Origin of the sequence: Arthrobacter sp. M4 (assembly GCF_020251205.1) — a bacterium.
Lineage (GTDB): Bacteria > Actinomycetota > Actinomycetes > Actinomycetales > Micrococcaceae > Arthrobacter.
The window spans coordinates 1-228,604 of the sequence record NZ_JAIWYX010000002.1 but is presented as its reverse complement, the minus strand read 5'-3'; the positions used below and the strand labels follow the sequence as shown (position 1 = coordinate 228,604).

The following is a 228,604-nucleotide window of genomic DNA, read 5'->3' as shown; positions in this document are numbered from 1 at the left end:
TGGCCCACAAGCGGCCCCCTGCATCCCAGGCCAGGCCCTGGACGTTCCGGTGTCCGTAGCTGTACACCGGGTTGTCGCCAAAGGGATTGCCGGGGGCGGGTTTGCCGTCGGACGTGATCCTTAGGATCTTGCCGCCGAGCGCATTGCGGTCCTGGGGTTGGTTCCGGCGCTGGGAGTCTCCGGTGCCCACGTAGAGAAAGCCGTCGGGGCCAAAACGTATCCTGCCGCCGTTATGTGTTGACGCCTTGGGAATACCGGTGAAGATAACCTCCGTGCCGGTGAGGCCCAACTGCCCGGACGGCGATGCCAGGAGTTTGGTCCTCGCGATCCTGTTGTCTCCGGATGCTGTGAAGTACGTGTAGAGCAGCCTGTCCGTCGGAAAATTCGGTGATAGGGCAAGACCCAGGAGCCCGCCTTCCCCGCCCGGCACAACTCCCGGAAACGTCCCTATGTCGCTCAGCCGCCCATCCCTCACGGCCCTGATCTTGGCGGTGTCGCGCTCGGAAATGATGGCTGTCCCGTCCGGCAGGAAGACCACGGCCCAAGGAATTTGAAGTCCGACGGCGGTTGTTCCAATCAGCTCAGGGTCTCCGGCCGCAACGCCTGGCGGGGGAGTGCTCGCTCCTACACCTGTGGGCACAGAAGGGACAGTACCTGTGGGCCCGGAAGGGCCAGGTGTCGGCGCCGTACCAGTACACGCAGCGAGCAGCGCCGTCAGTATGGCTACCGTGAACATGCGCAGGCCGCAGGGCATGCGCAGAACGCGGGGCATGCGCAGAACGCGGGGCAGGCTCGGACCGCGGCGCATGATGTGCGATAGGGGCTTCAATGCTCCTGCCTCAACTTCGGGCCAACGGATCGACGGCGACTGCCGCGTCAATCGTCGTGCCCGGTCGGTACTCTTAGTGCCTTTAGTGACGGCTCCGCCGGGGCTCGCGGAAACCGGCTGCCTCTGCATGCGCCGCGGACAGGAACCACACATCCGCCGTGTAATCGGCGTAGCCTGCGTTGTCCTCATCCAGGTAGGTCATCGCAGCAGTGTTTCCCTTGACGCTGTAGCCATCCGGCGCGGATCCGTCCGGGCGGGGCGCTGCCGAGCCCTCCCCGTACGGTTGAGACTCGGCGGCCTCCGACTGCGGGGCTTCCTGCCCCACCTGCGTCGCCTCTTCCTGGCCCGCTTGGACCGTCTCTTCAGCGGCGGCTGTTTCCGCGCCGGGCAGCGTCGGCGAGTGGGCATCCGTGTATTCGTGATGATGGACGGGGGCAGCTGTGCTTTGAGCGGCGGCTGTCACTGTACGGCCGACGCCGTCATGCGTCGACGTCCCGGCACCGTGATGGGCGGGCGTCTGCGACCCTTCGCTCCAGGACGCTTCCCATTCGTCGCTGTCCGCCGCAGCCGCCGACGTTCCGGCGGCCGCTGCCGCTGGTCCGGCGTCGGCCTCAACAACGTCGTCGGCCGTGACGCCCCCCTCTGTTCCCTCAGCGGCGTCCGTGTCAGCGTCGCTGGGTTCGCTGGGCGTCGAGGAGGTTTCCCATTCGTCGACGTCACCGCCGCCCACCGGCGCCTGGGTCGCGGTTGACGTCGGAACGGTTGGCCCTGCGCCCGACGGCGGGGCAGCAGCTTTCGCTTTGACCGTTTCGGTGGCTCCGGCGTCGCCTGCGTCCGATTGTCGGCCCGCTCCTGCCCCTTCAGCAGTGGCTTGAGCCGCTTCCGGGTGGCCCGACGGCGGTGTACCCCAGTCGTCGTCGGGCTCGTCTGCGGTGGTGGTCGACGGTTCCGGCTCGGCGGATTCCACGCCCCCGGCAGTCAGCCCGGCAGCGCCGGGGATGCCTACGGTCCCGGCGGCTTCCGCCGAAGGTGCCGTCCCGCCGCCGGCCAATGGGGCCTCATCCGGAACCTTGGCAACTGAGTCAGCCGGCGGCTCGGCCGCGCGTGTGGGTTGGGAAGTGGTTCTTTGCGTGCTGCCCCGGCTCATAAGCCACCAGACGATGGCGATAATCAGCACAATAACGATGACCCAGATAATCCACTCCATGACAGAGCCCTTCTGTTCACTGGACGTAGTTGCCGTGCTTTGAACTTACGTCCCTTGCGTCACGGCTGTCTAGGTTAGTCAAACGTTTGTGGTACGCGGTTCCCGCGGCGGCTGGAGGGCCTTCATGTAGAGCGCTGAAGCGTTGGTCCCCCGGGCATTGAACCTAGAGGTGGACTGGAGCCGTCTCAATATTTGAGAGCGCTGTCCACTATTTGGGCAATCTTCCGCGGAATTGCCTGTCAATCGGGGGTTTCAGGTCGTTGCGTAAGGCAAAGAACCCATAAACTTTGGGTCATGAGCGACCGAACCCAAACAGCGACAGACAACAAGCCGGATATCAAGCCCCGCAGCCGCGCCGTAACTGACGGCATCCACGCGGCGCCGGCGCGTGGCATGTTCCGGGCCGTAGGCATGGGCGACGACGACTTCGCCAAGCCCCAGATCGGCGTCGCGAGCTCGTGGAACGAGATTACTCCCTGCAACCTTTCCCTTAACCGCCTGGCCCAGGGTGCCAAGGAAGGCGTTCACGCCGGCGGCGGTTTCCCTATGCAGTTCGGCACCATTTCCGTGTCTGACGGCATCTCCATGGGTCATGAGGGCATGCACTTTTCCCTGGTTTCCCGCGAAGTCATCGCCGACTCCGTTGAAACTGTCATGCAGGCCGAACGGATTGACGGTTCCGTGCTGCTGGCAGGCTGTGACAAGTCCCTGCCCGGCATGCTCATGGCCGCAGCCAGGCTCAACCTCGCCAGCGTATTCCTCTACGCCGGCTCCATCATGCCCGGCTGGGTGAAACTCGAAGACGGCTCGGAGCGTGAGGTCACGCTGATTGACGCCTTCGAGGCGGTAGGCGCCTGTGCCGCGGGCAAGATGAGCCTGGGCGACCTGGAGCGCATCGAGAAGGCAATCTGTCCCGGCGAAGGTGCCTGTGGCGGCATGTACACCGCCAACACCATGGCGTGCATCGGCGAGGCGCTCGGCATGTCGCTCCCGGGTTCTGCCGCTCCGCCCTCAGCTGACCGCCGGCGCGACGATTTCGCCCGGAAGTCCGGTGAAGCGGTGGTCAACCTGTTGCGTCTTGGCATCACAGCGCGCGACATCATGACCAAGAAGGCCTTCGAGAACGCCATTGCAGTCACCATGGCCTTCGGTGGTTCAACCAACGCTGTTCTGCACCTGCTGGCCATCGCGCGTGAAGCGGAGGTGGACCTCACGCTGGATGACTTCAACCGCATCGGCGACAAGATCCCGCACCTTGGCGACCTCAAGCCTTTTGGCCGCTACGTTATGACCGACGTCGACAAGATCGGTGGCGTGCCGGTGATCATGAAGGCGCTTCTCGACGCCGGCCTGCTGCACGGCGACTGCCTCACCGTTACCGGCAAGACGGTTGCGGAGAACCTTGCTGCCATCAACCCGCCGGACGTCGACGGCAAGATCCTGCGCGCCTTGGACAACCCCATCCACAAGACGGGCGGCATCACCATCCTGCACGGTTCGCTGGCCCCTGAGGGCGCTGTGGTCAAGAGCGCTGGCTTTGACGCCGACGTCTTTGAGGGCACCGCCCGTGTGTTTGAACGCGAGCAGGGTGCACTGGACGCACTCGACAATGGGCAGATCCAAAAGGGCGACGTCGTCGTCATCCGCTACGAGGGCCCCAAAGGCGGTCCGGGCATGCGCGAAATGCTGGCCATCACGGGCGCCATCAAGGGCGCCGGACTCGGCAAGGACGTGCTTCTGCTCACGGACGGCCGTTTCTCAGGCGGCACCACTGGCCTCTGCATCGGCCACGTCGCGCCTGAAGCCGTCGACGGCGGCCCCATCGCCTTTGTCAAGGACGGCGACCGGATCCGCGTGGACATTGCTGCCCGCTCCTTCGATCTCCTCGTTGACGAGACCGAGTTGGAGGCCCGCAAGGTGGGCTGGGAGCCTCTTCCCGCCAAGTTCACCAGCGGCGTCCTGGCCAAGTACGCGAAGCTGGTCAATTCCGCTTCCACCGGAGCTTACTGCGGCTGACCCCGATTCCGGTGTGCGCCGCCAGCCTGGTTGGCGGCGCACACCGGAAAGGTCGCATCTGGCCGGCGCCGATGAAGAGTCATCGGTCGCTTGGTGGATTGATCGCTTAGTGGATTGACCACATGGCGGATCGACCACTTGGTGGACAGGTGCGTCCAAATTGTGAGATGGTGCGGGGTGTCGTTGACACTCGTCTCACTCAGAGGGAACACTGAACGCATGATCGTAATCGTTACCGCCGGCGCTACTGTTCACACAGTGGGCACTGTCGTCCTTACCAAGCGCGTGGCTTAGCCCGACTGGTAACGATTCGTCACGCGCAACCCCTCGAAGAGCCGGAAGGCTGAGGGGTTTTTTTATTTGCAGTGGAGCATCCGCTCACGTGCAAGGGGCGCCTGAGCAAGACAAGCACCAAAGAAGTAGCACAGAAACATCAATTGAAGATCCACAAAGGAAGAGTCCGATGAGCAAAGGATCGCCGATCAGCCCCTCGCTGATGGCTGCAAAGTCCGCTGGAGCTGGCAAGGCTCCGGAAAAAGCCGAGCGCGCGGCTGACGCCGCCCTCGACACTGCTGCAACTGTCTCTCCTGTCCTCGGGCCGAATAACGTTGTACCCCCAACGGAAATGACCGGCTCGCAAGCAATTGTCCGCTCGCTCGAAGAACTCGGCGTTGAGGATATTTTTGGTTTGCCCGGTGGTGCGATCCTGCCCACCTACGACCCCTTGATGGCTTCCTCGATGAATCACATCCTGGTCCGTCACGAGCAGGGAGCCGGCCATGCCGCCCAAGGTTATGCCATGGTTACCGGGAAGGTTGGCGTCTGCATTGCCACCTCAGGTCCCGGTGCCACCAACCTCGTTACCGCCATCATGGACGCCCACATGGACTCTGTCCCCATGGTCGCCATTACGGGCCAGGTATCAAGCGCCGTCATCGGCACTGATGCTTTCCAGGAAGCCGACATCGTGGGCATCACCATGCCCATTACCAAGCACTCATTCCTGGTGACGGATCCCAATGACATTCCACATGTCATGGCAGAAGCGTTCCACTTGGCTTCTACGGGCCGGCCCGGTCCTGTCCTGGTGGATATTGCCAAGGACGCCCAAGTTGGCAAGATGACGTTCTCCTGGCCGCCCAGGATCGATCTTCCGGGCTACCGTCCCGTAGTCCGCGGCCACAATAAGCAGGTTCGGGAAGCTGCCAAGCTCATTGCCTCCGCAGCCAAGCCCGTGCTTTACGTCGGCGGCGGTGTGGTGAAAGCCCACGCCTCGGCCGAGCTCCGCGAGCTGGCCGAACTGACGGGTGCTCCCGTTGTTACCACGTTGATGGCACGCGGCGTGTTCCCGGACTCGCACCAGCAGCATGTTGGCATGCCCGGGATGCACGGCTCGGTGTCCGCAGTGACCGCCCTGCAGCAATCCGACCTGCTGATCACGCTCGGTGCCCGTTTTGATGACCGGGTGACCGGTGTCCTGAGCACGTTCGCGCCGAACGCGAAGGTCATTCACGCCGACATTGATCCCGCCGAAATCTCCAAGAACCGTACGGCGGATGTTCCGATCGTGGGATCGGTCAAGGAGATCATCCCGGAGCTCACGGAGGCCGTCCGGACCCAGTTTGCACAGTCCGGAACACCGGACCTGGACAATTGGTGGGCGTTCCTGAACAACCTCCGCAATACCTATCCGCTTGGTTGGACAGAGCCGGAGGACGGCCTGAGCGCACCCCAGCGTGTGCTGCAGCGCATCGGCGAACTGACTGGTCCTGAAGGGATCTATGTCGCGGGCGTTGGCCAGCACCAGATGTGGGCCGCCCAGTTCATCAAGTACGAGCGCCCGCATGCCTGGCTGAACTCAGGCGGCGCCGGCACCATGGGCTATGCCGTGCCTGCGGCCATGGGTGCCAAGGTAGGGGATCCGGACCGCGTGGTCTGGGCTATCGACGGCGACGGCTGCTTCCAGATGACCAACCAGGAACTGGCCACGTGCGCCATCAACAACATCCCCATCAAGGTCGCCATCATCAACAACTCGTCCCTGGGCATGGTGCGGCAGTGGCAGACGCTCTTCTACGAAGGCCGCTATTCCAACACCGACCTCAACACCGGTCATGACACGGTTAGGATTCCGGATTTCGTGAAGCTGGCGGACGCTTACGGTTGTGCGGCGCTGCGTTGCGAACGCGATGAGGACATCGACGACACCATCAAGAAGGCCTTGGAAATCAACGACCGTCCCGTGGTGATCGACTTTGTGGTCAGCCCCAACTCCATGGTGTGGCCGATGGTTCCCGCCGGGGTCAGCAACGACCAGATCCAGGTAGCCCGCAACATGACCCCGGAATGGGAAGAGGAGGACTAGGCATGAGCCGCCACACGCTGTCCGTTCTGGTCGAAGACAAGCCCGGCGTGCTGACGCGCGTCGCCAGCCTCTTCGCCCGGCGCGCTTTCAACATCAACTCCCTGGCCGTCGGGCCGACGGAGATCCCCGGCATCTCCCGCATGACGGTCGTCGTCGACGCCGACGGTGACCTCATCGAACAGGTCACCAAGCAGCTCAACAAGTTGATCAACGTGATCAAGATTGTTGAATTGACTTCAGAATCTTCCGTACAGCGAGACCACATCCTGGTCAAGGTACGTGCGGATGCCGCAACTCGTCTGCAGGTCACACAGGCTGCAGACTTGTTCCGCGCCTCAGTTGTTGACGTGTCCACAGACTCGCTGGTCATTGAGGCAACGGGTCATCCCGAGAAGCTCACGGCACTGCTTTCAGTCCTTGAGCCGTTCGGCATTCGTGAAATTGTGCAGTCCGGCACCCTGGCCGTTGGACGGGGATCCCGCTCCATGAGTGACAGGGCGTTACGCTCCGCGTAAGACACCGGCCGCGCCGTGGGCCCGGCCAAGCGTTCCGCCCAGTACAGCAGCACCGAAGACAACAAGTAAGAAAATCCACTCAAGAGGAGTTACCCAAGTGACTGAAATGTTCTACGACGACGACGCTGACCTGTCGATCATCCAGGGTCGCAAGGTTGCGATCGTCGGCTATGGTTCCCAGGGCCACGCCCACGCGCTGAACCTGCGCGACTCGGGTGTCGAGGTTGCCATCGCCCTCAAGGAAGGTTCCAAGTCGATCGCCAAGGCCGAGGCTGCTGGCTTCACGGTCAAGAACGTTGCCGACGCAGCCGAATGGGCTGACGTCATCATGATCCTTGCCCCGGACCAGCACCAGCGGGCGATTTACAACGACTCCATCAAGGACAAGCTGACCGCGGGCAAGGCCCTGGCCTTCGCGCACGGCTTCAACATCCGCTTTGGCTACATTGAAGCACCTGAGGGTGTCGACGTTATCCTCATTGCCCCGAAGGCCCCGGGACACACCGTTCGCCGCGAATTCGAAGCCGGCCGCGGCATCCCGGACATCATTGCAGTTGAGCAGGACGCCACCGGTTCCGCCTGGGACCTGGCAAAGTCCTACGCCAAGGCCATCGGCGGCACCCGCGCCGGCGTCATCAAGACCACCTTCACCGAAGAAACGGAAACGGACCTCTTCGGCGAGCAGGCTGTCCTGTGCGGCGGTGTTTCCCAGCTGATCCAGTACGGCTTCGAGACGCTGACCGAGGCCGGTTACCAGCCGCAGATCGCCTACTTCGAAGTACTCCACGAGCTCAAGCTCATCGTTGACCTCATGTGGGAGGGTGGCATCGCCAAGCAGCGCTGGAGCGTCTCGGACACCGCTGAGTTCGGTGACTACGTCTCCGGCCCGCGCGTGATCGACCCGCGCGTGAAGGAGAACATGAAGGCTGTCCTTGCTGACGTTCAGTCCGGTGCCTTCGCCAAGCGCTTCATCGACGACCAGGACAACGGCGCCGTGGAGTTCAAGGAACTGCGCGCCAAGGCCGAACAGCACCCCATCGAGGGTGTTGGCCGCGAGCTGCGTTCCCTGTTCTCCTGGCAGCAGCAGGACGAGGACTACGTGGAGGGCACTGCGGCCCGCTAAAGCGAGCCGCTTCTGTCCGCCACGGAGCAGTCGTAGCAATTAAACACAGAACAACCTTCGGGATACCCTCGATTAAGAGGCTTCCCGGCACCTAGGCCGGACCCGGGATTACCGGGTCCGGCTTCCGGCGTGAAGCATCAATTCACCAGAATCCCCACTTGAATCAAACAAGAGAGCAAAGAGGTCACCGGTGACAAGCACCAAGCCTGTTGTACTCCTCGCTGAGGAACTTTCGCCCGCCACAGTCGCAGCCCTTGGCCCGGACTTTGAAATCCGCCAAACCGACGGCGCCGACCGCTCCCAGCTGCTCTCTGCCATCTCCGACGTCGACGCCATCCTGGTCCGCTCTGCCACGCAGGTAGACGCCGAGGCCATCGCGGCCGCCAAGAGCCTCAAGGTCATCGCCCGGGCCGGCGTCGGCCTGGACAACGTTGACATCAAGGCGGCCACGCAGGCGGGCGTCATGGTGGTGAACGCGCCAACGTCCAACATCGTTTCGGCGGCTGAGCTGACTGTCGGCCACATCCTGAGCCTGGCACGGCACATCCCCCAGGCAAGCAGCGCCCTCAAGGGTGGCGAATGGAAGCGTTCCAAGTACAACGGCATCGAACTCTTCGAGAAGAAGGTCGGCATCATCGGCCTTGGCCGCATTGGTGCCCTCGTGGCAGCTCGCCTGCAGGGCTTCGAGACCGAGATCCTCGCTTACGACCCCTACATCACCTCCGCCAGGGCCGCGCAACTCGGCGTAAAACTGGTAACACTTGATGAACTTTTGGAGAACTCCGACTTCATCACAATCCACATGCCGAAGACCCCGGAGACCGTGGGCATGCTGGGTGCCGAAGCCTTCGAAAAGATGAAGGAAACGGCCTACGTCATCAATGTCGCCCGCGGCGGCCTGGTGGACGAGGAAGCCCTCTACACCGCCCTTAAAGAAGGAAAGATCGCGGGTGCCGGCGTTGACGTATTCGTCAAGGAGCCCAGCACGGATCTCCCGTTTTTTGAGCTGGACAATGTTGTGGTCACCCCGCACCTTGGGGCCTCCACCGCCGAGGCGCAGGAAAAAGCGGGCGTTTCGGTCGCCAAATCCGTCCGGCTGGCCCTCGCCGGGGAACTCGTTCCCGACGCCGTCAACGTGGCGGGCGGCGTTATTGCCCCGGACATTCGTCCGGGCATCCCGCTGATCGAGAAGCTCGGCCGCATCTTCACGGCTCTTACCCACGCCTCACTGACCCAGATCGACGTCGAGGTGGCCGGCGAGATTTCCGCCTTGGATGTCAAGGTGCTCGAGCTGGCCGCGCTCAAGGGCATTTTCGCCGACGTCGTCACCGAACAGGTCTCCTACGTCAACGCTCCCGTCATTGCAGAACAGCGCGGGATCAACACGCGACTCATCACCACCTCGGACGCGGAGGATTACCGCAACGTCCTGACTCTTCGCGGTGCGCTCAGCGATGGTACGCAGATCTCCGTGGCTGGTACCCTGACCGGCCCCAAGCAGGTTGAGAAGCTCGTTGGCGTCAACGGCTACGACGTCGAGATCCCGATCAGCGAGCACCTCGTGGTGGTCGCCTACGCGGACCGTCCCGGCGTCATCGGCACCATCGGACACATCCTGGGCATGAACAACATCAACATCGGTGGCATGCAGGTGGCCCGCCAGGCTGAAGGCGGCCAGGTCCTTGCACTCCTCACCATCGACAGCTCGGTTCCCCAGCAGGTCCTCGACGCCATTAAGGCCGGCATCGGGGCCGAGATGGTTCGCGAAGTGGACTTGGAAGACTAGTACTTCGAGCGTCCGCTGTAATCCCGTGAGGGGCACAACCCCGACACATTTTGCTTGGCCGGTCTGCGTACAATGGCTTGGTTCGGTTTTCGGACCCGGTGGCAGGCCGGCCAAGATCTTTTAGCACACAGCCCTTGGATACGCCTGTGCTTCCACTGGATGGGGACATAGTGTGTGCGCCCGCTAGCTTAAGGACTCAGGGAGCCCAATGAACGCCGTCCAGAGGTTCATCAGAAGCCGCGTGCTGCTGCTGACCGCGGCCATTTTGATCATCGCAATGTGTTTGTCGATCCTCGTCCAAGGGCAGTCCCAGGCCGCCCTGAACCGGACAGTCGACGAGAATTCCCGTGGTTTGTACGACATCCTCGTACGAGCCAAAGCCGGCAACTCCAGTGGTACCGGTGCACTCATCCAGCCTGAAATCGCCAGTGGACAGGGCGGCATCAGCTTCGAGCAGCTTGACAGCATCCGGGGCCTCGGCGGTACATCCGTCGCCGCGCCGATCAGCCTTGTCTCCCGCGTGACGCAGAACCTTGAAACTCCGCGGCTCGACGCAATGGATTACCTTGGCTACAACGCCGGCCTGGTTGGCACCGCCACGGTGGGCCAGCCCGACGCAACGGATGCCTCCAAATGGCCGGCAGCAGAATCCGTCCTGAGCGACAAGCCCAAGACCTACCGCCTCACTGCCAGCGCCGTGAGCTCGGACGGTGTCAACGAGCAGACACTCTTCAAGACCAGCGCAGAAGGCTCCCTTGGCAAGGGCCGCGTCATCGAGGAGCAGACGCCGGGGGGCAAGAGCACGCGTATCGCAGGACCGTCGGGGGAGACGGGCATCAAGTTCCCCGCCCCTGCCGGCGGCTCCGAGCACAACCTCTTCAACCTTTCGGTCGCCCTGCCTTTGGCGCCGCAGGTGACGGAGTCCGTCGTCGCCGTCGACCCCGCCGCCGAACGCGCGCTGCTCGGCTCGGCCGGCGACTTCCTGACGCCGCTTGAGAAGGCTCCGCCCGCAGACGCGCGGAATGCAGGCGCTATTGGGCGGTACTTCGAGAGCCTGTTCACCAGCGGCATCGGCATGGACCAGCTGAAGGAAGGCCCGGACTTCCTTGGCGTCAAGCTCAAGTACTGGGCACCCCTTATGACCCAGTACCAGCAGGCCAAGCGCAACGGCCAGCTGACCGCAGATTCCCAGGCCATCCCGCTGATTGTCCGTTCGGGCACGTCCCTGGACCTGAAGTACTCCGTCAAGATCGAGGAGATCGACGGTTCGGGCAAGGTGGTCCAGGATCTCGGCACGGTGACTCGTTCGCTGGACAAGGACTACCTTCCCTTCGTATCCAGGTCTCCATTTGCCCTGGCATGGCCCGGCTCAACTGACCACAGCCAGTTGCTCGGCAATGGAGCGTTCGGACAGGGTCTATACAACCCAGCGCAATGGAGCACCGATTTTGCCAAGGCTCCGGTGTACAAGGACGGCGAGGACGCTGCAAATGGTGCCGCGTCCAAAACCGCTACGCCGGGGGAGTGGGTAACGGTCAACCGCCTGCCTGACAAGGCTTCCAACGGTTCCGCCGTGGACCAGACCCAGCGCAAGCCCGTGGACGAGCGCTCCTACCGTGAGGGCCTTGAAACAGGCAAGAAGCCGGCCACCCCGCTTCCCATTGTTTATGGCACATTCGACCCCCAACAGGTCAAGGACGCAGCAGGAGATGTCAACCGTCTCCCGCTGGGCGGCTACGACCCCACTCCGATGACCCTGAGCAAGGGTGCCGACGGTAAGGATGCCGGAAATGCAGCCCTCAAGCCCTCGCTGAGCGCAACGGGCTTGGTCAGCCAGTCTGCTGGTGCCATCACGGACTTTTACGGCTTGGCCGCTGCCCGCGGTTACGACTCGAATGCCAACGTCATTGACGCGGTTCGAGTCCGTGCGAAGACCGCGGGCACCTGGAAGCAGGCACAGCCAGAAGTGGAGAAGCTGGCTAACGAGATCCGCGCCATGGGTCTTGAGGCCACTGTCGTGGCCGGTTCTGCGCGTGAGGACGCCAATATTTTCGTTCCCGGCTACAAGAAGGACGACGCCGGCAAGGAAACTGATCTGGGTACCGTCCAGCAGTCCTGGGTGCGCCAGGATGCGGCTGACGCTGTTTCCGGCTCACTCACCGGAACCAACTTGACGCTGTTGTTCCTTGCGCTCTGCGGGGCGACCCTGCTGACCGGAGCTTCGACTGTCAGTTACATCCGCCAAAGGCGGACTGAGGCGGGGATCCTGCGCGCCATGGGCTGGACACAGAAAAAGATCCGCAGCTGGGTACTCGAGGAGTTTGGCGTCGGCGCCGGCCTGCTGGCCGCGGCAGGAGTGGCGCTGAGCCTGCTGAGCTGGAATTTGGCCACCATCATCGTCTCGGTCACGGTCCTGGCTATCTATGTGACGGCTGCACTCCTCGCCGCCGGCCAGCTCAAGCACCAGCACGTCATCGACCAGGAGCCACAGCACGACGAGCGCCTGATCACCATCGACTCGCCGCTGACGTTCGCTAACCGCCAGCTGACCACCCACCGTTTCAACTCGATTTCCCTCGCTGTCGCTGTGGGTGTCTTCGGTTCGGCTGTGGGTGCGCTGATCTCCGTCCTGATCGATATCCCCAGGGCGGCCGGTGCCAGTGCCCTGAGCGGCCTGGCGGCTGCCAGCATTGCCGTGCCGAGCATCCTCCTGGCGTTCTCCGGTGTGTTGGTGGGCTTGCTTCTGACCCTCGTTACCGGACGTTTCGAATTGCAGGCCAAGCGTCAGTACATCGGAACCCTTCAGGCCATGGGCTGGAACCCGGACATGCTGGGCCAGGTCAGATTCTTCGAGCATGCCCTTGTGGGGACTGTGGCACTGCCCCTCGGCGTTTTGGGTGCGCTGGCCCTGGGCCTGGCCCTGGCACCTTACGCCGCGCTATGGGCAGGCCTGGCTGGCCTCATCGCTGTACTTTGCTGGATCCCGATTGCAACGAAAGTAGTCAAATGAGCGACAAGCTGAACTCCGAGCTGACTTCGCGCCGCGCTTCGGTAAGCGCGTCACTCAAGACGCGCGCCAACTCCATCGTGAAATCAGAAGACCACGCCACGCCGCTTGAGCTGGTCGACATCACCATCCATTACGGCGGAGGCAAGGGCGGTTCCGAGCCCGTCAACGTCGTCGACAACTTCAATATGACGTTGCACGCCGGTGAGATGCACTGCGTCGCCGGACGAAGCGGTTCCGGTAAGACCAGCATCCTGACCGTCGGCGCCGGACTGACCCTGCCGACGTCGGGCCGCGTGCTTTGGGAGGGCGACTCGCTCGAGACCATGAGCGACGATGAGATCGCCGATCGCCGTCGTGCCCTCATCGGCTACGTCGACCAGGGCGGTGCGCTGATCGACGGCATGAGTGCCTTGGAAAATGTCCTCTTGCCGGCGGTGCCGGATGGCGAAGTCGAGCAGCGTCGGGAGATGGCGAAGGACCTATTGGACCTCGTCGGCCTGGGTCGGCGGATGCGCCACCGGCCGTCGCAACTGTCCGGTGGTGAACGCCAGCGCGTTGCCATTGCCCGCGCGTTGATCCTTGGCACTCGCGTGCTGATTGTGGATGAGCCGACGGCAAGCCTGGACCGGCAGTCGGCCAACCGCATTATCGGCATTCTCAAGGACACCACCAACGACGGGATCGCGGTCCTCGTGGCGTCGCACGACCATGAACTCGTGCGGCTAAGCGACACGCTCACCGAATTGAACTAGCGCAGAATGTGTCCGGACCGGCCTTCACATGTGGCCGGTCCGGCACGTTCCACCCCAAGAGAAGGTAACTTCATAGAGTGACGTCTCCAGAAAAATCCCCGTTCTACATCACCACGGCCATCAGCTACCCCAACGGCGTGCCGCACATCGGTCACGCCTATGAGGTCATCGCCACGGACGCCATGGCCAGGTTCAAGCGACTGGACGGTCATGAGGTGTTCTTTATGACCGGCACCGACGAGCACGGCCTGAAGATGCAGCAATCGGCGGAAAAGGAAGGCCTCACAGCCAAGGAATTGGCCGACCGCAACTCGGCCGCGTTCAAGCAGATGAGCGCTGATCTTGGGATCTCCTACGACCGCTTTATCCGTACCACGGATGAAGACCACTACGCCGCTTGCCGTGCCATTTGGAAAAGGATGGAAGCAAACGGCGATATCTACCTGTCCAAATACGAGGGCTGGTACTCCGTGCGGGACGAGGCCTACTACGCCGAGGATGACACAGTCGTCAAAGACGACGGAGTCCGCTACTCCAAGGAGACTGACACTGAGGTCACGTGGACCGCGGAGGAAAGCTACTTCTTCCGGCTGTCCGCCTACCAGGACAAGCTCCTTGAGCTCTATGAAAGCCAGCCCGAGTTCGGTGCGCCACAGTACCGCTTCAATGAGGTCATCAGCTTCGTCAAGCGTGGCCTCGAGGACCTGTCTATCAGCCGAACCACTTTCGACTGGGGCGTTCCGGTGCCCGGGGATGAAAAGCACGTTATGTACGTGTGGGTGGACGCCCTGACGAATTACCTCACAGGCGCCGGCTTTCCGGACATCGACTCAGAGTCCTTCACCAAGTTCTGGCCTGCCGACGTTCACGTCATTGGAAAGGACATTTCGCGGTTCCACGCCATTTACTGGCCGGCATTCCTGATGAGTGCGGGTTTGGATCTACCGAAGCGTGTGATGATCCATGGCTTCCTCACCAACAACGGTGTGAAGATGTCCAAGTCACTGGGCAACGTTGTTGCTCCACGGGACTTCGTGGATCAGTACGGCCTGGACCAGGTGCGCTTCTTCTTCCTGCGCGAAGTTCCCTTCGGAGCCGATGGCAGCTACAACCACGAGGCCATCGTCAGCCGAATGAACTCGGACCTCGCCAACAACTTCGGCAACCTTGCGCAGAGGTCGCTGTCCATGGTCGCCAAGAACTGCGAAGGCGAAGTCCCGGTACCTGGCGAATTCTCTGCGGAAGACAAGGCTCTCCTGGACCAGGCAGGTGCTTTGCTGGACACCGCGCGGGCAGCCTTTGAAAAGCAGGAGTTCAGCAGGGCCCTGGAGGCAATCTGGGGCGTGCTGGGCGATACCAACGCGTACTTCGCCGACCAGGCGCCCTGGGTTCTCCGAAAGACTGACCCAGAGCGCATGAACACGGTGCTGTATGTGACGCTGGAGGTCGTCCGCATCGTGGCAATCCTTGTCCAGCCTGTCATGCCTTCGGCTGCGGCGAAGCTGCTCGGGACCCTCGGACAGCCGGATGGCGACGCTCGTCAGTTCGTGGCAATCGGCACCCCAATCGTCCCAGGGACTGAGCTTCCGGCCCCGACGCCGGTGTTTCCCAGGTATGAGGAGCCGGCCGGGGCCTGAATCCGGTATCGGCTCAAGGGCGAAGAAAGACCCTTGGCTTTTTGGACACCCCGTCATGTGGATAGGAATAGCCGCATGACGGGGTGTCCGTTTTTGTCCCGGTGGCGAAATTTCACTCCCGTTCCATGAATTGGAAGCTTTTTGCGGGCCTCCTTGATTTAACATTGCCGCAGATCTTGACCAAAAATTGCGCTCATTTTGATTCAATATTGCCGTCCTTGTGGAACTCAGTATTCAGTCGAATGCAAATGAGTGGAAAGCGGCCTGAAACAAGTAGTCGGAGACAAGTATTCGAGTACAAACTACTCGGGACTTGGCGGAAGCGGGACCCTACGCTGAAATCGCACGCGAACTGATGACACTTTCTGGGGAGTAACTGTCACCAACTCATGTCGCTGTTTGAGGTCTCAAATGGTTGTCTTTCCTGTTCCAAATTTGGTTACTCCGCACAGTTGGTCGGTTTGATACGAATTTGGATTGGGGGGACCCTAAATGAAGAGAATTGCTGTCGCTCTTGGAGTGACCAGCCTGGGGCTGCTGGGCATTGCGGTGTCTGCGAATGCGGCCCCACCTGCCAAGATCACCATTTGCCATGCCACCGGTTCGGCGGATAATCCGTATATCGCCGAGACGATTAACCTCAGTGCGCTGAGTGCGCACGCGGGGGACACCGGCGATATTATTCCCGTCAATTCGGGAACGGATTTCCCTAACGGGCAAAATCTTACCCCCGCAAATATTAAGCTCCTTGAGGCCGGTTGCGTTGCGGCGGCTCCGACGCCGACTGTCACCCCCACGCCGACTGTCACCCCCACGCCGACTGTCACCCCCACGCCTACGCCGACTGTGACGCCTACCCCGACCGAGACGCCCACGCCGACAGTGACGCCTACCCCGACTGTCACGCCTACGCCGACTGTGACGCCTACGCCCACCGTGTCGCCCACGCCGACTGTCACGCCTACGCCCACCGTGTCGCCTACCCCGACCGTTACGCCAACGCCAACGGTCACTCCGACGCCAACGGTGACCCCGTCGCAATCACCATCGCCCACCGTCGCCCCTACCCCGACGCCGACCGTGACTCACACAGCGGCGCCCGTTCCTTCGCGGACGTCGAGCCCAGGTGGGGGAGCCGCGGCACCGGCCAATGTGGGCTTCAACGTTCAGACTGCGGTGGGGGCCTCTTCCGCCGCTGACATCCCGGCTTGGCTTTTCGCACTGAGCGCAGGCTTCGCCGGAGCGGCCGCACTTGTCCTCTGGCGGGCACAAGCCCGGTCCGGGAAGGCAAAGCACTAGAGGGATCAAAGGGACCGCTGCGGGTGCCGTGCCGTTGAGGGCGCGGCACCCGCAGCTCTATCGCCAGGAGGCACCATGGTCCCCGAGGTCGGGACGAAGCGTCACATGGGAGCATCAACGCAACGCCATAGGGTCACACGGAAGCACCGTTTAATGCTGCGGGACCGCTTCTTGCTAGGACCGGGTGAGGCTATTGTGCTGGCGTCGTGTCTATTGGGACTGATCACCGCGTGGCTCTTCTGGGCAAGTTCCGGGGCCGGGTTCAGGTCTGTCAATGACGCTGTGGCAGCCCATTCGGACGCTGAGGCCACCTCCGCCGCCGTTGCCGCAACTCCGGGTCCCAAAGCTTCGCCGGGTGTCTCGCCCACTTCGGAGTCAAAGCCCACGGACGCGTCAAAGCCCACGGACGCGTCAAAGCCCACGGATGCGTCAAAGCCCACGGATGCGCCAACGCCCCCCGGGGCGGTTGCCGCCCGAGTTCAGGCAGGAGCTCCGGCAGCGGCGGTCCCAGAACGCATCACATACCCCAAAGCCGGGATGGACGTTGTGGTGCATGTCCTGAACCCGGACAGCACTTCGACAGCAAGCCAGAGCATTGAGCCTCCGGAGACGAAAGACGGATACTGGCTGGCGTCGTACGGCTCTCCGGGCACGGGTTCGACGAATACCACCTACGTCATCGGCCACAGTTGGGTGGACCAGGATGCGCCATTCAATCACCTCAGCACCGCGGCGGCTCCGGGGGATGAGTTTACTGTTACCACCGCAGCGGGTGTCCTGGCCTACCGGGTGGAATCGGTAACCACGTACACCAAGGCGACGCTCAAGGACAGCCCCATCTGGGCGGTGATGCCCAACAAGCTGGTCCTGATCAGCTGCTATTCAAAGGACCCGTGGGGAACGAATGTCACGGTGGTCGCCTCACCCCTTGGCTGATCAATGGCCTTTCCGCTGGCGGCATCATCTGCGCATGCAAAAGGCGCCCGCCTCACCGTTCGGATTGTGAGACGTTTTTGACCACCATGTGGATGCCGTCGCTACGCTGAATCCATGAGCGCACCGAACCCCACCGCAACGATCAACCTGGCTGTCATTCCAGGCGACGGCATTGGCCCTGAGGTCATTGCAGAGGCCCTGAAGGTCCTCGACAAGGTGGCGGCCGCCGAGGGCGTTACGGTGGAGCAGACCCACTACAAACTGGGTGCCCAGCATTGGCTGGAGACGGGAGAGACGCTTCCGGACGAGGTGCTGGATGACCTGCGCACCCGTGATGCCATCCTGTTCGGTGCGGTGGGCGCGGCCCCCGGAGACACTCGGATCCCGTCCGGCATCATCGAGCGCGAAATGCTCCTCAAGCTGCGCTTCAGCTTGGATCACTACGTAAACCTCCGCCCATCGCGTCTCTACGGAACCGTGGGCAGCCCGTTGGCCAACCCCGGCGAGATTGACTTCATTGTGGTTCGCGAAGGCACGGAAGGTCCCTACGTGGGCAATGGCGGCACCCTCCGCGGGGGCACCCCCCACGAGGTGGCCACCGAAGTTTCCATCAACACCGCACATGGCGTGGAGCGCCTGGTGCGCGACGCATTCCGCCGGGCCAGCCTGCGGCCTCGCAAGCACGTCACCCTTGTCCACAAGCACAACGTCCTTGTCTACGCGGGACATCTCTGGAAGCGCACCGTTGAGGCCGTCGCCAAGGAGTTCCCCGAGGTAACTCACGATTACCTGCACATCGACGCAGCCACCATCTTCCTCGTGACAGATCCGGCCCGCTTCGATGTCATTGTCACGGACAATCTGTTTGGCGACATCATCACTGACCTGGCCGCCGCCGTCACCGGCGGCATCGGCCTTGCCGCATCCGGCAACATCAACATGGACCGCACCGCACCGTCCATGTTCGAACCCGTCCACGGTTCGGCGCCCGACATCGCCGGCCAGCAGAAGGCGGACCCCACGGCGGCAATCCTGTCCGCCGCACTGCTTCTCGACCACCTCGGCTACGCCGGAGCGGCCCGCAAGATCGAGGCCGCCGTCGTCGCCGACGTCGAAGGCAGGGACGGAAAATCCCGTACCACAGCCGAAATCGGCGACGCCATCGCAGCGGCGCTGTAGGCGCCGCGGTCGGGCGTAAGCTTGACTTGGATTACTTACCTGCTGCCGTGGTCCGACGCTGAACCATGTTCCAGGCCGCTGACTTCACCGACTTTTCCGGCTGGAGTGGCCGCCCTGCATTATCCAGCGACGGCTGGCAGCCGAACGTGGAGGAACAATGACCCAGACTGCCCACGGCGTCGAATTCACCCTGCAGCGCTCGGCACATCCCAAGGGTGTCGAAGAGCGCGCGGCCATTTTGGCTAATCCGGGCTTTGGCAACTACTTCACGGACCACACCGCCATTGTCGATTACACCGTCGACCCCGAGGGTAACGGCGGCTGGCACGATGCCCGAATTGAGGCCTACGGTCCGATTTCACTGGACCCCTCCGCAGCGGTATTGCACTACGGCCAGGAGATCTTCGAGGGCCTTAAGGCATACCGCCATGCGGACGGTTCGGTGTGGGCCTTCCGCCCGGAAGCCAACGCCGCCCGACTGAACTCTTCTGCCCGTCGCCTGGCCCTGCCTGAGCTTCCGGAGGAATACTTCCTGGGCGCCATCCGCGGGCTGGTGTCCGCCGACCGCGACTGGGTGCCTTCCGGTGACGGCGAAGCACTCTACCTGCGGCCATTCATGATCGCAACGGAGGCCTTCCTTGGCGTGCGTGCTGCCCGCGAAGTCTCATTCCGGGTGATCGCTTCGCCCGCCGGGAACTACTTCGGCGGGGAACTGAAGCCTGTCTCCATCTGGATTTCCCGTGAATATGCCCGCGCAGGCCGCGGCGGCACGGGCGCCGCGAAGTGCGGCGGCAACTACGCCGCGTCGCTTATCGCGCAGCAGGAGGCTGAGGCCAACGGCTGCAAGCAGGTCCTTTTCCTAGACCACTTCAACGACGACGCCGTTGAGGAACTTGGCGGCATGAACGTGTTCTTCGTGATGAAGGACGGCTCCCTGGTGACGCCGGCCCTGACCGGAACCATCCTGGAGGGCGTCACCCGCTCGTCCATCATCCAGGTGGCAAAGGACATGGGTCGCGACGTTGCTGAACGTAAGATCACCCTCGCCGAGTGGCGCGACGGCGTCGGTTCCGGCGACATCGCCGAAGTCTTCGCCTGCGGAACGGCAGCCGTCATTACCCCCATCGGCCTCTTGAAAGACAGCACCGAGCACATCGGATCCGATGATGCCAAGGCAGGCGAAGTCACCATGGCTATCCGCGAGGAGCTGCTGGGAATCCAGACCGGCACAGTGGCGGACAGGCACGGCTGGCTGAGCCGCCTGGTTTAGTAGTCCTGGTCTAACTTCCGTGACCAAGCAGAACGACGACGAATTCCGGCGCAGCAGCCCGCTGACCAGGTACAGGCTCGCCCCTAACCCGGGGCCCATGAGCCTGGACGGAACCAACAGCTACGTCATCGGTGACGAATCCGGTCACGTGGCCATCGTGGATCCGGGCCCGCTCGAGGAGCAGCACCTTGCCATCCTGGCGGGCGCCGGAGTCGTCGACGTTGTACTTATCACGCATCGGCATCGGGACCACACCGAAGCCTCGCCCCGCTTCCATGAGTTGACCGGCGCGCCCGTGCGCGCCGCCGACCCCAAACATTGCCACGGTGGAGAGCCGCTGGTGGACGGTGAAGCCATCTCCGCCGGTGGCACCACGATTCGCGTCATCTCGACACCCGGCCACACTTCGGATTCTGTGTCATTCCACCTCCCGTATGACGGAGCCCATGGTTCGGTCCTCACCGGCGACACGATCCTCGGCAGGGGGACAACCGTCCTGGATTACCCGGACGGACGGCTGGGCGATTACCTCGCGAGCCTTGACGCGTTGGAGGCGCTCGGACCGGCCACCCTGCTGCCCGCGCACGGACCGGTACGTCCCGCCGTCGACGCCCTCTGCCGCGAGTACCGTGCCCACCGCCACCAGCGGCTGGACCAAATTCGGGCCGCGTTGGCGGATTTGGGGGAGGACGCCGGAGTGGAGGCGGTCACCGATGCTGTCTACCCCGACGTCGACCCTTCTGTGCGTTGGGCCGCCGAGACGTCGGTGGCGGCGCAGTTGGACTACTTGCGCTCCTAAGCTGCTCCGTGGCGGTGCAGGGATCCTGACGCCCAGAGGGTCGCTACCGGGGTCGGGTAGCCCAGTTCCGGGATGTCAGTTTCACACCCGGCCTGACTGTAGGCTTGGAACCATGCGAATTGCCCGGTTTGTAGTCGATTCTGATCCCCTCTACGGCGTCGTTGAAGGCGAAGCTGGCAGCGAAGAGATCACCGTTATCCACGGGGACCCCTTCTTCAGCGGCATCGAGCGGACCCACATTCGGCACAAATTGGAGGACGTGCGGCTGCTCGCCCCCATCATTCCCCGCAGCAAAGTCATTGGCGTCGGCCGCAACTACGCGGAGCACGCCACTGAGCTGGGCAACGAGGTGCCGCAGCAGCCACTGCTGTTCCTGAAGCCCAACACGGCGGTTGTTGGTCCCAACGACCCCGTCATCCTCCCCGAGTTCTCCGAAGAGGTGTCCTTCGAGGCGGAGTTGTGCGTTGTCATTGGGCGTATTTGCAAGGATGTGCCGGAAGACCGCGTGGACGACGTGATTTTTGGCTACACCTGTGGCAATGACCTCACGGCCCGGGACATTCAAAGGACGGAGCTCCAGTGGGCCCGCGCGAAGGGCTTTGACACCTCCGCTCCATTGGGTCCCTGGATTGAGACGGAACTGGACCCCGAGGATCTGTCAGTGCAGGGCTGGCTCAATGGAGAACTTCGCCAGGACGGCAACACCAGCCAGATGATCCACGGAGTGCGTGAGCTGGTCTCTATTGCCTCCCAGGCATTCACCCTGCTGCCTGGGGACGTCATCATGACCGGCACCCCGGCAGGAGTTGGACTGGTCAGGGAAGGCGACCGCTACGAGGTTGAGATCGAGGGCATCGGCCGTCTCTCTAATCCCATCGTTCGGCGCTAGCCCGGCATCACAGACTCTTCAACAGACGAGCCGGGGGACGGCGGGTAGCCGGTAAAGTTGGAGTCACTATGACTACAGCCTCTGCGTTGAACTCCACTCCAAGTTCCATCCCCGCGGTGACGGCCGATACGCCTGTTCGTGTCCGCTTCTGCCCGTCGCCTACCGGGACCCCCCACGTCGGCCTCATCCGCACTGCCCTCTTTAACTGGGCCTATGCGCGGCACACCAACGGCAAGCTCGTCTTCCGGATTGAGGACACCGACGCGGCCCGCGACAGCGAGGAGAGCTACCATCAGCTGCTCGAGGCGTTGAAGTGGCTTGGCATTTCATGGGATGAAGGCGTTGAGGTGGGAGGGCCGCACGAGCCCTATCGGCAGTCGCAGCGCGGCGACATTTACCAGGACGTCATCGCCAAGCTCAAGGCTGGCGGGCATGTTTACGAGTCCTACTCCACCCCGGAAGAGATCGAAGCCCGCCACCGCGCGGCTGGTCGTGATCCAAAGCTGGGTTACGACGGCTTTGATCGCCACGTGACCGAGGAACAGCTGGCCCAGTACAAGGCCGAAGGCCGGGAGCCTGTCCTCCGCCTCCGGATGCCGGACGAGGACATCACCTTCACCGACCTTGTGCGTGGGGATATCACCTTCAAAGCAGGGTCCGTGCCCGACTTCGCTGTTGTCCGTGCCAACGGCCAGCCGCTGTATACGCTCGTCAACCCTGTGGACGACGCCCTGATGGGCATCACGCATGTCCTCCGTGGAGAGGATTTGCTGAGCTCCACCCCGCGGCAGATTGCGCTTTATCGCGCCCTCTACGCCATTGGCGTGGCGGAGTACATGCCGGAGTTTGGCCACTTGCCTTACGTCATGGGCCAAGGCAACAAGAAGCTGTCCAAGCGGGACCCCGAATCCAGCCTGTTCCTGCACCGTGAACGTGGCTTTGTCCGCGAGGGACTGCTGAATTACCTGGCCCTCCTTGGCTGGTCGCTCAGCGCTGACGAGGACATCTTCAGCGTGGAGCAGCTCGTTGCCAACTTCGACATCCATGACGTCCTGGGAAACCCAGCCAGGTTCGACCTTAAAAAGGCGGAGGCCATCAACGGAACGCACGTGCGGATGCTTTCGCCCGAGGACTTCCGGGAAAGGCTGGTTCCCTACCTGAGAATGGCCGGTCTGGTTGGCGAAATCCTGACTGCACGCCAGGAACAGATTCTTGAGGAAGCCGCACCGTTGATCCAGGAGCGCATCACACTGCTCGGCGAGGCGCCGGACATGCTTGCCTTCCTGTTCAAGCCGGACCACGAAATCACTATTGCCGACGACGCGCGCAAGGGCCTGCCGGAGAACCTGACCGAAGTGCTCGATGCAGCCATTGCGTCACTCGTGCCCGTTGCGGACTGGACGGCTGAGAACATCCAGACTGCCCTGAAGCAGGCACTGGTGGAAGACCTTGGCATCAAGCCGAGGCTCGCATTTGGCCCGGTCCGTACTGCGATTTCGGGCCGCCGAGTCTCGCCGCCCTTGTTCGAATCCATGGTGATCCTGGGCAAGGATTCGTCCCTTGGCAGGCTTCGTGCCTTCCGCGGCTGAATCCAAGACGTTGCTCCGTCCTGTCCTCGCTCCGCCGTTTGCGGGGGTGGATGCCGTCCTGTTCGACATCGACGACACCCTTGTGGACCTTGCCACGGCGATGACCCGGGCGCTTCGCCGTGCCAGTGAGCATCTCCTGCCTTCAATGGACACGGCCGGCTGGGAAAAGTTCGGCCGGATCTTCACCCATGAGACGACTCACTACTATGACCGCTACCTCGCGGGGGAGCTGACCTTCAACGAACAACGGCTCCTCCGCGGGCGCGCGGCCCTGGGTCATTTCGGCGTTGAACTGGGCGAGGGGGACGAGGCCCACAATTGGCTTGATGTCTACGCCCGCCTGCAGCCAACCTTTGTCCGAGCCTTCGAGGACGTCCTCCCTGTGCTGGATGCACTGGACGCAGTCGGGATGCCCTACGGGGCCATCAGCAATAACGTCCACGACTATCAGCGGGCAAAGCTGGACAGCGCAGGCCTGCAACGCATCACTTTGCTTGTGGGAACGGACACGGTTGGAGTCCCCAAGCCCGATCCGGCCATCTTCCTGGAGGGTGTCCGGCTTCTGGGCACCCAGGCGGGCCGGACGCTGTACGTCGGGGACAACAAAGTGGTGGATGCCGTCGGTGCTACCACGGCGGGACTTCGGGGCGTCTGGCTGAACCGGAGTGCTGAGGCGGCTGACGGCTACAAGGGGCCGGAGGTAAGTTCCCTGCGACAATTGCTGGCCTAAAATGGCGGTCACCGCCAGCGGCAAGTGCCGCCGTCGACCTTTGACTGCGGCACCTGCCGTGGTGAGTCTGACGGCGGCGCGCAACTGTGTCGGAGACTACACGACCTCAATTTGTGCGGCTCCAAACTGTCGGGTAGAGTAATTACTCGTGCTGAGGGGCACGGAGGGCTGAGAAGGCCAGCCGAGCAGTACTGAAAGCGCCAATGGGATATGGTGTAATTGGCAACACTACGGTTTCTGGTACCGTCATTCTAGGTTCGAGTCCTGGTATCCCAGCTCTGACAAAACCGCGAGAATTCGCGGGAAATCGGAGAATCAAATCGGTTGAGGCTGATTTGGAACAAAGCGAAATGTGTGAAATACTCATTGAGCTTGATTTCCGGAAACGGAAATAACAAAAGTGCAAGGCCCCATCGTATAGCGGCCTAGTACGCCGCCCTCTCACGGCGGTAACGCGGGTTCGAATCCCGCTGGGGTCACAATTAAATCCCCCGGAACTACCAAAGTTCCGGGGGATTTTTTCGTACTCCCGGGCGGGGCTATTTCTGCAGGACCGCCGCCGCGTCGCGGACTTTGATGAGGGTCCGCAGGTTTCGCGTTGTGGTGGTGGATTTGTATCGAGGTTTCGACGAGAGCTTGCTGAAGGGGCTCTCGAGTGTGCCACCAGCGGGCGCCAGCCATGCAATGGCCTCGGACCCCAGCCTGAGCAACCGTACGCCGTCCATGCCTTCCGCAGCCTTGCTCAGTTCATCCAGCATTGCGGCGTCCGAGGCGAGGGTGACGTAGCTGTGAGTCGACTTGTCGTCGGCAGGGAAGGGGCAGGCCTCCACGAGCTCGGCAACCCGTTCCGCTTCCAGCACCACAACCCAGGCGTCGTACCCGAATGATTCCCGGAGCTTCGCCTCGACGGCTGCCTTGACCGCCTGCGAATCAAGTTCGGAGGCCAGGACAACGTTTCCGCTGGCCAGAAGTGTCTTCACCTTGCTGAAGGGTCCTTCGCTGAGGGCTTTCCGAAGATCCGCCATTTTGATTGTGACGCCGCCGATGTTAATGCCGCGCAGGAATACCGCATAGCTGTTCATGGGGCAACCCTACACAGGGCCACCCGTCAGTTTGCCTAAGCTCAGTTCGTGAGCAGCGGTGCCGCCAATAGGCGACGCCGCTCCACGGCTGGCGCTGTGTGAAACAGCGCCGGGCCAACCCTGCACAGGGCCACTCGTCCGCTTCCCTACCGCTCAGTTGGTGCGTAGCGGTGCCGCCAATAGGCGACGCCGCCCCACGGCTGGCGCTCTTGTGAAGAAGCCTTCAGTCGTTGTTTTTGCGCAGGGCCTCGGTCAGCATGCGGGCTGCGTTGCACACAACTTCGGCGTGCAGGCGACCCGGCTGGCGAGTGAGCCGCTCGATAGGTCCGGAGATGGAAACAGCCGCGATGACACGTCCGGACGGCCCGCGGACAGGTGCGGAAACGGAGGCAACGCCGGGTTCGCGTTCACCCAGGCTTTGGCCCCATCCCCGGCGCCGCACTCCAGCCAGCACGGTGGGCGTAAAGCGGGCATTCTGAAGTCCCTCGAGCAGCCGGTCGTGGTCTTCCCAAGCCAGCAGGACCTGTGCCGCGGAACCGGCCTTCATGGACAACTGCGTACCCACCGGAATGGTGTCGCGGAGCCCGATGGGGCGTTCCGCAGAAGCCACGCACACACGCCAGTCGCCCTGGCGGCGGAAGATCTGGGCGCTTTCCCCGGTGGCGTCGCGCAGCTGTATCAGAACCGGCCCTGCGGATGCGATCAAGCGGTCTTCGCCTGCGGCCGAAGCCAGTTCGACCAGTCGGCTACCCAGCACGAACCGGCCCTGGATATCCCGGCTGACCAGCCTGTGATGGACAAGGGCGAGTGCCAGGCGGTGCACAGTGGGCCGGGCGAGACCTGTTGCGGCTACCAGCTGGGCGAGCGTGGTGGGCCCGGCTTCCAGGGCATCGAGCACCTGGGCTGCTTTATCAATGACACCGACTCCACTAGAATTGTCCATGTAATGATATTGCCGTCTCAATATCTGAGATGCAAGTTCGTTTACTGGCGCATCCGAAGCCCCTGCTGATTCAGTGGGGGAGTAGAGTTCACCGCAGTGAAGGGAGCAGGCCGTGGGCAACACACTGGCCGAAAAAGTCTGGGATGCACACGTCGTGCGCAAGGGTGAAGGCGAAGGAGCCAATGCCCAGCCCGATCTGCTGTTCATCGACCTTCACCTTGTCCATGAGGTGACGTCGCCCCAGGCCTTTGAAGGCCTTCGCCTGGCTGGGCGAAAGCTGCGCCGTCCGGATCTCACCATCGCGACGGAGGATCACAACACGCCCACGCTCGACATCGACAAGCCGATTGCCGACCTGACGAGCCGCACGCAGATTGAAACCCTCCGGGCCAACTGCAAGGAATTTGGAGTCCGGCTGCACCCGCTGGGCGATGCCGAGCAGGGCATTGTCCACGTGGTCGGTCCGCAGCTGGGCCTGACCCAGCCGGGCATGACCGTCGTGTGTGGCGACTCGCACACTTCGACGCACGGCGCATTCGGCGCGCTGGCCATGGGAATTGGCACCTCCGAAGTGGAACACGTCATGGCAACGCAGACGTTGTCGCTGAAGCCGTTCAAGACTATGGCCATCAATGTCGAGGGAACCCTCCGCCCGGGTGTGACTGCAAAGGACATCATCCTGGCTGTTATCGCCAAGATTGGCACCGGCGGCGGCCAGGGATACGTCCTGGAATACCGCGGCTCCGCAATTCGCGCCCTGTCCATGGAAGCGCGCATGACCATCTGCAACATGTCCATCGAGGCCGGTGCCCGTGCCGGCATGGTGGCCCCGGATGAAACCACATACGCGTACATGAAGGGCCGCCCCCACGCGCCGGAAGGCGCGGACTGGGATGCCGCCGTCGACTACTGGAACACCCTGCACACGGACGAGGACGCGGTCTTCGACGCGGAAGTGTTCCTGGATGCCGACTCATTGGAACCCTTTGTCACCTGGGGCACCAACCCCGGCCAAGGCGTGTCGCTCTCTGACAAGGTGCCGTCCCCGGAGGACTTCGGCGACGAGAACGCCAAACTCGCGGCGGAACGCGCCCTCCAGTACATGGGCCTCGAAGCGGGTACCCCAATGAAGGACATCGAGGTGGACACCGTCTTCCTGGGGTCCTGCACCAACTCCCGCATCGAGGACCTGCGCGCGGCTGCCGACGTCGTCCGAGGCCGCCAGAAGGCGCAGAACGTGCGCATGCTCGTAGTTCCCGGGTCTGCACGGGTACGCCTGGAGGCCGAAGCCGAGGGCCTGGACAGGGTTTTCAAGGACTTCGGTGCGGAATGGCGCTTCGCCGGGTGCTCTATGTGCCTCGGCATGAACCCGGACCAGCTTCAGCCGGGGGAGCGGTGCGCTTCCACGTCCAACCGCAACTTCGAAGGTCGGCAGGGTAAGGGCGGCCGAACGCACCTCGTCTCTCCGGTTGTCGCAGCAGCAACCGCAGTGCGCGGAACGCTCAGCTCGCCGTCGGACCTTGAGCCGACCGTCCCTGCCTTCTCCACCGACGCCGCCTAGGAGCACGCACATGGAAAAGTTCACCACCCACACAGGCATCGGCGTACCGTTGCGCCAGAGCAACGTCGACACGGACCAGATCATCCCCGCCGTCTACCTCAAGCGGATCACCCGCACCGGCTTCGAGGATGCCTTGTTCTCAGCGTGGCGCAAGGATCCTGGCTTCATCCTGAACCAAGCGCCATTCACGGAGGGTTCCGTGTTGGTCGCAGGCCCCGATTTCGGCACCGGATCTTCCCGTGAACATGCCGTCTGGGCGTTGAAGGACTACGGCTTCAAGGTGGTCCTGTCTTCCCGCTTCGCCGACATTTTCCGGGGAAATTCAGGCAAGCAGGGCCTCCTTGCCGCGGTTGTGGCGCAAGATGACATCGAGCTCATCTGGAAGGTCCTCGAAAATGCGCCGGGTACCGAGGTTAAGGTTGACCTCGTCTCCAAGACGGTCGAATGCGGTAACGTCGTGGCCACGTTCGACATTGATGATTACACCCGCTGGCGCCTCCTGGAGGGCCTCGACGACATCGGATTGACCCTCCAGCACGAGGATGCAATTTCGGCTTACGAGGCGACGCGCCCGTCTTTCAAACCAAAGACGCTGCCCGCCCGCAGCTAATCTTTCTTCACACTGCCCCGATAATGCGGCGTGCACCGTGCCTGAGTGTACGGCGCGCGCCGCATTTCGGTTCGGTAACGCCAGCTTTTATGCTTAGCTGGAGCCTTTGAAAGTTTGGGGGGCTAAAAGTCGTGAGGAAATCGGTATAGATGAGTAGTGTCCTGACAATTCGTGGAGGCGTTCCGCTGACAGGGCGGGTTTCCGTCCGCGGAGCCAAGAACCTGGTCCCCAAGGCGATGGTGGCAGCCCTGCTCGGCAATGAACCCTCGGTGCTCCGCAGCGTCCCGGAAATCAAGGACGTGGAAGTTGTCACCAGCCTGCTGCAACTGCACGGTGTGACGGTCCAGAAGGACCCCGCCACGGGTGACATGACGCTCGACCCGAAGGACGCAAAAACGGCTCCCAGCACGGCGATTGACGCTCATGCCGGCGACTCGCGCATTCCGATCCTTTTCTGCGGGCCGCTAATCCACGCGATCGGCGAGGCCTTCATTCCGGACCTCGGTGGCTGCAAAATCGGCGACAGGCCGATTGACTATCACCTGAACGTGCTGCGCCAGTTCGGTGCCGTCGTCGAAAAGCGCCCGGGCGGAATCCACATCTCCGCACCCCGGGGCCTTCAGGGTGCCAAGATTTCCTTGCCCTACCCGTCCGTAGGCGCCACGGAGCAGGTCCTCCTGAGCGCCACGCGCGCGGAAGGCATCACGGAACTCAAAGGCGCCGCCACAGAGCCCGAGGTGATCGACCTCATCGCAGTCCTGCAGAAAATGGGCGCCATCATCAGCGTCCAGACGGACCGCACCATTCGCATTGAAGGCGTCAAGGACCTTGGCGGCTACAACCACCGTGCACTCCCGGACCGCAACGAATCCGCTTCATGGGCCTCGGCTGCGCTCGTAACGCGCGGCGACATTTTCGTCGAAGGCGCCTCTCAGAGGGACATGATGACCTTCCTCAACACCTACCGCAAGGTGGGCGGCGGCATGGACATAGGCGACGACGGAATTCGCTTCTACCACCCCGGCGGCAAGCTGACCCCGTTGGTCCTGGAGACGGACGTCCACCCTGGCTTCATGACGGACTGGCAGCAACCCCTGGTGGTCGCCCTGACCCAGGCCGAGGGCGTGTCGATCGTGCACGAGACCGTGTACGAAAACCGCTTTGGCTTCACGGAGGCCCTGAGCCGGATGGGCGCCAACATCCAGCTGCACCGCGAATGCCTGGGCAGCGTGCCCTGCCGCTTTGGCCAGCGAAACTTCCTGCACTCGGCGGTAATCTCCGGACCCACGCCCTTGAAGGGCACCGACATCGACATCCCCGACCTTCGCGGCGGCTTCAGCCACCTCATCGCTGCCCTCGCTGCCACCGGTACGTCGAAGGTCACGGGCATCGATATCATCAATCGCGGCTACGAGCGATTCACCGAGAAGCTGGCCGGGCTCGGTGCCGACTTCGATATCGCCGCAGAGAAATAAACGGGGGATAACTTGAAGGAATCGGCCAAGAGCCGCGCCACGTTCGTGATCCTGGCCGGGATTGCGCGTCCCCTGCTTAACCTGCTGATGGCCAAGAAGTGGGAGGGGACGGAGAAGCTGCCGGCTGGCGGCTTCATCGCGGCTCCAAACCACTGCACCGAAATCGATCCGCTTGTGGTGGGGCACATGCTCTACAACATGAAGCGGCCGCCGCACTTCCTCGCCAAATCAGGCCTCTTCAAAGTGCCAGTGATCGGCGCAGTGCTGCGCGCCACCCGCCAGATCCCGGTTGAGCGTTCGACGGCGGGAGCCAACCGCTCGCTCGAAGTGGCGCAGGAGGTGGTGGACGCGGGAGGTGCCATCATCATCTATCCGGAAGGCACGCTGACTCGGGACCCGGATCTCTGGCCAATGAAGGGACACACCGGCGCCGCCCGTTTGGCGCTGCAGACGGGGGCGCCCGTGATTCCCATGGCGCACTGGGGTGCCCACGAAGTGTTTCCACGCTACGCCAAACGCTTCTACCTGTTTCCGCGAAAGACTTCGCGCATCCTGGTGGGTGATCCGGTGGACCTGAGCAGCTTCGCTAACCGTCCACTGGACCGGACAACCCTGGCTGAAGCCACCGACAAGATCATGGAAGCCATCACCGAATTGCTGGCCACGCTGCGGGGACAGGAACCTCCCGCAATGCGGTGGGATCCATCGGCCCACAGCCAGTCCAAGCACGGTCGGTTCCACGAACGCGGCGGCAGCCCTTCTGCGGACAGTGGGGCAGGCAGCAAATGAGCCAGCAAGCGGCCGAGCGCACCCTGCCGTCTGTGGTAGCCATTCTTGGTGCAGGGTCTTGGGGCACGACGTTCGCCAAGATCCTCGCCGACGCCGCCCAGGCCGCTGGAACCGAACGAGGTATTCGCTTGTGGGGCCGGCGCGATGAAGTCGTCGAACAGATCAACGCAGTACATAGGAACGAGCAGTACCTCAAGGAAATCCCGCTTCCGGCACGTATTACGGCATCCACCGACGTCGCAGCCGTCCTCTCAGGTGCGGAGCTCGTCGTCCTTGCCGTCCCCGCCCAGTCGCTCCGTCTCCAACTGCGTAAGTGGAAGTCGCTGCTCAGCCCGAACGCCGTCGTCGTGTCCCTGATGAAGGGCCTGGAACTCAGCACCGACGCGCGCATGAGCGAGGTGATCTCCGAGGAACTCGGTGTCCCGGCGGATCGTGTTGCCGTTGTGTCCGGGCCGAACCTCGCGATGGAAATCGCCCGCCAGGAGCCGACGGCGTCCGTCGTCGCCTGTACCGACGAGGACACAGCCAAGTGGATCGCGCGTTGCTGCACGGCACCGTACTTTCGCCCGTACACAAGCACTGACGTGGTTGGGGTTGAGATTGGCGGCATCGTCAAGAACGTCATTGCGCTAGCCGTCGGAATTTGTGAGGGCAAGCAAATGGGCGACAATACCAAAGCATCCGTGATCACCCGCGGGCTGGCGGAAACGTCGCGACTAGCCCTGGCCCTGGGGGGCGAGGCGCACACAATGGCGGGGCTTGCGGGTCTCGGAGACCTTGTGGCCACGTGCTCCTCGCCGCTGTCCCGGAACCACACCGCCGGGCGGCTCCTTGGCCAGGGGTTGACCCTGGAACAAGTCGCGGCCACCATGACGCAAACCGCGGAGGGCATCAAATCCGGACATGCCGTGCACGAACTGGCAGGGAAGCTGGGCGTTGACATGCCCATCACGGCCGCCGTCGTTGCTGTCCTGGAAGGCAAGCTCTCCGTCGATGAACTGGGCCCGCGGCTGCTGGCCCGTGAACTGAAATCCGAAGGCGATCACTGACTGTGTCCAACCACCATTCCACTCCCGATGCCACTGCGCCCGACGCCAATCCGGGCGCTGGCAGGAAGCCCCGAGTCGCCATCCTCTTCGGCGGGCGATCCAGTGAACACGCCGTCAGCTGCGTCACGGCCGCGGGCGTCATGGGCGCCATCGACCGGAGCAGGTATGAGATCATTCCGATCGGCATTGCCAAGACCGGTCAATGGGTGCTGGCATCCGATGACACGAGCAAGTGGTCCCTCAGCGCTGGCTCCCTGCCGGAAGTAGAACCGTCAGGCAAGACCGTCACACTCGCCGAGATCGGCGGAGAGCATCAGCTTGTGGTGACCGAACCCAACCATGTACCGCACGAACTTGGCGCAGTGGACGTTGTTTTTCCATTGCTTCATGGTCCGTGGGGTGAGGACGGGACCATTCAGGGACTCCTCGAATTATCCGATACGCGATACGTGGGAGCCGGTGTCCTGGCATCTGCCGTGGGCATGGACAAGCACTTCATGAAGGTTGTTTTCGAATCGGCAGGGCTTGCCGTGGGGCCCTACATCGCTGTGACTGATCGACAGTGGGCCACCGACCCTGAAGCCGTTCGGAAGCGTGTGGACAAGCTCGGTTACCCGGTGTTCGTCAAGCCCGCCCGGGCGGGTTCTTCAATGGGCATCTCCAAGGTGGACTCACTCGATGGACTCGATGCCGCTATCGAGGAAGCCCGGCGCCACGACCTCAAGCTTGTCATAGAGGCGGGAATCGTTGGCCGTGAGATTGAGTGTGCTGTGCTCGAAGGGCGCGGCACCGACGCACCCCGGACATCCCTCCCGGGAGAGATCGTCGTGTCAGCAGGAACGCACGAGTTCTACGACTTCAACGCGAAGTACGTTGAAGACGACGGTGCCTCGCTGAGCTGCCCGGCGGACATCCCGGACGAGGCGATTGCCCGAGTGCGGGACCTGGCGGCGCAGGCTTTCGATGCCGTGGGGGCCGAGGGGCTAAGCCGGGTGGACTTCTTCTACACGCCCGAGGGCGACATCATCATCAACGAGATCAACACGATGCCAGGCTTCACCCCCAAGAGCATGTACCCGCAGATGTGGGCTGCCACGGGCGTGGATTACCCGGACCTCATCGACGAACTCATCCAGTTGGCGCTGAACCGGAAGACCGGATTGCGCTAAATGTGATGGCCCGGGTGCCTGAACGGTGCCCGGGCTGCTCAGTTTTACCGGGGCACCCTACATCCAGTTACCGCTATATCCAGTTACCGCCCGGTGGGCAGGTTCTGGAGTTCTGTCTGGCCGACGCAGTTCCTGCTGGCCGGTACTTTGGCCGCCGCGGCCGCCAGTTCCGCGAGGACCGTCGCCGAACTGATCTTGTCCGGGTCCATGAGGATCTCTGTTGCCGGTTCCCGCCCAAAAGTGGTCAGGGTCCAGGCTGGAGAGCCTTCCTTGATGACCCAGTCCACACCGTTGACCGTGACGCAGCGGTCTGTGGTGGGCCCAGGCACGTTGACTCCGCAACGCAGGATCACCAAAGACGGATCGCCCCAGGCAGCCGTGGCCTGGCTGTTGGTCTTACGGAGGGCGGCGCCGCCAATCGAGTCGGGCAGCGCCACCATCATCGGTGCACATTTTGGATTGGCGGCATCCTGGGCAGGTGCCACGTCGACGGCGGACGAACAGCCTGTGAGCGACAGTGCAGCGACTGCCAGGCCGGCAGCGCCACATAACGTCCGAATTTGGGCGCCGTTAAGCCGGGGCTTCGGTCTAGCCTGGGCGGTCGTTTCGGACCCTGTTGTCCCGCTGTAAAGCATGAATCCAGCCTAGTCGCCTGGTCCCCGTGCTTGTTTATGTACAGGTATTGAGGACATGTGATGCTTGCCTCTAATTGCTTTTGCGCGGGGACACGTTGGCCGTTTTTTCGTCGCGATGGCGCGTGTCGAAGCCAACTTGGTTTCCGGGCAAGGCCTGGCGGCGGACCAATTCGCCTCTGCTGCCAGGACATGTCCTGCGTTTATGATTGGCGCTGCACTGGTGCATGACCGGGCGCGAAATTATCGCCCGGAAGGCGCTGAATTGGCTCAAGAATACTGGTTATTGAAGCGCGGGATTTCCGCAGGATTCGCGCAGGATTTCCCCAAGGGGTGCGGCTTTATGACATTCTGCGATTAGTATGACTTGTGCATTGTCCGGAATCTGGGGTAAGGGATCAAAATTGCGACTGTTCGTGCGAGCTTTACTGGTATTGGCCGTCGCGCTGTTTGGCTGTCTATTGCCGAATTCGGCATTCGCTGTTGCGGGGAGCGCAGTTGCTTCGGCACCCAGCGTGACTGATCCCGGCGTCGGATCCCACACTCAATCGGCAGCCGCCCCCGGTGTAACCGACCCCGGAACTCCCCAGCCCCACACGGACTTTGTCAAGACTCCTCCCGAGCCAGGGTCCGGACCGTCAGCGTCAGTGAATTCCGCCGCGATGCTTGGCGGGGTTATTCAGACCACCGTGGTCACGGTAAAGCTCGCGGATAAGTCTGCGGCGGAAACGGATGCAGCTGTGCCAATGTCTGCAGCCCAGGGCTCCATTACGAGTTCCAACGCTTATTGGCGCGCTATGTCGAACAACCGTGTGGGTATGTCAATTGTTGCCGCTTACTCCGCCTTTCCGTCTTCGGCCTTGTCCAATATGCAGCCTGGCCAGATTGCGGACATTGTGGCTCGCGAGCTTGGCTGGTCGCAGACATCGCTGAAGGCCCTGGTGATGTTCGTGCCTGGCTCCACCTACCTCAACAACGGCGCGGCGGGCATGACATACAGTAACGGCGGCGTCGGCGGACGCATCGTGATGCCACAGATCGGTCGGCTGACCAACCCCGTGGTTGCCCATGAATTTGGACATGCCCTGGGCCTTGACCATGCGAACAGCCTGCAGTGCGGGAGCGGTGCCCAGGATGTTGCACCCGGACCCTACGGCGGTTTTGCCGACAGCACGTGCAGTATCAGGACCTATGGCGACAACATCGACTTGATGGGTATCTCCTACTACGACCTGATGCCAGCCATCAGTTCGCCAAACTGGGATTCGATGGGGCTTGGCCGGGGAGACGAAGTGGCCAACGCCGGCACCATCACCTCGGCCCGAAGCTTCACGCTGCAGCCCTGGGCGGGCACTGCTTCGCAGCGGGCCGTCAAATTTACGGACTCGCGTTCCGGCGAGGTCTATTACCTCGAACTCCGGACTTCAGTGGGCTACGACTCTGGTGTGGCCATGGCAGGCAATCGGGGCGTGAAGATTGTCCAGCAGGGCGGGAACTACAGCAGCATCCTTCTGCCGCGCTCCACCTTGCCTTTCTCCGGGAACTACAGCAAGACGCAAGCATGGCAAACAGGAGACACGTTCACTACACATGCGGGAACTACCGTCACCATCGACTCCATCTCTGACGCCTCGGCTTCAGTGACGGTCCGGCCATACGGAATCCCGGCTATGGGCTACTGGGAAGGCGCTGACCTGTCGCGCACCTCGGACAAGGCTTCCCTTACCGTCCGTGGCTGGGCCATGGACGGCGCCAACACGTCGGCCTCCATCCCGGTCCACGTCTACATCACCGCGCCGAACGGTACCGAGACGCCCTACGTGCTGACGGCGGACCAGCCCCGGGCGGACGTCAACCAGATCATGCAGGTTCAAGGGAACCACGGGTTCTCCCGGACATTTGACTTGTCGACTCCGGGCACGTACAAGGTCTGCGTCTATGCCTTGGGGAGTATGGCCAACGCCGGTCTCGGTTGCCGAAGCATCTCGGTGGCCGGCGTGCCAGCCCCGTACGGCTACCTGGAGGCCGTCACTGCAGGCACAGGCGCCGCTGGCGCCCAGCTTGCGGTTACCGGATGGACGTACGACGCCGGGACTCCCGCCGCCTCGATTCCCGTCCACGTCTACGTAACCTCACCGGACGGGACGACGGCGGCCCGCGCCTTTACTGCCGACAGCCCCCGGCCCGACGTCAACTCAGTGATGGGCGTAACCGGAAATCACGGCTACTCAGTGACCATGCCAATTTCCCAGCGGGGCAGCTACAAGGTTTGTGCCTACGGCCTCGCAGTCAGTGGGCTTTCGGAAGGGAACAGCCTGCTGGGCTGTAAAACGCTGGACGCCTTCCCCGCGGATCCGCCTGTTGGCTTCGTCGAAACAGTGGCAGTGGCCGTAAATGGCACCAATGCGGCCATCACGACTTCAGGCTGGTCATATGACCCAGGAACGCCGGATCGGTCCGTTCCGGTCCACGTGTACATCACGGCCCCCGACGGCACCACTACGGCAGCCGCCTTCACGGCTGACCAGCCGCGCAGCGATGTCAATAGGATCATGCAGGTTCCCGGAAACCACGGATTCACTACGTCCATGTCGATTTCCCAACCCGGGACCTACAGGGTGTGCGTCTACGCCTTGGCAGTGAGCCCGGTCAGTCGTGGGAATGCCCTCCTGGACTGCCGCTCCGTCACGGCCCAGGCAACGCCGCCGGCTATTGGCTACCTGGAAGCGGCCAGCGTGCAGACCAGCAGCCAGGGATCCCGGGTTGTGGCGAAGGGCTGGACAGTCGACCCGGCCGTGACAGACGCAAGCATTCCTGTGCACACGTACATCACGTATCCGGACGGCAGTACCAAGGGATACGCGTTCACGGCCAACTTGGAACGACCTGACGTCAACCGCGTCTTCTCGATCACGGGCAACCACGGTTACGAGACCTCCGTTCCCGTCACGCAGCGCGGCACATACCGTGTGTGCACCTGGGGCGTTGGAGTGTCGCCGCTGAAATCCGGAAATAGCCAGCTGGGGTGCCTGACGATCCAGTACTGACATGCCTTGGGTTGTCAGCGCTTCAGGGTAGCGTTGAGCCGTGCCAGCAGAACAACTCACCGTCGCGGACCTGTCCGAATCCCAGCTCCTTCAGCGCATTTTCCCGCGCCTTGAGCAGGGCAGGCACGTCTTGCTGGGGCCGGGGGACGATGCTGCGATCGTGGATGCACCTGATGGCCGTGCCGTGGTGTCGATTGACACGCAAACCCAGGACCAGGATTTTCGCCTCGAATGGCGCAACGGCTACCGCACTACTGGCTATGACGTGGGCTGGAAGGCCGCTGCGCAGAATCTCAGCGATATCAACGCCATGGGAGGCAGGGCAACGTCATTGGTGGTCAGCCTGACGCTGCCGCCTGCCACGCCCGTGTCGTGGGTGGAGGAGTTGGCGGATGGTATTACTGCAGGGATCCGTGGCCTCGGCGCCGCCGGCTGCTCCGTGGCCGGTGGTGATTTGGGCCGGGGCCGCGAGATTGCCGTGACAGTAGCTGTCCTGGGCACGCTGGCGGGCGCACGTCCGGTCCTTCGCTCGGGCGCACGGCCAGGCGACGTCGTGGCATTGGCGGGGACAGTGGGATGTGCCGCGGCAGGGCTGGCCCTGCTCGAAAGCACTGCTCCCGTGGCTGCACTCAATGCGGAGCAGCGTCGGCTGGTGGACCTCCAGTGCCGCCCAATTCCTCCCCTGGATGCGGGGCCCCTTGCTGCCGCGTCCGGCGCCACGGCGATGATGGACGTGTCAGACGGCTTGCTCCGCGACGGCGAAAGGCTGGCCGTGTCCAGTGACGTCGTGGTCGACTTCGATCCTGATGCACTGGACGCGTTTGCCGAGCCACTTAGGGCAGCGTTGACAGTAACGGGAGGGGACCCGGCGGCGTGGGTGCTGGGAGGCGGTGAGGACCACGGCTTGCTGGCTACCTTTCCTGCAGGTATCCCATTACCCCAGGGCTTCACTGCGATAGGCTCAATCCATGCCGCTGGAGTCGGAGAGTCCAGCGGTGTCCGGATAGCAGGGCGCCCTGCTGACACCGTGGGATGGGATCATTTTGCAGACTAAGATTGCCGCCAACGCGCAAGCAATGAGGCGGTGGTTGGGCAAATCGGAAACGACGCTGGGAAACCACAGCGACCGCCTCAACGCCATCAACATTTTCCCTGTAGCCGATGGAGACACCGGCACAAACTTGTATCTCACGGTCCGTGCCGCCAAGCTCGCGCTTGACGATTTTGCCGCTGTCCACAGTGCCAAGGAAGCACTTGGCGAAGGCGGAAGGCCTGGCGAAACCAGTCAGCTGGGTGACGTTGGTGCCCTTCTGGGCAGGGCGGGTCAGGCCGCCATGGAGCAGGCACGCGGCAATTCAGGAACTTTGTTCGCGGTCTTCCTTTGTGCCCTCGCCGAGCCGCTTCAGGGAAAGCCGCGGCTCAACGCACCCCTTTTGGCTTCGGCGCTCAACCGTGCCCAACTGCGTGCCTGGTCGGCCCTTAGCGAGCCCGTTCCCGGCACCATGCTCTCCGTCCTGGAAGCGGCGGCGCGCGCGGCCGGTGCCGTGGACGCGGCGCAAAACGGTGACGAAAGCAACCTGGCCCTGGGTCTTGCCCTTGACGCGGCAGTCGAGGCGGCCCTGGATGCCGTGATCCGGACTGAGGATCAATTGGCGCCGCTGCACGCAGCCCATGTGGTGGACGCCGGAGGGGTGGGGATGCTGCTCATCCTCGACTGCCTTCGCTCGGCGGTGCTGGGCGAGGAACTGCGGGACGAGGTTCTTGAGGGCCTGCACGGCTACCGCACGCAGGACCCGCACATACATCAGCACCATCCGGATGACGGTGGGGTGGAAATCATGTGCACCATCACGCTGTCGCCGTTGGACGCTGCCATGCTCCGCCAGAGACTCGATGAACTCGGGGACTCCGTTATCCTCAGCCAACTCGGAGCCACGCATGAGCCCCACGGGGACCAGGACGCCGACGTCGACTACCGCTGGAGGGTACATGCCCACGTTCCGGACGCTACGCCGGCAGTGGAGCTGATTCGTTCCCTTGGCGAACCCTCGGACATCACGGTGAGCCAACTGGCCGTTCCCCGAGAGCCGGTCCACGAACATGACGCCTGAGCGCATCCCGGGCGGCCTGCCGGCTGGCGTCCGGGAAGCCCCGGTCAACACCGAGTTCTCGCTGCCCCTTGAACGGCGAGTGGGCAAACGCAGCGCGGCCCCCATTGAAAAGCATCTATCGCTGCGCACCGTGGGAGAGCTTCTGAACTACTTTCCCCGGCGTTACCTGAACCGCGGCGAATTGACCCCCATCGGCGAGTTGCCGCAGGACGAGGAGGTCACCCTCATCGCGCGCGTGCTGTCCAACTCAACCCGGCAGATGCGGTCCCGGCGCGGCTCGCTGACCGACGTCGTCGTTGGCGATGAGGCACCCGGAGGGAGGTCTGCCACGCTCAAGATCAGTTTCTTCAATGGTTACCGCGCCCGCAGCGAGCTGCAGCCGGGACGCCGGGCCATGTTTTCGGGCAAGGTGACGCGCTACGGTGGCGCCTTGGGCCTGACCAATCCGGACTTTACGCTCCTCGATGCCGACCCTGACGCTCCCGGGGGAGTTGACCCGGAAGCATTTGCAGCCATGCCGGTGCCCGTTTACCCTGCAACGGCCAAAATGACCAGTTGGTCCATCCAAAAAGTTGTCTCCGCACTGTTGGAAACCGTGGACCTTGATTCCTTGGTGGATCCGTTGCCGGAGGAACTGGCGGAACGTGAGGGCTTTATCAGCCTTTCGGACGCCTACCGGAAAATCCATGCGCCAGCAACTGCCGCTGACTGGCAGCAGGCGCGGGACCGCTTCCGCTTCCAGGAGGCCCTTGTCCTTCAGACGGCGCTCGCCAGGCGCCGGGCACAGCTTGCGGCAGAGGAGGCCACGGCGCGCCGGCCGATCTCCGGCGGCCTGCTCGAAGCATTTGACGCCCGGCTTCCGTTCACGCTGACGGCGGGCCAGTCCGCCGTCGGCAAGACGCTGTCCGAGGAACTGGCCAAGGACACCCCTATGAACAGGCTCCTGCAGGGCGAGGTAGGGTCCGGTAAAACCATCGTGGCCTTGCGTGCCATGCTCCAGGTGGTCGACGCCGGTGGGCAGGCGGCGCTGCTGGCACCCACCGAGGTCCTGGCAGCCCAGCACTTTGAGTCAATCCGAAGAACGTTGGGGAACCTGGCCGCAGATGGGTTGCTGGGAGGGGCCGGCATGCTCGGAGCCGCCGCGCCTTCGGACGGTGCCGGACAGGTCCATGTGTCACTTCTCACCGGTTCCATGCCGACGGCGGTCCGCAAACAGGCAATGCTCGATGCGGCCTCGGGTACCGCGGGAATCATTATCGGCACCCACGCTCTGCTGAGTGACAAGACCGTATTCCACGACCTGGGCCTCATTGTTGTGGACGAGCAGCATAGGTTTGGGGTGGAGCAGCGTGACGCCCTCCGCGCCAAAGCACATCGGCCGCCGCACCTGCTGGTCATGACCGCAACTCCTATTCCTCGAACTGTTGCGATGACTGTTTTCGGGGACCTCGAAACCTCTGTCCTCGACGAACAGCCCGCTGGGCGGGCACCTATTCGGACCCACGTTGTGGGGCTTGCGGAAAACCCCAAATGGGCCAGGAGGATCTGGTCCCGCTCGCGCGAAGAGATCGACGCCGGCCATCAGGTCTATGTTGTCTGCCCCAAGATCGGGGATAACGACGACGGCGACTTCAGCCCCGGCGAAGCCGAGCCCACTGACTCCGAGCTGGAGGACGCCGCAAGGCAATTGGCGTCCGTCACAGCCGTCGTCGAAACGCTGCGCGATGAGCCGGCGCTGCAGGGCGTCCGGCTGGAGCCCCTTCACGGCCGCCAGGACCCGGACGTCAAGTCGGAGACCATGGCTTCCTTCGCCAACAATCAAACGTCCCTGATCGTTTCCACCACGGTGATAGAAGTGGGCGTGGACGTTCCCAACGCCACACTCATGGTTATCCTGGATGCCGATCGCTTCGGCATTTCCCAGCTGCACCAGCTCAGGGGAAGGGTTGGCCGGGGCGGCCTACCGGGAACCTGCCTGCTGGTCACCACGCTGGAACCTGGCCATCCCAGCCGTCGTCGGCTCGATGCAGTCGCAGCCACTACCGACGGATTCATACTGTCCCAGGAGGACCTGCGCCTTCGCCGCGAGGGAGACATACTGGGAGCTTCCCAGTCCGGAGGACGGTCGACGCTCCGCCTCCTGCGTGTCCTTGAGCACGAAGATGTCATTGCCCGGGCTCGCACGGAAGCGCAGCGCATTGTGGCGGCGGACCCGGAGCTGCTCCACCACCGCGTCCTGGCCTCCGCCATTGACGATTACCTCAATCCCGAAAAGGAGGCGTTCCTTGAACGCGGCTAAAGCAAGGGCGGCCACACTGTGAGCCGGATTATCGCCGGTGTGGCCGGGGGCACGCCGCTGGTGAGTGTTCCCGGCTCCGGAACCCGGCCTACTACCGATCGGGTCAAGGAAGCCCTTTTCTCACGCCTTGAAGCGCTTGACGTCGTTGCGGAGGCAAGGGTTCTGGACCTGTACGCCGGGTCCGGCTCCTTGGGCGTGGAGAGCGCCAGCCGCGGTGCCGCCGCCGTCGACCTCGTTGAATCGGATGGCAGGGCAAGTGAGGTGTGCCAGCGCAACGCCGACACGGTCAACCAGGCGATCGGCCTCAAAAAAGTGACTGTCCACCGCTCGCGGGTGGAGTCCTTCCTGGATCGCGCCGCCGGGGACGCACGTTGGGACCTCGTACTGCTGGACCCGCCGTATCCTTTGTCCCAATCGGATCTATTGGCAGTCCTGGATAAGCTTTCCGCACATTTGGACGAGGAAGCAGTTGTGGTGGTCGAACGCTCAGCCCGGACCCCGGAACCTGAGTGGCCGCCCACCCTGGAGCGTTTCGCCGAGAGGAAATATGGCGAAACCCGGCTCTGGTTTGCCGAGCCGGCTTAGCTTCCGCTCCGAACCCGCCTAGCCGGTGATCCTGTCCAGTTCAACCCCGGTCAGCAACGCCGCCGGATGGGGGCCGCGCTCCAGAAGGTCCCGAGTCCACTCAGCGGGCCACGGGACCTTTGTGCCGCAAAGAATGATGTTGCCCGGGTAGCGGCCGTCGAACATCCCTTTCTCCGCAAACGCCGCGACGTCGGACATGACATGGCGCATCGCCGCAGTTTGGGATTTGACCAGGGTCAGTGCTGCTTCGTCGCCAACGTTGACGATGAGCACTCCGTTGGGAGCCAGTCGGGCTGCTGCCTCTACGTAGAACTCTTCGCAGGCGATGTGAACCGGCGCCTCCGGCCCGGAAAAGATGTCAAGGACAACGACGTCGAAAATCGCCTCTGGTGCCAGGTCCCCCAGGGCGTCCCGTGCGTCGCCGATGATGGAGGTTAGGCGGGTGCCTTCCGGGAGCGGCAGCCGCTGGAGCACGAAATCGAGCAGTTCTCGTTCCAGTTCCACGGCCCATTGCTCCGAGCCCGGCCGGGTTGCCTGGATGTAGCGGGCCAGTGTCAAGGCTCCGGCCCCTAGGTGAAGGGCCTTGATTGCCTTGCCTTGGGGAGCGGCCAGATCAATGACATTGCCGATCCTGCGCAGATACTCATAGAAGATGTGGGCAGGGTCGGCGAGGTCTACGTGTGACTGTTCGGCGCCGCCGATCAGAAGGACATATCCACCGTCTGAGAACGCGTCCGGTTCGATGGTCGCGTGGAGGCCGGAGGAGCGCAGGAAACGTGAGCCTGATGGCCCCGGCGCGACAGCCCGGCTCACAGCCGGTCTTTCAGGGTGGCCAGCCTGGCTGCGGCCTCCACCAGGACAGGTTCCTTCTTGCAAAACGCGAAGCGCAGAAGGCTCTTGGTCCGTTCCGCACCCTCCGGGTGGCAAAACACCGGAACAGGGATGGCGGCGACGCCCACCAACTGTGGAAGCCGCCTGGCCAGGTCGACGGAATCTTTGATGCCAAGGGGTGAGGTGTCGGCATTAATAAAGTAGGTACCACGCGGCATCATGACGGTGAGGCCTGCCGCCTCGAGGCCGGCAGCCAGGATGTCCCGCTTCCGTTTGAGGGTGGATGCGATGTCATCGTAGAAAGTATCGGGAAGATCCAATCCCACGGCGATCGCGCTTTGGAAGGGGGTTCCGGAACTGTAGGTGAGGAACTGCTTGACCGTGCGCACCGCTGCGACGAGTTGGCTGGGCCCGGTAACCCAGCCAACCTTCCAGCCAGTGAACGAGAAGGTCTTTCCTGCGGAGGAAATCGTGATGGTTCGGTGCTCCGCCCCGGGAATCGAAGCGACGGGAATGTGCCTGACGTCGAAGGTGAGATGCTCATAGACCTCATCGGTCAGGATGATGGCGTCGTGCCGCTCGGCCAGACGCACGACGGACTCCAGAACCTCCCGTGGGAAGACCGCCCCCGTGGGGTTGTGGGGGTTGTTGAGCAATACCACCCGTGTCCGCGGTCCAAAGGCAGATTCCAGGGCGGCCATGTCCGGCATAAAGTCCGGGGCCAGCAAGGGCGCGGTCACATGCGTGGCACCGGCCATGGAAATAATGGCGCCATAGGAGTCGTAGAAGGGTTCAAAGGTCAACACTTCGTCGCCGGGCTGGACAAACGCCAGCAGGGAAGCGGCAATCGCTTCAGTAGCACCGGTGGTGATGATGACCTCCGACTCGGGATCCGGTGTCAGCCCGTAGAAGCGTTCCTGGTGCCGGGCCACGGCTTGCCGAAGTTCGATGACTCCCTTGCCCGGGGCGTATTGGTTGGCGCCCGCTGCGATCGCTTCCTGTGCCGCGGCGCGGATCTCAGCGGGCCCGTCTTCATCGGGGAATCCTTGGCCGAGATTGATGGCGCCGGTGCTTGCGGCGAGGGCGGTCATCTCTTCGAAGATAGTCACCCCAAGGCTTCCGTCGGGGGAGAGCAGATTGGCCCCTGTCGCTGCCCGCTGCCACGGGGCCGTGGTGTCGCGACGGGGTGCTGCCTGGCTCGTCACAGTGCGTGCCTTCCTCGGGAGCCGCCCGGCGGGTCCGGATCCGGCGTTTCAGTCATGGTATCCCGGTGCTGAGTTGCGGTAGGTTCGAAGCATGAGACGCGCAGTGTGCCCAGGCTCCTTTGATCCAATTCACAACGGTCACCTTGAGGTAATTGCACGGGCTGCCGGCCTCTTTGACGAGGTCATCGTTGCCGTCTCAACAAACATCGCCAAGAAGTATCGCTTCGGTCTCGACGAGCGGATGGACATGGCACGCGAGACTCTTGCCTCCCTGAGGGGGATCATCGTGGAGCCCATGGGCGAGGGGCTGTTGGCGGAGTACTGCCGGCGCCGGGGAGTTTCCGCGATCGTCAAAGGCCTTCGCTCGTCGTCGGACTTCGACTATGAGCTGCCCATGGCCACCATGAACCGCCAACTCAGTGGCGTTGAAACCGTGTTCCTCCCGGCGGAGGCGCACTATGTGCACCTTTCCTCGACCCTCATCAAAGAGGTTGCGCAACTTGGCGGAGATGTATCCGACTTTGTCCCGCGGTCTGTGCTTAAACGGTTGCAGGCTGGCGAGTCTCCCGCCGCGCAGTCCCGCAGTTAGTAAGCTTGTCCGGTGCCTTCGGGATGGAGGTCCCGGTTTGAGTCCGCTTCGGGCTTCAGGCTAAGATGGTACGTCGGTCATATGTTCTACAGGAGTTCTCATCAAACGTGATGCCGGTTCGCCCTTGACCATCGAAGTCAAGGATCTCGGCCGCAGCCCGGGAACCATGCGGACACTGAGGGAACATGTACCCGCACCAAGTGATCTTGGTGTGGCGCTCGTTGGCGTTCAGGAAGGTTCGGACATCGAACTCGACCTGAGGCTGGAGGCCGTACACGAAGGAATCCTGGTATCAGGGATCGCCCTTGCCGAAGTAACCGGCGAGTGCAGCCGATGCCTGGATCCCCTTGCGTATGACCTGCAGGTCAATGTGCAAGAACTATTCTTCTACGAGGGTGTCCAGCCCTTGGAGCAAGAAGACGATGAAGAGCAACGTCGAGTCGAGCACGATCACATCGATCTTGAGCCGGTGTTGCGGGACGCAGTGGTGACTACGCTGCCGTTCCAGCCGGTGTGCCGGGAAGACTGCCAGGGTCTTTGCCCCCAATGCGGGGTGCGCCTGGAAGACGAGCCGGGGCATCACCACGAGGTCCTTGATCCTCGTTGGGCCGCCCTGGCTGACCTGGCTAAGCCTGACCGGCAAAATTGATAGTAAGTGTTGGACTAAGAGAGAAATGAGTTAGCCGTGGCTGTTCCCAAGCGGAAAATGTCCCGCGCCAATACCCGCGCCCGCCGTTCCCAGTGGAAGGCAACCGCCCCCAACTTGGTGAAGACCATCGAAAACGGCCAGGTCAAGTACAGCCTGCCGCACCAGGCAAAGGTCGTTACCGACTCCGCCGGCACTGCGCTGTTCCTTGAGTACAAGGGCCGCAAGGTCGCTGACGTCTAGTCTGCCGCACAGGCCGACCGATGCCTTCAACTGAAGAGCTTCTGAAGCGTCTCGGCGTCGAAATCGACGCCGAGACGCTTCGTCTTGCCCTGACACACCGTTCGTACGCCTACGAGAACGGCGGGATCCCCACCAACGAACGCCTTGAGTTCCTCGGCGACTCCATCCTGGGGTTCTCAGTCACCGACGCGCTGTACCGGGACAACCCGGAGCTGCCCGAAGGGGAGCTTGCTAAGCGCCGCTCCGCGGTAGTGAGCACCCGTGCCCTCGCGGGGATCGGCCGGGAACTCGGAATCGGCGACTACATCTTCCTCGGCCAGGGGGAGAAGGTGACCGATGGTAAGAACAAGGCGTCCATCCTGGCTGACACCATGGAAGCCATCATTGGGGCCACGTACCTTTCCAACGACATGGAAACCGCTCGGCTGCTTGTTATGCGCCTTGTTGGCCCCCTGCTGAAAGACGCAGCAACACTTGGCGCCGGAACGGACTGGAAGACGAGCATCCAGGAACTCGCTGCCAGCCGGCACCTCGGTTCCATCTACTACGCCGTGGAAGGGTCCGGGCCGGACCATGCCCGAACATTCCAGGCTGTTTTGCAGATTGGCGGCAAGCCCTACGGTTCCGGCTTTGGCCATTCCAAGAAAGAAGCTGAGCAGGAAGCCGCCGCTGACGCATGGCGGAACCTGAACAAGTCCCAGCAGAAGCCGGAGCGCGGGCACCAGCCAAGGCACGGCCAGAAGGCGGCAGCAGGCTCAGTGCAACGCCAAGACACCCACGCGCCTGGGTCGGCAGCCGCAAAACCGGTGCCAGGCCATTAGCATTGCCGGAGCTGCCTGAGGTAGAGGTTGTCCGGCGCGGTTTGGCGCGCTGGGTCCGTGGCCGAACCATCGCGTCCGTTGAAGTACGGGACCCCCGATCCATTCGGCGCCACGTCCTCGGGACCGAGGATTTTGTGGGTAACTTGGAGCATTCCACTGTGGTGGACGTTGTTCGGCGGGGCAAGTTCCTCTGGATGCCGTTGACCGTGGAAAAACAGGCGCATCAGGGTCACGACGGCCATGCCGCAGACGTGGCACTTATGGCGCATCTGGGCATGAGCGGCCAGCTTTTGATGCAGTCCCCCTCCGTCCCGGATGAAAAGCACCTCAAGGTTCGGCTCACTCTCAGCCCCGCCGAGGGGATGCCCGAGGAGTTGCGTTTCGTTGACCAAAGGATCTTCGGCGGGCTCTTCGTTACGTCACTGGTACCGACAAGCGACGGCGGCCCGGGAGGGCAGGGCGAAGCACCCCTGCCGTTGATAGCCGAGGAAGCGTCGCATATCGCACGTGATCCGCTGGACCCTTACTTTGACCAGGCGGACTTCCATCGAAGGCTGGTTTCCCGGCGTACGGGAATTAAGAGAGCCCTTCTGGATCAGTCATTGGTGTCCGGAATCGGCAACATCTATGCAGATGAGGCGCTTTGGCGTGCCAAGTTGCACTTCGCCAGGCCAACGGAAACACTGCGCAGACCCGACACCACTAGGTTGATGGCCTGCGTCCGCGACGTCATGAACGACGCCCTGGAAGCAGGGGGAACGAGTTTTGATTCCCTCTATGTCAACGTCAACGGAGCCTCCGGCTATTTTGCGCGCTCCCTAAATGCATACGGGCAGGAAGGCTCACCCTGCCCGCGCTGTGCCGACGAGGGTCGCACCGGTACCATCCGCCGCGATCAGTTCATGAACCGGTCGTCGTACACCTGTCCGGTCTGCCAGCCCCGGCCGCGCAACGGCCGCTGGTAACGCAACGGACGCTGGTAAGCAGGCGCTGGCCAGGCACCATCCACGCCGCTACGGTTCCCGCTTAGGGCCCGTGGTTGCGCACGCCCGACGGTGGCACACTGGGCTCATGGTCATCTGGGGTATCCGGGGCATCGTGGCAGTAGCCTTTAACGCCATCACCCTCTGGGCCGCTTCCATCCTGCCTTTCTTGCGCATCGGTGCCGGGTTCTGGTGGGCCGTCATCATGTTCGCCGTTTTGTCGCTCGTGGCACTGTATTTCCTCAACAGCGCGCGGCACGGGAGGTTTCGTCAAGGGCGTTTCCGGCTCGGGAACGGGCCAGCAGAAGCAGCGGCGGTTGCTCCGCGTCGTACGAGGACCGTGCGGGCCATGGTGTACCTGGCCGTTGCAGTCGCCGGCCTGTGGTTGTCCACCCTGTTGCCTGACGGCCTGGCATTCGTTTCGGCGGTGGGCTGGGCTATCGCGGTTCCCGTCATGGGCCTGGCGGCAGCCATCCAGGACTTCGTCGACGACGGGCTGGAGGGCAGGGCAGCCAGGATCCTGGGTGTCCGGGGTCCGGATTCCGGTGCAGGAAAGGGATAACCCCCTCAAAAAGGCCCGAAATCCGGGAAATATCGCTGCACAGCAGTAGATTTGGGAGCATCCCTTTCGCCACTTCGCCAGCCAGGAGAACCGAACCGCAGTGCATTTGAAAAGCTTGACAGTCCGGGGCTTCAAGTCATTCGCGTCCGCTACGACGTTTGACTTCGAGCCTGGTGTCACTGCGGTGGTTGGCCCCAACGGATCAGGCAAGTCCAACGTTGTGGACGCACTGTCGTGGGTGATGGGGGAACAGGGCGCCAAGTCCCTACGCGGCGGCAAGATGGAGGATGTCATCTTCGCGGGCACGTCAGGCCGTCCGCCGTTGGGTCGCGCCAATGTGTCGCTGACTATCGACAACGCCGATGGCGCGCTCCCCATCGAATACAGCGAAGTCACGATTTCCCGGACACTTTTCCGGACCGGGGGCTCCGAATACGCCATCAACGGTTCCGCGTGCAGACTCCTCGACATCCAGGAATTGCTCTCAGACTCCGGCCTTGGCCGCGAAATGCATGTGATCGTTGGCCAAGGACAGCTTGACCGGATCCTGCACGCCACTCCTGAGGACCGGAGGGGATTCATCGAGGAAGCAGCGGGCATCCTCAAACACCGGCGACGCAAGGAAAAAACCGTCCGCAAGCTTGAGGCGATGCAAGCCAACCTTCAGAGGCTTAGCGATCTTACGGCGGAGCTTCGACGCCAATTGACGCCGCTCGGCAAGCAGGCGGAGATCGCCCGGCGCGCCCAGGCGGTTCAGTTCGAAGTCAGGGACGCCAAGGCACGACTCCTGGCCGACGATCTGGTCCGGTTCCGCTCTGAATTGGAGCAGGACCTTGCCGACGAAAGCGCGCTTAAGGAGCGCCGCACCGTGGTAGAAGCTGAACTGGCCCGTGACCGCCAGCGTTTGGCCGTGCTGGAGAAGCAGGCTGCCGAGGCGGTTCCCCGACTCAACGCCGCCAGGGACGACTGGTACCGCCTGTCGTCTGCAAGGGAACGGCTGAGGTCACTTGGCTCCTTGGCCGAGGAACGGCGTCGCCTGCTCGGCTCGGCAGATGCCGTCCCAGATACCGGCCGGGACCCGGACCAGCTGGACCGGCAGGCAGCCCGGGTTCGGCAGGAACAGGCCGGGCTGGAGGAAGAAGCCGCGCGTAAGGCGGACGGGCTTGACCAGGCCAGCGCCGGGCGATCAGACGCCGAGCAGAGGGCCGCCGCCGAAGATAAACGGCTCACGGCGTTGCTCCGTACGGCTGCCGACCGCCGCGAAGGATTAGCGAAGCTTGCTGGGCAGTTGAACGCCGCCCGCTCCCGCGTCGAAGCCGCGCACGATGAACGTGACCGGCTTCGCGAATCGTTGGCCGCGGGGGAGGAGCGGCGGCGCCAGGCCCAAAGCGAGTTCGCCGCCCTCGAATCGCAGGTTGCGGGTGTCGAAGATGGAGAAGAGAGCCTGGACGCCGACTACGAGGACGCCGCAGCGGAACTCGACGACGCCATCCAGCAGATCAACGCCTTGGAGGCAGCCGAACGCGAGGCGCTTCGGCAGCGCGACGCCTTGGCCGCAAGGGTTGAGGCACTCAAGCTGGGCCTGAACCGCAAGGACGGCACGGGTCGGATCCTTTCCTCAGAACTGCCCGGAATCAAAGGTCCGCTATCCTCCCGACTCACCATCCAGCCCGGCTATGAGGCGGCCATTGCCGCGGCGCTGGGTGAGGCCTCGGACGCCGTTGTGGTGGACAACACCGATGGCGCCATCAGCGCGTTGCGCCTGCTGAAAGATGACGACGCCGGACGGGCGGCTTTGCTGCTCGCCTCACCCGGGAGGGCCGAAAGACCCGACGCCGAATTGCCGGCCGGTGCTCGCTGGGCCAGCGAACTTCTCCTCGAAACGGCACCGGAAGCGGAAGGCGTCACCGAACTCCTGGCACGGACCGCCGTCGTCGACGACGAATACGCCGCGTCGGCGGTGCTGTCGACCAACGCGGACCTCGTCGCCGTGACCCGTGACGGGGACGTCTTCACCCGGTTCGCGGTCATCGGCGGCTCAGCCAGCGCACCGTCCCTTCTGGAGGTCCAGGCCGCCGTCGACGACGCAAGCACCCGGCTGACGGAGGTGACGGCTGAGCTGGAGCGCAACCGTTTTGCTTTGGCGGCAGCTGCCAACCGACGGAACACCGCACAGGACCGTGCTGATGCCGCCTTGGAAAAGCTTCACGAATCGGATGCCCGCCTGGCCGCGGTGGCCGAAAGGCTGGGCCACCTAAACTCCGTGCTGCGCAGCGCGGTGGGGGAGCGCGACAGGATCGCAGAGTCGTTGGAGCGCGTGCAACGGAACATCCGCGAGGAGGAACTTGCCCTCGACGTGGCCGCCGAGCGGCTGAGCTCGGCGGAGGAAGCCCCGGAGGAAGACCCGTCTACCGAGCACCGCGATGCCTTGGCACGTGAGGCATCCGCGGCCCGAGCAGCAGAGATGGAGGCACGGCTGGCTCTCCGCACCGTCGAAGAGCAGTTGTCGGCTATCACCAACCGGGCAGCCTCCCTTGAACGGGCAGCTGCCACGGAGCGCAGGGCAAGGGAAGAAGCCACTAGGCGCGCGCTTCGCCGGCAGGCGCAGGCACGGAGGGCCGCAGCTGTATCCAAAGCTGTGGGGCACTGCCTCGCTTACCTTGACTGTTCCCTGTCGTTCGCGGCCTCGGAGCGTGACCAGGCGGAAGAAGCGCGGGAGCTTCGGGAACAGGAGCTTGCCTCCGTGCGGCAGTCCACGCAGGTACTCGCAGCGGAGCTGGCGGAACTGACCGATTCTGTACACCGTGACGAGCTGGCACGGGCACAACAACGCCTTCGCATCGAGTCCTTGGAGAATAAGTCCGTCGAGGAACTCGGGCTCACAGGCGATCAACTCATCGAAGATTTCGGTCCGCACCTCCCGGTGCCTGTGCCAGTGGCCGCTGCGAGTGAAAAAGCCGACAAATGGGCCGCCTTGCGCATGCCGGTCGATGAAGACGGTCGCCCGCTCGACGGCGGGGAGGAAGGCCCGGCCCAGGGCGTTCCTTTCGTTCGGGCGGACCAGGAGAAAAGGCTGCGGAAAGCGGAGCGGGACCTCGCCGCGCTCGGCAAAGTCAACCCACTGGCCTTGGAAGAGTTTGCCGCCTTGGAGGAGAGGCACCAATTCCTGAGTAGTCAGTTGGAGGACCTCAAAAAGAGCCGGAAGGACCTCCTGGACATCATCAAGGAAGTGGACGAGAGGGTTCAAAAGGTTTTCGCTGAGGCCTTTGCCGACACATCGGCCCAGTTTGACCACGTTTTTGCAAGGCTCTTTCCTGGCGGCGAAGGCAGGTTGATCCTCACGGATCCCGAGGACATGCTGACGACGGGAATCGAAGTGGAAGCCCGGCCGGCAGGTAAGAAGATCAAGCGGCTGTCCCTTCTGTCAGGCGGAGAGCGCTCGCTGACTGCGGTGGCATTGCTTGTGGCCATTTTTAAGGCGCGGCCATCTCCTTTCTACGTCATGGACGAGGTTGAAGCGGCCCTGGACGACACCAACCTGGGCCGCCTGATCACAATTTTCGAGGAGCTGCGCGAGTCCAGCCAGCTCATCGTGATTACCCACCAGAAACGCACTATGGAGGTAGCCGACGCCCTCTACGGGGTCACCATGCGGGGGGACGGAGTGTCCACGGTGATCAGCCAGCGGCTCGGAGCCGGGGCTTAGTCATGTGAGAAGCTAGGGGTGTGAACGATCTCCTCCCCGTGATTCTGCCCATCCTTGTTGCCCTCGTGGTTATCGGGGGGCTCATCCCGGTGCTGCTGAAGGCCCGGAAGTCTGGTACCCGTTACCCCGGAACCCGTGACGCCAATGACACAGTGGCCGGCGCCGGAGGTGGCACTCTCCTTGAGGATGCCCCCTCCGCTCGGACAGAGACAATTGAGGCTCCGCCGTCTGAAGCCGTGCCGGTGGAGGTTCCCGAAGTCCCCGACGACGCAGCGGGCCTCGAGACAATCGAAGTGGAGACGCCGGCCCCTGTTGAAGGTCGGCTCAACCGCCTGCGCGCCCGCCTGGTCAAGTCCAACAACATCCTCGGAAAAGGCCTTCTGGCACTACTCTCCAGCGACAAGATCGATGAGTCCGTGTGGGACGAGGTGGAGGAGACGCTGCTGCTCGCAGACCTGGGTACCGAGCCCACCATGCAGCTTGTGGACTCCCTCCGTGAACGCGTCAAGGTGCTGGGCACCCGCGACCCTGAGCATGTGAAGCAGCTCCTTCGCGAGGAACTCGTCAAACTCGTGGACCCCGGCATGGACCGGTCATTGAACGTCGAGCGCCCTGCCGACCGCCCAGCGGTGATGATGGTGGTGGGCGTCAATGGCGTGGGCAAGACCACAACCGTGGGCAAGCTTGCCCGTGTCCTGGTGGCCGAGGACAAGGACGTACTTCTGGGCGCGGCCGACACATTCCGGGCGGCGGCCGCCGAGCAGCTGGCCACCTGGGGCCAGCGGGTGGGCGTTCCCACAGTGAAATCGGACATCGACGGCGCCGATCCCGCCTCCGTAGCCTACGAAGCCGTCAAAGCCGGCATCGACCAGGAAGTCGACGTTGTCATGATCGATACGGCCGGCCGCCTGCAAAACAAGGTTGGCCTCATGGACGAGCTCGGCAAGGTCAAGCGCGTCATCGAGAAGCTGGCGGAAGTGGACGAGGTCCTGCTGGTCCTCGACGCCACCACGGGGCAGAACGGCCTCAACCAGGCACGTGTCTTCTCAGAGGTGGTCAACATCACGGGCATTGTGCTGACAAAGCTGGATGGAACGGCCAAGGGTGGGATCGTCGTCGCGATCCAGAAGGCACTCGGCGTTCCGGTCAAGCTCATTGGACTGGGTGAAGGTCCCGACGACCTTGCTCCATTCGAGGCTGAAGGCTTTGTTGACGCACTGCTCAACTAAGAGCGCAGCTACTTAGTTCTTGGTGGCTGTCTCGCGGGCGCCGAGCCACATGGCGGCCGCGAGCAGCATCACTAGCCCGGTGGCACCGAAAGCCCAGCCATAGCCCAGGCCGTCGGCCACAACACCAGCCAGCACAGGGCCGACGATTGCACCGGCGTCCGCCACCATTTGGAAAGCCGCCACAACACGCCCTCCCGAGCGATCCCGTCCGATCACATCCGCCACAGCCGCCTGCTGGGCCGGACCCAACAGGCCTGCTCCGAACCCGGCGACAGCCGAGGCAGCGAAGAGCAGGGCGAGGGTTGGGACCACCCCTAGGATCGCCGTCGCCAGGCCTGCAACGGTGAGGCCCGCCAGGACGAGCGGCTTCCGTCCCCAGGTGTCCGCGAGGCGTCCGGAAAACAGCAGCGCCACAGCGTTGCCCACCGCGAAGGACGCCATAGCCCAGCCTGCGCTGTCAGGTCCGGCACCCAACACCGCGACGGCGAAGAGGGGCACCGTGGCCATTCGCACCCCGAATGCGGCCCAGCCGTTGGCAAAGCTGGAGGCCAGCGCGGCACGATACGCGGAATCCCCGAGGGCGGGCAGCAGGAGCATCGGATCCTGCTGTGCCGCCTTGTGGTCGTATACAGGCCCGGCCCGGTGCAATTGCGTAGCTACCACCAAAGCGGCCAGAATCAGTGCTCCTGCGTAGGCCAGGAATGGGATCCGCAGGCCTAACCCGGCAAGGAGACCGCCGATTACCGGGCCACCCACGCTCCCCAGCAGGAAAGCTGACGCATAGGCGCCCGACACACGTCCACGGCTTTCCGGCGGAGACAGCCTAATCAGGAGGCCCATGGCTGCCACCGTGAACATCACCGAACCTGCCCCACCAACGCCGCGGAACACGAGCAGTTGCCAGTAATCCTGGGCGAACGCGCAGGCCGCCGTCGATGCCGCCACGATGAGCAGGCCAGTCACGTAGACGCGGCGTTCGCCGAACTTTGACACCAAGAACCCGCCAGCGGGAGCGAAAGCCAGGCGCACCAGCGCGAAAATGCTCACAATAACGGCCGCGGCGGTTGCGCCGACGTCGAATGTCACGGCGAACTGGGGCAGAACGGGCGCCACAAGCCCGAAACCAAGCGCTATCAGGAAGGCCGCTATCAACATCACCACCACGTCGCGCGGCAGCGGCGGACGCCTGCGGGGTGATCCCTGTGATGTAGCGGCTATTGAGGGCGTGGTCATGCCTTGCTATTCCTCCGTGCTTTCGGGAACTGACAGCCGCTGAGCGGGCAATGAAACATGGGCGTAACAAGCAGGATATGCACCATTTACGTCGTAGAGGTTCTTGTAACAATCCAGCAATCTAATTCCTCCACCTGTGAAACACTGCACAGCAAAACTCTCTATAGAACGCAAATGGCGTTGGTACTGGCGGTTTTTTCCGCAGCATTAGCAAGAGAGAGGACGTGGACCATGGAACTCACCGCTGGTCTCGTTTGGCTCCTGGTCGCCGCAGCGCTTGTGCTGTTCATGACCCCGGGCCTCGCATTCTTTTACGGCGGCATGACTCGTGCCAAGTCGGCATTGAACATGATGATGATGAGTTTCGTCGCCATCGGAACCGTCGGGATCATGTGGGTCCTTTGGGGCGCTTCCATGGCCTCGGCGAACGAGGATAATTTCTTCCAGATCGTGGCAAACCCGTTCACGCACTTTGGTCTGCACGACTTCACCGACCCTGCGGACCTCCTCAAGGTAGGGTACGCCGCTACGTTCGCTATCATCACTGTGGCACTGATCTCCGGAGCAGTCGCGGACCGCGCGAAGTTTTCGGCGTGGGTCATCTTTACCCCCATCTGGGCCACGCTCGTCTATGCCCCGCTGGCCTTTATGGTTTGGGGCGGCGGACTTTTCTCCAAGGACGGCTGGTTCGGACAGACGTTCGCCCCGGTCATTGACTTCGCCGGCGGAACGGTTGTCCACATCAACGCCGGTGTGGCAGGCCTCATCCTCGTCCTGATCATCGGAAACCGTAAGGGCTTTGGCAAGGACCCGAACCACCGCCCCCACAACGTTCCGTTTGTCATGCTTGGTGCCGCCATCCTCTGGTTCGGATGGTTCGGCTTCAACGCCGGTGCCGCTGCCACAGTTGAGCAGGCTGGCCTGATCTGGATCAACACACTTGCCGCCCCTGCGGCAGCAATGCTTGGCTGGCTCATCACCGAACGCATCCGCGACGGGCACCCCACCTCGCTGGGCGCCGCATCTGGCGTCGTGGCTGGCTTGGTCGCCATCACCCCTGCTTGTGCGAACGTCTCTCCGCTGGGTGCCATCGCACTCGGTGTGGTCGCGGGTGTCGCCTCGGCCCTGGCCGTCGGCCTGAAGTTCAAGCTCGGCTATGACGACTCGCTCGATGTTGTGGGCGTCCACCTGGTGTCCGGTGTGATCGGCACCGTAGCCATCGGCTTCCTCGCTACTCCGACCCAGGGTGCGGCCGGCCTCTTCTATGGCGGAGGTGTCACGCAGCTTGTTGCCCAGGCCCTGGCGGCTCTCCTGTCCATCGCCTTCACCGCGGTGATGACTTTCGTCATCGCTTTCCCGATCCACAAGATCATGGGCTTCCGGATCTCCGAGCGCCAGGAAATCGCCGGTGCGGACCTCAGCCTGCACGCTGAGACCGCCTACGAGTTCGGTGTTGGCGGCCACGGCGGAAGCTTCCAGCCGCTGCACGACCTGATCAAAGGCAAGTCCTCCGCTGAAGCCGATGCCCCGGCCCCAGCTGACAAGGAGAGCATCCAGGCATGAAACTGATCACAGCCATCGTCCGTCCGGAAAAGCTCGAATCTATCCGTGAAGGCCTTGAATCCTACGGTGTACAGGGCCTGACCGTCAGTGCAGCCAGCGGGTATGGCAGGCAGCGCGGGTACACCGAGGTGTACCGCGGAGCCGAATACAATGTGGACCTCCTTCCGAAGATCCGTATTGAAGTCCTTGCCACGGACGAGCAGGCAGATGACATCCTGGATGTCATCATCGCCAGTTCAAACACGGGCAGGGCCGGAGACGGCAAGGTCTGGACCGTGGATGTTTATGAAGCAGTCCGCGTCCGTACCGGGGAACGCGGCGCCGCCGCAATCTGACCCCAGGATCAAGCCGAGACGCACGGAGGCCGGGCACCTGACCAGGTGCCCGGCCTCCGCTTTTAAGGTCAGCACTGTGGCGGGACGGGCCTTAGCCGCCCCCGCGGAGTGGCCAGGAGGCTGGGCCCTGGGTACCGGCGTCGTACTCGTCCAGAGGAACCGCGCCCTGGCTCCAGGCCTCAAGAACTGGATCAATGATCCGCCAGCAGTCCTCGGCTGTGTCGCCGCGAACCGAGAGCAGGGGATCTCCGGTGATGACACCCTCCAGCACTTCTCCATAAGGCAGCAGGTTTGAGGCGTTCAGCTCCGCATCCAAGGTGACGCGGTCCAGGGTGAAGATGTCACCGGGCCCGTTGACGTCGACGTCCAGCCGGAGGGTGTCCGGACCGAATCCGATCCTTAGCTGGTTTGCGGCGTCGACTCCGGCGAAACCGTCCGGCAAATGTGGCACCGGCCGGAAAGTCACCACGGCCTCTTTCCGGCGCACGCCCATCGATTTGCCGGAGCGGAGGACAAAAGGCACGCCCTTCCAGCGCCAGTTGGCAATTTCCACCTGGACCTCAGCGAGTGTTTCGGTATTTCGTGCGGGATCTACACCTTCCTCCTTCGCATAGTCGGGGATGTTGCGCCCGTCCAGTTGACCGGCCGTGTACCTTGCCCGGCGGGTGTTGGAGTCGTAAGGGGTCCTGATTCTGCTGGCCCTCAGGATGGTAGTTATCGCGTCCCTAAGGTCCCGCTCTCCCACGGTGGCCGGTGCATCGATGGCGAGCAAGGCCATGACGTGGAGGAGATGGCTTTGGACCATGTCACGGAGGGCACCCGCCCGGTCGTAGTACCGGGCGCGACCCTCGAGTGCCAGGTCCTCATCGAAAATGATCTCCACCTTTTCAATGTGGTCCCTGTTCCACACCGGTTCCAGGAACCGATTGGCGAAGCGGAGGCCCAGGATGTTCAGCACTGTGGCCTTGCCCAGGAAATGATCCACCCTATGTATGTGGTCCTCGGGCACCAGCCTCAGCAGGGTGCGGTTCAGGTTCCGCGCTGAATCTTCGCTGGACGCGAACGGTTTTTCAAGGACCAGCCGGGTCCCCTCGGGCAACTGGCCCGGCTCCAGGATTTCGCAGGTGTGTTGGCTGACTTGGGGCGGGAGCGCAAAGTAGATGGCCACTGGTCCTTCGAGGGAGGCCACGAGACCCGCCAATGCTCCGGGAGCCGTAACATCCAGCTGCCGGTAGAACGAGGAGTCCTCCATCGCCTGGAGGGCCTGCGCACCGGCACTGTCAGCCTCCTTTGCGGCTGCTTCGAACGAATCATGCAGCCGGGACTTCCACTGCTCGGAAGACCAATCCTCCGCCCCGGCGCCAACGACCTTCAGCCCTCCAGTCCGGCCCACGGCCACAAGCCGGGCAAGTCCAGGTAAGAGAAGGCGTCCGGTCAGGTCGCCCGATGCGCCAAGTATCAGGAGGGTCTGCACGGTGGGAGTAGCCTCTGTTGTGTCCTTCACTGTGCCAGCATGCCACTGTGGGTGCCGGTCTTGATACCCTAGAGATTCGAGTGTCTCCAATACGGAAATTCGATGTGTGTCCTGACCGGCGCGCGGTGGCAGCCGCCGTCGTCGGACTCCTGGAACTCAGACCACCTGAAACTCAGACCAACTGAAAGAAGTGCGCGGCGCGTGTTCAATTCACTTTCTGACCGGTTGACAGCAACCTTCAAGAACCTCCGGGGCAAGGGACGCCTCTCGGAGGCAGATGTTGACGCCACAGTCAGGGAGATTCGCCGCGCCCTGTTGGACGCCGACGTCGCTGTTTCCGTGGTGCGGGACTTCACCGCGCATGTCCGCGAACGCGCGCTCGGTGCCGAGGTTGCGGCAGCGCTGAACCCCAGCCAGCAGATCGTTAAGATCGTCAACGAGGAACTCGTGGAGATCCTGGGTGGCGAAACCCGGCGTATCCGCTTGGCCAAGCAGCCGCCCACCATCATCATGCTGGCGGGTCTGCAGGGTGCCGGTAAGACCACCCTGGCGGGCAAGCTGGCGAAGTGGCTCAAGGGCCAGGGACACAGCCCTATCCTGGTGGCCTGTGACCTTCAGCGACCCAATGCCGTGACCCAGTTGCAGGTGGTTGGCCAGCGGGCGGGCGTTCCAGTGTTCGCTCCGCACCCGGGGACTACTGTTGACCTCGACGTCCCCGCCGGCGATCCCATCGCTGTCGCGAAGGCTGGCGTTGAGGAAGCCCGCCAAAAGCTGCACGATGTGGTGATTGTTGACACGGCAGGCCGCCTCGGCGTCGACGCAGCGATGATGGACCAGGCGCGCCGGATCCGCCAGGCGATCATCCCCAACGAAGTGCTGTTCGTGATCGACGCGATGATCGGTCAGGATGCGGTGAACACCGCCCACGCCTTCGACGAGGGCGTGAACTTCACCGGCATCGTGCTGTCCAAGCTCGACGGCGACGCCCGCGGTGGTGCCGCGCTGTCCGTGGCGTCCGTTACGGGCAAGCCGGTGATGTTCGCCTCCACAGGCGAGAGCCTGGACGACTTCGAGCTCTTCCACCCTGACCGCATGGCGTCGCGCATCCTCGACATGGGTGACATCCTCACCCTGATTGAGCAGGCGGAGAAGGCCTGGGACAAGGAAGAAGCCGCCCGGATGGCGAAGAAATTCGCCGACCAGGAGGACTTCACCCTCGAGGATTTCCTCGCCCAGATGCAGCAGATCCGCAACATGGGGTCCATGAAGAAGATGCTGATGATGATGCCGGGCGCCCAAAATATCCGGCAGCAGCTTGAGCAGTTCGACGAGCGTGAAATCGACCGCGTCGAGGCCATTGTCCGGTCCATGACACCGCACGAACGGCTTGCGCCGAAGATCATCAACGGCTCACGCAGGGCCCGCATCGCTCGCGGTTCCGGTGTGCATGTGTCGGAGGTCAACGGCCTTCTTGAGCGGTTTACGCAGGCGCAGAAAATGATGAAGAAGATGGCCCAGGGCGGCGGTATCCCGGGCATGCCGGGCGCAGGCGGTTTTGGTGGCCAGCGCAAGGCCGGAAAGAGTGCGCCCAAGAAGAAGGCCCGCTCGGGCAATCCGGCAAAGGCTGCGCAACAGCTGCGTGAGGCTGAGCAGAAGAGGGCGAATGCGGCGAGGTCGCTGCCATCCGGCTCGTCCTTTGGCCAGCAGGCACAGGATTTTGATCCCTCGCAGCTGAACCTGCCTAAGGGATTCGACAAGTTCCTCGGCGGCAGGTAGAGGCATCGGGCAGGCACTGCCCGGTTCTGCCTCTGTCGCCTAATGTGGTCGCATGCACAAGGAGCGCGTAGTCTTCGTCCATGGCGCCGGCGCATTCGGGGCGGCGGCCTGGCCAAAGCAGCATGGCATGGCACTGGGCTACGACGCCCTGTTCCTGAGGCGGCATGGCTTCAATGCGGCGGAGGAACCGCTGGAATCCGATTTCGCTTCGGACGCCCGAATCCTCTTGGAGACCCTGGGGCCGAACGGCGGTCACGTCGTGGCGCACGAGCAGGGAGCGGTGAGTGCCATGATGGCGGCCGTCGACTGCCCTGGGCGCATCCGCTCATTGGTGTTAGTGGAGCCGGCCTGCCTGTCCCTCACCGCGGAACTGCCAGCCACGGCCGCCTACCGTGCGCTGATGGCACCGCTCTTCGAAGTCCGCCACCACCTCACGGACGCCGACTACCACCGGGAATACGTGCGCAGGGCCTTTTCCCTCGAAGCCCATGATCCGGACACAGCCGAGGCCCGCAGGGCTGCCCGGAGGCTCAGGCTCCAGGCGCCAAGCTGGGAAGCACCACTGCACATTGTGCCCGGGGTTCCTACGCTCGTCCTGACAGGTGGCTGGGAACCCTTGTACGAAGAGATCGCGGGCTATCTGCGTGAGACCGGTGCCCTGCACCGCACCGCGGCGGGCGGGCACCGGCCCCAGGATTCTGCTGATGGGGACCGGTTGATCCGCTCCTTCATCAAGCAGGTGGGTGGCAGCTACTCAGTTCAGGCTTCCTGAGGAGGACTTTCCGGAAGAGGCTGGAACCTGCAGTTCGGGCAGGTAGACCTTGCCGCCGGATGCAAGGAATTCGGCGCTCTTTTCCCGCATGCCCTCGTACATTTCCGCAATGGCTGCCTGTGAGTCGGCGGAACCATACTCGTTCCGAATGTCCTGGCTGATGCGCATCGAGCAGAACTTCGGTCCGCACATCGAGCAGAAGTGTGCGGTCTTTGCCGGCTCCGCGGGCAACGTTTCGTCGTGGAATGATTCGGCAGTGACCGGATCGAGGGACAGCGCGAACTGGTCACGCCAGCGGAACTCGAAGCGCGCCTTGGACAGTGCGTCATCACGTTCATTGGCGCCTGGATGCCCCTTGGCCAGATCGGCCGCGTGGGCGGCGATCTTGTATGTGATAACGCCGGCCTTCACGTCGTCCTTGTTCGGCAGGCCCAAGTGCTCCTTGGGTGTCACATAGCAGAGCATGGCCGTACCGTAGCGGGCAATTTCCGTTGCCCCGATCGCTGAGGTGATGTGGTCGTAGCCCGGGGCGATGTCTGTAACGAGCGGGCCGAGCGTGTAGAAGGGCGCGCCCTTGCACAGTTCCTGCTGACGTTCAACGTTTTCGCGAACCAGGTGGAAGGGGACGTGGCCGGGGCCTTCAACCATCACCTGCACGTCGTACTCCCAGGCTCGCTGGGTGAGTTCCGCAAGCGTGTCCAGCTCTGCGAACTGCGCGGCGTCATTGGCGTCGGCGATGGAACCAGGACGCAGGCCGTCGCCCAGGGAGAACGCGACGTCGTACTTGGCGAAGATCTCGCAGAGCTCGTCAAAGTGGGTGTACAGGAAATTCTCCTGGTGATGCGCAAGGCACCATCCGGCCATGATCGACCCGCCGCGGGAAACTATGCCCGTCACGCGGTTGGCCGTCAGCGGAACGTAGCGCAGGAGTACGCCCGCGTGGATCGTCATGTAGTCCACGCCCTGCTCGCACTGTTCGATCACCGTGTCGCGGAAGATCTCCCACGTCAGCTTGTTGGCCTCACCGTTGACCTTCTCCAGGGCCTGGTAAATGGGAACCGTGCCGATGGGAACAGGGGAGTTACGGATGATCCATTCGCGCGTTGTGTGGATGTCGTCGCCCGTGGAGAGGTCCATCACGGTGTCGGCGCCCCACTGCGTGGCCCACTGCAGCTTGTCGACCTCTTCGGCGATGGAACTGGTGACTGCAGAGTTCCCGATGTTGGCGTTGATTTTCACAAGGAACGCCTTGCCTATAATCATCGGCTCGGACTCAGGATGGTTGATGTTGTTGGGAATGATGGCCCGTCCCGCGGCAACCTCGCTGCGGACGAGTTCCACGTCGCAGTTTTCCCGCAGGGCAACAAAGCGCATTTCGGGCGTGATGATGCCCTGCCGGGCATAGTGCATCTGGGTTACTGTGCGGCCCTCGACGGCGCGGCGGGGCACCGGCTGACCGCCCTTCCACTCTGCGGACGCGGCCCCACGCCGAACAGCCGACTTGCCGTCGTCGAGCAGGTTCCGCTCGCGGCCCTGGTAGCTTTCGGTGTCGCCGCGGCCCTCGATCCACGCCGCGCGGAACGGCTGGAGGCCGACTACCGGGTCGCTTCCGGGACCTGCGGTCCGGTAGACGCGCAAGGGATCGTTCGCGTCGCCGTTGGGAGATGGCTCCAGCGCGATCTCGGTGACGGGCACACGGATCCCATGCTCCGCATCCTCGACGTAGGCCAGGGAGTGCGACTTCAGGGACTGGGTTTCAGCAGACTGCGCCTCGGCGTGGGTAGGGCTGTGCTGTGTTTCGATGGTGCTCAAAGGAGTACTCACTTCCTTCGCCGGCATTATCCGGACAGGTTCGACGGTCGCAGGCTGCCTCAGCCTGATCTCAGCCCCTGCAAGGGCACCCGTGTGGTCGTAGAAGAAGCTATCACAGCCGGTCCAACCGCGTGGCATGTGTCACGCAGTTAGGCTGGAAGCCATGGCAAGAACCATTGAATTCACCGGACCGGTCCTCACAGGCCCCCATGAGGTGCGGAATGGTCTGTGGTCCGTGGACGGAATGTTGACATTCCGCCGCCCGGAGCAGGCAGCGGACGATGTGGTTGAGGGCTGGGTTCTACCGGGCTTCGTGGACGCCCATTGCCACGTTGGACTTGGCCCTGGCGGGAGCGTCGAGCCTGAAGTGGCTGAAGCCCAGGCTGCAGCAGACCTGGGAGCAGGGACGCTTTTGCTCCGCGATGCCGGTTCGGCGAGCGATACGCGGTGGTTGCAGCGTCGTGCGGACATGCCGCGGATCATCCGTGCCGGGCGCCACATTGCCCGCAGCAGGAGGTACCTGCGCGGACTCGCGGTTGAGGTGGAACCGGATGGTCTCGCTGCCGCCGTTCGCGTCCAGGCGCGCGACGGCGACGGCTGGGTGAAGCTCGTGGGTGACTGGATTGATCGCCGCGCCGGTGACCTGGCGCCATCTTTCCCCCTGGACGTCGTCAAGGATGCCGTGGCAGCAGCACACGACGAGGGCGCTCGCGTTACAGCGCATTGCTTCGCTGAGGCGACGATCGACGACATGCTCGACGCAGGGATCGACTGCATCGAGCACGCCACAGGGCTCCTGCCGCGGCACATACCCCGCCTGGTCGAGCAGGACGTTCCCATTGTTCCGACCCTCATCAACATCGCGAGGTTCCCGGACATCGCGGCCCGCGCCAAGGAAAAATTCCCGGTATATGCCGCCCACATGCTGCAGTTGTGGGAGCGCCGCAATGAGCGCGTGGTCGAAGCCCATGAAGCCGGCGTCCGAATCTTTGCCGGCACAGATGCGGGAACCGTCATCGGGCACGGCCGGATTGCGGATGAGGTCCTGTCCCTCCACGCTGCAGGGCTGCCGGCGCCTGTGGCCCTGGACTCGGCGTGCTGGTCTGCCCGCCGGTGGCTCGGTGCCCCCGGCATCGAGGAGGGCGCGCCGGCCGATGTCCTGGTGTGCCGCGAGGACCCCAGGGCTTTCCCCGAAACCATCCGATCCCTGGCCTCCGTCATCCTTGGGGGAAACGTGGTCGGGCAGAACCCATTGATGGCACGGGACACAGAACACGCTTTGGGAATAAATTGAAGCTTCAAGTAATTTAAGAGTGTAAGAGGCTGCCGGGCATCGGTGGCCAAGCACACCACGGGAGTTCTTGCATGACCACCGAAACTGCCAGCCAGGACCTACTGCCCGCCGATCTCGCGATGGGTACGGTGATGCTCAGGGTCGGCGATATGGCAAAGATGAGCGACTACTATCAGCGGGCACTCGGCCTGGAGCCCGTCGCCGAGCAGGACGGGGGTCTTTATCTCGGTCGCCTCGGAACGCCTGTGGTGCACCTTGCACCGGCTCCTGGATTGCACATTCCCGGCCGAGGCGAGGCCGGCCTCTTCCATACAGCCGTCTTGTTCAAGGACCAGGCCTCCCTTGCCGCAACTATTGCTACGGCCGCCCAGTATGAACCGATGTCTTTCGTTGGCAGCGCGGACCACCTCGTCAGTGAGGCCTTCTACTTCGCCGACCCTGAAGGCAATGGCATCGAGCTGTACTACGACAAGCCGCGGGACGTCTGGCAATGGGAGGGGAAGAACGTTGTTATGGACAACGTCGCGCTTCCTCCCCAGCGGTACCTCCAAACCCACCTGAGCGAAGCGGCCCTGGAGGGGCAGCACGAGGCAGCTGCCGGCGTCGGGCATGTCCACCTCCAGGTTGGCGACGTTCAGACCGCCCACGATTTCTACGTCACCACCCTTGGCTTCGAGAAAACTGCCGGGTGGCACGGGCAGGCTTTGTTCGTCTCTGCCGGTGGCTACCACCACCACATGGCAATGAACGTTTGGAACAGCCGCGGGGCGGGACCCCGGAAAGACACGCTCGGATTGGGTGAGGTGCTCATCGAGGTGCCCGGCGGTGTCGACGTCGGCGCGCTTGCGGACCGCCTGAAGACCGCCGGTGTTTCCTCGCACCACACGGGATTGGAACTTCGCTTTGAGGACCCATGGCGGAATCGCATCCGTGTGGCGGTCCGCTGACGGGGCCCGCATGCTCGACTAGGCTGGCAATGGCGGCCCGGCGTCTGATCCACGGGGACGGGAGCGGCCGCCCTGCACGCGATGTCGTGGTGCAGCGTACCGACTGAACGGAGTGGTTCCATGGGCTTTGCAGAAATTTTCGTAGCCACCCACGACGAGGCACTCAAGCGGGCAGCGGAATTGGAGCGGGGTTCAGCCCCTTCGACCGCATCCGTTCGAATCGACGGGATCAGTGATTTTGAGGTGGAACAACTGGGGGACCTCGCGGGAACCGCAGTACACGCCTCTGGCGCCGACTACGAACTGGCCATGGTGGATGTTGCAAGCGACGCGCTTCTCGGCGTTCCGCCGGCCATGGTGAGGGCCTTGGCTGAACTGCTCAGTTACGAAAGTGAAGGCGAAGAGGACGTGCTGGGGAGCGTCGCCGAGAAGTGGGCTGCCCAGGACGACATGCCTTTTGGCGCCAAGGATGCCAAGGCCTACGTTGCGCGCGTTGCCGAGTTGGCCCGTGAAGTGGAGAATGCCGATCGCTCCGGCCTCTATGTGTGGTCGATTACCTAAGGGCTCGCACGGGCGTGCCAGTTCGAAATCTTTGGTTGCTTCTGGCACAATGGACGGGTACTTGATCCGCGTAGCCCCTCTCTCTACGCGCGCATCTTGTCCTTAGAACCCCCAAGTATGGCCCGCCCCACGGGAGCAGAACGACGGGTTCACCCCGTTTCAGAAACAGGAGTGACCACAAAAGTGGCCGTTAAGATTCGCCTCAAGCGCTTCGGTAAGATGCGCGCACCGTACTACCGTATCGTCGTTGCCGACGCTCGCACCAAGCGCGATGGCCGGGCTATCGAGGAGATCGGTAAGTACCACCCCACCGAGGAGCCCTCATACATCGAGGTCAACTCCGAGCGTGCACAGTACTGGCTGTCCGTCGGCGCGCAGCCGTCGGAGCAGGTTGCCGCGATCCTCAAGATCACCGGTGACTGGCAGAAGTTCAAGGGCCTGCCGGGTCAGGAAGGCACCCTGAAGACCAAGGTTGCCAAGGAAGCCTTCGTGGCTCCGGAGAAGGCCACGGTTATCATCCCGGAGGCCATCACCAAGAAGGCCAAGCCGGCTGAGGCTTCTGAGGAAGCTGCAGAAGCAGAGACCACCGAGGCTGAGTAAATTGCTGGCAGAAGCGCTCGAACACCTGGTCCGCGGCATTGTTGACCTCCCGGAGGAAGTCAAGGTCAGTGCCAAGAACGGCCGTCGGGGGGAAACCCTCGAGGTACGCGTCCACCAGGACGATCTTGGACGGGTGATCGGACGCCAGGGACGCACGGCGCGTGCGCTTCGCACCGTGGTTGCCGCCTTGGCCGGTGGCGATCAGGTAAGGGTCGACGTCGTCGACACCGACCGCCGCCGGTAGCGCGCCCAGCTGGTCCCGCCCAGAAATTACCGGCTCTCCCGGCCCCTCCACCTAGCGGTGGAGGGGCCGGACTGCTTTGACCAGCACAACCGTCCGACACAGCCGGCGCACCCGCCGGAAACAGGATCCAGAACAGAGGAACCATGAAGCTCCAGGTGGCACGAATCGGCAAGCCCCACGGTATTCGCGGAGAAGTCACAGTTGAGGTGCTCACTGACGCTCCGGAGGAACGTTTCGTGGCCGGCACGGAATACGTAGTGGACCCGGCTTCCGCAGGTCCACTGACTCTTCGGACGGCGCGATGGAACAAAGGCATCCTCCTGCTGGGATTCGAGGAAGTGGCCGATCGCAATCATGCCGAGCGTCTCCGCGGCGTCAAACTGATGGTCGAAACCGGGGACTTTGAGGAAGATGATGACGATGAGGGCTGGTACGAGCATGAGCTCGTGGGCCTTGAGGTCCGCGTCGGCGGAAAAATCGTAGGCAAGGTCGTCGCGCTGAACACAATGCCGGCGCAGGATTTGCTCATTGTAGAGAGTGCCGATGGACGGGAAATCCTGGTGCCCTTCGTGGAAGCGATCGTCCCCGAGGTCAACACTGAAAAAGGCTACGTCCTGCTGGAGCCTCCGGCAGGTCTCTTCGAACTGAACACGGAAGAAGCGGGTTCCGATGAGGGCGCGCCGGTATCCGAAGAGGGTGCGCCGGCATCCGAAGAGGGCGCGGGCGCAGACCCAGGGGAGTCCGGTCGATGAGGATCGACGTTGTCAGCATCTTTCCGGAATACCTGGCACCGCTGGAGCTCTCCCTTATAGGCAAGGCCCGGCAGGACGGACTGCTGGACCTCGCAGTCCACGACCTCCGCGGCTTCACCAGCGACAGGCACCGTACAGTCGATGACACGCCGTACGGCGGCGGGGCGGGCATGGTCATGAAGGCGGAGCCGTGGGCCTTGGCGCTGGAATCCATTGCGGGCGAAGGCACGGCTGCCAAGCCGGTGCTCATTGTTCCGTCCCCTGCCGGCGAGAGGTTTACGCAGGCCATAGCGCACCAGTTGGCCGAAGAAGAGCAACTCGTCTTTGCCTGCGGGCGCTACGAGGGGATCGATGAGCGCGTCATCGACTGGGCGAGGGAGCACTTCAGGGTCCGGCCGATGAGCCTTGGCGATTATGTCCTCAACGGCGGAGAAGTCGCGGTGCTCGCAATGGTTGAGGCCGTAGGCAGGCTCCTCCCGGGAGTCGTGGGGAATCCCGAATCGCTCGTGGAGGAATCGCACTCAGACGGCCTTCTGGAGTATCCGGTGTATACCAAGCCCTCTGAATGGCGGGGGCGGGAGGTTCCTCCTGTGCTTTTGAGCGGCAACCACGGCAAGATCGCGCAGTGGCGTCGGCACGAACAGTTCCGCCGGACGGCGGACAGGAGGCCGGACCTCCTATCCGATTTCGATGCCTCCAACCTCCCACGCGCGGACCGCGAGGTTTTCGCCGAACTGGGATACGACGTCGTTGATGGGCGCCTCATGAGGCGCGAAGGCGGCACTTAATTGGCTGAGCCTGCGCGGTTGTGGCAAAATTAGTCCTTGTGTCAACTGGGTCCGCCCTGCCACAGGGGGAGCGAGGCCAACAGTGTGACCACCGGTTCCGCCGACAGGCGGCGAGGGCCGGCTACTTCATTTTCGGCGGCAATTCCCCGACCCGGCTTTGAAGCCGCGGGCTTGGTCGCCGTGACCCAAAGTGGATGACCTGTGGCGTCCATCAGGAGTGGATCAATGCATATCCTCGATAGCGTAGATGCAGCTTCGCTGCGCAACGATGTTCCCGAGTTCCGCCCGGGTGACACCATCAAGGTGCACGTGAACATCGTTGAAGGCAAGAACACCCGTGTTCAGGTCTTCCAGGGCTTCGTCGTAGGCCGCCAGGGTTCCGGCGTCCGCGAGACCTTCACAGTCCGCAAGGTTTCCTTCGGCGTTGGTGTGGAGCGTACCTTCCCCGTGCACTCCCCGATCATTGAAAAGATCGAGGTTGTAACCAAGGGTGACGTCCGCCGCGCCAAGCTTTACTACATGCGTAACCTCCGCGGCAAGGCTGCGAAGATCAAGGAAAAGCGCGACTACACGGCTTCGGCTGCCAAGTAGGCACCGGCCAATACTTGGGTCCGCTGCTGTTCCGGCTTCCGCCGGTGCAGCCGTACCCGCCTGGGATTCAAACCATGGACAACACAAAACGCCAGCCCCGGAAACAGGGCTGGCGTTTTGTGTTGCTGGCAGTTGCCCTTGCGGTGGCTATCAGCGGTCTTGTCAGGTCTTTATGGATTGACGTGTACTTCATCCCCTCCGAATCCATGGAACCGCTGCTGGGTCCCGGAGACAGGATCCTGGTTTCGCGTACGGACTTCTCCGTCAACCCGGTCCATCGCGGTGATGTGGTGGTTTTCGACGGTCGGGGTACATTTGCACCGCTCAACAGTGGCAAGGGACCGCTGGCCGATACCGCGCAAGCTGTGGGGCACTGGCTAGGAATCACAGGCAGTGATACGACGTACGTTAAGCGGGTAATTGGCATTCCCGGGGACCACGTGGAGTGCTGCGGTGCGGACGGCAAACTCACAGTAAACGGTCAGGGGCTTGAGGAACCCTATCTATATCCGGGAGACCGGCCCAGTGACCAGAACTTCAACGTTGTGGTTCCGCAAGGCAGGCTCTGGCTCATGGGAGACCATCGCTCGCGATCGGCAGACTCACGAGGCCTGCTGGGCGCGCCCGGTGGGGGTATGGTCCCCATAGAGCGTGTTATCGGCAGGCCGATACAGATCGTATGGCCGCTTGATAGATTTGCGGAAGTTCCGCGCCCGGCCCCGGCCGGAACAACGACGACGAACGGACAGTAGATGCCGGACAACACACCCGGGGGAGCCGAGAGGCGGAACGAGGCCGTCCCGATGGCGCCGGACACCGTCGCCGAGCCCCGGTCCATGACCCCGCAGGATTCCGGAATTCCATCGGCAGGTCCGGTGGGAGCCGCCACACCGTCAGCGGGCGACGGCGTGATGTCCCGACGACGGCTGCGCGCCACTTCCGGCGATGTCCCTAATACATCCCGCGGCGACACACAGGATCCGGTCATCGGCGCTGTGGAGCACGGCGAAGATAAGGGGCCCGATGGATCCCAGGAAGCCGAAGACCACGACGAAGTGGGCGGACGCCGCAAGAAGCGCAAAGCCGGCAACCCTGTGCTCCTTTGGCTCAAGGAAATCGGTACGGTGGTCGGAATCGCGATTGTGCTTTCCTTCCTGATCAAGACGTTTCTTTTCCGGGCTTTCTTTATTCCGTCGGAGTCCATGGTGGGCACCCTTGATGTGAACGACCGCATCTTCATCAATTTGCTGGTTCCGAGGCCTTTTGAACTTCAGCGCGGCGACGTTGTGGTGTTCAAGGACATGCAGGGATGGTTGCCCGCCACTGAGAAGGAGCAGCCGGGCCCGTTCAAATGGTTCCAAGACAGCCTCATCTTTGTGGGACTGCTTCCCGATGGGACAGAGCAGCACGTCGTCAAGCGTGTCATTGGACTGCCCGGTGACCACGTTGTTTGCTGTGATGCTCAGGGCCGGGTGAGTGTCAACGGAAAGCCGCTGGACGAGGCCTATATCAATCCGGCCGAGAAACCGATACCCGAGCTCTTTGATGTGGTTGTGCCTGAGGGCAAGATCTGGGTCATGGGGGACAACCGGAACCATTCCAGTGACTCGCGCAAACACCTTGAAGTGAACGGCGGCTTCATCAACCTTTCAGACGTCGAGGGCAAGGCAACGGTCATAGCCTGGCCGGTCAACCGTTGGCATGTTCTGGATAATTACCCGGGCGTCTTTGCAGGGGTTCCTGCCCCTGCTTCTGCAGGACGGTGAACCATGGCAGCCCCCGCCCGCACAAAGATCGAAGCTGCGGCGCCCACCCTGGACGTCGAGCGAGGCTTCCTGACGCCTGGAATCACCCTTCTGGCGGGCGTGGACGAAGTCGGCCGCGGTGCCCTGGCGGGTCCCGTGAGTGTTGGCATCGCTGTGATCGACTTGAACCACCTGCGCCTGTTGGCCGACGTCCGCGACAGCAAGCTGCTCAAACCGGATGACCGTGAAAGGTTGGAGCCGCTGGTCAGGGAATGGGCCGTGGCCTCCGCTGTAGGACACGCGAGTGCAGGCGAGATCGACAGGATCGGGATCATGGCGGCGCTGCGACTTGCCGGTAACCGGGCCTGGCACGAGATTGTCAGTGGTGGCGTGGTGCCGGACATCGTTTTGCTTGACGGAAACCACAACTGGCTGTCCCCGGAGGCACAGCCTTCACTCTTTGACGACGCTCCATCTGGCCCTGGCTGCCTAGCTCCCGTCCACACCCTGATTAAGGCTGATATGTCATGCCTGAGCGTCGCCGCGGCGAGTGTACTGGCCAAGGTCGCCAGGGACCGACGGATGGTCGAACTGCATGCCGAATATCCCACCTATGGCTGGAACGAGAACAAAGGTTACGCCACTCCCGCCCACCGGGAGGCCTTGCGTGCAGCCGGCGCCACGCCGCAACACAGGACCAGCTGGAACATTCTGTGACCCTGTGGGCGTCCCCCTAGGGGAGGGGCGTCCGTCCGAGGCGCGGTCTTCGTCATGGATGGTGCAAGATGGAGCTATGAGCGCCGAGGATCTTGAGAACTATGAAACTGACATGGAACTGCAGCTCTATCGCGAATACCGCGACGTGGTAAGCCTGTTCAGCTATGTCGTAGAGACCGAGCGCCGCTTTTACCTGGCCAACCACGTCGATCTCCAAGCACGCAGTGCCGACGGCGAGGTCTATTTTGACCTGACCTTGCAGGACGCCTGGGTCTGGGATGTCTACCGCTCGGCCCGGTTCGTAAAGAACGTCCGTGTCATCACGTTCAAAGACGTGAACGTGGAGGAGTTGCCGCGCAACGAGGAACTGGCTCTCCCGAAGGACGCTGGTTTGGGAGATCTGGGCGACTTGGGCAACTGATGCCCTAGCGGTTCTCCTCGGCGCGAGCCTTCCGCGCTGGCCCTGAGCGGCGCCTGGCGTGGAGCGTGCCGCCTGGGTTAAGACGCTCCGGCCTGCCGTGCCCGAGTTTCCCACATAGACGGCGTTGTGCACATACAGCTTTTTGCGGCTGGGCGTCGCTTCCTTTCCACCTGCAGTCTGGATGCGGAGGTGGAGATGAAAGCAAAGGACGTGCTCGGACGGCGCGGAGAAGATGTTGCGGCCGAGTATCTGGAAACCCAGGGCATGCAGGTAGTGGACCGAAACTGGCGATGTGCCGAGGGCGAAATAGACATTGTGGCGCTCGACCGCGACATCTTGGTGGTCACGGAAGTCAAGACTCGGCGCAACCTCAACTTTGGACATCCCTTTGAGGCCGTGGACGCCGCAAAACTGATTCGGCTGCACCGCCTCATGGCGACATGGTGCCGGGACCATGATTTTGCACCGCGCGTCCGTCGCGTGGACGTTGTGGCGGTAGTGGACGACGGCGATGCGGAACCGTGCGTGGAACACCTACGGGGTGTGGGCTGATGGGTATTGGACGCAGCCACTCGGTGGCCCTGCTGGGGCTCAACGGCCACATAGTCGAAGTCGAAGCTGATATCGGGCAAACCCTCCCAAACTTCGTGATCCTGGGTCTGCCGGACGCGGCGCTGAACGAGGCCAAGGAGCGCATTCGCTCGGCGGCGCAGAACTCAGGAATTCCGCTGAGCCGTCGAAAGATCACCGCGAACCTCATCCCCGCGTCACTGCCCAAGCGCGGATCCGGTTTTGACGTGGCGATTACCATGGCGGTCCTGGCGGCGGCCGGCGATGTCAGGCCCACCGGTGACACAGTTTTCATTGCCGAGCTTGGGTTGGATGGCAGGCTCCGCCCCGTGCGGGGAATACTGCCCGCCGTTATGGCGGCTGTCAGGGCTGGATATCCCGAAATTGTGGTGGCGGAGTCCAATGCCGCGGAAGCAAAGCTGGTGCCGGGAGCATCGGTGCGGGGCTACAAGACCCTTGCACGGCTCGCATTCGATTTTGGAGCCGATCCCCAGGAACTGGCCCTGGACTACGACCCGCAGGAAACCAGTCCAGGGGACGCCGCCAATGCAAGTGAGCCACCGGCTCCTGACCTGTACGACGTGGCGGGCCAGGAGGAGGCACGTCGGGCCCTGGAAGTTGCAGCCGCCGGGGGCCACCATATCCTTCTGACCGGACCGCCGGGTGTATGCACTTAAACGTGCATGTGGTGTAAAACGTCGATAGGCTCATCCCGACCCTCGACTCCGAGTGGAACTCATGGAGATACGCGGCGAGTTATACGATGTTCACTTGGGGGTGATATGAGATGGCGATCGACGTCCTCTTGGATGGCGAGGCCGTCCCGATTGACGAGGCCGTGTTCAGGGTGCTGCTCGACAATTCTGTGGCGGGAACCTACAAAGGCTATGAGAATGCGCTGGATTCGCGCCGAATCAAGTTTTCTGAGCTCGTGTGGCTCGCGGACAAAGGCGACATCCCATACTCCCTGTTCTTCGCTCCGTTTGCGCTCGTGCAGCACCAGGTGAAGAAGAAGACCGAGAAGTTGCTCGCGGGACTGAGTAGAGACACATTCTCGATAGGGTCACGCTCCAAGGTGGAGTTGCGGGACATCGAACTGATCGTCAAGGACCTGATCAGAAAGCAGCAGCTCGTTCGGAAGCACGATAAGTCGCTCCAGCGGAACAAAATTGTAGGCGTGCTCCGTGACGACGGGTCATCGATCGAAGCGGACGCAGCACGGCTTATGGCGGCCATAGGTCTTTCTCACGAGGCAGTCCGTACTTGCAAAAACAAGGAGAAGGCACTCGATCTCATGATCGACCGTCTCGAAGCCAACCAAGTCTTGGTATCGCGAAGTGTCCAGCACTACATGCCGCAGCGCCTGACGCACGTCAAGTTCAGCGGTATGGCGATCCGAGACAACAAGGTCCCGTTTATTTTTCTGGCGGGAGGAGATCATGGGGACGACCAGGAGCCTGCCGGTCGGACGATCTTTACCCTTGCACTGCTGACGGTGCTGGTAGCCCGAAGGAAATTTGCTCCAATGACGTGGGACGGTGGCAGCGCCCACACGGATCCCGGGCGGGAGTACGATATCGCGGGTGCAATGCTGATGCCTCGCGAGCGGTTTAAGGCGATTGGACCTACGTCGCTCGACGACATGAGGATGGCATCGAACGAATTCAAGGTCACTACGAGCGCCGTAGCGGTGCGCGCGATGAGGCTGGGAATGATCAATGCCGAGACCACGGGCAACTACCTTGCACAGTTGCGGGAGGAGTTTCAGAGCCTCCCCAAGGGCGGTCCTCGAAGTCAGATTCTCCCTGAGAACGCAGTTCGCAAGTACAACGGGAGAGAACTCAGTCGGCGGATGCTGCACGCGCTCGATAGCCAGAGCATCTCACCAGGAGAATTCTGCCGTGCAGTTTGTTTGAACCACCTCAAGCCATCTCAGATCGGCGACCTCAGGCGGGCTCTAGGATGAGCGATTTCGGACGGCGGTACGTCGTCGACACGAACGCTCTCAGTCAGCTTGGGAGGCAGCGACGATCGAGCGAGTATTTTCTGGAGAGTGCCGTCATACCAGAGGCTGTACTGCGCGAGGCCAATGGTTTTCCAGACATCCAATCTCTGCGCGACAACGTCCATCCGACGACGCCAAGGGTGCTTCAACTGCTGGTCGAAGTCATGGCCACAGTGCCGGACACTGACACGCGGTTGGTCAACCTCTATGCCAACCTGGGCAACGCCGACCCGCTGGTAATCGCATGCGCCCTGGAGGGCCAAGAGCACGACAGACAGTACCTCATAGCCCCGGATTGGTTCGTCGTCTCTGGTGACGAGGCCGTCCGCGACAAGGCGGAGGAGTTCGGACTGAACGTGCTCAGCAACTCTCAATTCGCAGCGCTCATCGACGGGGCTGGGCCCGAACAGGAAGGGCCTCGCGGCGCTGGGTGACGGACTGCTCTCTTAGCGACTTCAGGGGCAACTTCGGCCAAGAATTCGCCCATCGTTCCCCGCAGTGACGGAAAAAGAAGGCCCACCGATGGGGGACCGGCAGGCCTTCAGTCGCCACGGTACAGCAGCGCGCATGGAACATCGACTGGACTAAGAGGTCAAACGAACGAGTTCCAAGTTGTCGTTCTTCTCTTGTCGGGGGACATGGACCGGGGGGTCGTTTCCGGCGTTGGAAACGCCGCCCGCTGCACGGGAATAACGCGTCTGTTCGGCTGCTGCTATCCGCTTGGCCATGGGGCTGGGCGCTCGGTCGCAGTGTCCCGGACGCGTTGAGGAGACATTGATACTCTGGGCAGAGGGGAAAGGGGGAACAGAAATGGGTCTTAGAACTCTTTTTCAACGAAAAGCCGCAACCGCGGCACCCATAAGTCCAGTCGTGGCCGCAGAACCTGGCCCGAGCGCGCCCATGTCACCCGAGCTCCAAGCGGAACTGCGGGAAGCGTGGGCAGAGCTAACTGAGGCCGCCAAAGCATCGAAAGTTAAAAACTTCCACGCCTGTACACGCACGGCCCGGCACTGGACCGAGGACCCGGCGGCAGTAAGGGCCATAGCGGCCACACTCCGTGAATTCCCGAATACAGATGCCTAGTGACCTACGGGCCGTTCGCCCGAGGTCATCACAGCTCGCCGGAAGGCCGGCGGTACGAGATTTCCACTAAGATCCTGGGGCAAGTTTGCAAGGTCTGGACGCCGCCGTGGGCGAGGATTGATCCGTGCAAAGCACATCCGCGGTTTAACCGCCGTGATCTACAAGCAGATTGGGTCCGTGTCGATGCTCCACCCTGTGTCCTCATGAAGAAGATGAGGCTCCGGTACGCCGGAGTGTGTCGGCTGTGCGGTGCATCTCTTCCGGCCGGGACGGAAGCGATCTACGAGAGCGAGACGAAGAGCGTCCGATGCTTGGAGTGTGCCACCGAGACTCTGGAAACAAACCTCCACCTGGAACGAGCTGGTGATAACCCGTTGTCCACTGAGTCCGGAATCGCTGGCTCGTCAGCCCGACGCGAGTATGAGCGTCGCAAAGCGAAAGACGAGGAAAAGCTCCGCGAGAAGTGGGGTCCATTCGGCGGCATCGCAGTCGCCGTCTCTGACGAACGCCAAAGCACCAAGGCCTGGGATCGAGGCGCGATTGGCGAGGAACGCCTCGGCGCTCGGCTGGATGCCCTGGCCGCCGATGGCCTGGCCGTCCTTCACGACCGACGCATCCCCGGATCGAAGGCCAACATCGACCACATTGCCATCACTTCCAGTGGAATCTGGGTCATCGACGCTAAACGGTACAAGGGACGGCCTGAACTGCAGATCGAGGGTGGCATCCTTCGCCCACGCGTGGAGAAGCTCCTCGTCGGCCGACGTGATTGCACGAAGCTCGTCGATGGGGTGCTCAAACAGGTCGACGTCGTGCGGAACCACGTCGGGGATGTTCCGGTCACCGGGGCGCTGTGCTTTGTTGAAGCCGACTGGCCCTTGATCGGAGGCGCATTCTCGATCCATGGCGTTCATGTACTCTGGCCGAAACGGCTGGCCAAAGTGCTTGTAGAAGAGCCAGCCGGCGACGTTGATGTGGCGGCTATGAGTGAGTCGGTAGCCTCGCGATTCAAGCCTGCTTGAGATCGGGTGCCAACGTTCCGGTCCGCTCGAAACCACACTGAGGGATAGCTTGCGGGAACGAAGTCAGGTATCGATCAGTAGTGAATTTGCAGTCCGGCCGCCTGCCGAGGCTCCCATAATGAAGCATCGGCCCCCTCGACGTCGCGACAGTTCGGGAAGCCCGGGCCAGCCGCCGTTTCGAAGCGTTTCGCGAGGTCCGTCAGATTCTGGACCGCGGGCAGGATGCCCGCTAGGTCGGGTACATGTGCAGCCATTTATCCATGCCCTCCAGGAAGCCATCTGACTTCGGATACGGCAGAGCCAAGCCGCTAGTTGCGCTTTTCGGCCGGCCGGTACCTGTCACCAAAGGCGACCAAGGAGCTCTGGAGCAGCGTCATGCAGCCCAGTATGTCCACTGGCCGGGAACGGGTTTCTGCCGGCAGTGGGCTGACCATCCAGGCGGCGAACACGTTATGAGGAATCTTCAGGCTCATCGCCTGGTCAAAGAGGCGCAGCACAGGTTCGTGGAAGAGCCCATCTTTGAGCTGGAAGCCCGGGCAGAAGGTTCCCTCGCCGATGAATACCCGAACTGCCCGGCGCATGGCCTCCGGGTCGCCGAGGGATTGGAAATGCGTCTCCAAGTCTGCCGCTGTCGGCAGGGAGAATTCTTCGCGGATGCTGTTCCAGATATGCTCCGGGACAGCCGGCCAAAACCGCTCAGCCTTCGCATTCGACGCAGTAGGCATGGCCGTCCTTCTCGCGGGCCTTCTGCGAACGGTGACGGACCAGGAAGCAGGACCAGCAGGTGAACTCGTCGTCAGCCTGCGGAATGACCTGGACGACCAGCTCTTCGGCAATGAACTCCCCGCCAGGGGTCAGGCCGTCCAGGGCGTCAGCCTCGTCGAGCTCCTGAACCACGGATTTCGCATCCGGGGCTTTGGCGGACTTCAGGGCCTCCAGGGAGTTTTCCTGGGATTCCTTGACGTCGGTGCGCAGTTCATCGTAATCGGTTGCCACGGAGGTGCATCTCTTCTCTGTTGATGGGGATTACCGATCCTGCAACGTACAGGACATGGGAAGAATTCCATAAAAGAGCGGCTGCATGGGCGCGCAATCAGAACCTCAGGGAACCTGGCATTGCCGACGGTCAGTGGGGCACCTGGTATTTCAATATCAGGAAGTGACACCTAGTCTGGGACAGAGCCGATGGCCGCGACATTTGCGGAACCAACCACCGGACTCGTGCTTCTTATAACTCTGGTCTTTGGGGGAACCTTGAGTGATCCGGAATACCCGCAGCAGCAACAGCCGCGCGTCTTCGATACTTCGTTCAATTACATGACCGACACCCCTCCAGGGACTGACCCGGACAGTGGCAGTCCGAATCTCCGGGCGGACCACGAGCTGCTGTGGACCAAGGAGCTGCGACCCGGCGTCGTCTTCGAACCGACCGCGCCGCCGAAGCGTGGGGACGGCTACCTCATCTTCACGGACCCCTCCGAGGCGAGGCATTGGTACGGCAGTGACGCCATCACGAACTCCTACACCGGCCGGGCACGTACGAGGTCTCTGGCGAACGCCATCGCCTCGCTGAACGAGGACGAGCGGTCCCGCTACCTGAATCCTCCGTACACCATCGGCAGCGCGATGATCTGGCCCGTCAGGAAGAAAGACCGGCCCACGATGAACCAGGCCCGGGGGTTCAGGTCGCTCATCGCCGACCGGATGGATCTGACCCTGGAGTGCATCCGGCGTCATTACGCAGGAGAACCGGAGAGCCCTCTGGCCGATGTCATCAACGCGTACGCGGACTTCTTTGCGCTCTTCGACGGGTTCAAGGAGTTTGTGGAGTTCTTCCACTTTCAAGACCTCGTGACACCCGACTACGAAGAGGTTCGGTTCTACCTGCCCTTCGACAACTTCAAGCGTTCCGGGATGCCGGCCACAAAAGACGAGTACGTAACGTACCGGGAGGCCACGCTGGAGTTCATCTCGGCACGGAACCGTCGGATGGCCGCCTGGGTCATGGAGAACCACCCCGGGATTGAGGTTCGCCATACAGACTGACTGCCCAGCGACGTCGCAGGGTCAGTCAGGGTCATCGTTCGCGCATTGAAGCCATAGGGGGATTCATGGAACTACCGGCCATCCTGAAAGAAGAGAACGTCGAAGCCGCAGCCGAACTGCTCCGGCGCTACTACCTTGAACCGTCCAGAAAGACGGGGCTGCTCAGTACCGGCAGTTACTTTGATGAATGGGCGAACCGCGGCGACAACCCGCAGGTGAGGGACAGGATCACCGACAGCGACGCTGTCGCCGTGTCCATGCTCAGCGTCAAAGTGCCGGCCCAGGCCATCATCGGACTGCAGGAGGAGCTGTTGGCGGGAAAAATACAGGGTCTCCTGGCTGATATACCCACGGACGTGAAGATGAGCGACCTCACGGTCGCGGAAGCAGAAGCCACTCTCGGGGAGGTCAGCCCCTCATGGCTGCTCTGGCAGGAGCTGAGACGCACACCCAAAACGCGCTGGGATGTCGGGGCCACCACAGCCAGCAAGATCATGGCGAGGAAGCGACCGCATCTCATCCCCATCTGGGACAAAGTAATTGGGGCAGTCGTGGGCAAAGACACCTCTGAAGGCCAATGGCTGAATTGGCACAACCTCTTCGTGGAAGACCCCGACCTTGCTGGCCGGTTGGCCCGTATCCACAAGCTTTCTACGGTCCAGACATCCATCTCTGAACTGCGCATCATGGACGCCATCCTGTGGCGCTACGGCAAGGATCACGGCATCAAGGGCGGGCGAGCCGGCAAACTCGGAATCGCCGGCTGAAGCACAGCGAAGCCACGACAAACGTGGTCGAATCCCGCAACCGCCCGCGCCAGCTTCACAGCCGGCCGATGTCGCTCGATGAAGGAATAGCTACGAGTTCGAAGCTTCGTTTGAGTACGGAAACGAGCCCCCGACGCGACCGGACAATGCAGTCAGCTCTGCCTCGGTCTCCCTGAACCGGATCACTTGAGGGCCTAATGTGTTGACCCCCTCCGGTCCCTTCACCACGAGGGTTCGCGCTATGGTCCTGCCCAGTTGATCCAGTTCCTGGTTGAGTCGCCGCAACTCTGCCTGGTCAAATTTGGAGCGCTTCATCGCTTCAGGGTCCCTGTCGCATTGCGTGCAGCGTCCCCTCGGGCCCACATCAGCCATCATGGTTACGTAGATTCCTCTTTGGCCCGCCCGCCACTGACCATCCATGATCGAGCACCACTGAGTGTGGAACAGTTTCCCGGTTCGCGTGACGTACACCTGTCCGGCACCGGCCACAGGTGACCCGTCGTCACGGTGGCTTTGCGGCTCAACGCGAACGAGCGGACGTTCCTTCGCCCGGTGCTCGGCGTTCGCTTCTTCTTTGAGTCGCAGCCTCTCTGCCCGTTTCTCCGCCCGCTCCAATTTGGAGCGCTTCTTCGCTTCAGGGTCCTGGTCGCATTGCGGGCAACGTCCCCGCAGGCCCACATCCGCAATCATGGTCACGTAGATGCCTCCATTGACGGCCCGCCAGTGACCATCCATGATCGAGCACCATTGAGTGTGGAAAAGCTTGCCCGACCGGGTCACATACGCCTGACCTTCACCTGCGATGGGCGACCCGTCCTCGCGGTGGCTTTGCGGCTCAACACGGACGAGGGGACGTTTCTTTTGCGCCCCGTGGTCGGCTTTCGCTTCTTCGTGTGTGGTGCTCACAACCCGTTCCTTCTCCCAAGACCTCTGCCATATCCTTCCATGATGTGGAGGTCCGCCTCCACCATGCCATCGGAGGTTTGACGGGCAAGCCCGCCGAGTCCAGTACCTGCGGACAGCACGAACCGGTGAACGCACTCGACGACACACAATTTCTCGCTGATACCGTGGAAAGAGGGCAAATGGCCTCCTTTTGAACATGTGTGAGTCGGGGGAAGCATGACGGAGTGGAAGCCGGGTTGGTGGGCACGCGCGTTCAGAGGTGCCGGGTCATGGGTGCTGTCGATCCGTGAGGGCCGCCTGCGCGTCTGCGGAATCCCCCGGGAGGTGGGCGTTGATGTCATCGACGTCCTTGGACTCGCAGTCGATGAAGGCTCAGGGCAGCTCATCGTCACTCTCGCCCACGGGACGGAGACGGTGCTCAACGGGCTGTCTCGTCGCGCGGTGCGTGAGGTCGCCGCTGCGTACCACTCCGAGCTCGATGAGCAACGGCATCTCGCCGCCCTGCTCTCAAAGGCTGAGGAGCAGGGCGAGGCGGCCAGCCTGTGGTGGTCCCGGGTCCGGGATGTGATGGACCGACTACGGTGGGCGGACCAGGACACGATCGCCGCGCTCCAGGGCTCCCGTCCGGACGTCGCTGTGTGGCTGGCTGTAGACAGCGATCCGAGGCTCTCCGGGCTTCCCAAGGGTAAACGTGAGGACCAGCGTGCCGCAGTCGACGCCTGCCGCACCACTGACTTGCCAAAGTGGGCTGCCCAGAGGAACGAGGCGTTCCTGGAGTGGGAGAAAAACGAGTTGGCGGACTTCTTCCGCAACGTCGAGAAGTCCCCACTGACAGACGAGCAGACGAGGGCGACGGTCTGCTTCGACAACCGGGTGCGTGTTATCGCGGCCGCGGGCTCCGGGAAGACGTCGACGATGGTAGCCCGCGCCGGGTATGCGATCCGGCGCGACATCGCCCAGCCGACGGAGATCCTCGCCCTCGCATTCAACAAGAAGGCAGCCGGTGAGCTCTCGGAGCGGCTTGTCACCCGCCTCGGCGATGAGGGTGCGTCGGTAGCGTCGAGCACCTTTCACGCCTTCGGACTGCGAGTCGTCGGTGAAGCGACCGGCCGAAAACCTTCGGTTCCCGATGACATCACCAATGGCAACGGGATCGGGCGGCTCGCGGCGATCGTTGATGGGCTCCGTGACCGGGACCCGGCCTTCCGGCGTGACTGGGACCTTTTCCGGCTCGTGTTCGGCAGGCAGCTGCCGGACCTCGGGGATGAAGAGGAGCCTGAGAGGTGGGACAGGAACACCGGTATTAACGGCTTCGGCACTCTCGCTGGTGAGGTCGTCAAGAGCCAGGAAGAGGTGATGATTGCCAACTGGCTCTTCCTCAACGGCGTCCGATATGAATACGAGCGACCCTACGCGCACGACGTTGCGGACGCGCACCACCGGCAGTACCAGCCGGACTTCTACTATCCGGACATCGACGTCTGGCATGAGCACTGGGCGCTCGGTTCAGACGGCAACCCGCCGCCACATTTTGACGGGTATGCCGAGAGCATGGCGTGGCGGCGGCAGACCCACACTCGATACAGCACAAGGCTTATCGAGACGACCTCGGCAACCATCCGGGACGGGTCCGGGTTCGAGCACCTGGAGCAGGAGCTCCGCCGGCACGGAATCCAACTCGAGGAAGATCCCTACAGGGAGGCACCCGGCGAGCCGCCTATCAGCGACCAGGCGATGGTGGCGCTGATGCGGTCCTTCATGGCACACGCGAAGGGCAACCGCCTCACCCCTGACGTGCTGACGCAGCGGGCCGGCCGAACCTTGCGGGCCAGGCTCTTCACACGTCTGTACGGCGTCATCCTCGCCGAATGGGACCGTCAGCTCCGAGCCGCGGGCCAGATCGATTTCGAGGACATGCTGAATCTCGCAACCGATCACGTCGAGTCGGGCCGGTGGACGAGTCCGTACCGGCTCGTCATGGTCGACGAGATGCAGGACACCAGCTCTGCCCGTGCGGCGCTGGTGAGGGCGCTGATGAAGACTCCTGGAAACTACCTTTACGCGGTCGGCGACGACTGGCAGTCGATCAACAGGTTCGCGGGCTCAGACCTCAGTGTGATGACCCGCTTCGATAATTGGTTCGGGACAGCGTCCACCATCTGGCTGGACCGCACCTTCCGGTCCCCGCAGTCCCTGTGCGATGTCGCAGGTGGGTTCGTGATGAAAAACCCCAATCAAATCTCCAAGAACGTCCGATCGTCAGCGCCGGAAGCTGGCGAGACCGTATGCGCGGTCAGTGTACGGGAGCGCAGCCACTACGGATCGGCCGTCCGGCAGCACCTGACAACCCTTGACTCAGAGCTCACTGAGCCAGCCACTGTGCTGCTGCTCGGCCGGTACTCCCGGTCCAAGGACGATGTCACCTCGGCGCTGGAAGCGAGATACGCCAACCTGACCATCGAGTTCAACACCGTGCACGCCTCGAAAGGAAAGGAGGCAGACTACGTCGTTGTGCTCGGCCTTGAGAGGAACGGATTCCCCAGCATTGTCGAGGATGATGCTCTCCTGCAACTGGCCATGTCCGCCCCTGACTCCTACCCACACGCAGAAGAACGACGCCTGTTCTATGTCGCACTGACCCGTGCCAAGCGCTCAGCGCTCCTGGTCACGCGCGCCGGTAGGGAATCAGCGTTCCTCCTCGAGCTGGTCGGAGATCGTGTCGTCAAGATCCGATCCGCGACAGGCGACGACATCACCCCAGTGGTCTGCCCGAAATGCAAGAAACACACGATGAGGGAACGCAAAGGGCCCTACGGCCGGTTCTTCGGCTGCGCCGGGTACCCGACCTGCAAAGGAACGATGAAACTCGCTGATAGTTAGGGACTAGGATGCCTGCCATGTTCCGAGGCACAGGTTCTACGCTTCGCGATATTTTGGCCGACTGACGAGTCCACCCCACGTGGTCGGCCAAGCCGAGCCTTGCGGAATGCAGCACTTGCAGAGGCCATCATCACACCGATACGCAGACCACGCGGGTCACCACCCTTAAAAATGTATGCTTTACGGGTGCGAGCCGTTGCCTATATCCGCAGGTCCAAAGACCCCACCGAGGGCAACGCGTCGCTCGTCGACCAGCGTGCCTGGATCATGGCGGAGAGCCGGAAGCTCCACCACACGGTCGCCAAGCACGACATCTTCGAAGAAGTCGTCAGTGCCTACCGTGACCGGCACCGCCCCGAGCGCGACCGCCTCGAAGGGGTCCTCGCCGAAGGCGACGTCAAGGCGCTCTACGTCCGGGACCTTGACCGACTGGCACGGCGGTTGATGGACACCGCCCGCATCGTCGACACCTGCAACCGCCACAACGTCACGATCTACACCCATGACCGCGTGTTCGCCCCTCGATCGCCCGACACCATCCTGCTGATCTCCGTCCTCGGCGGCCTGGCGGAGACCGAGGCGGCGACCACGAGCAAGCGGCTGAAGCGCACCGCCGAGAACATCCGCCAGAAGGGCGGCTGGAACGGCCCTGCCCCGTACGGCTGGATGCGGCCCGAGCAGCGCAACGCCGACGGCGTGAAGACGCTGAAGCTGCACCCGGAGGAGAGCAAGACCGTCCGCCGCATCGTCGAATGGCGGCTTGACGGACTCTCCGTCGCCGAGATCGTCCGGGAGCTCAACCAGCAGGGCCTGACCAACCGCGAGGGCCGGCCATTCCAATACCGCGCCGTCGCCTCGCTACTGCGCCATCCGCTCCTGGCCGGATACAACTCCCTCACGGCGAAGGCCGATGGACGCAGCGGCGGCCCAGGTCCAGACTTCCGCGACACGCGCAAGATCGTCATCGACAAGGATGGGCGTCCGGTCAAGAGTCATGAGGCGGTCTGCACGGAGGCCGAGTGGGAAACCCTGCGCCTGCTGATGAAGCCCCAACCGCTCAAGCGGACCCGGGCCCGCGCCGGAGGCCTTCCCCTGGTCGGCCTCGTCTACTGCGCCGGCTGCGGCACCAAGATGACCAGCAACAGGTCAATGGGTGAGTCGGGATCGTACGTGTGCAACGGACGGATGCGCGGCGCTGACTGCCCCGGCGTTGCAATCAACAGGGAAGCCCTGGAGCGCTTCATCCGCGACGTCGTCGCCGGATCGCTCGACAGCCCCGAGGTGATGGAGCTGCAGGCCGAGAGGCTGAACCAGGCCGCGGAAGGGAGCGCGAGCTCGGAGTTGTCCGAGCTCCACGAACAGGCTGATGCCCTGGGGGACTCCATCCTGATCCTGCGGGCCCAGATCAACACCGCGCCGGCCAGCGCGATGTCGGCACTGCTGAACCGCATCGGTGAGGAGGAGGCCCTCAAGGGTCAGATCGAGATGCGGATCTCGGAGAAGGCCGAGGGGCGACCGAGGGCGATCCCCGACATCAGCGGGGCCGAGTTCCTCGAGCTCTCCGAGACGGAACAGAAGTCCATCATCAGGGCCTTCCTCCGCAAGGTCGTGGTCTACGCCGACGACGGAAAGCGCGGGTCGGTCAAGGGGATGTTCGGCTCTCAGGGCACGAACCTGAGCCGGATCGGCTTCTGGTATCTCGGTGAAGCGGACGACCAGGAGCCCCGCCGCGGGGGCGGGTACTCTCTCATGCCCTCGAACGGCAGCTACCAGTGCCCCAAGTGCGAAGAACCTCGGACGTTCCGCTACCGGAACAACCTTCGCCACCACATGAACTACGCGCACCCGCAGCCAGTGCCGTGTCCTGAGTGCGGTGAGGAATTCCCTTTGCCCGGGCTGCCCAGCCACCGCCGCAACAAGCACGGGGTCAAGGGCTCACGCCAGTCCTGGAGCTGACTCTCGGGGACTAGGCAGCCCGACGGCGAGCCAAGCGCGCGGGCCTGGCAGCCTCAGCTGCCTCCGCCCGCCGGATGGCCACCGAGGCCGCCACGGCAGCTCCGGCCTGTATGGCCTCCACCGGGATCGGGCGGACGGCGATCGCGGCCGCAGCTGCCGCCGAGATCTGCACTGGCCTGCGCGGGGAGGCAGAGGCAGACGAAGCCACACCGCGTTCAGCGATGGTGACCTGTCCTGCCATGACTGCCTGCCTCAGATAGCTGTGCTTGAATGCCTATCGGCACTCTATCAACTAATGAGTCAGAGGATCAATCGAATGGAATCTGATAACGAGTCGAATTGTCACGCTCGGGGATGAGTCGACGAGATGAAGCGGGCTCAGGCCGCGGCAGCCCCGGCGTCGCTGATCCCGGCCAGCAGCCACTGCTCGGACAAAGGGTCGCGGCGCAGCTCGAAGGTTCGCAGCGCCGAAGTGGACGTCAGCCGGACCTGGACCTGCCAGTGTTCGACGCTGATCAGGTCGCCGCAGCCCACCGGTGCCCGCTTGGCGGTGTTCCACCAGTCGGTGCGAGTGAACCAGTGCACAGGTTCCGCGGCCACGGCCCAGATCCTGCCGTCATGCCTTACGGCCAGGGGAACCCCCTTCGCGGTGAAGCGGACCTCCACCGGAGCATCCAGAGGTTTGCTATTTGATGCTGTTGCTGCCACGGGTCCGCTCTCCAAGATTCCTGTTCATCATTTCTTCCCGGCGGGTAACCGCCGAACTCCACACCCAGGTCCGATACGTCACCGGCCCGTCCTTCCACGTCACTTCGACCGCTTTCGCTGTCCAGGCGAAGACCTCGCCGTCCACCAGTTCCGCGCAGTTCGGGAACCGGATCCATGCCTTGACAGGGATTCCGGGATACCCGTTCTTGGCCGGGAAGTGTTCGAAGTCGAGCTCTTCCGCGGTCAGCCCGATCGGGCCGGCCCGCCGCGCATACTGCGCTTGCAGCGCAGCGGCGAACTCTTCGGAGGACATAACACAACCTTAGAACATATATTCGAATAGACGACCCATAAAGATGGCGACTACGGCCGGCCGCCTCTCTCCCGGGAATCACCTTTGGTCCTGTTCTTCGATCCCCTGGGCACCAAGCTATGAAAGGGCACCGCCAACGCCCGCAATGGACTGATCCCGGTCCGCTGCCGGCTCGGCACAAAACGGCGCAGTGTGCCCGACAATGGGGACATGCCAGCTGCTTCTGCCCCCTGCACCGTCCACCACCTCTACTCCACACCCGGTCACCTCCTCCCTGCGTGCGGTGTAACCCCCGGCCCCGACGGGTCCGAGTGGCACACCGGACACGACGCAGCGGTCCTGCAGGCGTTCTCCGCGCAGGGATCCGCGTGCTGCTCCCTGTGTCTGGAGTTGTCCCTGTCATCTCCTGACTGACATGTGCAAGGTGGTACAGGTGGTACGTGGTCTGCCATACTGGTAGAGAAAACAGGTATACGAGTGGAAATTCTGCTCAGCCCCGGCTGAGCAGATCGTCCGTCCAGGCGGGCGTGGATAGTCCAGCTTCGGCTCCCGGGCGTGGCCTGGGAACGGGGGCTCGGGGAAACAGTTCTGAACTGTGGAGCCGAGACGCTGGACCTTCCGAACACTCATTGCCTGGACACAGAGCCAGGACGACAGGACCGACCAGAAGGACAAGACGACCATGGACATCACCAGGACCGCACACGTGACGCGGACGAAGCTGGCCGCGACCGCTGCGGCCCTGGCATGCGCCGCGCTCGTGCTCAGCGGCTGCAGCAGCTCCGGCGGGGACGGGCGGTACTTCGCCACCTCGGAAGGACAGAACGGCGACATCGTGGTCGTGGACGGTGATCAGATCACCTACTTCGACACCGCGAGCCGCCAGGACCTCGCCTGCCACTCCATCAACTCCGTCCTCGACGACCCGAAGGCGGCCGCGGCGAAGGGTGAGCTCAAGGACGCCTACACCGTCCGCGGCACCGGCAAGATCAACGAGTCCAAGTCCTCCGTGGACTGGACCGAGGCTGGCCGCAGCACCACCGAGACCGGCTCGATCAGCTTCGGCAAGGACAAGTCGACCATGGAGTTCGTCTTCTCCAACGGCGTCAACGACGTCGTGCTCGTGCCCGTCGACAGCGAGCAGGGCAAGGCCGTCAAGACCAAGTACTGCGGCTGAGGAGGCTGACCCCTTGACTGCCCCGATCGACCTGCAGCACCGGAGCCCCGTGGACCACGCGTCCGCGGGGCTCTGCCTTTTCTCTCCCGGGATGCGTCCGCGCGCCAGACAGGATGCAGGAGGCCGGGCATGACGCTCATCGGACCGATCAGGTACTACAAGGAGCGGGTGGCGTACCCCAGCGACGAGCAGCTGCGCGCAGCAAGAGCCACCTGGGATTTCGACGACATCCGCCGGCCGACGGACGATGTCGACTGCACGCACATCCAGCTGATCGAAGTCTCCGGCCGCAACGCGGGGGAGCGGCGGCAGCTCGAGGAGGAGAAACTCACACGCTTCTTCGACTACATCGGCACCCGGGCCGGCTTCCGGGTGCTCACCCACCAGAAGAAGCCGGACTCGGCCACTTCGGCCTTCGTCTCGCATGAGATCGTCTACGTCATCGAGTCCCGGCCGACCAGGGGGTACGCCAAGCTCACCCTGCGCTCTGAGCGGCCGCGCAGCGGGACCGCCGGTGCCGTATCGGACATCTTCAGCGCCGAGGGAATCGACCGCATCTCGCGGATCTTCGACAAGGGCCCCCGGAGGGATTAGGCCGGTGCTCCAGTACGACTGCCGCCCGACGGGAAAAGAAGACCCCGTGGACATCACGTCCACGGGGTCTTCTTGTGTCTGACTGGCTGGCAGTCCCGTATATGCCCTACAGCCGTCCGCCCTTCAGGCGCAGAGCCCGGTACTCCTCGATCGTCTCCGGCGGTCGTCCGTACTTTGGCGCATGTGTCTCGACGAAATCGATCTCGGCCCAGGTGTCCCGATGCCGGACCCGCGACCTGGCCAGCACCGCAAGCGCGGTTACTGAAACGACCACGTTGGCCAGCCACCACAAGATGGCGATGAGGACCGCCGCCTGGACCAGCCCCCGTTCAGAGGAGCCCGTCTGTGCCGCCACGGCCGCTAGGGCCGTTGAACTACCCAAAGCCATGCACCCGAGCAGGAGCCCGGCCACCCAGCCCTCCGTCGGCACCCGCCGGCGCGCCAGATCAGCGGGGCTGTCGCGATCGCGGACCAGCCGCAGCGCCTCGCGCAGGAAGAACACAGCAGCCAACGCGGCCAGGCAGTTCACCGCCAGCTCGCGCGCTCCCTCGAGCCACCAGCGCCCCGAGTGCCACCAGCCCAGCGGAAACTCGTCGCGCGCCTTGCCTCGCAGATTCATCCGTTCCATCCTTTCCCCCGTGGCAAGCAAAGGGCGGCGCACCCCTTGTCGGAGTGCGCCGCCCTCATCACCAACGATCAGTTCTTCGGGTCCTCAGCCGGCTTCCTCCGCGACACGGGACCGTCCGTGCGCTTCGGAGCCGGATCCGCCGTCCGTCGCGGCTGGGCCGGAGCCTGCTGCGACGGCTTCGGAGCCGGGGTGGGAGCCGAAGCCTTCGGAGCCTGAGCCGCCGGTGCCGATCGACGTCCGCTGCGTGGAGTCGGCTGGACACCCTGGCTGCCCTGAGCGCCTCCGGTAACCCGGCCACCGACACGGGGCTGGGTAGGAGCAGAAGCAGGAGCCGGGGCCTGCGGACGCTGACCGGACTGGCCCTGCGCCTGCGCCGGAGCGCCGGTGCGGGGCTGGACCGGAGCCCGGTGGGCACTGCCCTGGCCGGTCGGAGCCTGGGCCGGAGCCTGCGGGCTGCGGCGCTGACTGCCGCTGGCCTGCGGGACACCCGGTCCCGCCTGCACAGCACGGGAGCCGGAACCAACCTTGGCCTGCGGCTGCTGGCCTTCGGCGGCCCGCGTCGCCCGGGTGTCCGGAATCCCCGGGACCGCTGCGACGACGGGGTTCACCTGCGCGGGCCCGCCGGTACCAGCGCTGAAGCGCGGGCCCTGGCCCGAGGAGGCCGGAGCCGCCTGCTGTCCGGTGCCGAACTGCGTCGGTGCCGACTGGCCGGCGTCCGCCTTGCGGCCACGGCTGGTGTGCGCACCGCTATCGGTGCCGCCCGTGAGCCCGTCCCGCTTCTGGCCCTGGCCCTGGCCCTGGCCATGGCCCGGCTGCCCGGTACCAGGAGCACCCTGCACGCCGCCGAGCCCGAAGCTCGTCTGGCCGCCGATGGCCTGGCCGCCCCGCGAGGAGGGACCCTGGCCGGTGCTGTAGCCGAGGTTTGACAGGCCGCCCTTGCCGCTCAGGGTCTGAGCAGTCTCCTTGTCGGAGCGGGAGCTCCCCGCCTTGCCGCCCGTGAGCTGCAGAGGACCGCCCTTGTCGCCGGGACCCTCGGGACCACCAGCGGACGGGCCGCGGCCGCCGCTGTCACCACCACCGCCGGGAACCGGACCGGGACCGGCGGGGCTGCCGCCGTCGGGGCCGGCTTCCGGACCGTCGTTCGGACCGGCGGCCAGGGCCAGTGCACCCTTCCCGGCAGCAAGCGACTTCTGCTCACCGTTCAGGCCGCCGGCGTTGGTCGACGAGCCCTTGCCGCCACCGGGGGTGCCGCCGGGCTTCGTGGCCCCGCTGCCGCCGAGCTTGCCGCCTACGCCGGAGGCGAGCTTGTTACCCATGGCCATGCCCGCTCCGGCCCCGGCTCCCGCAGCCAGCGCGGGAAGCATGCCGCTCTTGTCCGGCTTCGGTGCGGTGTTGGTCTCGAGGAACTTGTCCACGAGCTTGGTGAACACCTCGTCCATCGCCTGCAGCACGACCTTGCGCACCCGCAGGAGCGCCAAGGTGATGCCGATGATCAGCAGCGAGGAGATCAGGGTCAGGATGACTACGATGATCCCGCCGAGCATGCCTGAGCCCCACAGGCCGTCCTGGGACATCCAGGCCGACACCGGTCCGGAGATGATGTCCGGGATGGAGATCAGCAGCTCCGAGACGAACTGGTAGATGAACAGCGTCACCAGCACCTCGAGGATCAGTGCGACGGAGTAGACGATCACCTTGCTGATCGCGGCGATCGCGCCCAGCGTGGCGAACGGCACCGCGGCCACGAGGCTGAAGGTGCGCTTGACCGCGCCCACCAGCATGCCGATGGCGTACCAGAAGCCGAGCAAGACCATGCTGCCCAACACGACGCCGGCGTTCTGCCAGTACATGAACTTCGCCGGGCCCGTGCCGACCTGGCTGACCGCCATGTGGTCCTCGCGGGTCAGGCCGCTGGTGACGTTGTTCGAGCTATACATCGTCATCGAGTCGGGGCCGAAGCCGGTGTTCAGGTAGTTGTACGCCGACAGCGCCGACATGTTGCAGGAGACCGGGGCGTTGTCCGCCCAGACTGAGAATCCGCAGCCGTGCTTGGTGCCCTGGGTCGAGAAGCTCGTCGTGTTCCCGCCCGGGTTCGAGGAGGTCAGGCCCTTGCCGCCGGCCGCCAGCACCGGGTGGTTGGTCGGGATGTAGTCCGACTCGCCGTGCCCGCCGAAGTTGTCGCTGTCACCGTAGGACTTCTTGTCGATGAACCACTCCTTCTTCACGTCGCTGTTGACCGGCAGGTTGGTAATCGCGCTCTTGATGCCCGACTCGAAGTCCGACGCCGATGTAATCTGGCCCGAGATGTAGCTGTTGAGCATGCCGAAGGTCTCGCCCGCGGCGTTGAAGTCACCCGCCGGGCTGCCCTCCATGCCCACCAGGCTGTTCTTCCAGGCCGTCTCGGCATTGGTCGCACCGGGGCCCACGCTGATGTCGCGGAAGGTCGAACCGTGCGCCTGCTTGTTGATCGCCAGTGCCGTCGTGCGCACCGACATCATCGCGTTGTTGCTTGCCTGGCCGTTGTCCCAGGCGATAACGGCCTCATCGGGAACGCCGAGACGGTCGTTCATCATCCAGGCTTCGAAGTCCACGTACGTGGAGAGCACCACACGGGTCGGGCCGGCGTGCTGGCCCAGCAGCGAGTCATCGAACTTGTCCAGGACGCCGGTGTACATCGAACCCATCAGCGGAAGGCCCACGCCAATGAAGACGACGCGCACGACGAGCTTCTTGATCGCCGAGCCGCGGTCCATCTTCTTGAACAGCACCAGGCCAATAATCAGAAACCCGATGAAGAGCGGGACCAGCGCCTCCCAGGCGATGGACTGCAGCAGGCCGTACCAGCTTGCGATCCAGTGCTGCAGGCCCGCCAGGGCACCGCCGCCGGCCTGGCCACCGGTCATCCCGTCGGCGAGGTCCTGCTGGTGCGCGCTGTTCGTATTGCCGCCGGAGTCCGCGACGCCTGCGACCGCCTGGTAGAACCACATGAACGGGTTCAGCACCTTCAGCAGCTGGATGATGAGATAGAACAGCGTGCCCACGGCCAGCGCCATCGCGTAGAGCAGCCAGATCGCGCCGCCGCCGATGAGCGACAGGATCTGTCCACCGATGCCCGAGGACATCGTGTCCAGGCCGAGGTCGGCGTTGGCCGCGCCGAAGTGGGCGTAGTCCACCATGCCGGAGTAGACGTTCTTGCCGCTGCCGCTGACTGTCGCATTCAGCGTGTCGTACCCGATGGTCTGCGTGGAGCCCGTCGCCTCGGCGAAGAGCCAGCCGACTACATTGAAGAGGCTGAATTCGGAGTCGGCGTAGCCGAGCATGTCGCCGCCCGTCGCCGGGTCGGCGGTGATCGCCCGCCAGTCCTCGTTCATCCGATCCTCAGGCTTGTCCTTGCCTTCGGGGGAGTTCTCCTGACTGAAGTACGTCGAGGCATTCGACGCCAGCTGGTACAGCGAGTAATTGTCGCGGTCCTCGTCGTCGGCAGCGTGCGCCGACGGCGCGAACACCGTCATCAGCAGCGGCACAACCAGTGCCACGAGCAGCGACAGAGCCAGGACGCGCACCAGCCCGCCCCGGGCAGTCGCCGCGGCCCGAGCCCGCGCCGCGAGCGTGATGGTCCCGTTCATCTTTCCCTTCCTGTCTGTCGTGTCCGTGATGGCCGTCATGACTTGCCCAGCTTCCGCGGGGCGGTCCCGGCCTTCTTCATGGCCTTCCTGCGGTCGGCCCGCCCCACCTGGTCCTCAGAGCGGTCCTCCTCGGACTCGACGCTCTGGCGGGCGCTGGTGAGCTTCGCGCCGGGTGCCGGCTTGTCCTTCATCAGCTGGTCCATCCGGGCCGCCTCGTCGGCCTTGGCGGCCTCCAGGCGAACCTGCCTGCGCTGGGCCTCGCGGAAGGGGTTGATCCCCAGCGCGAGGTCGAGGTGGAAGACCACGTTCGACACGTCCCGGCGCAGGTAGGTAAGGTTCTCGCCCTTGGTCGTGATGAGCTGGGCGAGGTCCGGCGGGATCTGCTGGTGCAGCTGCTTCTGGTACTCCGCCACCGTGCGGTCGCGCATCGGCCCGAAGAGCGTGTAGTCCGCGGCGTCGAACTTGTTGAAGTCCGAGTCCGCGAGCATCTTGTCGACGTCGTTGTAGCTGTAGACCACGCGGCCGCCGCGCTCGTGCATGTGGTCGAACTGGTCGCGCAGGTACTTCTTGACGCGGTCGTCAATCTGCTCGGTGCCGTGGATCACCACGGTGTCCCCGAGCCCGAGCTTGCCGACGGCGAAGCCGACGATGTTGACCAGCTGGGCCATGGCCACGCCCTTGCCGCGGCGCATCAGCCGCGAGAAGTCGTAGACCACGCGCCGGGCATCCCGGACCCCGTCCACGGCCGATGCCGTGTGGTTGTTGAACAGGTCGCCGTTCGTGCTGAGCATCGTGTTCGCGATGCCGCGCAGCACGTTGTACGCGCGCAGCTGGTCGGGGTCGGTCTTGCTTGAGTTCAGCAGGGCCTTGTGCGCGGTGTCGAGGTACGAGACGAACATCTGCAGCCGCGGCACCTGCTGGTGCGGGATGTTGACCACGCGCAGGCGGTGCCGCTGGTCCTTGGCGTTATGCCGCCACATGCCCTGCTCGACGTAGAAGTCGGTCGCCGTGTCCTCCAGCGCGGAGCGGATGATCGAGCCGATTGCCCCGTCCGTGGTCTCGTAGAGCTGCTCAAACATCAGCTTGAGCTTCTCCATCTGCGCGGCGAAGACCGTCAGTTCGTCGTCCTCGTCGCCGAACAGCTCGAAGGGATTGACGTCACCGCGGTTCAGGTCCACGCGCGAGGTCAGCCGCTCGAAGTTCGGGCCCAGCTTGTCCAGGTCCGCCCCGTCCAGCACGAGGTGGACCACCGAGCCGTTGCCGAGCATGCAGGCCTGCGAGATCTTCGAGCACCACATGTTCGACACACGCTGGCGATCCAGGTACTCGCTCAGGGTCGCGTCTGCCACGACAACGTGGTGCTCGTACCGGTTCACGTCCATGAGTACGGCCGAGTTGTTGACGTCGCCGACCATGTAGCCGACGTACTCGCCGCCCCTGTCGTTCAGGCCGTTAGTCACCAGCGAGTACGAACCCGCGAGCTCGGTCGAGGTGAAGTGAAAGCCCTTGCCGCGCTTCTTCTCGTTGTTCTTGAACAGGCCCGAGAGTTCCTGGCGCTGCTCGCCGGCGTACGCCGCAGCCTTCAGCGTGCCGAAGCGGTCGATGTACAGGCGCGTGACGCGGTCGACCGAGTCGTCCAGCGTCTCCAGGTCCGGAGCCTTGAGAAACAGGCGGTTGTGCACCGACAGGTAGCTCGCGCCGTCCTGGATCTCGCCGATGGTGACCTCCAGGTCGGAGGAGATCTTGGCGGCCTTGCGCTTGGAGGAGGTCGTGCCGGTCTCCTCCTGCTCGTTCGCGTCAAGGCGGTCGAGCTTCTCCGACTGCTTGGTGAACGAATCCACCCACTTCTCGTCCATCCGGCGCACCTGCTCCAGGACGACCGCGGTGACGCGCTCGTCGAGCCCGTCCGGGATCCGGTCGATGCCCCAGAACGCGGCGAAGTTGTCGTGCGCGGCGTCGTCGTGGAAGAACGCGAGCACGCACGCTACCAAACCGTCGACCTCGAAGTAGTCGGAGCGGAAGACGTACTTCTCCCGAGGCTTGAGCGCCAGCAGGTGCGGATACGAGTCGAACCGCCCCTCCAGCTTCTTCATCTCCTGGCGGCGCTGCCACCAGTTCTTCTTCGGCTCGGCCACCTCGGCCGGCTCAGCGGTGACCGCCGACGCGGTCACCTCGGACGGCTCCGCCGTCCCACCCGTGCCGGGATCGCCGTCGAGAGCGGCCTCCAGTTCATCCACGCCCGGCACGGCCGTCGCGTCCCCGCCCCGGGGCTTCTTCCCCGGAATGCCCAGCTGCGCGCGGGCCTTCGTCATCAGCGCCATGTCACCCTTCGTCCTTCCTTTGTTCGTCCAGCTCGGCCCGGTCAGTTCAGTGAGGCCTTGAGAGAGTGCAGGTCGTCCTCGATGCCCTGGTAGAAGACCCGCAGCATCGGCTCGGTCTCCTCGCGGTCGAGGACCGTAGCCTCCTTGATCATCAGCGCGGACCCCTCGACCTCGGACTGCAGCACCATGTGCGCGCGGCGCAGAGCGTCAGCGCTCTTGCCCTTGAGCAGCAGGTACTGGTGGATCGAGGTGAACTTGCCACCGACGTGCTGCGTGAGGATGTCATACTGCTCGTTCTGCAGCTCGATCAGGTCAGGGTCGCGGACCTCGAGGGCGTGGTTGCGGTGCTCGAGCTCGGCCACCTGGTGGTAAATCCGCTGCGGCTCCTTCGTGGTGACGAAGGACCACTCGCAGTTCGTGTCGATCTTGCGCCAGAAGGCGTCGACCCGGTCCAGGATGCCGATGCGGTCCTCGTCGAAGAGCAGGTATGACGCTGAGCCGACGACCAGGTAGACCTGCCCCTCACCGCCGTCGGAGAAGTGGATCCGGCCGTCCTCCTCGATGCCGTCGATGCCGACGATCGCGTAGAAGTCGCTCGGGTCCGAGCTGCGGCGGGTGAAGACGTTTCGTGCCCGGGGCGGGGCGTACGCCAGCAGGGCGGGCACGTTCATCGCCCGCAGCTCCTTGGTCTTGGTCATGCCGCCGAAGTAGACGATCAGTGCCAGGCCCCAGATGACGAAGAGCGTGATGAACACCGGACCCGAGCTCGCCACGAAGGTCTGCGTCACCGCCCACAGCAGCGCCAGCGCGCCCCCGCCGAAGAAGAACAGCTGCTTGATGGGGGAGGCCTTGGCCGCCCAGCCGCCCTTGCTGAGCGTGATCTCGTGGTCGAGGAACGACCTGTTGAGGCTCGTCGGCACCTTGTACGACATCTTCGCCATGAATCTCTCCCTGCTGCCACCACTGATTTGTCTGCGCCTGTCCGAATGCCCTCATAGACGAGGGATACATGACTACTCTACCTTAGATAGACCTATCGAATCGAGCGTGACTGACGCAAGAATGGCACCGCCCAACGGACTCGGACGTGCCATCCGATGCCGTCGGGCGGTGCCGTGGCGTGCTGATGTACGTGGACGGGCAGTCTATCGGACTGACCTCCGAATAATCATTCAGGAACGAGTCTGCGCAACCTCAGCCGAAGGAGGGGACGAGCTTCCTCTTGCCGTCCTCGTCCTTCCAGGCCAAGGTCGCGTCGAACTTCTTTCCCTTGCTCGAGGTGAAGCCCGTACCCTTGATCGTCTTGCCCGCGGCCAGTGCCGCGAGCTGATCGTCGGTGAAGGCAACCCCGCACCAACTCTTCGGCGGGGAGTCCAAGGAGGCCTCGAAGTCAGGCGCGATCTTCTTACCCTCACCCTTCTTCTCCTCGCGGAAGAAGACCTTGCACTGGAAGCGGTTGCCCTTCTTTGAGACGAAGTCGCTGGACTCGACGCCCTCGCCAGCCATGAGGCGGTCGATCTCCTCGGGCGTAAAGGTGTAGTGGCACCAGGACGCCGGCGGCAGCGCGTTGCCGCTGGCGTCGCGGCGGCCGAAGCCGAGCTTCTTGAACCCGACGAACTTCCGGCCCTTGAAGGTGCCCTCGTCAAGCTCGCCGAAGACCTCGTAGGCCTTGCCCGTGGTGCTCTTCGCCGAAAACTCGATCGTCTCCCCGGCCAGCAGCCGGGCGACCTCGTCGTCGGTGAAGCGGTGGCCGCCCCACTCACGCGCGAACACCACATCCTTGCCCGTCTTGGCCCAGGGGCCCTGCGCCCGCTCCTTCCGGGTGACGGCCTCCTCCTTGAGCCCCAGTGCGGAGCGCATCGTCGCGGCGTTCTTCTGCATGGTCACGATGTCCTCGCGCACCCAGTCGGCCACGACCGCGAGGCGCTCCTCTGCGCTCGGGCCGGTGCCCGCGGCAATCTCCTTCATATCGGCATAGACCTTCTCGGTCAGCGCCAGATCGCCGATCCGGGTCCCCGGCAGGAGCCGCCAGCTCATGTCCCCGGCCTCGGCGAGGGTGAGCTTGCGGCCCTTCTCCAACAGCAGCGGGTACTTCGTCTTCGTCGAGGTCACCTCGGAGTACGTCGAAGTCCGTGTGGCACCCGTACCCACGTCGCGCTTCTCCAGCTGCTTCATCAGCCACTTCATGCTCGGGTGCTCGGGGCGCTTGTTCGCACCCTCGAAGACGAAGGGCTCAGCGTTGGTGCCCAGGCCCTTGGCCGATTCGTTCTCGTCGCCCTCTGCGCTGTCGTCGCCGGCGTCCGGATCGAACACCGCCTTCCAGCCCGCCGACAGCGGGACGTTGGCGATGCCCACGAAGTCCGGGTAGTCCTTGACGTGGCCCTTCTGCTGCTCATAGATGTAGTCCTCGGCGATCATCGCCAGGTAGTTCTTGCCCAGCGTCTCGTAGATCAGGCGGCCGGCCTTGCCGAAGCGCTGCTCGACTTCGTCCAGTGAAGCGGGCACCTTCGGGCCCGGCCGGTTCGCACCGTGCGCGCCCTGGGGCTTGACGTGCGTCTTGCGCGGCTGGCGGTGCGTCAGGAGCTTCACGTCCACACCCACGACCCCGGCAATCTTGTCCACCAGAGGCGCAAGCTCGTTGAACTGCTCAGGCGTGATCGTCTTGTCCTCGGTGCGCGGGTAGCTCACGACCTGGGCCTCGTACATGGACTGATAGGTCGAGAGCACCAGCTGGGCCTTGATTCCCTTGCCGACCAGGATGGACGAGAGTGCTGCCAGGTCCAGCAGCTTCGGTGGCGGGGTCTGTTTCGTCGCCTTGCCGTCGAGCACGACGGGGGAGGGGCCGTACTGGTTCGGCACCTGGTCCTTCTGGTCGAACCGCGGCTCCTCCGGGTTCGTGTACATCACGTCGTTCTCGTCACGGAACCGGTTCTGGAAGAACGGCTTCTTGACGTAGTCGTTGTACGCCTTCAGCTGGTCGCCGACGAGCTTGACCATCGCCGACTTCAGCCGGCCCTGGCGCAGCACCGTGTCCTGCCCGGACTGGCGGGCCATGTTCGTGGCGATGCGGGTGAACTGCATCGAGAGCAGGTCGAACTGTGAGCGGTAGCGCGCCTTGCGGTACTCGTCGAAGTCCAGGAGCGACGGAATGACCTTGCGCGCGGCGAAGGCCTTCTGCAGCGAGGCCGGAGCCTCATCAGTGAAGTACATGCGCGACCACTTGCCCGGCTTCAGCCCCAACTCGAGGAAGGCATTGACCGCGATCATGCCGCCCTCGCCCGTGGGGTCGACGTCGGTGGCGATCACGATCTCGTCGCACTTGCCCAGGGTCCGCTTCACGTCCTGGGCGACAGAGCTCGCGTTCTTGATCACCTCCAGGCTCCAGTCCAGCTGCTGAGGGTCCCAGGGCAGGTTGCCCAGGTCCCAGGTCCGGTACTTCCCTGCCACGTCCGGATCCGCCACCATCCGGTGCGGATCGACGAACTCGTAGAGGTGCCCCCGGGCGTGGGCGATGACGAACTGCTCCCCGTTGTACGTGCCGTTCATGCCGCCGAGGGCTGCAGCGAAGTGCCGCGCCGCGCTCGGCTTCTCGGTGAGGATCCCGACAACCATCATGACTCCCTTTCGTCGATGACTCATAAACCAGTCGACTCATAAATCAGTCACAAGTCTATCGACAGAACGAGTCGAATGGCGAGTCTGAGCGAGTCGCATAGCGAGTCGAGTGGGAGCGGCGAGACCCGCGCCGGCACGCCGGTCAGAGAGGGCCTGGATCATTCACGGCGACCCCGGATCGAGGTAACGTCTATAGAGTCGCCACCCGCTCACGCCCGACCCAGGAGCACGAATCCCATGGCCCTCGACCACGCTTTCCTGCGCACACCACAGGACTTCAGCAGCATGCTCATCGAGATGCAGGAGGGCAGCTGGCCGCCGGACGAGGCGGACGTCATCCGTATCGCCCAGGGGTGCTCGATGCTGATCGAGTGTATCGACGCCTGGGAGAGCGCCACGCACGGCAAGAACGTCTTCGACGTCGCCCGCGGAGAGATCTGTACGGCCGACGTACGGCGGCTCCTCGCCCAGGAGGTCTCACTGAGCTACGAGGGCGACGTCGCGGTGCTGCTGGTGCCGCCTGCGGACGAACGTGTGCGCGTGGAGATCCGCGCCGACGTCGACGAATACCAGGGCCTGCTGCGCCGTCCGGAGATGGTCCTGGATTGGGAGCATGACGGCAAGCAGCACGAGCACTACATCTCACTCAAGCCGAAGGGCGCGCACTGGTACATGCTGTCGCAGCTGCGCGACGACATGAAGGAAGGCCGGCTCACCGTCCGGTCCTAGCGGCCGGGCTTCGGGGCCTCCTTGCGGACCCTGGCATGAAAATGAGCCCGTTGCCTGGTGGCAACGGGCTGATATGTTGGGCTGCAAAGTGTGCTGGTTAGCCCGGACGTGCTGCCGAGCTCAGTTCAGACAGCGGCAGAAGACGAAATCGAGTCTCGCGTTTATGGAAACGGGTTACGGCGCTTCATCTTCAACAGATTTGGCACTGCCTGCCAACTCTGCGCGTCGAGCCTCAAACAGCATTTCATTGATTGCGAACTCCGCGTTCCCTGACCATGCTTCACTGCCGAATGCAGTGATGTCGTAATACTCGGGGATCCCGTCGCCTTCCGAATCGGTATAGCCAACCCCAAGGGCATCGCATTTCAGCATGACCTTCCAATCGCCATACGAAGCCGTCAACTCCCAGTTGCCGAAGTAGCTGCCGTAGATGGTGAGATCCAAGGGATTCCCGGCAACGTCTACCACCAAATTGGAGGATTGGTTCCTCCGCTGTTCCGGCCAAGAGGCCAGGCCATCCAGTTCAACGGTGACCCCTGGGACCAGAGTCAGAGCATCCATGACGCTATCCAGCGCGTCGCTTTGCTCACTCCAGCCACTTCCGCCGGCATCGAGATAGCAGTTCGTCACCAATGCGTCCTCAGCTGAAGTGGAGCCCGCGGGAAGGGAGATGTCCGCTCGCAGAAGGGCCTTTGGGAGAGTTGCTTCCTGCGTCCTGGTGTTTCCACGGCTCCACGGAGATTCCAGAAGGCCCGCGATCCTCACCTCTGCAAGATAGAAGGCCCTGAACGTCAGCGCGGTGGCGTCCTGCTTGGTCTGGTTGAGACCGACGAGTTTGGCAGAGGCGGCATCGACGTCGAACGAAAGGGAGGAAAAATCGTCGGGTGCCAGGTCCGCCCATTCACCCATCTGCCCTTCGCTGATTGTGACGTCGCTCAACAGAACATCGCCTTGGTACGCGAGCCGCAGAGCCAGGTTGAACCCGTCGGCATCACTTGGAACTGAACCAAATATCTTTTCGGTGGCCCTTCTAAGATCGTTGAAGATATGGGGACCTTCCGCCCCGAGCCACTGTTGGTAGGCGGTGCGGGTGTCCTTATCTGCCGAGACAACCACATACTCCAGTTCCCGACTTCGTCCCTCATGGATGTAAGCACGGAGGTGAGCACTATCGGCTGCGCCGGTCTTTACCTCACTCTTTCGTTTGGCCGGTCCTTCCAGCAGGATTTGGTCACGAAGAGCTTCGTGGGCAAAATCGGCGGTACTGAGGACATGGATGCTGGGCCCCAAGGACGTGATGACCCCTCTGAGGTCCAGCGCAATATCTTTGGCTGTCTTTTCATCCGGGACATCGACCGACAACCCGGCACTGTGAAGCCTTCTTGTCGCAGCTCGGAGCGTGACGTAGTGGGCGTGCAAGTGCTGGCCCCATTCCCAGATGACAGTGTCCGTTATCCAGATTTCAATTCGCCCGTGCTTATCAGCGCGGGAACAAAGAGATCTCAGCGTTTCTATGCCGGGTGCTTCGGCGAAGATGTTTGTGTCGAGCGCAATTGCTGCGACGCGGCTGAAGTTTGGGTCGGACCCGACAGCAGTTTCCATGCCCTGATCGTCGGGCAAAATTCACCAATTCGACAAATCCTCCCGTCACGAGCGGCTTTTACGGATTCGCGAAGATGCACTACAGGACCAATGCCAATCCGAAAAGACTTACTTCAAATCATGGGACCGACGCCCGGTCTCCTTCGTGTCTACGTTGCCGGGCCGGTCGTCGCGGCCCTCCTCCGCCTTCTTCCTGGCGCGCCTCTCGCGCGCCGCCGCCCGGATCCGGGCGCGGTAATCGGGGTCATCGCGGTACCGCTGCCGCTGCCGCTGCTTCTTGCGCTCGGCCCGCTGCGGGTCCGCGGCGATGTACCTGGCGCTGGCAGCAGCCTGGTCTGCCCGGAACTGCGGGTCCTGACGGTACCGGCGGGAGTGGTCGCGCTTGCAAGGACGGCACACCCAGGTGCCGTCCTTGGCCCAGTAGCCGTTGTCGGCGTCCATCGTGTGCCCGCGGGCACAGGTACGGCTGCCCGGCCGGCGCAGCGGCTTGGCCCCCTTCTGCATGTGCCCGGGGTTGACGCAGGCACTGCGACCACAGGCCATCCGCAGGATCTCGTCCTGCGTCAGGGACCCGAGCCCGAGCTCCTGCTGCAGGGCCTCCCAGGCGTATCGGCGCGGCGTGACCGAGGACCGGCCGTTCGACAGGCCGAAGCGGCCCGAGGCGGTCCAGACCCAGCAGCCTGTGCCGTCGAGCCTGCCCGCCTCCTTGTCTACCTTCTCCCAGAACCGCTCGGCGTCGGTCGCTGTACTCCTGTGCGTGGCGGTGCTCACCGGATCGGCCGCCCTTCCCGCTCGCGCTCGAGCTTCGCCTGCTTCTTCGTCGCCTCCCGCACCCGGTCCCGGACGAAGACCGCGTCTTTGTGCGTGATCGGAGCGTCGTGGACATCGTGCGAGCCGCGCAGGAAGTTGCTCGTGCGGTCCGCGATCGAGTACGCGAGTGCCTGCTCGATCGCCGCGCTGGTCTCCTTTACCTCACCCAGCTGCCCGTGCAGCGCGGCCAGGCCCTGGGTCTGCTCACGGCCCCTCCGCTCCAGGGCTTCCATGCGCGCCGCGATGCTGCCCAGCAGCGGATCACGGGAGCGGAACAGCTGCGCCGCGCGCCGGGTGGCGGCATCGGTCGCCAGTCCAAGGTCGAGCTGAGCCAGCAGAAAGGCCGTGACCAGGCTTGCCTGGCTCAACCGCTCGGCGAACTCGCGGGCTGCCGTGTCGCCGACACCGAGCTCACGGACGGCCGCTGAGCGCAGCTGCTCCCGCAGCGCACCGACGATGGCCTCGGGCAGGGCCCGGACGGCAGGCTGGCTCTTCACGCCCTCGAGCCGGAAGCCGCTCTGTGGCAACGACTCGCTGCCTTCGTCCCCTCCGCCGGAGCCGCCCCTGGCCGCCGCAGACTGCACGGCCTCCTGATGGTCGGTGTGCTGGAGCGGGACGGGCGGGATGAGGTTGGCATCTTCCGGCGGCGACACCGGGAGGGCCACGGGGTGCGCTTCGGCGTCAACGTCGTCGTGCACCTGCGGCATCGCTGCTGTGTCGACGGCGACCGCGTCGCTCTGGGCCGGGGGAGTGGCGCTGCCTGCTCCTGAGCCTCCCCGCTGTCCGGCACCGGTGTCCCGGTCAAGGTTCTCGGCGCTCTGCTGCGAGGCCTCATCCTTCTCCGGCGTGTCCTGCTCCGGCTCCGCCGGCTGTGCCCGTTCCTGGGCCCGCTTCAGGCCCTCGCTCCCGCCGGTCCGGTACGCATCGAGGAAGGACGTATCGACGTCCATCAGCTCGTCGGTGGACGGCATGATCTCGTTCAGACCCTGGCTCACGTCAGCTCCCCGTTCTCCTCGTCCAACAGATAGTTGTCGCCCCTGGTCAGCCCGAGAAGGGAATCGAAGCCCATGGTCACGACCCGCTCGAGGTTGGCGTTGTTCGTCGAAAGCGCCTTGAGCTCGTCGACGACCTGGTTGATGCGCGCGGTGAGCAGATCAGGGATGTCGAAGTCGAGATTCTCGCGCCGGATCTTCTCGGCGATCGCCTCGGCGTAGTACTCGTTGGCGGAAGGGTAGCCGCGCCGCTGCGCCCAGTACTCCGCCCGCTGCTTCTCGTCCGAGGACAGGCGGGTAAAGACCCGCTCCCTGCGGTCGCTGCCGTTCTGGTCGGTGCTCGGTCCACCGGACCTGGTCGCAACCCGCGCAGCGGGAGGCGCAGCCTTCGGCTCGTCGACGACGGTCATGTCTGGCCTCTCCTGTCATATTCGACTGATGTATGAGTCCATTCTAACGTCATTCCAATGCCTGTCACGAATGATTGGGTAATGACTTGTGACAGACCTTTGCGGAGAGGTAGAGTCATCTGCGTCACCCGGTCAGCGCCTGATCGCGTGTCCCCCTAAAGTGGGCGGCCCCGGGTCATTCGGCCCCGATGCCGGGGCCGCCCCACAAATGTTCGACCTGGGCGCGATGGAAACCACGCCGGCATTATGCTCGAACCTGTGGAAATTACGCTGACCGTTGAAGATGCCCAGGGCGGACTGACCTATGTCACTGCCACGGGTCCCGACTATGACACGGCCCTGGCCGCGGCCAAGGAGAAAATCCCGGAAGAATCCCGCGCGATCGTCATCCGCACCGAGAGGTCTGAAGCGTAGCGGCCTCAAAACAAAAAAGAACCCCACCCGGCTAGAGCCGGGTGGGGTTCTTCGCTGTCAGGCAGTCAACCTTGCAAGGTTCAGGTGCTGCCAGGCCTTCGGGCCTTCAGACCAAGAATGATGAGGCCGAGCAGGCCGAGAGGAATGCTCAGTATGTTCAGGACGATATAGACGAGGACTTTTCCGATCATGTGAGCAATGAGGAGCGGCCCCGCGAGGATGAACCCGCTCAATCCGCGCGCTATCGGGGCCGTGGCCCTGAAGTAGAGTTCCCGCGCCAAGGGGAACAGCCCTATATGCAGGACCGTCACGACCGCACCCAGAACCTATTCCGCAAGGACACCGGCTCCGGTCTGCCGTCCGGCCTGGAACCCCTGGGCCAGGGCAGCCGGCGCAAACGGCAGAGCCAGCAGAAGGCTCGACGTCAGGTACGTGAAACGGAGATCCTTCCAGGCGGCCAGGAGGCCGTTCACTCAGCTTCCTTGACCAGCGCCGTCCGGACGCCGGTGTACTTCCGCTCAGGGTTGATGAACCTCCCGACCTTTTCCAAAAAGGTGTACGGCTCCCCTTCGACAAAAGGGACCTCGCCGGTGTAGCCGGCGGATGCGGCGATTTCCCGGACCTGGGGATCCAGCGGCCGAAGCTGATCCCGGTGATAGTAATGCCCCCATACCTGGACAGCTCCCTGCACTACCACGACGGAAGGGAACGACTGGACTCCGGAGCCGTTCCTTCTCCCACCCTTGACGTAGCCGTTCTCTCCGGCCGAATGGTCATCCAACAAGAAGGAGATGGTCCGCTCGCCCCGGGCCCATGAGGGCAACGCCTCGGGGGACTGATCGAGGAAGTTGAACCATGCGGTCACGCTGTCCACCTCGTGGGTCGACGGGTAGAAGCCGCTTTCGTCCGGGTCGGGGGCATTGTCCTTCAGCCGGAGGCCGTGGGAGGTGGACAGGCTGTCAAGGCGTTCACCTGTGTGAACGACGAGAGTGCCGTCTTCCCTGAGCTCGGGCATCTGCCGGGGCTCCACCGGCCACCGGGCGCTGGTGTCCCATGCAGGGTTGGCCGTGTCCAAGGCGCTGACGTCGCAGAAGCGGGAGCCAACGATGCGGGCTGCCACGGGCTCCGACAGACCGGCACTGCGGAGTGCCTTTTCCGCATAGCCTGGGCCATGGCCGCCATAGCCCACGCTCACGCCGTCGATGCCGATCCACTCGCCCGTACCAAGCTGCCAGAGCATGTGCGGCACAAGGTACTTGCCCGGATGGCGGTACCTGAAGGCCTGGGGATGGAAGCCGCTGCGCATCAGCACGTCTCCGGAGTGGAACCCACTGATCGAGCGCACAACAACGGTTCCGCACGCATCCACGAAGTCGCCGGCCAGCAAATACGGCAGTACGGGAACACGGCCGCCCTCTACGGGGTTGTCCCCGGCTGCCCATTCGCCCACGTTCCATGGAGTGCTTTGCTCAAAGTCATATCCCAGCAACCTGTCCAGGTTGCTTCTCTGGTCCTCGCCCAGAATCTTCGCCGCCTGGTACTGAATGTCCTGTTCGGCGGTCTGAATCCGGTAGTAGGCCTCGGCCTTGCTGTTGGCCTGATCCTCATCATCGTCACCGACGTCCTGCAAGCAGGCCCTGTAGTACGCAGCCCGCCATTTGTTGCGCTCCGCAAGCAAAGCAACGAGGGTCTTGTATTCGTCCTGGTGCACTTGGTCTCCTTTTGACGGCCAGGCAATAGTCCATTTGCTGGGGATATGCCGGGCTGGACATTACCCGGTGGTTACGTCAATGAGAAGTCATATGTGTGTTTTCGCAAACCAGGACACCCTGGCTCCGCGTTGCCCGACCGGGATGTCTGTGGTCATTGCCAGGTCTGACCGCACCAGCAACGGCCCTCTTCGTGTTCCTGGATGACCAAGACCCGTTCCTCCCCGAGCAGAATGATGTCTTCGTAGCTGAGCATGCCTCCAGTGCAGCATCGGTTGCCGCCTGCCGGTAGGGGAGTCCTGGCGTATGTGGAAAACCTCAGGGACGATCAAGCTCGTTCCGGTATGCCCAGCCGCCTTGTTCCATCGCCCTTCAACCTCCGTCCGAGCCAGGCCTACCATGGAGGAGGGGAGCTCCGTCGGCCGATTGTCGGGACAGGTCATGGCACCACACAACGCGAATAGGCGGGACAACCGCATCCCTGGAATTGCAACATTGCGCCCCGGGCACCGCATCAGAGAAATACGCCAGGACCTCCATGACCGACACCCTGCCCGGGCCCGCTACCAGGTCATTGCTGCTCATCATCCGTTAGCCGGCGGGGCACCTCTTGCGGCTCCGGCCTCGGATGAATACCAGATCCGTCTCTACACGCGGTCCCGCAGTGGAGACGTAAGGGTGCGACTCGCCGCGGTCAGGGAGGCCATAGCAACCTCGCCATATGTCTGGGAGGACCTCGCCGATGATGGCGTGCGGGAATGGGTTGAGCCTTCGATTGAGGACGATGTGCTGTTGTCGGCTGCACTGGTGTCTCTGGGAACTTTGAGCGCCGAGGAACGCCCTTATTTGGGCAAGTTCGTGGTCGAGGAGATCTACGAGATTCTGACAAGTGCAGAAGCGGAATACTGGCACCGGGCCGTATCAGGCCGCCGCCGGCACTGACCGAATCAGCCTGGTTCCGAGATCCTAAGCTCTCAGAGCGGACCAAACGTCGTTCTTGAACCTATGAAGCATGGGCCTCTCGGCTGAACTCTGCAAGAATCACGGCATGGTCGACCGCACTGCGTCCGATGAGCACTACGTGCTTGACCTGTGCGATGGCGTCCTCGGCATGAGCAGCTGCCGCCAAGCGACGTTCGATTGGCTCCGCGGCGACCCGTCCCCTTTGCGACCCCTCGGCACCAAGCTGCCCGTGGACGGCTTTTGGTCCGATCTCAAGCTCGTCGTCGAGTTCCAGGAGGAGCAGCATTCGAAGCCGTCGCCGTTCTTCGATCGACGGCAGACCGTCTCTGGTGTCGGTCGCGGCGAGCAACGTCGCCTCTACGACGAACGCAAGCGCCTTCTTATCCCCGAACATGGATTGAAGCTCGTTGTGATCGAGAAGTCCGCGTTCATCGTCAAGTCGAAGCGGATCCGGCGCGACCCGACGAGGGACATTGCCGTGGTGCGCGCGCACCTCGGCAATGCGCAGCCAAAACGGCTCTAGTGCCGACGTCGCCATCGAAGTGCTGTGATCGGTAGAAGCCAGTCAACGACATGACGAAAACCCGCGATGGATGAGCCTCAGACCTTTGCGCTGGCAGTGCAGTCCACGAGTGCCGAGGTGAAGTCCTTCGACTTCCAGATCTTCTTGTCCTCGTCCTTCGGCAGGAAGTCCGAGATCGATCCGGCCCCTATTGGTGCGCCGCCGGCGAGGAAGCGCAGCGTCTCCTGCGAGAACCCTGCCTGGAAGACGACGCCCGCCAGGCAAGCGCCCGAGGCTGCGTAGGTCTTCTTCTGATCCTCGTTCAGCGCATAGGAGGAGAACGTCGAAACGAGCCCCGCGGTCAGCTGCGACGAGGAGTTGATGCTCGTGCCCTGCGGCACCGGGAACTTTGGCGTGAGATCCGGCTGCCGGGCCTCGGGGAGATCCTGTCCCTGCTTCGGCGGCACGTAGACCTGATCCTTGCCGTCCTTGCTGGTCGTGGCACCCGGGGCCGGGGTCGGCGGGATCACCGCGTCGACGCAAGCGTCGAACTTGTCGCGCAGCTCGGGGGAGAGCATGATCGCGGCGTCCATCGCGCTGACCTCGCGCAGGCCATTTGCCACCGCGGCGATGTCGTCGCTGCCCTTGCCCACGATGTAGGCCTGCGCGGCGTCCGAGAGCTTCTTGTCCTGGACGGCGCGGACCAGGCACGCGCCGCCGTCGGCGCTCTTGGCCCCGGTGCCCTGGAACAAGAGCCGGTCCAGCGCCTTGCCGAGGTCCTCGCTGGTCACCTTCGCCGCGCTGGTGCTCGGGCTCGGCGACGGCTGCGCCGTCTCTGAGCCGGCGGAGCATCCGGCGAGCAGGCTGCCTAGCACCGCCAGTGCGGCGGCGGACAATGCCGCCTTCCTCGTCATCGGGGTCTTCATCGCCATGGCCTCTCCTGTCGGGTCGATGTCTGCGCCGGATGGCACAGAGCCCGCATCCGACTGGTCTTCCAGTACATCTTATCCGATAGGCCAATCGAATGGTCTATCGGTTGATGCGCGAAGAGCGACACCAAAGACGGCTGACAGAAGGTCTGCGCCAGGCCCTGGCGATGCCTGGTATCGCCAGGGGGCAGCTGGGCTGGGAGGGATCAACGGAGTTGATCCGGACGGGTGCTCGACGCGTCCCGAGCGCGTCACCCGGTCCCTGGGTGGGCCGGGTCGGGACGGCATGCCGCACCCGGACGACGCCGACCCGAGAGAGGGACTGCCCATGACCCGGACGACTGTGCCGACGGACCTGATGCCGCGCTGCCAGATCGCGGACCCGCAGGTGCAGGAGCACCTGCCGTGCCAGCACCACGAGAGCGGCGGAGTGCAGTGCGAGAACCCCGATCCGCACACGGACGACCACTGGATCTCGGAGCACACAATTTCCCACGCGCTGGCCGGAAACGGCTACGCCTGCACGGCATTCGAGCCCGCAGAGCCGGCCCGAGCCTTCCAAGGGCCTGTCCGGACCTACACCGAACAGCAGATGGTCGACGCGCTCCTGCGATGCGCCGCGGACCGGGACAGCCTCCCGCGCAACGACTACATCCGCCGCAGACACGACGACGAACCATCCGCGCCGCTGCTGGAGCGCCGGTTCGGCTCCTGGAATGCAGCCCTGGAGAGAGCGGGCCTGAACACCACCGAGCAGCCGCTGCACTTCCAGGGCGCGACCACGAAGTGGACCGAGGAGATGATCCTCGACGCCCTGCGCGAGTGCTGGATCAAGACCGGCTCCATCGCCGTGCTCGCCTACGAGGCCTGGCGCACCGGCGGCACCGATCGAGAGCGCCGGAGTCCTCATCGCCACTCTTGCCTTCATGATCTGCCTCGCGTGGCTGGGCTGGTTGCTGTTCCGGCGACGGTTCCCGAACCGGGACGGGCAGATCGCGTATCTGGAGGAGGACTACCGGCGGGCCTGCGAGAGCGGAGACGTGGCCGCGGCCGATCAGATCGAGGCTGAACTCTGGGATCTGGGGGCAGCACCGGGCTGGCCTGGGGCCGGGCGTACCGGGTTCGATCAGCGCAGCTGATGCGGGACCCGTGATGCAAGGGCATCTGGGATCAACGCAGTTGATCCGGAAGGAGCACTGAGGAGCGCTCGATCAGCACAGCTGATCCGAGTCTTCATTCGAAAGATCATCGTCTGATCAGCACAGCTGATCCGGATGGGGGTCTGAGAGACAACCGAACACTTCAACTCACCATCGCGCGCGGAGCAGGGACACTGCCCGCGCGTTTCGTGCACAACGAGGAGAAACACTCATGTCGAACCCCCGCAACTCCGCCACCGTCATCGGCCGCCTGACCAAGGACCCGGTCGTCTTCAACAACCAGGACGGCTCCAAGAAGGTCGCGTTCACCCTGATGGCCGACCACAACTACACCGACAGCCAGGGCAACCGCGGCGCTGACGCTGTGCCGGTCGAGGCTTTCGTGCGCGCGGCCACCAACGGCATCGGCCCGTTCGCGAGCATCCACAAGGGTGACCTCGTGGCCGTGAACCTCAAGCTGCGCCAGGACCGCTACACCAAGAACGGCGTCGAGGTCTTCGAGCTCAAGGCAGTCGTCGAGGACATCACGTTCCTCGAGCCCCGCTCGGTGACCCAGGCCCGCGTGAACGAGCGCGTCGCTGCCGCCGAGGCGCAGAACCAGGCCCTGCAGACCCAGCCGGCTCCGGCTCCCGTCGCAGCCGCTGCCGCACCGCAGCCGGCCGTCGCCAGCGCCGTCCACAGCGAGGAGCTGCCCTTCTCCTGAGAAGCGCGCCCCGCACCCAGCACAACCCACAACTGAATAACAACCGAATAGGCGGGTCACACACGCCGACAGTCCCCGTCCGAGGAGCCTCGCGCTGCTCGGACGGGGATCTGCTTTCGCTGGCCGCCGTCCTGCCCTGCCCCCAACGTCATCAGCCAAGAGAAGGAGTTCCGCCATGCAGATCGTCGCCGACGCGACCGTCGAGGCCACCGATCACGACAAGGCCCTGCACGCAGGGCTCACCGCCGTCGTCGGCTCGGTGATCACCGACCACCCCGGACCAGATGTCGAGGCCATGGTCGACGACGTCGTCAGCGCCGTCATCCAGAAGCTGCGCCTGCACGCTAGCCAGGTCTTCGTCGCCGATCACGGTGGTACCCGCCCCGTGGAGCGCTTCCGCACCGTCACCGGGCGGATGGACCTGGAGGACCCGGAATGAGCCTGGTCCAGCAGCTCGAGCCCGCCGCCGCGGTCCAGCCGGCTGCCGGGCTTCCCGCGGCGGCGCGGATCCTCGCCGAGGCATATCCCCAGATCGTCGACTTCGACCCCAGTGGGATGACGATCGAAGAAGTGCACTACTTCCTCGGTGAGTCGGCTGCCGTCGCCTTCTTCCAGTTCCTGGTCCTCACCAAGCGGTGCAAGGCCGCCGTCGGGATCCGGCGCTGAGAGCTTCCGTACAGAGCGGTTCGATCCCTCCGTGGCTCCGGCCCTACCAGCGCCCCGCGCGCCCTGCCCTGCCCTCCGGGCAGCAGTGGCGTGGCGGGGCGCTGTCTTTTCGTTCAGGTTTCGTTCCTGGCCGGGCGTGGAGGGGATCGGCACAGCCGATCCGGATCTGACGACGAAGGACAACGTCCCCGTCCTGCCACACTTCACTGGAGGTCCGCCATGTCTGGTCTCAGCTGCCCCAACGATGGCGCGCCGATGGAGTCCGACGCCCCCGCCACGGCCCGCGAACGGGCCGGCCGGCGCGGTTGCGCCTGCACCCACACCTGCCCGGAGTGCGGCTACTCCGAGATCCGCTAATCACCGCCCATCGACCGAGGAGGGGCCATGTCGACCTCCGTGCAGCACCGTCATCACCGCAACCACGACCACACCCTCACCGGCTTCCTGTCCGCCGTCACAGCGGTCTGCCAGGAGCTGAACGCCGCCGACGACGCCGACGAGCTCGAGCGCCACGTCGGCTGGGTCTCGCACTCGTGCGAGCCGGACTACCAGGTGCTCGTCGAGCTGATCGGCCCCGCGCCGGGCCTCGCCCTGCAGCTGGTCATCGACCTGGACATCGACTCGACGGTCGCCTCCGCGCAGATCGTCGGCACGGCCGATGACGAGTCGTTCACGACGGACGTCGAGGTCGGAGTCCGGTTCCTGTCCCATCTCGTCGAGCACCACCTCGCGCCAGCGGCCAGGCCGTGCGACGGCTGCACGGCTCCGGACTCCCTGCGGGCACCGACCTGGAAGTGAGTGGCGAACGGCTCCTCGTCCCTTTCCTCACAACCCCTCGCCGGCTCCTTCCCGGAACCGGCCCACGGCGCTCTAGCTCAGCGGCAGAGCACTCGGCGTTCTGACTGCCCGCGGTTCGATTCCGCATCAATCCCTGGTCGGGCAGACCCAGGCAACAGGCCCGTTGCAGGGCGACGCACGAGAGGTCACGGGTTCGATCCCCGTGAGCGCCACAGACCCAGGGTCGTACAGGCCCGCGCGATCCATCAGCTGCACCAGCCAGGAGGGCACTGCCATGACCGACACCATCACCCCTGCCTTCCTCGACATCGTCAAAGACGGCGGTCCTGCGGTTCAGGAGGCTCTGTTGCGCTCGACCGAGCGCCACCGCATCCTCGGCGGCAAGAGCGCCCGGATGCTGCGCCGGGGCGACCGGGTCGCGCTGCGCGACCTGAACCCTGATCTTGATGGCGGCACAGCCGTCGTCGAGCAAGTGCGGCCCTCGGTGGGCAGCACTGTCCACATCCTCACCGTCGGCGGTGAGGCCCACCTCGTCCGCGGCTCGCGCCTCGTGCTCGTCGCCCGCGGACCGGAACAACCCTGACCAGCAAGGAAACCGCCATGTACACCGGACCCATCAGCAACGGCATGCTGCTCGGCATGACGCACAAGGGACGCAGCGCATTGATCCGCGAGCTCAGCCCGGACGTGCGCCGCAAGCTCGCACACATCGCCTCGCTCGGTGCCGAACAGGAGACCAGGAAAGCCGCCGAGCACTTCGACGCTGGCCGGCGCGTCTGGGCCGGTAACAGGCTCGACCACGCCCAGTCACTGAGCCGGCTCGCTGCTGAACTCACGGGCGAGCCCGACGGCGTCTTCATCGTCGAACCCATCGACTCCGGATCCGTCGCGGCAGGCAACTGATCTCTTTCACTGGACCCCTGGCACCGAGCGCATCGCTCAGGGCCGGGGGTCCTGTCTTTCTCTTTCCGGAACAGCCAGCACAGCTGGCTCGGGCGTGCCCGTGGAGAAGCACGCCTGCCACCCCGGCCAGAGCGCCCGACGAACCCTCCAGCAAGGAACCCCACCATGAAGCGCACCCCCTCCGGATCTGTCTTCGGCGGCCTCATCGCCGCCGTGCTCTGTATCGTCACGCTGACCGGCTGCGAGGACCTGCCGAAGGCCCCCGGCGTCCCGGGTACGCCGTCCACCAGCACTGCGGCAGCCCAGGACCCGGGACAGGTGTCCTCTGGCAAACCGGCGAGCGTGGAGACCAAAGTCATCCGTGTCATCGACGGCGACACCGTCGCCGTGCTGCCGGTGGCCGGCCTGCTCGAGGCGACCGACAAGCATATCGGGATCCCCGAGCACACAGTCAGGCTCCTGGGCATCGACGCGCCCGAAATGAACTATCACAAGGATGCCGAGCCCGAATGCGGCGCGAGAGCCGCCACTGATCATCTTGGCGGCATCCTGCCGCAGGGCATGCCAGTGACCATCGAGTTCGACCCCGGGGCAGACAGAACTGACCGTTATGGCCGTTCTCTCGCCTACGTCATCACACCGGCCCACAACGACGCCGCGCGACAGCAGGTCACCGACGGCTACGCCATGCCCTGGTTCCCCAAGGGCGAGCCGGAGCCCCAGCGGATCCCCGACTACCGCACGGCGGCTGACAACGCCGTGGCCCTGCACGCCGGTGCGCACTCACAGTGCTCCTCCATCGGCCGCGGCTGAGCTGCTGCACTTACAGACTACGAACCAGGAGACCCACATGCCCATCCCTACAGCACCCTCTGAGCTGGACGAACTCCAGGTCGGCGACAAGGTCCTCGTCAAGAGGGTCCTCGACCACCCCGCCTGGATGAAGCAGGTCCCGTGCGATCCCCGCAATGGCTCCACCACGAAGTACGTCCGCGACCCGCAGGTCGTGGAGGAGCTGGGGGTGAGCAGCGTGATGGACCGCCGGGCGGTACCCGTGATCGCAGCTGCCGGCAACTGGCCGGGACGTGAGGCGCACACGCTGATCCGCCTGCCCAACGGCTTCTGGTACGACTGCGCCACCGGCCTGCAGGACGGGTCCGGATCCACGCGCATCGAACGCATGCACTGAGCCTGAACAGAGCCCGGCACGGGGGAGAGCCCTTGGTGCCGGGCTCGTCTCTTTCCTGGCGGCTCGTCAGATCGGCACAGCCGATCCGGATCTGGACTCGAAGGAGACACCCGCTCCTTCCCGACCAGAAGGAGCAGCACGATGAGCAACGACGACCACAAGTGCAGCCTGGCCCAGCTGGAGCGGGCGCTCGAGGCGCTCGACGGAAAGCTGAAGCGCCTGGGGCTGAACACCCCGGTGCAGATCCGTGCGATCGGCGGCTTCGCGCTCATGAAGTACGGCATCCGTGCTGCGGACCGGGCATTCACCGTCGACATCGACAGCGTCACCGGTGATTTCGCGCCAGAGGTCATGGCGGCAATCCATGAGGTGGCCGACGAACTGAACCTGGAGCGCGACTGGATCAACAACGACAACGTGATGGACGGCGACGACGCTGAGCTGGTGGCCTCGATATACCAGGCGCGCTGGATCGACGACGACACAGCGTACGAGTGCATCAGGCTTCAGCTGGCCAGTGTCCCCACGCTGACCCGCGCCAAGATCATCGCCGCGGACACCGCAGAGTTCTCCGGTCGTGCACAGGACCTGCCGGATCTCCTGGAATTGCTCCGATTCCAGGGCATCACCACCGCTGCCCGGTTCGATGCCGCTTACCCGGATCCCTACGACGAATACCCCGCCGCCCGCGAGGCCGTGCACGAGCACTTCGCTGCGGACAGGACGTTCGCCTGAAGAAGACCCCACCGTCAGAGCGCGTGCTCCGGCGGTGGGGTCTCTTTTTTGTCCGTGGTTTACTGCTGGCCGGAATCTTCGGAGTTACCTCCGTCGTCGATGTCCTTCAGCCGCTGTTCCAGCCGGGTTGCGTGGGCCTCTTTGACTTTCCGGTAAACCTTGACGCCACCTGCAAGGACCAGACCTGCAGCCGCCAAGACCCCCGCGGCGATCAGGTCCTCTGTACGGGCATCCTGCTTGCCTGCGTGGTAGCCCTTGCCATAGACCGCGCTTCCCGCCACGAGTCCCTCCCCTTTTGAATTCTGAACTTCGCCGAAAGCCTATCCCAGGGGATGTGTGTGGGGGATATGTGTCGAGCCGGGATCGCCGGCGCTGCCCCGGCGAGGAACTTTGGAACCTTCTTGTTGTTCTTCTTCATCTTCGATTCTCAGGTGCAGCCAGTGGTGGTGACAGCGGAGCTGTCACGGAGGAGTCATCGACGAAGGACGGCCTGCAGTGCAACGCCGTGCCCCACAGGATTCCGAGGAGAACCGCCATGAGCACCATCGCCGCACCCATGCAGGACGCGCTGCCATTCGACTTCGGCTCTGATGTGCTGGTCGTCAGCGCGCCCGTCTACGACGAGCAGGCCCGCCAGGCCGACCGCGAACTGTGCCAGCGCTACTTCACCGGATGGTGCGGCACGGCGTTCCCGGCTGACGGCACACGGGCAGAACGCGCCGAGACCACCTTCGCGGACTTCCAGGCGGCCGCCCGCCGTCTGGCAGAGGGCTGAGGAACCAGCGGAGCTGATCCAGGTCCGGCATCGAACAAACGACTTCATCAAACAGGAGGGGATCACCGTGTCCACTGCCACCACTTCCGAGCCCGACCTCGACGCTGAAGCTCAACGCGTTGCAGCCGTCCACCGACTTGCCACGAGCAAGGCCTTCTACCCGGAGCTGCGGCGTGCCGAGGCTCAGGCCCGGGTCCAGCTCGCCGCCGCCGTCATAGCAATGGACGAGGTCGAGGACGGCATCGCCGCCGGCGAGAAGATCCACTCACTCTACGAGCAGGCTGCAATCGAACGGGCCAAAGACGCCTACGCCCAGGCGCTGGCTGATCTCGTCCGCGGCGAGTCCAGCGTTGAAGCTGACCCGTCGACTTCCCAACCCATGAACCAGGAGCACTGATCACCATGTCCTTCCTCGAGAAGATCGGATTCGTCGAGACCGCCGAGCAGGAGGCCCAGCGCCTCGCGCAGTCGCCCGAGGGCTCGGCCAACCACGAACTGTCCAAGCTGCCGGTCACCATCGAGCAGTGGCCCCAGGACCTGCTCATCGAGCTGCCCTGGCACGCCACCGAGCGGGGCTCAGGCCACCGCGTCGTCGTGGTGCCCATCGAATACCGCGGCGAGGCCCGCACCGAGGGCGAGGAAGAACCCCGTCCCCGCAAGCGCCACGCTGGTTGGTGGAACTGCGCCGTCGTCGCCAGCGACCACCCCAGCTACCCGGTCGGCGGCTACCGGCTGAGCATCCCCGCTGCCGAGCTCGCCCGCGGCAAGCGGATCGAGCTCTGAGAGAACACATCCCACAACGAAGGAGCGTGAACCACCATGCCTGACACGATGCAGACCACCGGCCGCCGCGAGCGGATCCTCCGGAGTGTCGGCAGGGCGCTCCTCGTCACGGGGATCGTGCTGAACGTCCTCGCCCTGCTGCCCGCGATCGCAGCCAGCGCCTGGACCGGCCACTGGACGGCGAGCGCGGTGCTCGTGGTCCTGTCCGGTGCTGTCTGGGCTGCTGGACTTCTGGGCCTGAAGACCTGGGCTGCCCGGCTACGCCGTCACAACGGCACCCAGCCCAGCCAGCACCAATGACCAGTCGCCCTGCCTGATCCCACCAGAGCCCCGGCTCCTGCGCTCCGGCGCGGGGCCGGGGCTCTCGCTCTGTCTCTGAGGCGGGTTCACGCGCTGCGGGGCAGCGCCTGGTGTTTTGCAACAGCAAGAGAACCATCCCGAACAAAGGAAGAGCCATGACCACCCTGACCACGACGCGTGTCCCGCTCAAGCAAATGGACCCTGCGATGCTCGTGTTCGAACTCGAGCGGGAGATCCAACACCTCATGCCCGGCACCACGAACACGGAGCTCGTAACCCGCGCAGCTGCGACGGCCTCGTTCCTGCACCGGAAGCAGACCCGCTTCATCAGGGGAGACATGCCTCGCGTGCCGTACATCGAGCATCCGCTGCGCGTGGCGTTGCGCCTCCTGCGCTGGGGCGTCACCGACGCTGAACTGATTGCCGCAGCACTGCTGCATGATGTCGTCGAGGACTGCAGCAAAGAGCTGCTTGCTGCTTTCGGCCAGCCGGGTGAGGATCCCCTGGGCTGCCTGGCGCGGCTGTACGGCCGGCGCGTCTCGGTGCTCGTTGGGGCGGTGACGACTCCTGGCGGCAGCACCTCCTACGAGGAGCACCTCACGCGGCTTGCCAACTCCGGTTCCCGGGCGCTGCTCATCAAGGCCAGCGACCTGAAGGACAACGCCGGTTCGATCCGGCACCAGCTCGGCCACGGCCAGGATTCGCGCATGTACCGCATGCTCTTCAAGTACATGCCGGCCGTCGAGATCGTCGGAGCAGGTCTGCGCCGCTCGCTCTGCTGCCCTGCTACCCAGCAGTGCACCATGGCTGCCATCGCCGCGATGGAAGATCTCAGCCACGATCTCGCAGCCCTGTCGGCCGAGCATGGCATCGACTGATCAGCATGCCGCAAGCCGCAAAATTCAGAAAGGAACCTGATGGGAAGCAGGCAGGTAACTCTCACCTCGTGTGATCGCTGTGGAGTTGAGACGGAGTCGGATGTTGCCCATGAAAATTCAGACAACTACGACCCGGACGCCCACGTTTGGCGGACATTGAAATTCCACTACATCCAACCGTGGTTCTTCCTCTGTCCCGATTGCGTGAAGGCCTTCCTCAAATTCATGGCCATGGAAGCAGTGCTGCCGGTCAAAGTGATCCGCAGGCCCGACCGTCCATGAACCAGAGAACCAGCACTACAGCAGAGACCCCACCGCAGGAGCATCAGCTCCGGCGGCGGGGTCTCTTTTTTCTCTGGTCACTTCTTTCTCCCGCGGACCGGATACTCCGGCTACCAGCCGGAGCTGAAGGGCAAGCGCAAGTCACCGGAGAGGATCCCGCCGCACAGGAACAGCAGTGCGGAGACGCCGATGAGGCCAACGGCGAAAGCCACCGGCCGGTCCTCGTAGATCTGCCGCAGCCGGGATACGAGGCTCTGTGGCTTCTTACTGGTCTTGTTCGGGTCTCCTGCTGGACTCTTCCGGGTCTCATCGTGGTCGGTCATGGGTCTGCATCCCTTCTGGTCGGTGTGTGGTCTGGTATTGGGCGGTGGGTGGTCTCGTCGAGGGCTGGTGCGGGTCCCGTCAGAGCCCCGACTTCAGCGGCACGACGATGTCACCGACCATGAGCACCAAGCTCATCGACAGCATCGCCAAGCCGATCACGTAGGCGACCGGCAGCTGCCTGGCGACGTTGACGTGACCGGGATCAGGTCGGCTGAACCGCCGTGCCAGGCAGCGCCTGGCCCCTTCAAAAGCGCTGCCCGCGATGTGGCCGCCGTCCAACGGCAGCAGCGGGAGCAGGTTGAACACCCCAATGAAGAGGTTGAACGAACCGACCACCAGCCCGAGCAGCGCAGCCTTACCGCCGATGTCGAGGCCGGGTTTGGTAGATGCCGCGACCTCGCCGGCGAGCCTGGATCCACCGATGACTGACATGGGTCCGTCCTGGGCACGCTCGCCCTGGCCGAAGATCGCCTGGGCGACGTTGTACACCCGGGCGGGCAGCTGCACGATGGAAGACACTGCGTGCCCGGTCATCTCGCCCATGCGCTCCATCGTGTAGACCGGGCCGTGCCTGGTCACCACCTCGCGGGACTCCGGCTCGACACCGAGGAAGCCCACTGTCGCAGACTGCTTCGGGCCGTCACCATCGAGGTCCCGCGGCATGGCGATCGTGTGCGAGGCCTGGAGCTTCACCTGCGTACCATCGCGCTCCACCTCCATGGCAGCGATGCTGTCGCCGTTGGCGTGGATCAGGTCCGACAGCTGTGACCACGAGGTGACTGGCTGGCTGTTGAAGCTGACGACCACATCGCCGGGACGCAGCCCCGCCGCCCGGGCGGGGGAGACCTGGTCGCTGTCTTGGCACGCAGTGCGTTTGGCGTCCTGGGGGATCACGCAGTCGGAGACGACGGAAACCGCAGGGCGGCCGGTCGGCTCGACCGAGTGCACGCCGTAGATGCCATAGACACAGAGGAAGCAGAGGAACGCCAAAGCGATGTTCACCCCGGGCCCCGCCACCATCACCAGGATCTTCTTCGCCGCGGGCAGCTTATAGAACAGACGGTCAGTGTCGCCGGGTTCGACGAGCTCGAACTCCGCCGCCCGGGTCTGCGAGACCATCTGTGCGAACAGGCCCGTGTTGGACTTGCGCAGCGTGAGGGGCGCGTCCGGGGTCGCGGTGCTGGCTGCGACGAGGACGTCGCTGTGAGCTTCCTGGTGTGCCGACGCGGCTGCTGTATCTGCTGGCACCTGCTCGCCGCGGGAAATCTGCTGCTCGCGGTCCGTCTCGGGCGGGAACATGCCGATGATCTTCACGTAGCCGCCGAGCGGGATGAGCTTGATACCGTACTCGGTCTCGCCCTTCTTCAGGGACCAGACCGTCGGGCCGAAGCCGACCATGTACTGGCTCACCCGGCACCCGAACTTCTTCGCGAAGTAGAGGTGCCCCAGTTCGTGCAGCGCGATCGAGACGAAGATCGCGGTCAGGAAGATCACCACACCGAGCGCGTACAGGGCGACCTCCGGACCCGTCATGGCGTGTACCCCTCGTCGGGCCGGCTCTGTGCGATCGTCATCGGTGCATCCCCTCGTCGTGCCTCGTCTGTCGATGCTCTATCGCGATAACAGGGAGCATCGACTCGTATACGTCAATTCTCGCATGTCGAATGCCATTCAGACAGGACGCTGCATTGATGTCGAGAGATGCTAAGAGCCCTTCCTGATCCTCTTTCGATGATCAGGAAGGGCTCTTCGCCCGCGCGGACCCGGGTCAGTCCGAGTCACCGCGCGTCAGCTCAAGAGCAGCCGCCTCACGCTCCCTGTAGACCTCGTAGAGCGTCCGGCCCGCCGCATCGACCTGCAGGAACGCCAGCAACGCCTGGTCGACGTCGATCATCCCTGCGGCCACAAGCGCGAGCTGCGCCCCGAGCCAGGTCTTCATCACGCGCCAGGCAACACGCTCAGCGTGGGCCCGGCTGGTCCGCTCGGCGCGCGATCCCGCCTTCAGCCGGCCGGCGGCGTCCTCCTTCTGCAGCAGCGCCTCCATGCGGTCGACGCTGGCTGGAAGAGAGAAGCCGCGCTGGCCATGCGGCGTCGCGAGCAGGAAGTCCAGGGAACTGGGCACGCCGGAGGCGTCGTAGTCGACGCTGATCCGGCGGGCCCCGTGCTGCGCGAGCAGCGCCTGCATCTCGGCGACGGTCTGCGCGGCCGAGATCTTCGTGGAGTAGTTGACCGGCGCAGCCACGGCTCAGCTCTCCTGGTCGTCGTCCACGGGCACCAGCTCGCCAATGCCACGGACCGTCCAGTCGCCGCTCGCCACATTGACGAGCGTGCAGTTCGACCCGGCGGTCGCCTCCGAGTCATACTCCTCGAAGACGTAGACCCGCGGCGGCGCATGCACGCCTTCATAGACGTCTTCGTCGAGCATCACGCGGCCGCCGAGCTCGACGCCCTTGTGCACGACGACCTCGGGCGACTGTTCCGCCTCGTCGTCATCTTCGGCCGCGTGGGTCCCGGCGGCCGGGGCCGGAGCCCCGGCCAGCGAGCCGAGAAGCTCGGCTCGGCGCGCATCGAGCTCAGCCAGCCGACCGAGGAGCTGGCCCTGCTCGTCCTGCAAGGCCAGCAGCTCGGTCACGGCCACGGAGGGGCCACGCACGACCATCACGCCGCGGCCTTGCTGCGCTTGCCCTCGGGCTTCTGGACCTCGACGGCCTTCGCCGCCAGGTACAGGCCCTCACGGTTCAGGTGGCGCGAGTATGCGGCGTCGAGGTAGAGCACCGGGATGCCGCCGGCGGCCTTCTGCAGGACAGGACGCAGGATCTCCTTGATCGGGCCCGAACCGCCGCCGTAGACGTACACCACCTCGGTGGTGCCGCCGACCTCGGCGAGGACGTCCTCGAAGCGTGCGCCGATCTCCTCGCCGAGGTACTCGGCCTCCTCGTCGACGTAGCCCTTGGCGCGGTCAAACCTGCCCTGGAGGAATACGCTGGGCTCCTGCTGCAGGAAGTCGGCCAGCGCCTTGCGGTTCTTGAACCGCAGGTCCTTGTCTCCGCTGGTGCTCATGCGGTCCAACGCGTTCGTCAACGCGGTGCCGTAGCCCTGGTCCAGGGTGCTGGCCGCTTCGGAGTTGAACGCGCCGTCGGTGAAGACGGGGAAGTTCACGGTGCCCTCGCCGACGTCGACGCCGACGGTGTTGCGCACACCGACCAGCAGCTCGGCGGTGACACCCTGTAAGCGCGCGGCCTCCTCGGGGTCCGAGGCCCGAAGATCGTCCAGCAGAGCCTGCGCCAGCGGCGCACCCTTGTCGGTGATCGCGAACTGCGCGGACGCGCCCTCGGGCAGGACCTGCACATCCTCGAACTGCAGGCGCACGGTGACCGGCGTGGAGAAGTTCTTCACGGTCACCAGGTGCACCGTGGGGTCAGCCGTGCCCAGGAGTCCCACGAACTGGGCAGCGTAGGCGCTGCGGCGCTGCACGTACTCAGCAATCGGCAGAGCCAGGCCTGCGCGCACCGTGGCGCGCAGCTCGCGGTCCGGCAGCGCGCCGTGCTCGCGGACATAGTCGCGGAGGGCCTTGGCGGCGAAGACGCCCAGGACAAGCACCGAGCTCAGTTCCTGGTCAGCCTTCGAGCGGGATCCGACGACCTCGAACTGCGTGAACTTCGACCCCGGGGTGCTCAGTGCCGCGCGGCCGAAGGTGCGCAGGTCCGAGTGCCCGATCAGGGGAGTGGTGAACGAGGCGGCGACGCGGTTGTAGAAGTCGTCCTCCACCACGATCTTGAAGGCATCCGAGTCAGCCTCGGGCACCTTGGGCGTGGAGCGCGAGGTGCTCACCACGGCCGAAGGAAGGTCGATCGTGTCGAAGACCTCCTTGCCGTGGACCTCGCCGCGGATGACGCCCTTGACGTATCCGTTGCCGACGTCGATGCCGCCGGTGAGCTGGATGGTCTTCTCGGCGGTGCGGGTGTTGCTCATGATTGTGTCCCTCTCGGTCAGGAAGTCGGTGTCTCAGGAAGTGCGGTGCGGATCAGCGGGTGAGGAAGGCGTCCAGCCCCGAAGGGACAGAAGGCTCCTCGGCAGGAACAGGGTGGGGCTCGCGGACGGGAGGCGTGGGCGGCGGCTGAACAGCCTGGGCTGCCTCGACGCGCTGCACGGGCTCTGAAGGAACAGCAACAGGCACGGCAGTCTCGTCACGGCTTTCGCGACTCTCGTGCTGGCTTTCACTCCCGTCACGGCCGGCATCGCCGCGTTCCTCTCCTTCATGGGCCTCGCCGGGCCCAGGGTCCTGCTCGCCCTGCGGCGGGCGGCCGCGCCGGGGAAGCTGCTCAACGGGACGGTTGACCACGTCGATGTAGCCGTCGCGCTGGATTGACTCGCGGATCAACAGCTGGAGCGAGCGCGAGATGTCGTACTGCTCGTCGAGCCACCGGTTCGTCGACTCGTCGGCCCGCGGGACGCTCCAGCGCAGACGGCGCGGCTCGGCCTTATCGGTCATTGCGAGCACCCCCTTGCGCCCTCGTGCTGATGGACACTGTCCTCGGTCATCGCGGCCCCCTCTCATGCGCGGTCCCCGAGGCGCTACTGCCAGTCGGGGACCTTTCGACTCATTTATCAGTCATCATTCTACTGGTCTTTCAATGGTCTCTGCAAGGACCACGCCAAGACCAGCAAAAGGCCACCAGCAGATCAGGCCTGCATCACCGTGAGCGACCCCTGGCCGCGGCGGGGCCCGTGGGAGCCGCTGGCAGGACCCGCAGAAGGCCACGGGTCAGTCGAGGAACCAGAAGACACAGGACTCATCAAGGGCTCACCCGGGACCGGCACGCGGTCCGCTGCGGACCAGTAGAAGACCTCGATCAGGCCACGGCACATTGGAGGGCGCTCGGTGGTCCCACGCGAAGCACTGAAGCGCCCTCGAAGAGACCCGCAACAGTCCAGCGTCGCGAGCCGGACCAGAGCAGACCTGTAAGAGACCATCATGGGACCAGTAGTGCGCCCGAAGCGGCCCCGAGGAGTGCCATCCGGCACTCAATGGGGCCTGAATGGCCTTTCTGGACTCTCTCAGGTCTTGTATGGGTCTGGTCTGTGTCCCTGTCTGGCCATGCCGGTGCAATGATCTGTCCACTCCGGGACCAGAAGGGGTCCAGCGATGCGGGCCCGGACCGGTACCTGGAACACCCGCCTGCGACACCTCGAGGCAGTCCTGGAGCAAGCGGAGAAGCTATCGGAGCAGGGTGGAGCAGCTGTGGTTGCGCCTATAGCGTCACCGACCCGCCCGGGGGCCGCAGGGAGAGCGGAGGGAAAAGGCGAACTGGGTAGTAGGGCCCCGCATGGAGCGAAAGTGCAAAAACTCCGCTTCCTGGAGAGGCTCACGGGCGGTGGGGGTCCAGAAGGTGAGAACCCGTGAGCCTCTCCAGGAAGCTGCACCTGGTGGGAGACCCGGACGGCTCGGTGACGCTGTGGAAGCGGGGGCTGCCGTTGGATCCAGGGAGGCTTCATGCTTCCCGGAAAAGCTCCTCTTCTGATGCGTCCACGAGTGACAGGCCGGGCGGTGGCCTTCGAGGACTCGCTGTCGCTCATCCTGGGGTGCAGCTGCCACCAGGAGGGCAGACGGCCGGCCCGGAACGGACCCCGGCAAGGAAGCGGTGTAGGCCCGCCTCGGACGCGGAGCGACAGGTGCTGGCGCGGCCGCGAAACAGAGCCGGAGTGAGCGCCGCACACCGGCGCGACGAGCGCACCGACAGATCAGTGCAGTGCTGTGACAGCAGAGTTTTCCACAGCCTGACGCGACAGGTCGCGGGGAGAGGTGGACCGCTGCGCGCCGGGTCTGATGCGCCTGCGCCAGCAGGTTGCACCAGGGGGTGCGGACCGGGCTGCGCCCGACGTCGCTGACGCTACGTGTGAGGACCCGTACGGGTACCCGCTCGTGCCTCGCGGTGGTGCGGAAGATGCATCCGTACGGCGTTGCAGCGGACGGCAAAAGGGCTGTACACCCAAAAGCCCGTAAATCCAGCGGAAACGACGTGACCCGTACACCCGCTGCGCGGATGGAGAGGGGGTGTACGGGTCAAGGGTGTACGGGCCGTTTCCCCTGATATTCCAGGCTTCCGCTAACGCTCCAGCCGTGGAATGGCGAAATGGCGGCAAGAGAGGAAAAGGGCATAAGGGAACCTGGCAACAGCGGTCCTGCGGACCCTCCGCTTCGCTCCGGTCTCTCGCTGCGCTTCGAGACGCTGTTGGTCGGCATAGCCGACAGGTTCCACCGCTCGCTTCGCTCGCCGGTCCGTCAGTCGCTGCGCTCCCTCCGGCTATGCCCAGCGCTGCGCTTGAGTGGAGGACACCCCCGCCTGCCCCGCCGCATTTGTCCACAGGTGGACGACGCGGCAAAGGGTGCAGCCAGGCGGTGGATCACCTGGCGCTGCGCACCAGGTTTGTCCGAGGAGGACGGCCCGTCGGCCGGCCCGCTGCGCGGCCCAGTCGGAGCAGTTCCCGACACGGTTCACCAGTGGGCCGTCAGGCCAGCGGAGCTGGCACGGGAGCTGGACCGTACATCGAGTCTCCGCGGACCCCTGGCGGGACCTGCACTCGATGCCCGACACCTGCATCCCGAGAAACAGAAGAGGCATCGTCATGACACACGCCCGGAAGGCATCCAGGTCCGCACGCCGGCCACAGCCGCAGCTCTCGCCCTACGACACCGGAGCCAGGTGCGAGGCCAAGCCGTGGATCCCCTACGGAGAGCGAGTCACTGAGGCGACTCCGGCGGAGAGCTTTGGCAAGGTCGACTTCGACGATGAAGAGAGCGGCACGGTCTGCGTCGCCTACCTCGAGCGCGACAAGGACGGTGGATACACCCTTCACGTCGCACCGCTCAGCGAGGACCGGAAGGTCCGGGTGGCAATCCATTACGAACGCGGCGTTGCCAGGGTCAACGGTGCCCAGGCGTCGGCAGCTGCCGCGTAGTGACCTGCCGACTGAGAAGGAACACCGGGAATCATTCCGGAAAACATTGCGGCGAAAGAGGACGGGAATGATGCAGCGACAGACGAGTATCACAATCCGGACTGCCACCGCGGCGGCCTCGGCGGGATCTATGCCGATGACCAAGATGACCAGCCGGGAGGCATCGCGATGACCAGTGGATTCAGCCATGCCCTGCTCGTGACCGGTTCCCGAACCTGGGACGCCGCGGAGGCCATGAAGGCGGCTTTGAACGAGGCCTGGAGAGCCTGGGGACCGTCTGCGGTCGCCCGACCTGTGCTCCTGTCAGGGCACTGTCCCAAGGGTGCTGACGCCATGGCCGAGCGGCTGTGGCGGGCTGCCGGCTTCGAAGTAATTGAGTTCACGGCCGACTGGAGCGCTGAGCCCAAGGCGGCGGGCTTCACCCGGAACCAACGGATGGTCGATGCCCTCGTCGCCATGCGCGCCGGGGGAGCGCAGGTCCGTGTCGCCGCCTTCCTGGACCTTTGCAGCAAGTGCGACCAACGCACCGGCCAGCAGCAGCTGATGCCCGGAACGCCAGGGCACTTCTCACATGGCACCGTGCACGCCCGCTCCTGCGCCCTGGCTGCAAGCATCGAGGTCGAAGACATCATCCACCCGCGCCTGCCTCCGTTCTGACAAGTGCACACCCCGGACATGACAACAGCCCTGCAGCTGGTGCTGCAGGGCTGTTGATCCTTGATTCGAATAGGTGGCCGGAAATCACTCCGGTATGGCCCGAAAGACTGCGGAAAGGGTGGGCTAGAGAGTCCGCTCGATGCCGTGTGCCTCATCGTGGGCCTTCATGACAGCTTTCGGAATGCGACCGAACTCGGGCACTTCATGACCGTTCTCGCGCGCCCACTTACGGATCTCCTCGCGTTCCTCGGGCGTCGTCTCGGGCACGAGTCGTTTCTTCTCGCCCTTCTTAGTGGCCTTTCGACCTTTACTGATGTATTCCTTGAGATTCTTCTCAAGCTCTTTGCGCTCTTCGTCGGTCAGGTCTATCTCGAACCAGGTGTCGCCCAGTCCGAAGGTGACTGTGGCAGCATCCGGCTTGCCACTGATGTCCGACTCCACAATATTTCGAATAGCCATGTCTTGAATGGTAGACGATCCGAACCACCTTAGAGAAGTCTTTGGGCACGCCAGAACGACAGATCTTTCCAATGCCTTCATCATAGGCCGAAAACGCTGCTATACCAGCATAATAAACCCGCCACACTGCTAAAATCACACTGCCAGCGGGTGCCTTTCCCCACCCCTGTAAACCGACCATTCGACACGATCGAGAGGCCCCCCACCATGACCATTCTCCAGACCGTCGATGACCATCCACTGACGGACGACGGCGTCGACCTGTTCGCCCTGATGTGCCAGCGCCGCGGCTGGACCGACGAGTACCTCCGCGAGATCGAATCAGCTGAACACGACGAGCTCCTGGGCCTGGCCGAGATGGTCGAGGCCCTGGAAGACGCCCGGGTCGCCGGCCACAAGGTCACCATCGCCCCTGACTTCGACATGGACGGGATCTCCTCCGGTGTGCTCGGCTACGCCGGACTGTCAGAGCTCGGCTTCGACGTCGAGCTGCACGTGCCCGACTACCGCCGCGGCCACGACCTCACGCCCGAGGACATCGCAGAGATCGCCGCGACGTGGCCGGACACCAAGGTCCTGCTGACCTGCGACGGGGGAGTGAACTCCCACCGCGGGATCGCCGCCGCCCGGGCTCTGGGATGGAAGACCCTGGTCACCGACCACCACGAGGAGCTCGAACCCGGTTCGAGCGCCGACGTCACCGTCGACCCCTGTCGGATGGACGAGACCTACGCCAACACCGGCATCTGCGGAGCGCACGTGCTCTACCAGGTGTTGGAGGCCTATGCCCGCGTCCACCGGCGGGAGAAGCTCTGGGAGATCCGCCTGCTGCGCCTGTTCGCCGGCCTGGGCACCGTCTCCGACGTCATGCCCGTGCTGTACGAGAACCGGCAGCTGGTGCGCGACTCACTGTCCATCGCACGGCTGCTGTACGCGCCCGCGCCGCGCACGGTCCCGACCCCCTGGGGCTTCGACCCGGACCCCGAAGCGATCGAAGTCGGGCAGTCGACGCTGATGCAGCTGCTGCGCGTCGACCCGCACCACCCGGCCTTCGTCCGGGCCTTCGAGGGCTTCGCGGTCCTGCTGAAGGCCTTCGGCCAGGCAGGCAAGGTCCGCGACATCGACAGCATCGACGAGGGCTTCTACGGGTTCTACCTCGCGCCGGCGATGAACTCCCCGCGCCGCACGGGCGACCCGCTCGCACCGTGCTTCGGCGTGTTCACCGCGCCTGACCAGGACTTGATGCTCGAGGCGGCACACCAGGTCATCGCGACCAACGAGAGCCGCAAGGAGCTTGTCGAGGTCCACACCCGGGAGCTCGAGGAGGGCGATCAGCCGCTGGCCCCCTGGGTCTACTTCTCCGAGGCCTACCCGGGCATGTACGGTCTGCTCGCCAACCGGCTGATGGAGCGCCACGGCCACCCGGTCGTCGTGCTCAACCGTCCCGCCGGGCCGGATGACTACGTCGGAGGCTCCGGCCGGGCACCGTCGTGGTTCGGCATCATCGACACGCTCGAGCACCAGGACGGCATGCGCGCCATCGGCCACCAGCAGGCCTGCGGCGTCAAGGTCGACCGGGCGGAACTGCTCGACGGCCTGGTCGAAGCATTGCGGGAGGCCACGCAGGTTGCCCTGCTGGCTGTCGTCCAGGATGAGCGCCGGGCCGACCTGGTCCTGGGCCCGGACCGGGACTGCGATGCTGGCCTGGACGACCTGGAGCCTCTGGTCGGCTTCGTCCGGCGTGTGGAAGCGCTGCGGCCCTTCGGCCACGGCTTCGTCGAGCCGGTGGTCGAAATCGCTGTCGAGCCCCTCGGGCTGCGGGTGGACCGGATCGGTTCCGATACTGACTGCGGCCATGAGCGCACCGACGCCAACCTGATGACCAACGCCCGCGGCTACCGCGTGTGCCGCCTGTGCAAGAAGCACCTGCGGCTGGTCACCAGGTCCGGGCTGTCCTGCCTGTGGTGGAACGTCGCCGAGGAGAAGGAGCCGGAGATTTCGGCTCTGACGCGGTCGGCCAGCCGCACCGAGGTCGGAACGCTGCGTTTCATCGCGAAGCTGCAGCTGAACACCTTCCGCGGCGAGACCCGCGTCCAGGCCGTCATCGAAGAGCAGATCCCCGCGTCTGTCTGACCACGGAAAGGAGGCGGGGATGCCCGCTCCACCCATCAAGTCCCGGCTCGTCTCCATCGCGTGGTGTGTCCTCGTGCCCCTCGGCGTGCTCGCCGCCTACCTGGGACTTGGCCTTGCCGTAGTTTCCGTGGTCGGTGAGCCCGTCCTGGGTACGGCGGTGCTCGGAGGCCTGGTGGCGCTGCTCGTCGGCGCTGCCAGGCTCTTCCGGCCCCGGTGGTTCGCCAACGCGCCAACGGTCCGACCGATGTCCGGAACACCGCGCTTTACCCGAACGGTGCTTGGGTGCCTGGCTCTGGCGTTCTTCGCCGGCCAGTCCTTGGCCCTGTGGCTCTATACCCTGGGCGGCTCGGCGGGATTCGATGAATCGACCCGAGCCAGGACAGACGCCGGGCCCGTCGTGGCCCTCCTGCTCGCACTGGTGGCAGCGCCGGTGGCCGAGGAGATGCTTTTCCGCGGCCTGCTCTACCCGCTGCTGCGGCGCAGGGTCGGCATCGTCGCGGCGGTGCTCGTCACCGCCGCGGGCTTCAGCCTGCTGCACGCCAACGTCGTCCAGTTTGCTGCCACGCTGCCCCTGGCGGTGCTGCTGGCGCTGGTCTACGAACGCACCCGCGTCCTGTGGCCGTGCGTGCTGCTCCACCTGGCCTTCAACCTCGCGGCCGTCCTTGTCCCCGCCCAGCTGCTGGGCGCACTGGCGAACCCCGTCTCAGCGCTGCTGATGACCGCGGCGTTCCTCGCGTGCGCCCTGGCGGTGTACCGCATGGCGGCACCCGCGCCCGGGCCTGCACAAGACGACAGGGAGGCCGGCGGGGAAGAAGGCGGGGAAAGCGAGCCACAGGCCGCATAGCGGCCGGGCTCAATGTGCAGGACTGACGCTGGTGCCCTCCGGGCGACCTTTCGGCCGTGGGCCGACGGTCGCTCCGGAGGGCCTGCTCTCGGGTGACCGGGGTGATCCGGTCACCGGGGGATTGGCTGAAGGATTTTCGTCAGCCAGACCTGAGAGGAGGTGGATCCACCATGGCCGTCGTCAATAAGTGCGCGTATGACGCGCAAGGCCGGCTCGTGCGCCCCAGCGGCAGCGAAGTGCGCCGCGCGCGGTTCGCCAGCGACTTCGACACCGGTGAGAGGCCGACCTTCGATCGAGGGTCCATGCACTTCTTCACCATGAGCACCAGCGGCCGCACGGCGGAGCAGGCGCACGAACGCGCCCGCGAGATGCTCGCCCGCTTCTTCGAACGTGCCGAGTCCGTCGCTGGCTTCCGCAAGCTCGAGATGCACCGGAGGCAGGGTGTGATGCCCTGCAACCGCAACGTCTCCATCACCTACGACATCCTGTACGCCGTCGAGGACGGCCACCGGGTCCGTGCCCACATACCCGAGTCCCCCAATGCGGGATACCGGCGAGGCCGCGGCGCGGCCGCCTTCTAGGCGGCCGGCGCACCCAGGGCCTCGCACCAGCGTGAACGCGCAGAAAGGCCGGAGAGCTCCCTTCCCACGGGGATGCTTCTCCGGCCTTTCTGTTTTCACGTTCCTGTGACAACAACACCTGGTGACGGTTCCTGGCCCTAACACCGATGCCCACTCTATCAGTGTCGATTCATCATGTGCAATGCAGTCGGCATCCCATTCCGGCGACCATTCGAAGGCCTGTCTCGAATCACTCGGAATAACTCGGAAACCCGGTCGACCAGGACGCCGGACCCATCACGATCGCTCCCGTCAGGGCCGTCAGGGCCTGATGCTCCGCTGCACGGGAGGACGCAGCGCCGAGGTGTACCACGTGTCGTGGTACACCTCCCGATCCCAGTGCTGGCCTGCTCAAACGGCGGGTCAGGCGACCGCGGCCGAGGAAGTCGGTACCACGTGCCCGAGCGGACGTGGTACGCCGTTTTGCCTTGGTAGATCAGCGTTTTCGGCAGGTGTACCACGAGTACCACCAGATTCCGAGCGTTTACATATGTGCGCGAAGGACGCCTCCGATCGGTCATCCAGCCAGTAAGAGCTCTTATCCCCATGCGCGTATATCTAGTCTTTATTTAGTGGTACAAGTGGTACAGGGGGTATATAAAGCCACGTCTGACCAGGGCAAACGCCTGTACCACGTGCAAATCTCCATGTGGTACACCCCGTTTGGAGAAGTCCTGAAATCCCCGACTGACCAGGGGAAGCAGGTGTACCACGTCAAGTGGTACACCTTCCGATACCCAAAGGGGGTATACCGGCTCGCTGCTGCAGCCGGATCCCAGCTCTGGAGGTTCCCGGCCGGCCGGTCGGAAGAACTCCCCGAACCCCGACCAGGGGGTCGGGCGGCTCACGCCGCCCGCGGGGGAGTGCTCGAGCACGAGAAGCCAGCGGCTCCGTGGGGCATACGCCCCCGGAGCCGCTGTTTCTCATTCCAGACCGCACGCTCTCGTCGTGTCGCCGTGGCCTCCGGGTCTCGCGCGCGACCCCTCCGAGCCCCACCCGGGTACCACCCGGGACCTCTGTCGGACCATGAGTCAGCTATCAGTCGACTCGTTGCGAAAGACCATTCGGATGGCATAGAGTCGTGAGCACGTTCCTATTCGATTACGAGACCAATCGGCTTCCCACTCACTGCCGGCAGGTACTCGACGCGATCGAGAAAGACAGCAGCATGACGACTCCTGACGACCCAACGCCCGTCTTCGACGAGGACTTCGACACCCCCTCGACCAACCCTGTCGCCGACGCCTTCACCGAGGTCATGACGTACTTCGCCGACGGCGGCGACATCGCCCCGCAAAACGAAATCGTCACGCGCGCGACCGAGGTCTACCTCCAGCTGATCGACCCGTCGGACCCGCCGGCACCGCGCCTTCTCGAGAAGCAGCTGCTCGCGATCGTGAACGGCGTCTCCAAGGCCGAGAACAGCAAGACCAAGGTGGCCGCCGAGAAGCTGCCCCTGGCCCGGCACCTGACCTACTGGCAAGTGGCGCAAATCCTGTTGAGCCTGCACCACGTGATCCGCATCGCCCCCAGCGCCAAGGACACTGACCGCGAGTACGACCTGCTGGCGATGTACCAGGCCACCGGCCCGGGCCGCGGCACGTACACCACCAGCGAGGACGACATCCGCACCACGGCACGCCGTTACAACACGCAGCTGACACTCAAGGAGTTCGCCGAGGTCCTGGCAGTACTCCGCGAGGACAGTCCGCGCCGGCACCAGTGCAGCCACAGAGACCTCATCGCCGTGAACAACGGCGTGTTCCACTACGGCCGCGAGGCCCGGGACATTTATGAGGGCGGCAAGGCCTTCCACTTCGAACCCAAGTCGCTCGTACCCTTCGACCCGGCACTGGTGTTCCTGGCCAAGTGCCACATCGACTACGTCGAAGACCCGGACAACCCGGTGATCGTCCACCCTGTCGACGGCTCGGTCTGGGACATCGAGTCCTGGATCCACGAGCTCTCCGACGAGGAGGGTATCCCCGAGCTGCTCTGGGAGGTCATCGGCGCGATCATCCGGCCGCACGTCAGCTGGGGCAAGACTGCCTGGTTCTATTCAGAACAGGGCAACAACGGCAAGGGCACGCTGTGCTCGCTCATGCGCAACCTGTGCGGGCCACGCTCGCACACCTCGATCCCGCTGAGCGACTTCGGCAAGGACTTCGCGCTCGAGCCGCTCGTGCGCGCCAACGCGATCATCGTCGACGAGAACGACGTGGGCACCTTCATCGACAAAGCGGCCAACCTGAAGGCGATCGTCACCAACGACGTCATCCAGATCAACCGGAAGTACCGGATGCCGATCGCCTACCAGTTCTTCGGCTTCATGGTCCAGTGCCTCAACGAGTTCCCGCGCGTGAAGGACAAGTCCGAAAGCTTCTACCGCCGGCAGCTGTTCGTACCGTTCAACAAGAGCTTCACCGGCATGGAGCGCAAGTACATCAAGGACGACTACCTCCAGCGCCGCGAGGTCCTGGAGTACGCCCTCTGGTACGTGCTCAACCGCGCCGGCGCAGCCGACCCGGGCAACTACTACCAGCTCTCCGAGCCGGTGGCGACCAAGGTGGTCCTGGCCGAGTACAAGGAGGCCAACGACCCCGTGCGCGCCTTCTGGGAAGAGTTCCGCGAGCGGCTGGTGTGGGACCTGGTGCCTTTCACCTTCACCTATGACCTCTACAAGGCCTGGTTCGCAGACGTCTCGCCCTCGGGGTCGCCCGTGAGCAACAAGCAGTTCATCACGGACCTGGTTGCGATCGTGCGGCCTGACCCGCTGTGGCACTGCCCGGACAAGAACAAGAAGATCCGCCCCGGCCAGATGATGGCCACCCCCGAGACGACCATCGCCGAGTACGAGCTGAAGAAGTGGATGAACCCGCACTACAGCGGCTCGGACCCGAAAAAGAAGTCGCAGCCGGTCCTTCAGGCCAACTACCGCGGCCTGCTCCGGCACACAGGTCCCGCCGCCCAGGTGGACGCCGACGACGAGGACACCACAGGAGAGGACTGATCCGACCATGCCCACAATCGCCAGGGCCATCACCGAGCTAGCCCGGGCGGTGACCGACCTTGCCAAGCAACAAGGCAGGGCGAGCACCGCGCTGGCCGATGTCGCCCGCGAACAGCGGATCACCAACCTGATCGTCCGCTCGCAGATCAGTGCCGACCCGGAGGAGAAGCGGCGGCTCGTGGCTGAGGCCTCCAGCCGGATGGACGCCCCGCGCCGCCGCTCTCCACACAACCCGATCGAGTGAAGACAAGAACGGAAAACAGGACATGACCCAGCCGCACCCGAACGAACCGGACTGGAAAGGCGGATGTGCAGGAGAGGGAGTCTCACCCGGAAAGGAATGCGCCGACTGCACCGGCCAGCGTGAGCACTTCGGCTACTCCCTGGTGGGAGGTCGATGGGCCCGCGGTGCCCGGCCGGTCCCCGCGCCCGTCACAAGGAAAAAGCGCCGCCTAAGGCCATCCGCGGCAGCGCCCGGCACCCCGACCAGATAACTGCATACCCCGGCCGTGACGGCCGGTGACGACCGAAAGGCCAGACCCATGACCACCCAGCGCACCCCCGCCACAGCTGAGACCGCGCTCTTCACGTTCTACGACATCGAATCGCTGTCGAACGTCTTCACGCTGTGCGCCTACACCCCGCGGCCGGGCCGCGCCGTCCACGACCTGGAGATCTTCTTCCTGGCCGACGACCCGGCGCTGGTCGCCTCCGTCGACCCCCAGGCCCTCTACGACACCGTGATCCGCTCCAACCCGGGGCTGCCCGCAGTCAGCGTCCAGCTTTGGAACCTCGGCGGCGAACGGGGCAGCCTCCGGCTCGCCGAACTGATGGGTCTCTCGAACGCCGACCAGGTGTGCAACCACTCCGACCCAGGCGGGTATCCCGCGGCGCTGCGTCCGGTCTGCGACACAGACCCCGAGTACGACCCGGCACTGCATCCGTTCCTTGCTGGCTACAACTCAATGAACTATGACACGACCATGGTCGCGCTCTACCTCAACGAGGCGTTTCCGGCCCCGGGCAGCGGTCGGCCGTTTCAGCCGACCACGGCCCGTACTCTGCGCGACCACAACGACCAGCTCTTCTCGTCCCAGCACATCGAGTACATGCCTGGCTACCTCGGCTGGGACGGGGCGGCTGCGAAGATCCGTCGCGCCATGCTTCACTCGGGCCGGCACCTGGACGTGGCCCGGCTGAACGAACTGCAGTCCAAGGTCAGCCTCAAGCGCCTGCTCGGGATGCTCGGCCGCCAGATCAAGGAATCCGAGAAGCTCAGTCATGACACGAGCATCGAGGCGGTAGAGGATCTCTATGAGCTGCTGGCCTACAACGTCTCGGACTGCCTTGGTCTGGCCCAGCTGTTCCGGCACCCGGCGTACGCGAGCAACTTCGATCTCAAGGCCGCTCTGCTCGCCCAGTTCACCGAAACGGTGTTCACCAAGAACGGTGCGGTGCGCAAGGACCGGCTGGCAGTCGACTCCTCATCGGCAAAGTTCGTGGGCCGCATCCTCGCACCCAACGCCTCACTGGATGACATCGAGGCGGTGTCCTTCGTATATCCGCACCCCGAGGTCGCTAAAGAACGCGGGATCGAGCCGGTCAACGTGCTCGACGAGTGCGTGCGCTTCTTCGAGGAGAACGTCGCGCCCGACCCGGCCACCCACTCCGAAGTGACTGCAGCCCAGCGCGAGGCCCACCGGCAGTTCCTGCAAGTCGTGGCGTACTACCGCTCGATCGAGGGGCAGAACTTCAACGACTCCGAGGAGTACCGCGACAAGTTCAGCCTTCCGGCCCGGTCTCTGCACGATGTGCCCAAGACCCCGAACAACGTGCCGTATTTCCGGGCGGACGCCTCGCCGTCGTCCTGCTTCGCCACGTTCTCCACCGGTGGCATCCATGGGGCCGAAGCCGACCTGTCGGTGTTCAACGCCGAGAAGGTCGAGCACAACGATCAGACCATGATGCTCATCCGGGCAGCGCAGGCCTTCCCGGACGCAAAGGACTTCGTGGCCGAGGCCAAACGTCAGCACGCCATGCTCCGCCTGCCCGACGGCACCTTCGTCGACAAGCGGCTGGTCCTGCTGGGTTCGGACCCGGAGAAGGTCAAGTACCGCAAGCCGAAGAAGGACGACCCTGACCAGGCCGGGCAGCTCGCCCGCGCCCAGGCCCAGGTGCCTGACCCGGCGGACCTGTTGACCACCCAGCGGCCCGAGGCGGAGGCGCTGAACGTCGTCCTGCCCGACGGCGGTGTCCTGGAAGGCAAGGTGGTACTCGCCAACAGCACGGCCACCAATGCCGCCTACCGCGATGAGCCGGCCAAGAAGAAGCCGGAGCTGTTCATCGCCAAGGAAGACGGCTCCGACAAGCTGCACCCGAAGTTCGCACGCACCTCGGCTGGCCTGGTGATCCACGAGGACTTCACCAGCTACTACCCGAACCTGCTGCGCAACATGCGGGCGTTCTGGAACCCCGAGCTGGGTGAGGACCGCTACGCGAAGATCTTCTTCGACAAGGAGCGCTACGGCCAGGAGATCAAGGGGCTGAAGAAGCAGCTGGCCCAGCTTCCGGGCGACAGCCCTGAAGCTGGGCGGCTGAAGGCTCAGATCGCCGGGCTCGGCGTGCTGCGCAACGGCACGAAGCTGATCCTCAACTCGGCCTCGGGCGCAGGCGACGCAAGTCACCGCACGCCGATCCGGATGAACAACCGCATCATCTCGATGCGCATCCTTGGCCAGCTGTTCAGCTGGCGGATCGGACAGGCCCAGACCCTGGCCGGGGCGAGGATCATCTCCACCAACACCGACGGCCTCTACTCGGTCGTCGGCGGCGAGAACGGATTCGACGAAGCGACCAACAACCGGGTGCTCGCCGAGCAGCAGGAGGCCATCGGCGTCGACATCGAACCTGAGCTGATGTTCCTCATCAGCAAGGACTCGAACAACCGCCTGGAGCTGGAGGCCCCGGAGCCGGGGCGGTCCGTGGCAGACAGTCCGATCATCGCCGCCGGTGGCGGCACGCTGGCCTGCCACGCGGGCCCGACTCCGACGAAGTCGCTGGCCCACCCAGCCGTGATCGACTTCGCACTGGCCCGCTACCTGCAGACGGTGGCGAGCAGGGGAGAGTCGGCGATCGCGGAGCCCTTCGACCTGATGCTGGGCCGGAAGGTGATCGAGGAGGCGGTCCTGGAGGACGACCCGATCCGGTCGCTCCTGCTGTTCCAGAACGTCATCGCGGCCTCCCGCGGCTCGATCACCTACCCCTTCTCGGCTGCACCCATCGACCCCGCCGTGGGTGTGAAGTACAGCGAGCAGGGTCACGTGACCAACGTCCGCGACCCGCAGGTGCTGCAGATGGTCAACCGGGTGTTCATCGTCCGCGAGGGCACTGAGAACGCCCGGAGCCTGCTCAACGCCGGTGCCTGGAAGGTCACCGCGGCCAGCCAGGCCAAGCGCCGCGAAGAGGACATCGGCCGGACCAAGCGCGACCCGGTCGCGCTGGAGGTGCTGCGCCATCACGGCTGGGCCCGCTCCCGCGCCGAGGCCAGCATGTCGGACGGGCTCGCCGTGCTCCCGGACGACCAAGACGTCGTGGTGCGGCGCATTAACGCCATCGACCCAACCTGGTCGATGGTCGTCGTCAACGACGACCTGCACCAGCTGCCGGCCGACCGGATCGAGCGGCTCATCGCCTCGCTGGACCTGGACACCTACGTCCGGATGCTCGAGGAGACGTTCACCAAGAACTGGATGAACGAGGCCGCCTGAGCCGATCCACCACAGCCCGCACAAGGGGGCCGCGCACGTCGCGGCCCCCTTGTGCGACTCTGTGCACCATTGCAAATGGTTCCGCACAGATCATTCACTTCGAGTCATAATTGAGTACGAAAGGCAATTCAGACTCGACACGACACGACCACGAGAGGCCATCATGTCCCAGTCAACACTCCCTGTCCGCTCCACTGACCCGGAGACCTCCTACGCCGCCGCCGTGAAGGCCGCGCTCGGCGCATCCCGCGTCCGTCCCATCGTGCTCGACATCGTCCGCGAGAAGGGCCCGCTCACCCACGACGAGCTCATCGCCGCTTACCACGACCGCGTCGTCACCAGCCTCGGCGAGGTGCCGCGCTCCTCGGACTCCGGCATCCGCACCCGGCTCAAGGAGCTCGCCCACCAGGGCCTGGTGACCGTCGCCGACATCGACGGCTTCTCCAACTACGGCAATGCGGCCAAGCGCTGGGTCGTAGTCGACCCTGACGACCCGAGCTTCGTCTACGACCCGGACGCCATCGCTGCCTACATCGACGACGAGGACATCGTCGGCTTCGGGCACTTCCTTGACGGCGACGCCTCCGACGCTGCCGGGACCGACGAGGACTGAGCCCCCATGCCGAGGAAGAAGAACCAGCGGGAGAAGGCCGTCGAGCAGTACCTGCTCACGCAGTGCCGCCGGCACGGTCTGTTCTGCCTGAAGTTCGTGTCCCCGGCCCGCGGGGGCGTCCCCGACCGAATCGTCCTCACGCCCACCGGCACGGTCTTCGTCGAGGTCAAGCGACCCGGCGGAGACCTCGAGAAGCGCCAGCGCGTCATGCACGCCAAGATGCGCCGTTTCGGTGCCGAGATCCACGTCGTGGATGACGAGCAGGCCGTCGACGCCTTCATCACCCACGTGCTCGGTTACCGCCGGATCGAGAGCCAGCAGAAAGCAGCATCATGACCGCAACAGCCACGGCCGCGGGCCCGGAGACAGCCGCCCGCGACTACGAAACGAAAGACTCGGGATCACGCAGGGTCACGGCCTCCGGCATGCAGCGCGAGGTGAAGACAGGCCAGCCCCGCTTCGACCTGCTCGTACCGCTTCAGGTGCCCTACCAGGACCAGCTGTTCACAAGGACGGCCGCGCTCGTGGAGCGTGGAGCGCGCAAGTACGACTCGCGCGACTGGGAGCAGGCCAGCACTGCCGCAGAGATGGAGGAGTTCCGCGCCAGCGCCTTCCGCCACTTCATGCAGTGGATGTGCGGCGAAGACGATGAGGACCACGCGGCTGCCGTGGTGTTCAACCTCCTGGCCGCGGAAAGCACCCGGACGGTGATCGCCCGCGGTGCCGCCGGAACCCCGGAGGCCGCCCGATGAGCGGCCGTGTCACCAAGGGCAACGGCCAGGCCACCTCGGCCTTCCGCCAGCTCACCCGGGCCGACCTGGGCACCTTCGATCGCGAGGCCACGGAGCTCGTGCTCGAAGCGATGCGGGCCGGCTGCGTTGGACGTGTCTCGTCCCGGGGCCACGCCATCCTGCGCAACAATGCCGGCGGATCCGTCTCGGTGCCGCGCAACATGACCTCACCCAACCGCACGGCGCAGAACGCCCGTGCCGACATGAAACGGCTGCTCGGCGGGCACCGGGGCGATCATGCAGTATCCGCCGCAGACCGCAGGCCACGCGGGAAACGGCAGATGACCGTCGCGGTGGCCTTCGTGGAGCACCCAGCCGCCTTCTCCCGCTGGTTCGACGCCCAGCCCGAGGGCCTGCCTGCGGACCAGCTCATCGAGGTCTCGTTCGACGGGCCGGGGAGCCGGCCTTCCAGGCCGTGCCCGTCGACCCGCCCGCACAGCCCGATGCACCGGAACAAGACCAGCCGGAATCCGCGACGGCCCGGCCCACCCGCCGCCGGGGACACCTGATGATCGCGCCCGAGCCCGGGCAGGAAGCAGAGGACGACATGACCGCCGAGGCCAAGGAAGATTTGCCGTTTGCGACGCCCATACCCGATTCGACTGTCGGGGATGCCTCTGCCGAAGCGGTGCTTGAGCGCGTACGCACCGCGCTGGGTGAGGACCCGCGTGTCACCGCCCTGCAGCGCAGGATCGTCTGGCTGGAGGAAGAGCTAGCCGCCCAGACACGCCGGGCCGATGACGCCGAGGTCCGCCTGGGCCTTATCCGCGAGGCATTCCATGCCTGATCCCGACTACCGACAACCCACGAGAGGAGGCCGCACACCATGACCACGACCATCGCACCACCACAGCCGTCACCCGCGCCCATCGTGCTCAAGCCCTACCAGCAGCAGATCCACGACTTCCTCGTCAGCCGCCCCTTCGCCGGAGCCTGGCTTGGTGTCGGAGCCGGGAAGACGCTTTCGACGCTCAGCGTCCTGCAGACAGTCCGGCCGATGGGCCACATCCTCGTCGTCGCACCGATCGCGATCGCTCGCTCGACCTGGCTAGACGAGATCGACAAATGGGGATTCCCGATCCGAACCAAGTCGCTCATCGTCAACGAGAACGACCGGAAGCTGCCCAAGGAGAAGCGACTGGAACGCTTTCGGGAAGTCTTCTCCGACCCGCCGACGATGTACTTCGTCAACCAGGAGTTGCTGACCCAGCCCTCCCAGGGTTCGCGTCTGCTCCAGCTGACCGGCGACCCCACCGGCGATGCCATCGCCGCCGGGATCTCACCGGAGGCCGTGCGGCTGCGCGACCTCATCGAGACGATCGGACCAATGGCCCAGGAGCAGCTGATCGGACACTTCCTGCAGCTGGCTGCCGGGCAGTCCGGAACCAAAGTCCCCACCAAGACCGCTGTCAAGGAGGCGATCAGCGAGCTCGTCACCCGCGGTGCGCTGGAGCGCGAGAGCCACGACTGTCGCAGCTGCGGCGGCGACGGCTGCGCGCAGTGCCGCTACGGCCTGGTCGACCAGATGCCGATCCAGTCCATCAACGGACAGGACACCCTCATCTGGCCGTTTCAGACGGTAATCATCGACGAATCACAGGGCTTCAAGTCCCACAGCAGCGCCCGGTTCAAGGCCTTGAAAGCGGTCCGCCCGGCCATCACGCGGCTCATCGAGCTGACTGGCACGCCGAGCCCGAACGGGCTGCACGACCTGTGGAGCCAGATCTACCTGCTCGACCAGGGCGAGGCCCTGGGCCGGACCATCACGGAGTTCCGCAACCGGTGGTTCATCCCGAAGATGGTGCCTGGCACCACCACCCCGGCGAAGTGGATCCCGACCCCGAACGCCGAGGCTGAGATCCATGAGGCCATCAGGCACCTGGTGATGAGCGCGCAGAACACCAACCTCAACCTGCCGGGCCTGACGATCCAGGACGCCAACGTCACCCTCCCTCCGGACCTCATGCAGGCCTACAAGGAGTTCAGGCGCGACCTCGTGCTCGACGTCGTGAAGACCTACCAGGACGAGGACGGCAAGCTCACCCAGAGCGTTGAGTCGATCGTCGCCGAGAACCAGGCGGTCCTCACCAGCAAACTGATGCAGTTCGCCTCGGGGACGCTCTACACGGCCGACCCGGAGGACCCGGCGACCAAGGGCCAGTACGAGGTTATCCACGACAAGAAGCTCGAAATGGCCGAGTACTTGGTGCGCAACAGCGGGGGAGACCCCGTGCTGGTCGCGTACCACTTCCGCTCTGACCTGGAGCAGCTGATGGCGCGCTTCAAGAAGGCGGGCATCGACGCGCAGGTCTTTGACGGCTCGCGGGAGATGGTCCGCCGGTGGAACGCCAAGCAGATCCAGGTGATGCTGCTGCACCCCGCGGCGGCCGGCCACGGCCTGAACCTGCAGGACGGCGGCTCGACGATGATCTGGTACACGCTGCCGTTCTCGCTCGAGCACTACCTGCAGACCAACGGCCGTCTCTACCGCACGGGGCAGACCAAGCCCGTGGTGATCCACCGGATTATCACCAAGGGCACTCAGGACGAGCGGATGCCCGGAGTCCTGGCAGAGAAGCAGCAGGTCCAGGACGACCTCATCTCGGCTGTGTCCGGCGAGGAGGCGATCCTCGTCGCCCTCGAGGAGGAGATCCAGGACGACCTCAACGACCTGTGGGTCTCCGAACGGGTCTGACCGACCCATTCCGACGCCGCGGAGCGCCAGCCACACGCCGGCGCTCCGCGGCGCACCACCCCGACCCCAGTGCCACCCGGCCCGAGGAGGACTGATCCATGAATGACCCGAAGCACCAGGCCTGGCCCGATGGAGCGCGCGTGCGCTTCACCGCTGAGGCCAGAGAAGCCATGCAGGCGCGGCCCGGAACGAAGCCGCTGCGCGCACCGGCCCTCGGGCCAAACACGGACTACACGATCGACAACACCGACGACGGCCTGCACGACGTCGTGCTGCGCGAGACCGGGGAACGCTACGGCGTGCTCTGGCTCCAGAGCGCAGAGCACGAACCCGTCGACCCCGACGTCGCGCTGCTCGAGGAGCTCTTCGACCGCGAGCTGCCGGCCAGCTTCGACCCCGCCCGAGGGACAAGGAGCGTCGCTCGCCATCACGGAGCAGGGATGGCCGCAGCCGGAGCCCGGCCCGCCACGACCGTGGTCCCGCGCGGCAACTGGATGCAGACCTACACGGGTCGCCGGTTCTACCCGCTGGACCCGCGGCCCGAGGACGTGGACATCGCCGACATCGCACACGCGCTGTCCATGCAGTGCCGCTACAACGGCCACGTCCGCCGGTTCATGTCCGTCGCCGAGCACTGCGTACTCCTCTCGCGACTCGTCGCCCCGGAGCACGCGCTCTGGGCGTTGCTGCACGACGCGACAGAGGCATACGTGGGCGACATGGTCCGCCCGCTGAAGCTTCACATGCCGGAGTACCGGGCCGTCGAGGACGGTGTCATGGTCGCCATCGCACAGAAGTTCAGCATCGACCCCGCCATGCCCGCCGAGGTGAAGCACGCCGACTCGCGGATCCTGCTCGACGAGCGCGCGGCGCTGCTGGGCGAGCCGGCGGGGGACTGGGAGGTTCCAGGTCAGCCCTTCGGGATCGAGATCCAGGCCTGGAGCCCGGATGCTGCCGAGCTCGAGTACCGCCTGCGCTTCGCCGAGCTGACTGGAGACCCGGCCGGTCTGCCCGTCGGGCTGTGCGGAGACCGGGAGGACCACCTGCCCCACACCCACCGCAGCGCCTCGCTTGGCGGGCTCTGGTGCTCCGCTGACCAGGACTCCCGCCTCCCCTGGGCCGCCGAACGTCGGCAGACCCACACCGGAAACGCAGGAGAACAGCCCCATGGCTGAGACCAGGATGACCGGGACGGAACGCATCGCAGCTGGTTCATGAATGACCGGTGACCAGCACCCTGCGGGTGCTGGTCACCGGAGGGCACAGCGTCGGGGTCGGCAGGGCCGACCCGGGTGCCGGGGCAGTGATGTCGGGGGTCGGGTCCCGGCCCGGTCCCCCCTCATTGCCACGACACCACAACAAGAAGGAGCGAGTCCCATGGCTGAGCAGCCCATCTACCGGCTCCCGCCTGCGGGTTGGTCGGACTTCGGCGCACACATAGACCAGCCGGAGGTCCGCCTCGAGTTCTCGGCCGAGACCGGCGAGGACGGGATGCCGCTCTGGGAGCGGCCCATCGACATCCGTCACGACGACCAGGAGGTCTCACCATGAAGGCGTACAGCACGCAGACTGAACGCACCTACGATTCCTGGGAGGACCTGGTGGCCGAGGAGGCCAACGGCTACGGCGTCGTGGTGATGATGCAGGCCGAGAGCCTGAAGTCCGCCAGCCCCCAGACCTACTCGCGCCTGATTGGGCCGTTCGACGACCAGAAGAAGGCCCGGAACAAGGCCGCGGCCGTTCGCCGCGCCTGGAAACGCGCCAAGGACCGCGACCCCCGTATCCAGCTGCTGGGCGTCTCGGTCGAGCCCATCTGGCCCGACCTGCGCTTCGGCACCAGGGACTGAGCCCTAATTCCACAACCAGCGCCACGGGCGCGCTGTCGGGGCCGACGCTCCGCAGACCATCAACGACACGACCGACAAGGACATCCGCCATGACCATGACGACCACCGCCCGCCCCGCACCTCCACGCCTGCAGGACCCGCTCGACGCCGTGATGCGCAGCTGCCTGCGCGATGACGCAGTCTGGGCCGAGGTCACCACCACACCGGCCGGCCTCAACCAGACCGAGCACTGGCTGAAGACCACCGCCTCAAGCATCGACCAGCAGCTCTCATTCCGCCAGGACGACGCCGAGATCTGGCGGCTGTCCCCGCTGGATCACAGCACACAGCTGATCGAGTTCCTCGAGTGGCGCAAGGGCGCGCTCTACCTCAAGAGCCTCTGCGAGAAGCGCCTCATCGACATCAAGCGCCTGCGGACCGCCGACGAGGAGCGCGCCGAGGAGATGAAGGTCCTGCTGGTCCGCCTGGCGCAAGCCGTCGTCGCCCACGAGGGCGAGCTGATCGGAGACGAGGACCTGTACGGAGCCCTCGACCGGATCTCGCTTCCCGGCGCGGACGCGCCGACCCTGCGGGAGTACCTCCAGTTCCGCGACGGCTCGAAGAACTGACCCAGACCACACGACCGCAGCCTCGCCGCGGCCGGGTCCCTGTGGGCCGGCGGCGCGACGGGGCTCCTCGATCCCGGGCCAAGCGGCCCGGCGGAAAGAACCGCATGACGCCCCAGACCACCACGACCACCGCAGAAGAGCTCGTCCCTGAGATCGAGCAGACCCTGCTCGATTCGCGGGCGGACCGTGCCCTGCACGAACGCCGTGGGGTGCACGAGCACTTCGAGCAGACGGAGCTGAGCGACCACGAGCGCACCGTGATGCTCGACGTCACCCTGGCGCTGCTCATCCGGCATCGGCTGCCCATCGACGCCGACCGCGCCGCGAAGGCGGTGGCCGCCGCGCAGACCGCCGATGCCCGCACGTGGGCGGCTGGCTGCGCCCGCCACATCGCCCGCGTGGGGGAGGAGAAGAACCCATGAGCCGAAAGCGCAGGCAGCACTACTCCACCGAGGGCTTCCGGCCGTCGGCGAATCCCGAACAGGCGCACTGGATGCGGGAACTCCGCAAGTCCAGTGCGACGCAGCGGCACACCCCCAAGCCCCGCAAGGGCACCCGCCGCGAGCGGGAGCGACAGGCGATCCGCGACCAGCAGCGACACCGAGGAGACCACCCATGACCGACAACAACCGAGGGCCCGCAACCGGAATCGCGCTCGACGCAGAGTCACTGCGCGCCGAGCTGCAGGAGGCCCCGGAGGCCCACGGCCTCGATCCGGAGCAGGCGGCGGAGATCGCAGCGCTCCCGGACGGACAGATCAACAGCTGGATACACGAGCTCGCCGCGCGCGACGACGCCTTCTGGGCGCTTTACGACGGGCTCCGCCGGCGCACCATCGCCCATCTCGCCGAGATGCACAGCACAGCCAAGGACGTGGAGCCGTGAACGCGCCCCTGCCCGACTGGTGGGTCGACGCGACGCCGGACGGCAAGCGCGCCAAGCACCCCGGCAAGCACGAGGTCTACGTCTACGGCCAGCAGCGCGCAGACGGCATGGCGTGCATCGGGTGCAGCTGGCAGCACAGCACGGTCATGTCGACACCAGCAGCCATCGCCCGGCACGACGCCGACCAGCACCTCGAGCACGACCACGGGCTCTGGGTGCCCATCGATCGCGGCCCCCTCGCGGGCACCTGCCCGTGCGGGAAGCCCGGGCTGTACGCCGACTCGGTGCTGCGGACCAAGGTCCGCGCAGTCCTCCAGAAGGCGCAGCCGTGGAGCCCGACACCGGACCAGCTGGCGGACCTGCTCGTCGGCGCGCTCGTGCCCGACCACGGCATCCTCGTGGCCTTTACAGCCGAGCAGCAGACCGAGTCCGACTGGGAGCTGGGCTACAGCGCCTCGTACACCGACCTCGCTGCCCCCGAAGTGCTCGGCCACCGCCTGAGCGAGCGGGAGCTCGCCGAGCTGTACTTCCAGATCGAGGCCATGGGTGGACTCGGCGAGTCCGAGGCCTACCGCGACCTGGACAAGGCCGTCGAGCGCCTCGGCGAGGAACCCGCCCGGCAGCTGCGCGAGCGTGTGGCCCAGCCCGGGCTGTTCGACCTGGAGCCCGACGTCTGAGAGCCAGGGCCTCCACACCACAACGACCCCCAGCAGGAGAGAGAAGGAAACCAAGTCCCATGACCCCCACCACGATCGGCGACCTGCCCCGGACCGCCCACACCGCGCCGAAAATCACCATCTACGGGCCGGCGGAGTGCCCGAACTGCGACAAGGCCAAGAGCCTGTTCGATCGGCAGCAGCCCGCGATGCAGTACACCAAGATCGACATCGAGCAGGGCGATGAAAACCACCGCCACATTACCGAAGACCTCGGATACGCCCAGGCACCCGTGATCGTCGTCAAGCTGGCCTCCGGCCGCACCGTCCACTGGGGCGGGCACCGCCAGGACATGCTCACCGCCCTCGTCCGGCTGTGCACCAAGGGCATCGTCCCGGAGGACCGGAAGGCGGCGTCCTGATGGCAGCGGCGCAGCAGCGCCTCGACCTCAGCATCACCGCCAGGCAGGCCGACATCCTGCTCGACACGCTCGTCGACAAATCCGTCGAGACGGACCACTACCTGCTGTCCCATCCCAAGGACGAGCCCGACAAGACCGACACCTGCTGCGACGCGCACCTGGCCCGGTTCGAGCAGCGCGCACTCCAGCGCAAGGCGCTGCTCGAACGGAAAGCAGAGGTACAACACCTCATCGCGCTCATCGAGGCGATCCTGCCGGCGTTCGAGGCCTCCGGGTCCTCCCCGGTAAGCACCATAGCCGTGGACCTGTCCGGCGTGACGCTCGTCTACCGGGACACGACAGGCAAGACGCACGAGCAGCCGCTGGCCGACATCGGATCCGCCGGGACCCTCATCGACCCCGACAGCGGAGACGACCTCGAGCTCATCGCCGCGCTGGTCGCAGCAGACCCCACCCGAACCAAAACCCAGGGAGCAACCCCATGAGCCTGCACATCGACAGCCTTGCCGACCTCGTCCGCGGAGCTGCGTCCGGCGGCGACAACACCCGGGAAGACTTCGAGCTTGCGCTCGACCAGGTCTTCCCCCGGGATCAGCTCGACCCGTTTGAGGGGACCGGCAGCGAGGAGTACCTCGTCGGATGGACGATCGACCAGGATGCTGCATCGCCCGCTGAGGCCGCCAGCAAGGTCTGGCGGGAGGTCTTCCAGCGCGGACCATGGCAGCCCAGTGCTGACGAGGGCTGCGTCTTCACTGTCTCTCGTGAGGGCCAGCGGGTCGAGATTGACCTCAGCGACGAACACTTCGCGCACCTTTTCAGTGACTAAAAGGAACAGCGGGAGCAGCGCGCGGCGCAGCCGCCCCGAAGCACAGGACGGAAGCTTCGCGCACAGAGCCCCGGAGGAATGGGATCCTCCGGGGCTCTGTGCCCGCACACCCCGAGAACGAAGTACCGACACACGCACGACAACTTCGAGGAGGAGCCACGGTGCACGCACAGCAGAACACCCGCCTCCCGGCCGCACCGTCATGAGCGGCGAGGACCCCGACGAGAAGTGGCGCAGGGATGCCCTGTGCGCAGAAACAGACCCCGACGCGTTCTTCCCGGAGAAGGGCGGCAACACCACCGACGCCAAGAAGGTCTGTGCCCAGTGCGGGGTGCGCGCACAGTGCCTGGATTACGCATTGAGCGCCGACGAGCGCTTCGGCATCTGGGGCGGACTCAGCACCGCCGAACGCGACCGCCTTATCAGGACTTCACCGGTGGCACACCGGAGCGCCGCCCAGGCGCAAAAGCAGGAACGCGACACCCTCATCGTCGCGATGGCCGGCAGGGGGATCGACCCCCGGACCATCGCGGACATGGCCGAGGTCACCGACCGCACCGTCTACCGGGTGCTCGCCCGGCACAAGGAGCGGGAGGACGCCGTCTCCGCCTGAGCGCAGCACCGTCAATTGAAAGGACCGCCATGCCACTGTTCCCGAACCGATTCAGGCAGCAGGACCTGCTGCCCGGGGACGCATATCCCCCTGAACGGACTACAGGCGCGCCCATGCCGGCCAGGAAACGCGCCGCCATTGACCGGAAGCTCCGCCGGATGGTGAGGCAGCATCGGCTCCCGGCCGAGCCGGGAGAGTACCTCGACGCAACGGGCGACCGCTGGACGCTCGACGCCCAAGGCGGCTGGACCGACGCCGGCGGCGTACACCGCGACGCCCGGTACGCGCCGATCATCGCCTTGTTCGTCCACAACTCCGGCCCGTTCACGCGCATCGAGAGCTGATGCCCACCCCCGCCGCAAAAGGAGCAACCATGCACCCCCGCATCGAAGACAGCCACCTCGACCCCGGACTCCTGCCGACCGTCAATCCACAGCAGCGCACCGACACCCAGCTCGTCGAGCCGGTGCTCCGGGCCATCCACGCCGCCGTCGCGGACTGCAGTGTGACCGCCGCCCAGGTCTTCGCCGGCCGGATCCACACGCGCAAGAACGAGGAGTGCACGACAGCGTTCGGCCGCCCGCCCACCGTCGGTCACGCATCTGACGGTGACGACTTCTACTTGCAGATCGGTGTCCGGGTGCCCTCGTACGCAGCCGCGCCGGTGCTCGAAGCGATCCACGCCGTCGAGGCCATGTCGGACGCGCAGGCGCTGCGCGAGGCGCGTGCCCGGCTCGCCGAGGCCAGGGCGCGCACCGCCGCGGCACAGAGCGAAGAAGCCCGGGTCGAGGCCGAGATCGCCCGCCTGGAACCAAAGAAGGAGTAGACCATGAGTGCCATCCAACCTCTGGCCGCCCGCATGCGGCCCACCTCCCTCGACCAGGTCGTGGGCCAGGAGCACCTGGTCTTTCCCGGCTCGCCGCTCGAGCTGCTCGCCCAGGGCGAGGGTGCGACCTCTGTCCTGCTCTGGGGTCCGCCCGGCGTCGGCAAGACCACCATCGCCTCGGTGATCGCCCGCCAGACCAACCGCCGCTTCGTCGAGCTCTCTGCGACCAGCGCCGGCGTAGCCGATGTCCGCAAAACGCTCGCCGCAGCCCAGAAGGCCCTCGACGACGACCTCCAGACGCTCGTGTTCATTGACGAGATCCACCGCTTCTCCAAGGCGCAGCAGGACGTCCTCCTGCCCGCCGTGGAGGCCGGGGTCATCTCGCTCATCGGCGCGACCACCGAGAACCCGAGCTTCTCAGTCAACTCGGCACTGGTCTCGCGCTCAATCCTGCTGGTCCTACGCCCTGTGGAGGACGGCGAGATCGTGAACCTGCTCTCGCGTGCCCTAGAGGAGGACCCGGTCCTCTCAGCCACCGGCATCGGGTTCGCCGACCCCGCGCTGCAGATCATTGCAGGGCTGTCCAGCGGCGACGTCCGCCAGGCGCTGAACCGGCTGGAGACCGCTGTCGCAACTGCGCAGGCCGCAGGCAAGAGCGTCGTCGACCGCGAGGTGCTGGAGCAGGTCACCGGCGCTGCGCTACAGCGTTACGACCGCGATGGCGACCAGCACTACGACGTCGCCAGCGCATTCATCAAGAGCATGAGAGGCAGCGACCCGGATGCGGCCCTGCACTGGCTGGCCCGGATGATCGAGGCGGGGGAGGACCCGAGGTTCATCGCACGGCGCTTGGTGGTGCACGCCTCCGAGGACGTCGGCATGGCCGACCCCTCGGTGCTGGGCATCGCAGTGGCCGCCGCCCAGGCAGTCCAGCTCATCGGTATGCCCGAGGCGCGGCTCAACCTCGCTCAGGCAACTGTCGCAATCGCCACGGCCCCCAAGTCGCCGGCCGTCATCCGTGGCATCGACCAAGCGCTGGAAGACGTCCGGCGCGGCCGGACCGGGAGCGTGCCGGTGCACCTGCGCGACGCGCACTACCCGGGCGCGAAGGGCCTCGGGCACGGCCAGGGCTACCTCTACCCGCACGACCACGAGCACGGAGTTGTCTTGCAGCAATACCTACCCGATGCCGTCCGCGGCACACAGTATTACCGTCCTACCGGCAATGGCTTCGAACAAACCATCGGCAGACGGTTGGCTGCGATCGATCAGATGACCGTGGAGGACAGGAACCCCCTCGACTAGATCGCGACCAGAGGTAGAACCGTGGCCGCATCATCCTGGATCGTCGCTGCATGGAAAATCACCAGCAAAGTCGTCGGCTTCCACAAGACCTACGAGAGGGGATGAGCATGATCAACGACAACACTGAACGCGCGAGGCAGACGCCGGAGTCCGACAAGCCCAGGACTGTGGACGACGGACTCTCAGCAGATCTTGGTATCGACGTCGCCGCCGTCGAAGCGCAGGCACGGTTGCATCTCGACCTGCTGCGCATGCAGCGCCGCGAGCCCGGCGAACTAGGCTACGTGCTCATCGACCGGGAGTTCCATCCCGGCGCAGCTGTCGTCTTCGCATCTCCCACAGAAGCCCGCAGCGCGCTGGAAGACCACCCTTTGATCGATGCCCTCTGTGAGGAGGACAGCGTCGATGCACGGGTCCCGGATCCGGCCGTTCTCTCCGACCTCGCCTCCCGCGAAGTCATTTTGCCCTGATCGCACGGAATCGCGAAGGAATGGAAACATGACCAACACCGGTATCTTCACCCAATCAGCAGCTTCAGTCCTGCAGGACGTCGAAGAGTTCTACTTCGGTGGCGCGCTTCCCTGGTACCACGGGAGCAAGCTGACAGAGGACGGCTTGCACGTGAGCATCACACTTGACGATCCAGAGTCTGATGACGAGTCCAAGACCAAGGACTACGAGCTGTCGGCCGCCCAAATCAAGGAAGCCTTTCGGAAGGCCAAGCAGAAGGGATACCACCTCTGCTGCTCTGCCGCCATCGAGTCCGAACAGCTCGGATTCGGCTGCGTCCAAGACCTTGACATCATCCTTCAGACCGCTTGCTACGGCGAGCTGGTCTTCGGCTGACGCCGCACCGGCTCGACTTCACCAGTGGAACTACTTCCACTAGGATGCAATCTCAGAGCTACCCAGTGGACACGGACCCCAGCACAGCCGTCCTTGCTCCTTCGTGAAACCACCCTGCTCACCCTCACTTCGCCGACCTCGACCGATAGGCTCCGATCACATGAACGACCAGGAAGTGCGCCGCGGCGCAGGTATCTACAGCAAGCCGGTGCTGGGCTTCTACGACCTGCTCGTCGTGAAGTTCTCCAATTCGCTGGCCTGGCGATGCCCCAGCCAGCTCATGCTAGACCAGTACAACCGTTGCATCGGCACCCGCCATCTCGATGTCGGTCCCGGCACTGGTTGGTACCTCGCCAATGCCGACCTCCCCGAATCTGCTGAGATCACACTCATGGACCTCAACGAAAACAGCGTGGAGCACGCAGCGTCCAGACTCGCCCACACCCACGTAGGCACCAGAGGTGTGACCGCGAACGTCCTCGAACCGATCCCCGAGGCTCTCGGCCAATTCGATTCCATCGCAGCGAACTACGTCTTCCACTGCGTTCCCGGCTCCTGGGCGGACAAGGGCGTAGCTTTCAAACACCTGGGGGAGCGGCTCGCTGCTGACGGTGTGCTGTTCGGCAGCACCATCCTGGGCAGTGGCGTGAGCCACAACCTCATCGGCCGCGGCTTCATGGCCCTGTACAACCGCCTGGGCATCTTTCATAACCGCGAAGACGACGCCGCAGGACTTGAGGCTGCACTGCGGCGAAGCTTCGACCAAGTGAAGGTCGACGTCATCGGTACCGTGGCGGTGTTCAGTGCACGAACCCCGTTGCGAAACGGCAGGGCAGGTGGACTCGATTAAAAGTCGAGCCTGATGACTGCATCCCGCCCTTCAGCCCCAGACCTGACTCCGGTGGCGGTGATGCGCACATTCTGCACGGAACCGTCGACCCGGCGAAGCGCCAGACCCATCGATTGAGAACGAGCGGTATCCCTCGCCGCAGCCGCGATGAACCTGTGCAACTCACCTGAAGCGTCAATGGCAAATTCACCAAGGCCGCCGACATACCCGAAGTCTTCCCGACGCCACGATGGCGACGTCATAAGAACATCCAGCGTTGCAGAGTCGACGACGGCCATCGGTTCCTTGGCCAGGGCCATCACTCCGCGAAGCACGTCGTCCACGCGCCCCGCATTGGCGTCTTGCTCGAAGGCCATATCGTGAAAAATCTCCGGGGCCTCGTAACTGAAGCCCTGCAGATAGATCTTGTCGTGATCGGGCTCGATCGGCGGAATCACGCCGACCAGGCGCATGTGCCGACGGTCCTGTGAAGCCGTGCCGTAACCTGTGACGATGTTGTAGGTCAGGCACCGGACCTTTCCCGTTACGCCCATCAGCCCGTCCTGGATGCCGTCGCGGATGAGGCTGTTCACGCGCATCCGGTCGGACTGGTCGATGAGCTCGCTCGCCCATTCCCCGGCTTCCCAATAGCCACTGCGCTGCTGGGCGACGCTTGTGTCGACGTCATAGATACGAAACAGGTTCCGGTCCCAGTACGTGCGCCGGCGCAGTGTTGGTTGACCGTCGGCGTCACGCTCGATCTCCCATTCCCAGCCACCGACCAGCGGTGGTTCCGGAAGCGGATCAGCCGCCTTGGCCACGCCAGCGAGGACACCGATCACCGTGGAGGTACGTGGAGAGAAGACGGGCCGCACCTCAACTGCCCACTGCTCGTCCGCATGGGGGACTGTCTCGGAAATTACATTGCCACTGCGCATCACCTGGGCGATGCGGTTCTCATCAAGTAGAAGACGCCTGGGAATTGCACGCGTGGGCTTCCGAGCGGAGACCGGACCACAGGGCTTGTCGTCCACCAGAACCAGCTGCTTGCCGTCGCTTCCGCAGAAAAGGCCCCAGGAACCTACATCCAGCTGGACCTGCATGATCAAATACCGCCTGAGACCTGCACAGTGGCCCCCGACATGTAGGTATTCTCCGCGGTGTGAATGATCGCCGAAGCGACTTCATCTGCCGTCCCGAACCGACCCAGCGGGATTCCTTCCAGCATTGCCATCCGTGCCTCCTCAGCAACATCAGCCATCATGTCCGTATCAGTTGCGCCGGGAGCAACGACGTTCACCCGGATGTTCCGGGCTGCGTACTCCCTGGCCATCGATCGTGCAAACGCTTCCAATGCCCCCTTGGATGCAGTGTAATTGCACTGGCCGACAACGCCGTACTTCACGGACATGGATGAAACCAGCACGATCGATCCGCCGCGCTGCCGCAGCATCGGCCCCAGGGCCGCCTTGCAGGCCAGCATCGGCCCGATCGCATTGACCTGCATGACCTCGCTCAGGTCCTCCTCGCTCATCCGCATGAGCAGCTTGTCGCGGGTGATCCCTGCTGCGACGACGAGCACATCCAGACCACCCAGATCGGCGGCAGCCGCCTTGACCCCAGCCGCGATCGAATTACCGTCACGCACATCCATCTCGAGGGGGAGCACCCCCTCGGGTACGGTCCCCCCGGTACGATGCGTACCCGCCGTCCGGTAGCCGGCGGAGAGCAGGCCTCGAGCCGTGGCCGCCCCGATCCCGCGGGTTGCACCGATCACCAGGGCAGTTCTCCCCATGTCGCTCATTTTTTTCTGACCCTCCCAGGTTGTAAAGTTGTGACACGGAACTTTACTGGACTTGTACCCCTTCGTTGACAAACGACAGGCGGTGTCCGCTCTTCTCGCTATTTAGAGGAACGCTGATGCCTGCCTTCATTCCATCCGCTGCGACCGCCGATACGCCTCGGAACGGCCAGCCCCGTCACCCCCTGTTCGCCCGACTGATGCGCAAAGGCGCAGCCAAGGTCGGTGCCACCAGCTGCACCCCGAAGCCCGCTCAGCTCGACCTCTTCGACTGGCCGAACGAGTTGAGCCTCGAAGCACTCGGGAAAGCCATCGCCTCAGCTTGCGGCCTCGAGATCGTGATACGGCCCATCCCGGATGAGATGCGCCATCATGAGGTCAGCGGCCTCACCACTGTGATCGGACGAGTGGCCCACGTCTTCTACGACCCTGAGCTCCCGCCCCTCAACATTGAGCAGACAATCCTCCACGAGTTCGCGCATATCCTGCACGGCGACGTCCGGGCCGACACCGACTGCACCCATCTGCGCAGCATGTTCGACGATCCGGTGGAGAAGCGCGCCGAGACCACCGGCATGCGGCTAATGGATGCTCTGCACCGGAAGCGGCGGGCATCGGAAGAACGCAGCGAGGTCCTCGCCTTCCTGTCCGGATCAAACGAGGACGGTGAGATCTGATGACTGAGATCATCATTGTCGGGATCACCATGGGCCTGATCATCATCGTCTCCGCCCTGTATCAAGGACGCCGACGCCGGGTTAACCTTCTCAGGGTCACCTGTGCCGCCCTCTTCGTGGCCACGGTCTGCCGTGGCGTGGAGCCCCCCTTCGACGGACCTGCCGTCGACCTCCTCAAGCGCCTTGCCATCCTGACCGCCCAGGTATCCGTGGCGCTGCTCATCCTCACGTTCCGCGCGACTCCGCTTTCACGACGTGCAACCCGGTTCATCTACCTGTTCGCCGGGATCATCGCCCTGGGCGAGGCCGTGCTGGTGTGGTTCATCCCCGTCCATGCCGACGGCACGATCTACGACCGGGTCGACATCGACGCCGCCCTTGCCCACAGCCAGGCCTGGGCACTGATCTCCTACAACTTCCTGTACCTCTCTGCATTTGCCGCGGCAACTGCCGTAGTTGCCGTCGGCTGTTGGCGGACCATGACGCAGAAGAACCAACCCTTCTCCGCCCGCCTTCCGGTTGCATTCGTCTTTACGGGGGCCATCGGATCTGCCCTGTTCATCGGCTCATCACTCCTGGACCTCTTTGGCAGTCCGGTCGCCGGCGGAACTGAACTGAGGACACAGCTCCTCGTCACCGTTGTCAGCTTCTTCTTCCTGGGACTCGCAACAGGGGTCATCCGCCGCATCAGCATAGAAACTCAGTTGAGGCTCGCGCTCCGCCTCGCGCACGAGGTCGTCGTACCTCTGTGGCGAACGACCACCACTCTTCACCCCGACGTAAAGCTTCCGCCCGAAGACAGGCAGGGGTTCGATCAGCTGATGACGCTCTCAAGGCTCACCATCGAAACCCACGACGCGCTCAGACTCATCCGCGAGGACCACGACCCCGCACTGGAACCCCTGCACCGGCAGCACCCCGAGGATCCGCACCTGTCGGCGGGGCTGGTGCGCCATCTCAGCGGCGAGAACGCCGTTCCCAGCCTCGGGTGGTTCACACTCGCCCTGAGCCGGCTCCGCACGCTCAAGCTGAAAGACGACGAAACCCTGGCCGCCTCTGTGCAGAGCCTCTACGAGATCCGAGTAGCGATGAGTGCCATGAATGGGACGGGCGGGCGATGACCGGGAACGGGACGAAAATCCGCATCCCCGCGACCGGCGATCCTGCGACCCGGGCCGCCCGGATCCTCAGTGACGTGTTCGCGCCCGCTGTGTCCGTGTTCCTCATCTGCGTCCTCTGCGGCGTCACAGGTCACCCGCATATATGGGTTGGTCTCGGATGGGGCATCCTGATCGGCTCTTTCTGCGCAGTGATCCCGACAGCAACCATCCATGTCGCCGTGCGGCGCGAGCAGCTCACCGATCGACACGTCACCCGGCGCGATCAGCGCTGGTGGGTCTTCCTGGTCTGCGTGGCGTCTGTGCTTGGAGGCATGGCAACAGCGATGCTGCTGGACGCACCGCGCCCGCTGCTGTGGATCCTGCCGACGATGGTCGCCGGGCTCGTCCTTGCCGGGGGAGTGACCCTCCTGGGACCAAAAGTCTCCATGCACGCGTTCTGCTTCACCTCCCTCGTCGTCCTCGCGGCGATGCGGCTCTCGCCCTGGTGGCTGCTCGCCCTCCCAACCCTGCTGCCCGTGGTCGCCTTCGCCCGACTGAAGCTAAAGCACCACACACGCCTCGAGCTCGCACTCGGATCCGGCCTGGCGGCCGCCGTGATGCTCGGAGCCAGTGCCTACATGCCCACCGCCGGCTAGGACTGCCCGCTGCTCCGGCGCAACCGGAAATATGCCGATGCCACCGCATTGGAAGATCTTCCACTAGTATGAAGGTGTCGTCGCGTGCACCGTTCGCCTCGATGACTTCATGTCTGAAATCACGAGGAGGATCCAGCTCCGTGACCATCGCCCAGCGACTAGAACGCTTGTTCGCGGAGACGGCGGGACCACACGGTCGCCCCGTCACCCTGCAGGAAATCGTCCAGAGAATGGAGCAGCGCGGCATCTCCTCGATGTCGCTCAGCTACCTGCAGCAACTGCGCAAGGGGGAGGCCCACAATCCCCGCCTGCAGCACCTCCGAGCCCTGGCCGACGCCTTCGACGTCCCCCTGTCCTACTTCCTGGAGGAGAACGAGCCAGACAGCGCCACCGAGCAGGAGCTGACCCCGCAGGAGCGTACCATCGCCCTGCGTGTGCACGGGCTCAGCGACGGCGCACTGGCCAGCATCCGGGCCATTGTGGAGCTGGCGCGCAAGAGCGAGCAGCTCGACGACCCGCCCAAGAGCCCTGATTCCGCTCAAGACTGATCCCGCCGCGGGGTCCCACCACCCTGCGGATGTCTTCCTCGCGCCGGCGTTTGGTATTTGAGTGGAATCTTTTCCACTCCTATGGCAGGATGGGAACCACAGCCCGGCGATTCCGTACATCGTGATGTCCCGCCGGACTAAGGTGATCACGCCCGTGAAGGAGCATCAGATGGTCGATATGCAGCCCCCCTCCGACGAGTTCCGCGGATTCGACGAGGCCCGGTCGATCATGTGGTGCTACGAAGCCCGCTCACGCACCTATGCCCGTCTGAGCCAGACGGACTTTCTCGCCAACGACGCCGTGGCCGCCGTGCATGTCGAGAACACCTCCCGCGCCGACCGCGTCTTTCTCACCGCCTTCGACCGCTCCGGCGGGCTGCTGTTCGGCGACACGCTTTACATCGACGACCCGGCACAGCGGCTCGACGTCACACCCGAGTTCGACCACGACTTCACCGGTATGACCGTCGCCGCTGGCTCCGAACTTGAGGAAGCCGTCGAACGTGAGAACGGCTGGGTGGTCAACCTGGATGCCCTGCGCGACTACGACCCGCTGGAGGACCGCCGGACCACGCAGCGCGCGGTGCTCCTGGCGCACCTCGGAGACATGATGGCCAGCGGCCAGGCCCGGGGTTTCCTGTTTGACAAGCACGACGCTGCCGAGGACCCCGGTGAGGCCGACACCGACGCCGCCTGAGCGCGGCGCAGCACTTCTTCCGGCGCTCGATCGACCTCGCCCGGCTTCGGCCGAGGCGGGGTCTTTTGCTTCCCTGGGGAACCGGTGGAAAGACCGTGGACCGGCTCACGCCGGTCCCGGGGGTCGTTCCGTGGTGGTCGCAGCCGCGCGGTGCGCGGCGCGGCCGCCGTTACCGAATCGTCTGTTCTTGAGAGCCACGACCCACAGGAGTAGCCCATGACCGTCCCTCTCCGCGCAGCCCAGCTGCCCGTCAAGTACGAACGGGCCGAAGGCTCCGCCCGGCACGGCCGGACCATCTACGAAATCGCCGGCTCCGGGCTCTACCAGGTGACTGCGGCCAGGGAAGAGTTCGCCGTCTCGACGCTCACGCAGTCGGGATGGACGGAGCTGATCACGCTCGACGAAGGCGACGGGGTCTCGAACGTCCTGGAGGCCATGCAGATCTGGCTGGACATCCAGACCCCGACGCCCCCGGCCGGCGACAGCGCCGCAGGGCAAGGCGGCGGTGCCGATGACTGACCCGACCGGAACGATGGCAAGCCTCACCGAGAAGGCCGCAGCCGCTGTCGTCACCTCCCGGGGCCTCACCCATGAGGACGGGGAGTCCGCCCTCGCAGCCCTCGGCTGGGCCCAGGGCGCGGCGATCACCCACGAGGACGCGTTCCGTGCCTTCACCCGGGCCCTGATCGATGAACTCGGCGTGCCGGACCTCCTCGCCGCCAAGATCGAGCTGCTCGCCGAGTACAAGCTCGACTACCCCCAGGACTACGCGCCGGACGACGTCGCCCGCATGCAGGCCGAGCTGGCGCGGCTGCGATCGCTGCAGCAGATGCTTGAAGGACCCGCCGACTGACCGTTTCCGGACACAGCAAGAGGCCCGGACTGCGCTGAAGGTCGGCGCAGTCCGGGCCCCAGGCCTGTTCTCACGCCGTGGGCGGGATGAGCAGCGAGGCCCCGGCATAGATGAGATTCGGATCCTGGATCCGGTTCTTCTCGACCAGGGCCCCGATCGGCACTCCGGTTCCCGCCGAGATCTCCGTGAGGGTGTCACCCCACTGGATCACGTACACCCGCGGCTGTGGCTTCGGCTCGGGGACCTGCGCCGGCTTGTCCTCGTCGCCCTTGCCCGACGCCGAGGTGCCCAAACCCTGGCCGTCCGCAGAGCTGCCGTTACCGGCCTTGGCCTCGAAGGCGTCCGGGACCCCGTTGCGGTCCCGGTCCGGCAAGGTCACCGTCACGGTGCCCTCCTCGTGCTGGGAAGCTGCCGCCGCATCGCTCGCCGGGCTCCGGTCAGCAGTGAGGAGCTGCGTTGCGCCCCAGCCGGCGAACAGCAGCGCGCCACCGGCCATGATCCCGGCCGCCAGCACCGGTCCACCGCCATAGCCCAGGGGCCCAAGCCGGTCCCGCCGCTGCACCGCCACCCGGGCCGGGGGAGCCGCATCAGCGACCTTCTCCTCGGGCCTGTGCATCGTATCCGTCATCCCTGTCCCTCTCTATCCAGCTCACTATTTGCGACCATTCGAGTCCTCATGCACATTCTACTCGTAGTCCAGTGCATCTTGATAGAATAGGAGAAGGGATAGACGAGTCACAGACCAATCCGACGGGCCGCCACGAACCACCGAATCACTCAACAGAAGGAACCCACCACCATGGCCAACTACTCCATCTCCGCCAACCAGCTCACCGAGGGCACCAGCGTCTTCATCCGCGGCAAGCTCGCCTTCGCCCGGCTGACCAGCCTCATCGAGGGTGCTGCCCTCGCCGCCAGCGACCAGCGCAAGGTCCAGAACGGCATGAGCCCCGTGGGCAAGCCGCACACCACGGCGACGATCACCGAGGCCGAGGTGCAGTTCGCCGACCCGGCGAACCCCACGGTCGAGGAGCAGTTCGTCTCCGAGCGCCGCTACACCTCGAAGAAGAACCCAGCCTCGGGCGCGAACTACTCGATCGACTCCAAGGGCACGAACCTGCCGATCATCGCGATCCCGTCCGAGAAGGGTGATGGCACCTACGACCAGGACACCTCCGGCCAGGAGCTGGCACAGGGACTGGACGTGACGCTCGTGCTGCGCGTCTACAAGCCGAAGAACTTCGCCAACCGCGGCCTGTCGCTCGACCAGGTGATTGTGCACGAGACCCCGCGCTACTACAACGCCGGTGGCGTCGCCAGCGGGGAGCTCGCGGCCCGCGGCATCGTCTTCAACGCCCCGCCTCGCGCGGTCCAGGCCCAGCCGGGCTCGGGCTCCGCCGTCGGCAACGGCGAGGAGCCGGTCGCCACCGAGGTCGAGGACGGCTTGTCCTTCCCGGCCCCGCAGCCCGCCGTCGCGGCTTCAGTCGCGGCTCCGGTCCCGGCCCAGGCCCACGCGCAGGTCCTGACCGAACCGGTCGGGGCGACCCCGCAGGCGGCCCCTGCCGTGGCTCCGGTTGCCGCCCCGGTCGCGGAACAGCCGCAGCAGGAGACGCCCGAGCAGAAGCTCGCCCGCCTCGAGCGTGAGAACGCCGAGTTGAAGAACTCGGGTTCGGCCGTGGGTGCTCCCGCCGGCCAGGGCCCGTGGGGCGGCTCCGGCGATGCCCAGCAGGCCGGCATCACCTACCAGGGCTGATCCAAGGCCGATCCGACCGACCGAACCCCCAGACGAGACCCCCGTGCAGGCATCCATGCCGTACGGGGGTCTCGTCTTTCAGGGCCGGAGTGCAACCCGGCCCTGTTTTCATCCGCTCCCGACAAGAAGGCATTGATGTGACCGCCGTCGATCCCCGCGCGATCTTCCCCAGCTTCTATGACAACCCCGCGATTCGCGCCCTGGCGACCGCCTGCCGCTGGACCATCTCCGGCCGGCTCGGCGAGCTCGACGACGAGGACTCCGGCCGCAAGGCACCGATCGATGTGCGGCACCTGCTCGACGGCTGCAATCCGGGCTGCCGCCACGCAGGCCCCCTGCGCGGAGCTTTCGCCCTGGACGCGACCTGCCTGCTCACCCTCGACCAGCTGGCCGACACACTGCCGAACGCGGCGAACACTGCCTTCTACCTGCAGGCCCCCTCCGACGGTCTGATCGTGATCGACGTCGAGCCCGGTTGCCCGCCGGACGTGGCCGCAGACATCCTGCGCCTGCCCGGAATCCTGTACTCGGAGCTGTCGATGTCGGGTCGGGGCTTCCACCTGGTCGCCCCGCTGCCTGCCAACCTCCACGACTTCCCGATCGCCGCCGACAAGCGCGTCCTGCGCGAGGAGCACGGCTGGTACGAGATCCTCCTGGACCATTGGTGCACGTTCACCCGCAACCCGGTGCCGCAGCGGATCGTCGAACACGTTGCAGCGCGACCAGCCTCCGACCGGTTCTCTTCGGTGGCGGACCTGTATGCAGACCTCGCCGCCAGGGCCAAGCCGAGCATCAGCATCCCCTCGAACGCAGTCGGCACCGACGGCGAAATGCCCGACATCCCGTACGCCGAGGCCATCGTCGAGCAGACACTCGCCGGCTCCCGCGACCGGCTGAAGACGCCCGAGGACTTCGACAACGACCGCTCCCGCTGGGAGTTCTCCGTCCTGGGTGTCCTCTACACCGGCATGCAGCTGCCGTTGCGCACCTACCGGTCCTTCGGCGCGCAGTTCTCCTCCGGTGACGAGGCCTGGCTGCTGTACAAGACCTCGCTGGCGGTGATCGAGCCTCGGCCCAAGCACGCCCAGATGCGCAACGGCAGGCCGTTCCTGCTGGACCGTGCCGCTGCCCTGGTGGCGGCACGGGAAGCCTCCGCCGAGGCGGGGTGAACCTTTGGGGGGTTGCCCATCGGTTTGGCGGTGGAACAAAGACTGGATCGGGCGGAGCCCGATCGGGGATGGGGAGGCGGTGGGCTTCTGAGCCCGACCGCCCCCGTCACCGGGCCTTGTGGCCCTGCTTCCGACATGTCCCGTACGGCGCTCCGCCCTGCCGTGGGTCCGTCTCCCGTCTCACCTGCTCACAGCTCACCCACGACCAGAAAGACATTCCCATGAAGTTCAACGACACCCTGACGACTCTGATCCAGCAGTCCCTCGAGGTCGGGGCCACGCCCGCGCTCATGGGCGAGCCCGGCATCGGCAAGTCCTCCTTCGTCGAGGCCCTCGCCTACTCGATGGGCACCAAAGCCTTCGTCCTGCCCTGCAACCAGCTCGCCGACAAGGCCGACCTCACCGGCGCGCGCCTGGTGCCCTACGAGAAGACCGACGGGACGCAGTCCTACAAGCAGGTCTTTTACCCGCACCAGGTCATTCAGGAGTGCATCGACTACGCGCTGGAGAACCCGCGCGAGTGGCCGATCCTCTTCCTCGACGAGATCAACCGCACGACCTCCGACGTGACCTCCGGCGCGCTCACCCTGGTGACCCTGCGGCGCATGGGCCACATCGAACTGCCGGAGAACGTGCGCCTCATCGTGGCGGGCAACGACAAGGGCAACGTCACGACTCTCGACGAGGCCTCGCTGTCGCGCTTCGCGATCTTCCACGTCGAGCCCGATGCGACAACCCTCATGTCCGTCCTCGGAGACGCGCTCAACCCCTGGGTGAAGAAAGTCCTCACCCAGCACCCCGGACTCATCTTCCAGAAGTCGACGCCGAACTCCATCGTGGCCGACGGCCGTGATGACGACGATGACGACGGCAACGTCACCATGGCCGAGCTGTTCGACGGCGGCGAGGAGATGAACCAGCTCACCACGCCGCGCACCATCGACCACCTCTCCCGGTGGCTGAACCGCGTCGACCGCCAGGAGCTGGCAAGCCACCTGGCGACCCCGGTCCAGATCGGCGGCCGCGACACCTCGCTGCTCAACGAGGCGATCGAGGCCTTCACCGGCGACACCATGTTCACCACCCAGCTCGTGGCGGTTATCGCCGAAGACCTCGCATCGAACTCGGGCGGCCCGGCACACAACCGCGTCAATGTGCCCAAGCCGAACTGCTACGCGACCCTCAAGTCCGCGGGCACGGTCACCGACCTCGCCGCGCAGATCTCGGGCCTGACCCAGAACGAGGTCTCCGGCTCGCTGCTCTACGCGATGAAGGAGAAGGACGACAACTCGCGCCTCATCGAGCAGCTGGCGCAGGCCGCCGTCCAGATTGAGCCGGAGCACACGCGCACCCTGTTCGAGCTGGTGACCACCGGGCAGTTCGACCGGCAGAACCTGGAGGCCTTCCTCGAGGTCGACTCGCCGATCGTGGCCGCGGTCAAGCCGTCCCTGTCGGCCTTCCTCTGAGCCGACCCGGCACCGGGCGGGGGGGGACGCCACCGGCTCCGTTCCGGAGCGTCCCCCGCCATCCCACGACACCCGTCGCCTCAGACCGCATTAGGAGACCACGATGACGATCACCGTCACGAACCAGAAGCCGGCGGTGCTCGACGCCCTGCACACGATCTCGTGCACGGGCGACTACGACCCCATGCCGGCCATCCAGAAGGTCCTGGTCGACCCGCTGCTGGAGCCGCTGAACCCCAGCGCTCCGGCGAGCATCGTCGACGGCTCGGGCCACGACATCACCGGCGACGTCCTGGACATCGTCATGCGCTGCCTCGGCGAGACGATGGACCCGGCCGCCGAGAAGAACGCCAAGGCGCTGCTCGGGCAGACCATGGTCAGCTATGACCAGGGCACGCCCCTGCCGGTGGGCGAACTGTTCGCTGTCCAGGCCGGGCAGCAGAACAAGTGGCCCGCGCCGTCAGCCCGGGTCCTTTACTCAGCCCAGAACGATGTCATCCCCGCGGCCAAGGGCCTGCTCGCAGGCTCCGCCGACGAGAGCGCCTTCTTCGCCTCCGTCGCCTACACCTACCACCCGAATACCCTCGGGTTCTGGTTCCAATCCTCTGCCGCGTTCGACGGCTTCAAGATCTGGCTGAACCAGCAGGTGCGGACGATGGCCGGCGCGAACGCGATGCCGGCGGACACCCTCCGGCTGCTGAACGACTTCGCGAACCTCTCGCTCAAGGGGCTGACCGAATCGCTGCTGCTGCGCAAGGACGACTCCGACGGCAACGACGAGTTCTCTTTCGCCCGGCTGGTCATCCGCATGCTGATGACCTACGTCGACCAGCAGCGCAAGGCCGCCTCAACAGGCGCGGCCGCCCTCGACACCGGCATCATGCCGTTTACCGTCGGGGAGCTGTTCTGCCCGCGGTCGCTGGTCCTGGTCAACGTCGAGGCCCACGCCCGCGCCACCGCCGCGAAGGTAACGGGGGAGTGGAACCTCATCAACCAGTCCCTCGCCTCGCCCGTGAAAGTCGTCTCCAACGCCGCGCTGTCCAAGCTGACCTCGCTCCCGCGGGCAGCTGCCAGGGCCGCTGCCATGGGCGCACGGCAGCAGCCGGGACAGCCGGGCTCGCGCTCGGCCCAGGTGAAGTTCCGCAAGGCCCCGCCCACGAAGCTGGACCTGTTCAAGGACATCACCCGGGTGCTCAAGCGCATGGGCAAGGTCAACAAGTCCCAGAACGTCTACCGGACGACGAAGACGACCTTCCTCAAGGCCAACCGCCGCAACCCGGACGACTTCAACAAGCCGGGCCGGATCACCTCGCTGCAGTACATGCCCGACCTGCACGTCTTCATCGACACCTCCGGGTCGATCTCCGAGGAGAACTACCAGGAGGCCGTGCTGATGCTCATCCGGATCGCCAAGAAGCTCAACGTCAACCTGTACTTCAACTCCTTCAGCCACATGCTCTCCCAGGAGACGCTGCTGAAGGTCGAGAACAAGTCGACGCGGCAGATCTGGCAGGAGTTCCGGAAGGTGCCCAAGGTCACCGGCGGCACCGAGTTCAAGCAGGTGTGGGACTACATCAACGCCTCCCCGGTGCGCAAGCGCCGGCTGTCGCTGATGATCACCGACTTCGAGTGGTCTCCGCCCTCGACACGCGAGGAGCACCCGCCGAACCTCTACTACGCCCCGTGCTCGGCCATGGACTGGAAGTACATGGTCCGTTCCGCCGAGGCGTACGCGAACGGCATGCAGCACATCGACCCGAGCATCCGGCAGAAGCTGCTGGGCATGGTCCTCTGATCCCGCTCCCGGCCACAGGGGAGACGCCGACCGGCCGAGCCGGCCGGCGTCTCCTCCTCCCTCAGACCTACCCGTAACCCTGCCAGGCATCCCGGCGCGCCCACCCAGCGCGCCGCCCGGCGAACCCCACCGAAGGAGGGACCCGCGATGGGCCTCAACAACTTCACGTCGGGCTCCGACGACGACACGAACAGCGGCGGCACGCCTCCGAGCTTCCCGCCCATGGGCGGCATCCCCAGCCAGGGCGGCCAGTCCGACGACGCCGTCAAGGAGCTCCTCGTCGACTACAACGAGAAGTTCAAGAACGCTGACCCGACGATGTTCCGCGACGCGCTCATCGAGCAGGTCCTCTCCGTCCTGATCAGCCGGAACAAGCCGAACGTGCTCCTGAAGGGCTCCGCCGGCGTTGGTAAGACCCGGATCGTCGAGGACATCGCCCGCCGGATCGCCCTGGGCGACACCCTCATCCCGGACCAGCTCAAGGGCTTCACCGTCTACGAGCTGCCCATCACCAACCTCGTCGCCGGCTCCGGCATCGTCGGGCAGCTGGAGGAGAAGGTCCAGGCCGTCATCGACTTCGCCTCAGACCCCAAGAACAAGGTCATCCTGTTCATGGACGAGATCCACCAGATCACCGGTGGATCCACCTCCCACACCGACTCGGTGCTGCGAAAGGTCTCGCAGGTGCTCAAGCCTGCCCTGGCCCGCGGCGACATGCGCGTCATCGGTGCCACCACCTCCACGGAGTCCCGGGCCTTCGACGACGACCCTGCCTTCGCGCGGCGCTTCACCCCGCTCATCGTCGACGAACTGACCGTCGAGCAAACCCTCACGGTGCTCGGCAGTGTCCGTCCGGGCCTGGTGGCGCACTACCGCCACCAGATCGCGGTCTCCGACGACGTCCTGGCGGAGACGGTCCGGATCGCGGAGGAGAACTCCCGTGCCGGGCAGCACCGCCCCGACAGCGCCATCACGCTGCTGGACCGGGCGATGGCCGACCGTGTGCTGGAGCAGAAGAAGCTCATCGTCCAGGCCGAGGCAGCCGGAGACACGGCACTCGTGAACACCTTGCGGTCGATCCCGCAGGTGCCGCTGACTACGAAGCGCGTCCTGGACGTGGCCAAGCGTCTGATGACCGGAAACGCCCAGCGCCCGGAGTTCGACGTCGCAACCCTCCGGGCGACCCTGCTGGACCGCCTGCGCGGACAGGACGACGTGCTCGAGAAGCTCGTGGACCGCCTGGCCCGCGAGGAGCTGGACCTGTTCCCGACGTCGACCCCGACAACCTGGATGCTCGCCGGAGCCTCGGGCGTGGGCAAGACCGAGACCGCGAAGATCATTGCGGAGCAGATGACCGGCACCGAGCCGATCATTCTGAACATGACGGAGTTCCACACTCCCTCGGACACCGCGAAGATCGTCGGGGCACCTCCCGGCTACGTGGGCTCGGATTCCAACCGCGAGCTGCCGTTCGACACGCTCGAGTCCAACCCTCACCGGGTGATCCTGCTCGACGAGTTCGAGAAGGCGGACAAAGCCGTGCAGCGGCTGTTCCTCTCGGCCTTCGACGAGGGCTACATCCGCAACGCCCACGGCAAGGTGCTGGACTTCTCCAAGGCGCTGGTGATCTGCACGACCAACGCCGCGCGGGAAGCCCTGAACCGCAAGCCGGTCGGCTTCGGCTCGGCCCCGCCGGCGGTCTCCCACCGGTCCCTGACCAAGGAGCTGGCTCAGTTCTTCGACGCAGAGCTGCTCGGGCGGTTCTCACTCGTCGTGGGTTTCAACCCGGTCGACGAGCAGGCCTACCGGGAAATCCTCGCGGCGGAGTACAGCCGCCAGCGCGAACGGATCCTGGACGCCAGGCCCCGCCTGGGCCAGACGCTGCCCGCGTCGATCCCCTACGACGAGCTGCGTGCCGTCGCCGAGGAAACCTACGTCGACTCCCAGGGTGCGCGTCCGGCCGGCAAGGCCGTGCGCGTGTGGATCGAGGATCGGCTGCTCGCCGCCCAGGCTGCGTCGGCTGCGTCGACTGCGTTCATCCCACCCGCAGCCGCCGTCTCCGACGAGCCGGAGGCGCTGGCCGTCGATTGATCCGGCACCACACTGCGTTCGAGCGCCCCTTCCCGGATACCCGGGGTGGGGGCGCTCGTGCGTGCGCGCACCGCGTTCGAACACAGGAAGAAGGACGTCACTGCCATGACCACCACGACCACCACCGCCGTCGGCACAGTCCGTTCGGCACAGCCCGAAGACAGGAGCGAGCAGATCTGCGACGACGCACTGCTGCTGGTCTCCGCCCACTCGGCGGACGCGGCCGACTGCCGTGATCTCGCACTCATGCTCGGCCTTGTCGAGGTGGACCCCTCCGGGTCCGTCACCAAGGCCAATCCCTGGAACGCCGACTGAGGGTGCTTCCCGCCGGGCCTACCCAAGAGGTGAGCCTGCGATTGACCGCCGCGCGCATGGGTAGCGCGCGGTGTCCGGGTCCGCGGGGCTGACGCCGCCGCGCCCGGATTCAGGGGCCTCACGGCCCCTGACGGGTGGGTTGAGAGGAGCGCGGGAGGGCTCGTCGCCAGAGGCGAGCCCTCCCGCTCTCATGCCCGCGCCCGTGACCCAAGCGCTCGTCTACGAGCATTCGACTGACCATTCGTCTCCTGTGAGAATGGTCTATGCGGCTTCCATTCGACAAACCCTCTCGACCCGCCTACTGATTCGTTCGAAGAAAGACGACACCATGCCTATTCTGCTTGACGACATCGACCTTTCCGCAGCCGCCGTCGCTGCCCAGAAGACCGTCGACCCGAAGTTCTTCTCCTCGCGCCTGACCGGGTCCGGCAAGAAGACCGGCCTGCTCAATGAGAGCCTGCGGCCGATCAACACTGCGACCAACACCGCCTACGCGGTTGACCGCGACATCGAGGTCAAGCAGAGCTCGACCCACCACGACATCACCACCGCGCTGGTGCCGCTGGCCCCGATCACGCGCCGCTCCCTGCTCTCGGGCGGGTCGTTCACGCTGCCGGTACCGCATGTCGATGACCGCTTCGAGCTCGACATCGCCACGCCGTCCAACTCCTGGGACGTGCACTTCGACATGACCCCCCAGGCCCTGACCGTGTACGAGGACAAGTCCGGCGACAAGATCCGCCGTGACCTGGTGATCCAGTACCGCCTGGAGCTCTACTTCCTCAAGCAGGGCGTGGCCGAGCCCGAGCGCGCCGTATCGGTGTCCCGCTCCATCGGCTACGGCAACCACGACGCGGCGGTGTTCCTGCAGTGGGACACCAGCCCCGCAGAGAATGCCCGCGACGTCATCGAGGATGTGCTCTCGGCCGCAGGGTTGAGTGCCACCAACCTCGACAAGCTCGCCGACTGGATGGACGAGTACCCGATCTACGAGCGCATCACGCGCCTGGCCCAGATCTGGGACTCCGAGGCCATCTCGGACACCGTCTGCCAGTACGTGCAGGACATGCCGGCCAGCCCCACCGAGGAGCAGCTGAACATGCTCGCGGTGCAGCTGCGCTACCTGGAGAACTACAACGTCCCGCTGGAGGCCTACCGCCGGATCCACCAGCAGCTGGACACCACGTTCTCCGCTCCGATCGCGGCGAAGCTGTCCAAGCAGAACCTCAGCCTGCTGATGAACCACACCCTCGACCACCTGGAGCGCATGAAGGGCCAGCTCATCACGCCGCCCCAGCCGGCCACGGCCCCGGTCTTCCCGCCGCACCTGTCCAAGCAGCAGCTCGACGCGCTCAGCACGCACGAGCCGCTCGTGATGACGCAGGCCGGCGCGGGCACAGGCAAGTCGACCGTGATCCTCGAGCGCATCAAGTACCTCGAGACCTGCGGGGTGCCCGCCAGCGACATCACCGTCCTGTCGTTCACCAACGCCGCGGCCGACAACATCACGGAGAAGAACCCGAACGTCGGCTCGATGACGATCGCCAAGATGATCATCGACATCTATTCGATGAACCACCCGACCCACAAGGTCTCGGCCATCGACACGATCATCAACTCGATCGACATCTTCTACCCGAACAGCCAGTTCGCGGCGACGTTCCGACACCGCCTGCTGGAGGTCGACCAGAACAAGACCGGCGCGTTCACGGCCCTGAACACCTTCGTCGAGAACCACTTCGACGAGGTGATCGCGCTGCTCGACCGCATCGAGCAGACCTCGCTGGAGCTGCAGATCATCATCTGCTACCAGAAGATCGATGACATGTCCGAGCCTGCCCACGTGCAGAGCAAGTACCTGATCATCGACGAGGTCCAGGACAACTCGGTCTTCGAGTTCATCTACGTGCTGAAGTACATCACCAAGCACGCCCAGTCGCTGTTCATCGTCGGCGACGCCAGCCAGACGCTGTACGAGTTCCGCTCGGCCAACCCGAGGGCGCTCAACACGCTGGAGGGCTCGGGGGTCTTCGCAACCTTCCGGCTCACGACGAATTACCGGAGCAACCAGGAGATTCTCGACTTCGCGAACGTCGTGCTTGGCGGTCTGGAGACCAACCAGTTTGCCAACATCCAGCTGCAGGCCAACTCGCTGGCGGTGCCCACGGCCGACTCCTTCCAGGAGAAGGTCACCCTCAACTACCACGAGGTGGCCCGCCTGACCGGCTTCATCGCCAACGACCTGCAGCCGCTCGTGCGCAACACGGTGATCCCGGAGTACGTTCAGGCCTGCCTGGACCGCGGCGAGCAGGTGGCCTTCCTGGCCTACGCCCGCCGTGAGGTGGCGCTGATCCAGGAAGTGCTCGAGAAGGCCTACCCGAACAAGCACGTGGCCTCGCTTGTCAGCGACCGCGTCTACGCCACGGACATCTTCTCGAAGTACATCAAGTTCTTCTGGAACGACGTCCTGCAGGTGCAGCCGGCCAACGCCTCGTTCGTGGTCTCCCAGGGAATCAAGGACAACATGGGCAAGCTGACGAAGAATGCCGGAAACGTCAACGTCGAGAAGGCAATCCTGCGCACCATCTCCGAGTGGTGGGTCGAGAACAGCGCCGCGATCAACGGCTGGGTGGCCCTGTGCAACCAGGGCAGCCTGCCTGCGAACGTGTTCTTCGACCGGCTCCGCGACAACCTCCTGTCCTTCGAGATCACGCGCAACCAGCAGAAGCTGAACGTGAACAAGCAGAAGAACCAGGAGCGCAAGCGGAAGAACCTCGAGTCCAAGGCCGATCTCGTCGTCTCGACGATCCACGGTGCCAAGGGCCTCGAGTTCGACAACGTCGTCGTCCTCTACAAGGAGGACGCGAAGATGACCCAGGACACCAAGCGGATGTTCTACGTCGCGTTCACGCGCGCCATGAAGAGCCAGTACGTGCTCTCCTACGGCACGGCGAAGAACCCGCCAATCCAGAGCAGCTACGAGCAGATCGTCAACGCCCTCACCGAGCGTGACGAGAAGAACGCGCAGCGCGCTGCGGGCATCGACCCGACCCTTCTGGTCGACGACGAGGACGCCGGTACCGCCGGCGACCAGCAGCAGGTCGCAGAAGCCGTCTGACCGACGGCACCGGCGCGGGCGCTCCACCTCCACGAGAGGTCCGGAGCGCCCGCGCCTCCTGCTTCCCATCCCACACACACACACAGCCAATGCAGCTTCGAAGGAGCACGCCATGACCGCCACTGGAATCCAGGCCGGCTCAGAGGAGCTCGTGCCGGGCCCCGAGAGCGCCTACGACCTGATCATCTGCCACGACGACCGGATCGTCTTCCACGACCACTACCCCTCGCCAGCATTCCGGCTGCGCATGTGCGCGCAGCTGCTGACCGCCTCGGACGTCGTCCTGGGCGAAATCGACGCCTCCGCCGCGAACGAAGTGCACGAGCTGTACCAGTCCAGCTCCGGGCAGTGGGAGAGCGCCCCGGACAGCGTGGTCAACGCCATCGCCAAGCTCTGCCGCCGATGGGGCGTCCAGGTCTACGTGAGCACGACCCGCAAGAAGACGGAGGTTCCCGCCGCGCTCTATTCGGTGATCACCGAGTACGGCCCCGGACAGACCGTCGCCGAGCACTTCACCTCCAGAGAGGCCCGCCGAGCCAGCCTCATCGAGCGTGCCGACATGTTCTTCAGCTCCCGCGGCAGCATCCCCGAGCGGGTGCTGGCCGACGAGCAGCGCCTCGCCGCGCTCGTGGGTGCGTTCCTCATGCCCGCCACCGTGCTCCTCACCGAGGCCGTGCTCGACGAGGCCGACGGCCACTACAAGCCCTCCGGCCGGCCACTGCCGATCCTCTGAGCTCCACCCGGGCGGACGGCCCGACCACAACCCTGACCAGCAGACCCGGAAGGGACCCGCCATGTCCGCACCTGACACCGTCAAGCCCGAGAACCCGTACGCCCGCACGTACGCCGACTTTCTCGCCCAGACCCGGGAGCACGTCCTCGTCGTTCTGCACGACGAGGACCTCTACCGCCACTTAAGGATCCAGGCCCCAGGCACCCGCATGTGGTCCTGGGACGTCACCACCTGGCCCGGCCACCTGGCCACCAGCGGCGACATCGCCGACGGCTACATGTTCACCCGAGAACCAGACATGATCGGGTTCTTCGCGTCGGCCGGCAAGAGCGAGGGCTACTACTCCGACGGTGCGCCAAGCATCGACTTCCGCTACTGGGCCGAGAAGCTCTGCGGCGGCCGCTCCCGCGAAGTAAAGCAGTACGACCCGGATCTCTTCATCCAGCTGGTGCGGGAGCACCTCGAAGAAAGCGAGGGGTTCGGCACCGAGGCCCAGGAGGTCCACCATCAGCAGTTGGCGCTGCTGGCGCGCCTGCACGAACTGCGCGGCCTTGACGGGGACGCACAGTTGGCGCTCTTCGAGGCCCACTGGACCGCCGAGGAGCACCTCGCGGCCGCCAGCACGGTGCTGAACCACGAGCGCCGGAACGCGGCCGCTGCCGCGCGTGCTGCCCTCTGGAGCACCGACGGCATCCCCGACGAGAAGTTCGACCGGCTCACAGAGGAACACAACTGGATGGAGCTGGCCGACATCGAGGTCCCACGACATTCCCCTGCCGAGCGGCGCATGGAAATCATCGAAGACGCCCGCTGGCACGCCGACAGCGAGTCGGAGGCCCACAAATGGCTGGCTGAGCACGAGGACACCGTCGGCTCCGACACCTGGGAGTGGGACCTGCGCGACTGGGACATCCACTTCCTGTTCACCTGCTACTGCATCGACCTGGCCGTGCGCCTCTACCGCGAGCACGCCGCCGCGAAGACACAGCAATCCGCCGCCTGAGCCGACCCCACCCACATCCCGACCCAAGGAGAACCCATGAGCGCCGATATGCTCACCGCGGCCATCGCCGTCCCGGCCGACCGTACCAAGCCGATCGACTTCGAACGTGGCCGCCTGATGGTCGAGGAGACCGCGGGCCCTGAATCGTTCCGGTTCGACGACCCCGAGTCCCAGCTCGAGGAGCTGGTCGAGGACTTCGACCCCGACGTGCACCTGGACGCCGAGGGCGAGCCGACCCCGGAGGTCATCAAGCGCGTCGGCCGCAGGATCATCGACGAGCTCGAAGAGGCGCTGGACTCCAGCGAGACGGACACCATCGAGGTCGCCGGCTATCGGCTGTACCTCTCCGGCGGACTCTCCTCGGGCGATTCCCCCACCGACGCCGCCGACGCGATCTGGAACGCCCACCACCTGCCGGTGACCGTCCTGCTTGCCATGGGATTCATCCCCGACTGCCGCAGGCCGCCGTCCCGGACCAACGGGAACCCCGGACCTGTGACCGACACCGACATCGTCGACGCCATTGCCCTCGGCCTCGGCACCAAGCCGGAGTGGTCCGGTGCCGACGAACTGGAGTGGATCGCCAATGCGATCGGCTCCGTCCGGCCGCACCCGGGAGACCGGGACCCTGCCGAGTACCACGCGGAGTTCACGGAGCAGCACGGCTTCGATCCGGTCGACGACAACTTTCTCATCGGCTATGTCAGCCAGTACGACAACCAGGAAGGCGGGGACTGACCTTGGCCAGCGGTGTTTTCATCCTCTGCGCGTGCTGCGCCCTCAAGCTCGTGAACGACGACGAGTCGGCCTGCCGCGACTACCATGGCCACGACCACGCTCCGCTGCAGGTGCCGGCTGGCACCGCGATCACCCAGGGTCCCCACGAATGGGCGGGCTCTCTCGAACTGACCTGCCATGGCCATGAGGACGGGACCATCCAGCCCCTCGGGGAGTACTGGGTGGCCCAACCCGGTCCCGCACCGGCCGAAGAAGGAGTGCGATGAGCAGCCGGACACCAGCGCCCGATGCCCTCTTCGACGCCGATCTCTGCCAGCCTCTCGGCCGGGAAGACTGGGTTGACCGCTTCGACTGGGTGATCATCGACGGGCGCGTTGTGCACGCGCCCGTCACCTGGACATGGACGTGTCCCACATGCGGAGAGTCCGGCGTCATGCCCGATGGTCCCGACCTGCTGGCAGCCCCGCACGGGTCACAGCATGCTGCAGGACTTTTCGGGACGATCGTCCCGCTCGACGTCGGGGCCGAGCGTCCGACTGAATAGCCTCCCCGCCCGGAAGGAGGGGCCCATCATGACAGAAATCAGCACTGCCACGGCCGCGGTCCTCTCGCCGGCCGTGATCGTCGACATCGACGGGACGGTCGCCACGCACACACTTCCCGACGGACGCTTCATCAGGGGACACCACGAGTACCGGCTCGTCCCCTGGGACCTGCCCAACCCGCCAGTGATCGAAACCGTGCGCGCCCTGCACGCTGCCGGACTTGAGATCGTGTTCTGCTCCGGCAGGCCGGTCCTGGACGACAACGGCTGGGACGTCGGCCGCGCGACCTACGCCTGGCTCATTGAACATGTGGGGGAGTGGACCGCCAGCTGCCCTCTGTTCATGCGCGGACAGGGCGACCGCCGGCCGGACGACATCATCAAGCCCGAGATCTACGAGGCCTTCATCCGCGGGCGGTGGGACGTCCGGCTCGCGCTGGATGACCGGCCCAGGGTGATCCGCGCCTGGCAGGCCCTCGGCGTGCCGGTGTTCGACGTCCAGCCCGGCTCGGGCGAGTTCTGATGCATGGCCCGCGCCCTCGACCCGCAGTGGGCCGCAGGGCGCGGGCCTGCTTCTCTTCAACTGCCCCGCTACGCCATTCCCCAGCGACTCAGTGTCCATCAGGAATGGTGGGATATGAGGCACTGGCATCCCATTCGACCACGAATAGACTGGAACCATGACTGACGACAAGACCCCCCAGGCCCCGCGCGAGGGCTCCCTGCCGAAGTTCTCCGTGAACGTCGCCCCGACCCAGAAGATTACCGCCGCCGACCTGGGCACCCTGCTCGAGCGCTTCCGCGCCGGGGATGCCGAGCCCTTGATCTTCGGTGACGGGAACGTCCCCGAGGCCGCCGTAATCCCGTTCGCCGACTTCGTCGACCTGCTCCGGCGGGTCCACGCCGACGAGACTGCCTTCCAGGCCGAGCTCTCCCGCCGCATCCATGCCTCCGACGCCTCCGAGGAGCCCGGCCTGACCCTCGATGAGCTCGGCGATGAGCTGGGCGAGCCTGCCCGGTCAATGATCCGCAAGGTGCTCGACGATGACTGAGGGGCTGCGGATCAAGGTCCATCTCAGCCCCGGGGCCCGCCAGGACATCGAACGGCTCAACCAGCGCGCCCTGAAGAATCCGCACAGCCGGGACGAGGCGCTCCTTGAGGCCACCATCGTCATGCTCCACCGGCTCAACGGCCGCCGCCACCCAACTAAGCCGCTGGACTACGACTCCCGCTTTGCCGACCTCTCCGACTGCGACACAACCTACGTCGGTGCGGACCCCCATGAGAAGCCGCCGCTGCGCATCGTCTCACGCGACATCAGGCCCGAGCCGCCCGGCGGCATCACCCGGCGCGAGATCATCGCCATCGGCGCACGCCGCGACAGTGAGGTCTACCGGGCAGCCGGCCAGCGCCTCGGGCGGCCCGTCGGGGTCACCCTCGACCAGCTCGCCGCCCAGCGCCGCGCATCCGCGGCGAAGAACCATGCCCCGCAGGCGGGCAGGGGGCTCGACACACCCGCACCCGTCGGTGCAGACCTCGAGTTCGACTGACCATTGGGCCTCGTTTCTGTTCGTCATTCAGTCTTTCTCATAGAATGGGTGGGAATGATGATTCGATGGAGACGGGATGAGGGCGCTGGTGCACGACTACGACACGGACCACCAGACCTGGGATCCGGCAGTCGCGGAACCACGCCGGGGGATGAACCCACGGGTGCAGCTGAGAATCCGCCGGAGCCTTGCCCTGGCGATCGCCCTGGGAATGGCCTACGGCATCTTCCATGTGGTCTTCCGCACAGATGTTCTTGCGCCGGTGCTCGCTTACGCCGAACCCGTCAAAGACGGGATCACATGGGTGATCGAGGACCCGAAGCGGGCCTGGATGGCCTTCGCCGTACTCGTCATCCCGCACATTGGGCTCTACTACCTGCTGTTCGAGGACCGGAAATGAGGGGACTGGCCATGTTCAGGAACACCAGAACGATCGTGGGGCTGTGCGTGCTCAGCGGAGTCTCGGTCACCGCCGTCATCAGCTGGGCTACCGGATTCTTCGCCTGGGCCGTGGGCTCCACCCGCAGCCTGTGGAATGGCTTCATCGCCTTCCTCAACTCGCCGTTCAGCTGGGAGCACCTCGCCGCCGGCGCGGGCGTGCTGCTCATCCCGATCATCATCATCGTCGTAATCTTCGCCATCGCAGATAACTGACCGCGCGGCATCTTTCGCGAAACCCGCTCCGGCTGCCGACTCCTGCCCAGTGGGCAGAAATTGGCTGCTTAGGCCCGCGACAGCTCGGAATGCCGCTCGAGGCTGTACCGGATCAGATCCATGGCCGGGGTGAGGGCCCAGACAAGCAGCCTCATGGTCGGCCGGTTTTCCTTGGCGATGACATCATCCGGCAGAGAAGTTGACTGCGCCGGCTTCAGCACGGCATCCGCGGCCCAGCGCCTGCCGTGGGCAAAACCCGAGCACAGCTGCCATACGGACAAGGCGGACGTCCTGGGCACCAGGTCACGGACCTGCGTGAGTATGTGCGTGCTGCTGGGGAGAATCAACTTTCCAGCGGCCCCGGAGGCATCGAGAATAGCCTGCAGTTGCGCCTTGTCGCTGTCGAAGTCCGGAAGCGTTCCCTGAAGATTCGGATGGCGACGTGCCAGTTCGCTGTACGCAGTCTCGCGGTCTTTGGCTACCTTCAGCGACAGAGACAGCGAACGAACTATCCTGGTCGCCTGTTCTTCTGGCGCTGAAATCCAGGCGGCCTGTGCGGCGCACTCAATGGCTGCCCTGACCAGCGAGAACGGGGCAAGAGTATGCGATGCTCCGGCACCAATCATGATGCTGTCTGTCCAGCGCGTGCAAATGATCGATCGCGCTGACTACCGCATTGGCGATGTTGTGCGACGCCTGGTGGGGTTTGATGAGCCCATCGTCCTGCGCCAGACGGCTTCCGGCTTCCGGGATCCACGCCTCGTAGGAATCCCGGAAGCCCAGCCAGGTCCTCAGCTCCTGAAAATACGAGTCGGCAATCTCGAACTCTTCAGGTTCATCTTCTCGTCGCATGACTCCATTCTTCACATGGCTACATTCTTTATCGCCAGGCACGCTGGAAGCCTTCCGGGAGGGATACTTCTGTCGGCGACAACTCAGGCCTGACCCGCATGAGGCGGACTGAATGTCGGAATGCCTGACCCGACCAGGCTATGTCGGCCGAGACTTCAACCACCAACGGCTCCACCAAAGTCAGGCGAGTGGTGCCGCCCTCCTTGGTGAAGCGGTCCAGCACCCGTTCGCTGATTTCCTCCGGCCATGGATGCCTTCCCCGGGGAGGACGAAGATATGTGGCCAGATCCCTTCCCGCACGAGCCGTCAAGGACGTGGACCTGCCGACAATCCGCAGCCGTCCGTGTACCGGCAAACCCACCACCGCTGCCCGCGGGTGCGCCATGGGACCTATGACCGCCGCAAGAACCACATCAAGGGCGCTTCTGCTCTTGACCTTCAGCCAAATTCGCCGGGGCTCGTACGTCTGCCCTTCACCCTTGATCACAATTCCTTCCACGCCCGTGGCGGTCATGTCACTGAACCACGTGGCCGCCAGGGCCCGGTCGCTGGTCACCGGTGACAGATGCAGTGGCGGAATCCACCCGCGCGCCAGTTCCTCGAGCAGAGCCCGGCGGTCCCGGAATTGAAGCCCGCGGGTATCCTGCCCGGCCACTGCCAGGACGTCGAAGGCGATCAGCGAGGCAGGGCTTTTCATCACGAGTTCTGCAAGTCCCGCCTTTGAGCTCACAAGGCGCATCTGCAGCGCGTCGAAATCCAGCCGCCCTTCGGACCACACCACAACTTCGCCATCGACAACACAGCCCGGAGGGATCTGCTCACGCACGGAAGCCAACACGTCCGGAAAGTACCTGCTCAGATCCTTGCCCTGTCTGCTGTAGAGCCACGCCCCATCCGAACCGACCAGGCACACTGCCCGGAAACCGTCGAACTTCATCTCAAAGACTGAGCCGCCGGACAGTGCGTCACCGCGTGGAATCGACTCCACGGCCTTGGCCAAAGCAAGGGCAACAGGAGGATGCAGGGCGGCCGGCAAACCTTCGAACATCGTGGGCACAGCGTAAGCCCAGCGAAGCAGGGGTGGAAACAAGGCTTCCTCCCGGCTGGATACAGCACCAAGCACCGGGAAGCGTCACAGCAAAGCTGTGACCGGGTCCTTCTTCGATCAGGGAAACCAACCACATTCGAAACAGGAGTCGTCATGTCCACTGAAGCTGTTACAAACCCCGCTGGGTCTGCCGGGACTGCTGGTGGCCGGCGCTATAAGGAACCCACCTCACAGCAGATTGAAGATGCAGCGGCCCTGATGTTCCTGGCGGCGACAAGGAAAGCTCTGCGGGACCAGCAGCACATCTGGAATGTCGAACTGGAGTTGGAAGTCACCTACACCGTGCACAACCAGCGCAGGTACTGCGTGCACGCCAGCACCCGTACAGGTGAAAGCCTCACGGGCCCACACGGTGTTCTCGTGCATCCGGCCAACGGAACTGCGGAAACGGCTGCCTGGAGCATTGCCGCCGAGGCTCGCAATGCAACGGCAAAACGCCGGCAAAAGGCGGCCATCAAGATTGCGTGACTACGGGCCTTTACCGGGGCGGGGCTTCCGCGCGACCTTCTGGCGTGGCTTGTGTTTTGTCACTGCCGATCTTTAGCCAGAACCAACCGACATACCAAAGAATCGCCGCCAGCCCGATCACAAAGCTGCCAAGCAACACTATCTTGGCCAAGACGTCCAAGCCCTTGGGCTCAAAGGCCATCATGACCAAAGGTACGAGGATCCCCAACGAGAGAACGCCCAGCATCCACATCGCCGCAGCCACACCCACAGGCTTGCCGACGCGGGCCAGCTCTTCATCCAAGCGGTCCCGCTCGGCAACAGCAGCCCGCAGTTGCGTCCGAAGATCGGCCTCAGCGCGGATTTCCTCATCCCGGTGTCGCACTTCGGCTGCGATCGCCCAGCCCGGTCTCACCGCCGCTGCCAGATTTGTGTAGTCGAGGAGATCTCTAGATCCAAGAATCGATATTGCGGGAGGATTTGGCAGGAAGGCACGCCGGTGCTTGAATGCCTGTTCATAAATATCCTGGTCGGCGTCCGTGATTTCCAGACCGCGCTCGACGAGATCTGCAAGGTCAAGATTCCTGGTATCGCCTTTTATGAGCTTCGAATTGATGGCCTGCACTGCATTTTGCACCCGTTGCCGGAGTGCAACCGCGTATGGTCTGAGCTCTTCCTCAGTTGTTCCCCGTGGCAGGTGGTCCTGGATCAGAGCATCAAGGTCCAAAGCCGGCTCTTCAAGCAGTTTTTCCACTGCCACTGCGTAAAAGCTGCTCTTCGCCCTGTCAAACCGAATCCGCTGCGCGTCTTCCAGATCCGCCTCGATGTGTACGATGCGACCAACTGCCGCATCCACAAGCCTCCGGATTCCCTCCCGTTCGCTGGAGATCGCAACAAGCCGGCTGACAAGAAAACCTCCAATGATGGCGACAAGGACAGCCGACGCCTGGCTGAGGGCGGACAACAATGTGCTCGGGTCCCAGCCCTGTTCCGCCGACCTGACAATCACGCTAAATGGATCGCATTGCACCACTGACCGGAGCAATGGCACATGGGAGGTACAGGTAAGGAATTCAGACGAGATCACCGAGCGATCATAAGCGACCCCTGACGATGCGCCGTGCACAGGGACCGGTCCTGGCACCTGCGGCCCCTCACAGACAGAAGAACCCCGGTGATGCTTCCGCATCGCCGGGGTTCTTATTTTTTTCTGTCAGCAGCTGCCCGTCGTCTATCCCGCCACCCGGGCAAGGACCTCCTCAGCCTCGTCAAATTCATCGATCAGCCTCAAGGTCTCCGGGCCACCTTCAGCGTCCGGATCGAGCCGTCGATTGATGCTGCGTGACGCGGAGAACTTCAGCACCGAGTAGTCATCAACGTCCTTCTTGCCGAACCGGACCTTGTGGCCTTTGTGCGTCTGTCGGGCGAAGCGGCCAAAGCCGGTAAGCACGACGGTGTCTCCACGGCGCACGGCGTCGGTGAGCTCCGCGATGAGCGACTCGTACACCTCACTCACCACCCTTATCGGCTGTCCACTCCGGCCGGCGACCTTCGAGATGAATCCGCGTTTGCTGATCCGCGGATGAACCGTCGTCTTCATGCCCACACCTTTGTCCTATCGTCCCTTGTCGTCCGCTTCCTGCTTGAAAACCAGTTTATCCGACAGGCCTGTCGAAAAGCGATCCACAGGCCTGTCGGTATCCATTCAACTAAAGCTCGAAATCCGGATCAATGGACTGGCGGTCGTCCTTGTACTCGTAGTCAACTGACTCAATAATCGACCGGGTCTTCGGATCGCGCCGTGTGCTGACGATCTTGTCGTGGGACTCATCGAACCGCTGCTGGTCGGCGATCCGGTGGGCCGCGTTGAGCTTGGCGTTGATGTTCTTGTCGCCGAACTCCATCATCGAGCTCACCGAGGACTTCGCACCCTGCTTGGTTGCATTGACGTTCTTCTTGTTCTGCGCACGCTGCTGCTCCCAGCGACCGCGGTCCTCGGGCGTGACGTACCCGAACATCTGGGCAAGCCGGGAACCGTACCGCTCCTGCTGCTCTACCTGCTGGTCGTCGCTCATGGTCCTGTCTCCTTCTCGTTCGTTTCCGGATTATGCCGGCTGGTAGTCCTCGGCTCCGCGGTCGCGGCTCCACTGACCCTCCGGCCCCGGCCGGGCCGAGGGGCCGGGCCCCTGTCGGAAGGGCTGGGGCCGCGTGCGCTGCGCCGCCAGGAAAGTAGCAGGATCGTCGACCGCGGCCCGCATCGTGTCCTGCCAGTCCTCGCCGAGGGCCAGCTTGAGCTCGTGCTCAAAATCCGGGTCCTCCTTGTTCAGCTCCTCGATGGCGTCCACGTAGGCGTTCGAGTAGACACGCTGCTGCTCCTCGTCCGAAAGACCATCGATCTCCATGCTTGCGAGCATGCTCTCGGACTGGTCGAGGCGCTGCTGGAGGTCCTCGGGCAGCCCGCGGGTGTCCAGGCCCTGCTTCTTGGCCGCGAAACCGATCATGTAGCCCATGACACTGCCGCCGAGGGCCTGTCCGTCGCCACGCTGGACGCCGTCCAGCATCGCCGCCTTCATGGTTTCCGCCAGCTGCACCTGGTGCTCGTCCGGCTCCATCGGCAGGCGCAGCGTGAACATGCCCTCGTCGGGGATCCGCCGGCCCAGGTGGTCGTCGAACTCCCCGGTCCAGACCTCGCGTACCCTGTCGGTGCCCGCGAGGCGGGCCTCGTGCGGCGGGGCCTTGACGATGCGGCCGTGCGCGACGCCGTTGAACATCAGGCGCAGCTCCGGCTCGGACTCCATCCGCTCGCCGATGATCGTCCGGGCGCGCTTGACCACCTCGGCACGGTCGAGCCCGTCGTCCTCCATCTGCTGGCGCAGGCGCTTGCGCAGGGCCTTGTAGCTGGCGTTGATCTGCTTCGCGTCCTGCTCGGGGTCACGCATCTTCCAGAAGGCGTTCTCCATGAGCGCGACCTCGGTCATGGCCGCCGACTCGGGAGTAAACAGCTCACGGTTGCCCCGCTCGCGGCGCTCCAGGTCCTCCAGACGGGTACGCCAGCGCCGGGAAAGGAAGTCGTCCCTGCTGGTACCCCACCGCCCGCCCGACTTCCCGACCTGCTTCCCGCCGTCGTCACCGGTGGCCTCCTGCGCCTCCGGCGCGCCCCCGAACAGATCTCCGACCAGGGCCGCCTGGCGCTCGGCCCTCTCGCCGATGTGCCGGGTCTTCGCGTCGATCCGGTCCTGGACCTTGTCCTTGAACGGCTGCAGGTAGGAGTCCATCTCCTTCCTGAAGTCAGGAGCGAGCATCCGCATTGCCATCATCATGCCGGCGGCCTGGATGACCGAGTTCGGGTTCACGCCGCGGGTGAGCGGACGCAGGCAGCCCTGCATCATCATCTGCATGTAGACCGCGTGCATCGCGTCGAACTCCTTCGTGCGCTCCCCGTCGTTGAAGCCGGGCACGAGCAGCTTCGAATCGCGCAGCGTCTGCATGTACGCCTCGCCCGCCAGCCGCGTCTCCGCCCGGAGCTTCAGCAGCCGCTCCCGGTCGTCAAGGCCGTCATCGTCGGCCGCAGCGCGCTGCTGGTCGCGTGCACGCTGGCGCTCCCGCTCCTCGGTCCGCTCCCGCGTCGTGGCCCCGAAGAAGCCGCGGGCACGGTCGCGCAGCCGCTCGCGCTGCCCTCGTGAGGTGTCGTGTCCGGCCTGCGTGTCCGGCTCGTCGACAATCTCCGCGTCGATGATGTCCTCCTCCCCGCCGTCCATCCCGTACACAGGATGGACGTGGCCCAACGGGTCGACAGGCAGTGCCTTGCGCCCTCGGCCCCTGCCGCCCGGACCCATTTCCTGCTCCGTGTCCTGTGTCATGTCAGCCTCCCAGTCCATAGTCGTCGTCACTCTGCTGCTGCCCGGTCTCGTAGCTCGGCGTCCAGGCCGGGCGACGGCCGCCCACGCCGACGGCGTGTGCCGAGCGCCGGCTGGCACCGCGCGCCCTGGCGGCCCCGTCCCCGGTCTGCGCGAGCACGTCACGCTTGAGGACCGAGGCATCCACCGCGGCCTCCGCGGAGTCCAGCCCGTCCAGCCCGTCGAGGCCGTGCGCCGCGAACGCGTCGAGCTCGCGCGCCGCCGCGGCCCGGGCACGGCGGGTGCCCGCTGAGGCGAACTGCTCGTTCTTCTCGCCGTCGAAGACGCTCTCGCGGTTCTTCGCGGCCTGCACCAGCGCCTCGAAGTCGCCGCCGTAGGCCATACGGTCCATCACCGTGCCCGCCAGGGAAGGGTCCTCCTCGAGGTTGCGCAACAGGCCCGACTTCGGGTCCTCAAGCGCGCGGGCCACACGGGCGACGCAGTCCGGGTTGACCGAAACGTTGAACCCGTCCTTGGCCTCGTAGAACTCGACGAACTGGGCCTCCCACTCCTCGGCCGTGGCCTGGACCGCCTCGCCGTCGGCAAACTCGGGACGCCACTGGCCGGGGCCGGTGTGCTCAAGCTTGCGGCCGCGCCACAGATCACGCCCGGGACCCTGCAGCATCTCGTACTTGTGCCGGGCCTCCGCAGCGTCGTGCTTGGCCTGCAGGATCGACTGGGTCACCGGATAGGTCACCTCAAGCACCGCCTTCAGGTCAGCGCCGCGCAGGGCGCGCACCGCACGCTGAGAGAACGAGCCACCCAGTCCCGTACCGTGGGCCTTGATCGCCGTGGCGAACATCGAGGCCTCCTGGTCCTCCTGCGTGATGCCCGGCGTGCCCTGCTCGTCACCGAGATTGCGGGCGTAGTCCCCGAGCTTCTTCTCGCTGCCCTTGGCCCCGGTCTCGACGCAGACTTCGCGCACGCTCTGCAGGTGCGCCTCGCGGCTGCTGAAGGTCAGCGCCGAGCCGAACTCGCCGCGCTGTGCCGAGCGATAGAGATCGCTGAGCTCCTCGACGAGGACCTCATGGCCGGCGGCAACCTCGTGCGGATCGCTGACGAACCGCAGGCGGTTCGCCTCCTTGACGGCACTCTCAAGGCTCTCCGCCAGCTCCGGGCTCTTGGACAGCGCCACCTGGGTGTCAAGCGAGACCTGCATGGCCAGCGGGTGCGAGCCGTCGGCCTTCACCACGCCGGTGTCCAGGAGGTTCGCTCCGACCGAAAGCCTGGCCATCGCCTCGGCCTTGGCGGCTTCGCTGTGCAGCCTCACGACGGCGACCGCGTCACCGTCGAAGTCGCCGTCGAAGCACTGGTCCATCACCGGGTTGATCGCCGCGCCGGTGAGCCGGTCGTCGATCGCCACGCGCATGTAGCGCACGCCGGCGTCGCGCAGGACCGGGTCGCGCCAGACCAACGCGTGATCGCCTTCGGCCAGGCCCAGCTGCTCGGCCTTGACCGAGCTCAGAGCGATCTGATCGATGTCCAGCCGAGGGTCGGCGGTCCAGACCATCGTGGCCGAGTCCGACAGGCGCGAGCTCATCAGCCCGGTCTTGAAGATGTTGTTCTTGCCGGTCAGCACGCGGTTCTGCACGTCCGTGGTGATCGCCTCGAAGGCACGCTGGGCCCGCGAGACAGACTCGCTCATGCCCCGGCGCACCTCGGCGCGCTTGTCCGGCGACAGGCCGTGGTCGTCCAGCTGCTCAGCCATGTACCGGTAGCGGCAGGCTTCGACGAAGACGTCCTGGTAGCTGCGCGTGTAGTCGTGCGTGACGGACGTGCCGTCGTCGAACTCCTGGCCGCTGCGCAGATGCGAAGAGAGCACCGGCAGCTTCCACGAAGTCGCGCTGACCGTCTCGGTCAGCTGACCCGTCGGGTAGGTCAGCGGAAAGGGGATTTCCATGTCGCCGCCGCGGTCGCCGATCAGGTCGCCGAAGGACTTGCGCATGGCCGTGGTGTTCAGCCCCGGCGTCGCGCCCTCGCTGCGCGGCTGCGTGCGCATCAGTTCCGGCATCGGGATCAGGCGGCGCTCGGGCCGCTCGTCGACACTCTCGGCCTGGCCCACGACGCGCAGGGTGCCGTCGGCCTCCATGTCCAGTCCCGCCACCAGCAGATACTCGCGCAGGTTCGACTCGGCACCGGAGTTGTGGCCGTAGAACTCGCGCATGATCGCCGGGCAGTCCTGGGACTGCAGCGCCCAGGCCAGCTGCGAGGAGGCCTTGCGCCCCTTGCCGGCGCGCACCTGTTCGTCGTCGTAAATCTTGGTCTTCTCGTCGACAGCCATGTGGGTGACCACGAACCGCATCTCGCCCAACCCTCCGTCGACCGGCCCGGCCTCGGGGCCCTGGACGGCCGGGCGACGGATGTCGCCCACGGCACCGCCCATCAGTTCGCGCGCCGATCCGGCGTTGCGGCGGGAGATCAGCGAGAACGGGCTCATCACCACGTCGATGCCCGGGTTCTCCCTGAACCAGGCCACCTCCTGCTCCAGGCCCTGGGCACGTGCCTCGTCCGGGTCCACGTGGCGGTCGACCACCAGAGAGACGACACCCTTGTTGCCGTGCAGATCGCTGATCTTGTCGCCCACGACGAGGTCGCGCAGCTGGCCACCGGCCCCGCGGATGCGGTGCCGCGCGGAGAACTCCGTCGACACCACGATCGGGTCGTCGGCCGTCCAGCCGCCGAAGGTCATCAGAGCGGTGCCGGTCGGCTTCGTCACCTCGGAAGACTGCATGATCGTCGAGGCCGTCATCTGCTGGCGGTCGAACGGGTCATAGCGCAGCGTCTCCAGCTCCGGCCGGCTCATCAGCGGAGCGCGGGAGCCGGTCACGGTCTCCGGGTCGCCCGGCTCAATCGTGCCATCGGGGCGCACGGCGGCGTCCTCAGTGAGGTAGCGCACGATGCCCTGGTTGGTCGCGCCGCCGGTCATCACCGGATCGAAGAAGCCGCCGGGAGCCGTCACATGGTTACGGTCGGTTCCCGTGAGCACCGTCATGTTCCGTCCACCGGTGAGCCGCCAGGCGTCGAAGACGTTGTCGTCGGCCGGGTCGGTGCGATCGCGTTCGGCGCGGTACTCGGCGTAGATCGTCGAGCCCTGCTTGATCTCGTTGGAGTAGCGCACGCGCTTGGCCTCGGTCTCGAGGATCGAGGCCGTCCACTCGTCCAGTCGTGCGGTGGCCTTGCCAGTGGCAGGGTCGACCTCATATGTCGTGGCCCGTTCGATGAAGTCAACCGGGTGCTTGGTGCCGTAGAGCTGCGAGTACACCGCGTTCAGCGAGGCCGGCTCGCCGGTCCGGCTGCGGCCGGAGACGAGGTCACCGGCAAGCTGGTACTGGATGCGCTCGTGCATCAGCTGTTCGTAGCCGCGCAGCACCGTGCGCTCCTCGACCGACTTGGGGGCCTCGCCCGGGGTCTGGGCCTTGATCCGCGCCTCGTAGCCGGGGACGATCAGCGCGTTCTCGCCACTGGCGAAGCGCGTGACAATCTCCCCATGGCTGCCGACATCGAAGACCTGGCCGATCTCACCGGAGACCGGCGTGGCCTTGCCGTCACGACGCAGCTTTTCGGCGGTCCAGCTGATGACGCCCTGTGCGTCAACCAGGATCTCACCCGGCGTCGCGGCGTTGCGCTCGATGCTCTCCCGGACGGTCTGACCGATCCGACGCATGAACTCCGAGGGATGCTCGGCGATGGGGGCGGCGGTGGCAGCGTGGAAGGAGACGATCCGGTCCTTGAAGCGGGTCGCCTGGAAGCTGGTACCCATGAGCTCGGTGGGAGGCACCCCGCAGCGGCGCAGTGCCGAGGCGAGGTTGTCCAGGTTCGACCACTGGCCGGTCGGGCTGGTCATGTACTTGGCGACGCGGGCGGGATCGAAGCGCTGGTCGAGCCACTCGCCGTCGATCAGGTGCGGCTCGGCATCCCAGGTGCCGACCAGCTCGAACGGAACGTCATCAGCATGCGCACGGACCTTGTCGGCGGCCGTGCCACCATAGACGAGATTGCCCAGGTCCGGAAGCTCACCGGCCTGCAGCTCGCCGATCTCCTCCAGGCGCTCCTGGTACATCTCCTCGGTCGCGCCCGGACGCAGCAGCTCGCTGCGCGCTCCGGTGAGCACGTCCCAGTAAGAGCGCTGGATCGCCGCGACCTCGGGGTCAGAGGCATACTCCGGGGGCTCGATCTCGTCGAGCGCGCCCTCGGTGCGCTGCAGCTCAGACTCCGCGCGCAGAATCAGCTCCTCGACGCCCAGGGCGGCGCGCAGGTTCTCCCGCGCGGTGTCCACGGCCTCGCGACCGTAGGCCTCGGCCGGCTCTGCATCCACGAAGAAGGTCGGCAGGGAGCGGTTCTTGGCATCCCGGCGCAGCATGACCTTGGACCCGGGGCGCGGGGTGCTCTCACCGGGGACGACATAGTCCGCGACGACGAACATGCTCTCGCGGTCGACGTGATAGCTGTCCGGCACGTCGATGAGGGAGCGGCCGCGGCCATGCTCGGGGTGGCTGGAGCCGACGACGCCGACCACCGTGCCGGGAAGATCCTCGCGTTCGATGGGCAGGCCTTGGGCGAAACGCAACAGCCGCACGGCGTCCTCGGAAGTCGGGGCGGGCACGGCCATGCCGCCGGGCACCCGGTGATTGGTGCTGTAGCGCAGCACCGTTCCGTTGTCATAGATGCGCGCCCCGGCGTACTCCTCCTGGCGCGTGTCAGTGAGACGGATCTCCATGCCGGTCCCGGAGATCCGGGCCTTGATCTGCCCGGGCTCACGGTCGCGCAGGACCTCGTAGGCCACGCCCTGGGACTTCAGCTCCTCGAGCAGCGCCGCCGAGCGCGCCACCGCCCGCTGGGACATAAAACGGTTGCGGTCAACGCGGCCGGTCTGCGGGTCGCGTCCGCCGTCGATGACCCACTCGCGGACCTGGTCGTACTCCTGGCGGCTCATCTTGTCCATGAGCGCCGTGAGGCCTGCGGCGTCGTCGTTGGTCATGGCGCGGCCGGCCTCGTACGGCTTACCGTCCTCGTCGAGCCGCCAGAGCGTCATGTTCCCGCGGCGCGGCTCAGACAAGGACTCCACCTCGCCGCCGGCGTTCTTCACGATCGTCTCGTCGGGAATGTACAGCAGCTCGGTACCTGCGCGCTTCACCGTCGCACGCTCGGACCAGGCCGGGTCGTAAGGGCTGATCGGCAGCCGCGCCGAACGCGGGTCAATCTCCGCTCCGACACCCGTGGCACGGGTGAACTCACGCTGCAGCGTCTGGTAGCGCTCGTTGGCAGGGGAGTGGTCGCCGAACTGCGGCTCGTAGTCCGGGACGCGCTCGGAGAAGGCCGTGTCGATCGCAGTCAGACACGCGGTGACGCCGAGTCCGGGATCAGCCAGGGCGGTTCCGCGCTGGCCGAGGATCTGGTCGACCCGTCCGCGGATGGCCTTCGCCTGGGAGATGGGAATAATCTCCCCGCTCTGTTCCCTGGCCTGCGCGACTGCCTTGTAGAAGACATACTCGTAGAAGTACCGCCTCAGTCCGTGTGCCTTCTTCATTGCTACTCAGCCTCCTGTGGACGCTCGGGGACATAACTATGTATAGATCATACCCCGACGATTCGAATGGAAGCGATAGACGAGTCAGAAACGAGCGAAAAGACGAATGCCGGGACAGTCGAATTGCATCGACTGTCCCGGCACGGAGCGAATAGACCCGCCGGCACTACCCCCGGGACTTCATCTCTACGGCCATGGCCCGGTCGAAAGCCCCGTCGGCCAGGACCTCCCAGCTGGGCAGCGAGGCCAGGTACGTGTAAAAGTCGGCGTGCACCTTGACCGTGGCCAGCGACCGCAGATCCTCCTCGGTCACGTCCTGTTCGGCGAACACGCGCGAGCCCTCGTCGCTGATCTGGCCGTTGATCCTGCGGGCGGCGTCGGTGTAGGCATCGGAACGGACCTGGCTGATGTAGGTCTTCGACCCGTCGTCGCTGCGCAGCTCGCCGTCCCCGCCGACTGAGAAGTGCTCGCGGTCCCGCTGCATCTCCACCAGCGCGGTCTTGTACGCCTCACCAATCTCAAGGTCCAGAGCCTTGACCTTCGCCGAGCCGTCGAGATTGATCAGCATCTCCTTGCTGACCGTGCCCTCGGCGTAGACCAGGCGCTTGTGGTCCTTCAGCGTCGCCTGGTGGGCAGCCACGGTCGCGGCCACCTCCACGTCCTCCAGGAACTCCTCGTCGTTGCCGAGCATCATGGCCTCGTAGTCGTCCGGGTCCACGACCACCGGGGCGTTGGGATCGCCACTCTCGTCGGTGAAAACCATCCGCGTGATGACCTCCATGACCTCGTCCGAGTAGACGTCCGGGTCAAGGCGCTCGATGTCGATGTCCTTGTAGTCGTACGTCTCCTGGTAGAGCGTCTTGGCGTCGGCCGCCCTGACCGCCTGGGCCATGCGCTTGTCGAGCATCTTGACGAAGTCCGGCTGGTTCATGCGCACGTCGAACTCCATCGCGGAGCTGAGCGTGGGGATCGTCTGCAGCGAGTACTCGTGCCCCGGGTGGGTGATCGTGTTGCCGAGCAGCTTGAATGACATCGGCAGGATCGTCTCGTTGCGGTTCCAGACCGGCGCGTCGCCGGCGCGCAGCACGATCGAGTTGCGCGGCGAGAGGAAGGCGAAATCGTTGTATTTGATCAGCGGCTCCTCCTCCGTCGACCAGGTGCGCGAAATCGCTCCGTCCGTCTTCCCGCCGACCACCTTGTCCAGGTTCTGCGTGATCTGCTTCGAGCTGGCGTGGGTACGGTGGGTCTTGCCGCTCATCTTCTCCAGCGTCTCAATCATCGAGTCGTCGGTCGACTTGAGGAAGACGATGTTGCTCGTGTTTCCCTGCACAATCTTGTCGACCGACTCGCCGTAGACGTCGCGCAGCTGCTGCAGCGTCTGCAGGATAAGCGTGAACTGCTGCTCCTGGCCGAGGCCGATGGAGAGCATGGTCTCGAAGCCGGCGATGCCATTACCGTCGGACTGCAGGTTGCCGAGCTCGTCGAGCATGAACCGGGTGCGGTAGAGCGGCTTCTGGTTCGACTTTGTCATGTACGACTGGTCAAACGAGACGTCCACCAGCTGCTTGACCAGGATCAGGATCAGCTTGGCGTACTTCATCAGGTGCGGGGGAGTGACGAGAAAGACCGCCTTGGGCGACTCCGAGTACCGCGCCATCGTCTGCGTGATCGCGCGCGCCCGGACCTCGACCTCCTCGGGGTGCCCTCCGCCGGAGAAGTCCAGCTTGCGGCTCGGAAAGGTCGTGTCGCCGGGCTGGAACGAGAGGATCTTCCCGTCGCGGGTGCCACCCTCCCGCACCGGTCGCAGCTCGCGCAGCACGCCGTTCTTCACGATCTTCTTGCCGGTGACCGGCTCGACCACGAAGTGCCGGCCGTTGAGGGAGAGCTGGTAGCTCTTGCGGAAGTGGAAGTAGAAAGTGCGCACGAGCATGCCGCTCTGCGGGTTCTTCAGCTCCAGCTTCAGCCAGGCCTCGTCGCCGGGGAAGATTCCCTTGAAGTTGTAGCGCGCCCAGCCCACGCGGCCGACGATCTCCGAGTGCTCGAAGTCCTTGCCAAGGTTCTGGGTGAACATCGAGTCCGCGTACGCCGACCAGCTCGCCATCTGCCCGAGTAGGTGGTCGCGCTTCATGAAGTTCGGCGAGAACCGCACGCCCAGCCGCCGCGGGAAGGACAGGCCCGCCAGGTCAGTGTTCTGGCTCGGCTTGCCCGAGGTCAGGGTCGAGATCGTCGGGTCGGTGAAGAAGCTCATGCCCGTGATCGCGATGCCGTAGACCGAGGACATCATCTTCTCCGCACCGGCCATGGCGACCAGGGCGTTGTGGGCGTTGCCAACGAGCGTGCGCATCGAGTTGCGCGGCAGGGCCTGGGTGGCGTTGAAGTAGAGCGTGAGCAGGTCCTGCTCGGCCTTGCCCTCCCATAGGAAGTCCTTCTCGGCGACCTTGGCCTGCTCCTCGGCCAGGGCGTCCTCGTCCTCTTCGAACTCGCCGTTCTTGATGCGCTTCTCCAGCTCGGCAGCGGGGTTCTTCCACTTCTTCGAGGTCAGCTGCACGAAGAGCTGGTAGCAGTTGTACAGCGTAACCTTTCCCCACATGTCGTCCAGCCGCTGCTCCAGCGTGCCCGGGTCCATGCCCGTGGCTGCTGCGTACTCGCGCAGCTCACGCTCCTCCTCGAGGTAGTAGTCGATGAGACCGTAGGCGGCCCGTTTGAAGGCGTTGTTCGCCGCGTTCGGCCAGACCGGGTCCTCACCGCCGTCCAGCGGGAAGAAAACCTCGCCGATGTTCTCGATGTAGAGCGCGCACTTGGTCGAGTCGCCTTCGCGGGCGGCGTCGGCGGCCATGCCCAGCGGGTTGTAGATGTCGGTCTTCATCGCGTTGATCAGGTTGAACTGCACCGGCTCGAAGCCGCGCGTGACCAGCGGGATGTAGTTCTTGACGAGCAGCTCGCCCTTGGGGTCGTTGATGACCATGTTCGAGGGCTTCTTCTCCCTCGACCACATGTCGATCATCGGCTCGATGTAGGTCTGGCCCTTGCCCGCCCGGGTGATGGCCAGCACCATCGTGTTCACGGGAGCAGTGTCGACGATGTAGGCACCGGCAGGGCGCTGGACTTCGTACGCCGGGAACTCCCAGTCATCGGTGATCAGGTCCGACACCGTACGGTAGGGCCCGAGCTTGTCACGGTTCGCGCCCTGGAGCTTCGCAGGGTCCTTCGCCTCTTTGGCCTTGCGCCGGCTCTCCTCGGTCGGCGGGTTGTACGGGATCACCGTTGCGTCATACTTCCGGCGCAGCCGCTTGTCCCGGGGCAGGCCCGAGGCGTCGAAGAGCGTCTCGCCGAACTCCTCGTCGATCAGCGGCAGGGTCTCGACCAGCGGCTCGCCGTCGTCGCCGTCCATGACCTCACCCTTGTAGTAGACGATGTTGCCGTCCTGGTCAATCACGTCGGACTCTGCGCGCCGGGAGACCTTGACCGTGCCCAGCCCCTTCTTGCTGAGCATCATGTGACTGATCATCGAGCTGACCTGCACCCCCGAGTGCGCACCGGCGTCCGGGAACCAGTCGTAGTTCTGCTGGACCTCCTCCGGCAGCGCGATGTGCTGGTCGTTGCGGTGGTCGTTGATGTCCGTGTGGTCGACCGTCGCGTTGTGCTTGGCGACCTGGCGTCCGGTCCAGGTGGAGATTACGATCATGACCAGCGCGCCCGATCCCAGCGTCAGGAAGAGCTTGAACCCGGTGACGGACCCCAGCTGACCGCCGACGTTCGTCGCCGCGGGCGTGGCCCCCTGGTCAGCCTTCGGGGCGTCGTGGGCGGCGCTGCCTGCGTGGGTCCACCACGCTGGCACCGGGACGTCCTTGAGATCCGGGTAGCACTTCGAGCCGATCTCAGGGTTACCCTTCTCGTTGACGGCGCGGTAGCACGTCATCGGGGCCCCGCCCTGGCCTGTCGTAGTGTCCTCCACGTAGTACGAGTCCGGCTTTCCGCTGCTGTTTCCGCCCAGGCCACCGCCCATCGTCGCCCCGAGCGTGAGCACTGCCGTGGCAATGACCGAGTACAGCACCCACGCCACGATCGCGACCAGCAGGCCAGCGACGCCGGCAAGCACGAGGCCCGACGTGTTCGACTTCTTGCTCAGCCGCTCGCCGCGGTCCAGCTGCTGGTCTTCATAGACGTCCCGGTTCGTCAGCGTCTCCTCCGGCCGACGCGCTGAGATCTTCTCCCAGCCGCTGGCCTTGGGCCGTGCCGCCCTGCGCTTGCTGCCTGCCATGGTTCTCCCTGCCTGTTTCCACGTGTGTCTGTGTGTCCTGCGCCTGTTGTGATCCCGGAAGACGCCGACGGCGCACGGGGTGCGAGCCCCATGCGCCGTCAGACCCCGTCGATCTCCGAGTCGGATCAGCCGCCCATGGCTGCCCCGCCGATGAAGCCGGCGAGGCCGCCGAGCACGGGCAGCGCGACGATCAGGGCGATGAGCATCTTGTTGTAGCGGCTCTGGATCTCCGAAGCCCTTGCCAGCTCGCTGGCGTAGGACTCCTTGTCCGCAGCCATCTCCTCCAGCCGCGCCTCGTAACGGCGCTTGACCGAGTCCTCGACAACCTCCATCTGCTGCAGCAGGTCCGTGTTGCGCTGCGTGGCCGAGTCGGTCTTCTCCTTCTCGAGGGACAGGCTGTGCTGCCATTCCGTCTCGCGGGCCTGCATCTGGGTGATCGCGTCCTTGCGGTTGCGGTCGAGCTCGTCCTCCATCCGGCGGATGCGGTCGGCGTGCTCGTTGCGGATCGACTCCAGCAGCGCCTCCTGCTCGCGACGCAGGACGCCGATCTCGTCGGTGGTGCGCTGGTGCTCTGCCAGAGCCTCGGCCTGGGCGATGTCCGCCTTGCGGTTGTCGTCGACGATCCGCTGGATCTCGGCCTTCCACTGCCCCAGACGCTGCTCCTCGGCCTCGAGGTAGGCCTTCTGCTTCTCGGCCAGGACCTCGAAGATCCGCGTAGTGCCGACCTGCATCTTCAGGGCGGCGTCGGAGCGGCGCACGCGCAGGATCTCCTGGCGGTCGTGCGAGTAGGAGTTCTCGAGCACCCGCTCGATCTCGGCGACGGCGTCGGCCTGCTCGCGCTCCATGCGGGAGCGGTTGCGCTCCTTGTACTGGATCTCCGCCTGAAGGGCGGCCTGCTCGGCGAGCTTCTTCGCCTGGGCCTCGTAGTCCTGGACGATCTCGGCCTTGCGGGTGCGGATCCGCTGTTCCTTCTCGGACTCCCGCTCGCGGTGCGCCGCCTCGGTGCCGTCCTTGAGTGCCTTGTAGCGCGAGCCCTCGCGGTCGGTGGCCACGTCACGGATGACCTGCTCGACGTGGGCCGACATGAGGTTCACGTACAGCGTGCGCAGTTCGTCCTCGTGCGCCCACCGCAGCTGGGCAAGGTCGGCGTTGGCCTGCCGGTTGAGCTGGGCGACCTGGTCGCCGAGCCATTCGGTCGCACCCTGCGGCACCTCGATCTGCACGACCGGCGCGCCGATGGCGAAGGTCGCATTGAACTCGTCCAGGCGCACGTCGAGGTCCAGGTCCTCGGAGAGGAAACGGCGGGCGATGACCTCGCGCACCTGCTCCTGGTTCTCCAGCAGGACGGCTTCCTCCTCGGCCGGGGAGTACGCCGTATCGTCGGCGGTCACAGGACCGGACTCCTCGTCGAACTCCTCGAAGCCGGCCGTGCCGTCGAAGCCGGGCTCCGGCTCCACCGCAACCGGGGCCGCGTCCTCGTCTCCGAAGTCGACGGCTTCGTCGTCGAACACGGGCTCATCGCCCGCAGCGTCGAAGACCGGCTCGTCACCGGTACCCTCGTCCCCGCCGGGGATCGAGTCGAAGATCGGGTCACCCTCGTCGGCGGTGTCCACGGCAGCAACAGCGTCCGCGTCCGCTACGGGAAGGGTCCCGGGCTCGTCGGTGGTGACGCCGCTGTGCTCGCGCCAGGCCTGCGCTCCGACAGCCTCCTCGAGGCTCAGCGTGCCGGAAGCGACCTCCTGGGCCTGCTTGAACGTGGCCTCGGCGACCAGGTCCACCAGCAGCTCGCCGCTGGGCTTCTGCCAGACGACGGCCCAGGAGTACTCCGCGCCAGCCAGGAGCGAGTACTCCTCCATGCGCGCAAGCGTCTCCGTGTTGGGGATGATGCCGAAGACCTCTTCGCCCAGCATCTCTGCCGTGGCGACGGTCTTGATCTGGTCGGAGTCAATGAGCTCGATGAGCGAGCCCTTCGCCTCGTCGCGGCCGTGCCGCTTGCTCAGCCCGCCGATGGACTCGGCGGCCAGCACGAGCATGACCCACGCCGTGCCGCTGGGGAAGACGAACTTCGCGTTCGACCGCAGCAGTTCGACTGCTGCGGGGATCGCCGTCTCCCTGACCACGGACGACAGCAGCTCGTCAGGCTTCTTCTTCCGATCCTTGTTCCGGCTTCCCGCAGCCGTGCCCAGAATGCCCATTGGTGTCGATCCCTTCGATGATGAAACGCAGTTCGCCTGGTATATGAGTATCCTATCGCCTATGAGTCGATAGGTGCAATGATAGGCAATCCGACACGATGCCGAATGGCCCGCAATGGTCGCTGGCGCAGATCAGCGCACGGCGCTCACCTCGATGCACGCATCGGAGGTGAGCATGTCCTTGTGGTCGCTCGCCAGCTCGCCGACAACGTCGATCCGGATCCGCCGCTCAGACGGATGCTCGTTGATGAACGTCGCCACTCCGGTGGTGACCTCGTCGGTCATCTTCGCCACCGCGCCACGGGCACCGCCGGCATTGGAGTCGGTGTCGCCCTTGTCGTCGATGAGGTACTGCAGGACCCTCTGGTCGATGTCCACCCGCACGTTGTGCTTGATGAGGACCTCCTGCACCATGTGGCGCAGCTTGTTGCGCACGATCTTGCGCTGCGTGTCCTCAGAGAGCGGCTGGAACGGGACGATGGCGTCGATACGGCCCAGCAGCTCGGGCGGGAAGCGGTTATCCGCCGAGGTCTCGGTGATCGAGCGGCGGATGAGCTTGTCGTACTTCAGTAGCTGCTCGCCCGAGCCCGTGTCGTCGGCCGCGTACTGCGCGATGGTCTTGTAAATCTCCGAGCCTGCGTTCGTCGTCATGACGATGTAGGTGTTCAGGAAGCTGACCTCACGGTTGTTGTCGTCGGAGAGCCGGCCGTCGTCGAGCACCTGCAGCAGCAGGCGGGTGACCATCGCCGAGGCCTTCTCGACCTCGTCGAACAGCAGTACGGCGTGCGAGAGATCCCAGACCCGCTTCGTCAGCTCGGAGCGGAACAGGTCCATCGAGGAGTCCTGGGCGTACTCGGACATGTCGAAGCGGATCAGGTGGCGCTGGTCGTCACCGAAGAGCAGCCGTGCCAGCTGCTTGGCAAGCTCGGTCTTACCCACGCCGGTCGACCCCGTGAACAGCAGCGAGGCCTCCGGCCGGCCCTTGTCGTTCAGGTCCGCGACCGACAGCTGCAGCCGGCGCGCGACCGCACGCGTGGCCAGGTCCTGGCTGAACACCTTCGAGTCCAGCTGCTCCTTGATCTTCGCGCCGTCGACCTTGAAGGCAACGTTGACGCCCAGAGACTCCTGGAGCACGTCCGAGAGCAGATCGCGGTCCAGCGCCCGCTTGGTGAGGCGGTGCCAGCCAACCATGCTGTCCAGCACCAGGATCGACTTGCGCGGCTGCGAGCTCGCCGGCATGTAGCGCTCGGTGTACTCATAGATCTGCCGATAGATGTGGTCGTCGTAGAACTGGTCGGCGACGTCGTAGTGCTCGGCCATGCCCTGCAGAATCCGGATCGTCGTTTCCTGGTCCGGCGGCGTCAGGTTGATGCGCTGCAGTCGTTCAACCAGCGGCTGATTCGGCGCAATGTGCTTGTGGAACTCGTCATAGGTCGTCGCGGCGATGATTCGGATGCCGCGTGCCCCGGAGGCCGCCAGCACCGGCTTGATCGCCTCAACCGCAGCGTCGGAAAGCTGGATGATCTGGTGGAACTCGTCGATGAACAGGACCAGCTCCTGCTTCTCGTCCGCCACGAAGTGCTCGGCCTCGTCGAAGAAGCCCTTGAGCATGGCGGCCATGCGGTCCGAGTCGCCGGCCTCGGAGATCATCCGGGACGGATCGACCTCGAGATAGAGCCGCTCGGCGTCAGCGGCCATCGTGGCCTGGACGAGAGCGGTCTTACCCGTACCTGCCTCGGCCAGGAGCAGGGCGTTGCACAGCTCCGGCCTGCTCATCGAGGCCAGCAGCTGGAGCTTCTCGTGCTCGCGGCCGACGATCTCGCGCTCGGCCCTCTTGAGCGGGTCCGACAGCTTCGACAGGAGCGGATAGCCCTCATTCAGGTGCACTTCATGGAACATGCCGTGGAAGACCTCTCGCCAAGACTTGAATTCATCTGATAGATCAGTCGAAAGTCTATCATGACACCATTCGGCTCGACTGTGATAGGACAGCGAAAGGCCCCCGGACTCGTATCCGGGGGCCTCCTGGCCATTCACTCCGTAGGGGTGCTGTCACAGCCCCTGCTGGCGGTCGTCCTGGGACGAAGCCCCATCCTGCTCGAACTGGTAGTCGTACCGCTCGCTCAGCGGCCTGCTGGACTCCCGGTCGCGCCATGCCCGCTCGTTCGCCACGCGCTGCTGACGCATCGAGGCACCCACGCGGTCGACCAGGGCGCGCCCGGCCTCCGCCCACATGTCCTTGCCCTCGTCCGGGGCCGTGATCTCGTCCAGGCCCAGCTTCAGCAGGCTCGTGCCGCTCAGTGGGCTGGGATCGTTCGTCGCCATAGCCTTCTCCTCCTCCGTTCCTGTCTCAGGCCCCGCGCTGCGGCTCGGTGCCCTCGGGCCCGCCCTGGCCCTCGAACTGATAGTCGTACCTCTCGCTGACCGGCTTCCGTCCCTGCGGCGAGGTGCCCGGCAGCTGCTCCTGAGCACCACGGCCGACAACCGAGCCCATCCGCCCGACCAGGTCCGCCCCGGCAGCGGAGCCCTGGGGGGCCTTCTGTCCACCATGTCCGGCCAGCTCCGTGTGCAGCCCGCGGGCTGCACCCACGGCAGCTCCCCTGGCGGCGCTGGCGGCGACGCCCCTGGTCAATGCGCCGGACTGCTGGGCACGTTGGGCGTGGGCCGCGGCATCCTGCATGGCCTCGGTGCCGAGCCGCCTGGCTCCCTCGCGGAGGCCCGCGGACTGCACGGCCTGTCCGACCTTCGACCCGGCAGCCCGCTGGGTGAGCGGGACCTTCACCGGACCCTGAACCGTGCCGCCGGCATGGGCCTGCTTCGCCTGGGGCTGCTCCTGCCGGGACGATTCCGGCTTCGGCACATCCGCTGAAGTGATCATCCCCGGTGCCGGCTCAGCCTGCGGGCGCGGCCGCCGCTCGACCACGTTTGGGTTGAACCTCGAGCCCGGCTGGCCGGGAGCGGGGGAGGAGGGCACGCTGTATCGGGGACCCCGCACCGCGCCGAGGCCCGCCTGTGAGCTCGGGCCCCGCTGCTCTCCGGTATCGGGGGTGGCCCCGCGGATCGCCGCCAGCTGCTCGGGCGTGTACGACGTCGGGCGCTGGCCGTGCTCCGGTCGGCCCTGGGAACCTTTACTGAGATCTGCCATGATGATTCGTTCCTCTCTATGCGAAAGGCCCCCGGAGAGGTCTCTCCGGGGGCCTTTCAATGAGTTCTGCTGAGCCGTGGATCGGTGTCAGCCGACCGCGGGGGCCTCGGCCTCGACGACCTGCTCGGCCTGGGCGGTCTGCTCCGGACCGGCCTGGCTCTGCTTGGCAGCCGACTGGGCCTCCTTGGCCGCCTTCATGGAGGCGAACTGGTTGTCCAGGGTCTTGGCGTCGACCTTGAAGTCGCTGGCCTCCACGGACTTGGTGTTGACCACCAGACCGGTGCCGCGCGAGGCCGGCATCACGTTGCCCTTGAAGCCGTAGACGGTGCCGACCTTCTCGCCGTCCTTGTTGAGCAGCGGCTCCGTATTCGGGCCCGCGGCCTTGACGATCTCCTCCAGCTGGCCCACCGAGTAGGGGGCGGTGTTGGCGAAGCGCTCCTTGCCGTCCGGGCCCTTCACGCGCTCGGACTTCAGGTGCAGGTTGCTCTGCTCCGGTCCGCGCGAGTCGCGGGCGTCGACCTGGATGTCGGCGTAGTGCGACTTGCCGTCCTTGGTCGCGCCGTTGTCATAGACCTTGGCGATGAGGTTGACCCCGGTCATTGCGCCCTTGCCCTTGAGAAGTGCCATGATCTCGTCCTTTCGTCGTTCCGTCCGCCACTCGGCAGAACGGCCTTGATCATTCACGTCGTCCGAGCAAAGCCCCGAAGTGCCTGCCGAACTGCTCTATACACTAATACTCCTATAGAGCATTCCGCAACCATTTGAATGATCTTTCAACTCGTGTCCCTACTCATGCTGGATGCCGTCGGACCGTCCTGCCGGCTCCTGCTCGGGGCCGGGGAGGACACCGGCACCAGCCACCGCGGCGTCGACCCGCTGCTGGACACGCACCACCAGACCGGCGTCGAGCGAGGAGGCCTTCGACCGGCGCATCCGGGCCGTCTGTTCCTGCTCTTCGCGCAGCGCCGCGATCCTCGAACGCAGAACCGGCCGCGTGGAGCCGTCCTCCACCGGAACCAGTTCCCGCGAGACCCGGGTCATCGCGGCGACGTCGTCGACCGGGAGGTCGGCGATCGCCTCGGACTGGCCCGACTGGTCGAGGTACTCCATGGCCGCCAGCAGCAGCCGGCGGCGTTCGGCCGCGGCTGCGGTGAACTCCCGCCGGGCCCGCTCGCCGATCTCGACATCGGCCACGAAGTCGTAGCCCAGGTGATGCAGGTCCAGTGCCTTGACCTCGTCGAAGGGGTGCACCGTCCCGGTCTCGATCGACAGCTGGGTGGAGACCTCCGGATCCCCGCCGGCGACGGCGCTGCGCTGGTCAGCAGGACCGGCGACGAGCACCAGCCCCGAGTCGGCCAGGTCGGTGCGCAGCTCCTGGAGCCGTTCGTCGTAGACCTGCTTCATCGTCTCGATGCGCGCGTCCAGCACCGCCCGTCCGGCCTTGCCCGCGGTCAGGTGCCGTCCGCCGGGCTGGCCGTAGATCTCGCGGCCCATCTCCTCGGCCTGGTCGGCGTCCTTCATCCGCTGCAGCGAGGCGTCCTGGCGCAGCGCCATCAGTGAGAGCAGGCGCTGGCCGTACGCGGCGACCTCCTGCTGCTGGGCGTACCACTGGCTGGCGTCGCCGACAAACGGCAGGAAGTGCTGGTACTTGCTCATCACCCGCCGGTGCCAGTCCTCTTCGTAGCGGTAGAAGTCGTAGAGCGGCCGGGAGTCCTCTACCGCCACTTCGGCCTTCTCGGCACGCTCCCATTGCCGGGCCAGGTCGCGGTAGGCGCTGGCCTTGGACTTGTGATGCTGCAGGCGGGAGGCATAGCTGCGCAGCCGGAAGCCGAAGGAGACGACATCGTCCTCCGAGCTGCCGTGCTGCTGCTGGCGCTCTGCGGCCAGGGCGGCCATCTCGGCGTAGTCCATACCCATCACCTCAAGCATCGGCGTACGCACCCGCAGCTCCTCCTCGGGCAGGGCGCGCAGCATCTGGTAGACCCCGTTGACCGCCCGCTCGGTGATCTGGTTGCGGCCCGCGTCGACCAGGCGCTGCCACGCGTCGGTGGGCAGGCCCTCGGCCTCGCGGCGCTGATTGGCGTACTCGACGACCCTCTCCATTGCCGCCGGCAGCGGAGAGCCCGGCCGCTCCAGCTGCTCGGCCACCAGCTCGGAGACCAGGCGGTTGGCTTTGCGCATCCGCAGATCGTTGGTTCCGGCGCGCCACAGCGAGCGGTCGGCGGGCAGGCAGGCCAGCAGGAACTGGGGGAGGGCCTCTGAGCGCATGCGCTCGTGTGCCCAGCGCTTGATGAAGGTCGTCACGTTCCTGCGCTCGTAACCGACGGCGCTGGACAGGTGCGCGACGGCCTGCTTCTCGTCCAGCCAGGCGTCCACGCCGCGCCGCAACCGGGACTTGTGCCGGTCCAAAAGCTTGCCCCGCTGGGTGCCGTCCTTGGCCAGGTGGCCGTGTCCGGCATCGACCATCGCCAGGTGACAGTGGACGTGCTCGGTGTCGACCTGGATCACGCCGACGTAACGCAGGTCGTCAAAACCGCTCGTGCCCGAGCTCATCCGCTCCAGCCCGTGCATGATCGCCATCCGCAGCTTCATCTGGTCGATGTGGCCGCGGTAGTCCCCGCGGCCTTCGCAGTGAAAGTCCTCGCCGACGATGCGGTGCCGTTTCAGGTATTCCTCATCGAAGGAGAGCACGGTCTTCAGCGCCGTCTTGCCGCTCTCGAAGTGTTTCTGGATGTCCCGGGACGCAGCCCGCAGCTGCTCGTCGGAGAGCGACACTGAGCCGTAGCCGAAGGCCACGCCGCCATCGCCCTGGGCCTGGCGCATTGTTGTCTTGGCCTCGACCCTGCTCGTCCCGGCGCGCTCGACCGCGCTCTCGCGGGCCATGTAGCGCAGGATGAAGTCGTCCGTGCGCAGCCGCTGGATCGGCGCGAGCGACTCAGTCGCCTGCTCGCGCGCCATGTACCGGGTGACGTAGTCGCCGGGGGTGCCGCCCCGGGACCCCTTGCCGCCGGGCAGCGGCACACTGAACTCGTTGACGATGACCACTGACTGCTTCAGGCCCATCCCGCCTCATCCCTCCGTCGTGTGAATGCACAGAACCCCGGCCGCTGTCCTCCAGCGACCGGGGCCCGTCATGACTGCTCTGCCCGCCTCGGCCTCAGTGGTCCAGGCCGTGCCCGTCTTCCTCGCCGAAGTCGAGGTCGGCGGCGCGGCGGGAGGCCTCGCGCTTGCGCTCCTCGAGCGTCGGCGCGGGCATCTCCTGCCCGGTGGCCTCCTCATCCAGACCAAAGTCCAGATCGTGGGTCGCGCTGGCATCCGGCTCCGCGTCCGCAGGGACGGCAGCATCCTCCGGTCCGTCCAGGTGCAGGGCCGGGGCCACACGCTGGTGGTAAAGGTGCTCGGGCGTGCCCTCAGTGCGCTCCAGCTCAGCCTGATACCGCTCGCGCTCAGCAGTGATCTCGGCCTCGACGGCCAGCAACTGTGCGGTGACGCCCTCGGCAGCCGGCTGCTGCTCCTCGGGCCGCTGGAGGTTCTCCGCCTGCGCGACCAAGTCGACCTCGTCCTCGCTGAACAGCGAGTTGATCGCGTCGGAGCGGGCCCGCAGGCCACGCTGGTCGACGACGGACTCGACCGGACCATGACCATCCTTGGAGCGGTCAGTGAAGTAGGCCGCCAGGTCGTACTCGGTGGAGGCCAGGTCGATCTCGAGATCGGCGATGCGGTGCACGTTCATGAAGACCACGGGAGCATCGGCCTGGTCCCCGGACGGGGTGAGCACGAGGGCATCCACCCTGGCGGGCAGCTCCCACTCGATCCCCGTGAGCTGGTCGGGCACGGTAAACGAAGGGCTGAAGTAGCCCTTGGCCGCCAGTGCGACCAGCTGCTCGTCGTCGAACTCGTAGAAGGCGTCGACCTTCTCGCCCTGGCCGTGCGAGTAGGTCACCTGGGTGATCCCGTACGGCAGCGGCTCGGCAGGAGTGATCGAGCGCAGCTCGCCCACGACGTGCAGGTAGGGTCGGTAGTTCTCCTCCTTGCCGCGGTGCTTGAGCTCGACAGAGTCGACCAGCACCCCGATCTGGGCATCGAGGCCGTCGTAGCGGTGCGCCTGCACGCCACGCTCCCGCAGGGCCCGGTCGGCCCACACGTCATTCATCATCAGTCCAGCAGTGCGCATCAGTTGCTCCTCTTCCGGTTGGTCTTCTTGCTCGGGCGGGTGGTCCTGGGGGCGGCGGTGGCCGGGGCCAGCGCCGGGGTGCGGGCGTCGCGCACAGCCTGGATCCGGCGGGTGGACCAGCGCCACATCCCGCGCATCGCGGCGATCTCCGCGGCGGCCAGCAACAGGACCACAAACAGCAGCGGGGCGATCCACATTGCGACGGTTCCGGCCATGGTCAGGTCGCCGCTTGCTGCGCCCGACTGCCGGTGCAGCCACGCGCCGAGCATCGGGATCACGACCATCGCAGTCATCGAGGCCAGCACGTAGTCGGCGATGAGCACGACCGAGCGGAAGAACACCGCCCAGATCAGCACCGGCGATCCGCCGGTGCCCTTCCCGGGGGCCAGGCGGCGCAGCGCGCCGGCCAGCTTCGAAGGGCCACGCCCGGCCTTCGGTTTGGCCGGGGCCTTCTCGACGGGGACTGCAGTGGCAGCCTCCACCCGGGCTTCGTGCTCGGTCGCGCTGCCGGTCTTGTCCAGAGTCTGGATCGTCATTCGTCTCGTCCTTCGTTGTTGTCGTGTCGTGTCTGTGCGGGTGTCCCGCCGGTCAGCCGCTGTGGCTGGGTCCGGGGCTGGCGGTATCGGCCGGTGAAGCAGAGGCAGGTGGCCTCTGCGCGGCAAGCTGGTCCCGCGTCCGGCCCGAGGCCCGGTACGCTTCGAACGAGGCGACTGTGCCGTCCTGTCCGGTAGCGAAGGTGAAGACCACGTACTCACTTTTGGCCGTGGACTTGCCGTCGGCGGACACCGGGTCCAGGCGCGCCACTCCGATGTAGGAGTAGTCCAGGCCCTTCACCGCGGCAACGTCGACGTCGAAGTCGGCCAGCTGGTACGCCGTCCCCGCGCCCATTCCGGCACCGGTCGCTGCCATCCACTCCGGGATGAACTCGGTGAGGGTCGGGGACGAGGTCCCGAGAAACCCGTACCGGGCGTCGAGGGCGGCCTGCGTCTCCTTGAGGGTCCGCGAGGCGGCCGAAGAATCCGTCAGGCTCAGCAGCACCGAGCGCGCTGCGGCCCGGTCCCGGTCGGCCCGCTCGGCATCCATCCCCGGCAGGGCAGCCAGCAACCGGGCGTGCTTGGTCTCAAGTGCCGCCTGCGCGTCCTCCTGCTTGCCCTGGAGCTGGACGATGAGCTGGTCGGCCTTGGCGTCGGCGTCCGCCGAACCGTCGGCCAGCAGCGCCGGGGCCAGAGAGAGCAGCGACAGGCCCAGCAGCGTTCCGGTGCTGCAGACCAGGACCTTCCCGGCCCTCGCTCGCACCCAGTCCTTCACGTCCTCGATCACGGTGCCTTCACCTCCTGCCGCAGGGCCTCGCCCGTGGTCGTCGTTCCGGTCTGGACCCCGGAGAAGCTCTTGCGGGTCATGTCGTAGTCAGCCCGGGCCCAGGCCAGTACCGCCGGGGCCTGCCCGGCCGCCGGGCGGGTCTGCACCGCCAACCAGGTGACCCGGATCGTGCCGTCCACCTCGACCGAGTAAGGGCGCTGGGCGACCCACTTGAAGCCGGAGTCGAAGCTCATCGGAATCTCGTTGCCCGCGGCGACGTCCTTGTCGGAGGCCAGCAGGTACCAGGGTTGGAGAGTGGCCTGCCCGACGTCGGGGGCGAAGTACGGGGTGAGGTTCCGGCGCGTCGGCTCGGCGGCAGCCTGGTCCAGCGTCCCGCCCGAGTCTGCCACCGAGGGTGTCAGGTAGCGGTACTCGTTCTGCAACCGGGCGATCTGTTCCGCAGCTCCCTGTGCCGTGACCATGGCGCGGTCAGCGTCCTTGGCCTCCGGGAGGGCGTCGGTGCGCACCTCGGCGGTGCGGATCTGCTCGCGCAGGGAGACGATCTGCTGAGCCTTGTCGTGGCTGACGATGGCCTCGCCACCAGAGAGACCTGCGCCGACCAGGAAGCAGAGCAGCGCAGCTGCCCCCATGCACACCCCGCCGATGGCCGCCCGGCGGCTCATCAGCGCACCCGGGACATTTCCGTCCCCAGTAGGGTCGGCGTCGCCCGGTGCCGCACCGGCGTCCGGCGCGGCCACGAAGCGGGTCTTGCGGACAGGCTTGTCAGCCTGCACACCCGACTCGCCGATCTTTGTCGATGCCATTGCCCCTCAACTCGCTCTTCGTCTCGAATACCAGTACAACTCTATCAAGAAGATGAGTCGAAAGGGAGTCGAATCATCTGGAATGACGAGTCGAACCGCCAGCGGGAATGGCGGACAGACCAGAGACCTTCCCTTGCGCGTCGACGGTGAGGTACACCAGCACGGTCCGGTACGACTTGACCCGGTCCGGTGCCACCTTGTTCTGGGACACCGCATCGGAGGTAACCGCCACCTCGACCTGCACGGCATACGTGTACTCGTCCGCGGTGACCTTCACGACCTCGAGGTCCGCGTCGGCATTGACCGCCGAGTTCAGCCCTTGCGTGTCGATGTAGTAGTAGCGCTTGCCCGAGGCGTCTTCGTTGAAGCGCGCCGGCGGCATGAACTGCTTCAGGAACTGCTCGTCCTCGGACAGGTGGTAGCGCTCTTTCAGGTCCCGGCGAGCGGCCTCGTAGGCCTGGCCGGAGTCCCAGGTGAATGCCGTCTTCACCAGGCGGTCCACGATCTGCGTGTCGTCGTGGATCCGGCTCTGGCTCACGCCGAGCGACTGCATGACATCCTGCTCGACCGGCTCGGACTTCGCGGTCCCGACCGAGGCAAGCTGACCCTGAAGGCCCGTAATCGTCTGCTGCTGCTGATCCAGTGCGCTGCGCTGGGACCCCCAGGTCAGGCCGGTCACCGTCACGGCGGTAACCAGCAGTACCGCGACCCCGACCACCAGGGCGTTGCGCCGCATGAAGCCCGGTTCCGGCGCTGCCGTTTCGTCCGTGCCGTCAATCTGCTGCTCCGGCATCATCAGCCCTCTCCGCTTCCGTTGCCCGTCGTCGATGCGCCCTGCTGGTGCTCCGCGCCGGCGGCGGTCACCACGACCTTAAGATCCGCGAAAGTCCCGACCTTCCCGTCGTAGGAGTAGGCCGCGTTCGCCCACGCCAGCACCTGTCCACCCGCGGTGTCCCGGCACAGCCAGATCACCCGCGCCGTGCGCGTGGTGCCCGTGGCGTCCTGGGTGGCGAGGTCCGGCATTACCGACTCGACCGACCAGGCGTATGCTCCGGGCGAGGAAGCCTTCAAACCCTCGTAGCGCACGTACCAGGGGAACCGCGGGTCGATCTGCGTGCTCGGGTCGAACGGCGTCACAGAGGTCCAGGAGTAGGCCCCCTTCTCGTCAGCCAGGAACGAGCGCGGGCTGAACAGGGGTGCCAGCGTCCGGCGGTGCTCGGCGATCTGCAGTGTCGCCGCGTTCGGCGTACCGTTGCCCGCATTGGGCTGTGTCGCCGCCTCGTGGTGCAGCTGCGCGAAGCGCTGCTGGGCCTCCGCGACCTTCTGGGCGTCCTTTGCGGCCGCCTCCATCAGCCGCGTCATCTTTCCGGGCAGATCCGGGGCGACCGGAGTGCTCCTGTCATCCTCGATCTGGACCTGGAGCGCGGAGATCCGGTTGGCGTTGGCCGCGTGCTCCGCCTCGAATCCCTTGCCGCTCACTCCCGCGGCCGCCGCGAGCCCGAGGATCGCCACGCCCATTGCGGCGCTCAAAACCAGGCGCGTCCGCCGCGCCGACTCCTCCGGAGTGCGTGCCTGCCGCTCTCCGCTCCGCTCGGAGCGCCAGCCCTCGAAGCGGGCCTCGAGTTCGACCCCGCTGACCCGCCTGCGGGTGGCGGGGGCCTTCAGCTTCTTCGGCGCGCCGTCCTCGTCCTTGACCGTGTCCCCGGCCCTGCCACGCGCATCATCATCCGCACTCGTCACGATGCCCGCCCTTTCTCGCGTTGTCCTCATATATGACTCCCAAGTCTATCTTCAATGGCCATTCAATAACGAGTCTGCCCCATTCGACAGGTCACTGCGCGCGGATCGGGACGCAGAAAGGGCCGGTGCCCGGATCGTCCGGACACCGGCCCTGCTTCCGCCGGCTACGCCGGGAGGTTGCCGCCCGTGGTGATGAGGTCCGTGACGTCGACGAACACCCACCCCTCGGACTTCATCCGCTCCGCACTGTCAACGCGAACGCGGCCCATGAACGCGCAATAGCCGGCCTCACCGAGGATGACCTTGTCGCCCTGCACGCCCAGCACCACGAGGGTGTGGCCCGCGGACCCCGTACCCGGCCCGGAACCGACCGAGTACGCCGTCGGCGTACTCGAGACCTGCTTGCCCGTCATGGACGCGATCGCGTGGGCTGTCTGGATGCCGTCGCCCGGCGGGTACTGCTGGAACGAGGTGTACTTGTTCATGAAGTAGACCGAGAACGACACGCAGTTCATGGCGTGGTTATCGCCGCAGGAACCCGGTCCGCCAGCGCCGTACTTGTCGTCCAGGAACTTGTCGCCCTCCTGGTTGTACAGGTCGATCAGTTGCCGGGCCTGCTCCTCGTTCATGCCGCCGTCGACGAGGCTGCCCGGGCGCACCTTGGTGTCGCTGTCGCAGTTGCCGAAGATGGAGCGGATCCCGCTGCCGACCGTGTCGACAATGCCGCCCACGATGTCCTGGACCCCGCCCACGACCGAGGTGTCGACGGTCCAGCCGCTCATCTTGCCGAACCACATCTCGGCGTCGGCCTTACGCTCCTGCAGCTGTGAGGCGTTGTCGGCCGAGCGCTCCCACTTGTCGTGGAAGTGCAGTGCAGCAGCAGAGGGAGAGCCCTGCGAGGTCTTGATCATGTCCTTGAACACGGCCACGTCCCCCGGGCTGTCGCCCTCCACCATGAATGCCAGCTGGGCCTTGATGGTGTACCAGTCCAGGTTCTTGGACTTGGCATAGTCCAGGAGCATCGTGGTGCGCCCGTTCGACCACTGGCCCAGACCGATGCCGCCGTGCGACTGGCCGGGGATGTGGGTGAAGTTCCCGTCCCAGGCGGTCTGCTTGCGCGGGCCGATCTGGTAGGGCTCGTTGTAGATGCCCTCCACGCTGGTGGGGTCCACGCCCGATTCCTGCGACCAGTTGCCCAGGATGCCCGCGATGTTCTCCTCGGGCATACCCCAGGTCTTCAGCACGGAGTAGACCGCCCGGGCGTTCGTCTCGGTGTTCGCCGGGACGTCAGCGCCGGGGCCGTTGCGGCTGACATTGACGATGCAGTTGGTCATGGTCGAGCCGCGGCCGCCATCGAGGCCGGCCTGGTCGAGCACACCCGTGAGGACCGTGCTGAGCACAGCCACCGCGGCAACGGTCGCAGCCACCCCGGATGCGGCCGTGGCCACCGGGGCGACGGTGGCCGTCACGGTGACCCCGAACACGGCTCCTGCCGCCTTGCCGACCAGCCCGCCCAGTGCGATGAACGGTGCGGCGATCGTGTGCCCCACCGCCTTGGCGATCCCGAGGATGAAACCCCAGATCATGCTGGCCGCGTTGGCGGCCATCGCGAGCATCGCGAAGAACATGGTCTTGAGCCACTTCAGGAAGGCCATGACCATGAGAAGCCCAGCAGCCGGGGGAGCGGCCGCCGCGGTGCCGCCGACGGCGACACCCTTAGCGGTCTTGGACAGCAGCTGGCCGTCCTTCTCCTTCTGCGAGGTCCGCTCGTAGCCGGTGCCCCCGGCACCAAGCCGCTTGTCGGCAGACTCGGCGTCCGGACCTCCGCCGGTGACCTTGGACGCACCGTCGACAACATCCTTGCCGGTCTCCAAGCCCACATTCTTGGCAGCGCCGACCGCTGCCCCGGGCAGCGCGCCGACACCGCCGGCGGCGGCTCCGGCCTGCGCCCCGGCGACAGCTCCCGAGGCAGCCGCTCCCGCGTACCGGCCGGCACCGCGGCGAACCGCGCTGCTGCCGTCACCCTCGACCGCCTTGCGGGCAGCTCCCCCGGCCGCCCCGGCGGCGACACCGTCGAGGCTCTTGGCAACCTTGGCAGCCTTGCTGGTCTTGCTGGCTGTGTCGGCCGTACCTGCGGCCTTGCCAGCGGCAGCCCCTGCGTCCGGGGCCGGTGCGGCTCCCAGGTGCTTCGACCCGCGGCCCGCAGGCGTCGGGTCCACGGGCTGCGGCGCGGGGGAGGCCCCCGGGGTTTTCGGCAGGCCCTTGGCTGCATCCCCGGACGGGGAAGGAGCGGAGGCCGCTCCGGTACGGGGCCCGGCGCGGCGTTCGCCGGACCCCTCACGACGAGGGGGCTGCGACTCCTCCTTCGCACCCCCGTCGGCGGACCTGCGGTCCCCGCGGGGCGATGCAGCGCGCCGGGCCGGGTCATCCCGCCGCGTCGGCTTGTCGATGGCCATAAGCTTGTCCTTTCCGGCTCGATGCCTGGGTGGTGACTGCCCGCTCCGTGGAGCGCGCTCAGTGATAGACGGTCAGGAAGTCCCCGGCCGAGTTCGCAGTGCTGTTGGACTGCACATCGCGCAGCTTCACGTCCAGGCCGAGCAGCTCGAGCAGGAGCCCGGACTGGTACTCCGACTTGGCCTTGCCGTAGTCCTGGTAGGCCTGGGAGAGGTTGTTCATCACGTTCGTGAGCGGGCGCATCGTCACATCGGAGGACCGGTAGTCCTTCTTCAGGTCGGTGCCATCGGAGAGGACCCACTTCATGTCCGAGACCTGCTGGCTCGTGCTGTCGCTGCCCTCGGCGCGCTTGTCGGCGAGGAACTGCACATAGCCCTTCCCGGCGTGCACGAGCGTGTCGAGGTAGCCGGCATAGACGTTGCCCGCGCGCCAGTTGAAGTCGAATCCGCCGGGCACGACATGGCCCGTCTTCAGCTCGAGCGTCGCCTTCCCGTCCTTGGCCTCGGCCGCCGAGGCACCAGCCACCTGATCACCTGCGATGGAGGTCGGAACGGCCGGCGGACGGAGGAAAAGCCCATCGACCTTGGTGGTCGCCAGGTCGGAGGTGTACGACTCGACCTGCTTCAAGCTCGTGCGCATGGCGAGCAGCTTCTGGTCGAGCTTGTCCCGCGTCTGCTGCTCCTGGGTCTTCAGCACGACGTCGTAATAGGCCCGGGCCGGGTCGAAGCTGGCCGCGTCCAGGGCCGGGATGTCGGTGGTGCCCGACGCACCCGGGTTGATGATCACGCGCCACTGGTCGTACTTCTTGAAGCTCGAGTCGCCCACAACCTGGTCATCCCTGCTCTGCTGCCGCTCGTCGTAGGTCAGCTCGGCGTTCGCGCGGACGGTCAGGTTGAGCACCTGCCGGTCGAAGGGCCGGTCCGCGTCCAGGAGGACCCCGACGTAACCGGTCGAGCCGAAGACGTGGAAGGTGCCCCTGATTCCGCTGGTGCTGACCTTCTCGGTCTGCAGCTTGTCGTTGGTGCCCAGCAGGAAGGCCTGGTAGTCCGCCGCGTTGTACGAGATCGCCGCGCTGGCGGGGAAGTGCATCATGACCAGTGCCCTGTTGCCGGTGTGATTGGTGTAGACCCCGTCGACCGTGCCCTTGAGCTGGGTCTTCGAGGAGGTGAACTCGGTGTTGTAGAGGGCGGTGTGCGACACCGCGTCGCTGCCCGCCTTGAAGGCGGCGGCACCCGAGCCGCCCACCACGACCAGCCCCATCACAGCGAAGATGCCGAAGAACACCCCGAAGCGCTCGATTGCGTGGTGCGAGTCGAGCTTGAACCGCTTGCCGAAGGCCAGCGCCTTGTCCTTGATCCCCATGTCCGTTCCCGTTCGTCCTGTTCCTTGCTCTGCCTGTCCTGCTCGTCGTCAGCGCCGTCGTCCGACCCCGGAAACGACGCACCGGGCCGGTTGAGGCCTGGTGACCTCAACCGACCCGGTGCGGTCCGTCGACGCTTTGTGTGCCCGGCCGTTGATTCCTGCCGCGTCGGGCTTAGCCCAGGACGCCGCTGGTCAGTACGTGGCTGACCGTCTGCACGAGGACAGAGCCGCCGCCGAGGTCCTCGAGGGTCTTCTGGCCGCCGGAGCCGATGGTGTTGATCAGCGACCACCCACCGGTGCCGAGCGCGCCGCCGACCAGAATGAGCAGGGCGATGGTGCCCCAGCCCTGCTGCTGGCCCGCGGACTGCGGGGTGGCCATCAGCTTCTTGATCAGGAGCACGCCGCCCCAGACCAGTCCGACCGCACCCAGGAGCATGAGCAGCAGCCCGCCCCAGAGCTGGATCTGGGACTTCGCGTTCTCCAGGAAGCTCGTCAGGTCCCAGGCCGCGGTGGGCAGGGCGACCCGCTCGAGTGCCGCCTCGTAAATCTTCGTCATGGTTCTTTCCTCTCGCCTATCGAATGGTCGCTTGCATGACATGTGTCACGAGGCGACTGGCACAACCGATTCGCCTAGACAGAGCACAGCGCCCTATCAATGGTCTCTCCCGATGCGACGTGACTCCCCGTTGAGCGGGACGAAATGCCTGCAATCATGCGGCCGACCCCTCTCTAGGGACTCGTATACGTGCACATCTTCAGTGACCAATCTACATCATTCGAGTCATCAGTCATAGTCGTATCCGCGACGAGTCGGATACGAGTCCGGAATGTGCTCGAAGACCAGCGCAAACGAGGTGTCGGCGGGAGGACTGACGTTCTGCTCAAAAACGTGTAGATTTCACATGACGGGGCGCGCGGTGTGCGGCTCCGGCACGGCTCGGCATACGCTTCTTGCTGAGCCCTTCGCGCCCATGTACCCGACCAGGAGCCCAAACCAGATGAACGCCTTGCCCGGAGACCTCTTCGCCCGCCGACTGCGACAGGAGAGGGAACGCCTGGGCATCAGCCAGGCTGAGCTGGCCCGCAGGATTGCCGAGATCCTCGGAACGAACGTCGACCCTTCGGCGGTGACCCGGATAGAGCAGCAAATCCGCGCCGTCCGCCTGGACGAGGCGGTCGCCGCCTCCAAGGCCCTGGACGTCCCCCTGGCGATCCTGGTCGCCGAGGATCCGGAGGCAGAGAGCGAGGCTCAGCTGCAGCAGTACCTCGCCGACCTCGCAGCGGCCCAGCGCGAGTGGGAGAAGAACAGGCTGGAGGTGCTGCGGCTCTCCAAGGCCATTCAAGTGCTCGGCGGCGGCGCTCAACTCAAAGGTGTCGTCGACTTCCGCCTCCTGGAAAGCATCGACGCCCGCGTCCCGGTCGAGGAGGACGACCAGCACGGGCACCGGGTTGCCCCCGGCATCGAGGGGTCTACAACCCCAGACGCATGACGCTGTTGCGTGCCGCAGGATTGAACTCGCGGTCGTAGACGTCTACCGTCGCTGCCCGGCTCCACCGGCCGGCGCGCATGATCTCCTCCGTGCTCGCACCGTTGCGCCGCGCCTGGGTGACGTGCCCGGCCCGCAGCGAGTGGAAGCCGTAGGCAGCAGGGTTCATCCCGGCCTCGACCATGCGCGAGAGCAGCATCGTGTGCAGCGCGTCGCCGCTCACCGCCCGCGCATGGATCCGGGCGTCCTTCCTGTTGCGGTACGTTGCCCGGAGCAGGGGCGCGCCCGAGGCCAGGTCGGCGCTGCTGATGAGCGCCGTCGAGCCGGCGGCCCCGCAGACGTGCTCCTCGAGACCGTACGAGAACAGCTGCTGCATGATCCCGCGACGCCGTGTGCGCGCATCGTCCTGCCGGGCGAACCCGAGCAGCCCGACCCAACGGTGCACCGCACACGGGGGACAGGATGCCGGCGAGCTCCCGAACGGCAGCACGACCACGTCCGGCAGCGCGTTCTCCGGGTCGGCCTTCGAGGCCCCCACATGAACGTGGACACCATCGACCGGATGCAGCTCGAGGCGGTTCAGCGTCAGGGCCGCCGCCTCGCTCCTGCGCAAGGCCCCTGCGAACCCGAGCCACACCGCCAGGGCGTCCCTGGTGGCTGACACGCCTGCCGGATATGTGTCGTGCTCCATCACCGCGATGATCCGGACCACGTCGTCCAGAAGCAGCGGGCGCTTGCGCCGGGGCCTGGTGGCCCGCAGCTTGGCCAGCCCGCGCACGAGATCCACCACGCCGCGGTGGGCCGTGGGATCCAGAAACCCGCCGTGCAGGTGCCTCTCGCCGATACCGGCCAGACGCTGGCGGATCGTCGCGACAGAGAACCGGGGGAGCCCGTCGTCATCGAGCTGCGTGGACATCCAGGCGACGTACCAGCGGACGGTTTCCGGATGCGCAGGCAGCGCCTCCAGTCCGTGGCCGGTACAGAAGTCATCAAAGGCACGCCACGCAGTGGCATAGGCGCGCCGGGTGGCAGCAGACAGCGTGTGTCCTTCCAAAGACCGCGAGATCTCCTCAAGCTCACGCAGCTCGTCGTCCACCTCCGGCTCCGGCGGGACCGTCGGAGCGCTGAGTGCTGCAAGCCTCGCCTGTGCTGCCATGACTCCAGTCTCGACTCACTGGCCGGAGAATCCAAGTCGCAATGGTCTGTCAGTGGCGATTCCGCATACCCGCGATCGACAGGGCGGCTTTGAACCGGGTCTCTGGTAACTGCTCTTATCGCGCCATGGAGAAGGACTGCCTTCGCGTGACGCGGTGCGGGAAAATCAGCATCAGCCAAGTCCCCGATAAGATCACGGTGGCGGAGCGTCGTGCCCTGCCATATAAGGAGTAGCAACATGTGTGGACCATGGGCGTATGCCCCCGGCAATTCAGCCGGCCTCGATGACTGGCGCATCACCACCAATCGCCCAGCTGACATTGGCGGAATTGCATTCACACAGGGAATTGGTACATGGCAAAGCTGAATCTGAAGGCCATCGAAGAGCGAGTCTCACCCCTCGCTGGGCGGGAAACGTACGACCGGGAGTTCATCTTCGATCTGCTCCTCGCCTATGGAAAGCCTCAGAGCAGTGTCACTCGACTGCGCAACGGCGATCTGAACGTCGCGGCCGAACCTGCAATCGAGGTCGCGCAGAAGAAGGTCGTCTACTTCAAGGAGACGACAGCGGACCCCCTCGAGGTCCTGGAGGAGCTGAAGACGTCTCCTGACGTCGTGCGCTTCAGCAGCCGCTTCGTCATCGTGACCGACTACGCCGAGCTCGTGGTCACCGACACGCAGACAGGCGAGACGATTGGTTTCCCGATCCGCGAGATCGACCAGCACTTCACCTTCTTCCTGCCCTGGGCCGGGATGGAGAAGGCCCAGTATGTCGCTGAGGCGCACGCGGACGTCAAAGCCGCCGAGCGCATGGGCAAGCTGTTTGATGAGCTGCTCCAAGCGAACCCTGATCTTCTTGAGCAACCACGTGGACGCCACGCGCTTAACCTGTTCTTCACTCGTCTGCTGTTCTGCTACTTCGCCGAGGACACGGGAATCTTCGCCGGGAACCAGTTCACGAACGCGGTCGGATCCCACACACTGGACGACGGCTCGGACACCGCGGACTTCCTCACAGACCTGTTCACGGCGCTGGACACCGCAGACGCGGCCGACAAGCCCAAGCACCTCTCGGCGTTCCCGTACGTCAACGGCCGCCTGTTTACGATGTCCACGGATCATGTGGTGCCCGTGTTCACCAAGAAGGCGCGCGAAGAGCTCATCAACGCAGGCAAGCTCATCTGGCGCGAGATCAACCCGGACATCTTCGGCTCGATGTTCCAGGCGATTGTCACTCCAGGAAAGCGCAGTGACCTCGGGCAGCACTACACCTCGGTACCGAACATCCTCAAGACTATCGAGCCGCTCTTCCTCAATACCCTGAAGGACGAGCTCGACGAGGGCTTCGACTCCGTGAAGAAACTCGAAGCACTGCTCGAGCGAATCAGCGCCATCAAAGTCTTCGATCCCGCCTGTGGATCCGGCAACTTCCTGATCATCGCCTACAAGGAGCTGCGCAAGGTCGAGCACGCGATCCTCGAGCGTCTGGCCGAGCTGGACGACAAACACCTGGTACTGTTCGCCGAGTCAAAAATTAATATCGAGAACTTCTATGGGATCGAGATCGACGACTTCGCAGTCGAAGTCGCGATTCTCTCCCTCTGGATCGCCAAGCACCAGATGAACACGGAGTTCAAGGAGAAGTTCAACGTCTCGATCCCGCTGATCCCGCTGAAGGAGACGGGCCAGATCAAGCAGGGCAACGCGACCCGAGTCGACTGGAACGAAGTCTGCCCCAACGACGGCGGTGAGATCTACCTAATCGGCAACCCGCCTTACAAAGGTGGAAAGTCTCAGGGCAAAGAGATGAAGGCAGACTATCCTTTCGTCTTCGGCAAGCGCCCGCACTCCAAAGACCTCGACTACATCGCTCTCTGGTTCGTCAAAGGTGCCGACTACATCGAAGGAACCCGCGCAGAGCTGGCCTTCGTGTCGACCAACTCCGTGGCCCAGGGCGAGCATGTCGGTCTGATGTTCCCGATGATCTTCGCCAAGGGAATCGAGATCGGCTATGCGTACACATCCTTTAAATGGGAGAACAACGCCAAGCGCAACGCTGGAGTCACCGTCGTTGTCATCGGACTGAGGACGACCAGTTCCAAGCAAAAGTACATCTTCAGCGACGGCCTCCAGATCGAGGCCAAGAACATCAATGGTTATCTCACGGATGCGCCGTCGGTTTTCGTCTATCGTCGGACCGTCGCCCTTAGCCCGTCCTTGCCACGCATGACGCTCGGCTCGATGCCTAAGGACGGCGGTCATCTCCTCCTCGAGCCGAGGGAGCGCGAGGAGATCCTGGGTGCACACCCTGAGGCGACGCGGTTCATTAAGCGCTTCGCAGGCGCTGCGGAGTTCATTAACGACATCGAGCGCTACTGTTTGTGGATCGCCGACGACGAGCTGGAAGAGGCCCAGGCGATTCCTGCGATCGCGAAGCGGCTGGACGCGGTGTCAAAATGGCGGCTCGAGAGCGAGGCAGCGACGACCGCCGACTACGCGGCCTACCCAAATCGGTTCAAGCAAAACGCCTACAAGCCGACCGAGTCCATCGTGGTTCCAAGTATCTCGTCCTCACGTCGGCGTTACATCCCTATGGGCTACCTCGACGCCGGGGTAGTGATCTCGAGCAAGGGCTTCGCGATCTACGACGCCGAGCCCTGGACTTTCGCGGTGCTGACCTCCCAGATGCACATGGCTTGGGTTGGGGCAGTGTCCGGACGGATGCGCCTCGACTTCCAGTACGGCGCTTACATCGTCTACAACAACTTCCCTGTGCCACCGCTCTCCGACGCGGTGAAGGAGAAGCTGACAGTCGTGGCTCTCCGCGTGTTGGACGTCCGAGAGTACCACTGCGAGCGGACGCTTGCCGAGCTCTACGACCCGGACAAAATGCCGGAGGACCTGCGCGTCGCCCACGCAGAGATCGATGCACTGGTCGACTCGATCTATTCCAGGCGCGGATACGAGACTGATGAGCAAAGACTGTCGGACCTCTTTGCTATGTATGAGGAGATGACAAACGCCGAAGCCGCAAAGGCCCCAGCAAAGAAGACCCGGAGGACCGCGAAGTGAACGCGATCAAGAAGCCCGTCAACATCGTCGACGTCACCTATGCCCAGACCAAGGCCTCGGTGAACACGGACGCCCTGGGCATGCGCGAGATGCAGCAGCGGGTCTTCGCGAAGCGCGACGCGCAGCACCTCCTCGTGAAGGCCCCGCCGGCCTCTGGCAAGTCGCGCGCTCTGATGTTCGTCGCCCTCGATAAGCTCTACAACCAAGGGCGCAGGAAGGTCATCGTTGCGGTCCCCGAACGGTCGATTGGGGCATCGTTCTCCTCGACAGCCCTGTCGAAGTACGGCTTCTTCGCGGACTGGGAGATCAAGCCGGAGCACAACCTCTGTGATGCAGGCTCTTCAGCGGGCAAGGTCGATGCGTTCATCAGCTTCCTCGAAGGGCCTGATGCAACGCTCGTGTGCACCCACGCGACACTGCGCTTCGCGTTCGAGAGGCTGGCACCGGAGTCGTTCAACGGTACGGTTCTCGCGATCGACGAGTTCCACCACGTCTCCGCGGACATCGAGTCGAGCCGCCTCGGAGCGCTCCTGCGCGACGTGATGAACGGCAGCGACGTCCACATCGTCGCGATGACGGGCTCCTACTTCCGCGGGGACTCCGTCCCGGTGCTCTCGCCGGAGGACGAGGCGAAGTTCATGCCGGTCACCTTCAACTACTACGACCAGCTCAACGGATACGAGCACCTGCACTCGCTCGGCATCGGCCACCACTTCTACCAGGGCCGCTACACGGACGCGATCGGCGAAGTGCTGGACCTCGACAAGAAAACCATCGTGCACATCCCGAACGTCAACTCGGGTGAATCCACGAAGGACAAGCTCGAAGAGATCGGCCGCATCATCGATGTCATCGGGCACGTCGAGGAGACCGACCCCGACACGGGCATCATCAGCGTGCGCCGGCAGGACACTGGAACCATCGTCCGCGTCGCGGACCTCGTCGACGACACTGACCAAAAGAAGCGCGGCGACACCCTCCACTACCTGGCTCACACAGCCTCCAAGAACTTCGAAGCGGTCGACATCATCATTGCGCTGGGCATGGCCAAAGAAGGCTTTGACTGGCCGTTTGCCGAGCACGCCCTCACCGTCGGGTACCGGGCCTCCCTGACGGAGGTCATCCAGATCATCGGCCGGGTCACCCGCGACAGCCCCGGCAAATCCCACGCCCAGTTCACGAACCTCATCGCCGAGCCCGACGCCTCGCAGGGCGAAGTGAAGGTCTCGGTGAACAACATGCTCAAGGCCATCACCGCATCGCTCCTCATGGAGCAGGTCCTCGCGCAGAACTTCACCTTCAAGACGAAGAAGTTCGACGGCGACGATTCCGCGGTGCCGGGGCAGCTGAAGATCAAGGGATTCAAGGAGCCATCGAGCGCGCGCGTGAAGCAGATCGTGGAGACCGATCTGAACGACCTGAAGGCGACGATCCTCCAGGACGACACCTTCGCGAGGGCCGCCGCCGGCTCAGTCGACGCCGAGACGACCAACAAGGTGCTGATTCCGAAAATCATCCGCGAGAAATATCCGGACCTCACCGAGGCGCAGGTGGAAGAGGTCCGCCAGCAGGTTGTCGTGGACTCGGTGATCAAGAACGGCGAAGTGCGCACGGTAGGAGACAAGCGGTTCATCAAGATGGCGGAAAAGTTCGTCAACATCGACGAGCTGAACATCAACCTCATCGATTCGGTGAACCCTTTCCAGCGGGCCTTCGAGGTCATGTCGAAGTCGGTCACTCCCTCCGTGCTGCGCATCATCCAGGACCAGATCACTGCCACCCGAGTCGAGTTCACCGAGGAAGAAGCGCTGGCCCTCGTTCCCCGGATCAAGAACTGGATCAAGGTAAACGATCGGAAACCGGACCCGAGGGCCGAGGACCCGACTGAGAAGCGGTATGCAGACGCACTGCTGTGGCTCCAGCGGGCCAAACAGAAGCTTGAAGCACAGAAGCGCGCGACTGAGATGGTGGAGAGCGAATGAGCGATTACGACGACATCCTCGAAGCAGCACCGTCCTCCCTGCAGGACCTCATTGACAACGACCTGGACGGCCTGCTTGACGCCCCCGAGAAGCCCCAGAAGGTCACCTCGTCCGACCGGCTCGAACGTGCATTCCTGGAGATCGTGGAGTTCCGCCGGACGCACGGGCGTCTGCCTAGCTCGGCGACGCGGGAGATCGCCGAGCGGAAGCTTGGTGCCCGGCTCGAGGGCATCCTCGCCAACGACGAGAAAATCGCGGCGCTCAGACACCTCGACACGGAGTTCGAGCTGCTGGCAATCGAGGCAGCCCCCGAGTCGCTGGACGATCTTCTTGAGAGCGATGACCTGGACGATCTGCTCGGCGACGACTCCGGCATCCTCGACGTGTCGGATCTTCCCGTGATCAAGCGTCCCGAGGCTCCGGACTCCGTTGCCCAGCGGGTGAAGTCCGAGGACTTCGATCTGTTCGAGCCGCTGTTCAAAGCGAAGCACGCCGAGCTGGCCGAGGGCACATTCAAGCTGATGCCCTTCACTGGCATGGATCTCATCCGTGAGGGTGTGTTCTTCGTGCTGAGCGGCGTCATGTGCTTCGTGGCTGAGGTCGGAGAGGACGTCGACCTGATCGTTGGTGGTAGGCCGAGGCAGAAGCAGCGCCTGCGCGTCGTCTTCGAGAACGGCACGGAGTCGGCGATGTACAGGCAGAGCCTCATGACCCGTATGTACGAGGCGCAGGGCCAGGTCCTGGCGCGGACGGGCCACGATGCGGACGAGGTCCTCGACGCGGACGTAGAGAGTGGGCATATCTACGTGCTGCAGTCGCTCAGCGACGACCCCCAGATCGCGGGAATGAAGGACCTTCACAAGATCGGTTTCTCCACCACCAAGGTCGAGACCCGCATCAAGAACGCGGCGCATTCGCCAACCTACCTGATGGCACCCGTGAAGGTGCTGGCGGACTACCAGCTCTACAACGTGCGTGCATCATGGCTGGAGCACCTCCTTCACCGGGTGTTCGCCGAAGTGCGTCTGGACCTGACGCAGGTCGACCGGAAGGGACGCGACTACGACCCGTCGGAGTGGTTCGTGGTGCCACTGGAGGTCATCAATAAGGCCGTCGCAATGATTATGTCCGGCGAGATCACCGACTATGTCTACGACGCTCAGCTCAAGAATCTCGTCGAACAGCAACAACCAGGAAGGGAATGACCAATGGCGGTTGAGATGGGCTTGTGGCGGGCAGAGGGCGGCCAACTCAGCCGGATCGTGCCGACATCAATCGGCTTGGAATCCCAGTTGGAGGGCTACATCGAGTCTGACCCGTCAGTGCTCGGCGAGCCGCTTCTCGTCATTGGCCGGCAGGTTCCGACCGCGCACGGGGGATTCGTAGATCTGCTCGCATTAGACGAAACAGCGTCGCTGCACGTGATCGAACTCAAACGCGATAAGACTCCCCGCGATGTTGCCGCTCAAACACTCGATTATGGCTCCTGGGCAGCGACCCTTGGCCGAAGCGAGATCGACAATATCTTCGCCACGTACCGTCCAGGCCTTGCTCTTGAAGAAGCGTTTGCCGATCGTTTCGGCGACACTCTTCCTGAAGAGGTCAACACTGCACAAGAATTTACAATCGTTGCCGCGAGCGTTGACAACGCTACCGAGCGCATCGTGCGGTTCCTCAATGAAGACTTCGATGTTCCCATCAACGTCGTCTTCTTCAGACATTTTCAGGACAACGGATCTTCGTACCTTGCCCGCAGCTGGCTGGTCGATCAGAGCGAACAAGCCAAGTCGTCCATTTCCGCGATCTCGCGGAAGAATAAGACACGTGAGCCTTGGAACGGGTCTGACTGGTACGTCTCATTTGGTGAAGAGCCAACAGGCCGGCAATGGGTCGACGGTATGAAATACGGTTTCGTCTCGGGCGGCGGCGGCAAGAGATATTCACAGACGCTCAAGAATCTGCCGATTGGTGCCAGAGTCTTCGCCTACATTCCCAAGATTGGGTATGTAGGAGTTGGTACCGTCACCGGCGAAGCCCAGCGATACGACCAAAGCACGCTTCTCGTGAACGGGGCCGAGCGACAGCTGCGTGAACTCGACCTCTCCGGGAATTATCGCCACGAGGGCGATGAGAACGACGACAATGCTGAATGGGTTGTTCCTATCGAATGGACACGGGCCGTTCCGCAAGCGGAGGCCGTGCGGAAAACGGGTCTTTTCGCCAACCAGAACACCGCTACAAGACTGCGAAACCAGTTCACGATCGAGCACGTCACGGCTGCTTTCGGGCTTGATGGCTGAGCATCGGCGGATGACCCAGCGAGGTTATGGGGACGGGAGGGGTTTCGCCTCAACGGGTTGTTCGTCGATCGTCCGTAGCCGGTCGTCAGTGCCCTGGTTCCTGGCAAGAATGAACTCGCCCTCAACGGTGAGGCCACCGTCCACCAGCTGCGCCACTGCAGACCTAAGCGTCGCTTCGTCGAGCGAGGAGGCAGTAACCTCCAACACCGCGGAGGCCCCGCCCTCCAGCGGAATAGCACTATCGCGAACCTCCACGTTGGCGAGCAGCTGCCGCATGTAGGCCGCGCGCTGCTCGGCCTCCAAAGCCAAGATTTGCAGCGCTTGATATTGCTCGGATGTCACGCTGAGCTTTCGGACCTCGAGAGTGCCGGTTTCGTCCGCAATCCCGTCCACGGGTGCTACATCCTGTTGCAAACCGGTGGATGTACTGTTGCTATTCCTGTCGGCCTTGCGTTGTGCCGCCTTACTCGTGATCCATTTCACAAGTTGTGGGACGCCAAGTTTGTTGTCGACCGCCGCATCGACAGCGTCCATGACATGCGGCCTGAGCGCTTCCATGATGTCGCTTACGACCTGGCCGGCGATCTGCTGAGCTATCGTTGGGCGGGGCGGAACGTGAGTTCGGATGATCTCGTCGATATTCACTGGACGTGATTCGGTCGGTCCCAGGAGATGTCCATCGTTGTCGCGAAGAAGATCTCGGTCGTAGCCGGGATTCTCCTTGGAAGCAGGACGATGCGTCCCTTCACGCAGCCGCACCAAGCGCAGCTCTTCATCTGGGTTCATGCGACTGCCATCCTCATATCGGAAGTGTAGCCGCGTTCGTTAGCGACCAATCATCGGACAACGCTGCCTCGCCTGGGACGTATTCAAGCACTGCATCCTGTCCTTCTTCCGAGAAGACCGGGCACGGAAATGCGGTCGGATGTCCGTCCTCGCTGGCAGAATGTGACCGTGGCACGCATACAGCTGGAGGCTGGGAACGACCTCGTCCAGAGGCTCGCACACGAGAATGACCCGATCAAGGCGGTCATCGAGCTCGTGTGGAACAGCTTGGACGCCGACGCCCACGATGTCGTGGTGGCGCTTCACCGCAATGATGCAGAAGGCGTGATCGGTGCCGAGGTCACTGACGACGGCCACGGGATGGCCCCCGAAGAACTGTCGTCTGCCTTCCGGTGGGTGGGTAACTCGTGGAAGTGGGCAGCGGGACGCAGCAAGGGTGAAGAGCGCCCTCTGCATGGTCGCCTCGGCCAAGGCCGGCTGCGCGCATTCGCCCTCGGCACTCAGATCGTTTGGGAGACAGTCGCAGACAGCCTGGATGGCAAGCGTCTCAGGTCGGTCGTCCGCGCTTCCTCAGACGCTAGGAACGACTTCGACACATCAGATGCGGTGAGCACTGATGAGAGCCTGGGTACCCGCTTCGTGGCCTCAGGGCGCGATGGACTTGACCGTCTTAGCAGCGACAAAGCGACCGACCGAATCACGGCGACATTCGCTCCTTACCTCATCGCTCGACCGGATGTCTCGATCACCTACGACGGATCGCGGGTCCGGCCCGAAGAGAGCATTGACCTCGATACCACATACGACCTGGAGTGGGCACACGAGGGCGTCACGCGGCACGCCAAGCTTCGCATTATTGAGTGGAAGGTTGGCAACGAACGGGCGATCCATCTGTGCGATGGCGCAGGTGTTCCTGTCGACGCTGTCGACAAGGCACCGGCCCCCGACTTCCGCTACTCTGCGTACGTTCTCTGGGATGAGATGCCTGAGCATCACAACGAGTGGATGTTGGCGCACTTGGAAGCCACGCCGTCGTTACTCGGCCTACTGCTGGCTGAAGTGGGCGAAGTGCTGGAAAAGCATTTCGAGTCACGTCGTGCCCAACGACGTCGCGAACTCGTGGAGGAATGGAAGGCAGGAAATGTCTACCCCTACGAGGGCGAGCCAGCAACGGAGGAGGAAAAGGTCGAGCGCGCGACTTTCGACGTGGTCGCCACCTCGATCCGCAGGCACATCCCGAGCGGCAGGCAGCAGAAGAAGCTGACTCTCGGACTCCTGCGTGAGTCCATCCAGCATCGGCCGAGCGACGTGTCCGTGCTGTTGGATCAGTACGTCGGCCTTCCCGATGACGAGCGCGTGCAGCTCGAGCACCTCCTCAGGCGCACCAGCCTGTCGCGGGTGATCCAGGCATCGAGCAATGTTACGAACCGACTCGAGTTTCTGCGTGCGCTCGAGCTGATGGTGTTCGACCCGGAGGCCAGCAAGATGATCGGGGAACGGGCGCATCTGCACCGCATCCTGGAAAGCGAACTGTGGGTGTTCGGCGAGCAGTACAACCTCATGATCAGCGAACGGGGCCTGACAGCCGCCCTGGATCGACACCGCCAACTCCTGGACGAACCGCGCACCGACTCGACCCCCGTAAAGCTGCTCGACGGCAGGTCCGGCCGCCTGGACCTCCTTCTCTCCGTTGCCGCCACCGAGCACGACCGCAACAGGCATCTCGTGGTTGAGCTCAAAGCCCCAAAGGTCGTCGCAGGGCCGAAGGAGCTCGCACAGATCAAGGCGTACGCCAAGGCGATGGCCAAGGACCCGCGGTACGCGAGCAGCACGACTGAGTGGGACTTCTGGCTCGTGACAGGTGAGATCGACGAGGACGTCCGGCAGGAAGCGAACCAGCGGGGCCGAGAGCGAGGCCTCGTGTTCGAGCCGGACCTGCCCGAAGCACCCGGGGCCAAGGTCCGCGTCTGGGTGCGGGACTGGGGTCAGATTATCGACGATGCGCGGCGTCGGCTCGACTATTTCCAGAAGAGCCTCCAGCACGACCCGTCGCTCGATGATGCGCGTGACTACCTCCGCCGCAACCATGGTGATGTCATTCCTGAGGCGCTACTGGCAAGTGCCGAAGAAACGACCGAAGAGAACTCTAAGATCTGATCAGACCCTGATCGATGCGCCGCTTATCATGACCCGCTCTGAATGCCAGCAGCCTTGCTCCGGGTTTTTCAATCCTCGTCGGAACGTGCCGGGCCCTCCACGGAGGGCGGCACAATCGGGAGAATGACGACGCCCCTTCCCGACCTCTGGACCGACTGGTGCTCCGTCACGGGCGTGCCCACCGATAAGATCGACGAGGTATCGCTCTCGTGTTTCTCGCAGCAGGCGCAGCCGTCCCAGGCTGTGCTCGCGGCGCTGCGCCGGCGGCTGGCTCCCAAAGATCCACCGGCCCCCGCGTGGCCGCGCGGGCACACGGAGGACATCGGCTCCCTGCAGCGGCTGATCCGGCGCGCAACGGCGATCATCCAGCACCCGGACACCCACTGGGTCTTCCGGCTGCGGCTGCGGCGAATGCTGTTCGCGGCGGTGCTGCTGGCACCGCGCTCCCACGGAGGCCTCGGACTGGACAGGTCAGGCGCACTGGGACTGCGGCCGGACGGAATGCACCGGGTGCGCGGGCAGATCGGCGTCGCCCCGGAACCGGAGGACTGCCCGGCGTGCGCCACCTGGTCGTGGCTTGATGTGATCGGCACCAACAGCGGGTGGTCGCACAGTTCCGTCCGGGTCCTGGGACACCGCCGCGACGAAGTAGGCTCTGCGCACCGCCACCTGCGGCCGGACCCCAATCCGGACTGGCACCTCTCCATCGGCATGCTGCCAGCCGTGGACCGTTGGGGATGGATCGATGCCTACGGCTCCATGCATCCATCCTCGCTGTCGGCAGTCATCAGTGCCGCGGCACTGCTGCTCGACGGTCCGGAGCCCGCACCTGCGCCGGTGCCAGCTGCAGCTGCGATGCCGGCCAACCCCAGGCGGCAGATGTCGCGCGAGGAGGAAGAGCAGATCCTCAAACGCGCCGATGAACTGACCGCGCGCGTCGAGGCGATCCTTCGCGAGTTCGACACCGGCCGATAAAGTCGTGTGTATGGGATTCAACTGGGAGCAGGTCCTCGGGACCAATGGTGCAGGCCTCTCCGATACCTACGACCAGAGCGCCTCGGACGAGTTGTACCAGGACCACCCGAGCGCGGCTCCGCCAGCAGGTCCGGAAGACCCGGGCGATGAGGTCGTCCGCCTGCCGTTCAACGAGAGCTGAGCGCAGACCGACGTGAGGCATGACTGGCTCCCGGACCGCCACCTCGGCGTTGCCGCCACGCTGGCACATGCAGAGGAGCTGATCGGACAGGTTTCCGCACTGCTGTTCGCCTACCAGACGCAGCCCGAGGGCATCTTCGGGCTGGTCGAAGTGCCCACGACCGCCGCGTTCAGCTGCACAGTCGTTGGGCGTGTGGCTCCGATCCCACGGAAAGTGCCGCTCCTCGTAGCAGACGCGCTCGTGACGCTTCGGGCTGCGCTCGAACACACCCTTTTCGCAGAGGCCGAGTTCCTGGACGGTGCGCCCCTCGACGCGAAGGCGGCCAAACTGGTCGAAGTGCCTGCCTCGGACACCTGGGAGAAATTTGAGGACTGGAAGAAAAAGCGAGCCCGCAATGGTCCTCCGTCGCTGCGAGGGCGGGGAGAGCTCGCCCGACGGCTGGAGGCCCTGCAGCCGTTCCACCGTCGGATGGAGCCGCAGTCCCATCCTCTTGCCCGTCTTGTGCTGCACACCAACCATGCGAAGCACAGGATGCCGGCGATCACAGCGGTCCGCCTGGCTGTCATGTACGAGGACGACCGGATGCCCCGTTCAATCCGTGATCTTGCTCCTCGGCCCGAGGAGCCGCTGCGTGTCGGCGAGGTCATCGCCCAGACACCCATCGGCACGAAGGTCCCCGTCACCCTGTTCCCGACAGTCGGGATCAATCGGCCGGGTACTGACCAGTGGCCGGTGCTGATCCAGGAGCTGGAGGAGATCGCCCACTGGGTACGCACGCAGGCCGTTCCGCGCCTGATCACAGGGACCGAGCCACCCGAGCCTGGGCTTCCGACGCGCTACGAAATCTCCGTCGGACATGAGGACGAGCGCCAGGCGATGTCGGTGGGGTCGACGACATCGGCCGGGGAACGACACAAAAAGGCCTTGGCTGCGGCATCGGCGCGTGGCGATCTGGCCGAGATGATCAGCATGATAGATGGCTCCCCGAGCGAACCGCAGATCGTCAGGTGGCTGGCGCAGCTGAACGATGAGGAGGTGCTCGAACAGATGTCGCGGCTGCGGATGGCATTTGACTACGACCCCGAGGTCGAGCGGCACAATCTCGAAGTCCTGAAGGGCTGTCGAGATGCGGCACTCAGGTTCGGGGACAGCGACGGGCCCCACGAGAAGTAAGCCTGGGTCCCCTTACCGGAATGTCTGGTTCGCTACGTAACCGCAGGTCAGGACGCATTCACACTTAAGTGTGCATTCTCCCGGGAGCGGGCAAGACCATGATGGCAGAGCGCCTCCCCGGAATTCTTCCGGACCTTGACGATCACGATGCCATGGAAGTCACGGCGATCCATTCGCTTGCCGCTGTTGGTGACGCAACCATTGCCCTCAAGCGCCGGCCATGCTTCGAGAGCCCTCACCACAGCGCCACATTGCCCGCGATGATCGGCGGCGGATCAGCCTTGCTCCGGCCCGGGGCGGCATCACGCGCACATCGTGGAGTCCTTTTCCTCGACGAGGCGCCGGAGTATGACCCCCGTGTCCTCAACTCCCTCCGGCAGCCCTTGGAGAGCGGAAAAGTTGTGATTGACCGAGCCTTTGGGTCAGCCGCCTATCCGGCACGATTCCAGTTAGTGTTGGCAGCCAACCCCTGTCCCTGCGGCAAGGCCAGCGGCAAGGGCCTCGACTGCACCTGTACACCTGTTATGCGACGCCGGTACTTCGGGCGGCTGTCCGGTCCTCTTTTGGACCGCGTCGACATCCAGTTTCAGGTGGAAAGAGTATCGCTGGCAGACTTCGGCCAGGACTCTACGCGGGAATCCTCTGCTACGGTGGGAGCCCGTGTCATTGAAGCGCGACGCCGGCAATCGGAACGGCTTAGCCATCTGGGACTGGCCACCAACGCAGAAGTTCCAGGCAGGTCCCTCCGGGGGAAACTGCGGCTCCCGCCCGCCACCACGCGGATCCTCGACACGTCGCTGGAACGCGGCATCCTCACTGCGCGCGGTTACGATCGTGTCCTTAGACTCGCGTGGACCCTGGCCGACCTGGGTCGCGAGGACAGGCCGGGCGCTGATCACATCGGTCTGGCCCTGGGGCTTCGCCAGGCAATGGTGGCGGCATGAGGGTCATGGATGCGGGCCCCGTGTCGGATGAGCGATCTGCACGCGCGGCTTTGTCGAGGCTGTTCGAGCCGCAGGACTCCGTGGCGCTGGCCCTCGTTCGTGTCACAGGGGCTAACGATGCGTTGAGGATAGCCGTTGGTGACCTGCGGGCGGGCCCGGACCTTGAACGGCAGATTACTGATGTGCTGGCACAGGAAGCTGGCATGGCTGGCTGGGGAGGACTTACCGCGGCTCTTAAGCGATGGGCGCCCCGGATCGTGGACCTTGCACCACATCGAGACCTCGCCACAATCTCCAGGCTTGGCGGCCGCCTTGTGATACCAGGCGATGAACTGTGGCCATCACGGTTGGCGGACCTAGGGCTCCAGGAGCCGTTGTGCCTGTGGTGGCGTGGCCATGAGGCCGAGCTACCATCGTTGCAACGTACCGTGGCAATCGTCGGCTCCCGGGACAGCACCAGCTACGGCTCATCCGTGGCCGGAGACTTCGGTCACGGGCTGGCACAACGGGGCTTCGCCGTAGTTTCCGGAGGGGCCTACGGCATTGATGCCCATGCGCACCGTGGAGCTCTCGCGGGCGGCACGGCATCCATTCCCACCGTTGCCGTGATGGCCGGGGGAGTGGACCGCTACTATCCGTCAGGTAACGAAGACCTGCTGAGGGCTGTTGCCAATCAAGGGGCCCTCATAGCGGAAGTGCCGCCTGGATCTGCACCAACGAGGTACCGATTCCTTCAGCGCAACAGAATCATCGCAGCATTGTCAGCAGTCACAGTGGTTGTTGAGGCGCGCTGGCGGTCGGGGGCACTCAACACCGCCCATCATGCCGAGTCGATTGGCAGGTCGGTTGCTGCGGTGCCGGGCTCTATTCACAGCGCCAATTCGGCAGGCTGCCACCGGATGCTTCGCGACGGCGGGGCTGTTTGTGTTACCGACGTCGCGGAAATCGGTGAACTTGCCGGCCCCAGCGGGGAGTTGGCCGTTCCTGGAACCAACGGCGGAACTGCGGACCATGACGGGTTGACCTTGGAGGATTTGATCCTTCTGGATGCGTTGCCTGTGCGCTCTTCCAGCTCTGTGGACAAGCTCGCGGTAGTGGCAGGGCTGAGTCCGGAGGCTGTCCGCGCTGGACTCGGGCGACTCAATTTGCTGGGGCTTGCTGTTCAGGAAGGAGGCTTGTGGAATCGTTCGCGAATCAATCAATAAGGCGCCTGCACGGTGTGCACTGAGAAGGTGCGCATGTCCTCCGCCCACTTCCCGGAAATCGGTGAGAGAGTAGTTGGGTGCAGGCGGACGCGAAGGATGGACAAGGCGGGATACCAGAGGCCCTCTCGGCGGCCAAGGAGGGTTTCCGTCGATTCCTCACGGCCGAGCGTGCACGGTCTCCGCACACGGTACGCGCGTACCTGGGGGACGTTACCGACCTGCTCGCTTTTGCCGCAGCAGAGGGTGTCGATGACCTCGCAAGACTGGATCTCGGCCTGCTCAGGCGATGGCTCGGAAAGCAGAACACAACGGGCCATTCGAGGGCGACCCTTTCAAGGCGGGCGGCCACGGCACGGGCCTTCACTGCGTGGGCACTGCGTGAGGAGCTGATTGATGCCGATCCTGCCCTGCGATTGAAGGCGCCCAAACGGGAGAAGTCGTTGCCCGCAGTCGTAGGGAGGCCGCAGCTGGCTGAACTCTTCGCTCGACTCGAGGCGGCCGCCGCTGAGGGCGGTCCATTAGCCGTACGCGATCGGGCGATGGTCGAGCTGCTTTATGCCACCGGGGTGCGCGTTGGGGAACTTTCCGGCCTTGATGTTGACGACCTCGATCAGGACCGGAGGACCCTTCGCGTGGTGGGCAAGGGGAACAAGGAACGCACAGTCCCCTATGGCTTGCCTGCTTCCATCGCTGTCGACGATTGGCTTCGCAGGGGGCGGCCACGCTTGGCAGGGGAAGGGAGTGGGCCAGCCCTTTTCCTCGGTGCGCGTGGCGGCAGAGTGGACCAACGACAGGTTCGCGGCGTCGTCCGGCAACTGTTTGACTCTTTGGGCGACACAGCGGCGTCGGGGCCACACGCCTTGAGGCACTCCGCCGCCACGCATCTCCTCGACGGGGGAGCGGATCTACGTGCGGTGCAGGAGATTCTGGGTCATAGCAGTCTTGCCACCACGCAGCTGTACACGCATGTGTCAGTGGAGCGACTCAGGAAAAGCTACATTCAGGCCCACCCCCGCGCCTGAGGTCCCGGGTGAACCGCCCCTCAATCGTCTGGCTGCCTGCTGGCTCCATCCTCACGCGGGCATGGCTCGGATAATGGTTCACGGGCTCCATCAATGCGGATGCACCGCGTGTTACCGCCGGACGGACAGTTCCTAATTGCAGTGGCGTAATTCCGGAACGTGGGGCACAATAAAACCAATACCCGGCAACATTCAAGTAGTGATTGAAGCTTTGTTTGCTGCCGGTTCAAACTTAATATGAGCCGGACTCTTCCAGGGTCCGGTCACTGCGGCGGGACAGCGAGCCATTCCATGCAGAGGTCGTTGGGGAAGACGTACCTACAGCTATGGAGGATGGAATGTCTGTTGTAACCACCCGTGGTGTGCTTTTTGTGCACTCGGCACCCACCGCGTTGTGCCCTCATGTTGAGTGGGCCATCGGATCGGTCGTAGACAAGCGAACCGATCTAGAGTGGACCGCTCAGCCTGCTGCGCCAGGGATGTACCGTGCCGAGCTTTCGTGGACCGGTACGCCAGGCACGGGGGCACAGTTGGCTTCGGCCCTGCGTGGTTGGGCGCATTTGCGCTATGAAGTCACCGAGGAACCCAGTCCGGGGGTTGATGGTGGACGTTGGTCCCACACTCCCGAGCTGGGCATTTTCCATGCCATGACGGACGTCCACGGCAACATCATGGTGTCCGAAGACCGGATCCGCTACGCGTACGAAGCGGGAGCCGGGGACCCAGCCCTCGTTTACCACGAGTTGTCGCTGGCTTTAGGTGAAGCCTGGGACGAGGAATTGGAGCCGTTCAGGCACGCTGCCGAAGGCGCACCCGTTCGCTGGCTTCACCAGGTCGGCTAGCCCGTCCTTCTCCCCGCAGTTCATCCATAGCAGAAGGAGGGCCCCGCCATCAGGCGGGGCCCTCCTTCGTCGTCATTGTTCAGCCGATGTGGCCCACTACAGGCTGCGGACGGCGATAACTGCGTTGTGGCCGCCGAATCCGAACGAGTTGCTGAGCGCCACAATGTCGCCGGCAGGAAGCTCGCGGGCGGAGGTGACGACGTCGAGCGGAATCTCAGGATCCTGGTTCTCCAAGTTGATGGTGACCGGAGCCTGGCGCTCGTAGACCGCCAAGACTGTCAGGACAGCTTCGACGGCGCCGGAGGCGCCCAGCAGGTGGCCCATCTGCGACTTTGTCGCAGAGACCGCCACGTTGTCTACATGCTTTCCAAGTGCTGCGCGGAGGGCAGTGTATTCCGGCTTGTCGCCTACCGGGGTGGACGTGGCGTGGGCATTGACGTGCACGACGTCTTCGGCCTGGATCCGGCCATCGAACATCGCGGCCTTGAGAGCCCGGGTGGCGCCGAGGCCTTCGGGATCCGGAGCAGTGATGTGGTAGGCGTCGGCGGTCACTGACGTGCCAGCCAGTTCGGCGTAAATGCGAGCTCCGCGCGCCAGGGCGTGCTCCTCGGCTTCCAGGACCAAGGCACCGGCGCCTTCACCCATGACGAAGCCGTCGCGGTCAATGTCATAGGGACGCGAGGCATGCTCCGGGTCGTCATTGCGGCGGGACAATGCCTGCATGGAGGAGAACGCTGCCAACGGCATGGGGTGGATTGCGGCTTCCGCGCCACCGCACATCACAACGTCCGCCTTGCCTGAGCGGATCAGTTCCAACCCCTGGTGGAGCGCCTCAGTGCCGGACGCGCAGGCTGAAACTGGCGTGTGGGCGCCTGCCCGTGCGCCAAGGTCCAGGCTGACCGCTGCCGCCACACCGTTCGGCATCAGCATCGGCACCGTCATAGGCAGAACCCGGCGCGGTCCCTTCTCCTTCAGGGTGTCCCAGGCGTCAAGGAGGGTCCAAACGCCGCCTATGCCTGTGGCGAAGGCAACAGCGAGGCGGTCGTGGTCGATCTCGGTGATCCCCGAGTCGGCCCAGGCCTCACGGGCAGCGATAACACCGAACTGTGTGGACGGGTCCATGCGCTTGGCTTCGACGCGGCCGAGGACATCGAGTGCCGGTGTGCTGCACCGGGCTGCAAAGGTCACAGGCAGGTCATACCTGGCAACCCACTCGTCTTCGAGCGTGTGGGCACCTGAGACCCCTGTCAGGGCGTTCTTCCACATCGTGGGAACGTCGCCGCCGATGGGCGTAGTGGCGCCCAGACCGGTAATGACTACTTTGCGTGCCATGCGATCACTCTCTGTCGGGTAAGCCGGGAACACCGTGGGTCAGCACGGTGCCTGGCCGAAAAATAGGGGCGGTTTTGCGGCAGTGCCGGGCCGGGGTACCTCTGCAGCACCCCGGTCCGGCACAGCGGGAGCCAGAACTTAGGACTGGGCGTTGGCGATGTAGCTCACGGCGTCGCCCACGGTCTTCAGGTTCTTGACCTCTTCGTCGGGGATGCGAACGCCGAACTTCTCCTCGGCGTTCACGACGATGGTCATCATGGAGATGGAGTCGATGTCCAGGTCCTCGGTGAAGGACTTGTCCAGCTCGACAGCCTCGGGCGCCAGGCCGGTCTCTTCGTTGACGATTTCAGCCAGGCCGGCCAGGATCTCTTCGTTGCTAGCCATTGTTGGCTCCTTTTCTTGTTATGCCGGCGTTTCTGCCGGAATTTGGTCAAACCGTTGTTGACGGTTTGGTCCGTAAAGGCTCTTTATTCAGTTGTGGCCGCCGACCGGGGACGATCCGGTCAAGCTACGGCAGGACAATTACCTGTGCCCCGAATACCAGTCCGGCGCCGAAGCCGATCTGGAGGGCGAGTCCGCCGCTAAGCTCGGGGTTCTCGGCCAGCAGGCGGTGGGTCGCCAACGGGATCGAGGCTGCCGAAGTGTTGCCCGCATCAGCGATGTCACGTCCGACCTTCACTGTGTCGGGGAGCTTGAGCTGCTTGACCATCTCGTCGATGATGCGCATGTTGGCCTGGTGGGGCACAAAGGCTGAAAGATCGTCGGCAGTGATGCCAGCAGCATCCAAGGCCCGCTGGGCGACCTTGGCCATCTCCCACACCGCCCACCGGAAGACCGTCTGGCCGTCCTGACGAAGTGTCGGCCAGATGGCGGCTTTGGCAGCCGCGCTGTCGCCGCTGCGGCGCGCCGCCTCAGCCAGGTCACGGACTTCCAGCAAGGAGTGGGTCATGCCGATCGCATCCCACTTGCTGCCGTCGGAACCCCAAACGGAAGGGCCAATGCCCGGAGTGTCGGACGGGCCCACAACGACGGCACCGGCACCATCACCCAAGAGGAAGGAAATCGTACGCTCGCTGTTGTCGATGACGTCCGAGAGCTTCTCGGCGCCAACTACAAGGACATACTCCGCGGCTCCGGAACGGATCAGGGCGTCAGCCTGGGCAATGCCGTAGCAGTAGCCGGCGCAGGCTGCGGAGATATCGAAGGCCGGAGCTGGCGTGGCGCCGAGGCGGTCCGCCAGGCTTGCCGCAGCCGAGGGCGTGGCGAAGGGGTGCGTCACGGTGGAAACGATGACCGCTCCCAGCTGGGCGGCTTCGATGCCGGCCCGCTCCAGCGCTTCACGCGAGGCCTCTTCGGCAAGGTCGATCACGCTGACATCGGCGGGGGCACGGTGGCGGGTCACAATGCCGGTGCGCTGCCGGATCCATTCATCCGAGGAATCGATCCACTGGCACACGTCTTCATTCGTGACGACGATGTTCGGCCGGCTGGCTCCAATACCAACGATGCGGGTGAATTCGCGGAGTGGGGCCTGCTTCAGCGCTGGAGTGCTCACGCCTGTCCTTCCAATTCCGCAAACAGGGCGAGAGCCGCATGCAGGTCTTCGGGCGTCTTGACGGCCACAGTCTTCACGCCGGGCATGCCACGCTTCGCCAGTCCGGCGAGGGTTCCAGCCGGAGCCAGTTCAATGACCCCGGCGACACCACGGCCAGCCATGTTCTCCATGCAGAGGTCCCACCGCACTGGGCGGGAAACCTGGGCGATCAGCCTGTCGACGACGTCGGCACCCTCGGTCACTTCACCGCCGTCGTAATTGGACAGCAGGGGAACCGACGGGTTCTTGGGCGAAAGCGAGGGGCGCAGCGCCTCAAGTGCGCTCACGGCCGGTGCCATGTGCGATGTGTGGAACGCGCCGGCGACCTTGAGCGGAATAACGCGGGCCTTGGCGGGCGGGTTGTCAGCCAGGGACTTCAACTGCTCGAAGGTCCCGGCGGCTACGGTCTGGCCGGCGCCGTTAACGTTGGCCGGAGTGGCTCCAGAGGCTTCGATCGCGGCCAGCACCTCTTCAGGGTCGCCGCCGACGATTGCGCTCATGCCGGTTGGCGTTACCGCCGCGGCGGCGGCCATGCTGTTGGCCCTCTCGCGGACAAAGGTCATCGCGTCGTCCTCGCTGAGGACGCCAGCCAGTGCAGAGGCGGTGATTTCGCCGACTGAGTGGCCGGCAAGGACGACGGGCAGTGTGCTGAGTTCGACGTCGAACAGCGCCCGCGCGGCCACCAGGCCGGCCGCGACGATGAGCGGCTGGGCAACCGCTGTGTCCTTGATGGTTTCCTCGTCCGAGGTGGTGCCGTGGGCCTTGAGGTCAATGCCTGCTATCTCGCTCAGGGCAGCCAGGTGGCCTTCGACGGATGGGATTTCCAGCCAGGGGGCGAGGAATCCAGGGGTCTGGGAGCCCTGTCCAGGGCAGACGATTGCAAGCACGTATCCAGCTTTCCAAAAGGGCGCGTGATCCAACGGTGTTTTCGTACACCAAGCTCACTGGGTCAGTTTGTAGGAAGTCTACAACGGTTCAACTCTGTGGCCGGGAGTTCTGACGCTCCGGTGCGGCCTTCGGTGGAGCCGAAAGACGGCCCACAACCAAGGCCGTCTGGAGGACGAACGCCTCACGGGGAAGGAGTGGGTCCCACCCCGTGACGTCGCACACTCGCTTGAGACGATACCTTACGGTGTTGGCGTGCACGAACAGCTCACGCGCCGTGGCTTCCAGGGAGTGGCCGAGTTCGAGGTAGGTCCCCAGGGTCTCGATGAGCCCGTTCGAAGCCGCCAGCAGAGGCCGGTAGATGTTCTTGACCAGTGAGCGGCGGGCTGCGTCATCGCCTGACACAACGCGCTCCGGCAACAAGTCGTCGGCAGCGACAGGCCGCGGAGCTGCTGGCCAGGCGCGGGCTGCCGTGAGGCCCGCGAACGCGGCCTGCGCGGAGCTGCTGGCCTCGAGCAGAGACCCTGCCTCAGGCCCGTACACCACGGGCCCGGGCGCGAACAACTCGCTGAGCTTGACGCAGGCGGCATCGCGGTCGTGGACACCGCCAAGAATCAGGATGAGCCTGTCGCCCTGGATTCCCACCAAGGCGTCCTCGGCGAACCGTCCCGCGGTACGGCGCAGCTCACTGACATAGCTGGCGCTTGGTTCCGACGGCGAGTTGCCAACCATCACCGTGAAGCGCTCCTGGGCCTTCCAGCCGAGGGCGGCGATCCGGGACCGCAGGGCATCAGTGTTTTCGCCGCGCAGGATGGCATCGACGATGAGTGCCTCAAGGCGTGTGTCCCAGGACCCCCGTGATTCCGCGGCGCGGGCGTATACGTCTGCGGCCGCAAAGGCAACTTCGCGGGAATACCTCAGGACGGCTTCGCGCAGCGACGGCTGGTCTGACTCGGGTGCGATGTTGGGGACTTGATCCTCAACAACTTCAACGACGATGCGGATCAGTTGCAGGGCCTTCTGCAGGCTGATGGACCGAGTTAGTTCGGTGGGCGCATTGCCAAAAACGTCCGTCAGGATCCAGGAGGGCGAGCTTGGGCGCTCGTACCAGGTGACGAACGCGGCGATGCCGTTCTGCGCCACGAGGCCCAGTGCGGACCTTTCGTCCGAACTCAGGCGGCTGTACCACGGGAGCGACTTCTCCAGCTGGCGCATCGTGGTTGTAGACAGCTGGCCCACGTTGGCACGCAATTGCCGGAGGGTCTCGGCCTTCTCTGGTGACACCGCCCGAGCGGGTGTCCGGCGTTGCGCGGGGGTGCGGGTGGACTCTGGCATGGAATGAGCATACGGTGCATCTTTCCCAAGCTCCATTTGTGCGAAGGCTACAAGTTGCCCTGCTCTGGGCCACACTGCTGCGCGAGCCTTGGGCCCGGCATGTCAGCTTGGCGCCACGGCGCAGCGCCAGCAGACGACGACGGCGGCCCTCACCGTTGTGGTGAGGACCGCCGTCGTTTGGGTTTCGCCGAGGCCTAGGATTCGCCGCCGGCGTTGCCCGTGGTGCCGGCGTTGACGTCAGTCAGGCGGTACTTGTCGAAAGCGGTGCTTGGAACCGAAGCATCCACTTCACCGCGTTCTGCCAGCATTTGCAGGGCGCGGACAACGATTGAGTGGCTGTCAATGTTGAAGTAGCGCCGGGCGGCTGCGCGGGTGTCCGCGAAGCCGAACTCGTCGGCGCCGAGGGTTGCGAAGTCGTTGGGCACGAACTGGCGGATCTGGTCCGGGACTGCCTTCATGTAGTCACTGACCGCAACCACCGGGCCGGCAGCGTTAGCGAGCTGCTGGGCCACGAACGGGATCCGTACCTCGGAACCGGGGTTGAGGAAGGCCTCTTGCTCCGCTGCCAGTCCGTCCCGCCGCAGTTCGTTCCACGACGTCACCGACCACACATCTGCCGCCACACCCCACTCGTCGGCAAGGATCTTCTGGGCTTCAAGAGCCCACGGCACCGCAACGCCTGAGGCAAGGAGCTGCGCCTTGGGGCCCTCGTTACTGGCGGAGGCCAGTTTGTAGATGCCTTTGAGGAGGCCTTCTGTGTCGAGGTTTTCGGGTTCGGCGGGTTGGGTGATGGGTTCGTTGTAGACGGTGAGGTAGTACATCACGTTGGGATCGTGGTGGTGTCCGCCGTACATGCGTTCGAGGCCGGCGCGGATGATGTGGCCGATTTCGTAGCCGTAGGCGGGGTCGTAGGTGATGACGGC

General features: G+C 64.7%; 221 protein-coding genes, 3 tRNA genes, 4 pseudogenes and 1 riboswitch (1 of these 229 cut by a window edge). Of the genes and pseudogenes, 156 read left to right on the top strand and 72 right to left on the bottom strand.

The window, feature by feature from the left end; translation table 11 throughout:
• Positions 1–772, bottom strand: the 5' portion of a protein-coding gene (locus tag LD110_RS04685) for a sorbosone dehydrogenase family protein (RefSeq protein ID WP_374200309.1). It extends 374 nt beyond the left edge of the window; the window shows 772 of its 1,146 coding nt (coding positions 1–772); it begins with the start codon at positions 770–772; its stop codon lies beyond the left edge, outside the window.
• 139 nt (positions 773–911) lie between these two features.
• Positions 912–2,036 carry a hypothetical protein gene (locus LD110_RS04680; protein ID WP_225496722.1) on the bottom strand — a complete coding sequence of 375 codons (1,125 nt, stop codon included), beginning with the start codon at positions 2,034–2,036 and terminating at the stop codon, positions 912–914.
• 294 nt (positions 2,037–2,330) lie between these two features.
• Between LD110_RS04680 and ilvD the strand changes: the two genes are divergently transcribed.
• The 18 genes from ilvD to LD110_RS04590 all read left to right on the top strand — a co-directional run bounded on the left by ilvD (position 2,331) and on the right by LD110_RS04590 (position 24,410).
• The gene (gene ilvD / locus LD110_RS04675; RefSeq protein ID WP_225496720.1) at positions 2,331–4,052 is read left to right on the top strand and encodes a dihydroxy-acid dehydratase; all 1,722 of its coding nucleotides are present in this window, start codon (positions 2,331–2,333) and stop codon (positions 4,050–4,052) included.
• Positions 4,053–4,515: 463 nt separating this feature from the next.
• A complete protein-coding gene (locus LD110_RS04670; protein ID WP_225496719.1) occupies positions 4,516–6,417 on the top strand; it encodes an acetolactate synthase large subunit in 1,902 nt (633 codons plus the stop codon).
• A 2-nt stretch (positions 6,418–6,419) separates the two neighbouring features.
• Positions 6,420–6,932, top strand: a complete 513-nt coding sequence (gene ilvN, locus LD110_RS04665) for an acetolactate synthase small subunit (protein WP_225496718.1) — start codon at positions 6,420–6,422, stop codon at positions 6,930–6,932.
• 97 nt (positions 6,933–7,029) lie between these two features.
• Positions 7,030–8,055, top strand: coding sequence for a ketol-acid reductoisomerase (gene ilvC / locus LD110_RS04660; RefSeq protein WP_225496717.1), 1,026 nt, complete (start codon positions 7,030–7,032; stop codon positions 8,053–8,055).
• 190 nt (positions 8,056–8,245) lie between these two features.
• Complete coding sequence (gene serA, locus LD110_RS04655) at positions 8,246–9,841, top strand: phosphoglycerate dehydrogenase (RefSeq protein WP_225496716.1); 1,596 nt, start codon at positions 8,246–8,248, stop codon at positions 9,839–9,841.
• Between the two features lie 208 nt (positions 9,842–10,049).
• Positions 10,050–12,851: an ABC transporter permease gene (locus LD110_RS04650; protein WP_225496714.1), complete on the top strand. Its 2,802-nt coding sequence runs from the start codon at positions 10,050–10,052 to the stop codon at positions 12,849–12,851.
• Positions 12,848–13,603, top strand: a complete 756-nt coding sequence (locus LD110_RS04645; protein ID WP_225496712.1) for an ABC transporter ATP-binding protein — start codon at positions 12,848–12,850, stop codon at positions 13,601–13,603. Before LD110_RS04650 ends, LD110_RS04645 begins: the two co-directional genes overlap by 4 nt.
• A gap of 77 nt (positions 13,604–13,680) precedes the next feature.
• A complete protein-coding gene (gene metG, locus LD110_RS04640) occupies positions 13,681–15,240 on the top strand; it encodes a methionine--tRNA ligase (protein ID WP_225496711.1) in 1,560 nt (519 codons plus the stop codon).
• 492 nt (positions 15,241–15,732) lie between these two features.
• Positions 15,733–16,539: a hypothetical protein gene (locus LD110_RS04635; protein WP_225496710.1), complete on the top strand. Its 807-nt coding sequence runs from the start codon at positions 15,733–15,735 to the stop codon at positions 16,537–16,539.
• Between the two features lie 282 nt (positions 16,540–16,821).
• Positions 16,822–17,475 carry a class F sortase gene (locus LD110_RS04630; protein WP_225496709.1) on the top strand — a complete coding sequence of 218 codons (654 nt, stop codon included), beginning with the start codon at positions 16,822–16,824 and terminating at the stop codon, positions 17,473–17,475.
• 114 nt (positions 17,476–17,589) lie between these two features.
• Positions 17,590–18,654 (top strand): 3-isopropylmalate dehydrogenase, encoded by a 1,065-nt coding sequence (locus LD110_RS04625; RefSeq protein ID WP_225496708.1) that lies wholly within the window; start codon positions 17,590–17,592, stop codon positions 18,652–18,654.
• A 157-nt stretch (positions 18,655–18,811) separates the two neighbouring features.
• The gene (locus LD110_RS04620; RefSeq protein WP_225496707.1) at positions 18,812–19,924 is read left to right on the top strand and encodes a branched-chain amino acid aminotransferase; all 1,113 of its coding nucleotides are present in this window, start codon (positions 18,812–18,814) and stop codon (positions 19,922–19,924) included.
• Positions 19,925–19,943: 19 nt separating this feature from the next.
• Complete coding sequence (locus LD110_RS04615) at positions 19,944–20,723, top strand: MBL fold metallo-hydrolase (protein ID WP_225496706.1); 780 nt, start codon at positions 19,944–19,946, stop codon at positions 20,721–20,723.
• Positions 20,724–20,835: 112 nt separating this feature from the next.
• On the top strand, positions 20,836–21,612 hold the full coding sequence (locus tag LD110_RS04610) for a fumarylacetoacetate hydrolase family protein (RefSeq protein WP_225496705.1): 777 nt from the start codon (positions 20,836–20,838) through the stop codon (positions 21,610–21,612).
• Positions 21,613–21,680: 68 nt separating this feature from the next.
• A complete protein-coding gene (gene gltX / locus LD110_RS04605; protein WP_225496704.1) occupies positions 21,681–23,201 on the top strand; it encodes a glutamate--tRNA ligase in 1,521 nt (506 codons plus the stop codon).
• A 10-nt stretch (positions 23,202–23,211) separates the two neighbouring features.
• Complete coding sequence (locus LD110_RS04600; RefSeq protein ID WP_225497300.1) at positions 23,212–23,931, top strand: HAD family hydrolase; 720 nt, start codon at positions 23,212–23,214, stop codon at positions 23,929–23,931.
• Between the two features lie 204 nt (positions 23,932–24,135).
• Positions 24,136–24,207, top strand: a tRNA-Gln gene (locus tag LD110_RS04595).
• 130 nt (positions 24,208–24,337) lie between these two features.
• Positions 24,338–24,410, top strand: a tRNA-Glu gene (locus LD110_RS04590).
• 60 nt (positions 24,411–24,470) lie between these two features.
• On the opposite strand, the gene LD110_RS04585 is transcribed toward LD110_RS04590, so the two are convergent.
• Entirely contained in the window at positions 24,471–25,013 is a 543-nt protein-coding gene (locus tag LD110_RS04585) for a DUF1697 domain-containing protein (RefSeq protein WP_225496702.1), read from the bottom strand.
• 223 nt (positions 25,014–25,236) lie between these two features.
• The gene (locus LD110_RS04580) at positions 25,237–25,956 is read right to left on the bottom strand and encodes an IclR family transcriptional regulator (RefSeq protein WP_225496700.1); all 720 of its coding nucleotides are present in this window, start codon (positions 25,954–25,956) and stop codon (positions 25,237–25,239) included.
• Positions 25,957–26,068: 112 nt separating this feature from the next.
• On the opposite strand from LD110_RS04580, the gene leuC reads away from it, so the two are divergent.
• From leuC to LD110_RS04550, 6 genes are all read left to right on the top strand, one after another.
• Entirely contained in the window at positions 26,069–27,517 is a 1,449-nt protein-coding gene (gene leuC, locus LD110_RS04575; RefSeq protein ID WP_225496698.1) for a 3-isopropylmalate dehydratase large subunit, read from the top strand.
• Positions 27,518–27,527: 10 nt separating this feature from the next.
• Positions 27,528–28,127: a 3-isopropylmalate dehydratase small subunit gene (gene leuD / locus LD110_RS04570; protein ID WP_225496697.1), complete on the top strand. Its 600-nt coding sequence runs from the start codon at positions 27,528–27,530 to the stop codon at positions 28,125–28,127.
• Between the two features lie 149 nt (positions 28,128–28,276).
• A complete protein-coding gene (murA, locus tag LD110_RS04565) occupies positions 28,277–29,602 on the top strand; it encodes a UDP-N-acetylglucosamine 1-carboxyvinyltransferase (RefSeq protein WP_225496696.1) in 1,326 nt (441 codons plus the stop codon).
• Positions 29,603–29,614: 12 nt separating this feature from the next.
• On the top strand, positions 29,615–30,391 hold the full coding sequence (locus LD110_RS04560; RefSeq protein ID WP_225496695.1) for a 1-acyl-sn-glycerol-3-phosphate acyltransferase: 777 nt from the start codon (positions 29,615–29,617) through the stop codon (positions 30,389–30,391).
• Entirely contained in the window at positions 30,388–31,440 is a 1,053-nt protein-coding gene (locus tag LD110_RS04555; RefSeq protein ID WP_225496694.1) for an NAD(P)H-dependent glycerol-3-phosphate dehydrogenase, read from the top strand. Before LD110_RS04560 ends, LD110_RS04555 begins: the two co-directional genes overlap by 4 nt.
• Positions 31,441–31,442: 2 nt before the next feature.
• Positions 31,443–32,609, top strand: coding sequence for a D-alanine--D-alanine ligase family protein (locus LD110_RS04550; protein WP_225496693.1), 1,167 nt, complete (start codon positions 31,443–31,445; stop codon positions 32,607–32,609).
• A gap of 83 nt (positions 32,610–32,692) precedes the next feature.
• Here the strand turns inward: LD110_RS04550 and LD110_RS04545 are convergent, their stop codons facing one another.
• Positions 32,693–33,142 carry a DUF3515 domain-containing protein gene (locus LD110_RS04545; RefSeq protein ID WP_263854953.1) on the bottom strand — a complete coding sequence of 150 codons (450 nt, stop codon included), beginning with the start codon at positions 33,140–33,142 and terminating at the stop codon, positions 32,693–32,695.
• Between the two features lie 166 nt (positions 33,143–33,308).
• On the opposite strand from LD110_RS04545, the gene LD110_RS04540 reads away from it, so the two are divergent.
• The 6 genes from LD110_RS04540 (at position 33,309) to rsmD (ending at position 41,283) form a co-directional block, all read left to right on the top strand.
• Positions 33,309–33,602 carry a hypothetical protein gene (locus LD110_RS04540; protein ID WP_225496692.1) on the top strand — a complete coding sequence of 98 codons (294 nt, stop codon included), beginning with the start codon at positions 33,309–33,311 and terminating at the stop codon, positions 33,600–33,602.
• Between the two features lie 154 nt (positions 33,603–33,756).
• Positions 33,757–36,288 carry a hypothetical protein gene (locus LD110_RS04535; protein ID WP_225496691.1) on the top strand — a complete coding sequence of 844 codons (2,532 nt, stop codon included), beginning with the start codon at positions 33,757–33,759 and terminating at the stop codon, positions 36,286–36,288.
• 40 nt (positions 36,289–36,328) lie between these two features.
• The gene (locus LD110_RS04530; protein ID WP_225496690.1) at positions 36,329–37,342 is read left to right on the top strand and encodes a thiamine-phosphate kinase; all 1,014 of its coding nucleotides are present in this window, start codon (positions 36,329–36,331) and stop codon (positions 37,340–37,342) included.
• Between the two features lie 22 nt (positions 37,343–37,364).
• Positions 37,365–38,399, top strand: a complete 1,035-nt coding sequence (locus LD110_RS04525; RefSeq protein ID WP_225497296.1) for a DAK2 domain-containing protein — start codon at positions 37,365–37,367, stop codon at positions 38,397–38,399.
• On the top strand, positions 38,389–40,698 hold the full coding sequence (locus LD110_RS04520) for an ATP-dependent DNA helicase RecG (protein ID WP_225496689.1): 2,310 nt from the start codon (positions 38,389–38,391) through the stop codon (positions 40,696–40,698). The genes LD110_RS04525 and LD110_RS04520 overlap by 11 nt, the downstream gene beginning before the upstream one ends.
• 18 nt (positions 40,699–40,716) lie before the next feature.
• On the top strand, positions 40,717–41,283 hold the full coding sequence (gene rsmD / locus LD110_RS04515; protein WP_225496687.1) for a 16S rRNA (guanine(966)-N(2))-methyltransferase RsmD: 567 nt from the start codon (positions 40,717–40,719) through the stop codon (positions 41,281–41,283).
• 18 nt (positions 41,284–41,301) lie between these two features.
• On the opposite strand, the gene LD110_RS04510 is transcribed toward rsmD, so the two are convergent.
• Together LD110_RS04510 and LD110_RS04505 are read right to left on the bottom strand one after the other, a co-directional pair.
• Positions 41,302–42,096 carry a spermidine synthase gene (locus tag LD110_RS04510; RefSeq protein WP_225496685.1) on the bottom strand — a complete coding sequence of 265 codons (795 nt, stop codon included), beginning with the start codon at positions 42,094–42,096 and terminating at the stop codon, positions 41,302–41,304.
• Positions 42,093–43,319: an aminotransferase class I/II-fold pyridoxal phosphate-dependent enzyme gene (locus LD110_RS04505; protein ID WP_225496683.1), complete on the bottom strand. Its 1,227-nt coding sequence runs from the start codon at positions 43,317–43,319 to the stop codon at positions 42,093–42,095. Before LD110_RS04505 ends, LD110_RS04510 begins: the two co-directional genes overlap by 4 nt.
• A 91-nt stretch (positions 43,320–43,410) precedes the next feature.
• Here LD110_RS04505 and coaD point away from each other — a divergent pair, with 91 nt between their 5' ends.
• The 8 genes from coaD (at position 43,411) to ftsY (ending at position 52,098) form a co-directional block, all read left to right on the top strand.
• On the top strand, positions 43,411–43,908 hold the full coding sequence (gene coaD / locus LD110_RS04500) for a pantetheine-phosphate adenylyltransferase (protein ID WP_225496682.1): 498 nt from the start codon (positions 43,411–43,413) through the stop codon (positions 43,906–43,908).
• Between the two features lie 124 nt (positions 43,909–44,032).
• Positions 44,033–44,557 (top strand): DUF177 domain-containing protein, encoded by a 525-nt coding sequence (locus LD110_RS04495; protein WP_225496681.1) that lies wholly within the window; start codon positions 44,033–44,035, stop codon positions 44,555–44,557.
• A 36-nt stretch (positions 44,558–44,593) separates the two neighbouring features.
• Positions 44,594–44,797, top strand: coding sequence for a 50S ribosomal protein L32 (gene rpmF, locus LD110_RS04490; protein WP_225496680.1), 204 nt, complete (start codon positions 44,594–44,596; stop codon positions 44,795–44,797).
• A gap of 20 nt (positions 44,798–44,817) precedes the next feature.
• Positions 44,818–45,618 (top strand): ribonuclease III, encoded by an 801-nt coding sequence (rnc, locus tag LD110_RS04485; protein WP_225496679.1) that lies wholly within the window; start codon positions 44,818–44,820, stop codon positions 45,616–45,618.
• A gap of 2 nt (positions 45,619–45,620) precedes the next feature.
• Positions 45,621–46,583 carry a bifunctional DNA-formamidopyrimidine glycosylase/DNA-(apurinic or apyrimidinic site) lyase gene (mutM, locus tag LD110_RS04480; RefSeq protein ID WP_225496678.1) on the top strand — a complete coding sequence of 321 codons (963 nt, stop codon included), beginning with the start codon at positions 45,621–45,623 and terminating at the stop codon, positions 46,581–46,583.
• A 106-nt stretch (positions 46,584–46,689) separates the two neighbouring features.
• Complete coding sequence (locus LD110_RS04475) at positions 46,690–47,163, top strand: hypothetical protein (RefSeq protein ID WP_225496677.1); 474 nt, start codon at positions 46,690–46,692, stop codon at positions 47,161–47,163.
• 100 nt (positions 47,164–47,263) lie between these two features.
• Entirely contained in the window at positions 47,264–50,869 is a 3,606-nt protein-coding gene (gene smc / locus LD110_RS04470) for a chromosome segregation protein SMC (protein WP_225496676.1), read from the top strand.
• A 20-nt stretch (positions 50,870–50,889) separates the two neighbouring features.
• On the top strand, positions 50,890–52,098 hold the full coding sequence (ftsY, locus tag LD110_RS04465; protein WP_225496675.1) for a signal recognition particle-docking protein FtsY: 1,209 nt from the start codon (positions 50,890–50,892) through the stop codon (positions 52,096–52,098).
• 12 nt (positions 52,099–52,110) lie between these two features.
• Here ftsY and LD110_RS04460 read toward each other — a convergent pair whose 3' ends face one another.
• Positions 52,111–53,331, bottom strand: a complete 1,221-nt coding sequence (locus tag LD110_RS04460) for an MFS transporter (protein WP_225496674.1) — start codon at positions 53,329–53,331, stop codon at positions 52,111–52,113.
• A 231-nt stretch (positions 53,332–53,562) separates the two neighbouring features.
• Here LD110_RS04460 and LD110_RS04455 point away from each other — a divergent pair, with 231 nt between their 5' ends.
• Together LD110_RS04455 and LD110_RS04450 are read left to right on the top strand one after the other, a co-directional pair.
• On the top strand, positions 53,563–54,894 hold the full coding sequence (locus tag LD110_RS04455) for an ammonium transporter (RefSeq protein ID WP_225496673.1): 1,332 nt from the start codon (positions 53,563–53,565) through the stop codon (positions 54,892–54,894).
• Positions 54,891–55,229 carry a P-II family nitrogen regulator gene (locus tag LD110_RS04450; RefSeq protein WP_225496672.1) on the top strand — a complete coding sequence of 113 codons (339 nt, stop codon included), beginning with the start codon at positions 54,891–54,893 and terminating at the stop codon, positions 55,227–55,229. Before LD110_RS04455 ends, LD110_RS04450 begins: the two co-directional genes overlap by 4 nt.
• A 91-nt stretch (positions 55,230–55,320) precedes the next feature.
• Here the strand turns inward: LD110_RS04450 and LD110_RS04445 are convergent, their stop codons facing one another.
• Positions 55,321–56,733: a glucose-6-phosphate dehydrogenase gene (locus tag LD110_RS04445; protein WP_225496671.1), complete on the bottom strand. Its 1,413-nt coding sequence runs from the start codon at positions 56,731–56,733 to the stop codon at positions 55,321–55,323.
• Between the two features lie 171 nt (positions 56,734–56,904).
• Here LD110_RS04445 and ffh point away from each other — a divergent pair, with 171 nt between their 5' ends.
• Both ffh and LD110_RS04435 read left to right on the top strand, forming a co-directional pair.
• Entirely contained in the window at positions 56,905–58,479 is a 1,575-nt protein-coding gene (gene ffh / locus LD110_RS04440; protein ID WP_225496670.1) for a signal recognition particle protein, read from the top strand.
• 52 nt (positions 58,480–58,531) lie between these two features.
• On the top strand, positions 58,532–59,251 hold the full coding sequence (locus LD110_RS04435; protein WP_225496669.1) for an alpha/beta hydrolase: 720 nt from the start codon (positions 58,532–58,534) through the stop codon (positions 59,249–59,251).
• On the opposite strand, the gene thiC is transcribed toward LD110_RS04435, so the two are convergent.
• Positions 59,234–61,090, bottom strand: coding sequence for a phosphomethylpyrimidine synthase ThiC (thiC, locus tag LD110_RS04430; RefSeq protein WP_225496668.1), 1,857 nt, complete (start codon positions 61,088–61,090; stop codon positions 59,234–59,236). The two genes, LD110_RS04435 and thiC, sit on opposite strands and share 18 nt — an antisense overlap.
• A riboswitch (TPP riboswitch) is annotated at positions 61,059–61,166 on the bottom strand. Its footprint overlaps the gene before it by 32 nt.
• A 60-nt stretch (positions 61,167–61,226) precedes the next feature.
• On the opposite strand from thiC, the gene LD110_RS04425 reads away from it, so the two are divergent.
• The 17 genes and pseudogenes from LD110_RS04425 (at position 61,227) to LD110_RS04345 (ending at position 74,403) form a co-directional block, all read left to right on the top strand.
• On the top strand, positions 61,227–62,357 hold the full coding sequence (locus tag LD110_RS04425) for an amidohydrolase family protein (protein WP_225496667.1): 1,131 nt from the start codon (positions 61,227–61,229) through the stop codon (positions 62,355–62,357).
• 71 nt (positions 62,358–62,428) lie between these two features.
• Complete coding sequence (locus tag LD110_RS04420; RefSeq protein ID WP_225496666.1) at positions 62,429–63,304, top strand: VOC family protein; 876 nt, start codon at positions 62,429–62,431, stop codon at positions 63,302–63,304.
• 120 nt (positions 63,305–63,424) lie between these two features.
• A complete protein-coding gene (locus LD110_RS04415) occupies positions 63,425–63,865 on the top strand; it encodes a hypothetical protein (protein ID WP_225496664.1) in 441 nt (146 codons plus the stop codon).
• 183 nt (positions 63,866–64,048) lie between these two features.
• Positions 64,049–64,465, top strand: a complete 417-nt coding sequence (rpsP, locus tag LD110_RS04410) for a 30S ribosomal protein S16 (RefSeq protein WP_225496662.1) — start codon at positions 64,049–64,051, stop codon at positions 64,463–64,465.
• Position 64,466: 1 nt separating this feature from the next.
• Complete coding sequence (locus LD110_RS04405) at positions 64,467–64,709, top strand: RNA-binding protein (protein ID WP_225496661.1); 243 nt, start codon at positions 64,467–64,469, stop codon at positions 64,707–64,709.
• Positions 64,710–64,852: 143 nt separating this feature from the next.
• Positions 64,853–65,461, top strand: coding sequence for a ribosome maturation factor RimM (gene rimM, locus LD110_RS04400; protein ID WP_225496660.1), 609 nt, complete (start codon positions 64,853–64,855; stop codon positions 65,459–65,461).
• Entirely contained in the window at positions 65,458–66,249 is a 792-nt protein-coding gene (gene trmD, locus LD110_RS04395) for a tRNA (guanosine(37)-N1)-methyltransferase TrmD (protein WP_225496659.1), read from the top strand. The genes rimM and trmD overlap by 4 nt, the downstream gene beginning before the upstream one ends.
• A 225-nt stretch (positions 66,250–66,474) precedes the next feature.
• On the top strand, positions 66,475–66,840 hold the full coding sequence (gene rplS, locus LD110_RS04390; protein WP_225496658.1) for a 50S ribosomal protein L19: 366 nt from the start codon (positions 66,475–66,477) through the stop codon (positions 66,838–66,840).
• Positions 66,841–66,914: 74 nt separating this feature from the next.
• Positions 66,915–67,592 (top strand): signal peptidase I, encoded by a 678-nt coding sequence (lepB, locus tag LD110_RS04385; RefSeq protein ID WP_225496657.1) that lies wholly within the window; start codon positions 66,915–66,917, stop codon positions 67,590–67,592.
• On the top strand, positions 67,593–68,606 hold the full coding sequence (gene lepB / locus LD110_RS04380) for a signal peptidase I (protein WP_225496656.1): 1,014 nt from the start codon (positions 67,593–67,595) through the stop codon (positions 68,604–68,606).
• Between the two features lie 3 nt (positions 68,607–68,609).
• Positions 68,610–69,302, top strand: a complete 693-nt coding sequence (locus LD110_RS04375; protein ID WP_225496655.1) for a ribonuclease HII — start codon at positions 68,610–68,612, stop codon at positions 69,300–69,302.
• Between the two features lie 76 nt (positions 69,303–69,378).
• Positions 69,379–69,723, top strand: coding sequence for a DUF2469 domain-containing protein (locus tag LD110_RS04370; protein ID WP_225496654.1), 345 nt, complete (start codon positions 69,379–69,381; stop codon positions 69,721–69,723).
• 195 nt (positions 69,724–69,918) lie between these two features.
• Entirely contained in the window at positions 69,919–70,275 is a 357-nt protein-coding gene (locus tag LD110_RS04365) for a YraN family protein (protein WP_225496653.1), read from the top strand.
• Positions 70,275–70,958: pseudogene (locus LD110_RS04360) on the top strand (magnesium chelatase domain-containing protein); the annotation flags it as partial. The gene LD110_RS04365 and the pseudogene LD110_RS04360, both read left to right, overlap by 1 nt.
• Before the next feature lie 122 nt (positions 70,959–71,080).
• Entirely contained in the window at positions 71,081–72,259 is a 1,179-nt protein-coding gene (locus LD110_RS04355) for an ImmA/IrrE family metallo-endopeptidase (RefSeq protein ID WP_225496651.1), read from the top strand.
• On the top strand, positions 72,256–72,732 hold the full coding sequence (locus LD110_RS04350) for a hypothetical protein (RefSeq protein WP_225496650.1): 477 nt from the start codon (positions 72,256–72,258) through the stop codon (positions 72,730–72,732). The genes LD110_RS04355 and LD110_RS04350 overlap by 4 nt, the downstream gene beginning before the upstream one ends.
• An 852-nt stretch (positions 72,733–73,584) precedes the next feature.
• Complete coding sequence (locus LD110_RS04345) at positions 73,585–74,403, top strand: nuclease-related domain-containing protein (RefSeq protein ID WP_225496649.1); 819 nt, start codon at positions 73,585–73,587, stop codon at positions 74,401–74,403.
• 308 nt (positions 74,404–74,711) lie between these two features.
• Here the strand turns inward: LD110_RS04345 and LD110_RS04340 are convergent, their stop codons facing one another.
• On the bottom strand, positions 74,712–75,128 hold the full coding sequence (locus LD110_RS04340) for a hypothetical protein (protein ID WP_225496648.1): 417 nt from the start codon (positions 75,126–75,128) through the stop codon (positions 74,712–74,714).
• Positions 75,100–75,399, bottom strand: coding sequence for a DUF4193 domain-containing protein (locus LD110_RS04335; protein ID WP_133830806.1), 300 nt, complete (start codon positions 75,397–75,399; stop codon positions 75,100–75,102). The genes LD110_RS04340 and LD110_RS04335 overlap by 29 nt, the downstream gene beginning before the upstream one ends.
• Positions 75,400–75,588: 189 nt before the next feature.
• Between LD110_RS04335 and LD110_RS04330 the strand changes: the two genes are divergently transcribed.
• Both LD110_RS04330 and LD110_RS04325 read left to right on the top strand, forming a co-directional pair.
• Positions 75,589–76,449 carry a hypothetical protein gene (locus tag LD110_RS04330; protein ID WP_225496647.1) on the top strand — a complete coding sequence of 287 codons (861 nt, stop codon included), beginning with the start codon at positions 75,589–75,591 and terminating at the stop codon, positions 76,447–76,449.
• A gap of 65 nt (positions 76,450–76,514) precedes the next feature.
• A complete protein-coding gene (locus tag LD110_RS04325; protein WP_225496646.1) occupies positions 76,515–77,216 on the top strand; it encodes a DUF6308 family protein in 702 nt (233 codons plus the stop codon).
• Positions 77,217–77,306: 90 nt separating this feature from the next.
• On the opposite strand, the gene LD110_RS04320 is transcribed toward LD110_RS04325, so the two are convergent.
• Entirely contained in the window at positions 77,307–78,122 is an 816-nt protein-coding gene (locus LD110_RS04320; RefSeq protein WP_225496645.1) for a hypothetical protein, read from the bottom strand.
• 216 nt (positions 78,123–78,338) lie between these two features.
• On the opposite strand from LD110_RS04320, the gene LD110_RS04315 reads away from it, so the two are divergent.
• Both LD110_RS04315 and LD110_RS04310 read left to right on the top strand, forming a co-directional pair.
• The gene (locus LD110_RS04315) at positions 78,339–81,002 is read left to right on the top strand and encodes a UvrD-helicase domain-containing protein (protein ID WP_225496643.1); all 2,664 of its coding nucleotides are present in this window, start codon (positions 78,339–78,341) and stop codon (positions 81,000–81,002) included.
• A 186-nt stretch (positions 81,003–81,188) separates the two neighbouring features.
• Positions 81,189–82,958, top strand: a complete 1,770-nt coding sequence (locus tag LD110_RS04310; RefSeq protein WP_225496640.1) for a recombinase family protein — start codon at positions 81,189–81,191, stop codon at positions 82,956–82,958.
• Between the two features lie 10 nt (positions 82,959–82,968).
• On the opposite strand, the gene LD110_RS04305 is transcribed toward LD110_RS04310, so the two are convergent.
• The 3 genes from LD110_RS04305 to LD110_RS04295 form a co-directional block, all read right to left on the bottom strand.
• A complete protein-coding gene (locus LD110_RS04305) occupies positions 82,969–83,199 on the bottom strand; it encodes a hypothetical protein (RefSeq protein WP_225496638.1) in 231 nt (76 codons plus the stop codon).
• Between the two features lie 137 nt (positions 83,200–83,336).
• Entirely contained in the window at positions 83,337–83,666 is a 330-nt protein-coding gene (locus LD110_RS04300; protein ID WP_374200299.1) for a hypothetical protein, read from the bottom strand.
• Positions 83,644–83,979 (bottom strand): hypothetical protein, encoded by a 336-nt coding sequence (locus LD110_RS04295; RefSeq protein ID WP_225496637.1) that lies wholly within the window; start codon positions 83,977–83,979, stop codon positions 83,644–83,646. Before LD110_RS04295 ends, LD110_RS04300 begins: the two co-directional genes overlap by 23 nt.
• Positions 83,980–84,661: 682 nt before the next feature.
• Here LD110_RS04295 and LD110_RS04290 point away from each other — a divergent pair.
• Both LD110_RS04290 and LD110_RS04285 read left to right on the top strand, forming a co-directional pair.
• Positions 84,662–85,156, top strand: a complete 495-nt coding sequence (locus tag LD110_RS04290) for a hypothetical protein (RefSeq protein ID WP_056387692.1) — start codon at positions 84,662–84,664, stop codon at positions 85,154–85,156.
• 129 nt (positions 85,157–85,285) lie between these two features.
• On the top strand, positions 85,286–85,750 hold the full coding sequence (locus tag LD110_RS04285; RefSeq protein WP_225496636.1) for a hypothetical protein: 465 nt from the start codon (positions 85,286–85,288) through the stop codon (positions 85,748–85,750).
• Between the two features lie 106 nt (positions 85,751–85,856).
• On the opposite strand, the gene LD110_RS04280 is transcribed toward LD110_RS04285, so the two are convergent.
• The 5 genes from LD110_RS04280 to LD110_RS04260 form a co-directional block, all read right to left on the bottom strand.
• Entirely contained in the window at positions 85,857–86,369 is a 513-nt protein-coding gene (locus tag LD110_RS04280) for a hypothetical protein (RefSeq protein WP_225496634.1), read from the bottom strand.
• A 77-nt stretch (positions 86,370–86,446) separates the two neighbouring features.
• Positions 86,447–89,941, bottom strand: coding sequence for a hypothetical protein (locus LD110_RS04275; RefSeq protein WP_225496632.1), 3,495 nt, complete (start codon positions 89,939–89,941; stop codon positions 86,447–86,449).
• A 98-nt stretch (positions 89,942–90,039) separates the two neighbouring features.
• Positions 90,040–92,325 carry a hypothetical protein gene (locus LD110_RS04270; RefSeq protein WP_225496630.1) on the bottom strand — a complete coding sequence of 762 codons (2,286 nt, stop codon included), beginning with the start codon at positions 92,323–92,325 and terminating at the stop codon, positions 90,040–90,042.
• Between the two features lie 41 nt (positions 92,326–92,366).
• Complete coding sequence (locus tag LD110_RS04265; RefSeq protein WP_225496629.1) at positions 92,367–93,257, bottom strand: hypothetical protein; 891 nt, start codon at positions 93,255–93,257, stop codon at positions 92,367–92,369.
• 262 nt (positions 93,258–93,519) lie between these two features.
• The gene (locus LD110_RS04260; RefSeq protein ID WP_225496627.1) at positions 93,520–95,940 is read right to left on the bottom strand and encodes a type IA DNA topoisomerase; all 2,421 of its coding nucleotides are present in this window, start codon (positions 95,938–95,940) and stop codon (positions 93,520–93,522) included.
• A gap of 237 nt (positions 95,941–96,177) precedes the next feature.
• Here LD110_RS04260 and LD110_RS04255 point away from each other — a divergent pair, with 237 nt between their 5' ends.
• Complete coding sequence (locus LD110_RS04255; protein ID WP_225496625.1) at positions 96,178–96,669, top strand: hypothetical protein; 492 nt, start codon at positions 96,178–96,180, stop codon at positions 96,667–96,669.
• A 174-nt stretch (positions 96,670–96,843) separates the two neighbouring features.
• Here LD110_RS04255 and LD110_RS04250 read toward each other — a convergent pair whose 3' ends face one another.
• The 4 genes from LD110_RS04250 to LD110_RS04235 form a co-directional block, all read right to left on the bottom strand.
• Positions 96,844–98,271 carry a hypothetical protein gene (locus tag LD110_RS04250; RefSeq protein ID WP_225496624.1) on the bottom strand — a complete coding sequence of 476 codons (1,428 nt, stop codon included), beginning with the start codon at positions 98,269–98,271 and terminating at the stop codon, positions 96,844–96,846.
• 108 nt (positions 98,272–98,379) lie between these two features.
• Positions 98,380–99,042: a hypothetical protein gene (locus tag LD110_RS04245; RefSeq protein ID WP_225496622.1), complete on the bottom strand. Its 663-nt coding sequence runs from the start codon at positions 99,040–99,042 to the stop codon at positions 98,380–98,382.
• Positions 99,039–100,076 carry a hypothetical protein gene (locus LD110_RS04240; RefSeq protein ID WP_225496620.1) on the bottom strand — a complete coding sequence of 346 codons (1,038 nt, stop codon included), beginning with the start codon at positions 100,074–100,076 and terminating at the stop codon, positions 99,039–99,041. The genes LD110_RS04245 and LD110_RS04240 overlap by 4 nt, the downstream gene beginning before the upstream one ends.
• Positions 100,073–100,483 (bottom strand): hypothetical protein, encoded by a 411-nt coding sequence (locus LD110_RS04235; RefSeq protein WP_202979319.1) that lies wholly within the window; start codon positions 100,481–100,483, stop codon positions 100,073–100,075. Before LD110_RS04235 ends, LD110_RS04240 begins: the two co-directional genes overlap by 4 nt.
• 258 nt (positions 100,484–100,741) lie before the next feature.
• Between LD110_RS04235 and LD110_RS04230 the strand changes: the two genes are divergently transcribed.
• Positions 100,742–100,897, top strand: coding sequence for a hypothetical protein (locus LD110_RS04230; protein ID WP_225496619.1), 156 nt, complete (start codon positions 100,742–100,744; stop codon positions 100,895–100,897).
• 80 nt (positions 100,898–100,977) lie between these two features.
• Here LD110_RS04230 and LD110_RS04225 read toward each other — a convergent pair whose 3' ends face one another.
• From LD110_RS04225 to LD110_RS04215, 3 genes are read right to left on the bottom strand one after another with little or no spacing between them, the layout of a single operon-like run.
• Positions 100,978–101,208, bottom strand: coding sequence for a hypothetical protein (locus LD110_RS04225; protein ID WP_225496618.1), 231 nt, complete (start codon positions 101,206–101,208; stop codon positions 100,978–100,980).
• 15 nt (positions 101,209–101,223) lie between these two features.
• Positions 101,224–101,370 carry a hypothetical protein gene (locus tag LD110_RS04220; RefSeq protein ID WP_225496617.1) on the bottom strand — a complete coding sequence of 49 codons (147 nt, stop codon included), beginning with the start codon at positions 101,368–101,370 and terminating at the stop codon, positions 101,224–101,226.
• The gene (locus LD110_RS04215) at positions 101,367–102,608 is read right to left on the bottom strand and encodes a hypothetical protein (RefSeq protein ID WP_225496616.1); all 1,242 of its coding nucleotides are present in this window, start codon (positions 102,606–102,608) and stop codon (positions 101,367–101,369) included. Before LD110_RS04215 ends, LD110_RS04220 begins: the two co-directional genes overlap by 4 nt.
• Positions 102,609–103,047: 439 nt before the next feature.
• Between LD110_RS04215 and LD110_RS04210 the strand changes: the two genes are divergently transcribed.
• Both LD110_RS04210 and LD110_RS04205 read left to right on the top strand, forming a co-directional pair.
• On the top strand, positions 103,048–103,548 hold the full coding sequence (locus LD110_RS04210) for a hypothetical protein (RefSeq protein WP_225496615.1): 501 nt from the start codon (positions 103,048–103,050) through the stop codon (positions 103,546–103,548).
• A 106-nt stretch (positions 103,549–103,654) separates the two neighbouring features.
• Positions 103,655–104,092 carry a hypothetical protein gene (locus tag LD110_RS04205; protein WP_056388145.1) on the top strand — a complete coding sequence of 146 codons (438 nt, stop codon included), beginning with the start codon at positions 103,655–103,657 and terminating at the stop codon, positions 104,090–104,092.
• Between the two features lie 77 nt (positions 104,093–104,169).
• Here LD110_RS04205 and LD110_RS04200 read toward each other — a convergent pair whose 3' ends face one another.
• The gene (locus tag LD110_RS04200) at positions 104,170–105,003 is read right to left on the bottom strand and encodes a hypothetical protein (protein WP_225496614.1); all 834 of its coding nucleotides are present in this window, start codon (positions 105,001–105,003) and stop codon (positions 104,170–104,172) included.
• A gap of 325 nt (positions 105,004–105,328) precedes the next feature.
• Here LD110_RS04200 and LD110_RS04195 point away from each other — a divergent pair, with 325 nt between their 5' ends.
• The 12 genes from LD110_RS04195 to LD110_RS04140 all read left to right on the top strand — a co-directional run bounded on the left by LD110_RS04195 (position 105,329) and on the right by LD110_RS04140 (position 111,154).
• A complete protein-coding gene (locus LD110_RS04195) occupies positions 105,329–106,069 on the top strand; it encodes a homing endonuclease associated repeat-containing protein (RefSeq protein WP_225496613.1) in 741 nt (246 codons plus the stop codon).
• 302 nt (positions 106,070–106,371) lie between these two features.
• The gene (locus LD110_RS04190; RefSeq protein ID WP_225496612.1) at positions 106,372–106,863 is read left to right on the top strand and encodes a single-stranded DNA-binding protein; all 492 of its coding nucleotides are present in this window, start codon (positions 106,372–106,374) and stop codon (positions 106,861–106,863) included.
• Between the two features lie 175 nt (positions 106,864–107,038).
• Positions 107,039–107,302, top strand: coding sequence for a hypothetical protein (locus tag LD110_RS04185; protein WP_166187740.1), 264 nt, complete (start codon positions 107,039–107,041; stop codon positions 107,300–107,302).
• Positions 107,299–107,529 carry a hypothetical protein gene (locus LD110_RS04180; RefSeq protein WP_225496611.1) on the top strand — a complete coding sequence of 77 codons (231 nt, stop codon included), beginning with the start codon at positions 107,299–107,301 and terminating at the stop codon, positions 107,527–107,529. The genes LD110_RS04185 and LD110_RS04180 overlap by 4 nt, the downstream gene beginning before the upstream one ends.
• 219 nt (positions 107,530–107,748) lie before the next feature.
• Entirely contained in the window at positions 107,749–107,886 is a 138-nt protein-coding gene (locus LD110_RS04175) for a hypothetical protein (RefSeq protein ID WP_156783993.1), read from the top strand.
• Positions 107,887–107,913: 27 nt separating this feature from the next.
• Positions 107,914–108,327 (top strand): hypothetical protein, encoded by a 414-nt coding sequence (locus tag LD110_RS04170; RefSeq protein WP_225496609.1) that lies wholly within the window; start codon positions 107,914–107,916, stop codon positions 108,325–108,327.
• 66 nt (positions 108,328–108,393) lie between these two features.
• A tRNA-OTHER gene (locus LD110_RS04165) sits at positions 108,394–108,539 on the top strand.
• 62 nt (positions 108,540–108,601) lie between these two features.
• Entirely contained in the window at positions 108,602–108,910 is a 309-nt protein-coding gene (locus tag LD110_RS04160) for a hypothetical protein (protein ID WP_071416397.1), read from the top strand.
• Between the two features lie 17 nt (positions 108,911–108,927).
• Positions 108,928–109,230 (top strand): hypothetical protein, encoded by a 303-nt coding sequence (locus LD110_RS04155; RefSeq protein WP_056387614.1) that lies wholly within the window; start codon positions 108,928–108,930, stop codon positions 109,228–109,230.
• 165 nt (positions 109,231–109,395) lie between these two features.
• Positions 109,396–110,043, top strand: coding sequence for a thermonuclease family protein (locus LD110_RS04150; protein WP_225496607.1), 648 nt, complete (start codon positions 109,396–109,398; stop codon positions 110,041–110,043).
• A 37-nt stretch (positions 110,044–110,080) separates the two neighbouring features.
• On the top strand, positions 110,081–110,419 hold the full coding sequence (locus tag LD110_RS04145) for a hypothetical protein (protein WP_225496605.1): 339 nt from the start codon (positions 110,081–110,083) through the stop codon (positions 110,417–110,419).
• Between the two features lie 141 nt (positions 110,420–110,560).
• On the top strand, positions 110,561–111,154 hold the full coding sequence (locus LD110_RS04140) for a hypothetical protein (protein WP_225496603.1): 594 nt from the start codon (positions 110,561–110,563) through the stop codon (positions 111,152–111,154).
• A 59-nt stretch (positions 111,155–111,213) separates the two neighbouring features.
• On the opposite strand, the gene LD110_RS04135 is transcribed toward LD110_RS04140, so the two are convergent.
• Positions 111,214–111,435: a hypothetical protein gene (locus LD110_RS04135; protein ID WP_225496602.1), complete on the bottom strand. Its 222-nt coding sequence runs from the start codon at positions 111,433–111,435 to the stop codon at positions 111,214–111,216.
• 254 nt (positions 111,436–111,689) lie between these two features.
• Here LD110_RS04135 and LD110_RS04130 point away from each other — a divergent pair, with 254 nt between their 5' ends.
• The 5 genes from LD110_RS04130 (at position 111,690) to LD110_RS04110 (ending at position 113,890) form a co-directional block, all read left to right on the top strand.
• The gene (locus tag LD110_RS04130; RefSeq protein WP_225496600.1) at positions 111,690–111,929 is read left to right on the top strand and encodes a hypothetical protein; all 240 of its coding nucleotides are present in this window, start codon (positions 111,690–111,692) and stop codon (positions 111,927–111,929) included.
• 67 nt (positions 111,930–111,996) lie between these two features.
• Positions 111,997–112,326 (top strand): hypothetical protein, encoded by a 330-nt coding sequence (locus tag LD110_RS04125; RefSeq protein ID WP_225496599.1) that lies wholly within the window; start codon positions 111,997–111,999, stop codon positions 112,324–112,326.
• Positions 112,327–112,331: 5 nt separating this feature from the next.
• The gene (locus tag LD110_RS04120; protein WP_021473549.1) at positions 112,332–112,712 is read left to right on the top strand and encodes a hypothetical protein; all 381 of its coding nucleotides are present in this window, start codon (positions 112,332–112,334) and stop codon (positions 112,710–112,712) included.
• 36 nt (positions 112,713–112,748) lie between these two features.
• On the top strand, positions 112,749–113,012 hold the full coding sequence (locus LD110_RS04115; protein ID WP_225496598.1) for a hypothetical protein: 264 nt from the start codon (positions 112,749–112,751) through the stop codon (positions 113,010–113,012).
• A 155-nt stretch (positions 113,013–113,167) separates the two neighbouring features.
• A complete protein-coding gene (locus LD110_RS04110) occupies positions 113,168–113,890 on the top strand; it encodes an HD domain-containing protein (RefSeq protein ID WP_225496597.1) in 723 nt (240 codons plus the stop codon).
• Between the two features lie 392 nt (positions 113,891–114,282).
• On the opposite strand, the gene LD110_RS04105 is transcribed toward LD110_RS04110, so the two are convergent.
• From LD110_RS04105 to LD110_RS04080, 6 genes are all read right to left on the bottom strand, one after another.
• Entirely contained in the window at positions 114,283–114,495 is a 213-nt protein-coding gene (locus tag LD110_RS04105) for a hypothetical protein (RefSeq protein ID WP_166187762.1), read from the bottom strand.
• A 79-nt stretch (positions 114,496–114,574) separates the two neighbouring features.
• Positions 114,575–116,029 (bottom strand): RIP metalloprotease, encoded by a 1,455-nt coding sequence (locus LD110_RS04100; RefSeq protein WP_225496596.1) that lies wholly within the window; start codon positions 116,027–116,029, stop codon positions 114,575–114,577.
• A gap of 235 nt (positions 116,030–116,264) precedes the next feature.
• On the bottom strand, positions 116,265–116,738 hold the full coding sequence (locus LD110_RS04095) for a hypothetical protein (protein WP_225496595.1): 474 nt from the start codon (positions 116,736–116,738) through the stop codon (positions 116,265–116,267).
• Between the two features lie 3 nt (positions 116,739–116,741).
• A complete protein-coding gene (locus LD110_RS04090; protein WP_225496594.1) occupies positions 116,742–117,158 on the bottom strand; it encodes a hypothetical protein in 417 nt (138 codons plus the stop codon).
• Positions 117,155–118,468 carry a hypothetical protein gene (locus LD110_RS04085; protein ID WP_225496593.1) on the bottom strand — a complete coding sequence of 438 codons (1,314 nt, stop codon included), beginning with the start codon at positions 118,466–118,468 and terminating at the stop codon, positions 117,155–117,157. Before LD110_RS04085 ends, LD110_RS04090 begins: the two co-directional genes overlap by 4 nt.
• A 52-nt stretch (positions 118,469–118,520) precedes the next feature.
• Positions 118,521–118,988: a hypothetical protein gene (locus LD110_RS04080; RefSeq protein WP_225496592.1), complete on the bottom strand. Its 468-nt coding sequence runs from the start codon at positions 118,986–118,988 to the stop codon at positions 118,521–118,523.
• 2,135 nt (positions 118,989–121,123) lie between these two features.
• On the opposite strand from LD110_RS04080, the gene LD110_RS04075 reads away from it, so the two are divergent.
• Both LD110_RS04075 and LD110_RS04070 read left to right on the top strand, forming a co-directional pair.
• Positions 121,124–121,456, top strand: coding sequence for a hypothetical protein (locus LD110_RS04075; RefSeq protein WP_225496589.1), 333 nt, complete (start codon positions 121,124–121,126; stop codon positions 121,454–121,456).
• A gap of 168 nt (positions 121,457–121,624) precedes the next feature.
• Positions 121,625–122,113, top strand: coding sequence for an SLOG family protein (locus LD110_RS04070; protein WP_225496587.1), 489 nt, complete (start codon positions 121,625–121,627; stop codon positions 122,111–122,113).
• Between the two features lie 123 nt (positions 122,114–122,236).
• On the opposite strand, the gene LD110_RS04065 is transcribed toward LD110_RS04070, so the two are convergent.
• Complete coding sequence (locus LD110_RS04065) at positions 122,237–122,572, bottom strand: Lsr2 family protein (protein ID WP_056387574.1); 336 nt, start codon at positions 122,570–122,572, stop codon at positions 122,237–122,239.
• A gap of 207 nt (positions 122,573–122,779) precedes the next feature.
• Between LD110_RS04065 and LD110_RS04060 the strand changes: the two genes are divergently transcribed.
• The 30 genes and pseudogenes from LD110_RS04060 to LD110_RS03915 all read left to right on the top strand — a co-directional run bounded on the left by LD110_RS04060 (position 122,780) and on the right by LD110_RS03915 (position 146,729).
• Positions 122,780–124,705, top strand: coding sequence for a DHH family phosphoesterase (locus tag LD110_RS04060; RefSeq protein ID WP_225496585.1), 1,926 nt, complete (start codon positions 122,780–122,782; stop codon positions 124,703–124,705).
• A gap of 19 nt (positions 124,706–124,724) precedes the next feature.
• A complete protein-coding gene (locus LD110_RS04055; protein ID WP_225496583.1) occupies positions 124,725–125,549 on the top strand; it encodes a CPBP family intramembrane glutamic endopeptidase in 825 nt (274 codons plus the stop codon).
• A 170-nt stretch (positions 125,550–125,719) separates the two neighbouring features.
• Entirely contained in the window at positions 125,720–126,130 is a 411-nt protein-coding gene (locus LD110_RS04050) for a hypothetical protein (protein ID WP_225496581.1), read from the top strand.
• A gap of 1,120 nt (positions 126,131–127,250) precedes the next feature.
• Positions 127,251–129,179 (top strand): phage/plasmid primase, P4 family, encoded by a 1,929-nt coding sequence (locus LD110_RS04045; protein WP_225496579.1) that lies wholly within the window; start codon positions 127,251–127,253, stop codon positions 129,177–129,179.
• A gap of 7 nt (positions 129,180–129,186) precedes the next feature.
• Complete coding sequence (locus LD110_RS04040; RefSeq protein ID WP_225496578.1) at positions 129,187–129,423, top strand: hypothetical protein; 237 nt, start codon at positions 129,187–129,189, stop codon at positions 129,421–129,423.
• A 298-nt stretch (positions 129,424–129,721) separates the two neighbouring features.
• Positions 129,722–132,946, top strand: coding sequence for a hypothetical protein (locus LD110_RS04035; RefSeq protein WP_225496577.1), 3,225 nt, complete (start codon positions 129,722–129,724; stop codon positions 132,944–132,946).
• Positions 132,947–133,109: 163 nt separating this feature from the next.
• A complete protein-coding gene (locus tag LD110_RS04030; RefSeq protein WP_133830763.1) occupies positions 133,110–133,559 on the top strand; it encodes a hypothetical protein in 450 nt (149 codons plus the stop codon).
• A 6-nt stretch (positions 133,560–133,565) separates the two neighbouring features.
• Positions 133,566–133,895, top strand: a complete 330-nt coding sequence (locus tag LD110_RS04025) for a VRR-NUC domain-containing protein (protein ID WP_071416422.1) — start codon at positions 133,566–133,568, stop codon at positions 133,893–133,895.
• A complete protein-coding gene (locus LD110_RS04020) occupies positions 133,892–134,311 on the top strand; it encodes a dATP/dGTP diphosphohydrolase domain-containing protein (protein WP_225496574.1) in 420 nt (139 codons plus the stop codon). Before LD110_RS04025 ends, LD110_RS04020 begins: the two co-directional genes overlap by 4 nt.
• Positions 134,308–134,859: a hypothetical protein gene (locus LD110_RS04015; RefSeq protein ID WP_225496572.1), complete on the top strand. Its 552-nt coding sequence runs from the start codon at positions 134,308–134,310 to the stop codon at positions 134,857–134,859. The genes LD110_RS04020 and LD110_RS04015 overlap by 4 nt, the downstream gene beginning before the upstream one ends.
• Positions 134,859–135,137, top strand: a complete 279-nt coding sequence (locus LD110_RS04010) for a hypothetical protein (RefSeq protein WP_225496570.1) — start codon at positions 134,859–134,861, stop codon at positions 135,135–135,137. The genes LD110_RS04015 and LD110_RS04010 overlap by 1 nt, the downstream gene beginning before the upstream one ends.
• 39 nt (positions 135,138–135,176) lie before the next feature.
• Positions 135,177–137,045: a DEAD/DEAH box helicase gene (locus LD110_RS04005; protein WP_225496568.1), complete on the top strand. Its 1,869-nt coding sequence runs from the start codon at positions 135,177–135,179 to the stop codon at positions 137,043–137,045.
• Positions 137,046–137,143: 98 nt separating this feature from the next.
• Positions 137,144–138,220: a hypothetical protein gene (locus LD110_RS04000; RefSeq protein ID WP_225496567.1), complete on the top strand. Its 1,077-nt coding sequence runs from the start codon at positions 137,144–137,146 to the stop codon at positions 138,218–138,220.
• 202 nt (positions 138,221–138,422) lie between these two features.
• Positions 138,423–138,596 carry a hypothetical protein gene (locus LD110_RS03995; RefSeq protein WP_156400143.1) on the top strand — a complete coding sequence of 58 codons (174 nt, stop codon included), beginning with the start codon at positions 138,423–138,425 and terminating at the stop codon, positions 138,594–138,596.
• Positions 138,593–138,892 (top strand): hypothetical protein, encoded by a 300-nt coding sequence (locus LD110_RS03990; protein ID WP_166185640.1) that lies wholly within the window; start codon positions 138,593–138,595, stop codon positions 138,890–138,892. Before LD110_RS03995 ends, LD110_RS03990 begins: the two co-directional genes overlap by 4 nt.
• Before the next feature lie 89 nt (positions 138,893–138,981).
• Positions 138,982–139,500: a hypothetical protein gene (locus LD110_RS03985; RefSeq protein WP_225496566.1), complete on the top strand. Its 519-nt coding sequence runs from the start codon at positions 138,982–138,984 to the stop codon at positions 139,498–139,500.
• Positions 139,501–139,604: 104 nt separating this feature from the next.
• On the top strand, positions 139,605–139,922 hold the full coding sequence (locus LD110_RS03980) for a hypothetical protein (RefSeq protein WP_225496565.1): 318 nt from the start codon (positions 139,605–139,607) through the stop codon (positions 139,920–139,922).
• Positions 139,919–140,119, top strand: coding sequence for a hypothetical protein (locus LD110_RS03975; protein ID WP_056387535.1), 201 nt, complete (start codon positions 139,919–139,921; stop codon positions 140,117–140,119). Before LD110_RS03980 ends, LD110_RS03975 begins: the two co-directional genes overlap by 4 nt.
• Positions 140,116–140,385: a hypothetical protein gene (locus LD110_RS03970; protein ID WP_225496564.1), complete on the top strand. Its 270-nt coding sequence runs from the start codon at positions 140,116–140,118 to the stop codon at positions 140,383–140,385. The genes LD110_RS03975 and LD110_RS03970 overlap by 4 nt, the downstream gene beginning before the upstream one ends.
• 146 nt (positions 140,386–140,531) lie before the next feature.
• Positions 140,532–141,062 carry a hypothetical protein gene (locus LD110_RS03965; RefSeq protein ID WP_225496563.1) on the top strand — a complete coding sequence of 177 codons (531 nt, stop codon included), beginning with the start codon at positions 140,532–140,534 and terminating at the stop codon, positions 141,060–141,062.
• 59 nt (positions 141,063–141,121) lie between these two features.
• Positions 141,122–141,463: a glutaredoxin family protein gene (locus LD110_RS03960; protein ID WP_056387525.1), complete on the top strand. Its 342-nt coding sequence runs from the start codon at positions 141,122–141,124 to the stop codon at positions 141,461–141,463.
• A complete protein-coding gene (locus LD110_RS03955; RefSeq protein ID WP_225497367.1) occupies positions 141,418–141,948 on the top strand; it encodes a hypothetical protein in 531 nt (176 codons plus the stop codon). Before LD110_RS03960 ends, LD110_RS03955 begins: the two co-directional genes overlap by 46 nt.
• A complete protein-coding gene (locus LD110_RS03950) occupies positions 141,945–142,289 on the top strand; it encodes a hypothetical protein (RefSeq protein WP_225496562.1) in 345 nt (114 codons plus the stop codon). Before LD110_RS03955 ends, LD110_RS03950 begins: the two co-directional genes overlap by 4 nt.
• 229 nt (positions 142,290–142,518) lie before the next feature.
• Positions 142,519–142,710, top strand: a pseudogene (locus tag LD110_RS03945) (WhiB family transcriptional regulator); the annotation flags it as partial.
• Between the two features lie 221 nt (positions 142,711–142,931).
• A complete protein-coding gene (locus LD110_RS03940) occupies positions 142,932–143,246 on the top strand; it encodes a hypothetical protein (RefSeq protein ID WP_225496561.1) in 315 nt (104 codons plus the stop codon).
• A gap of 29 nt (positions 143,247–143,275) precedes the next feature.
• The gene (locus LD110_RS03935; protein WP_225496559.1) at positions 143,276–143,728 is read left to right on the top strand and encodes a hypothetical protein; all 453 of its coding nucleotides are present in this window, start codon (positions 143,276–143,278) and stop codon (positions 143,726–143,728) included.
• A 3-nt stretch (positions 143,729–143,731) separates the two neighbouring features.
• Entirely contained in the window at positions 143,732–145,033 is a 1,302-nt protein-coding gene (locus LD110_RS03930; protein WP_225496558.1) for a replication-associated recombination protein A, read from the top strand.
• 107 nt (positions 145,034–145,140) lie between these two features.
• The gene (locus LD110_RS03925; protein WP_225496556.1) at positions 145,141–145,503 is read left to right on the top strand and encodes a hypothetical protein; all 363 of its coding nucleotides are present in this window, start codon (positions 145,141–145,143) and stop codon (positions 145,501–145,503) included.
• Positions 145,504–145,531: 28 nt separating this feature from the next.
• Complete coding sequence (locus tag LD110_RS03920) at positions 145,532–145,879, top strand: hypothetical protein (RefSeq protein WP_133830752.1); 348 nt, start codon at positions 145,532–145,534, stop codon at positions 145,877–145,879.
• Between the two features lie 160 nt (positions 145,880–146,039).
• Entirely contained in the window at positions 146,040–146,729 is a 690-nt protein-coding gene (locus tag LD110_RS03915) for a bifunctional 2-polyprenyl-6-hydroxyphenol methylase/3-demethylubiquinol 3-O-methyltransferase UbiG (RefSeq protein ID WP_225496554.1), read from the top strand.
• Here LD110_RS03915 and LD110_RS03910 read toward each other — a convergent pair.
• Together LD110_RS03910 and LD110_RS03905 are read right to left on the bottom strand one after the other, a co-directional pair.
• On the bottom strand, positions 146,726–147,811 hold the full coding sequence (locus LD110_RS03910; protein WP_225496552.1) for a hypothetical protein: 1,086 nt from the start codon (positions 147,809–147,811) through the stop codon (positions 146,726–146,728). The genes LD110_RS03915 and LD110_RS03910 overlap by 4 nt on opposite strands.
• A gap of 2 nt (positions 147,812–147,813) precedes the next feature.
• Positions 147,814–148,503, bottom strand: a complete 690-nt coding sequence (locus LD110_RS03905) for an SDR family NAD(P)-dependent oxidoreductase (RefSeq protein WP_225496550.1) — start codon at positions 148,501–148,503, stop codon at positions 147,814–147,816.
• A gap of 125 nt (positions 148,504–148,628) precedes the next feature.
• On the opposite strand from LD110_RS03905, the gene LD110_RS03900 reads away from it, so the two are divergent.
• From LD110_RS03900 to LD110_RS03870, 7 genes are all read left to right on the top strand, one after another.
• Positions 148,629–149,186, top strand: coding sequence for a hypothetical protein (locus tag LD110_RS03900; protein ID WP_225496548.1), 558 nt, complete (start codon positions 148,629–148,631; stop codon positions 149,184–149,186).
• Entirely contained in the window at positions 149,186–150,307 is a 1,122-nt protein-coding gene (locus LD110_RS03895; protein ID WP_225496547.1) for a hypothetical protein, read from the top strand. The genes LD110_RS03900 and LD110_RS03895 overlap by 1 nt, the downstream gene beginning before the upstream one ends.
• On the top strand, positions 150,304–150,942 hold the full coding sequence (locus tag LD110_RS03890) for a hypothetical protein (protein WP_225496545.1): 639 nt from the start codon (positions 150,304–150,306) through the stop codon (positions 150,940–150,942). The genes LD110_RS03895 and LD110_RS03890 overlap by 4 nt, the downstream gene beginning before the upstream one ends.
• 140 nt (positions 150,943–151,082) lie before the next feature.
• Positions 151,083–151,490: a hypothetical protein gene (locus LD110_RS03885; protein WP_142938874.1), complete on the top strand. Its 408-nt coding sequence runs from the start codon at positions 151,083–151,085 to the stop codon at positions 151,488–151,490.
• A 169-nt stretch (positions 151,491–151,659) separates the two neighbouring features.
• On the top strand, positions 151,660–152,187 hold the full coding sequence (locus tag LD110_RS03880) for a hypothetical protein (RefSeq protein WP_225496543.1): 528 nt from the start codon (positions 151,660–151,662) through the stop codon (positions 152,185–152,187).
• 216 nt (positions 152,188–152,403) lie between these two features.
• Positions 152,404–152,706: a hypothetical protein gene (locus tag LD110_RS03875; protein ID WP_225496541.1), complete on the top strand. Its 303-nt coding sequence runs from the start codon at positions 152,404–152,406 to the stop codon at positions 152,704–152,706.
• On the top strand, positions 152,699–153,040 hold the full coding sequence (locus LD110_RS03870; RefSeq protein ID WP_225496539.1) for a hypothetical protein: 342 nt from the start codon (positions 152,699–152,701) through the stop codon (positions 153,038–153,040). Before LD110_RS03875 ends, LD110_RS03870 begins: the two co-directional genes overlap by 8 nt.
• 70 nt (positions 153,041–153,110) lie before the next feature.
• Here the strand turns inward: LD110_RS03870 and LD110_RS03865 are convergent, their stop codons facing one another.
• Positions 153,111–153,668 carry a LysM peptidoglycan-binding domain-containing protein gene (locus tag LD110_RS03865; protein ID WP_225496537.1) on the bottom strand — a complete coding sequence of 186 codons (558 nt, stop codon included), beginning with the start codon at positions 153,666–153,668 and terminating at the stop codon, positions 153,111–153,113.
• Between the two features lie 171 nt (positions 153,669–153,839).
• On the opposite strand from LD110_RS03865, the gene LD110_RS03860 reads away from it, so the two are divergent.
• The 17 genes from LD110_RS03860 (at position 153,840) to LD110_RS03780 (ending at position 169,970) form a co-directional block, all read left to right on the top strand.
• Entirely contained in the window at positions 153,840–154,793 is a 954-nt protein-coding gene (locus LD110_RS03860) for a hypothetical protein (RefSeq protein WP_225496535.1), read from the top strand.
• 137 nt (positions 154,794–154,930) lie between these two features.
• On the top strand, positions 154,931–155,962 hold the full coding sequence (locus LD110_RS03855; RefSeq protein ID WP_225496533.1) for a hypothetical protein: 1,032 nt from the start codon (positions 154,931–154,933) through the stop codon (positions 155,960–155,962).
• Positions 155,963–156,183: 221 nt separating this feature from the next.
• Entirely contained in the window at positions 156,184–157,428 is a 1,245-nt protein-coding gene (locus LD110_RS03850) for an AAA family ATPase (protein ID WP_056387461.1), read from the top strand.
• 103 nt (positions 157,429–157,531) lie between these two features.
• The gene (locus LD110_RS03845; RefSeq protein WP_225496531.1) at positions 157,532–159,223 is read left to right on the top strand and encodes a hypothetical protein; all 1,692 of its coding nucleotides are present in this window, start codon (positions 157,532–157,534) and stop codon (positions 159,221–159,223) included.
• A gap of 147 nt (positions 159,224–159,370) precedes the next feature.
• Positions 159,371–161,314: an AAA family ATPase gene (locus LD110_RS03840; protein ID WP_225496529.1), complete on the top strand. Its 1,944-nt coding sequence runs from the start codon at positions 159,371–159,373 to the stop codon at positions 161,312–161,314.
• Between the two features lie 105 nt (positions 161,315–161,419).
• Entirely contained in the window at positions 161,420–161,629 is a 210-nt protein-coding gene (locus LD110_RS03835) for a hypothetical protein (RefSeq protein ID WP_225496527.1), read from the top strand.
• Between the two features lie 328 nt (positions 161,630–161,957).
• Positions 161,958–164,747: an AAA family ATPase gene (locus tag LD110_RS03830; protein ID WP_225496525.1), complete on the top strand. Its 2,790-nt coding sequence runs from the start codon at positions 161,958–161,960 to the stop codon at positions 164,745–164,747.
• Positions 164,748–164,859: 112 nt separating this feature from the next.
• Entirely contained in the window at positions 164,860–165,480 is a 621-nt protein-coding gene (locus tag LD110_RS03825) for a hypothetical protein (RefSeq protein ID WP_225496523.1), read from the top strand.
• A 61-nt stretch (positions 165,481–165,541) separates the two neighbouring features.
• On the top strand, positions 165,542–166,483 hold the full coding sequence (locus LD110_RS03820) for a hypothetical protein (RefSeq protein ID WP_225496521.1): 942 nt from the start codon (positions 165,542–165,544) through the stop codon (positions 166,481–166,483).
• Between the two features lie 36 nt (positions 166,484–166,519).
• Positions 166,520–167,221, top strand: a complete 702-nt coding sequence (locus tag LD110_RS03815) for a hypothetical protein (protein ID WP_225496518.1) — start codon at positions 166,520–166,522, stop codon at positions 167,219–167,221.
• Positions 167,222–167,223: 2 nt separating this feature from the next.
• Entirely contained in the window at positions 167,224–167,487 is a 264-nt protein-coding gene (locus tag LD110_RS03810; RefSeq protein ID WP_225496516.1) for a hypothetical protein, read from the top strand.
• Positions 167,484–167,765 carry a hypothetical protein gene (locus LD110_RS03805; RefSeq protein ID WP_225496514.1) on the top strand — a complete coding sequence of 94 codons (282 nt, stop codon included), beginning with the start codon at positions 167,484–167,486 and terminating at the stop codon, positions 167,763–167,765. The genes LD110_RS03810 and LD110_RS03805 overlap by 4 nt, the downstream gene beginning before the upstream one ends.
• A gap of 28 nt (positions 167,766–167,793) precedes the next feature.
• A complete protein-coding gene (locus LD110_RS03800; RefSeq protein ID WP_225496512.1) occupies positions 167,794–168,288 on the top strand; it encodes a hypothetical protein in 495 nt (164 codons plus the stop codon).
• Positions 168,289–168,445: 157 nt separating this feature from the next.
• Positions 168,446–168,817, top strand: a complete 372-nt coding sequence (locus LD110_RS03795; protein ID WP_225496511.1) for a hypothetical protein — start codon at positions 168,446–168,448, stop codon at positions 168,815–168,817.
• Positions 168,810–169,316 (top strand): hypothetical protein, encoded by a 507-nt coding sequence (locus tag LD110_RS03790; RefSeq protein WP_225496509.1) that lies wholly within the window; start codon positions 168,810–168,812, stop codon positions 169,314–169,316. The genes LD110_RS03795 and LD110_RS03790 overlap by 8 nt, the downstream gene beginning before the upstream one ends.
• Before the next feature lie 76 nt (positions 169,317–169,392).
• Entirely contained in the window at positions 169,393–169,716 is a 324-nt protein-coding gene (locus LD110_RS03785; RefSeq protein WP_225496507.1) for a hypothetical protein, read from the top strand.
• Between the two features lie 11 nt (positions 169,717–169,727).
• A complete protein-coding gene (locus LD110_RS03780) occupies positions 169,728–169,970 on the top strand; it encodes a hypothetical protein (protein ID WP_225496506.1) in 243 nt (80 codons plus the stop codon).
• A gap of 68 nt (positions 169,971–170,038) precedes the next feature.
• On the opposite strand, the gene LD110_RS03775 is transcribed toward LD110_RS03780, so the two are convergent.
• From LD110_RS03775 to LD110_RS03765, 3 genes are read right to left on the bottom strand one after another with little or no spacing between them, the layout of a single operon-like run.
• The gene (locus tag LD110_RS03775; protein WP_225496505.1) at positions 170,039–170,596 is read right to left on the bottom strand and encodes a hypothetical protein; all 558 of its coding nucleotides are present in this window, start codon (positions 170,594–170,596) and stop codon (positions 170,039–170,041) included.
• Entirely contained in the window at positions 170,535–170,822 is a 288-nt protein-coding gene (locus LD110_RS03770; RefSeq protein WP_225496504.1) for a hypothetical protein, read from the bottom strand. The genes LD110_RS03775 and LD110_RS03770 overlap by 62 nt, the downstream gene beginning before the upstream one ends.
• Positions 170,823–170,850: 28 nt before the next feature.
• Positions 170,851–171,912, bottom strand: coding sequence for an ATP-dependent DNA ligase (locus tag LD110_RS03765; protein WP_308012405.1), 1,062 nt, complete (start codon positions 171,910–171,912; stop codon positions 170,851–170,853).
• A gap of 111 nt (positions 171,913–172,023) precedes the next feature.
• Here LD110_RS03765 and LD110_RS03760 point away from each other — a divergent pair, with 111 nt between their 5' ends.
• On the top strand, positions 172,024–172,398 hold the full coding sequence (locus tag LD110_RS03760) for a hypothetical protein (protein ID WP_225496503.1): 375 nt from the start codon (positions 172,024–172,026) through the stop codon (positions 172,396–172,398).
• 10 nt (positions 172,399–172,408) lie between these two features.
• Here the strand turns inward: LD110_RS03760 and LD110_RS03755 are convergent, their stop codons facing one another.
• The 21 genes from LD110_RS03755 to LD110_RS03655 all read right to left on the bottom strand — a co-directional run bounded on the left by LD110_RS03755 (position 172,409) and on the right by LD110_RS03655 (position 203,810).
• Positions 172,409–173,503, bottom strand: a complete 1,095-nt coding sequence (locus LD110_RS03755) for a hypothetical protein (RefSeq protein WP_225496502.1) — start codon at positions 173,501–173,503, stop codon at positions 172,409–172,411.
• Between the two features lie 105 nt (positions 173,504–173,608).
• Positions 173,609–173,977 (bottom strand): HU family DNA-binding protein, encoded by a 369-nt coding sequence (locus LD110_RS03750; RefSeq protein ID WP_225496501.1) that lies wholly within the window; start codon positions 173,975–173,977, stop codon positions 173,609–173,611.
• A gap of 109 nt (positions 173,978–174,086) precedes the next feature.
• A complete protein-coding gene (locus LD110_RS03745) occupies positions 174,087–174,452 on the bottom strand; it encodes a hypothetical protein (protein WP_166185560.1) in 366 nt (121 codons plus the stop codon).
• Between the two features lie 30 nt (positions 174,453–174,482).
• The gene (locus LD110_RS03740) at positions 174,483–176,237 is read right to left on the bottom strand and encodes a hypothetical protein (RefSeq protein ID WP_225496500.1); all 1,755 of its coding nucleotides are present in this window, start codon (positions 176,235–176,237) and stop codon (positions 174,483–174,485) included.
• Position 176,238: 1 nt separating this feature from the next.
• Complete coding sequence (locus tag LD110_RS03735; protein ID WP_225496499.1) at positions 176,239–181,800, bottom strand: hypothetical protein; 5,562 nt, start codon at positions 181,798–181,800, stop codon at positions 176,239–176,241.
• A gap of 166 nt (positions 181,801–181,966) precedes the next feature.
• On the bottom strand, positions 181,967–186,061 hold the full coding sequence (locus LD110_RS03730) for a type IV secretory system conjugative DNA transfer family protein (protein WP_225496498.1): 4,095 nt from the start codon (positions 186,059–186,061) through the stop codon (positions 181,967–181,969).
• A gap of 125 nt (positions 186,062–186,186) precedes the next feature.
• On the bottom strand, positions 186,187–188,256 hold the full coding sequence (locus tag LD110_RS03725) for a hypothetical protein (RefSeq protein ID WP_225496496.1): 2,070 nt from the start codon (positions 188,254–188,256) through the stop codon (positions 186,187–186,189).
• Positions 188,257–188,388: 132 nt separating this feature from the next.
• Entirely contained in the window at positions 188,389–190,155 is a 1,767-nt protein-coding gene (locus LD110_RS03720) for an AAA family ATPase (protein ID WP_166185548.1), read from the bottom strand.
• A 153-nt stretch (positions 190,156–190,308) separates the two neighbouring features.
• The gene (locus LD110_RS03715; protein ID WP_225496494.1) at positions 190,309–190,581 is read right to left on the bottom strand and encodes a hypothetical protein; all 273 of its coding nucleotides are present in this window, start codon (positions 190,579–190,581) and stop codon (positions 190,309–190,311) included.
• A gap of 25 nt (positions 190,582–190,606) precedes the next feature.
• Positions 190,607–191,401, bottom strand: a complete 795-nt coding sequence (locus tag LD110_RS03710; protein WP_225496492.1) for a hypothetical protein — start codon at positions 191,399–191,401, stop codon at positions 190,607–190,609.
• A gap of 87 nt (positions 191,402–191,488) precedes the next feature.
• Entirely contained in the window at positions 191,489–192,028 is a 540-nt protein-coding gene (locus LD110_RS03705; RefSeq protein ID WP_225496490.1) for a hypothetical protein, read from the bottom strand.
• A 159-nt stretch (positions 192,029–192,187) separates the two neighbouring features.
• On the bottom strand, positions 192,188–194,446 hold the full coding sequence (gene mobL, locus LD110_RS03700; RefSeq protein WP_308012404.1) for a relaxase MobL: 2,259 nt from the start codon (positions 194,444–194,446) through the stop codon (positions 192,188–192,190).
• A 112-nt stretch (positions 194,447–194,558) separates the two neighbouring features.
• Complete coding sequence (locus LD110_RS03695) at positions 194,559–195,575, bottom strand: hypothetical protein (protein WP_225496486.1); 1,017 nt, start codon at positions 195,573–195,575, stop codon at positions 194,559–194,561.
• A complete protein-coding gene (locus LD110_RS03690) occupies positions 195,575–196,111 on the bottom strand; it encodes a hypothetical protein (protein WP_225496484.1) in 537 nt (178 codons plus the stop codon). Before LD110_RS03690 ends, LD110_RS03695 begins: the two co-directional genes overlap by 1 nt.
• Before the next feature lie 52 nt (positions 196,112–196,163).
• Complete coding sequence (locus tag LD110_RS03685; RefSeq protein ID WP_225496483.1) at positions 196,164–196,895, bottom strand: hypothetical protein; 732 nt, start codon at positions 196,893–196,895, stop codon at positions 196,164–196,166.
• Positions 196,892–197,698, bottom strand: coding sequence for a hypothetical protein (locus LD110_RS03680; RefSeq protein ID WP_225496481.1), 807 nt, complete (start codon positions 197,696–197,698; stop codon positions 196,892–196,894). Before LD110_RS03680 ends, LD110_RS03685 begins: the two co-directional genes overlap by 4 nt.
• A gap of 73 nt (positions 197,699–197,771) precedes the next feature.
• Complete coding sequence (locus LD110_RS03675; protein WP_225496479.1) at positions 197,772–198,494, bottom strand: hypothetical protein; 723 nt, start codon at positions 198,492–198,494, stop codon at positions 197,772–197,774.
• The gene (locus LD110_RS03670) at positions 198,494–199,468 is read right to left on the bottom strand and encodes a hypothetical protein (protein ID WP_225496477.1); all 975 of its coding nucleotides are present in this window, start codon (positions 199,466–199,468) and stop codon (positions 198,494–198,496) included. The genes LD110_RS03675 and LD110_RS03670 overlap by 1 nt, the downstream gene beginning before the upstream one ends.
• A gap of 134 nt (positions 199,469–199,602) precedes the next feature.
• On the bottom strand, positions 199,603–201,894 hold the full coding sequence (locus LD110_RS03665; RefSeq protein WP_225496475.1) for a phage tail tip lysozyme: 2,292 nt from the start codon (positions 201,892–201,894) through the stop codon (positions 199,603–199,605).
• A gap of 58 nt (positions 201,895–201,952) precedes the next feature.
• On the bottom strand, positions 201,953–203,254 hold the full coding sequence (locus LD110_RS03660; protein WP_225496474.1) for a hypothetical protein: 1,302 nt from the start codon (positions 203,252–203,254) through the stop codon (positions 201,953–201,955).
• 172 nt (positions 203,255–203,426) lie between these two features.
• Entirely contained in the window at positions 203,427–203,810 is a 384-nt protein-coding gene (locus LD110_RS03655; RefSeq protein WP_056387364.1) for a hypothetical protein, read from the bottom strand.
• Positions 203,811–204,252: 442 nt separating this feature from the next.
• Here LD110_RS03655 and LD110_RS03650 point away from each other — a divergent pair, with 442 nt between their 5' ends.
• Positions 204,253–204,744 carry a helix-turn-helix domain-containing protein gene (locus LD110_RS03650; RefSeq protein ID WP_142938930.1) on the top strand — a complete coding sequence of 164 codons (492 nt, stop codon included), beginning with the start codon at positions 204,253–204,255 and terminating at the stop codon, positions 204,742–204,744.
• On the opposite strand, the gene LD110_RS03645 is transcribed toward LD110_RS03650, so the two are convergent.
• Complete coding sequence (locus tag LD110_RS03645; protein ID WP_225496472.1) at positions 204,725–205,897, bottom strand: hypothetical protein; 1,173 nt, start codon at positions 205,895–205,897, stop codon at positions 204,725–204,727. The genes LD110_RS03650 and LD110_RS03645 overlap by 20 nt on opposite strands.
• A gap of 353 nt (positions 205,898–206,250) precedes the next feature.
• Between LD110_RS03645 and LD110_RS03640 the strand changes: the two genes are divergently transcribed.
• From LD110_RS03640 to LD110_RS03625, 4 genes are read left to right on the top strand one after another with little or no spacing between them, the layout of a single operon-like run.
• Complete coding sequence (locus tag LD110_RS03640) at positions 206,251–208,968, top strand: DNA methyltransferase (protein ID WP_225496470.1); 2,718 nt, start codon at positions 206,251–206,253, stop codon at positions 208,966–208,968.
• Complete coding sequence (locus LD110_RS03635) at positions 208,965–210,950, top strand: DEAD/DEAH box helicase (RefSeq protein ID WP_225496468.1); 1,986 nt, start codon at positions 208,965–208,967, stop codon at positions 210,948–210,950. The genes LD110_RS03640 and LD110_RS03635 overlap by 4 nt, the downstream gene beginning before the upstream one ends.
• Complete coding sequence (locus LD110_RS03630; protein WP_225496466.1) at positions 210,947–212,155, top strand: GIY-YIG nuclease family protein; 1,209 nt, start codon at positions 210,947–210,949, stop codon at positions 212,153–212,155. The genes LD110_RS03635 and LD110_RS03630 overlap by 4 nt, the downstream gene beginning before the upstream one ends.
• A 3-nt stretch (positions 212,156–212,158) precedes the next feature.
• On the top strand, positions 212,159–213,250 hold the full coding sequence (locus LD110_RS03625; protein WP_225496464.1) for a hypothetical protein: 1,092 nt from the start codon (positions 212,159–212,161) through the stop codon (positions 213,248–213,250).
• 24 nt (positions 213,251–213,274) lie between these two features.
• Here LD110_RS03625 and LD110_RS03620 read toward each other — a convergent pair whose 3' ends face one another.
• Positions 213,275–214,036: a hypothetical protein gene (locus tag LD110_RS03620; protein ID WP_225496462.1), complete on the bottom strand. Its 762-nt coding sequence runs from the start codon at positions 214,034–214,036 to the stop codon at positions 213,275–213,277.
• Positions 214,037–214,204: 168 nt separating this feature from the next.
• Between LD110_RS03620 and LD110_RS03615 the strand changes: the two genes are divergently transcribed.
• The 8 genes and pseudogenes from LD110_RS03615 to LD110_RS03580 all read left to right on the top strand — a co-directional run bounded on the left by LD110_RS03615 (position 214,205) and on the right by LD110_RS03580 (position 222,535).
• Positions 214,205–216,193 carry an ATP-binding protein gene (locus tag LD110_RS03615; protein WP_225496460.1) on the top strand — a complete coding sequence of 663 codons (1,989 nt, stop codon included), beginning with the start codon at positions 214,205–214,207 and terminating at the stop codon, positions 216,191–216,193.
• A 123-nt stretch (positions 216,194–216,316) separates the two neighbouring features.
• Positions 216,317–217,168, top strand: a complete 852-nt coding sequence (locus LD110_RS03610) for a hypothetical protein (RefSeq protein ID WP_225496458.1) — start codon at positions 216,317–216,319, stop codon at positions 217,166–217,168.
• 10 nt (positions 217,169–217,178) lie between these two features.
• Positions 217,179–217,349, top strand: a complete 171-nt coding sequence (locus LD110_RS03605; RefSeq protein WP_225496456.1) for a hypothetical protein — start codon at positions 217,179–217,181, stop codon at positions 217,347–217,349.
• A gap of 12 nt (positions 217,350–217,361) precedes the next feature.
• Positions 217,362–218,522, top strand: a complete 1,161-nt coding sequence (locus LD110_RS03600; RefSeq protein WP_225496454.1) for a hypothetical protein — start codon at positions 217,362–217,364, stop codon at positions 218,520–218,522.
• Between the two features lie 80 nt (positions 218,523–218,602).
• Positions 218,603–219,466: pseudogene (locus tag LD110_RS03595) on the top strand (YifB family Mg chelatase-like AAA ATPase); the annotation flags it as partial.
• Positions 219,463–220,671, top strand: coding sequence for a DNA-processing protein DprA (gene dprA, locus LD110_RS03590; RefSeq protein ID WP_225496452.1), 1,209 nt, complete (start codon positions 219,463–219,465; stop codon positions 220,669–220,671). The pseudogene LD110_RS03595 and the gene dprA, both read left to right, overlap by 4 nt.
• Positions 220,672–220,781: 110 nt before the next feature.
• Positions 220,782–221,693: a tyrosine recombinase XerC gene (locus LD110_RS03585; RefSeq protein WP_374200308.1), complete on the top strand. Its 912-nt coding sequence runs from the start codon at positions 220,782–220,784 to the stop codon at positions 221,691–221,693.
• A gap of 338 nt (positions 221,694–222,031) precedes the next feature.
• Positions 222,032–222,535 (top strand): DUF3145 domain-containing protein, encoded by a 504-nt coding sequence (locus tag LD110_RS03580; protein WP_225496448.1) that lies wholly within the window; start codon positions 222,032–222,034, stop codon positions 222,533–222,535.
• A gap of 96 nt (positions 222,536–222,631) precedes the next feature.
• Here LD110_RS03580 and fabF read toward each other — a convergent pair whose 3' ends face one another.
• From fabF to LD110_RS03550, 6 genes and pseudogenes are all read right to left on the bottom strand, one after another.
• A complete protein-coding gene (gene fabF / locus LD110_RS03575) occupies positions 222,632–223,867 on the bottom strand; it encodes a beta-ketoacyl-ACP synthase II (RefSeq protein ID WP_225496446.1) in 1,236 nt (411 codons plus the stop codon).
• Between the two features lie 138 nt (positions 223,868–224,005).
• Positions 224,006–224,251: an acyl carrier protein gene (locus tag LD110_RS03570; protein WP_225496444.1), complete on the bottom strand. Its 246-nt coding sequence runs from the start codon at positions 224,249–224,251 to the stop codon at positions 224,006–224,008.
• Between the two features lie 124 nt (positions 224,252–224,375).
• Positions 224,376–225,422, bottom strand: a complete 1,047-nt coding sequence (locus tag LD110_RS03565; protein WP_225496442.1) for a beta-ketoacyl-ACP synthase III — start codon at positions 225,420–225,422, stop codon at positions 224,376–224,378.
• Positions 225,419–226,348: an ACP S-malonyltransferase gene (locus tag LD110_RS03560; protein WP_225496440.1), complete on the bottom strand. Its 930-nt coding sequence runs from the start codon at positions 226,346–226,348 to the stop codon at positions 225,419–225,421. Before LD110_RS03560 ends, LD110_RS03565 begins: the two co-directional genes overlap by 4 nt.
• A gap of 88 nt (positions 226,349–226,436) precedes the next feature.
• Positions 226,437–227,681 (bottom strand): CdaR family transcriptional regulator, encoded by a 1,245-nt coding sequence (locus tag LD110_RS03555; RefSeq protein WP_225496438.1) that lies wholly within the window; start codon positions 227,679–227,681, stop codon positions 226,437–226,439.
• Between the two features lie 194 nt (positions 227,682–227,875).
• Positions 227,876–228,604: pseudogene (locus LD110_RS03550) on the bottom strand (pyruvate dehydrogenase (acetyl-transferring), homodimeric type); the annotation flags it as partial.

Coding starts and splice junctions, on each gene's coding strand:
- trmD (WP_225496659.1), top strand. CDS start 65,458: ATGAGGATCGACGTTGTCAGCATCTTTCCGGAATACCTGGCACCGCTG.
- LD110_RS03840 (WP_225496529.1), top strand. CDS start 159,371: ATGGGCCTCAACAACTTCACGTCGGGCTCCGACGACGACACGAACAGC.
- LD110_RS03735 (WP_225496499.1), bottom strand. CDS start 181,800: ATGAAGAAGGCACACGGACTGAGGCGGTACTTCTACGAGTATGTCTTC.
- LD110_RS03750 (WP_225496501.1), bottom strand. CDS start 173,977: ATGAAGACGACGGTTCATCCGCGGATCAGCAAACGCGGATTCATCTCG.
- LD110_RS03825 (WP_225496523.1), top strand. CDS start 164,860: ATGACCGCCACTGGAATCCAGGCCGGCTCAGAGGAGCTCGTGCCGGGC.
- LD110_RS03770 (WP_225496504.1), bottom strand. CDS start 170,822: ATGCGACGAGAAGATGAACCTGAAGAGTTCGAGATTGCCGACTCGTAT.
- LD110_RS03715 (WP_225496494.1), bottom strand. CDS start 190,581: ATGGCGACGAACGATCCCAGCCCACTGAGCGGCACGAGCCTGCTGAAG.
- LD110_RS03980 (WP_225496565.1), top strand. CDS start 139,605: ATGACGCCCCAGACCACCACGACCACCGCAGAAGAGCTCGTCCCTGAG.
- LD110_RS04280 (WP_225496634.1), bottom strand. CDS start 86,369: ATGAATCTGCGAGGCAAGGCGCGCGACGAGTTTCCGCTGGGCTGGTGG.
- rimM (WP_225496660.1), top strand. CDS start 64,853: ATGAAGCTCCAGGTGGCACGAATCGGCAAGCCCCACGGTATTCGCGGA.
- LD110_RS03745 (WP_166185560.1), bottom strand. CDS start 174,452: ATGAGCGACGACCAGCAGGTAGAGCAGCAGGAGCGGTACGGTTCCCGG.
- LD110_RS03850 (WP_056387461.1), top strand. CDS start 156,184: ATGAAGTTCAACGACACCCTGACGACTCTGATCCAGCAGTCCCTCGAG.
- LD110_RS04020 (WP_225496574.1), top strand. CDS start 133,892: ATGACCGCAACAGCCACGGCCGCGGGCCCGGAGACAGCCGCCCGCGAC.
- LD110_RS04520 (WP_225496689.1), top strand. CDS start 38,389: ATGACGCCTGAGCGCATCCCGGGCGGCCTGCCGGCTGGCGTCCGGGAA.
- LD110_RS03705 (WP_225496490.1), bottom strand. CDS start 192,028: ATGGCACTTCTCAAGGGCAAGGGCGCAATGACCGGGGTCAACCTCATC.
- LD110_RS04065 (WP_056387574.1), bottom strand. CDS start 122,572: ATGGCTATTCGAAATATTGTGGAGTCGGACATCAGTGGCAAGCCGGAT.
- LD110_RS04265 (WP_225496629.1), bottom strand. CDS start 93,257: ATGTCGTACAAGGTGCCGACGAGCCTCAACAGGTCGTTCCTCGACCAC.
- LD110_RS03720 (WP_166185548.1), bottom strand. CDS start 190,155: ATGTTCCATGAAGTGCACCTGAATGAGGGCTATCCGCTCCTGTCGAAG.
- LD110_RS03950 (WP_225496562.1), top strand. CDS start 141,945: ATGAGCCTGCACATCGACAGCCTTGCCGACCTCGTCCGCGGAGCTGCG.
- coaD (WP_225496682.1), top strand. CDS start 43,411: ATGAGACGCGCAGTGTGCCCAGGCTCCTTTGATCCAATTCACAACGGT.
- LD110_RS04555 (WP_225496694.1), top strand. CDS start 30,388: ATGAGCCAGCAAGCGGCCGAGCGCACCCTGCCGTCTGTGGTAGCCATT.
- LD110_RS03935 (WP_225496559.1), top strand. CDS start 143,276: ATGCACCCCCGCATCGAAGACAGCCACCTCGACCCCGGACTCCTGCCG.
- LD110_RS04120 (WP_021473549.1), top strand. CDS start 112,332: ATGTCCTTCCTCGAGAAGATCGGATTCGTCGAGACCGCCGAGCAGGAG.
- LD110_RS03925 (WP_225496556.1), top strand. CDS start 145,141: ATGATCAACGACAACACTGAACGCGCGAGGCAGACGCCGGAGTCCGAC.
- LD110_RS04035 (WP_225496577.1), top strand. CDS start 129,722: ATGACCACCCAGCGCACCCCCGCCACAGCTGAGACCGCGCTCTTCACG.
- LD110_RS04205 (WP_056388145.1), top strand. CDS start 103,655: ATGGTCGACCGCACTGCGTCCGATGAGCACTACGTGCTTGACCTGTGC.
- LD110_RS03780 (WP_225496506.1), top strand. CDS start 169,728: ATGTTCAGGAACACCAGAACGATCGTGGGGCTGTGCGTGCTCAGCGGA.
- LD110_RS04260 (WP_225496627.1), bottom strand. CDS start 95,940: ATGATGGTTGTCGGGATCCTCACCGAGAAGCCGAGCGCGGCGCGGCAC.
- LD110_RS03995 (WP_156400143.1), top strand. CDS start 138,423: ATGGCTGAGCAGCCCATCTACCGGCTCCCGCCTGCGGGTTGGTCGGAC.
- LD110_RS03805 (WP_225496514.1), top strand. CDS start 167,484: ATGAGCAGCCGGACACCAGCGCCCGATGCCCTCTTCGACGCCGATCTC.
- LD110_RS04190 (WP_225496612.1), top strand. CDS start 106,372: ATGTCGAACCCCCGCAACTCCGCCACCGTCATCGGCCGCCTGACCAAG.
- LD110_RS04425 (WP_225496667.1), top strand. CDS start 61,227: ATGGCAAGAACCATTGAATTCACCGGACCGGTCCTCACAGGCCCCCAT.
- LD110_RS03610 (WP_225496458.1), top strand. CDS start 216,317: ATGACGACGCCCCTTCCCGACCTCTGGACCGACTGGTGCTCCGTCACG.
- LD110_RS04680 (WP_225496722.1), bottom strand. CDS start 2,036: ATGGAGTGGATTATCTGGGTCATCGTTATTGTGCTGATTATCGCCATC.
- LD110_RS04100 (WP_225496596.1), bottom strand. CDS start 116,029: ATGACGGGTCCGGAGGTCGCCCTGTACGCGCTCGGTGTGGTGATCTTC.
- LD110_RS03605 (WP_225496456.1), top strand. CDS start 217,179: ATGGGATTCAACTGGGAGCAGGTCCTCGGGACCAATGGTGCAGGCCTC.
- LD110_RS03915 (WP_225496554.1), top strand. CDS start 146,040: ATGAACGACCAGGAAGTGCGCCGCGGCGCAGGTATCTACAGCAAGCCG.
- LD110_RS03710 (WP_225496492.1), bottom strand. CDS start 191,401: ATGGCAGATCTCAGTAAAGGTTCCCAGGGCCGACCGGAGCACGGCCAG.
- LD110_RS04330 (WP_225496647.1), top strand. CDS start 75,589: ATGGCCGCGACATTTGCGGAACCAACCACCGGACTCGTGCTTCTTATA.
- LD110_RS04340 (WP_225496648.1), bottom strand. CDS start 75,128: ATGCCTACTGCGTCGAATGCGAAGGCTGAGCGGTTTTGGCCGGCTGTC.
- LD110_RS04055 (WP_225496583.1), top strand. CDS start 124,725: ATGCCCGCTCCACCCATCAAGTCCCGGCTCGTCTCCATCGCGTGGTGT.
- LD110_RS04315 (WP_225496643.1), top strand. CDS start 78,339: ATGACGGAGTGGAAGCCGGGTTGGTGGGCACGCGCGTTCAGAGGTGCC.
- LD110_RS04255 (WP_225496625.1), top strand. CDS start 96,178: ATGGCCCTCGACCACGCTTTCCTGCGCACACCACAGGACTTCAGCAGC.
- LD110_RS04200 (WP_225496614.1), bottom strand. CDS start 105,003: ATGGCGATGAAGACCCCGATGACGAGGAAGGCGGCATTGTCCGCCGCC.
- LD110_RS04270 (WP_225496630.1), bottom strand. CDS start 92,325: ATGGCGCTGATGACGAAGGCCCGCGCGCAGCTGGGCATTCCGGGGAAG.
- LD110_RS04010 (WP_225496570.1), top strand. CDS start 134,859: ATGATCGCGCCCGAGCCCGGGCAGGAAGCAGAGGACGACATGACCGCC.
- LD110_RS04180 (WP_225496611.1), top strand. CDS start 107,299: ATGAGCCTGGTCCAGCAGCTCGAGCCCGCCGCCGCGGTCCAGCCGGCT.
- LD110_RS04305 (WP_225496638.1), bottom strand. CDS start 83,199: ATGGCAGGACAGGTCACCATCGCTGAACGCGGTGTGGCTTCGTCTGCC.
- LD110_RS04040 (WP_225496578.1), top strand. CDS start 129,187: ATGCCCACAATCGCCAGGGCCATCACCGAGCTAGCCCGGGCGGTGACC.
- LD110_RS04285 (WP_225496636.1), top strand. CDS start 85,286: ATGACGCTCATCGGACCGATCAGGTACTACAAGGAGCGGGTGGCGTAC.
- lepB (WP_225496657.1), top strand. CDS start 66,915: ATGGACAACACAAAACGCCAGCCCCGGAAACAGGGCTGGCGTTTTGTG.
- LD110_RS03645 (WP_225496472.1), bottom strand. CDS start 205,897: ATGGCAGCACAGGCGAGGCTTGCAGCACTCAGCGCTCCGACGGTCCCG.
- ilvD (WP_225496720.1), top strand. CDS start 2,331: ATGAGCGACCGAACCCAAACAGCGACAGACAACAAGCCGGATATCAAG.
- LD110_RS03730 (WP_225496498.1), bottom strand. CDS start 186,061: ATGGCAGGCAGCAAGCGCAGGGCGGCACGGCCCAAGGCCAGCGGCTGG.
- LD110_RS04370 (WP_225496654.1), top strand. CDS start 69,379: ATGAGCGCCGAGGATCTTGAGAACTATGAAACTGACATGGAACTGCAG.
- LD110_RS04455 (WP_225496673.1), top strand. CDS start 53,563: ATGGAACTCACCGCTGGTCTCGTTTGGCTCCTGGTCGCCGCAGCGCTT.
- LD110_RS04350 (WP_225496650.1), top strand. CDS start 72,256: ATGAGCGATTTCGGACGGCGGTACGTCGTCGACACGAACGCTCTCAGT.
- LD110_RS03665 (WP_225496475.1), bottom strand. CDS start 201,894: ATGGCCATCGACAAGCCGACGCGGCGGGATGACCCGGCCCGGCGCGCT.
- LD110_RS03725 (WP_225496496.1), bottom strand. CDS start 188,256: ATGGGCATTCTGGGCACGGCTGCGGGAAGCCGGAACAAGGATCGGAAG.
- LD110_RS03800 (WP_225496512.1), top strand. CDS start 167,794: ATGACAGAAATCAGCACTGCCACGGCCGCGGTCCTCTCGCCGGCCGTG.
- LD110_RS03865 (WP_225496537.1), bottom strand. CDS start 153,668: ATGACGGATACGATGCACAGGCCCGAGGAGAAGGTCGCTGATGCGGCT.
- LD110_RS03880 (WP_225496543.1), top strand. CDS start 151,660: ATGGTCGATATGCAGCCCCCCTCCGACGAGTTCCGCGGATTCGACGAG.
- LD110_RS03790 (WP_225496509.1), top strand. CDS start 168,810: ATGACTGAGGGGCTGCGGATCAAGGTCCATCTCAGCCCCGGGGCCCGC.
- LD110_RS03625 (WP_225496464.1), top strand. CDS start 212,159: ATGGCGGTTGAGATGGGCTTGTGGCGGGCAGAGGGCGGCCAACTCAGC.
- murA (WP_225496696.1), top strand. CDS start 28,277: ATGAGTAGTGTCCTGACAATTCGTGGAGGCGTTCCGCTGACAGGGCGG.
- LD110_RS04080 (WP_225496592.1), bottom strand. CDS start 118,988: ATGACCGATAAGGCCGAGCCGCGCCGTCTGCGCTGGAGCGTCCCGCGG.
- LD110_RS04475 (WP_225496677.1), top strand. CDS start 46,690: ATGGTCATCTGGGGTATCCGGGGCATCGTGGCAGTAGCCTTTAACGCC.
- LD110_RS04375 (WP_225496655.1), top strand. CDS start 68,610: ATGGCAGCCCCCGCCCGCACAAAGATCGAAGCTGCGGCGCCCACCCTG.
- LD110_RS03905 (WP_225496550.1), bottom strand. CDS start 148,503: ATGGGGAGAACTGCCCTGGTGATCGGTGCAACCCGCGGGATCGGGGCG.
- LD110_RS03900 (WP_225496548.1), top strand. CDS start 148,629: ATGCCTGCCTTCATTCCATCCGCTGCGACCGCCGATACGCCTCGGAAC.
- LD110_RS04585 (WP_225496702.1), bottom strand. CDS start 25,013: ATGAACAGCTATGCGGTATTCCTGCGCGGCATTAACATCGGCGGCGTC.
- LD110_RS03670 (WP_225496477.1), bottom strand. CDS start 199,468: ATGAGGACAACGCGAGAAAGGGCGGGCATCGTGACGAGTGCGGATGAT.
- LD110_RS03860 (WP_225496535.1), top strand. CDS start 153,840: ATGGCCAACTACTCCATCTCCGCCAACCAGCTCACCGAGGGCACCAGC.
- LD110_RS03845 (WP_225496531.1), top strand. CDS start 157,532: ATGACGATCACCGTCACGAACCAGAAGCCGGCGGTGCTCGACGCCCTG.
- LD110_RS03890 (WP_225496545.1), top strand. CDS start 150,304: ATGACCGGGAACGGGACGAAAATCCGCATCCCCGCGACCGGCGATCCT.
- LD110_RS04670 (WP_225496719.1), top strand. CDS start 4,516: ATGAGCAAAGGATCGCCGATCAGCCCCTCGCTGATGGCTGCAAAGTCC.
- LD110_RS04620 (WP_225496707.1), top strand. CDS start 18,812: ATGACCCAGACTGCCCACGGCGTCGAATTCACCCTGCAGCGCTCGGCA.
- LD110_RS04625 (WP_225496708.1), top strand. CDS start 17,590: ATGAGCGCACCGAACCCCACCGCAACGATCAACCTGGCTGTCATTCCA.
- rplS (WP_225496658.1), top strand. CDS start 66,475: ATGCATATCCTCGATAGCGTAGATGCAGCTTCGCTGCGCAACGATGTT.
- LD110_RS04365 (WP_225496653.1), top strand. CDS start 69,919: ATGAAAGCAAAGGACGTGCTCGGACGGCGCGGAGAAGATGTTGCGGCC.
- LD110_RS03960 (WP_056387525.1), top strand. CDS start 141,122: ATGACCCCCACCACGATCGGCGACCTGCCCCGGACCGCCCACACCGCG.
- LD110_RS04170 (WP_225496609.1), top strand. CDS start 107,914: ATGTCGACCTCCGTGCAGCACCGTCATCACCGCAACCACGACCACACC.
- LD110_RS04345 (WP_225496649.1), top strand. CDS start 73,585: ATGAAGAAGATGAGGCTCCGGTACGCCGGAGTGTGTCGGCTGTGCGGT.
- LD110_RS04645 (WP_225496712.1), top strand. CDS start 12,848: ATGAGCGACAAGCTGAACTCCGAGCTGACTTCGCGCCGCGCTTCGGTA.
- gltX (WP_225496704.1), top strand. CDS start 21,681: ATGACTACAGCCTCTGCGTTGAACTCCACTCCAAGTTCCATCCCCGCG.
- LD110_RS04610 (WP_225496705.1), top strand. CDS start 20,836: ATGCGAATTGCCCGGTTTGTAGTCGATTCTGATCCCCTCTACGGCGTC.
- LD110_RS04635 (WP_225496710.1), top strand. CDS start 15,733: ATGAAGAGAATTGCTGTCGCTCTTGGAGTGACCAGCCTGGGGCTGCTG.
- LD110_RS04295 (WP_225496637.1), bottom strand. CDS start 83,979: ATGTCCTCCGAAGAGTTCGCCGCTGCGCTGCAAGCGCAGTATGCGCGG.
- LD110_RS04435 (WP_225496669.1), top strand. CDS start 58,532: ATGCACAAGGAGCGCGTAGTCTTCGTCCATGGCGCCGGCGCATTCGGG.
- LD110_RS03555 (WP_225496438.1), bottom strand. CDS start 227,681: ATGCCAGAGTCCACCCGCACCCCCGCGCAACGCCGGACACCCGCTCGG.
- LD110_RS04060 (WP_225496585.1), top strand. CDS start 122,780: ATGACCATTCTCCAGACCGTCGATGACCATCCACTGACGGACGACGGC.
- dprA (WP_225496452.1), top strand. CDS start 219,463: ATGAGGGTCATGGATGCGGGCCCCGTGTCGGATGAGCGATCTGCACGC.
- LD110_RS04175 (WP_156783993.1), top strand. CDS start 107,749: ATGTCTGGTCTCAGCTGCCCCAACGATGGCGCGCCGATGGAGTCCGAC.
- LD110_RS04415 (WP_225496664.1), top strand. CDS start 63,425: ATGGGCTTTGCAGAAATTTTCGTAGCCACCCACGACGAGGCACTCAAG.
- LD110_RS03940 (WP_225496561.1), top strand. CDS start 142,932: ATGCCACTGTTCCCGAACCGATTCAGGCAGCAGGACCTGCTGCCCGGG.
- LD110_RS04015 (WP_225496572.1), top strand. CDS start 134,308: ATGAGCGGCCGTGTCACCAAGGGCAACGGCCAGGCCACCTCGGCCTTC.
- LD110_RS04290 (WP_056387692.1), top strand. CDS start 84,662: ATGGACATCACCAGGACCGCACACGTGACGCGGACGAAGCTGGCCGCG.
- fabF (WP_225496446.1), bottom strand. CDS start 223,867: ATGGCACGCAAAGTAGTCATTACCGGTCTGGGCGCCACTACGCCCATC.
- LD110_RS04235 (WP_202979319.1), bottom strand. CDS start 100,483: ATGACCGTCGTCGACGAGCCGAAGGCTGCGCCTCCCGCTGCGCGGGTT.
- LD110_RS03580 (WP_225496448.1), top strand. CDS start 222,032: ATGTCTGTTGTAACCACCCGTGGTGTGCTTTTTGTGCACTCGGCACCC.
- LD110_RS04050 (WP_225496581.1), top strand. CDS start 125,720: ATGGCCGTCGTCAATAAGTGCGCGTATGACGCGCAAGGCCGGCTCGTG.
- LD110_RS03620 (WP_225496462.1), bottom strand. CDS start 214,036: ATGAACCCAGATGAAGAGCTGCGCTTGGTGCGGCTGCGTGAAGGGACG.
- LD110_RS04030 (WP_133830763.1), top strand. CDS start 133,110: ATGTCCCAGTCAACACTCCCTGTCCGCTCCACTGACCCGGAGACCTCC.
- LD110_RS04420 (WP_225496666.1), top strand. CDS start 62,429: ATGACCACCGAAACTGCCAGCCAGGACCTACTGCCCGCCGATCTCGCG.
- leuD (WP_225496697.1), top strand. CDS start 27,528: ATGGAAAAGTTCACCACCCACACAGGCATCGGCGTACCGTTGCGCCAG.
- LD110_RS04580 (WP_225496700.1), bottom strand. CDS start 25,956: ATGGACAATTCTAGTGGAGTCGGTGTCATTGATAAAGCAGCCCAGGTG.
- LD110_RS03895 (WP_225496547.1), top strand. CDS start 149,186: ATGACTGAGATCATCATTGTCGGGATCACCATGGGCCTGATCATCATC.
- LD110_RS04195 (WP_225496613.1), top strand. CDS start 105,329: ATGACCCGGACGACTGTGCCGACGGACCTGATGCCGCGCTGCCAGATC.
- LD110_RS04460 (WP_225496674.1), bottom strand. CDS start 53,331: ATGACCACGCCCTCAATAGCCGCTACATCACAGGGATCACCCCGCAGG.
- ilvN (WP_225496718.1), top strand. CDS start 6,420: ATGAGCCGCCACACGCTGTCCGTTCTGGTCGAAGACAAGCCCGGCGTG.
- LD110_RS03650 (WP_142938930.1), top strand. CDS start 204,253: ATGAACGCCTTGCCCGGAGACCTCTTCGCCCGCCGACTGCGACAGGAG.
- LD110_RS04185 (WP_166187740.1), top strand. CDS start 107,039: ATGCAGATCGTCGCCGACGCGACCGTCGAGGCCACCGATCACGACAAG.
- LD110_RS04325 (WP_225496646.1), top strand. CDS start 76,515: ATGGAACTACCGGCCATCCTGAAAGAAGAGAACGTCGAAGCCGCAGCC.
- LD110_RS04355 (WP_225496651.1), top strand. CDS start 71,081: ATGGCGATCGACGTCCTCTTGGATGGCGAGGCCGTCCCGATTGACGAG.
- LD110_RS04115 (WP_225496598.1), top strand. CDS start 112,749: ATGCCTGACACGATGCAGACCACCGGCCGCCGCGAGCGGATCCTCCGG.
- LD110_RS04525 (WP_225497296.1), top strand. CDS start 37,365: ATGAGGCGGTGGTTGGGCAAATCGGAAACGACGCTGGGAAACCACAGC.
- LD110_RS03985 (WP_225496566.1), top strand. CDS start 138,982: ATGACCATGACGACCACCGCCCGCCCCGCACCTCCACGCCTGCAGGAC.
- LD110_RS03830 (WP_225496525.1), top strand. CDS start 161,958: ATGCCTATTCTGCTTGACGACATCGACCTTTCCGCAGCCGCCGTCGCT.
- LD110_RS03690 (WP_225496484.1), bottom strand. CDS start 196,111: ATGACGATCCAGACTCTGGACAAGACCGGCAGCGCGACCGAGCACGAA.
- LD110_RS04110 (WP_225496597.1), top strand. CDS start 113,168: ATGACCACCCTGACCACGACGCGTGTCCCGCTCAAGCAAATGGACCCT.
- LD110_RS03870 (WP_225496539.1), top strand. CDS start 152,699: ATGACTGACCCGACCGGAACGATGGCAAGCCTCACCGAGAAGGCCGCA.
- LD110_RS03775 (WP_225496505.1), bottom strand. CDS start 170,596: ATGATTGGTGCCGGAGCATCGCATACTCTTGCCCCGTTCTCGCTGGTC.
- LD110_RS03630 (WP_225496466.1), top strand. CDS start 210,947: ATGAGCGATTACGACGACATCCTCGAAGCAGCACCGTCCTCCCTGCAG.
- LD110_RS03795 (WP_225496511.1), top strand. CDS start 168,446: ATGACTGACGACAAGACCCCCCAGGCCCCGCGCGAGGGCTCCCTGCCG.
- LD110_RS03835 (WP_225496527.1), top strand. CDS start 161,420: ATGACCACCACGACCACCACCGCCGTCGGCACAGTCCGTTCGGCACAG.
- thiC (WP_225496668.1), bottom strand. CDS start 61,090: ATGCCGGCGAAGGAAGTGAGTACTCCTTTGAGCACCATCGAAACACAG.
- LD110_RS03760 (WP_225496503.1), top strand. CDS start 172,024: ATGTCCACTGAAGCTGTTACAAACCCCGCTGGGTCTGCCGGGACTGCT.
- LD110_RS04160 (WP_071416397.1), top strand. CDS start 108,602: ATGACCGACACCATCACCCCTGCCTTCCTCGACATCGTCAAAGACGGC.
- LD110_RS04250 (WP_225496624.1), bottom strand. CDS start 98,271: ATGGAAACTGCTGTCGGGTCCGACCCAAACTTCAGCCGCGTCGCAGCA.
- LD110_RS04140 (WP_225496603.1), top strand. CDS start 110,561: ATGAGCAACGACGACCACAAGTGCAGCCTGGCCCAGCTGGAGCGGGCG.
- LD110_RS04450 (WP_225496672.1), top strand. CDS start 54,891: ATGAAACTGATCACAGCCATCGTCCGTCCGGAAAAGCTCGAATCTATC.
- LD110_RS04025 (WP_071416422.1), top strand. CDS start 133,566: ATGCCGAGGAAGAAGAACCAGCGGGAGAAGGCCGTCGAGCAGTACCTG.
- LD110_RS03920 (WP_133830752.1), top strand. CDS start 145,532: ATGACCAACACCGGTATCTTCACCCAATCAGCAGCTTCAGTCCTGCAG.
- LD110_RS04145 (WP_225496605.1), top strand. CDS start 110,081: ATGCCCATCCCTACAGCACCCTCTGAGCTGGACGAACTCCAGGTCGGC.
- LD110_RS03785 (WP_225496507.1), top strand. CDS start 169,393: ATGAGGGCGCTGGTGCACGACTACGACACGGACCACCAGACCTGGGAT.
- LD110_RS03975 (WP_056387535.1), top strand. CDS start 139,919: ATGAGCCGAAAGCGCAGGCAGCACTACTCCACCGAGGGCTTCCGGCCG.
- LD110_RS03570 (WP_225496444.1), bottom strand. CDS start 224,251: ATGGCTAGCAACGAAGAGATCCTGGCCGGCCTGGCTGAAATCGTCAAC.
- LD110_RS04075 (WP_225496589.1), top strand. CDS start 121,124: ATGACACACGCCCGGAAGGCATCCAGGTCCGCACGCCGGCCACAGCCG.
- LD110_RS03970 (WP_225496564.1), top strand. CDS start 140,116: ATGACCGACAACAACCGAGGGCCCGCAACCGGAATCGCGCTCGACGCA.
- LD110_RS03910 (WP_225496552.1), bottom strand. CDS start 147,811: ATGCAGGTCCAGCTGGATGTAGGTTCCTGGGGCCTTTTCTGCGGAAGC.
- LD110_RS03640 (WP_225496470.1), top strand. CDS start 206,251: ATGGCAAAGCTGAATCTGAAGGCCATCGAAGAGCGAGTCTCACCCCTC.
- LD110_RS03965 (WP_225496563.1), top strand. CDS start 140,532: ATGTCGACACCAGCAGCCATCGCCCGGCACGACGCCGACCAGCACCTC.
- LD110_RS04070 (WP_225496587.1), top strand. CDS start 121,625: ATGACCAGTGGATTCAGCCATGCCCTGCTCGTGACCGGTTCCCGAACC.
- LD110_RS03930 (WP_225496558.1), top strand. CDS start 143,732: ATGAGTGCCATCCAACCTCTGGCCGCCCGCATGCGGCCCACCTCCCTC.
- LD110_RS04650 (WP_225496714.1), top strand. CDS start 10,050: ATGAACGCCGTCCAGAGGTTCATCAGAAGCCGCGTGCTGCTGCTGACC.
- LD110_RS03660 (WP_225496474.1), bottom strand. CDS start 203,254: ATGGGGATCAAGGACAAGGCGCTGGCCTTCGGCAAGCGGTTCAAGCTC.
- LD110_RS03815 (WP_225496518.1), top strand. CDS start 166,520: ATGAGCGCCGATATGCTCACCGCGGCCATCGCCGTCCCGGCCGACCGT.
- LD110_RS04210 (WP_225496615.1), top strand. CDS start 103,048: ATGGCACCACACAACGCGAATAGGCGGGACAACCGCATCCCTGGAATT.
- LD110_RS04150 (WP_225496607.1), top strand. CDS start 109,396: ATGAAGCGCACCCCCTCCGGATCTGTCTTCGGCGGCCTCATCGCCGCC.
- LD110_RS03675 (WP_225496479.1), bottom strand. CDS start 198,494: ATGATGCCGGAGCAGCAGATTGACGGCACGGACGAAACGGCAGCGCCG.
- LD110_RS04130 (WP_225496600.1), top strand. CDS start 111,690: ATGAGCACCATCGCCGCACCCATGCAGGACGCGCTGCCATTCGACTTC.
- LD110_RS03740 (WP_225496500.1), bottom strand. CDS start 176,237: ATGACACAGGACACGGAGCAGGAAATGGGTCCGGGCGGCAGGGGCCGA.
- LD110_RS04085 (WP_225496593.1), bottom strand. CDS start 118,468: ATGAGCAACACCCGCACCGCCGAGAAGACCATCCAGCTCACCGGCGGC.
- LD110_RS03875 (WP_225496541.1), top strand. CDS start 152,404: ATGACCGTCCCTCTCCGCGCAGCCCAGCTGCCCGTCAAGTACGAACGG.
- LD110_RS04000 (WP_225496567.1), top strand. CDS start 137,144: ATGAATGACCCGAAGCACCAGGCCTGGCCCGATGGAGCGCGCGTGCGC.
- LD110_RS04155 (WP_056387614.1), top strand. CDS start 108,928: ATGTACACCGGACCCATCAGCAACGGCATGCTGCTCGGCATGACGCAC.
- LD110_RS04105 (WP_166187762.1), bottom strand. CDS start 114,495: ATGACCGACCACGATGAGACCCGGAAGAGTCCAGCAGGAGACCCGAAC.
- LD110_RS03990 (WP_166185640.1), top strand. CDS start 138,593: ATGAAGGCGTACAGCACGCAGACTGAACGCACCTACGATTCCTGGGAG.
- LD110_RS03680 (WP_225496481.1), bottom strand. CDS start 197,698: ATGGCATCGACAAAGATCGGCGAGTCGGGTGTGCAGGCTGACAAGCCT.
- LD110_RS03655 (WP_056387364.1), bottom strand. CDS start 203,810: ATGACGAAGATTTACGAGGCGGCACTCGAGCGGGTCGCCCTGCCCACC.
- LD110_RS03820 (WP_225496521.1), top strand. CDS start 165,542: ATGTCCGCACCTGACACCGTCAAGCCCGAGAACCCGTACGCCCGCACG.
- LD110_RS04005 (WP_225496568.1), top strand. CDS start 135,177: ATGACCACGACCATCGCACCACCACAGCCGTCACCCGCGCCCATCGTG.
- LD110_RS03695 (WP_225496486.1), bottom strand. CDS start 195,575: ATGCGCACTGCTGGACTGATGATGAATGACGTGTGGGCCGACCGGGCC.
- lepB (WP_225496656.1), top strand. CDS start 67,593: ATGCCGGACAACACACCCGGGGGAGCCGAGAGGCGGAACGAGGCCGTC.
- rnc (WP_225496679.1), top strand. CDS start 44,818: ATGCCTTCAACTGAAGAGCTTCTGAAGCGTCTCGGCGTCGAAATCGAC.